General features: G+C 65.4%; 203 protein-coding genes, 3 tRNA genes and 2 pseudogenes (2 of these 208 running past the window's edge). 116 read left to right on the top strand and 92 right to left on the bottom strand.

The window, feature by feature from the left end; all coding sequences use genetic code 11:
• From hcp to ACV7JP_RS12270, 5 genes are all read right to left on the bottom strand, one after another.
• On the bottom strand, positions 1–797 hold the 5' portion of the coding sequence (gene hcp / locus ACV7JP_RS12290; protein ID WP_457795964.1) for a hydroxylamine reductase. The gene continues 868 nt to the left of window position 1, outside the view; 797 of the gene's 1,665 nt are visible here — the first part of the coding sequence; its start codon is at positions 795–797; its stop codon lies beyond the left edge, outside the window.
• A gap of 135 nt (positions 798–932) precedes the next feature.
• Entirely contained in the window at positions 933–1,364 is a 432-nt protein-coding gene (locus tag ACV7JP_RS12285; RefSeq protein ID WP_457795963.1) for an Rrf2 family transcriptional regulator, read from the bottom strand.
• A gap of 101 nt (positions 1,365–1,465) precedes the next feature.
• Positions 1,466–3,172: a bifunctional protein-serine/threonine kinase/phosphatase gene (locus ACV7JP_RS12280; protein WP_457795962.1), complete on the bottom strand. Its 1,707-nt coding sequence runs from the start codon at positions 3,170–3,172 to the stop codon at positions 1,466–1,468.
• A 17-nt stretch (positions 3,173–3,189) separates the two neighbouring features.
• Complete coding sequence (locus tag ACV7JP_RS12275; RefSeq protein ID WP_457795961.1) at positions 3,190–4,323, bottom strand: MFS transporter; 1,134 nt, start codon at positions 4,321–4,323, stop codon at positions 3,190–3,192.
• Positions 4,324–4,857: 534 nt separating this feature from the next.
• Complete coding sequence (locus ACV7JP_RS12270; protein WP_457795960.1) at positions 4,858–5,790, bottom strand: LysR family transcriptional regulator; 933 nt, start codon at positions 5,788–5,790, stop codon at positions 4,858–4,860.
• Positions 5,791–5,892: 102 nt separating this feature from the next.
• Here ACV7JP_RS12270 and ACV7JP_RS12265 point away from each other — a divergent pair, with 102 nt between their 5' ends.
• From ACV7JP_RS12265 to ACV7JP_RS12240, 6 genes are all read left to right on the top strand, one after another.
• On the top strand, positions 5,893–6,591 hold the full coding sequence (locus tag ACV7JP_RS12265) for a pirin family protein (protein ID WP_457795959.1): 699 nt from the start codon (positions 5,893–5,895) through the stop codon (positions 6,589–6,591).
• A gap of 54 nt (positions 6,592–6,645) precedes the next feature.
• The gene (locus ACV7JP_RS12260; RefSeq protein WP_457795958.1) at positions 6,646–7,329 is read left to right on the top strand and encodes a hydrolase; all 684 of its coding nucleotides are present in this window, start codon (positions 6,646–6,648) and stop codon (positions 7,327–7,329) included.
• 40 nt (positions 7,330–7,369) lie between these two features.
• Positions 7,370–7,642 (top strand): XapX domain-containing protein, encoded by a 273-nt coding sequence (locus ACV7JP_RS12255; protein ID WP_457795957.1) that lies wholly within the window; start codon positions 7,370–7,372, stop codon positions 7,640–7,642.
• Entirely contained in the window at positions 7,639–9,519 is a 1,881-nt protein-coding gene (locus ACV7JP_RS12250; RefSeq protein ID WP_457795956.1) for an amidohydrolase, read from the top strand. The genes ACV7JP_RS12255 and ACV7JP_RS12250 overlap by 4 nt, the downstream gene beginning before the upstream one ends.
• A gap of 97 nt (positions 9,520–9,616) precedes the next feature.
• A complete protein-coding gene (locus ACV7JP_RS12245) occupies positions 9,617–10,528 on the top strand; it encodes a glyoxalase (RefSeq protein ID WP_457795955.1) in 912 nt (303 codons plus the stop codon).
• A gap of 19 nt (positions 10,529–10,547) precedes the next feature.
• Positions 10,548–11,957, top strand: a complete 1,410-nt coding sequence (locus ACV7JP_RS12240) for an alginate export family protein (protein ID WP_457795954.1) — start codon at positions 10,548–10,550, stop codon at positions 11,955–11,957.
• A 154-nt stretch (positions 11,958–12,111) separates the two neighbouring features.
• Here ACV7JP_RS12240 and ACV7JP_RS12235 read toward each other — a convergent pair whose 3' ends face one another.
• From ACV7JP_RS12235 to ACV7JP_RS12220, 4 genes are all read right to left on the bottom strand, one after another.
• Positions 12,112–13,755 (bottom strand): MFS transporter, encoded by a 1,644-nt coding sequence (locus ACV7JP_RS12235; protein ID WP_457795953.1) that lies wholly within the window; start codon positions 13,753–13,755, stop codon positions 12,112–12,114.
• 138 nt (positions 13,756–13,893) lie between these two features.
• Positions 13,894–16,116 (bottom strand): xanthine dehydrogenase family protein molybdopterin-binding subunit, encoded by a 2,223-nt coding sequence (locus tag ACV7JP_RS12230; RefSeq protein WP_457795952.1) that lies wholly within the window; start codon positions 16,114–16,116, stop codon positions 13,894–13,896.
• Positions 16,117–16,127: 11 nt separating this feature from the next.
• Complete coding sequence (locus ACV7JP_RS12225) at positions 16,128–17,141, bottom strand: FAD binding domain-containing protein (protein ID WP_457795951.1); 1,014 nt, start codon at positions 17,139–17,141, stop codon at positions 16,128–16,130.
• Positions 17,138–17,635, bottom strand: a complete 498-nt coding sequence (locus ACV7JP_RS12220; RefSeq protein WP_457795950.1) for a (2Fe-2S)-binding protein — start codon at positions 17,633–17,635, stop codon at positions 17,138–17,140. Before ACV7JP_RS12220 ends, ACV7JP_RS12225 begins: the two co-directional genes overlap by 4 nt.
• 237 nt (positions 17,636–17,872) lie before the next feature.
• Here ACV7JP_RS12220 and ACV7JP_RS12215 point away from each other — a divergent pair, with 237 nt between their 5' ends.
• Positions 17,873–18,445 carry a DUF3280 domain-containing protein gene (locus tag ACV7JP_RS12215; RefSeq protein ID WP_457795949.1) on the top strand — a complete coding sequence of 191 codons (573 nt, stop codon included), beginning with the start codon at positions 17,873–17,875 and terminating at the stop codon, positions 18,443–18,445.
• Between the two features lie 54 nt (positions 18,446–18,499).
• Here ACV7JP_RS12215 and ACV7JP_RS12210 read toward each other — a convergent pair whose 3' ends face one another.
• Both ACV7JP_RS12210 and modA read right to left on the bottom strand, forming a co-directional pair.
• A complete protein-coding gene (locus ACV7JP_RS12210; protein WP_457795948.1) occupies positions 18,500–20,677 on the bottom strand; it encodes a hypothetical protein in 2,178 nt (725 codons plus the stop codon).
• A gap of 203 nt (positions 20,678–20,880) precedes the next feature.
• Positions 20,881–21,681, bottom strand: coding sequence for a molybdate ABC transporter substrate-binding protein (gene modA / locus ACV7JP_RS12205; protein ID WP_457795947.1), 801 nt, complete (start codon positions 21,679–21,681; stop codon positions 20,881–20,883).
• Positions 21,682–21,925: 244 nt separating this feature from the next.
• On the opposite strand from modA, the gene ACV7JP_RS12200 reads away from it, so the two are divergent.
• Positions 21,926–22,822, top strand: a complete 897-nt coding sequence (locus tag ACV7JP_RS12200; RefSeq protein ID WP_457795946.1) for a substrate-binding domain-containing protein — start codon at positions 21,926–21,928, stop codon at positions 22,820–22,822.
• Between the two features lie 16 nt (positions 22,823–22,838).
• On the opposite strand, the gene ACV7JP_RS12195 is transcribed toward ACV7JP_RS12200, so the two are convergent.
• Complete coding sequence (locus tag ACV7JP_RS12195) at positions 22,839–23,702, bottom strand: tRNA nucleotidyltransferase (RefSeq protein ID WP_457795945.1); 864 nt, start codon at positions 23,700–23,702, stop codon at positions 22,839–22,841.
• A 368-nt stretch (positions 23,703–24,070) separates the two neighbouring features.
• Positions 24,071–24,880: an outer membrane protein gene (locus ACV7JP_RS12190; protein WP_457795944.1), complete on the bottom strand. Its 810-nt coding sequence runs from the start codon at positions 24,878–24,880 to the stop codon at positions 24,071–24,073.
• Between the two features lie 654 nt (positions 24,881–25,534).
• Between ACV7JP_RS12190 and ACV7JP_RS12185 the strand changes: the two genes are divergently transcribed.
• Positions 25,535–25,735 (top strand): hypothetical protein, encoded by a 201-nt coding sequence (locus ACV7JP_RS12185; protein WP_457795943.1) that lies wholly within the window; start codon positions 25,535–25,537, stop codon positions 25,733–25,735.
• Between the two features lie 220 nt (positions 25,736–25,955).
• On the opposite strand, the gene ACV7JP_RS12180 is transcribed toward ACV7JP_RS12185, so the two are convergent.
• The 3 genes from ACV7JP_RS12180 to ACV7JP_RS12170 form a co-directional block, all read right to left on the bottom strand.
• Positions 25,956–26,534: a hypothetical protein gene (locus tag ACV7JP_RS12180; protein ID WP_457795942.1), complete on the bottom strand. Its 579-nt coding sequence runs from the start codon at positions 26,532–26,534 to the stop codon at positions 25,956–25,958.
• On the bottom strand, positions 26,531–26,785 hold the full coding sequence (locus tag ACV7JP_RS12175) for a hypothetical protein (RefSeq protein ID WP_457795941.1): 255 nt from the start codon (positions 26,783–26,785) through the stop codon (positions 26,531–26,533). Before ACV7JP_RS12175 ends, ACV7JP_RS12180 begins: the two co-directional genes overlap by 4 nt.
• A 913-nt stretch (positions 26,786–27,698) precedes the next feature.
• A tRNA-Gln gene (locus ACV7JP_RS12170) sits at positions 27,699–27,772 on the bottom strand.
• Positions 27,773–28,047: 275 nt separating this feature from the next.
• Here ACV7JP_RS12170 and ACV7JP_RS12165 point away from each other — a divergent pair.
• Positions 28,048–29,115, top strand: a complete 1,068-nt coding sequence (locus ACV7JP_RS12165; RefSeq protein WP_457795940.1) for a Ppx/GppA phosphatase family protein — start codon at positions 28,048–28,050, stop codon at positions 29,113–29,115.
• Positions 29,116–29,178: 63 nt separating this feature from the next.
• Here ACV7JP_RS12165 and ACV7JP_RS12160 read toward each other — a convergent pair whose 3' ends face one another.
• Positions 29,179–30,297, bottom strand: coding sequence for a hypothetical protein (locus ACV7JP_RS12160; RefSeq protein WP_457795939.1), 1,119 nt, complete (start codon positions 30,295–30,297; stop codon positions 29,179–29,181).
• Positions 30,290–31,006 (bottom strand): class I SAM-dependent methyltransferase, encoded by a 717-nt coding sequence (locus ACV7JP_RS12155; protein WP_457795938.1) that lies wholly within the window; start codon positions 31,004–31,006, stop codon positions 30,290–30,292. Before ACV7JP_RS12155 ends, ACV7JP_RS12160 begins: the two co-directional genes overlap by 8 nt.
• A gap of 202 nt (positions 31,007–31,208) precedes the next feature.
• Here ACV7JP_RS12155 and ACV7JP_RS12150 point away from each other — a divergent pair, with 202 nt between their 5' ends.
• Positions 31,209–32,420: a divergent polysaccharide deacetylase family protein gene (locus ACV7JP_RS12150; RefSeq protein ID WP_457795937.1), complete on the top strand. Its 1,212-nt coding sequence runs from the start codon at positions 31,209–31,211 to the stop codon at positions 32,418–32,420.
• Complete coding sequence (locus ACV7JP_RS12145; protein ID WP_457795936.1) at positions 32,417–32,920, top strand: RNA pyrophosphohydrolase; 504 nt, start codon at positions 32,417–32,419, stop codon at positions 32,918–32,920. Before ACV7JP_RS12150 ends, ACV7JP_RS12145 begins: the two co-directional genes overlap by 4 nt.
• Before the next feature lie 302 nt (positions 32,921–33,222).
• On the opposite strand, the gene ACV7JP_RS12140 is transcribed toward ACV7JP_RS12145, so the two are convergent.
• Together ACV7JP_RS12140 and ACV7JP_RS12135 are read right to left on the bottom strand one after the other, a co-directional pair.
• Positions 33,223–33,696, bottom strand: a complete 474-nt coding sequence (locus tag ACV7JP_RS12140) for a hypothetical protein (protein ID WP_457795935.1) — start codon at positions 33,694–33,696, stop codon at positions 33,223–33,225.
• Between the two features lie 97 nt (positions 33,697–33,793).
• Entirely contained in the window at positions 33,794–35,140 is a 1,347-nt protein-coding gene (locus tag ACV7JP_RS12135) for an RsmB/NOP family class I SAM-dependent RNA methyltransferase (protein ID WP_457795934.1), read from the bottom strand.
• 149 nt (positions 35,141–35,289) lie between these two features.
• Between ACV7JP_RS12135 and ACV7JP_RS12130 the strand changes: the two genes are divergently transcribed.
• Positions 35,290–35,502, top strand: a complete 213-nt coding sequence (locus tag ACV7JP_RS12130; protein ID WP_457795933.1) for a DUF1674 domain-containing protein — start codon at positions 35,290–35,292, stop codon at positions 35,500–35,502.
• 42 nt (positions 35,503–35,544) lie between these two features.
• Here ACV7JP_RS12130 and ACV7JP_RS12125 read toward each other — a convergent pair whose 3' ends face one another.
• Complete coding sequence (locus ACV7JP_RS12125; RefSeq protein ID WP_457795932.1) at positions 35,545–36,339, bottom strand: dienelactone hydrolase family protein; 795 nt, start codon at positions 36,337–36,339, stop codon at positions 35,545–35,547.
• 275 nt (positions 36,340–36,614) lie between these two features.
• Between ACV7JP_RS12125 and ACV7JP_RS12120 the strand changes: the two genes are divergently transcribed.
• Together ACV7JP_RS12120 and ACV7JP_RS12115 are read left to right on the top strand one after the other, a co-directional pair.
• Positions 36,615–38,558 (top strand): potassium transporter Kup, encoded by a 1,944-nt coding sequence (locus ACV7JP_RS12120; protein WP_457795931.1) that lies wholly within the window; start codon positions 36,615–36,617, stop codon positions 38,556–38,558.
• A 23-nt stretch (positions 38,559–38,581) separates the two neighbouring features.
• Complete coding sequence (locus tag ACV7JP_RS12115; RefSeq protein WP_457795930.1) at positions 38,582–40,495, top strand: potassium transporter Kup; 1,914 nt, start codon at positions 38,582–38,584, stop codon at positions 40,493–40,495.
• 1 nt (position 40,496) lies between these two features.
• Here the strand turns inward: ACV7JP_RS12115 and ACV7JP_RS12110 are convergent, their stop codons facing one another.
• On the bottom strand, positions 40,497–41,300 hold the full coding sequence (locus tag ACV7JP_RS12110) for a DUF5984 family protein (RefSeq protein ID WP_457795929.1): 804 nt from the start codon (positions 41,298–41,300) through the stop codon (positions 40,497–40,499).
• Between the two features lie 228 nt (positions 41,301–41,528).
• Between ACV7JP_RS12110 and trpA the strand changes: the two genes are divergently transcribed.
• The 8 genes from trpA (at position 41,529) to ACV7JP_RS12070 (ending at position 49,275) form a co-directional block, all read left to right on the top strand.
• The gene (gene trpA / locus ACV7JP_RS12105; RefSeq protein ID WP_457795928.1) at positions 41,529–42,413 is read left to right on the top strand and encodes a tryptophan synthase subunit alpha; all 885 of its coding nucleotides are present in this window, start codon (positions 41,529–41,531) and stop codon (positions 42,411–42,413) included.
• Positions 42,410–43,273, top strand: coding sequence for an acetyl-CoA carboxylase, carboxyltransferase subunit beta (accD, locus tag ACV7JP_RS12100; RefSeq protein WP_457795927.1), 864 nt, complete (start codon positions 42,410–42,412; stop codon positions 43,271–43,273). The genes trpA and accD overlap by 4 nt, the downstream gene beginning before the upstream one ends.
• Positions 43,274–43,298: 25 nt before the next feature.
• The gene (locus tag ACV7JP_RS12095; protein WP_457795926.1) at positions 43,299–44,618 is read left to right on the top strand and encodes a bifunctional folylpolyglutamate synthase/dihydrofolate synthase; all 1,320 of its coding nucleotides are present in this window, start codon (positions 43,299–43,301) and stop codon (positions 44,616–44,618) included.
• 207 nt (positions 44,619–44,825) lie between these two features.
• A complete protein-coding gene (locus ACV7JP_RS12090) occupies positions 44,826–45,944 on the top strand; it encodes a (5-formylfuran-3-yl)methyl phosphate synthase (RefSeq protein WP_457795925.1) in 1,119 nt (372 codons plus the stop codon).
• A gap of 1 nt (position 45,945) precedes the next feature.
• On the top strand, positions 45,946–46,581 hold the full coding sequence (locus ACV7JP_RS12085) for an amino acid kinase family protein (protein ID WP_457795924.1): 636 nt from the start codon (positions 45,946–45,948) through the stop codon (positions 46,579–46,581).
• Complete coding sequence (locus tag ACV7JP_RS12080) at positions 46,578–47,138, top strand: flavoprotein (protein WP_457795923.1); 561 nt, start codon at positions 46,578–46,580, stop codon at positions 47,136–47,138. Before ACV7JP_RS12085 ends, ACV7JP_RS12080 begins: the two co-directional genes overlap by 4 nt.
• A gap of 168 nt (positions 47,139–47,306) precedes the next feature.
• Positions 47,307–48,725, top strand: a complete 1,419-nt coding sequence (locus ACV7JP_RS12075; protein WP_457795922.1) for a DUF6513 domain-containing protein — start codon at positions 47,307–47,309, stop codon at positions 48,723–48,725.
• Positions 48,709–49,275 (top strand): DUF447 domain-containing protein, encoded by a 567-nt coding sequence (locus tag ACV7JP_RS12070; RefSeq protein ID WP_457795921.1) that lies wholly within the window; start codon positions 48,709–48,711, stop codon positions 49,273–49,275. Before ACV7JP_RS12075 ends, ACV7JP_RS12070 begins: the two co-directional genes overlap by 17 nt.
• Positions 49,276–49,414: 139 nt before the next feature.
• Here ACV7JP_RS12070 and ACV7JP_RS12065 read toward each other — a convergent pair whose 3' ends face one another.
• The 3 genes from ACV7JP_RS12065 to rpmB all read right to left on the bottom strand — a co-directional run bounded on the left by ACV7JP_RS12065 (position 49,415) and on the right by rpmB (position 52,308).
• Positions 49,415–50,338 (bottom strand): DUF1186 domain-containing protein, encoded by a 924-nt coding sequence (locus ACV7JP_RS12065; RefSeq protein ID WP_457795920.1) that lies wholly within the window; start codon positions 50,336–50,338, stop codon positions 49,415–49,417.
• A gap of 161 nt (positions 50,339–50,499) precedes the next feature.
• Positions 50,500–51,783 (bottom strand): family 1 glycosylhydrolase, encoded by a 1,284-nt coding sequence (locus ACV7JP_RS12060; RefSeq protein WP_457795919.1) that lies wholly within the window; start codon positions 51,781–51,783, stop codon positions 50,500–50,502.
• A 231-nt stretch (positions 51,784–52,014) separates the two neighbouring features.
• Positions 52,015–52,308, bottom strand: coding sequence for a 50S ribosomal protein L28 (rpmB, locus tag ACV7JP_RS12055; protein ID WP_442756423.1), 294 nt, complete (start codon positions 52,306–52,308; stop codon positions 52,015–52,017).
• Positions 52,309–52,705: 397 nt separating this feature from the next.
• Between rpmB and ACV7JP_RS12050 the strand changes: the two genes are divergently transcribed.
• The 3 genes from ACV7JP_RS12050 to ACV7JP_RS12040 all read left to right on the top strand — a co-directional run bounded on the left by ACV7JP_RS12050 (position 52,706) and on the right by ACV7JP_RS12040 (position 55,562).
• A complete protein-coding gene (locus ACV7JP_RS12050; protein ID WP_457795918.1) occupies positions 52,706–53,596 on the top strand; it encodes an NAD(P)-dependent methylenetetrahydromethanopterin dehydrogenase in 891 nt (296 codons plus the stop codon).
• Positions 53,597–53,770: 174 nt separating this feature from the next.
• Positions 53,771–54,280: a formaldehyde-activating enzyme gene (fae, locus tag ACV7JP_RS12045; protein WP_457795917.1), complete on the top strand. Its 510-nt coding sequence runs from the start codon at positions 53,771–53,773 to the stop codon at positions 54,278–54,280.
• Positions 54,281–54,530: 250 nt separating this feature from the next.
• On the top strand, positions 54,531–55,562 hold the full coding sequence (locus ACV7JP_RS12040; RefSeq protein WP_457795916.1) for a hydantoinase/oxoprolinase family protein: 1,032 nt from the start codon (positions 54,531–54,533) through the stop codon (positions 55,560–55,562).
• Positions 55,563–55,750: 188 nt separating this feature from the next.
• Here ACV7JP_RS12040 and thrS read toward each other — a convergent pair whose 3' ends face one another.
• Positions 55,751–57,682, bottom strand: coding sequence for a threonine--tRNA ligase (thrS, locus tag ACV7JP_RS12035; RefSeq protein ID WP_457795915.1), 1,932 nt, complete (start codon positions 57,680–57,682; stop codon positions 55,751–55,753).
• A gap of 73 nt (positions 57,683–57,755) precedes the next feature.
• A complete protein-coding gene (locus ACV7JP_RS12030; RefSeq protein WP_457795914.1) occupies positions 57,756–58,286 on the bottom strand; it encodes a MarR family winged helix-turn-helix transcriptional regulator in 531 nt (176 codons plus the stop codon).
• A 346-nt stretch (positions 58,287–58,632) separates the two neighbouring features.
• On the opposite strand from ACV7JP_RS12030, the gene ACV7JP_RS12025 reads away from it, so the two are divergent.
• A complete protein-coding gene (locus tag ACV7JP_RS12025; RefSeq protein WP_457795913.1) occupies positions 58,633–59,118 on the top strand; it encodes a copper chaperone PCu(A)C in 486 nt (161 codons plus the stop codon).
• 337 nt (positions 59,119–59,455) lie between these two features.
• On the opposite strand, the gene ACV7JP_RS12020 is transcribed toward ACV7JP_RS12025, so the two are convergent.
• The 5 genes from ACV7JP_RS12020 to ACV7JP_RS12000 form a co-directional block, all read right to left on the bottom strand.
• A complete protein-coding gene (locus ACV7JP_RS12020; RefSeq protein ID WP_457795912.1) occupies positions 59,456–59,755 on the bottom strand; it encodes a DUF5789 family protein in 300 nt (99 codons plus the stop codon).
• Positions 59,756–59,768: 13 nt separating this feature from the next.
• Positions 59,769–59,993 (bottom strand): hypothetical protein, encoded by a 225-nt coding sequence (locus ACV7JP_RS12015; protein ID WP_457795911.1) that lies wholly within the window; start codon positions 59,991–59,993, stop codon positions 59,769–59,771.
• Between the two features lie 35 nt (positions 59,994–60,028).
• A complete protein-coding gene (locus tag ACV7JP_RS12010) occupies positions 60,029–60,223 on the bottom strand; it encodes a hypothetical protein (protein ID WP_457795910.1) in 195 nt (64 codons plus the stop codon).
• A 17-nt stretch (positions 60,224–60,240) separates the two neighbouring features.
• Positions 60,241–60,384: a hypothetical protein gene (locus tag ACV7JP_RS12005; RefSeq protein WP_457795909.1), complete on the bottom strand. Its 144-nt coding sequence runs from the start codon at positions 60,382–60,384 to the stop codon at positions 60,241–60,243.
• Between the two features lie 65 nt (positions 60,385–60,449).
• Positions 60,450–60,899, bottom strand: coding sequence for a KGG domain-containing protein (locus ACV7JP_RS12000; RefSeq protein ID WP_457795908.1), 450 nt, complete (start codon positions 60,897–60,899; stop codon positions 60,450–60,452).
• 381 nt (positions 60,900–61,280) lie between these two features.
• Here ACV7JP_RS12000 and ACV7JP_RS11995 point away from each other — a divergent pair, with 381 nt between their 5' ends.
• From ACV7JP_RS11995 to ACV7JP_RS11985, 3 genes are all read left to right on the top strand, one after another.
• Positions 61,281–63,173: an ABC transporter ATP-binding protein gene (locus ACV7JP_RS11995; protein WP_457795907.1), complete on the top strand. Its 1,893-nt coding sequence runs from the start codon at positions 61,281–61,283 to the stop codon at positions 63,171–63,173.
• A 98-nt stretch (positions 63,174–63,271) separates the two neighbouring features.
• Positions 63,272–63,613 (top strand): ArsR/SmtB family transcription factor, encoded by a 342-nt coding sequence (locus tag ACV7JP_RS11990; protein WP_457795906.1) that lies wholly within the window; start codon positions 63,272–63,274, stop codon positions 63,611–63,613.
• 293 nt (positions 63,614–63,906) lie between these two features.
• A complete protein-coding gene (locus ACV7JP_RS11985) occupies positions 63,907–64,518 on the top strand; it encodes a PAS domain-containing protein (RefSeq protein ID WP_457795905.1) in 612 nt (203 codons plus the stop codon).
• A 9-nt stretch (positions 64,519–64,527) separates the two neighbouring features.
• Here the strand turns inward: ACV7JP_RS11985 and ACV7JP_RS11980 are convergent, their stop codons facing one another.
• Together ACV7JP_RS11980 and ACV7JP_RS11975 are read right to left on the bottom strand one after the other, a co-directional pair.
• Positions 64,528–66,150, bottom strand: coding sequence for an ABC-F family ATP-binding cassette domain-containing protein (locus tag ACV7JP_RS11980; protein WP_457795904.1), 1,623 nt, complete (start codon positions 66,148–66,150; stop codon positions 64,528–64,530).
• 89 nt (positions 66,151–66,239) lie between these two features.
• Positions 66,240–67,127 (bottom strand): aspartyl protease family protein, encoded by an 888-nt coding sequence (locus ACV7JP_RS11975; RefSeq protein WP_457795903.1) that lies wholly within the window; start codon positions 67,125–67,127, stop codon positions 66,240–66,242.
• 145 nt (positions 67,128–67,272) lie between these two features.
• On the opposite strand from ACV7JP_RS11975, the gene ACV7JP_RS11970 reads away from it, so the two are divergent.
• Complete coding sequence (locus tag ACV7JP_RS11970; protein WP_457795902.1) at positions 67,273–69,309, top strand: M3 family metallopeptidase; 2,037 nt, start codon at positions 67,273–67,275, stop codon at positions 69,307–69,309.
• Positions 69,310–69,459: 150 nt separating this feature from the next.
• A complete protein-coding gene (locus ACV7JP_RS11965) occupies positions 69,460–69,768 on the top strand; it encodes a c-type cytochrome (protein WP_457795901.1) in 309 nt (102 codons plus the stop codon).
• Here ACV7JP_RS11965 and eutB read toward each other — a convergent pair.
• Together eutB and ACV7JP_RS11955 are read right to left on the bottom strand one after the other, a co-directional pair.
• Positions 69,747–71,945: an ethanolamine ammonia-lyase subunit EutB gene (gene eutB, locus ACV7JP_RS11960; RefSeq protein WP_457795900.1), complete on the bottom strand. Its 2,199-nt coding sequence runs from the start codon at positions 71,943–71,945 to the stop codon at positions 69,747–69,749. The two genes, ACV7JP_RS11965 and eutB, sit on opposite strands and share 22 nt — an antisense overlap.
• Before the next feature lie 12 nt (positions 71,946–71,957).
• Positions 71,958–72,194, bottom strand: coding sequence for a hypothetical protein (locus tag ACV7JP_RS11955; RefSeq protein ID WP_457795899.1), 237 nt, complete (start codon positions 72,192–72,194; stop codon positions 71,958–71,960).
• 84 nt (positions 72,195–72,278) lie between these two features.
• Here ACV7JP_RS11955 and ACV7JP_RS11950 point away from each other — a divergent pair, with 84 nt between their 5' ends.
• Positions 72,279–72,524, top strand: coding sequence for a helix-turn-helix domain-containing protein (locus ACV7JP_RS11950; protein WP_457795898.1), 246 nt, complete (start codon positions 72,279–72,281; stop codon positions 72,522–72,524).
• A 72-nt stretch (positions 72,525–72,596) separates the two neighbouring features.
• On the opposite strand, the gene ACV7JP_RS11945 is transcribed toward ACV7JP_RS11950, so the two are convergent.
• Positions 72,597–72,673: transfer RNA gene (locus ACV7JP_RS11945), tRNA-Arg, on the bottom strand.
• A 172-nt stretch (positions 72,674–72,845) separates the two neighbouring features.
• On the opposite strand from ACV7JP_RS11945, the gene ACV7JP_RS11940 reads away from it, so the two are divergent.
• Genes ACV7JP_RS11940 through ACV7JP_RS11930 form a run of 3 tightly spaced genes read left to right on the top strand, consistent with a single transcriptional unit; the run spans position 72,846 to position 75,106 of the window.
• Complete coding sequence (locus ACV7JP_RS11940; RefSeq protein WP_457799078.1) at positions 72,846–73,613, top strand: alpha/beta fold hydrolase; 768 nt, start codon at positions 72,846–72,848, stop codon at positions 73,611–73,613.
• Positions 73,614–73,662: 49 nt separating this feature from the next.
• Positions 73,663–74,511, top strand: coding sequence for a serine O-acetyltransferase (gene cysE / locus ACV7JP_RS11935; RefSeq protein ID WP_457795897.1), 849 nt, complete (start codon positions 73,663–73,665; stop codon positions 74,509–74,511).
• Position 74,512: 1 nt separating this feature from the next.
• Positions 74,513–75,106, top strand: coding sequence for a hypothetical protein (locus ACV7JP_RS11930; protein WP_457795896.1), 594 nt, complete (start codon positions 74,513–74,515; stop codon positions 75,104–75,106).
• Positions 75,107–75,447: 341 nt separating this feature from the next.
• On the opposite strand, the gene ACV7JP_RS11925 is transcribed toward ACV7JP_RS11930, so the two are convergent.
• Positions 75,448–76,011, bottom strand: a complete 564-nt coding sequence (locus ACV7JP_RS11925; protein WP_457795895.1) for a transposase — start codon at positions 76,009–76,011, stop codon at positions 75,448–75,450.
• Between the two features lie 936 nt (positions 76,012–76,947).
• Between ACV7JP_RS11925 and amoC the strand changes: the two genes are divergently transcribed.
• The 3 genes from amoC to amoB all read left to right on the top strand — a co-directional run bounded on the left by amoC (position 76,948) and on the right by amoB (position 80,020).
• On the top strand, positions 76,948–77,721 hold the full coding sequence (gene amoC / locus ACV7JP_RS11920) for a bacterial ammonia monooxygenase, subunit AmoC (RefSeq protein ID WP_457795894.1): 774 nt from the start codon (positions 76,948–76,950) through the stop codon (positions 77,719–77,721).
• 189 nt (positions 77,722–77,910) lie between these two features.
• The gene (amoA, locus tag ACV7JP_RS11915; RefSeq protein ID WP_457795893.1) at positions 77,911–78,681 is read left to right on the top strand and encodes a bacterial ammonia monooxygenase, subunit AmoA; all 771 of its coding nucleotides are present in this window, start codon (positions 77,911–77,913) and stop codon (positions 78,679–78,681) included.
• 73 nt (positions 78,682–78,754) lie between these two features.
• Positions 78,755–80,020: a bacterial ammonia monooxygenase, subunit AmoB gene (gene amoB / locus ACV7JP_RS11910; protein WP_457795892.1), complete on the top strand. Its 1,266-nt coding sequence runs from the start codon at positions 78,755–78,757 to the stop codon at positions 80,018–80,020.
• A gap of 298 nt (positions 80,021–80,318) precedes the next feature.
• Here amoB and parC read toward each other — a convergent pair whose 3' ends face one another.
• Positions 80,319–82,583 carry a DNA topoisomerase IV subunit A gene (parC, locus tag ACV7JP_RS11905; RefSeq protein WP_457795891.1) on the bottom strand — a complete coding sequence of 755 codons (2,265 nt, stop codon included), beginning with the start codon at positions 82,581–82,583 and terminating at the stop codon, positions 80,319–80,321.
• A gap of 244 nt (positions 82,584–82,827) precedes the next feature.
• Here parC and ACV7JP_RS11900 point away from each other — a divergent pair, with 244 nt between their 5' ends.
• On the top strand, positions 82,828–83,085 hold the full coding sequence (locus tag ACV7JP_RS11900) for a hypothetical protein (RefSeq protein WP_457795890.1): 258 nt from the start codon (positions 82,828–82,830) through the stop codon (positions 83,083–83,085).
• A gap of 6 nt (positions 83,086–83,091) precedes the next feature.
• Here ACV7JP_RS11900 and recO read toward each other — a convergent pair whose 3' ends face one another.
• The 6 genes from recO to ACV7JP_RS11870 form a co-directional block, all read right to left on the bottom strand.
• Positions 83,092–83,805 (bottom strand): DNA repair protein RecO, encoded by a 714-nt coding sequence (gene recO / locus ACV7JP_RS11895; protein WP_457795889.1) that lies wholly within the window; start codon positions 83,803–83,805, stop codon positions 83,092–83,094.
• A gap of 272 nt (positions 83,806–84,077) precedes the next feature.
• On the bottom strand, positions 84,078–84,299 hold the full coding sequence (locus ACV7JP_RS11890; RefSeq protein ID WP_457795888.1) for a DUF1737 domain-containing protein: 222 nt from the start codon (positions 84,297–84,299) through the stop codon (positions 84,078–84,080).
• A gap of 30 nt (positions 84,300–84,329) precedes the next feature.
• Positions 84,330–85,235 (bottom strand): GTPase Era, encoded by a 906-nt coding sequence (era, locus tag ACV7JP_RS11885; protein ID WP_457799077.1) that lies wholly within the window; start codon positions 85,233–85,235, stop codon positions 84,330–84,332.
• 394 nt (positions 85,236–85,629) lie between these two features.
• Positions 85,630–86,442 carry a ribonuclease III gene (gene rnc, locus ACV7JP_RS11880; protein ID WP_457795887.1) on the bottom strand — a complete coding sequence of 271 codons (813 nt, stop codon included), beginning with the start codon at positions 86,440–86,442 and terminating at the stop codon, positions 85,630–85,632.
• The gene (gene lepB, locus ACV7JP_RS11875; RefSeq protein ID WP_457795886.1) at positions 86,369–87,139 is read right to left on the bottom strand and encodes a signal peptidase I; all 771 of its coding nucleotides are present in this window, start codon (positions 87,137–87,139) and stop codon (positions 86,369–86,371) included. The genes rnc and lepB overlap by 74 nt, the downstream gene beginning before the upstream one ends.
• A 166-nt stretch (positions 87,140–87,305) precedes the next feature.
• Positions 87,306–88,070: a pyridoxine 5'-phosphate synthase gene (locus ACV7JP_RS11870; protein WP_457795885.1), complete on the bottom strand. Its 765-nt coding sequence runs from the start codon at positions 88,068–88,070 to the stop codon at positions 87,306–87,308.
• Positions 88,071–88,184: 114 nt separating this feature from the next.
• Here ACV7JP_RS11870 and ACV7JP_RS11865 point away from each other — a divergent pair, with 114 nt between their 5' ends.
• On the top strand, positions 88,185–89,066 hold the full coding sequence (locus ACV7JP_RS11865; RefSeq protein WP_457795884.1) for an AraC family transcriptional regulator: 882 nt from the start codon (positions 88,185–88,187) through the stop codon (positions 89,064–89,066).
• A gap of 20 nt (positions 89,067–89,086) precedes the next feature.
• Here ACV7JP_RS11865 and ACV7JP_RS11860 read toward each other — a convergent pair whose 3' ends face one another.
• The 3 genes from ACV7JP_RS11860 to ACV7JP_RS11850 form a co-directional block, all read right to left on the bottom strand.
• Positions 89,087–91,300, bottom strand: coding sequence for a RelA/SpoT family protein (locus ACV7JP_RS11860; protein ID WP_457795883.1), 2,214 nt, complete (start codon positions 91,298–91,300; stop codon positions 89,087–89,089).
• 215 nt (positions 91,301–91,515) lie between these two features.
• Positions 91,516–91,902, bottom strand: coding sequence for a DNA-directed RNA polymerase subunit omega (rpoZ, locus tag ACV7JP_RS11855; RefSeq protein WP_457795882.1), 387 nt, complete (start codon positions 91,900–91,902; stop codon positions 91,516–91,518).
• Between the two features lie 61 nt (positions 91,903–91,963).
• Positions 91,964–92,266 carry a hypothetical protein gene (locus ACV7JP_RS11850; protein ID WP_457795881.1) on the bottom strand — a complete coding sequence of 101 codons (303 nt, stop codon included), beginning with the start codon at positions 92,264–92,266 and terminating at the stop codon, positions 91,964–91,966.
• 86 nt (positions 92,267–92,352) lie between these two features.
• On the opposite strand from ACV7JP_RS11850, the gene ACV7JP_RS11845 reads away from it, so the two are divergent.
• Positions 92,353–92,967 carry a LabA-like NYN domain-containing protein gene (locus ACV7JP_RS11845; RefSeq protein ID WP_457795880.1) on the top strand — a complete coding sequence of 205 codons (615 nt, stop codon included), beginning with the start codon at positions 92,353–92,355 and terminating at the stop codon, positions 92,965–92,967.
• A gap of 59 nt (positions 92,968–93,026) precedes the next feature.
• Here ACV7JP_RS11845 and smpB read toward each other — a convergent pair whose 3' ends face one another.
• Both smpB and dapA read right to left on the bottom strand, forming a co-directional pair.
• Positions 93,027–93,503, bottom strand: coding sequence for an SsrA-binding protein SmpB (smpB, locus tag ACV7JP_RS11840; protein WP_457795879.1), 477 nt, complete (start codon positions 93,501–93,503; stop codon positions 93,027–93,029).
• Between the two features lie 191 nt (positions 93,504–93,694).
• The gene (dapA, locus tag ACV7JP_RS11835; RefSeq protein ID WP_457795878.1) at positions 93,695–94,588 is read right to left on the bottom strand and encodes a 4-hydroxy-tetrahydrodipicolinate synthase; all 894 of its coding nucleotides are present in this window, start codon (positions 94,586–94,588) and stop codon (positions 93,695–93,697) included.
• A 261-nt stretch (positions 94,589–94,849) separates the two neighbouring features.
• On the opposite strand from dapA, the gene ACV7JP_RS11830 reads away from it, so the two are divergent.
• Positions 94,850–97,117 carry a lytic transglycosylase domain-containing protein gene (locus ACV7JP_RS11830; protein ID WP_457795877.1) on the top strand — a complete coding sequence of 756 codons (2,268 nt, stop codon included), beginning with the start codon at positions 94,850–94,852 and terminating at the stop codon, positions 97,115–97,117.
• A 305-nt stretch (positions 97,118–97,422) separates the two neighbouring features.
• On the opposite strand, the gene ACV7JP_RS11825 is transcribed toward ACV7JP_RS11830, so the two are convergent.
• The gene (locus tag ACV7JP_RS11825) at positions 97,423–98,271 is read right to left on the bottom strand and encodes an ATP-binding protein (RefSeq protein ID WP_457795876.1); all 849 of its coding nucleotides are present in this window, start codon (positions 98,269–98,271) and stop codon (positions 97,423–97,425) included.
• A 275-nt stretch (positions 98,272–98,546) separates the two neighbouring features.
• Here ACV7JP_RS11825 and ACV7JP_RS11820 point away from each other — a divergent pair, with 275 nt between their 5' ends.
• The 6 genes from ACV7JP_RS11820 (at position 98,547) to ACV7JP_RS11795 (ending at position 106,659) form a co-directional block, all read left to right on the top strand.
• Positions 98,547–101,534 (top strand): bifunctional [glutamine synthetase] adenylyltransferase/[glutamine synthetase]-adenylyl-L-tyrosine phosphorylase, encoded by a 2,988-nt coding sequence (locus tag ACV7JP_RS11820; protein ID WP_457795875.1) that lies wholly within the window; start codon positions 98,547–98,549, stop codon positions 101,532–101,534.
• An 88-nt stretch (positions 101,535–101,622) separates the two neighbouring features.
• Positions 101,623–102,504, top strand: coding sequence for a peptidylprolyl isomerase (locus ACV7JP_RS11815; protein WP_457795874.1), 882 nt, complete (start codon positions 101,623–101,625; stop codon positions 102,502–102,504).
• 304 nt (positions 102,505–102,808) lie between these two features.
• Positions 102,809–104,056: a bifunctional glutamate N-acetyltransferase/amino-acid acetyltransferase ArgJ gene (gene argJ / locus ACV7JP_RS11810; protein WP_457795873.1), complete on the top strand. Its 1,248-nt coding sequence runs from the start codon at positions 102,809–102,811 to the stop codon at positions 104,054–104,056.
• Positions 104,057–104,298: 242 nt separating this feature from the next.
• Positions 104,299–104,817 (top strand): carboxypeptidase regulatory-like domain-containing protein, encoded by a 519-nt coding sequence (locus ACV7JP_RS11805; protein ID WP_457795872.1) that lies wholly within the window; start codon positions 104,299–104,301, stop codon positions 104,815–104,817.
• An 8-nt stretch (positions 104,818–104,825) separates the two neighbouring features.
• Positions 104,826–105,227, top strand: coding sequence for a (deoxy)nucleoside triphosphate pyrophosphohydrolase (locus tag ACV7JP_RS11800; protein WP_457795871.1), 402 nt, complete (start codon positions 104,826–104,828; stop codon positions 105,225–105,227).
• Between the two features lie 52 nt (positions 105,228–105,279).
• Positions 105,280–106,659 carry a DUF2252 domain-containing protein gene (locus ACV7JP_RS11795; protein WP_457795870.1) on the top strand — a complete coding sequence of 460 codons (1,380 nt, stop codon included), beginning with the start codon at positions 105,280–105,282 and terminating at the stop codon, positions 106,657–106,659.
• 3 nt (positions 106,660–106,662) lie between these two features.
• On the opposite strand, the gene ACV7JP_RS11790 is transcribed toward ACV7JP_RS11795, so the two are convergent.
• On the bottom strand, positions 106,663–107,718 hold the full coding sequence (locus ACV7JP_RS11790; RefSeq protein WP_457799076.1) for a sensor histidine kinase: 1,056 nt from the start codon (positions 107,716–107,718) through the stop codon (positions 106,663–106,665).
• Positions 107,719–107,867: 149 nt separating this feature from the next.
• On the opposite strand from ACV7JP_RS11790, the pseudogene ACV7JP_RS11785 reads away from it, so the two are divergent.
• The 3 genes and pseudogenes from ACV7JP_RS11785 to ACV7JP_RS11775 all read left to right on the top strand — a co-directional run bounded on the left by ACV7JP_RS11785 (position 107,868) and on the right by ACV7JP_RS11775 (position 110,317).
• Positions 107,868–108,620 (top strand): annotated as a pseudogene (locus ACV7JP_RS11785) (IS5 family transposase).
• 94 nt (positions 108,621–108,714) lie between these two features.
• A protein-coding gene (locus tag ACV7JP_RS11780) for an IS5 family transposase (RefSeq protein ID WP_457799075.1) occupies positions 108,715–109,469 on the top strand; the annotation gives its coding sequence in 2 pieces (ribosomal slippage) (positions 108,715–109,279 and positions 109,279–109,469; 756 coding nt in all).
• Positions 109,470–109,556: 87 nt separating this feature from the next.
• Positions 109,557–110,317: pseudogene (locus ACV7JP_RS11775) on the top strand (IS5 family transposase).
• Between the two features lie 184 nt (positions 110,318–110,501).
• Here the strand turns inward: ACV7JP_RS11775 and parE are convergent.
• Complete coding sequence (gene parE, locus ACV7JP_RS11770) at positions 110,502–112,517, bottom strand: DNA topoisomerase IV subunit B (protein WP_457795869.1); 2,016 nt, start codon at positions 112,515–112,517, stop codon at positions 110,502–110,504.
• A gap of 121 nt (positions 112,518–112,638) precedes the next feature.
• Complete coding sequence (locus tag ACV7JP_RS11765) at positions 112,639–114,456, bottom strand: putative bifunctional diguanylate cyclase/phosphodiesterase (RefSeq protein WP_457795868.1); 1,818 nt, start codon at positions 114,454–114,456, stop codon at positions 112,639–112,641.
• 302 nt (positions 114,457–114,758) lie between these two features.
• On the opposite strand from ACV7JP_RS11765, the gene ACV7JP_RS11760 reads away from it, so the two are divergent.
• The 5 genes from ACV7JP_RS11760 to ACV7JP_RS11740 all read left to right on the top strand — a co-directional run bounded on the left by ACV7JP_RS11760 (position 114,759) and on the right by ACV7JP_RS11740 (position 120,102).
• A complete protein-coding gene (locus ACV7JP_RS11760; RefSeq protein ID WP_457795867.1) occupies positions 114,759–115,994 on the top strand; it encodes a glycosyltransferase family 4 protein in 1,236 nt (411 codons plus the stop codon).
• A 751-nt stretch (positions 115,995–116,745) separates the two neighbouring features.
• Entirely contained in the window at positions 116,746–117,618 is an 873-nt protein-coding gene (locus ACV7JP_RS11755) for an IS4 family transposase (RefSeq protein ID WP_457795866.1), read from the top strand.
• Positions 117,619–117,693: 75 nt separating this feature from the next.
• Positions 117,694–118,662, top strand: coding sequence for an ABC transporter substrate-binding protein (locus ACV7JP_RS11750; protein WP_457799074.1), 969 nt, complete (start codon positions 117,694–117,696; stop codon positions 118,660–118,662).
• Entirely contained in the window at positions 118,659–119,414 is a 756-nt protein-coding gene (locus ACV7JP_RS11745) for an ABC transporter permease (RefSeq protein ID WP_457795865.1), read from the top strand. Before ACV7JP_RS11750 ends, ACV7JP_RS11745 begins: the two co-directional genes overlap by 4 nt.
• Positions 119,356–120,102, top strand: coding sequence for an ABC transporter ATP-binding protein (locus tag ACV7JP_RS11740; protein ID WP_457795864.1), 747 nt, complete (start codon positions 119,356–119,358; stop codon positions 120,100–120,102). The genes ACV7JP_RS11745 and ACV7JP_RS11740 overlap by 59 nt, the downstream gene beginning before the upstream one ends.
• 282 nt (positions 120,103–120,384) lie before the next feature.
• Here the strand turns inward: ACV7JP_RS11740 and ACV7JP_RS11735 are convergent, their stop codons facing one another.
• Complete coding sequence (locus tag ACV7JP_RS11735; protein WP_457795863.1) at positions 120,385–121,074, bottom strand: SDR family oxidoreductase; 690 nt, start codon at positions 121,072–121,074, stop codon at positions 120,385–120,387.
• Between the two features lie 233 nt (positions 121,075–121,307).
• Here ACV7JP_RS11735 and ACV7JP_RS11730 point away from each other — a divergent pair, with 233 nt between their 5' ends.
• Entirely contained in the window at positions 121,308–122,390 is a 1,083-nt protein-coding gene (locus tag ACV7JP_RS11730; protein ID WP_457795862.1) for a M48 family metallopeptidase, read from the top strand.
• A 150-nt stretch (positions 122,391–122,540) separates the two neighbouring features.
• On the opposite strand, the gene rpoH is transcribed toward ACV7JP_RS11730, so the two are convergent.
• Positions 122,541–123,422 (bottom strand): RNA polymerase sigma factor RpoH, encoded by an 882-nt coding sequence (gene rpoH / locus ACV7JP_RS11725; protein WP_457795861.1) that lies wholly within the window; start codon positions 123,420–123,422, stop codon positions 122,541–122,543.
• A gap of 213 nt (positions 123,423–123,635) precedes the next feature.
• On the bottom strand, positions 123,636–125,132 hold the full coding sequence (locus tag ACV7JP_RS11720; RefSeq protein WP_457795860.1) for a helicase HerA-like domain-containing protein: 1,497 nt from the start codon (positions 125,130–125,132) through the stop codon (positions 123,636–123,638).
• Positions 125,133–125,296: 164 nt separating this feature from the next.
• On the opposite strand from ACV7JP_RS11720, the gene ACV7JP_RS11715 reads away from it, so the two are divergent.
• From ACV7JP_RS11715 to rpoC, 14 genes are all read left to right on the top strand, one after another.
• Positions 125,297–125,647: a hypothetical protein gene (locus ACV7JP_RS11715; protein WP_457795859.1), complete on the top strand. Its 351-nt coding sequence runs from the start codon at positions 125,297–125,299 to the stop codon at positions 125,645–125,647.
• A 53-nt stretch (positions 125,648–125,700) separates the two neighbouring features.
• Entirely contained in the window at positions 125,701–126,348 is a 648-nt protein-coding gene (locus ACV7JP_RS11710) for an SCO family protein (RefSeq protein ID WP_457795858.1), read from the top strand.
• A 95-nt stretch (positions 126,349–126,443) separates the two neighbouring features.
• Positions 126,444–127,205, top strand: coding sequence for a M48 family metallopeptidase (locus tag ACV7JP_RS11705; protein WP_457795857.1), 762 nt, complete (start codon positions 126,444–126,446; stop codon positions 127,203–127,205).
• Entirely contained in the window at positions 127,202–127,735 is a 534-nt protein-coding gene (locus tag ACV7JP_RS11700; protein WP_457795856.1) for a DUF3280 domain-containing protein, read from the top strand. The genes ACV7JP_RS11705 and ACV7JP_RS11700 overlap by 4 nt, the downstream gene beginning before the upstream one ends.
• Before the next feature lie 19 nt (positions 127,736–127,754).
• A complete protein-coding gene (locus ACV7JP_RS11695; protein ID WP_457795855.1) occupies positions 127,755–128,732 on the top strand; it encodes a bifunctional enoyl-CoA hydratase/phosphate acetyltransferase in 978 nt (325 codons plus the stop codon).
• A 217-nt stretch (positions 128,733–128,949) separates the two neighbouring features.
• Positions 128,950–130,029, top strand: a complete 1,080-nt coding sequence (gene pheS, locus ACV7JP_RS11690; RefSeq protein ID WP_457795854.1) for a phenylalanine--tRNA ligase subunit alpha — start codon at positions 128,950–128,952, stop codon at positions 130,027–130,029.
• Positions 130,030–130,044: 15 nt separating this feature from the next.
• On the top strand, positions 130,045–130,356 hold the full coding sequence (locus ACV7JP_RS11685; protein ID WP_457795853.1) for a hypothetical protein: 312 nt from the start codon (positions 130,045–130,047) through the stop codon (positions 130,354–130,356).
• Entirely contained in the window at positions 130,353–130,811 is a 459-nt protein-coding gene (locus ACV7JP_RS11680) for a hypothetical protein (RefSeq protein WP_457795852.1), read from the top strand. The genes ACV7JP_RS11685 and ACV7JP_RS11680 overlap by 4 nt, the downstream gene beginning before the upstream one ends.
• Positions 130,808–133,219, top strand: coding sequence for a phenylalanine--tRNA ligase subunit beta (gene pheT, locus ACV7JP_RS11675; RefSeq protein WP_457795851.1), 2,412 nt, complete (start codon positions 130,808–130,810; stop codon positions 133,217–133,219). The genes ACV7JP_RS11680 and pheT overlap by 4 nt, the downstream gene beginning before the upstream one ends.
• Positions 133,220–133,338: 119 nt before the next feature.
• Positions 133,339–133,632 (top strand): hypothetical protein, encoded by a 294-nt coding sequence (locus tag ACV7JP_RS11670; RefSeq protein ID WP_457795850.1) that lies wholly within the window; start codon positions 133,339–133,341, stop codon positions 133,630–133,632.
• Positions 133,633–134,269: 637 nt separating this feature from the next.
• Positions 134,270–134,785, top strand: a complete 516-nt coding sequence (gene rplJ, locus ACV7JP_RS11665) for a 50S ribosomal protein L10 (RefSeq protein ID WP_457795849.1) — start codon at positions 134,270–134,272, stop codon at positions 134,783–134,785.
• A gap of 45 nt (positions 134,786–134,830) precedes the next feature.
• Positions 134,831–135,211: a 50S ribosomal protein L7/L12 gene (gene rplL / locus ACV7JP_RS11660; RefSeq protein ID WP_457795848.1), complete on the top strand. Its 381-nt coding sequence runs from the start codon at positions 134,831–134,833 to the stop codon at positions 135,209–135,211.
• 158 nt (positions 135,212–135,369) lie between these two features.
• A complete protein-coding gene (gene rpoB, locus ACV7JP_RS11655; RefSeq protein WP_457795847.1) occupies positions 135,370–139,506 on the top strand; it encodes a DNA-directed RNA polymerase subunit beta in 4,137 nt (1,378 codons plus the stop codon).
• Positions 139,507–139,677: 171 nt separating this feature from the next.
• Positions 139,678–143,853: a DNA-directed RNA polymerase subunit beta' gene (rpoC, locus tag ACV7JP_RS11650; RefSeq protein WP_457795846.1), complete on the top strand. Its 4,176-nt coding sequence runs from the start codon at positions 139,678–139,680 to the stop codon at positions 143,851–143,853.
• A gap of 188 nt (positions 143,854–144,041) precedes the next feature.
• On the opposite strand, the gene ACV7JP_RS11645 is transcribed toward rpoC, so the two are convergent.
• Positions 144,042–144,680, bottom strand: a complete 639-nt coding sequence (locus ACV7JP_RS11645) for a DedA family protein (RefSeq protein ID WP_457795845.1) — start codon at positions 144,678–144,680, stop codon at positions 144,042–144,044.
• 131 nt (positions 144,681–144,811) lie between these two features.
• Between ACV7JP_RS11645 and yidD the strand changes: the two genes are divergently transcribed.
• Positions 144,812–145,129 carry a membrane protein insertion efficiency factor YidD gene (gene yidD / locus ACV7JP_RS11640; protein ID WP_457799073.1) on the top strand — a complete coding sequence of 106 codons (318 nt, stop codon included), beginning with the start codon at positions 144,812–144,814 and terminating at the stop codon, positions 145,127–145,129.
• A gap of 134 nt (positions 145,130–145,263) precedes the next feature.
• Here the strand turns inward: yidD and ACV7JP_RS11635 are convergent, their stop codons facing one another.
• Both ACV7JP_RS11635 and ACV7JP_RS11630 read right to left on the bottom strand, forming a co-directional pair.
• Positions 145,264–146,070: a hypothetical protein gene (locus ACV7JP_RS11635; protein WP_457795844.1), complete on the bottom strand. Its 807-nt coding sequence runs from the start codon at positions 146,068–146,070 to the stop codon at positions 145,264–145,266.
• A gap of 68 nt (positions 146,071–146,138) precedes the next feature.
• A complete protein-coding gene (locus tag ACV7JP_RS11630; protein ID WP_457795843.1) occupies positions 146,139–146,474 on the bottom strand; it encodes a DUF6477 family protein in 336 nt (111 codons plus the stop codon).
• A gap of 121 nt (positions 146,475–146,595) precedes the next feature.
• On the opposite strand from ACV7JP_RS11630, the gene ACV7JP_RS11625 reads away from it, so the two are divergent.
• The 3 genes from ACV7JP_RS11625 (at position 146,596) to ACV7JP_RS11615 (ending at position 148,898) form a co-directional block, all read left to right on the top strand.
• Positions 146,596–146,964 (top strand): helix-turn-helix domain-containing protein, encoded by a 369-nt coding sequence (locus tag ACV7JP_RS11625; RefSeq protein WP_457795842.1) that lies wholly within the window; start codon positions 146,596–146,598, stop codon positions 146,962–146,964.
• The gene (locus ACV7JP_RS11620; RefSeq protein WP_457795841.1) at positions 146,961–147,815 is read left to right on the top strand and encodes a DUF6456 domain-containing protein; all 855 of its coding nucleotides are present in this window, start codon (positions 146,961–146,963) and stop codon (positions 147,813–147,815) included. Before ACV7JP_RS11625 ends, ACV7JP_RS11620 begins: the two co-directional genes overlap by 4 nt.
• Positions 147,816–148,163: 348 nt before the next feature.
• Positions 148,164–148,898 (top strand): phosphorylase family protein, encoded by a 735-nt coding sequence (locus ACV7JP_RS11615; protein ID WP_457795840.1) that lies wholly within the window; start codon positions 148,164–148,166, stop codon positions 148,896–148,898.
• On the opposite strand, the gene hpnH is transcribed toward ACV7JP_RS11615, so the two are convergent.
• Positions 148,839–149,990: an adenosyl-hopene transferase HpnH gene (gene hpnH / locus ACV7JP_RS11610; RefSeq protein WP_457795839.1), complete on the bottom strand. Its 1,152-nt coding sequence runs from the start codon at positions 149,988–149,990 to the stop codon at positions 148,839–148,841. The genes ACV7JP_RS11615 and hpnH overlap by 60 nt on opposite strands.
• 259 nt (positions 149,991–150,249) lie before the next feature.
• On the opposite strand from hpnH, the gene ACV7JP_RS11605 reads away from it, so the two are divergent.
• On the top strand, positions 150,250–152,463 hold the full coding sequence (locus tag ACV7JP_RS11605) for a hypothetical protein (RefSeq protein ID WP_457795838.1): 2,214 nt from the start codon (positions 150,250–150,252) through the stop codon (positions 152,461–152,463).
• Positions 152,464–152,479: 16 nt separating this feature from the next.
• Here the strand turns inward: ACV7JP_RS11605 and ACV7JP_RS11600 are convergent, their stop codons facing one another.
• From ACV7JP_RS11600 to rpmI, 7 genes are all read right to left on the bottom strand, one after another.
• Positions 152,480–154,384 carry a putative bifunctional diguanylate cyclase/phosphodiesterase gene (locus tag ACV7JP_RS11600; protein WP_457795837.1) on the bottom strand — a complete coding sequence of 635 codons (1,905 nt, stop codon included), beginning with the start codon at positions 154,382–154,384 and terminating at the stop codon, positions 152,480–152,482.
• Positions 154,385–154,638: 254 nt separating this feature from the next.
• On the bottom strand, positions 154,639–155,424 hold the full coding sequence (locus ACV7JP_RS11595; RefSeq protein ID WP_457795836.1) for a hypothetical protein: 786 nt from the start codon (positions 155,422–155,424) through the stop codon (positions 154,639–154,641).
• Between the two features lie 53 nt (positions 155,425–155,477).
• Entirely contained in the window at positions 155,478–156,464 is a 987-nt protein-coding gene (locus ACV7JP_RS11590; RefSeq protein WP_457795835.1) for a hypothetical protein, read from the bottom strand.
• Positions 156,465–156,621: 157 nt separating this feature from the next.
• A complete protein-coding gene (gene lpdA / locus ACV7JP_RS11585) occupies positions 156,622–158,061 on the bottom strand; it encodes a dihydrolipoyl dehydrogenase (protein WP_457795834.1) in 1,440 nt (479 codons plus the stop codon).
• A gap of 382 nt (positions 158,062–158,443) precedes the next feature.
• Positions 158,444–158,587 (bottom strand): hypothetical protein, encoded by a 144-nt coding sequence (locus tag ACV7JP_RS11580; RefSeq protein WP_457795833.1) that lies wholly within the window; start codon positions 158,585–158,587, stop codon positions 158,444–158,446.
• Between the two features lie 139 nt (positions 158,588–158,726).
• The gene (gene rplT, locus ACV7JP_RS11575; RefSeq protein WP_457795832.1) at positions 158,727–159,092 is read right to left on the bottom strand and encodes a 50S ribosomal protein L20; all 366 of its coding nucleotides are present in this window, start codon (positions 159,090–159,092) and stop codon (positions 158,727–158,729) included.
• Between the two features lie 39 nt (positions 159,093–159,131).
• Positions 159,132–159,332 (bottom strand): 50S ribosomal protein L35, encoded by a 201-nt coding sequence (gene rpmI, locus ACV7JP_RS11570; RefSeq protein ID WP_036287582.1) that lies wholly within the window; start codon positions 159,330–159,332, stop codon positions 159,132–159,134.
• A gap of 264 nt (positions 159,333–159,596) precedes the next feature.
• Here rpmI and ACV7JP_RS11565 point away from each other — a divergent pair, with 264 nt between their 5' ends.
• The gene (locus ACV7JP_RS11565; RefSeq protein ID WP_457795831.1) at positions 159,597–160,709 is read left to right on the top strand and encodes an amidinotransferase; all 1,113 of its coding nucleotides are present in this window, start codon (positions 159,597–159,599) and stop codon (positions 160,707–160,709) included.
• A gap of 141 nt (positions 160,710–160,850) precedes the next feature.
• Here ACV7JP_RS11565 and ACV7JP_RS11560 read toward each other — a convergent pair whose 3' ends face one another.
• Entirely contained in the window at positions 160,851–161,171 is a 321-nt protein-coding gene (locus ACV7JP_RS11560; RefSeq protein ID WP_457795830.1) for a DMT family transporter, read from the bottom strand.
• A gap of 139 nt (positions 161,172–161,310) precedes the next feature.
• Between ACV7JP_RS11560 and ACV7JP_RS11555 the strand changes: the two genes are divergently transcribed.
• A complete protein-coding gene (locus ACV7JP_RS11555; RefSeq protein WP_457795829.1) occupies positions 161,311–162,189 on the top strand; it encodes a pirin family protein in 879 nt (292 codons plus the stop codon).
• On the opposite strand, the gene ACV7JP_RS11550 is transcribed toward ACV7JP_RS11555, so the two are convergent.
• Positions 162,144–163,883 (bottom strand): ATP-binding protein, encoded by a 1,740-nt coding sequence (locus ACV7JP_RS11550; RefSeq protein ID WP_457795828.1) that lies wholly within the window; start codon positions 163,881–163,883, stop codon positions 162,144–162,146. The two genes, ACV7JP_RS11555 and ACV7JP_RS11550, sit on opposite strands and share 46 nt — an antisense overlap.
• A 78-nt stretch (positions 163,884–163,961) precedes the next feature.
• Entirely contained in the window at positions 163,962–165,500 is a 1,539-nt protein-coding gene (locus ACV7JP_RS11545) for a YifB family Mg chelatase-like AAA ATPase (RefSeq protein WP_457795827.1), read from the bottom strand.
• 168 nt (positions 165,501–165,668) lie between these two features.
• On the opposite strand from ACV7JP_RS11545, the gene ACV7JP_RS11540 reads away from it, so the two are divergent.
• Positions 165,669–166,460: a lytic murein transglycosylase gene (locus ACV7JP_RS11540; RefSeq protein ID WP_457795826.1), complete on the top strand. Its 792-nt coding sequence runs from the start codon at positions 165,669–165,671 to the stop codon at positions 166,458–166,460.
• Positions 166,461–166,625: 165 nt separating this feature from the next.
• On the opposite strand, the gene ACV7JP_RS11535 is transcribed toward ACV7JP_RS11540, so the two are convergent.
• Entirely contained in the window at positions 166,626–167,423 is a 798-nt protein-coding gene (locus ACV7JP_RS11535) for a hypothetical protein (protein WP_457795825.1), read from the bottom strand.
• Between the two features lie 488 nt (positions 167,424–167,911).
• Here ACV7JP_RS11535 and ACV7JP_RS11530 point away from each other — a divergent pair, with 488 nt between their 5' ends.
• Entirely contained in the window at positions 167,912–168,685 is a 774-nt protein-coding gene (locus tag ACV7JP_RS11530; RefSeq protein WP_457795824.1) for a Bax inhibitor-1/YccA family protein, read from the top strand.
• Positions 168,686–168,797: 112 nt separating this feature from the next.
• Here the strand turns inward: ACV7JP_RS11530 and ACV7JP_RS11525 are convergent, their stop codons facing one another.
• Positions 168,798–169,217 carry a DUF2794 domain-containing protein gene (locus ACV7JP_RS11525; RefSeq protein ID WP_457795823.1) on the bottom strand — a complete coding sequence of 140 codons (420 nt, stop codon included), beginning with the start codon at positions 169,215–169,217 and terminating at the stop codon, positions 168,798–168,800.
• A 445-nt stretch (positions 169,218–169,662) separates the two neighbouring features.
• On the opposite strand from ACV7JP_RS11525, the gene htpG reads away from it, so the two are divergent.
• The 3 genes from htpG (at position 169,663) to ACV7JP_RS11510 (ending at position 173,892) form a co-directional block, all read left to right on the top strand.
• Positions 169,663–171,555 (top strand): molecular chaperone HtpG, encoded by a 1,893-nt coding sequence (gene htpG, locus ACV7JP_RS11520; RefSeq protein ID WP_457795822.1) that lies wholly within the window; start codon positions 169,663–169,665, stop codon positions 171,553–171,555.
• Positions 171,556–171,561: 6 nt separating this feature from the next.
• On the top strand, positions 171,562–172,470 hold the full coding sequence (gene prmC / locus ACV7JP_RS11515; RefSeq protein WP_457795821.1) for a peptide chain release factor N(5)-glutamine methyltransferase: 909 nt from the start codon (positions 171,562–171,564) through the stop codon (positions 172,468–172,470).
• A 540-nt stretch (positions 172,471–173,010) separates the two neighbouring features.
• Positions 173,011–173,892, top strand: a complete 882-nt coding sequence (locus ACV7JP_RS11510) for a DUF4167 domain-containing protein (protein ID WP_457795820.1) — start codon at positions 173,011–173,013, stop codon at positions 173,890–173,892.
• A gap of 44 nt (positions 173,893–173,936) precedes the next feature.
• Here ACV7JP_RS11510 and ACV7JP_RS11505 read toward each other — a convergent pair whose 3' ends face one another.
• Positions 173,937–174,695, bottom strand: coding sequence for an MOSC domain-containing protein (locus ACV7JP_RS11505; RefSeq protein WP_457795819.1), 759 nt, complete (start codon positions 174,693–174,695; stop codon positions 173,937–173,939).
• Between the two features lie 106 nt (positions 174,696–174,801).
• The gene (locus ACV7JP_RS11500; protein WP_457795818.1) at positions 174,802–175,692 is read right to left on the bottom strand and encodes a hypothetical protein; all 891 of its coding nucleotides are present in this window, start codon (positions 175,690–175,692) and stop codon (positions 174,802–174,804) included.
• Positions 175,693–175,884: 192 nt separating this feature from the next.
• Here ACV7JP_RS11500 and hisB point away from each other — a divergent pair, with 192 nt between their 5' ends.
• From hisB to ACV7JP_RS11460, 8 genes are all read left to right on the top strand, one after another.
• Positions 175,885–176,481 (top strand): imidazoleglycerol-phosphate dehydratase HisB, encoded by a 597-nt coding sequence (gene hisB, locus ACV7JP_RS11495; protein ID WP_457795817.1) that lies wholly within the window; start codon positions 175,885–175,887, stop codon positions 176,479–176,481.
• A 42-nt stretch (positions 176,482–176,523) separates the two neighbouring features.
• The gene (locus ACV7JP_RS11490; protein WP_457795816.1) at positions 176,524–176,931 is read left to right on the top strand and encodes a DUF2628 domain-containing protein; all 408 of its coding nucleotides are present in this window, start codon (positions 176,524–176,526) and stop codon (positions 176,929–176,931) included.
• Positions 176,928–177,578 (top strand): imidazole glycerol phosphate synthase subunit HisH, encoded by a 651-nt coding sequence (gene hisH / locus ACV7JP_RS11485; protein WP_457795815.1) that lies wholly within the window; start codon positions 176,928–176,930, stop codon positions 177,576–177,578. Before ACV7JP_RS11490 ends, hisH begins: the two co-directional genes overlap by 4 nt.
• Positions 177,575–178,312: a 1-(5-phosphoribosyl)-5-[(5-phosphoribosylamino)methylideneamino]imidazole-4-carboxamide isomerase gene (gene hisA / locus ACV7JP_RS11480; RefSeq protein ID WP_457795814.1), complete on the top strand. Its 738-nt coding sequence runs from the start codon at positions 177,575–177,577 to the stop codon at positions 178,310–178,312. The genes hisH and hisA overlap by 4 nt, the downstream gene beginning before the upstream one ends.
• 216 nt (positions 178,313–178,528) lie before the next feature.
• On the top strand, positions 178,529–179,308 hold the full coding sequence (gene hisF, locus ACV7JP_RS11475; protein WP_457795813.1) for an imidazole glycerol phosphate synthase subunit HisF: 780 nt from the start codon (positions 178,529–178,531) through the stop codon (positions 179,306–179,308).
• A gap of 142 nt (positions 179,309–179,450) precedes the next feature.
• A complete protein-coding gene (locus ACV7JP_RS11470) occupies positions 179,451–179,774 on the top strand; it encodes a phosphoribosyl-ATP diphosphatase (RefSeq protein ID WP_457795812.1) in 324 nt (107 codons plus the stop codon).
• A complete protein-coding gene (gene coaA, locus ACV7JP_RS11465; RefSeq protein ID WP_457795811.1) occupies positions 179,771–180,730 on the top strand; it encodes a type I pantothenate kinase in 960 nt (319 codons plus the stop codon). Before ACV7JP_RS11470 ends, coaA begins: the two co-directional genes overlap by 4 nt.
• Before the next feature lie 198 nt (positions 180,731–180,928).
• The gene (locus ACV7JP_RS11460; RefSeq protein WP_457795810.1) at positions 180,929–182,263 is read left to right on the top strand and encodes an IS4 family transposase; all 1,335 of its coding nucleotides are present in this window, start codon (positions 180,929–180,931) and stop codon (positions 182,261–182,263) included.
• Between the two features lie 250 nt (positions 182,264–182,513).
• On the opposite strand, the gene clpB is transcribed toward ACV7JP_RS11460, so the two are convergent.
• On the bottom strand, positions 182,514–185,141 hold the full coding sequence (gene clpB / locus ACV7JP_RS11455) for an ATP-dependent chaperone ClpB (protein WP_457795809.1): 2,628 nt from the start codon (positions 185,139–185,141) through the stop codon (positions 182,514–182,516).
• Between the two features lie 463 nt (positions 185,142–185,604).
• On the opposite strand from clpB, the gene hslV reads away from it, so the two are divergent.
• The 3 genes from hslV (at position 185,605) to trpS (ending at position 188,618) form a co-directional block, all read left to right on the top strand.
• Complete coding sequence (hslV, locus tag ACV7JP_RS11450; RefSeq protein ID WP_457795808.1) at positions 185,605–186,168, top strand: ATP-dependent protease subunit HslV; 564 nt, start codon at positions 185,605–185,607, stop codon at positions 186,166–186,168.
• Entirely contained in the window at positions 186,168–187,472 is a 1,305-nt protein-coding gene (gene hslU, locus ACV7JP_RS11445) for an ATP-dependent protease ATPase subunit HslU (protein ID WP_457795807.1), read from the top strand. The genes hslV and hslU overlap by 1 nt, the downstream gene beginning before the upstream one ends.
• Positions 187,473–187,583: 111 nt before the next feature.
• The gene (trpS, locus tag ACV7JP_RS11440) at positions 187,584–188,618 is read left to right on the top strand and encodes a tryptophan--tRNA ligase (RefSeq protein WP_457795806.1); all 1,035 of its coding nucleotides are present in this window, start codon (positions 187,584–187,586) and stop codon (positions 188,616–188,618) included.
• Positions 188,619–188,969: 351 nt separating this feature from the next.
• Here the strand turns inward: trpS and ACV7JP_RS11435 are convergent, their stop codons facing one another.
• Genes ACV7JP_RS11435 through ACV7JP_RS11420 form a run of 4 tightly spaced genes read right to left on the bottom strand, consistent with a single transcriptional unit; the run spans position 188,970 to position 193,287 of the window.
• Positions 188,970–189,260: a nucleotidyltransferase family protein gene (locus tag ACV7JP_RS11435; protein ID WP_457795805.1), complete on the bottom strand. Its 291-nt coding sequence runs from the start codon at positions 189,258–189,260 to the stop codon at positions 188,970–188,972.
• A gap of 31 nt (positions 189,261–189,291) precedes the next feature.
• Positions 189,292–190,578 carry a glycolate oxidase subunit GlcF gene (gene glcF, locus ACV7JP_RS11430; RefSeq protein ID WP_457795804.1) on the bottom strand — a complete coding sequence of 429 codons (1,287 nt, stop codon included), beginning with the start codon at positions 190,576–190,578 and terminating at the stop codon, positions 189,292–189,294.
• 1 nt (position 190,579) lies between these two features.
• Positions 190,580–191,797: a glycolate oxidase subunit GlcE gene (gene glcE / locus ACV7JP_RS11425; RefSeq protein WP_457795803.1), complete on the bottom strand. Its 1,218-nt coding sequence runs from the start codon at positions 191,795–191,797 to the stop codon at positions 190,580–190,582.
• Positions 191,797–193,287 carry an FAD-linked oxidase C-terminal domain-containing protein gene (locus ACV7JP_RS11420; RefSeq protein WP_457795802.1) on the bottom strand — a complete coding sequence of 497 codons (1,491 nt, stop codon included), beginning with the start codon at positions 193,285–193,287 and terminating at the stop codon, positions 191,797–191,799. The genes glcE and ACV7JP_RS11420 overlap by 1 nt, the downstream gene beginning before the upstream one ends.
• Positions 193,288–193,447: 160 nt before the next feature.
• Here ACV7JP_RS11420 and ACV7JP_RS11415 point away from each other — a divergent pair, with 160 nt between their 5' ends.
• Positions 193,448–193,858, top strand: coding sequence for a GlcG/HbpS family heme-binding protein (locus tag ACV7JP_RS11415; RefSeq protein WP_457795801.1), 411 nt, complete (start codon positions 193,448–193,450; stop codon positions 193,856–193,858).
• 72 nt (positions 193,859–193,930) lie between these two features.
• Here ACV7JP_RS11415 and ACV7JP_RS11410 read toward each other — a convergent pair whose 3' ends face one another.
• Positions 193,931–194,257, bottom strand: coding sequence for a DUF3572 domain-containing protein (locus tag ACV7JP_RS11410; RefSeq protein ID WP_457795800.1), 327 nt, complete (start codon positions 194,255–194,257; stop codon positions 193,931–193,933).
• A gap of 90 nt (positions 194,258–194,347) precedes the next feature.
• Here ACV7JP_RS11410 and ACV7JP_RS11405 point away from each other — a divergent pair, with 90 nt between their 5' ends.
• From ACV7JP_RS11405 to ACV7JP_RS11395, 3 genes are all read left to right on the top strand, one after another.
• On the top strand, positions 194,348–194,722 hold the full coding sequence (locus tag ACV7JP_RS11405; RefSeq protein ID WP_457795799.1) for a response regulator: 375 nt from the start codon (positions 194,348–194,350) through the stop codon (positions 194,720–194,722).
• 14 nt (positions 194,723–194,736) lie between these two features.
• Positions 194,737–196,098, top strand: a complete 1,362-nt coding sequence (locus ACV7JP_RS11400; RefSeq protein WP_457795798.1) for a PleD family two-component system response regulator — start codon at positions 194,737–194,739, stop codon at positions 196,096–196,098.
• Positions 196,099–196,323: 225 nt separating this feature from the next.
• Positions 196,324–196,399 (top strand) — tRNA-Ala (locus ACV7JP_RS11395).
• Between the two features lie 132 nt (positions 196,400–196,531).
• On the opposite strand, the gene cysC is transcribed toward ACV7JP_RS11395, so the two are convergent.
• Both cysC and lldD read right to left on the bottom strand, forming a co-directional pair.
• A complete protein-coding gene (gene cysC, locus ACV7JP_RS11390) occupies positions 196,532–198,259 on the bottom strand; it encodes an adenylyl-sulfate kinase (protein WP_457795797.1) in 1,728 nt (575 codons plus the stop codon).
• A gap of 180 nt (positions 198,260–198,439) precedes the next feature.
• Positions 198,440–199,570 (bottom strand): FMN-dependent L-lactate dehydrogenase LldD, encoded by a 1,131-nt coding sequence (gene lldD / locus ACV7JP_RS11385; RefSeq protein ID WP_457795796.1) that lies wholly within the window; start codon positions 199,568–199,570, stop codon positions 198,440–198,442.
• Between the two features lie 300 nt (positions 199,571–199,870).
• On the opposite strand from lldD, the gene ACV7JP_RS11380 reads away from it, so the two are divergent.
• A complete protein-coding gene (locus tag ACV7JP_RS11380) occupies positions 199,871–200,155 on the top strand; it encodes a GCG_CRPN prefix-to-repeats domain-containing protein (RefSeq protein WP_457795795.1) in 285 nt (94 codons plus the stop codon).
• Positions 200,156–200,431: 276 nt separating this feature from the next.
• Positions 200,432–201,154, top strand: coding sequence for a LuxR C-terminal-related transcriptional regulator (locus tag ACV7JP_RS11375; RefSeq protein WP_457795794.1), 723 nt, complete (start codon positions 200,432–200,434; stop codon positions 201,152–201,154).
• A gap of 63 nt (positions 201,155–201,217) precedes the next feature.
• On the opposite strand, the gene ACV7JP_RS11370 is transcribed toward ACV7JP_RS11375, so the two are convergent.
• The gene (locus ACV7JP_RS11370) at positions 201,218–204,700 is read right to left on the bottom strand and encodes an outer membrane beta-barrel protein (RefSeq protein WP_457795793.1); all 3,483 of its coding nucleotides are present in this window, start codon (positions 204,698–204,700) and stop codon (positions 201,218–201,220) included.
• 433 nt (positions 204,701–205,133) lie between these two features.
• On the opposite strand from ACV7JP_RS11370, the gene ACV7JP_RS11365 reads away from it, so the two are divergent.
• The 4 genes from ACV7JP_RS11365 (at position 205,134) to ACV7JP_RS11350 (ending at position 207,103) form a co-directional block, all read left to right on the top strand.
• Positions 205,134–205,469, top strand: coding sequence for a hypothetical protein (locus ACV7JP_RS11365; RefSeq protein ID WP_457795792.1), 336 nt, complete (start codon positions 205,134–205,136; stop codon positions 205,467–205,469).
• 114 nt (positions 205,470–205,583) lie between these two features.
• Positions 205,584–205,880, top strand: coding sequence for a hypothetical protein (locus ACV7JP_RS11360; protein ID WP_457795791.1), 297 nt, complete (start codon positions 205,584–205,586; stop codon positions 205,878–205,880).
• A 29-nt stretch (positions 205,881–205,909) separates the two neighbouring features.
• Positions 205,910–206,155 (top strand): hypothetical protein, encoded by a 246-nt coding sequence (locus tag ACV7JP_RS11355; RefSeq protein WP_457795790.1) that lies wholly within the window; start codon positions 205,910–205,912, stop codon positions 206,153–206,155.
• Between the two features lie 144 nt (positions 206,156–206,299).
• The gene (locus tag ACV7JP_RS11350; protein WP_457795789.1) at positions 206,300–207,103 is read left to right on the top strand and encodes a cyclase family protein; all 804 of its coding nucleotides are present in this window, start codon (positions 206,300–206,302) and stop codon (positions 207,101–207,103) included.
• Here the strand turns inward: ACV7JP_RS11350 and ACV7JP_RS11345 are convergent.
• On the bottom strand, positions 207,081–207,881 hold the full coding sequence (locus ACV7JP_RS11345) for a bestrophin-like domain (RefSeq protein WP_457795788.1): 801 nt from the start codon (positions 207,879–207,881) through the stop codon (positions 207,081–207,083). The genes ACV7JP_RS11350 and ACV7JP_RS11345 overlap by 23 nt on opposite strands.
• Before the next feature lie 304 nt (positions 207,882–208,185).
• On the opposite strand from ACV7JP_RS11345, the gene ACV7JP_RS11340 reads away from it, so the two are divergent.
• Positions 208,186–208,479: a NepR family anti-sigma factor gene (locus ACV7JP_RS11340; protein ID WP_457795787.1), complete on the top strand. Its 294-nt coding sequence runs from the start codon at positions 208,186–208,188 to the stop codon at positions 208,477–208,479.
• A gap of 9 nt (positions 208,480–208,488) precedes the next feature.
• Here the strand turns inward: ACV7JP_RS11340 and ACV7JP_RS11335 are convergent, their stop codons facing one another.
• Complete coding sequence (locus ACV7JP_RS11335; protein ID WP_457795786.1) at positions 208,489–209,310, bottom strand: L,D-transpeptidase; 822 nt, start codon at positions 209,308–209,310, stop codon at positions 208,489–208,491.
• Positions 209,311–209,607: 297 nt separating this feature from the next.
• On the opposite strand from ACV7JP_RS11335, the gene ACV7JP_RS11330 reads away from it, so the two are divergent.
• The 5 genes from ACV7JP_RS11330 (at position 209,608) to ACV7JP_RS11310 (ending at position 214,057) form a co-directional block, all read left to right on the top strand.
• Positions 209,608–211,641 (top strand): glycosyl hydrolase family 8, encoded by a 2,034-nt coding sequence (locus tag ACV7JP_RS11330; protein ID WP_457795785.1) that lies wholly within the window; start codon positions 209,608–209,610, stop codon positions 211,639–211,641.
• Between the two features lie 160 nt (positions 211,642–211,801).
• Complete coding sequence (locus ACV7JP_RS11325; RefSeq protein WP_457795784.1) at positions 211,802–212,083, top strand: hypothetical protein; 282 nt, start codon at positions 211,802–211,804, stop codon at positions 212,081–212,083.
• 12 nt (positions 212,084–212,095) lie between these two features.
• Positions 212,096–213,067: a hypothetical protein gene (locus ACV7JP_RS11320; protein WP_457795783.1), complete on the top strand. Its 972-nt coding sequence runs from the start codon at positions 212,096–212,098 to the stop codon at positions 213,065–213,067.
• A gap of 157 nt (positions 213,068–213,224) precedes the next feature.
• Entirely contained in the window at positions 213,225–213,659 is a 435-nt protein-coding gene (locus ACV7JP_RS11315) for an RrF2 family transcriptional regulator (protein ID WP_457795782.1), read from the top strand.
• A 182-nt stretch (positions 213,660–213,841) separates the two neighbouring features.
• Positions 213,842–214,057, top strand: coding sequence for a hypothetical protein (locus ACV7JP_RS11310; RefSeq protein WP_457795781.1), 216 nt, complete (start codon positions 213,842–213,844; stop codon positions 214,055–214,057).
• Positions 214,058–214,116: 59 nt separating this feature from the next.
• Here the strand turns inward: ACV7JP_RS11310 and ACV7JP_RS11305 are convergent, their stop codons facing one another.
• Positions 214,117–215,061 carry a hypothetical protein gene (locus ACV7JP_RS11305; protein WP_457795780.1) on the bottom strand — a complete coding sequence of 315 codons (945 nt, stop codon included), beginning with the start codon at positions 215,059–215,061 and terminating at the stop codon, positions 214,117–214,119.
• 211 nt (positions 215,062–215,272) lie between these two features.
• Between ACV7JP_RS11305 and ACV7JP_RS11300 the strand changes: the two genes are divergently transcribed.
• Both ACV7JP_RS11300 and ACV7JP_RS11295 read left to right on the top strand, forming a co-directional pair.
• A complete protein-coding gene (locus tag ACV7JP_RS11300) occupies positions 215,273–216,172 on the top strand; it encodes an isoaspartyl peptidase/L-asparaginase family protein (RefSeq protein ID WP_457795779.1) in 900 nt (299 codons plus the stop codon).
• 77 nt (positions 216,173–216,249) lie between these two features.
• Complete coding sequence (locus tag ACV7JP_RS11295; protein WP_457795778.1) at positions 216,250–216,666, top strand: DUF2267 domain-containing protein; 417 nt, start codon at positions 216,250–216,252, stop codon at positions 216,664–216,666.
• Between the two features lie 149 nt (positions 216,667–216,815).
• Here the strand turns inward: ACV7JP_RS11295 and ACV7JP_RS11290 are convergent, their stop codons facing one another.
• On the bottom strand, positions 216,816–217,103 hold the full coding sequence (locus tag ACV7JP_RS11290; protein WP_457795777.1) for a hypothetical protein: 288 nt from the start codon (positions 217,101–217,103) through the stop codon (positions 216,816–216,818).
• A gap of 380 nt (positions 217,104–217,483) precedes the next feature.
• Here ACV7JP_RS11290 and ACV7JP_RS11285 point away from each other — a divergent pair, with 380 nt between their 5' ends.
• The 3 genes from ACV7JP_RS11285 (at position 217,484) to ACV7JP_RS11275 (ending at position 220,521) form a co-directional block, all read left to right on the top strand.
• Positions 217,484–218,416 carry a polyprenyl synthetase family protein gene (locus ACV7JP_RS11285; protein ID WP_457795776.1) on the top strand — a complete coding sequence of 311 codons (933 nt, stop codon included), beginning with the start codon at positions 217,484–217,486 and terminating at the stop codon, positions 218,414–218,416.
• 99 nt (positions 218,417–218,515) lie between these two features.
• On the top strand, positions 218,516–219,226 hold the full coding sequence (locus ACV7JP_RS11280; protein ID WP_457795775.1) for a DUF1345 domain-containing protein: 711 nt from the start codon (positions 218,516–218,518) through the stop codon (positions 219,224–219,226).
• On the top strand, positions 219,226–220,521 hold the full coding sequence (locus tag ACV7JP_RS11275; RefSeq protein ID WP_457795774.1) for an MFS transporter: 1,296 nt from the start codon (positions 219,226–219,228) through the stop codon (positions 220,519–220,521). The genes ACV7JP_RS11280 and ACV7JP_RS11275 overlap by 1 nt, the downstream gene beginning before the upstream one ends.
• Here the strand turns inward: ACV7JP_RS11275 and ACV7JP_RS11270 are convergent.
• The 4 genes from ACV7JP_RS11270 to ACV7JP_RS11255 form a co-directional block, all read right to left on the bottom strand.
• Positions 220,518–221,051, bottom strand: coding sequence for a Uma2 family endonuclease (locus ACV7JP_RS11270; protein ID WP_457795773.1), 534 nt, complete (start codon positions 221,049–221,051; stop codon positions 220,518–220,520). The genes ACV7JP_RS11275 and ACV7JP_RS11270 overlap by 4 nt on opposite strands.
• Before the next feature lie 114 nt (positions 221,052–221,165).
• Positions 221,166–223,175 (bottom strand): RNA polymerase sigma factor RpoD, encoded by a 2,010-nt coding sequence (rpoD, locus tag ACV7JP_RS11265; RefSeq protein WP_457795772.1) that lies wholly within the window; start codon positions 223,173–223,175, stop codon positions 221,166–221,168.
• A 204-nt stretch (positions 223,176–223,379) separates the two neighbouring features.
• Positions 223,380–225,287 (bottom strand): DNA primase, encoded by a 1,908-nt coding sequence (gene dnaG / locus ACV7JP_RS11260; RefSeq protein ID WP_457795771.1) that lies wholly within the window; start codon positions 225,285–225,287, stop codon positions 223,380–223,382.
• A 64-nt stretch (positions 225,288–225,351) separates the two neighbouring features.
• Positions 225,352–226,092 carry the final stretch of a TonB-dependent receptor gene (locus tag ACV7JP_RS11255; protein WP_457795770.1) on the bottom strand. Its footprint extends 1,710 nt past the window's final position, so the window shows 741 of its 2,451 coding nt (coding positions 1,711–2,451); its start codon lies off the right edge, out of view; its stop codon occupies positions 225,352–225,354.

The raw sequence follows: 226,092 nt of genomic DNA, 5'->3' as shown, positions 1-226,092 counted from the left end.
CCCTTGGCGGCTTCGAGGATCGCGTGCAGATCCTTCAGGTCATGGCCCGACACGAGGATGGCCTTGCCCTTGACCGGCGTCACGCGAACATTCGTCGGCTCCGGGACGCCGAAATTGCCGGTATTGGCGGCGTCGAGCGCCTCCATGGCGAGGAAATTGGCGTGACCCAGCGCCAGCGCCTCGTCGAGAAGCGGACCCAGCTCCTTCGGCTCGCCGGCCAGCAGATCGAGCGCATGCTCCACGGCGGCGTAGATGGCGTCGCGCTCCTCGCCGAGAACGCGGGCGTGATGCGCATAGGCGCAAACGCCCTTGAGCCCATAGAGGACGAGCGAGCGCAGGCCGACGACATCCTCGCCGATCAGCGCGACGTCCTTCTTGATCGCCGCCTCGCCCGCCTGCGCGAGCAGGCCGCTCATGTCGCTGGCGGGAACGAATATAGCGGCGCCTCGAGGAAGCTCGGGCTCCCTGCCGGCGGCGCGCGCCGCGTTTTCATAGAGCGCCTTCGCGCGATCGCGCGTCCGCGCCGCCTCATGGATCAGCTCCGCGAATTTGGCGGCGTGAAAATTAACATTGGTCAAGGTGGTGAAGAAGGCGAAGAGGATGAAGCGGTCGGCTTCGACGTCCGTCGCGCCGAGGTCTCGCGCGCGGTGGAGATATTGGCCGATCCCCTCGCAAAGGTGGAGTAGGACATCCTGAAGATCGGCGGTCGCGGCGTCCTTGCCGCACATGCCCTTGGCGCTCGCGCAACCAATTCCTTCTTCCGACCGGTAGGTCTGCTCGCATTGATAACAGAACATGGCGGCTCCCTTGCTTTCGTTTTTTGCGTCGCTCGGAGATCGGCGTTCAAGGCGCTGAAATCGGTACTTAGAATGCGTATTTATCGCGGCGAAAGTCAAGGCGTCGGGAAAGCGGCCTTTCCCGCCGACAGGCGCTCAGTCGGTAAGGTCGAGCGCGGGAAGCGAACGCGGTTTTTCGAGGCAATCGCTCAGCGTATAGCGATCGAGCTCCCTGAGGAATCCCTGCTGAGCCCGCCCCAGCATTCCCTTGAGCCGGCAGCGCGGCAAAAGCGCGCAGTCGCTGCCCTCCGCGCCAAAACATTCGACCAGAGCCTGATTATCAAGGGTGCGAACAATATCCCCGATACGGATGTCGCGCGGATCGCGCGCGAGTCGAACGCCTCCCTGCGCCCCGCGTATTCCGACAAGATATCCCGCCGCGGTCAGCTCTTGCAGCACCTTCGCCATGTGGTGGCGGGACAGGCGGAAATGATCCGCGATCTCCGCCGCGGAAAGCGTCTCTCCTTCCCGGTCGGCGAGAAGGATCAAGGCTCTCAGGCCGAAGTCCGTGAAATTCGTCAGGCGCATAAAAGAGAGCCTATCACGGTAATTCAAACTCTGAAATAGGAGGTCGAAATCCTAAAACGCCTTGCGGTTCCCGCCGCGAGCGGCGAGCCGATTGCGCCGGCTCATCGATAAATCAGCGAGCCAAGCAAGGCGAAGGCGAGCAGCAGGCATAAGAGCCGCCAGAATAATAACGGGTTCCGCTCATAGAGCGATTTCTTCCGGATCGTCAGCGGCTCCGCTCTCGCCGCGCCATTTTCGATCTCGAACGCAAATTCCAAAACGTCCTTGTAGCGATCCCGCGCATCGACGGCGACGGCCTTCAAAATCGCCGCATCGAGCCAGGCCGGCAGATCCGGCCGTCTCGCCGCGAGCGCCTGAGGCTTCCCGAGGCGCGGCCTGCTGAAGGGCTCCGCCTCGCCATATGGATAAGCCCCGGCAAACATCCGATAGACTGTGACGCCAAGCGCATAGAGGTCGGAGGCCTCGTCTCCGGCGGCGCCTTGAAACAGCTCCGGCGCCATGTAGCTTGGCGTGCCCGGTATGTCCTTGGCCGGTAAATCCTCGAGATGGGGCGCGCGACAGACGCCGAGATCGACCAGCCGTAGACCGCCGTCTCGAAGGAGTATGACGTTGTCCGGCTTCACGTCGCGATGGATGACGCCGCAGCGATGCAGCGTCGCGACGGCCCGCGCCAGGCGCGTCGCGATCGCCGCGCCTTCGGCAAGTCCGATCCTGGGCGCGCGACGCAGCCGCAGCTCGAGCGTCTCGCCGTCGTAAAGCGGCATGGCGGAATAGAGGCGGGTCTGGCGCTCGGGCGGGATCTCGATAATCTCCCCGATAAACGGACTTCGGACCCGCGCCGCCACCCACGCCTCGCTGACGAAGGCAAGCCGATAGGTCTCCTCCTCCGCGACGCTGGGACGCGGGAATTTCAAAACCAGCGTCCTGCCGTTTCGCAGGTCGGTTGCGCGCGTCACCCGGCTATAACGGCCTTCCGAAACGACGCCGTCCATTCGAAAATCATCGACAACTTCTCCGATCTCGGGCAGTTCGCCGATTTTCAGCGCGGCGGCCGCCCGGGAAAGCGCGCCTTCGTCCGCCGGCGGCAAGTCGACCACATCCAGCACCAACGCCGTGACATTGTCGCTGCTGCCGGCGTCGAGCGCCGTCTGCACGATCGTTTCGGATGTTTCCTGAGGCGAGCGCCGCTCTATGAGCAGGTCCTGCAAACGCGTTCGGCTCAGCACGCCATGGACGCCGTCCGAGCAGAGCAAAAATCGGTCATGCAGAGTCAGGCCATGGGATGCGTGCTCGAAGAGGATCGCATCCTCGAATCCGACCGCGCGGCGCAGCACATGAGCGAGGTCGCCATGACCGACGACATGGTCTTTTGTAAGTTGCTCCACGCCGCCGTCGCCGAGGCGATAGATGCGAGTGTCCCCGACATGCAATATGAAAGCGGAGCGCCGGCTCAAAATGAGCGCGCTGAGTGTCGTCGCCATGCCTTCGAGCAGAGGGTCGACGCGGCCCTGCGCGTTGATCCAGCCATTGATCGCTTCGAGCGATCTCGCGGCCGCGCGAATGACTCCAAGCGTCTCCGGCTGCGCATAATAGCCTTCGATGAAAGCGCGCACGGCGGTTTCCGCCGCCGCGCGCCCGCCTTTATGTCCTCCCACACCATCGGCGACAGCGGCGACGACTCCCTGCAGGGCATTGGAGGCGCGCGGCGCGTAGCCGACGGCGACGTAATCCTGGTTGTCGGGACGCCTGCCCTTTTCGGTCGCAAAGCCCACTTCGACTCTAAGATCGTGATCGGGGCGCCTCGGCATATGCGCTCTCGCCAGTTTCAGATTTGCGCGCCCGAAACCGCGCCCCAGGTCGTGCGCCAACGAGTCTTGACAAACAATAGGCCCAAGAGGCCGAGCAAAGCGAGAAAGCCGAAGAACATGAAGCCCGCGGCGAAGCCGCCCGTCGCGCCCTTCGAAAAAGCGAGCGCCTTGGCGAGGAAAAAGCCCCCGAGACCGCCAGCGGCGCCGACGAGGCCCGTCATCGCGCCGATCTCGCGCCGGAATCGTTGCGGCAATAGCTGAAACACGGCTCCGTTGCCCATTCCCAGACACAGAACGCCAAGCGAGAAAAGCCCGACCGCCGCGAAGGCGATCGGCGGCAGTTGCGTCAGGCTCCAGCCCGCCGCGCTCGCGGCCGACGGTCCCTCCGGCAGGAACGCAACCGCAAAATAGCAGGCGGCGACGGCGACGAAGAGGAATGAAAGCGTTTTAATGCCGCCGATGCGGTCGGCGATGTAGCCGCCAACGGGCCGAAAGCCCGAACCGAAACCCACGATCAGCGCGACGACGAGTCCCGCCGCGACGCCGGTGGCGTGGTAATGCGCGGTGAAATAAAGCGGCAAGGCCGAGGCAAGGCCGACGAAGCCCCCGAAGGTTATGAAGTAGAAGAACATGAACCAAAGGCTGTCGACGTCGCGGAGCATCCGGCCGTAATCGGAAAGGCCGATCGCCGATTTTGCGCTGGGCGCGTCCTTGGCGGCGAAAACATATATCAGGAGAACAAGCGCCATGAGGACGAGCAACACGGCGTAGACGGCGCGCCACCCGAAGGTCTCGGCGATCCAGGGCGCGAGAAGCGTGTCCAGCACCACGCCCATATTGCCCGCGCCGGCAATGCCCATGACGACGCCCTGATATTGTGGCGGGTACCAGCGGCCGACCTGCGGCAGCGCCACCGCGAATGAAGCGCCGGCCACTCCGAGCGTCGCGCCGAACAGCATGATCGCCAGCGGGCTGCCCAATCCGAAAACGCAGACGAGCGCGACGGCCAATATCACGATCAACTGCGCCACGACGCCGACGATTTTCGAGCCGACCGCGTCCGCGACGAGACCAAGCGGCACACGAAAAAAGGCGCCGCCGAGAACGGGGATGGCGACGAGGCTGAGCTTGTCCTCCACGGCGAGCTGCATGCCCTGCTGATGTAAATCATCAGCGGCCCCAGGGAGACCCAGGCCATGAAGCTGATGTCGAAATAAAGAAAGGCCGCCAGCAGCGTCGGCCAATGGCCAGCCTTTCGAAATTCCCGGAGATTCATCTACGCTCCTGTTGCGTCACAAAGGAAATGGATCGGCCCCGTTCGAGAGTTGCGCGAAGAAAGCCTTGGCCTCCCCGACGCCGCGCGCGAAACGCAAAAAGCCGCCACGTGGAGATCCGAGATGGATCTCCACGACAGCGGCTTTGCTGAATAGGCCCTTCGTCGGGGGAGCGCCGGCCAAAATGCGCTTGGTTACACGGTAGCAAATGAGGGGCCAGACGCCGCAAATTATGTGGCGCGCCATTTATAAGCAAACATGGCCCGGCCCCAAGGAACGCGCCGAAGCACTGATCACGAAATGGGCGGCGTCGCGCCTAATTCATATGCGGTACGACGCGGATTTAGCCAGGCTGACGCCCGTTGCAGAAAATAAAGCCAGCGCTGCTCAGCCGAACCCTTCCTTGGAGAGTCATGGCGTCGCCATGTCCAATTTTCGAGCCCACGGCTCCTTGGCGAGACTTTCACACAAATAATCGAGCAGGGCGGCCACGCGAGCCGGCCTGTGAGCGCCTGGCGGCGTCACGAGGTTGAGAGCGATCTCGGCGATTTGCCAATCAGGCAAAACCTCGATCAGCCTCCCCGCAGCGACATCCTCCCAAATCATGAATTCCGGCTGAAGCGCCATGCCGACCCCTTTGAGCAAGGCGGGTCCCAGAGCGTCGGAATTATTGACCTTCAGCCGCCCTCTCACGGAAACGGCGTATTCGCCAAGAGATCCGTGACGGAACCTCCAGAGTTCCGGCGAAGGGAGATTCGCATATAACAGGCACACATGCTGTTCGAGATCGCGGGGATGCTCCGGCCGGCCATATTTGGCGAGATAGGCCGGAGAAGCGACGAGCGGCCGGCGCACCCGATACAGGCGACGGGCGCGGAATGACGAATCCGTGAGCGCCGCTATTCGTATGGCGAAATCGAATCCGCCCCCGACCAAATCGACAATTTGATCGTTCAGGCTGATTTCGACATCCACTTCCGGATAACGGTCGAGAAACGCCGGCAGCAGCGGCCCGAGATATCGAAGCCCAAAGGACATCGGCGCCGCGACGCGCACAAGTCCTCTTGGCGCGATCGCCTGGGATAGCGCCTCGGCTTCCGCCGCCTCGCCCTCCGCGAGAAGGCGCATCGCTCGCTCTCGCGCCATCCGCCCGCTTTGCGTCAACGACAATTGCCGCGAGGTGCGATGCAGCAATGTCACGCCCAAGCGCTGTTCCAGCCGGCTGATCGCCTTTGAAACCGTGGGCTGAGTCATGCCGAGCGCCGCCGCCGCCTTCGCGAAGGAGCCGGTTTCGATCACCTTGGCGAAGATCGCCCATGCTTCAAGGTCGGGAAGGCGCTGCATATGGTTTTCGGAATGGAAGGAATTCCATCATTCCCGTTTTAGGCAGGCTGAGAGGGTGCTTAACTTCGCTTCAATGTCAAGGCTCTCGAGCGGAGGCGCTCAATGATCGAAGTGAGAAGATTCGAAGCGCTCGGCGGCGCTGGTTATGGCTGGCTTCAAACCAAGCACCATTTCTCCTTCGGCGGATATCATGATCCCGACCGGATGGGATGGGGCGCGCTTCGCGTCTGGAACGATGACACGATCTCGCCAAAGGAAGGTTTTTCTCTCCATCCTCACCGCGACATGGAGATCATCACCTATGTCCGGGCGGGAGCCATCACGCATGAGGACAGCTTGGGCAATCGCGGACGCACCGAAGCCGGAGACGTTCAGGTCATGTCGGCCGGCTCCGGCATTCGACACAGCGAATATAATCTGGAGAGCGGCGTGACCGAAATCTTCCAGATATGGATCACGCCATCCGTGCTCGGCGGCGCGCCGAGATGGGACACGAGACCTTTTCCGAAAGGCAAGCGCGCCGGCCGGTTCGTCGCTCTCGCCTCTGGCTTTCCCAGCGACGGGGACGCGCTGCCCTTGCGTGCGCCCGCCCGCGTTCTCGGCGCCACATTGAGGGCGGGCGAAAGGTGCGAGCGGCGCCTTGGCGCCGAAAGGCGCGCTTATCTCGTGCCCGCGGCCGGTTCCGTCGAAATCGAAGGCCAAACCGTCAACGCTCGCGACGGCGCCGCCATTCGCGACATGGAGACGCTTTCAATCAAGGCGCTGGAGGATACGGAGCTCGTTCTCGTCGAGGTCGAATAAAATCTTCGCCGAACCATGCCTTTTCCAAGCCGCACCAACCCGAGGGAAACCGCCATGCCCAACGACAATCCGAAAGAAGCCGCCATAGCTCACGCCGACACCATGATCACGCCGGAAAACTGCGCGCTGGCCCTCATCGACTTTCAACCGGCGATGTTTCAGGGCGTGCAGAGTCACGATCGCAAGACGATCATCGACAACGTCCAGATGCTGGCGCGCATCGCGAAGCTGTTCAGCGTGCCGACGGTTATCACAACCGTCGCCAAAGACAGCTTCTCCGGCCCGTTCATGCCCGAGGTCGCCGAGCGCGTCTTTCCGGACATTGAGGTGATCGACCGGACCTCGATCAATTCCTGGCTGAACGCGGATTTTCGCAAGGCGATCGCCGCCGCCGGCCGGCGCAAGATCGTGATCGCGGGGCTCTGGACCAGCGCCTGCGTCAACTTTCCCACGCTCGACATGTTGAGCGAGGGCTATTCCATATATGTCGTCGCCGATGCCTGCGGCGACACCAGCGTCGAGGCGCATGAACGCGCCATGCAGCGCATGATCCAAGCCGGCGCCATTCCCGTGACCGCGCTTCAGTTCGTCTTCGAGCTTCAGCAGGATTGGGCGCGGGCGGCCACATATGAGGGCATCATGGAATGCCTCAAGGATTTGACGCCCTACGGCATCCAGGTGCGCTTCTCCAAATGGGCCCTCGGCGAACACGCCTCGGAGGCGGGGCCTGCCGCCTGATTTCCTGGTTGAGGATTTTCCAGCGACGAAAGAGGCCGGGATGAAAATCTACCTTCTTTCCTTCGGAGCGGGCCTGCTCGTCGGCGTCATTTATTACCTCATCCAGGTACGCTCTCCGGCGCCGCCAGTGGCGGCTTTGATCGGCCTCCTCGGCATGCTGGTCGGAGAGCAGATCATCCCGGTTAGCCGACAGGCGCTTGCAGGCGCGGCGTTCGGCGCGGCCTGCAAGCAATCACACGCCGTCAACCATATTTTCGGCCAGTTGCCGGGACGCCCCGCCGCGAAACGAGCCGCCGAGGAGCAATGCCCATGACAGCGCCAGATCTCATCCTTCATAGCGGGCTGATTACGACGCTCGATCGCGCCAATCCGACCGCCAGCGCCGTCGCAATCAAGGATGGCGAATTCGTTGCGGTGGGTCATGAGAGGGACGTGGCCGCGCTTGCCGGCCCGCAAACCAAGGTCATCAACCTGAAAGGCCGTCGCGTCCTCCCCGGCCTCATCGACAATCATCTGCACATCATTCGAGGCGGCCTGAACTTCAACATGGAATTGCGCTGGGACGGCGTGAGGAGCCTTGCCGACGCGATGAACATGCTGAAGCGGCAGGTCGCAGTCACGCCGCCGCCGCAATGGGTGCGCGTCGTGGGCGGCTTCACCGAACATCAGTTCGTGGAGAAACGTCTGCCGACGATCGACGAGCTGAACGCCATCGCGCCGGATACGCCGGTGTTCATCCTTCACCTGTACGACCGCGCCTTTCTCAACGCCGCCGCCTTGCGCGTCGTGGGCTACACAAAGGACACGCCTGAGCCGCCCGGCGGCGAGATCACGCGCGACGCGAATGGCGATCCGACCGGCTTGCTGCTCGCAAAGCCCAACGCCGCGATCCTCTACGCGACGCTCGCCAAGGGACCGAAGCTGCCCTTCGATTATCAGGTGAATTCCACGCGCCATTTCATGCGCGAACTAAACAGGCTCGGCGTCACCGGCGCGATCGACGCCGGCGGCGGCTTTCAGAATTATCCCGAGGATTACGCCGTCATCCAGAAGCTCGCCGACGAAAATCTGCTCACCATCCGTCTCGCCTATAATCTGTTCACGCAGAAGCCGAAGGGCGAGAAGGAGGATTTCCTCAACTGGACGAAGACGTCCAAATACAGGCAGGGCGACGATTACTTCCGCCATAACGGCGCCGGCGAGATGCTGGTCTTCTCCGCCGCGGATTTCGAGGATTTCCGTCAGCCCCGGCCCGACATGCCGCCGGAGATGGAGGGCGAGCTCGAGGCGGTCGTGCGCATCCTCGCCGAGAACCGCTGGCCGTGGCGGCTGCACGCGACCTATGACGAGACGATCTCGCGCGCGCTCGACGTTTTCGAGCGCGTGAATCAGGACATTCCGCTCGAAGGCCTGAACTGGTTCTTCGATCACGCCGAGACGATCTCCGATCAATCCATCGACCGTATCGCCGCGCTTGGCGGCGGCGTCGCGGTTCAGCACCGCATGGCCTATCAGGGCGAATATTTCGTCGAGCGCTATGGCCCCGGCGCCGCCGAGGCGACGCCGCCGATCGCGCGGATGCTGGAGAAGGGCGTGCGCGTCTCGGCGGGCAGCGACGCGACGCGGGTGGCGTCCTATAATCCATGGGTGTCGCTCGCCTGGCTCGTCACCGGCAGGACGGTGGGCGGCCTTCGCCTCTATCCGCAGCGCAATTGTCTCGATCGCGAGACGGCGCTGCGCATGTGGACCGAGAACGTGACCTGGTTCTCGAATGAGGAAGGCAGGAAAGGCCGCATCGCCGTCGGGCAGCTCGCCGACCTGATCACGCCCGACCGCGATTTCTTCTCCTGTGCGGATGAGGAGATCGCCGATACGACCTCCGACCTCACCATTGTCGGCGGCAGGATCGTCTATGGCGCGGGAGAATTCGCCTCGCTCGATGAAAGCGCGCCGCCGCCCGCCATGCCGGACTGGTCCCCGGTGCGGACGTTCGGCGGATATGCGGCCTGGGGCGAAAAGCCGAAAAGCGAAGGGGCCCGTCTGTATAACCGTCTCGCCGCCGCCTGCGGCTGCAAAAACGCCTGCGCCGTTCATGGACATCGCCATGCGACGGCGTGGTCCGGCAAGCCGCCGATCGCCGATCTGAAATCATTCTGGGGCGCTCTCGGCTGCGCCTGCTGGGCCGTGTGACCGGCAAGCGAAGCAATAATCCTTTAACGGCGTGGCCTCGGCGCCGCAGGCGGCGCCGATTGAAGCTGCGTTTTTCCGGGTCGTGGGGAAATTGGCGATGCAGGTCAGATCATTTGCTCTCGTCGGATTGCTGGGCGCGGCGCTGTCCGCCGGCGGGCCGGCCGCGGCGCGCCCCGTCGCGCGGCCCGCTACAGCGGCAGCCGTGGCCGTGGCCCCCCAATATGACACGACCCATGTCTATGTCGCGCCCGAAGACGTCGACCGCTTCGCCGCGAGCTTCCTTGCGACCTTCGGCGGGGCGAGCACCAGGCAGGTCGTCGCCACGGTGACGCCGACGCCCAGCAGCACCACCTCCCAGCTCCTGCAGACGCCCGTCGGCACGGTCTCGTTGTTCGGCTTCAAGACGCCCATCCCCTATCCTTTCGGGGCCGAGCGAACGGGCTATCTCGTCACCGATCTGGACGCCGCCATAAAGGAGGCGCGCAAGGCCGGAGCGGACGTCCTCGTTGCGCCTTTCCCCGATCCGATCGGGCGCGACGCCGTCATCCAATGGCCGGGCGGCGTCAATATGCAGCTCTACTGGCACACGGCCAAGCCTTCCTATGCGCCGTTCGAGACCGTGCCGGAAAACAGGGTCTATCTTTCTCCCGACCGCGTCGACGCCTTCGTCAAAAGCTTCCTGCGCTTCTCCCGCGGCAAGATCGTCTCCGACGATCGGAAGGCTGCGGGAGCCTTGATCGGCCGGCCGAACGACCACATCCGCCGCATTTATGTCGACTCCGCTTTCGGCAAGATGGTCGTCTTTGTATCCGACGGACATCTGCCTTACCCTTTCGGCCGGGAGCTGACAGGATATGAGGTGAAAGATCTGGCGGCGACGCTGGACAAGGCGAAGCTGGCGGGCGCGGCCTTGCTTATTCCGCCGGTCGTCCTGGATGACCGCCAATTCGCGATCGTCCAGTTCCCGGGCGGATACATTGCCGAGATTCATGCGATGCCCGTCAAATAGATCGAACGGAGCGAAAGCGATGGCGTGGCGTCGAGGGGCGCTGTCGGCGGTTTCGGTTCTGCTCGCCGTCGCGGGCGGGGCGCAAGCCGACGACGCCGCGAAAGTTACGCCGAAGCGGCCCTCCATCATGTCCAATCGCTGGCAGGAGAACTGGTCGACGCTCGCCGATCCGAAGCTGCGAACGGGCCCCTTCGACGACCTCAAATATATTCCTTTGTCGCCGACGGACTCGAATATTTATCTATCCTTCGGCTTCACGCTGCGGGAACGTTTCGAAGTCTCCGACGCGCCCGCTTTCGGCATTGGCGGGAACAATCCCAGCGATAGCTATCTGCTGCAGCGGCTCCAGCTTCACGCCGATCTGCATTTGAACAAGGATTGGCGCGTTTTCACGCAGATCGAGGATGTGCGCGCCTTCGACAAGAAGGTGCTCGGTCCGGCGGATCAAAACCCGCTCGATCTGCGGCTGGCCTTCGTGGAATATGTCCACACGTTCAAAGCGGGCACGTTGAAGGCTCGCGCCGGCCGCCAGGAATTCGCCTTCGACCTGCAGCGCTTCGTCTCGAACCGGGACGGTCCCAATGTCAGGCAGGCCTTCGACGCGGCGTGGGTCGATTGGGAGTCCGAGCCCTGGCGGCTTATCGCCTTCGTCAGCCGGCCGGTTCAATATTTCCGCGAAAGACCGTTCGACGACAGGTCGGGAAACAATCTCCAATTCCATACGCTGCGCGCCGAAAGACATGTCTTCGGCCAAAACGAATTGTCCGCCTACTACTCGCTCCTCGTCAATGCGAATGCGAACTATCTGGACGCCACGGGATATGAGCATCGTCACATATTCGACATGCGCTTCGCGGGCGATCGGAACGATTTCGACTGGGATCTCGAGACGATGCTGCAATCGGGAAGCGTCGGAAGCAAGAGCGTCCGCGCCTGGGCGTTTGGAGGGCGGCTCGGCTACACTTTCTCCGATGCGCCGCTGCGGCCGCGGTTTGGCGTCCAGGCGGACGCGGCGTCCGGCGATCGCCATCGCCGCGACGGCCAGGTCGGAACCTTCAATCCGCTTTTCCCGAACGGCTACTACTTCACGCTTGCCGGCTTCACCGGATACGCCAATCTCATTTATCTCAAGCCGTCGCTCACTTTGAAGCTGACCGACAAAATCACCTTGCTCACGGCGAGCGGGTTCCAGTGGCGGGCGACCACCGCCGACGCCGTCTACACATTTCCGAGCGCCGCCGTCGCCGGCACGGCCGGGCTCTCCGGGCGCTGGACCGGCGCCTATGGGCAAATCCGGTTGGACTGGGCGATTACGGCCAATCTCTCCACAGCGGTTGAAGCCGTTCATTTCAAAACCGGCGAAGTCCTTCGCCGCGCCGGCGGACATGACAGCGACTATCTCGGCGCTGAACTCAAGCTGGCGTGGTGAGCCGTTCCGTCGCGGACTCGACTGAGCCGGCTCCGTTTGATTCATTCGCCGCGCTCCTTGCGACGAGTGAAGCGGCGACGCAATCCAGTCGCGGGTGGCCCTGGATTGCTTCGCCTCCGGCTCGCAAGGACGCGCGCGCATTGTCGCGAAGCGATCACGCGGAAGCCATATGACGCGTCGGAGTCGCGGCAGCGGCGGCGATGAAATGCCTGACTTTGGGTTCGCCCTGAGAGCCATATTGACGGACCGCTTCCTGAAGGACCCGGTCGGCGTTGGTGACGCGCTGATGCTGCCGCAAGTGCTCGAGCCAGGAAGCGACGAGAAATGTCTCCAAAAACAAACCTTCCTCGGCGACGTCCTCGAAGACGTCCCAGGCATAGGCGCCGTCCCGCCGCCGTCCTTGGCCGAGTTCCTGAATCGCTTCCAGAAAGGCCTCGCGATTTTGCGGGTCGATACGATATTCCACCGTGACCAGGATTGGCCCTCGATCGGCTTCCGCGTCGATGGTCATGACGGGAACGGGCCAATGCATCGACGGCGTCAGGTCGAGCTCCGCGCCGGTTTGCAGCTTCCACCGCCAGCTCAAGGGAATTCCGATTAGGACGCCCGCCGCCGCGACGAAGTGGGCCGCCGGGAGATTGAACATTCCGGCAAGCTGGCCCCAGACCGCGCTGCCCGCGGTCATGGCTCCGAAAAAGACGGTCACGAACATGGCGAGTCCGCGACCGCGCACCCAGTCCGGCAGGGAGACCTGGGCCGAAACATTGAGCGTCGCGATGACGACGATCCATGACAAGCCCGCGAGGGCGCAGGCGGCGAGGCCGAGAAACGGTTCCTGCGCAAGGCCAAGCATGACCAGCGTCGCCGCCGTGCCGCAAGCGCCGAGCGCGACGAGCCAGTCGGGACCGAAGACCCTCTTCAACCGGGAAAGCGCGAATGCGCCCGTGATCGCCCCGGCGCCGATCGCGCCCATGAGCATGCCATAAAGCGCCGGACCGCTCGCAATCTGGTTGCGGGCGACGAGCGGCAGGAGCGCCCAATAAGCGCTTGCGAAAAAGAAAAAGAAGACGGCTCTTGCGAGCGTGGCGCGCAAATGCGGATTGTAGCGCGCATGGCGGAATCCGATCGTGAGGGCGCTCACAAGCCGCTCCGCGGGAAGCGCATGATCGATCCGCGACGGCGGGCGCCACCACAGCAAGGCGCCGATGACGGCGAAATTGCTCAGCGCGTTGATCCAGAACGGCGCCGCGATCCCGAAGGCGCCGATGATGAGGCCGCCCAATGCGGGTCCAATGGCCCGGCTGATATTGACGCCGACGCCATTGGCCGCGACCGCCGAAGGCAGATCGTTCCGCGGAACGAGCTGGGGGACGATCGATTGCCAGGCCGGCGCCATCAGCGCCGCGCCGACGCCAAGCAGGAAGGTGAACAACAATAGAAGCTGCGGATTGATGAGGTCGAGCCACACAAGCGCCGCGCTCGCTCCCGCGACGATCGTCAGGAAAATTTCCGCGGCGATCAGGAACCGGCGCTTGTCGAGAATATCGGCCAACGCGCCGGCCGGAAGAGCGAAAAGAAACATCGGCAGGCTGGACGCGACCTGTATCAGGGAAACGGTGAGCGGGCTGGCGTCCAAGCTCGTCATAAGCCAGCCAGACGCCGCATTATACATCCAGGAGCCAATGTTCGACACAACCGTCGCCGTCCAGATCGCGGCGAATGTCAAATGGCGGAACGCGCTCCAGAACGATTGAGCCCGCATCCGGCTCTGCTGCTCATCCGATACGAGATTGGCCATCTGGCGCGCTCCGATAGACGCTTTGTCCTTTAGAGCGGAATCGCGAAGAAGTTGAGTCTATGCGGCCTGTCGAATTCGCCGCGCGCTGCGAATGCAGCAGTTCTCTTTCAGAGTCGCGTATGCTCGCCTCGCGATTTTTCAGGCCAACAACTTGTCGATCGTGATCGGCAGTTCGCGGATGCGCTTCCCCGTCGCGTGAAAGATCGCGTTCGCAATCGCGGCGGCCGTCCCGACCACTCCGATTTCCCCAACGCCCTTCACGCCGAGGGGACTGACCTCCGGGTCCGGCTCGTCGACGAAAATCGTCTCAATATCGAAAATATCGGCATGCGTCGGGACATGATAGCCGGCGAAATCGTGATTCATGAACCGTCCAATGCGGTCATCAAGAACGCTTTCTTCGTGCAGCGCCATGCCCAATCCCATGACGACCCCGCCGACGATCTGACTTCTCGCCGTCTTCGGATTGATGATGCGTCCAGCCGCCACCGCGCAAACGATGCGCGTGACTCGAACGAGGCCGAGCTCCTCGTCAACTTTGACCTCGGCGAACACGGCGCTATGCGTGTTCCGCGCCTTCTCGCCTGTATGTTCGTCATGGGCGTCCGTCTCCCCGCGCGCTTCGATAGAGCCCGATCCAGACGCCGCGAGGATGCTGCGGATCGACAGGGCGCGGGACGGATTCCGCTTGACGCGGATCGAACCCTCGACGAATTCGATATCGTCGAATGTCGCCTCTCCGAGCGGCTTGCCGTCCATCCTCTCGGCGGCGAGCAGGAGCTTCCCGCCAAGCGACCGGCATGCGAAGTGGACCGCCGCGCCGACAGATGCGGCGGTGAAGGAGCCGCCCTCCAGCGGCGCCTGGGGCAAGCGCGAGTCGCCGAGCCTGACGGTGACCGCCTCGATCGGAAGACCAAGCGCATCGGCCGCGATCTGCGCTAAAATCGTATAAGTGCCGGTTCCAATGTCGGAGGTGGCGGAAGCCACCTCCAAACGCCCATCGACGTCGAGCTTTGCGCTTGCGGAAGCCTTTACCATCAGAGCTTCCCAGATCCCGGTCGCGACGCCCCAGCCGACCAGCTCCTTGCCATCCCGCATCGAGCGGGGTTGATGATTGCGTCTCGCCCAGCCGAATTGCGCCGCGCCCTCCTTATAGGCGGCCATCAGCGCCTTGCTCGTATACGGCGCGCCGGTCATCGCGTTCTTGTCCGAATAGTTGATCATGCGCAATTCGAGAGGATCGATGCTTGCGACATAGGCCAATTCGTCCATGGCGATCTCGAAAAGATTCATGCCCGTCGCGGCGCCGGGCGCCCGCATATCGCCGGGCGTCGCCGTGTCCATCGGCGCGATGGCGGCGTCGAGCTCGACATTCTCGCAGGCATATGCGATTGCGCCCCAATTGACGATGTTTTCCATATAGTTCTCAAAGCGAGACGTGGCGTTGGCCGCACGCATGAGAATTGCGGCGAGCCTGCCGTCGGCCTGCGCGGCGAGCGATATGTTCTGTTCGCATTGAGGCCGGTGAACGAAAGTAAACATTTGCTGGCGCGTCATCGTCACGCGCACGGTGCGCTTGAGCATCATAACGGCGAGCGCGGCAAGGACGACCTGATATTGCGGTCTGAGGCCAGCGCCGAACGCGCCGCCCACGAACGGGTTCAGAACGCGCACTTTCTCTGCGGGAATTTCGAACACGCTCGCAATATAGCTCTGGACGTTCTGCGGTCCCTGGGTCTTGTCGTGGATAACGATCCCGCCATCGCCCTCCCAGACGACCGTGGACGCGAATGGCTCCATGGGATTGTGGTGCTCGGTCGCAAGGCGGTAATCGCCCTGGACCTTATATGGCGCGCCGGCGAAAGCGGCTCGCGCATCGCCGCGGCTGCTCGGTTCGACAACGATCTCGCGTTTCGCATCGGGGACGAAACGCTCGGCCAAGGCCCTGCGGAAGTCGGTGTTGTGCGGTTCTGTTTCGTATTCCATCTTCACCAGGGTCGCGGCGAAACGCGCGGCCTCGAACGACTCCGCCACAACCAGCGCTACCGGTTGTCCGCTGAACATGATCCTGTCGTCATAAAGCGGGCGGAAGGGCGAACCGGGCGAGTCCGCTCCGTCGCCATAGGCGTCGTTCCCGGCGGACATGCTCGGCCGATTTTCGTGCGTGACGATCTCGACGACGCCGCCGACGCCTCGCGCGGCGGAGGAATCGATTGACAGAATGCGTCCTTTCGCAACGCCGCTCGATACGATAACGCCATGGAGAAGGCCGTCGAAAACATGGTCGCCGGCATAGCGGGCCTGACCGGAGACCTTGAGCTTGCCGTCGATTCGGCTGACCGGCGCTCCGATTTGCGACATGGCGTTCTTCCTCACGCAATTCGTTTATCGGTCTGCGATTGATGGATCCCGTTCGCGGCCTGCTTCAAACTTCGGACAATAGCGAGTTTGGCTAAGCGGATCTTGAAGTCGTTGCCGCCCTGTCCCCGGGCGTCCCGCAGGATCGTATTCGCCGCGGCGACGAAAGCCGCTTCGGTCGGCGCCGCGCCCAGGAGAGATTTTTCGGCGTCGCGATCTCGCCAAGGCTTGTGGGCGACGCCTCCAAGCGCGACCCGGGCGTCTGTGATCGCGTCGTTCTCAATCCGCAACGCGGCGGCTACGGACACGAGAGCGAAAGCGTAGGATAGCCGATCCCTCAGCTTGAGATAGCTGTAGTGCCGGGTGAAGCACTCCGCCGGAAGCTCGACAGCGGTGATCAACTCGCCGGCCGCGATATGCGTGTCGCGTTCGGGATTTTCACCCGGCAATCGGTGGAAATCGCTAATTGCGACGATGCGGTCGCCATTTGGGCCGGTCAAGCGCACGCGCGCGTTCAGAGCGGCCAGCGCGACGCACATGTCGGAAGGATGCGTTGCGATGCATTTGTCGCTCGCGCCGAGGATCGCATGAATTCGGTTAACGCCGCCGATCGCGCCGCAGCCGCTTCCGGGCTCGCGCTTGTTGCAGGAAGTCGCTCCATCGTAGAAATAATAGCAACGCGTCCGTTGCATGAGATTCCCGCCAATGGTCGCGGCGTTACGAAGCTGTTGGCTGGCTCCCGCGAGCAGAGCGCTTGAAAGCAAAGGATAGCTTTCGCAAATGCGCGCATCTTTCGCCGCGTCGGAATTGCGAAGGAGAGCCCCGATGCGCATCCCGCCGTCATCGAGCTCCTCTATGAGATCGAGCGGCAGACGAGTAATATCCACAAGCCTCGCAGGCGTCTCGGCGCCGACCTTCATGAGATCGACGAGATTGGTCCCGCCGGCGATATATTTGGCGCCGACGGCCGATCCCTCTCGGACCGCTTCGGCGACGTCTCGGGGCCTCACGAAGCTGAAGGGATTCATGGAAGCCCCCTGCTCTCGATAACCTCCATCATCGCGTCCACAATATTGGTGTAGGCGCCGCAGCGGCAGAGATTGCCGCTCATGAATTCGCGAATCTCCTCGCGCGTCCTGGCGCGGCCTTCATTCAAGAGGCCGACGGCTGAGCAAATCTGTCCTGAGGTGCAATAGCCGCACTGAAAGGCGTCATGGTCGATAAAGGCCTGCTGCAACCGGTGCAGTTCTCCGGCGACGCCGAGGCCTTCGATGGTGAGAACTCTCCGGCTCTCGCACATGAGCGCGAGGGTCAGGCACGAATTGATCGGCCGCCCGTCGAGCAGCACCGTGCATGCCCCGCACTGGCCATGGTCGCAACCCTTCTTCGTCCCCGTGAGACCAAGCCTGTTTCGCAACAGATCGAGCAACGTCGTCCACGGCTGGATGCTTATTTCGTAGGGATCGCCATTGATCGCAAGGCGAAGCGCGACAGTGGCGTATTCCTGCTCCGAAGCGTTCATGGACTTGGGCCTTGCTTGGACGCGGGAGGAAAAGCGGCGGTCTTGTTGACGCGGAGGCGCCGTGTCGTCGCACTAACTAATTCGGTCAGCCCGCCGCGCAATGAAAGCCTGGAAGATTGATGATCGCGCGCGGGAGATTTGCCCGGCCTGGATCGGGAGCCGCCCCATAGCGCGGCGGCCGGGCGCGGCTTCAAATTGCTTCCGCTCGGCCCCGCCGGCCAGAACGGAAGAAACGAAATGAAACGCCCCTGCTCGCGCCGCAATTCAATCTGGATATTCGCAATCGTCGCTTTGTTCGCTTTATCGTCGCCTTCGCCGTCCATGTCGGGCGAGGGCCGGCGACCGATAAAGCTCGCCGTCTTCGATCTCGAGCTGGACGACTTCAGCGCCGGCGGCCCGCTCGCCGGAGAGAGCGCGGACGAAACCGCGCGTCTTCAGCGCATGACGAAGCTGACCCGCGATCTGCTTTCACAATCCGGACTCTTCGAAATCGTCGATGTGAGCCGGTCGAGTAGCGTCATGGCCGCCGAACGCTGGCTCCGCAAATGCAATGGCTGCGACGCGGATGCGGCGCGCGAGCTCGGCGCGGACATGTCCTTCGTCGGGTTTTTCCGGAAGATCAGCGTGATGGAGCAATATCTCGAATTGCGAATCCGCGACGCGCGAACGGGACAGCTTCTCCATGTCTCGCAAACGGATCTTCGCGGCGAAACGGATGAATCTTGGAGCCGGGCGCTGAAATTCCTGGTCAAATACGAGCTCGTCGAACCGGAGCTGCGCCGCCGTAAGGGTCAGGCGCGCGATCCATGAAATCGATCGCGTTCCGGCGATCGGGCGATTCCGCCCGATCGCCGCTCGACGAGGCTAGAACCTTCCGGACTGCGTATAGGTGACGCCGCCGGCGACATAGGTCGCGGTCCAGGAGTCGCTCGCAACGTCGTGCTGCACGCCGTTGCCGTTCATCTGCGCCGCAAAGGTTCCGGAGCCGGGATTGATGGTCTGGCCTGGCGCGAGCTTGAAGGAATAGACGAAGCTCGCCCCGGATACATAGCTCTGAACGATATGGCCGCCGAACGTGTTGTAGGCGCCGTTATAGGTCACGTTGACGGCCGGCGCGGCGATCGTCACGGTGAGCGCCGTGATTTGCGCGGCGGCGGAGAGGACGAGATCGTCTTCATAATACCACGGGCCGCTGGCGTTGCGCCGGCCGGTGAAAGTCGCCGGCCCGGTTCCGCCGCCCCCGCCGCCGCCAGGCGGCGCGCTTGCATTGACCGTGAGAGCGAGGGCCGTCGACGCGCTCAGAGCGCCGCTCGTCCCGGTGATGGTGAAGGCGCTCGCTCCGACGGATGCGGCGGCGCCGGCGGCGAGCGTCACCGTCGTCAATGACGGCGAAGACGGCGGGTTGAACGTCGCCGTCACGCCCGCGGGCAGGCCGGTCGCGGAGAAGGCCACATTGCCGCTGAATCCCCCCGACGGCGTCACGGAAATCGTCGCCGCGCCCGCGGCGCCCTGAGTCACCGAAAGGCTCGTCGGGCTGGCGGACAGATTGAAGCTCGCGGAGGGCGGGGTCGACGTTCCCGCAAGCGCCACCACGGTCATTGAATAGGGCGGCGCGGCGATCGAAAAATTGGTTCCCTGGCCGCTGACATTGTTCGAGGCGATGGCGTTGCTCGAAGGCGTGTAGGAATGGACAGTCGCCGTTCCGGCGGGCGTGAATCCCGAGAGCGACACATTGACGTTCATGGCGTTGTTGCGGTCCTTGTTGATCAGGAGGACCGCAAGGCCGCCATTCGCCTGCCGCGCCGCATGAGTCGTCAACAGGCTGTTGCTCGACGAGGTGGCGACCAGCGTGTCGCCCGCTTTCCCGAGAAGCGACGCCATCTGCATGCCGTAATAGGCCGGGAAGGGCGTGTTGGCGGCTGGCTCGCCCGACAGCCCGTTCGACAGGACGCCGTAGTCGCCGTAGTTGTACGAGCCGAAAAGGCTGGACGACGCATTCCCCCAGACGGCGCCGTTATGCAGGCCCCAGACGTCGACGCTGGTCGCGCCATTCTCCACCCATGAGAGCATGTTGTCGGCGATGAACATCGCATTGACGATGCTGAGCGTCTGCTTGCCGGGATTGTAGGACACCGAATTCGTCTCGGTGACCATGATCTCGATCTTCGACGCGTTCGCGCCGCCATATTGGTTGATCAGCGCCTTCAGCCGCGACGCCATGAAGGCGATTCCGGACGACGCATTCTGCGGCGAAGCGAGCAGGCCGGCGTCGGATTCGGTCCACGGCTCCTGCGGATACCAATGCACGACCACGAAATCGATCACGGAGCCGCATTGCGCCAGCACATTGGCGTTCCAGTCCGGCGCGACGCCGTCCGGCCATTGGCCCGGCGCGGTCAACACCGCGCCGATCTTGATCGTCGGATCGACGGCCTTCATCGCGCTCGCGAATTGCGCGACGTTCCTGCCATAGGTCGCGGGATCCTTCTGCGCGTGCAGATCCGTCTCCCAAGCAGCGCCATATTGGCCGTTGCCATAGACCTCGTTGCCGATCTCCCAATATTTGACGCCGTAGCCCTTGGCGACATTGGCGTAGCGCACCCAGGACGCGGCCAAATTGGGGTCGCCGCCGCCATTTCCGCTTGCATTGGAGCCGTAATTCACCGTGACGATGGGCGCCGCGCCAATCGATCTCGCGAGGCTCATGAAGGCGTCGAAATTATTGTTCGGATTCGCATAGCTGCCCTGGCCGGGAACGATGGAATTGGTTTGCCAGTTGTAGACGTCCGAGGTCGATCCGCCCGGATAGCGCAGCGCCGCGACGCCCGCGCGCGACAGCAGGCCCGGTATGGCGGCGTCGAGCAGATTGGCGTCCCACACGGCCGTGTTCAGCCCCCAGGCGGGCGCCCGAATCGTCGCCAGACTCGCGCCGGCGTTCACGCCGACGGAGACCGCCGTCTGAGCCCTGGCCACAGAAGCCGAACCGATCATCGCAATAAAGACCATAAAGGCGGCGCTCGTCGCGCGGAGCCCGTCAAACATCAACAACCCCCTAAAATTCGTCGCTTCTCTATAACGCGTCTCGCACAAGGCGGCTTAAAATTGCATGGCTTCGAAACGCCGAATTATTCGCGATCCGGAACGGCAAATGCGGCGGATCGCCATGTCCCTGGCGCGGGGTTCGCCGGAGCCGACAACGTTGCCGGCTCCGATCGAATCGGGTTTACCTTGCGCCGATAGCGAAGCTACTTGACGATCGTGAATCCCTGCTCGACGAAAATAGGCTTGGCGGCCTTGCTCTTCAGGAAGGCGAGAAACTTCTCCGGCTTCTCTCCCGTGGCCGTCGTGGTCAGGGCGATCGGATAGACGATTGGCGGATGCGCGTTGGCGGGGAAGGTCGCGACGGTCTTCACCTTGGGCTCGGATTTCGCGTCGGTCAGATAGACGACGCCGAGCGGCGCCTCCTCGCGCGCGACGAACATCAACGCGGCGCGCACATTGTCCGTGAAGGCGAAATGGGGCTCGATCGTCGCCCAGAGATCGAGCTTTTCCAGCGCGGCTTTGGCGTATTTGCCGACCGGCACGGAAGCCGGATCGCCCGTCGCGACCTTGCCCGAGCCGATAGCCGCCGCGAAGGCCTCCTTGGTGAAAGCGAGCTTGCCGGTCTTCGACGATTGAGGCGCGACGACGACGAGAGAATTGCCGAGCAGATCCGAGCGCGTCTCGGCCTTGATGAGGCTTTTCGCGGCGAGATAGTCCATCGACGCCTGGTCGGCGGAGAAGAAGACGTCCGCCGGCGCGCCGGCCTCGATCTGCTTGGCGAGCGCCATGGAGCCGGCATAGCTGATCTTCGTTTCGATCCCCGTCTTCGCCTTGAAGGCCGCCGCCGCCGCATCGAGCGCGTTTTTGAGGCTGGCCGCCGCAAAGACGGTGACGGTCTGGTCCGACGCCGTCGCGGCGGGCGGGGCGGCCGGCGCCTCGGCGCGGAGCGGCGGCGGCGCGAGGGCGAGCGCCAGGGCCAGGGCGACGCCGAAAAATCTGAACATGGCGGTTTTCCTCGATCAGGGCGGCGACGCGAGCCGCCGGCTGAAGCGGCATGCCTCAGCTTGCACGTATATGCATAATTTACGACATTGTTCGAGTCATGCGTAAAATTCACGCATATGACGCGGAATCAGGGCGGCGCCTTGCCGTGTCGCCTACCTTTTCCTCTATTTTCGGCGGAGCCGCCTTCCAGAATGTGTGATTACATGCAAAAATTACGGAACTCCGGAACAGAAGGGCGGGCGGATGTCCGAATATTTCACGACCAAGGAACTGGCGGCCTTGCTGCGGGTGAAGGAGCGCAAGGTCTACGACCTGGTCTCCGGCAAGGCGCTTCCGGTGCGGCGCGTGACGGGCAAGCTGCTCTTTCCCAGGAAGGAAATCGAGGAATGGATCGCCGCGAGCGGCGGCGCGCTGCAGCAGGCGGCGAAGGCGGCGCCGGCGGAGATGGGACCGACGCCGCTCGTCATGGCGGGGGGGCACGACCCGCTTCTGGAATGGGCGTTGCGGGAATCGCGTTCCGGCGTCGCGGCCTTGCTCGACGGCGCGCTCGACGGGCTGGCGCGGTTCGAGGCGCGGGCCTGCCTCGCCGCCGGACTTCACATCCCCTCCGGGAACGCCACGGAATGGAACGTCGAGGCGGTGCGGCGCGATTTCGGACAGGAGCCGGTCGTGCTGATCGAATGGGCCAAGCGCAGGCGCGGCCTCATGTGCCGGCCGTCATCCTCCACCACGATCAAGGATCTCGCGGATATCGGACAGCTTAGGTTTCAATCCCGCCAGCCCGAGGCGGGAAGCGAGCTGGTGCTCGCCGCGCTGCTCTCGCAGGCGGGGCTGCGGAAATCCGATCTCCACATCGTCGATTCGATCGAGCGGACCGAAACGGATCTCGCAATGGCGATCGCCAACGGCCGCGCCGATGTCGGGCTGGGGATCGAGGCGGTCGCCCGGCAATGCGGGCTCGCCTTCGCGCCGCTCATCGTGGAGCGCTTCGACCTCCTCGTCTGGCGAAAGGCCTATTTCGATCCGCCCTTCCAAACCTTCATCAGATTTTGCGCCGGCGCCGCCTTCCGCGCCCGCGCGGAGACGCTGGGCGGCTATGATTGCGAAAATCTCGGCGCCGTACATTTCAACGGGCCGTGAGATATGGCTCCCTCCCCTACCCGGCCAATTCGTCCGACCAGCGTTCGGAGCGAAAGGCCCGGGCGATCGCCTCCGCGCGCGCCTGCCGAGTCGCCTCCAAATCGGCTTTTGCATCGACGCCGGCGCATGCCGCAAGGGCAGTCTCCAGCATAGCGGCCTTTGGATAGACTTGCCCCGAGCGTCCTTCATGCGCGCGGAAATCGCAGGCGCACACCATCATCAATGAACGAAAGCGCGCCGGCGCGTCGAAGGCGCCGAGCCGTTCGAGCATCGCCCCGACGGGACCGGCGCGCATTTTCGATACGCGATGGACCCGCTCGCATTCCGCGAGCGCCAACAGGGCCAGGTCGCGACATTCCTCCAAGACGCCGAATCGCGCCGCGATCGCTTCGACGCGCGGTCCCCCGCGCTCGATATGTCGGTAATGCGCCGGCAGATGTTCGCGCGGCGAGTCCGACTTGCCGACATTCATCACGAGAAGCGCGAAACGGACGGCGAGCGGCGCGCCGCTTGCGGCCGCCTCGTCGAGCGCCTTTATGAGATGCGCGCCGAGATCGACGTCGTTCTGCCCCTCGGCGATCTGCGGCACGCCGAAAAGCAAATCGACCTCGGGCAGAACCGCGAAGAGCGCGCCGCACGCCCGCAGCGTCGCGATCATTCTGGACGGCGCGCCGCCCGTCAGGCCGCGAGCGAGTTCCGCCCATATCCGCCGGGGCGCGGCGTCGGCGAGCGCGCCGGCCGCAACTTGCCGGGACATGAGCGCCAAGGCGTCGGCGTCTCCGTCCTGGTCCGGCGCCTCCGCGAGAAGCGCGGCCATGCGCAGGAGGCCGAGGCCGGGATGGGTTTGCCCGAAGTCGGGCGGCGGGGAGTCGAGAGCCATTGCGCGAGCCGGATATTGCCTGAGCGATCCAGCCTGCTAGCAAAGCGCTTGCCGCGGCGGGAGGCCGCGCGTCCCGCTCTTGCCGCCGGTTCTGGCCCTGCCCATGTCACATGCGGGGATGGTTTTAAGCTTGGGAGCCTCTGCTATGAGTTCCTTTGGGCTTCTGCGCAGCGCGCGCATCGTTCTCATCGTCCTGACCGGACTCGCCGCCGGGATCTCGTGGGGCGCGCTGGAACAAAGCGCCCAGACGAAAGAGTGGCTACGGCCGGGGCCAATCGGATGAGCGCGCGGTCGCGGTCAACCCTGAGACTGACAATGTGAAAAGCCCGGCGAAAGGCCGGGCTTTTCGTTGCGGTTCGGAACCCTGATCAGTAGCGCGCAAGCACCGGCGCGGTGGAGCCGCCGCCAAACAAGTTGAAGTGCCAGTTCACGCCCGCGCGCACCGTATGGAAGCGGGTGTGATTGTTGACGTTGTTGAGACCAAAGCCCGGATTCCACCACAAGTTCTGGTTGGCGCCGCTGATGTCCGTGTAGAGATATTCCACTTTGGCCGACCAGTTGGGCATGAACATCCACTCGGCGCCGCCGCCAGCGGTCCAGCCCGTTTGAACCGCGCTGTTCTGGTTCCACCAGAAGTTCCGCTGAACCTCGCCATAGGCGAAGCCGCCGGTTCCGTAGAGCAGCACGCTCGACCAGCCCGGGAAGGTGACGCCGAGACGTCCGCGAACGGTGCCGAACCAGTTGATGCGCGCGAGATCGACGCCCCCGCCCCACCAGTTTCCGCCGCCGCCGCCGCCAATGCTGGTCCCTTGGAAGTCGGTCTCGGCGCCGATCACGAGCCAGGGCGAGAACTGGAAATTATAGCCGATTTGGCCGCCGCCCACGACGCCGCCCGACCCGCCGCCGCCATTGTTTCCGCCCCAACCCCAGACCGGAAACGCGCCGCCCGGGAAGAGGGCCGGATTCGCCCAGAGCAAGGCGTTGTTCCAGACATTGGAGGACGAACGGTCCTGCCAGCCGCCGCCGAGATTGAGACCCACATAGAAGCCGTTCCAGGTCAGCACCGGCGGCGGGGGAGCGACAGGCGGCGGCTCCTTGCGCGAGGGAAGATCCGCGGCCTGCGCCGAGCCGGCGGCGAGAGCCGCCGCCAGGGCGATCGAGGAAAGAGATGTCCTCATGTCCAAATCCTTATGGTCAAGTTGTTCCGATACCCGCTTCAGTCTTGTGGGCAGACATGCGTCGAAGCAGCCCACAAGCAGACACATCTGTCCCGAGTCGATGGAGGAACGCAACATAACGAAAGACAAACTGATCACAAATACTAATCGTGTTGTACATATAGCACGACTAAAACATAACAATATTGACTGTGTCTTGGCATTTTAAATCATAAGCTAAACAATATGTTCGGCATAACCTTGAGCATAGTACAATGCCAAGGTCTCACCGTGAGCGGGTGGGAACGCAGAAGGTAAAGAAACAGGCCTTACGCTCTCCGCTTCTACGAAGTCAGCGCTTCTCCCGCGCGTCGTCGCGCGCTCGAACCCAGCGGGCGCCGGAGCCTTCTCGACGTTGGAGAGCGGCCGTGAGTGACGAGCCAAAGGCGACCGATCTGAGGCGACGCCCTGCGAAGCAGCATAGCTGCCCGACGCCCCCTCGCCAGCTCCGGCTAAGCAAATCCCACAATAGATCAATACGCTAACATCTGTTATCGGTATAAAAAGACAGAGATACGCCAAGCGCGACGGCCTGCATAAAACAAGCCCCGGGTCTTTGTCATAATCAGCGTAGCCGGCTGCAGCGGTCCGCTTTTCTCGTGGAAAGGGCCGACAATGCCTACCAATCCAGCCTGGCGCTACTTCGAGCAAGACAAAATCCTTCAGCAGTTGATCAAAGACGGAGCGCCGATCACGGTCGAGAATTACATTTCGGCTGTTTGGCGCTCAGAGCTTCCCGATAGCCTGACTCCCGAAAACGCGGCCTTCCTGGCCGAACTGTCCGAATTCGAGGAAACGCAGCGCAGCTACGCCTAAAGGCGCTCGGCCAGGCTTCCAGGAGCGCGCGCTCGGCGGCGACGCAGCTTGAAGCCGGCGCGCGCGGCGGTCATGCGCATCGGTTTGAAGAAATAGCGAGCGAGAGGCGCTCGCATGGCCAAGCCTCAAGATCAGCCTTGCCGATCGTAGCTTGCGCGCGCATAGAGCGAGAGGACGGCCGCCGAGTGACGCCCCCCGACGCCCTCATTGGGCCATCGCTTCAGCTTGCGGGGCTCTTCGGCATCTGCTTGAGAGAGATGTTGCGGTCCCCGGCCTTATATTTGACCGAACTCTCCGTTCGGCCCAGCTTTTCGCTAATTTCGCCGGCCGGCATCCGGTCAGCCGCAAGCCGCTTAAGCTCCTCAAGCTCCTGCCCGCTCCATTCTCCGCTGTTGTTCGGCAGAGGCTCTAAGACGTTTCGTAACGCCTCGATCGCGCGTTCGACGACGGCGTTTTCCTCTTCAAAAAAAGCCGCCTCTTCCCGCTCGAGTTCGTCGGAAGGTTCGGGACCGCAGAGCTCTTGCCTGATGTCGCAGAGCCTCTCACTGCGGCGCTTCAGGCTTCTGAGAAGAATTTCAGCGTCGGTTCGGCTCAGAGCGAGCGTAATTTGTTGTTCCATGGCGCTCTCCAGGTGCTGCCTATTGTCCATATGGATCACACCCAAGATCAGGGGAACGCTCAGTTCGCTTCCGCATGAGGGCGCGCGCTCATTTTTCGCCGCGCTCGCCTCGTTTGGCTCGATTGTCAGGCGCAGGCCGCCCCGCCCCCCAGAATGACCCTCGGTTAAAGCGAGGGTCATTTCTCGTCTTCGTCGAGCTTCCTAAGCGCGGCCTTCGCCCGCCCCCGCGCATCGCAGACATCCTTCGCGGCGAACCAGGATTCGCTCTCACGCTCAACCGTGCGGACAAGCTTTGAGTTTTCGAACAGAAACCGCGTGACCTTCATGCCTCCATCGGCGCCGGCCTGATAGGGCGGGTAGCGCATAGCGTCGCAAAGCGGCGCCGCGCCAATGAAGCCTGCGACATCCGCGCGCATGGCAAGCTGCCGCATATGCAATGGCGCCCGCACGCATTATGCTGGCGTCGACAACATTCCTCCCGAACCTTGGCCCGGCCTTTGCCGGGCTTTTTTCGTCATAGCAACAGATGCATTTGCGGTAAGCATGCGGCCATCCAGCGCATGAGCCGCAGCGCCGAGCAGCGTCTTTCCTGAGAGGCGGCGGTGAACGCCCGCTACGACTGCGCCGCGATCTCACCTTGATGCGTTACCGGCAATCCCGCTGCGTCTGGCCCGGGCAATTCGCGGCTCTATAACACCGTGCCGGGCTAACACCATGCCGGGGCGAGTCTGCGAGAGGGAGGATTGCGTATGGTTAAGTCTAAACTCGCCGGAATGGTGATCAGCGCGTCATTGCTCTTTGGCTATGAGCCAATCGTGGCGGCAGCTCCTACGTTTGCGTCTCCGATCGCAGTCGAAATTTCCAATGCTGACGGGCTGGTCGCCCAAGCTTCGATTGGCCGCCCCCTTACAAATCGCGAGTTGAGGCGTCAACATCGCGCCGAGTATCGCCGATTGCGTCGGGAGCATCTCGCCGAGCGTCACGAACTGCGTCGGTCCCAGCGATTTGAGCGTCGATTCGGCCGCGCCGCGCCAAGACAGCGATCTATTCGCCAAGGCGTTTATTAGGGAGGCTAGGCCCTGTGGGCGGATTGAGGAACTGATCGCGCCGCCCGAAGTAATTGCGGCCTGAGCGCAAGCCAGAGCGCCCAGGCCGAGATGTTCGCCAACGGTTTGCGCTATAACGCGCCAAGCCTGGACTGGTGACGCGGCGCCATGTTGCACTCATGTCATGGAGTCGCCGAGGCTGTTTGGGAATCGTTGGAGATCAACGATTGCAGGCCGATGCCCATGAAACAAGGTCGGCGTGAGCCCCGATAACGGCAAAAATATCAAGAAAATCACGTGGCTGGGGGACCTGGATTCGAACCAAGATTAACGGAGTCAGAGTCCGCTGTTCTACCGTTGAACTATCCCCCAACGGGCCGGCGGCGCGTCGCCGCGGCGGCGGGACGTGATCTAGAGAGAGCGGAGCGCGCTGTCAACCGCCTCGCCGCGCATCGAATCCTTCCGCTGCGCGCAAGGCCCCGCTCGCGGCCGTTCGCGCGCCACTTGCGGGCGCGTCCGCAATCCTGCATGTAAGACGTTTAACGCGAATGGGATCGCGCGAGCGGCGAAAACGCGGCGGATATCGCGGGAGCACGAACTTGGCAGGGACCGATCGGCCCCCACATTCGGGGCCAGGTCTGGAGACAATGACGGCGGCCGGGCGCGCAGCGGGCGCTCGGGCCGCCATAGCGGCGGGAGCGGCGGGCTCGGCCGGACACGCCTCCTATGGAAACGGGCACACTTACGCCGCGCTCGACCTCGGCACGAATAATTGCCGCCTGCTCATCGCCCGGCCGGAGCGGCGCGCCCGCCGGCGCAATTCGGATTTCCTGCGCATCGTCGACGCCTTCTCACGAATCGTGCGGCTCGGCGAAGGGCTCGGCCGCGCCGGCCGCATCAGCGAGGCCGCGATCGAGCGCACCATCGCGGCGCTGGAAATCTGCCGCGACAAGATGGAGGCGCGCGGCGTCACCCGCGCCCGACTCGTCGCCACCCAGGCATGCCGCGGCGCCGCCAATGGCGAGGAGTTCGTCGGCCGCGTCCGCGAACGCACCGGCCTGGAGCTGGAGGTCATCGACCGCGAGACCGAGGCCCGCTTCGCCGCGCGCGGTTGCGGATCGCTCGCCGATCCGCAGGCGGCGAGCGTGCTGCTCTTCGACATTGGCGGCGGCTCCACCGAGCTCGTCTGGCTCACGCGCGCGGCGGACGCCCGCGAGCTCCATAGCTGGACCTCGCTGGAGCTCGGAGTCGTTACCCTCGCCGAGCATTTCGGCGGCCGCGTGGTGGACGCCAAGACCTTCGCCGCGATGAAGCAACACGCTCTCGACGCGCTCGAGGGCTTCGTGAAGGAGACGGCGGAAATCCGCCGCTGCTCGCGATTCCACCTCCTCGGCACTTCCGGCACCGTCACGACTCTTGCGGGCGTGCATCTTGGACTTGAGCGCTACGACCGCTGGCGGGTCGACGGGCTATGGATGACGGACGCCGAGGCCACAAAGGCGATCGAGCGGCTGCGCGGCATGGATTTCGAGGCGCGCGTCGCCAATGGCTGCATCGGACCGCAGCGCGCCGACCTCGTCCTGGCGGGCTGCGCCATTTTCGAGGCGATCCGCGAGACCTTCCCCGCCGCCCGCACCCGAATCGCGGACCGCGGCCTGCGCGAGGGCATGCTGCTGGAGCTGATGGAGGCGGACGGGGTCTTCAACGGCGCATAAGGCGCGACGTTCGACTCGAGCCCCGCGCAGTTCGCCTGCGAGGCGGACGGCGTGCTTGCGGCGCTACGAATCCGATTCGCGCTTTGCAACCGCCGCCTCGGCTTCTTCTCCTGCATGGCCGGATCCCGGGGGGAGCTCGTCAGCTTGGGGGGCGCTGGCGGCGCCATCGAGATCGGGTCGGCCAAGCCCATCGGGGAGGGCCTTGAGGCGATCGAGGCTTTCACCCGCTAGTCGTTCGCACCTCGACGCCAACTGGTCCCGCTCCGATGCGAGTTGCTCACATTGCGCGGCAAGCCGCTGGCGCTCCTCGCGCTCAACGGCGTATTGCGCGCCCAGTTGTGACAGCCCGCCAGAGCGGTCCGACAATTGTGCAAGCGCGACATCCCGTTGATTGATCGCGTCCTGCAGCTGTCCGGAATAGCTGTCGCGCTCCGCCGTTAACTGGCTGCATTCGTCGAGGAGGCGCTGCCGTTCGATTGCGATCTCATCGACTTGCGCCGCCAAAGCCTCCCGCTCGGTCGCGCATGAATTCAGTTTCGCGCGCAGCTCCGCAATCTCAGCTTCATTCGACTGCTTTTGACTCAGCAATGAAAATATTATGTCGCCTTTCCGGGCCACAACAGGCTTGTGATCATGTATGATTACTTTATAATCGCCCTTATGTTTCGATAATTTAGCCTTCCAATTGCTTCCATAGATAAATTCACAACATCCTTCCGGGTTTATCGGAAAAAATACATCGATTCCAAAGAATTTTTTCTTGACGAGCGGAAAAAGCAACTCCTTTTCTACAAAAATATGTAGACCCTCATCGGAGGGACGGGCCCCGAAATTCCAACGGTCGATGATCCACGGCAAGTCTTCAAAATTTTCGTAAAGATAAAAATCCACATATGTATTTACGCCATCAATCACACGAGTCGCTTGCAAAAAGAATTTCGTCTCATTAGGAAAAGCGCCCATCTGAACATCAAAACCGGCGCCTCTTACTAATTCAATGACGGCTTCTCTAAACCGAACATTGACGTAGAAGTCGACGTCATCGTCATTCCTGATAATATCTCCGTCGCGCGTTAATCCAAGCAGCGTTCCAAAGAACGGAAAAGGCGCAACCGCTTTCAGGGCCTCATTGACAACAATAAAGTTCTCTCGGTTGAATTTCCGTCGCACCGGGTTAAACATGATATTCGCCCTTGAGGACCATTCGCGCAATCTCAGGGTCTTCCGCTCCATAAGGAGCAAGCCCTTTCCCAACGCAGAAGAATTCCGACTGCATGCGGAAATCCTCGCACTTAGCCAGGAAAAGCTGAGGATCGATAAATCGACGGTAATGAGCCTTCTCTACCTTGAAAAGACTTGCATCTTCCGCCGTCCTGAATTCCACGCACAATCGAGCGCCGCTTCCAATGACGGGCGCAACCGAGGCGAGAAACGCATGCTCTGATCGTTCCGAAATGGCGTGCAGAAAAAAGCGCGCGTAGATCAGGGTTTGGGCGGGGTCAAATTGACGCGAGACAAGTATGTCTCTGAGATTTTCCCGACCGACGTCGAGCATATGAAAGCTGCATTTGCCAGCAGACATATGTCTCCTGTTTTCACATATTCGGATTGCTGTCGCGGAAGCGTCGACGCCGAGCACCTCGAATCCTGACGAGGCGAAAAAAAATGAATCTCGGCCATTGCCGCAGCCGACATCCACGATGTTTTTGCGATCCGGAAAACGAGACGCGATGAACCGCGCAAATTGGCTCGGTTCCGCATTCGCAGGGCGCTTCGAGTAGTAGTCTTCCCAATACTCTATTGCCGCCAAGGGTTTGTCGTCCCCGACGCATGTGGAATGAGAGAAATTATTCTGTATCTTTTTGGGTATTGCCACCGGCTTCCGATTCATTGCGCGGATGTTTCCGATCTTAAAACAGGTATACGGCTCAATCCGACGAAGATAGTCCGTATTTCTATCTCACGTAAACCCTCCCTAATTCAAATATGTCCATCGGCGGCTTTCCGCTCGACTGGCGCCGCTGCAACCGTCACAATGCCCATACGTGATTCGTCAAGCTTTTGACGCCCCGACCCCCAGCGCCCGCGCCCCGATGACCGACGAATTGAACGAACCCCTCGGAAGCGAGACGCCGAGGCCCGCCGCAAGACAAGCTTTCCGCCGGCCGTTCATCCTTGCCGCCGGTGCGCTCGCCGCGGCGGGGGCGGCCGCGCTTTATTTGGCGCCGCGCGATCCTTTCGGCGGCGAACCCTACGCCGTCGCGACGATTGAGCCGGCGAGGCCCCCGGAGCCCGCCCCCGTTCCGCCGCCCCAGCAGCAGACGCTCGCCGCGGCGGATCAAGGCCTCCCCGGCGCCGATATCGGCGTCAGCGAGATCGAGCAGCTCTCCGGCGTGAAGGTGACGCGCCGCGGCGGGGAGGGCTCCGCCGCCCGCATCATCCGCATCGACCCGCCCTCGGGCGTGAAGCTCGCGCCGGCGCCCGACCGCCGCGTGGTCGAGAAGGGCCGCTACGGCCTGCTGCCGAGGATCGGCGCCGACGGCGCGCGGCCGATGGACGTCTATTCCCGCCCCTTCGTCACCGGGCCGACGATCAAGCCCGGCGCGCCGCGCATCGCGCTCGTCGTCGGCGGCGTGGGGCTCAATCCGCAATCCTCGCTCGACGCCGTCGACCAGCTCCCCGAAGGCGTGACGCTCGCCTTCGCGCCCTATGGAGCGGATCTCGACCGGCTCGTCGCGCAAGCGCGGGCTCGCGGGCATGAGGCGCTGCTGCAGGCGCCGATGGAGCCCTTCGACTATCCACAGAACAATCCAGGCCCGCATACGCTCGTCACCGGCGCTCAGGACGGCGGCGTCGACGATCTGCAATGGCTGATGAGCCGCTTCACGGGTTATTCCGGCGTGATGAATTATCTCGGCGGGCGCTTCATGGCGGATGAGTCGGGAATGTATGGCGCCTTGGGCGAGATCGCGCAGCGCGGGCTCTTTTTCCTCGACGACGGCGCCTCGCCGCAGTCGCTCGCCGGCAAGCTGGCGCCGAAGCTTTCCCTGCCGCACGGCAAGGTCGACGTGATCATCGACCAGCGCAATACGCCGCAATCCATCGACGCGGCGCTGGCGCAGCTCGAGACGCTCGCGCGCGATAAGGGAGTGGCCATCGGCTTCGCCAACGCCACGCCCGCGACAATCGCGCGCATCGCGCGTTTCGCGCGCGATCTGGAGCGGCGCGGCTTCGCGCTTGCGCCGGTCTCCTCGGCGCTGGCGCCGCGCGGCTCGACCGCGGCGGATGCGGGGCGCGGCCGATGATCATGCCCGACAGCCGCTACCGCCCCTGCGTCGGCGTCGCGCTCATCAATGCGCAGGGCCTCGTCTTTGTCGGCCGCCGCAAATCGAAAGGCGATTTCGACCTCGTCTCGGACCCGCATCTGTGGCAGATGCCGCAAGGCGGCATAGACGAAGGCGAGACGCCTTTCGAGGCCGCGCTGCGCGAGCTTTACGAGGAAACGAACGTCAAGAGCGTGGAATTCCTCGCCGAGGCGCCGCTCTGGCTCTCCTACGACCTGCCGCCCGAGGCCAAGAAACGCTGGAGCGGGAAATATGTCGGCCAGACGCAACGCTGGTTCGCTCTGCGTTTTCTCGGCAAGGACAGCGAGATCGACATCCACGCGCCGGCCGGCGGCAGGCACAAGCCGGAATTCGACGATTGGCGCTGGGAAAAGCTTTCGAAGCTTCCCGACCTGATCGTGCCGTTCAAGCGACAGGTTTATCTGGATGTGGCGGCGGCGTTTGCGCCGTTCGCCGCGTAGCGCGCGCCTTTGTTGCGAGGAGCGAAGCGACAAGGCGATCCAGAGCCATATCGCTGCCCCTGGATTGCTTCGTCGCTTCGCTCCTTGCAATGACGTCGCGAGCGATCAGGCGGAAACCGGATCACTTCGCGCACAAAGTTGCCCGCCATTTCGCGATCAGCGCATTTAAATAGACGCGGGCCCGGGGAGGCCCCCGTGAGACGGCGGCGGTCAACTGGGCGTCGATGCGGGCCGCGCAAGGCTTCAATCGTTCAAGGCGGGAAAGCCATTTCTCGAAAGCGCCGCGCTCGGGCAGGAACCCGTTAGGGAGCATGTTCCAGGATCGCGATGCAGCCGGGAATGGAAAACGACCGACTCGCAAGATAGCCGACCAGCGGCGCCGGGTGACGGGCGTCGGACGGCCGGGCGGCGTCATGAGGGTAGCGCAGATAGTCGATGTCGTGCAGCCTGCCGATCTGAAAATAGAGCTCGGCCCGGTCGGCGTCATCGAATCGCATCGCGACGCTCCGCATCGCCTCGCCAGCCATTTCCTGATGTTCGATCCAGTAATCCAGGTGGCAGCGGCCGACGCAATGGGCCCTTACGGCGGGACAATCCCTCTTGGCGGCGACGCATCCATTCCGGTCCAGAAAAACAGGCTCCCGCTCCCAATACGCCAAGGCGTCCTGGAACATTCGCGCATCGAGCGGAGCGTCGAGCGGACAATCGCCGTTGGCGAGCAATCGAGACAGCTCCCCGTGCAGCTTCTTCCCGAGCGTTCGAGCAGGCGTGGACATCTGCGTCGCTCCCGACAGAATTCAAAACCGAAAGAAATAACCGAATATCGCAAATCGCGCGGGGCCTTGCCCGCATGGAGCCCCGTTGCGCCTTTCGCTACGCCCCCCTGACCAATCTCGCCGCGAAAAACCCGTCTATCCCCGCAAGCCGCGCATCCTCATTCGGCCAGAAACAGGGCAGCGTGCGCAGATCGCCGTCGCGGTTGACGAACTCCGCCGGAACGCCCTCCGCCGCCGTCACCGGCTCGCGGCGGAAATCGGGGTTGCGGCGCAGGAAGGCGGCGATCTGCTGCTCGCCTTCTTCCGGCTCCAGCGAGCAGGTGCAGTAGACGATGCGCCCGCCCGCTTTCGTCAGCAGCGCGGCGCGGGCGAGCATCCTGGCCTGCAGCGCGGCGAGCGTTTCGATGTCGCCGGGCTTCTTGGTCCAGGGCACGTCGGGGTGGCGGCGCGCCGTGCCCGTCGCGGAGCATGGCGCGTCGATGAGAATGGCGTCGAAGGGCTGCGCCTGATAGCCGGTGGCGTCGCCCACCGCGACGTCGGCGCGCAAATCGAGGCGAGAGAGATTTGCGGCGAGAAGCTTCAGGCGCTCGGCGGAGCGATCGAGCGCCACGACATGGGCGCGCGTGAGCGCGAGCTGCGCGGTCTTGCCGCCCGGCGCCGCGCACATGTCGAGCACGCGCTCATCGGGCTTCGTCGCGAGGAGTCGCGCGGGCAGCGCCGCGGCGGCGTCCTGCACCCACCATTCGCCGTCCTTATATCCCGGCAACTCCGTCACCGGCGCGCGCGACCTGACGCGCACCGATTCCGTCGGCAGGACAAGGCCGTCAAGCTTTTCCGCCCAGTCCCGCGCATCGGACTTCACCGAAACGTCGAGCGGCGGCTCCCGCATATGCATGGCGACAATGGCGCGCGCGGCCTCGTCGCCATAGGCCTTGCGCCAGCGCTGGGCGAGCCAGGGCGGCGCGTCATATTCGCCGCTTGCGGCGATCTCCAGGAATTCGTCGCGCCGCCGCGCAAGGTTGCGCAGCACGCCGTTGACCATGCCGGAATAGGCGCCGGTCTTGGGTTCGAGCTTGGCGGCGCGCACGGCGAGGTCGATCGCCGCGTGATCCGCCGCGTCGAGAAAAAGCAATTGCGCGGCGGCGGCGGCGAGCGTGTATTCGAGCCGGCCGGCCTGGCGCGGCAGGCCCTTTTCGAGAAGCTCGCCCAAAGCGTGGCGGATGAGGCCGAGCCGGCGCAGCGCCACGGTGGCGATGGACCGCGTCAGCGCCACGTCGCGCGGATCGAGGCCGGTGAGCCGGTTCGGCACGGCTTGCGGAGAAAAACATTCATCGAGACGATGGCCGCCTTGCACCACGTCGCCGATGATGGCGGCGGCGGCGAGGCGCGCGGGAAGGCCCGGGATCCTGGCGGCCTCCGCCTCGCGCGCCGCCTCCGCGGGCACGAAGCCCTGCCTTGCGGATTGCCGCGCCGGTTTCGACCGCCCGGGAAATGATCTACTATCGCTCAAACGGCCGTCTCCACATGTCCCCGCATGACGCGAATCATAGCACAAGGGGATGCGCGGCGGCGAGGAAAGCTCCGGAAACAGCCATGTCCAAGGCCAAGGAAGCGGCGGAAGAAGTCAAGCCCGCTGAATCAAAGCGCAATTTATCTCCCGCGGCGATGCGCGCCTTAGCCGAGGCCGAGGCGCGCAAAATGGCGGCCGCGGCCGAGGCCCAGCCCGAGGAGCGCGGCGGCCGGGGCGGGCTCGATCCCACGCGCTACGGAGACTGGGAAGTGAAAGGGCTGGCGAGCGATTTTTAGCGCGCGCCGCCCCCGAGAGGATCGCGCGAGAGAGCGCCGCATCTAGCCGACGCCCTGCGCGCGTAGAAAGGCGACCATCCGCCCCCAGGCGTCATGGGCCTCCTTCTCGCGATAGCTCGGCCGGTAATCCGCGAAAAAACCGTGCGGCGCCTTGTCGTAGATGATGATATCGGCGGGGGCGCCGGCGGCGGCGAGCTTGTCCTTCATCGTCAGGATGAGATCATAGGGAATGCTCGGATCGTCTCCGCCATAGAGTCCGAGCGTCTGAACCTTGATTTCGAAGGCCACGTCGATCGGCCAGCGCGGCTGCTCCCGCGTGCGGGGGCCGTCGAGGCGGCCATACCAGGGGACGCAGGCGGCGAGGCGCGGATTATGCGCCGCGTAGAGCCAGGCGATGCGCCCGCCCCAGCAAAAGCCGACGATCGCCGCATGCGTGACGTCGCCGCCCCTGCCCTCGACGAAAGCCAGCGCCTCGTCGAAGACGCCCATGGTCTCGACATCCGGCGCCCTGGCGACGATGGCGCGGATCGCGTCAATGTCGGGGGCGGCCATCGGATCGCCATAACGAATGAGATAATCCGGCGCGACGGCGAAAAGCCCGAGCTTCGCCAGGCGCCGCACGACGTCGCGAATATGCTCATGCAGCCCGAAGATTTCCTGCGCCACCAGAACGACCGGCAGATTCCCGCCATGCTCCGGCCTTGCATAATAGGCGGGCGCGCCGCTCGGCAGCGCGACGAGCCCGGTCTCCAAACCCTCCGCATCGGTTCGGATCACATGGATCGCCACCGATCCGGCCGCGCCGGCGAAACCTTTGTCATTCCTGTCCTGCGTCATCGAGCCATCCTCTTCCGCGAGCAAATGCGCGCCTTTGCAGGTTGCGCGCGGCGAGGCGGCGCCGCAAGCGTCGGCGCCGCCTTTCGGGGCGCAAAACTTGGCCTTCTCATCAGCAACAAAAGGGCGTATATCGCGGCGCCGTTTGCGGGAGGGAGACCTTTCGCGCAGGAGAGGGCCGAGTTCGTGTTTGCCCCGAAGGTCGTGGTCGAGCCAGCGCCCCCCGCCCGTCGCGCGCCGCCTTGCGCGCCAGGCTGTCTTTCCAAAAGGAATGCTTCATGACGCAGCAAACGGGCGCGGAGCCGCAAACCTCCGCGCCGCCCCGGGAACAGGGGTCCGCGCATCATGGGCAGGAGCACGGGCATGGCAAGGGCGGGCTCGCCGCCCTCGTCGTCGGCTGCATCGGCGTCGTCTATGGCGACATCGGCACGAGTCCGCTTTATGCGCTGCGCGAATCGCTCGCGCATCAGGTGCAGGCCGACCGGCTGTCCGAGGAAGGCGTCATCGGCTCGATCTCGCTTCTGATCTTCGCGCTGATTTTCACGGTCACGATCAAATATATTTTCTTCGTGATGCGCGCCGACAACCGCGGCGAAGGCGGCATTCTCTCGCTGATGGCGCTGGCGCAGACGGCGCTCGGCCGTCAGACGAGGATCGCCTTTCTGCTCGGCGTCGGCGGCGCGGCGCTCTTTGCGGGCGAGGCGATCATCACGCCGGCGATCTCGGTGCTTTCGGCCATTGAGGGCCTGGAGCTCGTCACGCATCGCTTCAGCGAATATGTGATGCCGATCACGATCTTCATCCTCGTGACGCTGTTCTGGGTGCAGAGCCACGGCACGGCGCGCGTCGCGGCCTTCTTCGGCCCGATCATGATCGCTTTCTTCCTCACGCTCGGCGTGCTCGGCGCGGCGCATATCCCCGACGCGCCGCAGGTGCTGCAGGCCTTCGATCCGCGGCGCGGCGTCATGTTTCTGCTGGATAATGGCTGGCTCGGCTTCACCGTGCTCGGCTCGGTCTTTCTCGCGGTGACGGGCGTCGAGGCGCTTTACGCCGATATGGGCCATTTCGGCCGCTTCCCCATCCAGCTCGCCTGGATCGGCTTCGTCCTGCCGGCGCTGCTTCTGAACTATCTCGGTCAGGGCGCGCTTGTCCTGTCGCAGCCGGAAGCGGTGGGCAATCCCTTCTTTCTGATGGCGCCCGACTGGCTGCTGCTGCCGCTCGTCATTCTCTCGACGCTCGCCACGACCATCGCGGCGCAGGCCGTCATCACCGGAGCCTTCTCGCTCGCCCGCCAGGCGATCCAGCTCGGCCTGCTGCCGCGCCTCGAAATCACCCATACCTCGGCGACGCTCGAAGGGCAGATCTATATCGGCCGCATCAACCGGCTGCTGCTCATCGGCGTGCTCCTCCTCGTCGTCGCCTTCAAGAGCTCGTCGGCGCTCGCCTCCGCCTATGGCATCGCCGTGACCGGCACGATGGTTCTCTCGACCTCGCTGCTCTTCATCGTCGCCTGGCGCAAATGGGGCTGGCCGCTCTGGCTCGCCATCCTTTTCGCGGCCTCCTTCCTCATCGTGGAATTCACCTTCCTGGCGGCGAACATGCTCAAGATCGTCGAGGGCGGCTGGGCGCCGCTGGCGCTCGGCGCCTGCGTGATGATCGTGATGTGGACCTGGGTGCGCGGCACGCGCCTCCTGGCCGAGAAGACGCATCGCGATTCGATTCCGGTCATGGAGCTCATCGCCATGATGCAGAAATCGAAGCCGACGCGCGTTCCCGGCACGGCGATCTTCCTGACGAGCGACCCCAAGGTCGCGCCCACCGCGCTCATGCACAATCTCAAGCACAACAAGGTGCTGCACGAACGCGTGCTGATCATCTGCGTGCGCACGGAAAATCGGCCGCGCGTCGCGCCGGAGAAGCGCTTCGAGATCGAGAGGCTGTCCGACGACTTCTCGAGCGCGATCCTGCATTACGGCTTCATGGAAAGCCCGCGCGTGCCCGCCGCGCTCGCCGCCATGCGCAAGGCTGGTTTCAAATATGACATCATGACAACGAGCTTCTTCCTTGGCCGCCGCACCATCAAGGAAAGCCCGGCCTCCGAAATGCCGGCGTGGCAGGACAAGCTCTATGTCGCGTTAACCAAGCAAGCGGCGAACGCCACCGACTTCTTCTCGATTCCTTCCGACCGGGTTGTCGAACTCGGCGCGCAGGTGACCATCTGATACGGCGTTTTCGGAGACGGCTTATGACCAAGCATGTGCAAGTCGGCGCCGGCGAGCCTCCGGAAACGGCGGAGGCTCACGCGAAGCATTCGACCGCCGCGATGATCCTCGGTTCGATCGGCGTCGTCTATGGCGATATCGGCACGAGCCCGCTTTATGCGCTGCGAGAGTCGCTCTCGCACAGCGTGAAGGCGGACGCGCTGACCGAGGAAGCTGTGATCGGAGCCATATCGCTCCTTATTCTGGCGCTGATCGTCACGGTCACGCTCAAATATGTCGTCTTCCTGATGCATGCGGACAATCGCGGCGAAGGCGGCACATTGTCGCTGATGGCCTTGGCCGAGTCCTCGGTCGGGGGCCGCTCGCTCGCAATCTTTCTCCTGGGCGTCGCCGGAGCGGCGCTTTTTTCTGGCGACGCCATCATCACGCCCGCCATCTCCGTGCTCTCCGCCGTCGAGGGTCTCGAGCTCGTGACCCACCATCTCGGCGACTATGTTCTGCCGATCGCCCTCACGATTCTCATCACCCTGTTCTGGGTGCAGAGCCACGGCACGGCGCGGGTCGCGAGCTTCTTTGGACCTGTCATGGTCGCCTTCTTCACGACCATTGGCGGGCTCGGCGCGATGCATATCGGCGACGCGCCGCAAGTTCTCTGGGCCTTCGATCCGCGACAGGGCCTGAGCTTTCTTTTCACTAATGGCTGGCTTGGATTTGCGATCCTCGGCTCCGTCTTTCTCGGCGTGACGGGCGCGGAGGCGCTCTATGCCGATATGGGTCATTTCGGGCGTTTCCCGATCCAGGCGGCGTGGCTCGGATTCGTATTGCCGGCCCTGCTCCTGAACTATCTCGGCCAGGGCGCTCTGATCCTGTCGCGGCCCGAGGCGATCGGCAATCCCTTCTTCCTGCTCGCGCCGGATTGGGCGCTGCTGCCGCTCGTGCTGCTCTCGACCGCCGCCACCGTCATCGCCAGCCAGGCGGTGATCACCGGCGCCTTCTCCATCGTCCGCCAAGCGATCCAGCTTGGCCTTTTGCCGCGTCTCGAAATCACCCACACCTCCGAAATGCAGGAGGGGCAGATCTACATTGCGCGCGTGAACCGCCTGCTGCTGCTCGGCGTGCTGCTGCTCGTCATCGTTTTCCGCAGCTCCTCGGCGCTCGCCTCGGCCTATGGCATCGCCGTCACCGGCACGATGGTGGTGACGACGATGCTCGCCTTCATTGTCGTTCGCTACGACTGGAAATGGCCTCTCTGGCTCTGCGCGCTCGTCATCGCGTCCTTCCTCACGGTCGACGTCGCCTTCCTCGTGGCGAATCTCATGAAGGTCGTCGATGGCGGCTGGGCGCCGCTGGCGCTCGGCGCCTGCGCGATGATCGTGATGTGGACCTGGGTGCGCGGCACGCGTCTTCTCACCGAGAAGACGCGCCGCGATTCGATCCCCATCGGCGAGCTCATTCCCATGCTCGAGAAGTCGAAGCCGATGCGCGCGCCCGGCACGGCGATCTTTCTGACCAATGATCCCAACATCGCGCCGACGGCGCTGATGCACAACATCAAGCACAATTACGTGCTGCACAAGCGGGTGCTGATCCTCTGCGTGCGCGCGGAAAACCGTCCGCGCGTGCCGGTCGAGCAGCGGTACGAATTGACGAAGCTCTCGGACGATTTCGACCTTGCGATTCTGCATTACGGCTTCATGGAAAGCCCGCGCGTGCCCGCCGCCCTCGCGCTGATGCGAAAGGCGGGCTACAAATACGACATCATGACCACGAGCTTCTTCCTGGGCCGCCGCACCGTGAAGGAGAGCCCCTCGTCCGAGATGCCGCCATGGCAGGACAAGCTCTATGTGGCGCTCACCAAGCAGGCCGCGAACGCGACCGACTTCTTCGCGATACCGTCCGATCGCGTGGTGGAATTGGGGGCGCAGGTGACGATTTAGGTCAGATCGTCCTCGCTTCGACGAAGCGGACGGCTTCGCGGACCGCCTCCCAATCCGTGGGCGGTTCAGGCGGGCGCAGCGCCCTCTCGATTTCCCGCCGGCGCTTTTCCTGCTCGCGCGCGAGCTCGTCGAGGTCGATCGCGATCCCCGGCGCGAGCGCGCCTTTCCGCACGGCGTCGACGCGCGCCTCCATCGCCGCCATCAGACGGTCGTGGAAGTCCGCCACTTCGCGAGCAAGCGTCTCGCGCGGCAGGCTGAACTCGCCCGAGCGCGCCGACCAGGCCGGCACGCCCTCGATCGAACGATTGTCCGTGTTCCAGGCGATATGGGCGAGATCGTCGTCGGACCATATGGCGACCGCCGGTCCCGCCGTCAGATAGGACGCGCAAAACTCGCGCGACCCCAGGCCATGGACCGCCCGGTCCACGGCGTCCTCCAAAGCCGCGTCATCCGGCCCGGCCTCGCGGAGCCGCTCCAGGCGCCGGGCGAATTCCGGCGCCGCGCCGGCGCGGTCATAGGCGCGCAGCAGCGCCTTGAGATAATATCTCAGATCGCGCGGCGCCGGATCCAGCGCCTGGGGCAGGATCGCCAATAAATCCTCGTGGAGGCGGACGACGTAATAATCGCAATGCCGGCTCCCGCCGAAGCGCCTGAGCGCGGCGTCGGAATATTCGAAGATCGTCGCCTCGCCCGCCTCGATCCAATATTCGCCCTCGGTGAGTCCGAACCAGTGCAGGCTCGGCTTTTCGGGGCCGCCCCAGGGCGTCGCCTGATCGAGGGGGCGCAAGGTGAAATTGAACAGCATCGGGTCAGTCCGCGTAAATCGGCGGGGAAGCGACGATCGGCGGCGCCGGAGGGGGTGGACGGGAGGCGGACAGGAGAATAATCAGCACGGGCGTCCTCCCCTCTTCCGCTCGCGGGATAGGGTCGCCCCCGCGTCAGCGGGGTCGGGCGAGGGCCTCATCCGCCGCGCCTCGGCGCGACGCCTTCTCCCGATGCGGGAGAAGGAGAAATTCAAGAGATCGCCGCACGCATGTCAACCCGTATCGACGACCGTTTCGCCGCCCTCGCCGCCGAGGGACGCGCCGCCCTCGTGACCTTCGTGATGGCCGGCGATCCCGGCCCCGTGACCTCGCTCGAAATTCTCCAGGCGCTGCCGGCGGCGGGCGCCGACGTCATCGAGCTCGGCATGCCCTTTACCGATCCGATGGCCGACGGCCCGGCGATCCAGGCCGCGGGCCTCAGGGCGCTGAAGGCCGGCATGACGCTCAAAGGGACCCTGAAGCTCGTCGCCGACTTCCGCGCGCGGGACAATGAGACGCCCATCGTGCTGATGGGCTACTACAACCCTATCTATGTCTACGGCGTGGAGCGGTTTCTCGCCGACGCGAAGGCCGCCGGCGTGGACGGGCTGATCGTCGTCGACCTGCCGCCGGAAGAGGACCAGGAGCTTTGCGTCCCGGCCCGCGACGCGGGGCTGAATTTTATTCGCCTGGCCACCCCCACGACGGACGACAGGCGTCTGCCGAAGGTTCTCGAAAACACCTCGGGCTTCGTCTATTATGTCTCTCTGACGGGCATCACGGGCGCGGCGCTCGCCGATTACGCGGGCGTCAGCGAGGCTGTAAGGCGAATCAAGGGGCACACCAGACTGCCGATCGCAGTGGGCTTCGGCGTGAAGAACGCCCAGAACGCCGCCGAGATCGCCCGCAACGCCGATGGCGTCGTGGTCGGCTCGGCGCTGGTCGAGGCCTTGAAGGCTTCGCTGGATGAAGGCGGCAAGGCGACCGAAAGGAGCGTCGAGGCGGTGACGTCGCTCGTCTCCAGCATTGCGGCGGGCGTGCGCGGGGCGCGCGGTCCGGCGGCCGGCGCCAAGAGTGGCGGCGCGTTTTCCTGGCTCACGAGGCTTTGGGCATGAACTGGTATTCCAACGTCGTTCCGCCGAAGATCAAAGCTCTCATCAAGCGCGAGGCGCCTGAAAATCTTTGGGTGAAATGCCCCGAGAGCGGCCAGCTCGTCTTCCACAAGGACATCGAGGCCAATCTCTATGTCGTGCCGAGCTCGGGCTATCACATGCGCTGCCCGGTCGACGTGCGGCTGACGAACCTCTTCGACAATGGCGAATTGGAGTTGCTGCCGACGCCGGAGGCGCCGCTCGATCCCTTGAAGTTCCGCGACATCAAGCGCTATGTGGACAAGCTCAAGGAATATCGCCTCAAGACCGGCGCGCAGGACGCGGTGACGCTCGCCACCGGCAAGCTCGACGGCTCGCAGGTCACGGTGGCCGTGCAGGATTTCGAGTTTCTCGGCGGATCGCTCGGCATGGCGGCGGGCGAAGCCATCGTCGCGGGCGCCGAACATGCGCTCGCCAAGCGGACGCCTTTCATCATCTTCACGGCGTCGGGCGGGGCGCGCATGCAGGAGGGCATGTTCTCGCTGATGCAGATGCCGCGCACGACCATCGCCGTGCAGCGCCTGCGCGACGCGCGCCTCCCCTATATCGTCGTGCTCACCAATCCGACGACGGGCGGCGTCACCGCCTCCTACGCCATGCTGGGCGACGTGCAGATCGCAGAGCCCGGCGCCATTATCGGCTTCGCCGGCGCCCGCGTCATCGAGCAGACCATACGCGAGAAGCTCCCGGAAGGGTTTCAGCGCGCGGAATATCTGCGCGACCACGGCATGGTCGACATGGTGGCGCCGCGTCACGAGATGCGCGAGACGCTCGCGCGCCTGTGCGGCCTTCTGACCAAGGCGCCGCCGCGCCAGGCCGCCTGACCTCTGAAGGAAAGGCGCGGCCGCCATGGATCAGCATGACGCGATCCTGTCGCGACTGCTCACGCTCCACCCCAAGAAGATCGATCTGTCGCTCGGCCGCACCGAGCGGCTGCTGGAGGCGCTCGGCCGTCCGGATCTGCGCCTGCCGCCGACGATCCATGTCGCCGGCACCAACGGCAAGGGCTCTACCATCGCCTTCCTGCGCGCCATGCTGGAGGCGGCGGGCCAGCGCGCGCATGTCTATACTTCGCCCCATCTCCTGCGCTTCAACGAGCGCATCCGGCTCGGCGCCGAGGGCGGCGGCAAGCTCGTCGACGACGACCGCCTCAACGCCGTTCTGGAGCGCTGCGAAGAGGCGAATGGCGGCCAGCCCATCACCTTCTTCGAAGTGACGACGGCCGCCGCCTTCTCGCTCTTCGCCGACAATCCGGCCGATTGGCTGCTGCTCGAAACGGGCCTCGGCGGGCGCTACGATTCGACAAACGTCATCAACAACCCCAAGGCGACGATCGTCACTTCCGTCTCGCTCGACCATATGGAGTTCCTCGGCGATACGGTCGAGAAGATCGCCTATGAGAAGGCCGGTATCTTCAAGCGCGGCGCGCCGGCCATTATCGGCTTCCAGTCGGAGGCGGCGGAGCGGGTTCTGGCGCGCGAGGCCCGCCGCGTCGGCGCGCCGCTTTTCGTCGCCGGCCAGGATTTCCATGTGCGCGAGGAAAACGGAAGGCTCGTCTTCGAGGATGAACGCGGGCTCCTGGACCTGCCCCTCCCTCGCCTTTTGGGACGCCACCAGCACCAGAACGCGGCGAACGCCATCGCCGCGCTGCGCGCCGTCGCGCCGGAAATTCCGGCGGGCGCCATTGAGGCGGGCCTGACCCGCGCCGAATGGCCCGCCCGCCTGCAACGCCTGCTGCGCGGCGCCATCGTCGAGCTCGCGCCGGCCAATGCCGAGATCTGGCTCGACGGCGGGCATAATGAGGATGGCGGCCGCGTGCTCGCGGAGGCCATGGCGGAGTTTCACGACCGCTCCCCGCGCCCGCTCGCCTTGATCTGCGGCGCGCAGACGACCAAGGACGTGCGCGCCCTGCTCAGGCATTTCGCCGGTCTCGCGCGCGAGGTCGTCGCCGTGCCGGTCGAGGGCGAGCATAAGAGCTGGCCGCCCGAGGACGTGGCGGCGCTGGCGAGGGCCGAGGGCATTCCCTCGACGGCCGCCGCCGACAGCGTCGAGGAAGCGCTGCAAATCCTCGCCTCGCGCCGCTTCGAAGAGCCGCCGCGCGTCTTGATCGCCGGCTCGCTCTATCTCGCGGCGGCGGTGCTCTCGGCGAATGGGTCGCAAATCGAGTAGCCCAACCGCAATTCACAGAAGTGGCGAGAGCGTATATGGAGGGTCCGCCGCGCGGGCGGACCCTCCCTTCTCCCGCTTGCGGGAGAAGGTGTCGCGGCGAAGCCGTGACGGATGAGGGCTCTCACCCGACCCCTGCCGGCGCAGGGGCCACCCTCTCCCGCAAGCGGGAGAGGGAGCTACTGGCCATTTTCTCTGGAGCCCGAATAAATGACCCTGATGTTGGCCAGCGTTCAGTCGCGCGAAGAGGCGGAGACCGCCCTCGCCTATGGCGCCGACATCGTCGATTGCAAAGACCCCGTGCGCGGGGCGCTCGGCGCGCTGCCGCTGGCGCAGGTCGGCGAAATCGTCGCCGCGGTGAACGGCCGGCGGCCGGTCAGCGCCGTGGTCGATCTGCCGCATGACGTGGCCCACGCCCGCCGCGCCTTCGAGGACGCGATCCGGACAGGCGTCGAATATGTCAAGTTCAGCCTGCCGCTGACGCCCGACGCCGACGAGATGATCGCCGCCCTCGCGCCGCTCGCCGAGCGCGTCAAGCTCGTCGCCGTGCTCTTCGCCGATCTGCGGCCCGATTTTTCTCGCCTGCCCGCTCTCGCCAGGGCCGGCTTCCACGGAGCCATGCTCGATACGGCGCATAAGGAGAATGGCCGCCTCATCGACATCATGACCGTCGGCGCGCTCTCCGAATTCACTGAGCGCTGCCGGGAGCTGCGTCTCGCCGCGGGCCTCGCCGGCGCGCTGGAGCCGCCCGACGTGCCGCGCCTGCTCGTCACCGGCGCCGACGTCATCGGCTTTCGCGGCGCGCTCTGCGCCCATGGCGACCGCAAAAGCGCGCTTTCCGCCCCCGCCGTCGCGCTCATCCGCGACCTCATCCCGACGCGCCGCGACCTGGTCGAGGAGATGGCGGCGGAATGGTCGCTCATCGCGCGCGGCTTCATCGAGCCGCCGGGCGCCAATGACACGGATTGCGTGTTCCTGCACGACTATGTCGTGCCGATGGAAGTCGGCGCCTACGCCCATGAATATGGCCATACGCAGCGCGTGCGCTTTAACGTGGACGCCGAGGTCAGCCGCGTCGAGGTCTCCGACGACATGCGCGCCGTCTTCTCCTATGACGTCATCATGGACGCGATCAAAATGATCCTCTCGGGCGGTCACATCGCCATGGTCGAGACGATCGCCGAGCGCCTCGCGGAGAGCGTGCTGCTGCATGAGCGCGTGCGCTCCGTGACGGTGCAGGTGGAGAAGCTCGACGTCGCGCCCGGCGCCGTCGGCGTGAAGATCCGCCGCGAGCGCCATGCCGACTCGCGCCGCGCGACGCCGAGCTGACATGATGACGCGCGCGCCTCTCCTCGTCGTCAAGATCGGCGGCAGTCTCCACGACTCGCCCAATCTCGCGCGCTGGATTGACGCGTTGAAGCGATGGCCGCATCGGCTCACATTGGTCTCCGGCGGCGGCCCCTTCGCCGACGCCGTCCGCGTCGCGCAGCCGAAGCTGCGTTATTCGGACGACGCCGCGCACGCCATGGCCGTGCTCGCCATGGAGCAATATGCGCTGGCGCTGTCGAGCCTGCACGGCCTCGACCTTGCAAAAACGCGCGAGGAGATCGACGCCATCCACGCCGAGCGCCGTATCGCGCTGTGGCGCGCCTCGACGATGGTCGGCGCCGCGCGCGACATTGCGCCGGGCTGGGACGTCACTTCCGACAGCCTCGCCGCCTGGCTCGCGCGCGAGTGCGGCGCCGACGCCTTGCTCCTGGTCAAGAGCGCCGACATCGGCGCCGATTCTGCTTTGGAAACCCTCGCCTCAGCGGGCATTGTCGATCCGGCCTTTCCCGCCTATGTCGGTGGGACGCCCGTCTACGTCGCCGGCCCGCGCGCGCTCTCCGATGCGGGCGCGCGTCTCGCCGGCGGCGCGCCGCCCGGCGCGCCTGTCGCCTCCCAAACACAGAAGATCGCTTCATGACAAAAAAGAAAGACGTCGTCACGCCGCGCTGGGGATGGGCGCTCACCGGCTCGGGGCATTTCTTCACCGAATGCCTTGAAATGATCCGCTCGCTCGACCATTGCGACCTCTTCGTCAGCAAGGCGGCGGCGGAAGTCGTGCGCATGTACAAGCACGATCTCGAACTGCCGGCCACGATCCGCATCTTCAAGGACACGACGGCGAGCGCCGCGCCGGTCGGCAATTTCTATTACAACGTCTATCACACGCTGGTCGTGGCGCCCGCGACGTCCAACACGGTCGCGAAGGCCGTCGTCGGCATCTCCGACAATCTCGCGACGAACGTCTTCGCCCAGGCGGGCAAATGCCGCGTGCCCACCATCGTCTTCGCCTGCGACACCGCGCCGGAATTGGAGACGCGCGCGCCCAAGGGCATGGTCATGGTCTATCCGCGCCGCATCGATCTGGAGAACACTGACCGGCTGAAATCCTTCGAGGCCACGCAGGTAGTGGAGAGCCTCGCCGCCTTGGTGGAGGCGGTGGAGCGGCGCAAACGGGAGCTGGCGGAGCAGGGTTAAGCGGGTTGGACCCCCACCCCGGCCCTCCCCCTTTCAGGGGAAGGGAGTAAAAGCGCCGCCAGCATTCCCTCCCCCTGAAAGGGGGAGGGCCAGGGAGGGGGTCCCCGCTCCGGCTGAAAAGACGCGTAGGCCGCAATCGCGCAACGACCTCGCCAGGAAAGCACAGGCATGAGCGAACGCCTTCTCTTCCTCACCGGCCATCTCGCCTATCCGCGTCTGGAGCGGATGATCGCGGGCTTCGGCGAGGCGGCGCGCGGCTGGCGCATTCACGACATCGGGGTGAAGGTCGCCGCGCTCATGACGCAGGAGATCATTCAGCGCCGCCTGCCGCGTCCGCTCGACGCCGACCGCGTCATCCTGCCAGGGCGCTGCCGCGCGGACCTCGACGCGCTGACGCAAGAGTTCGGCGCGCCCTTCGAGCGCGGACCCGAGGAGATCGCCGACCTCCCCGTCTATCTCGGCCGCGGCGGCGTCAAGCCGGACCTTTCGCGCCATGACATGCGCATCTTCGCGGAAATCGTCGACGCCTCGAAGATGAGCGTCGCCGAGACCGTCGCCAAGGCGCAGGAGCTTGCGCGCAACGGCGCCGACGTCATCGACCTCGGATGCCTGCCCGACACGCCTTTCGACCATATGGAGGAGACGATCGCGGCGCTGAAGGCGCAGGGGCTGAAAGTCTCGGTCGACTCGGCCAATGTCGTGGAGCTGACGCGCGCGGCGAACGCCGGCGCCGATCATCTGCTCAGCCTTGACGAAGAAACGCTTTCCATCCTGCCGGACGGCTCGCCCCTCACGCCAATCCTGGTGCCGCGCCCGCATGGCGATCTCGACTCATTGCAGCGGGCCGCGCAGATCGCGAGAAAGCGCGGCATCGGCTTCATTCTCGACCCCATTCTCGACCCCATCCATTTCGGCTTCGCGGCGTCGATCGCGCGCTATGTGGAAATACGCGCGCGCGAGCCGGAGGCCGAGATCATGATGGGCACCGGCAATCTGACGGAACTCACCGACGCGGATTCGGCAGGCGTCACCGCAGCCATGCTCGGAATCTGCTCGGAGCTGAACATCCGTCATCTTCTGACGGTGCAGGTGAGCCCGCATACGCGCCGCACGCTGCAGGAGCACGACGCGGCGCGCCGCCTGATGTATGCCGCGCGCGCCGACCGCGCGCTTCCCAAAGGCTACAGCGACGCGCTTCTGCAAGTGCACGACAGGCGCCCCTATGCGACGACGCCCGAGGAGATCGCCGAGCTTGCGCGGGAATTGCGCGACGCCAATTTCCGCATCGACGTCACCCGCGACGGCGTGCATGTCTTCGCCAAGCATTTCCACCATATCGAGCGGGACGCCATGTCGCTCTTTCCGCATCTGAACGTGGAGCATGACGGCGCGCACGCCTTCTATCTCGGCGCGGAGCTGATGAAGGCCGAGCTCGCCTACAGGCTCGGCAAGCGCTACCGACAGGACGAGCCGCTCGACTTCGGCGTGGCGACGGATGTGAACGAAGAAGATGCGACCCGCTTCAAGGAAATGGGGCACACCATGCGCAAGGCGGGCGAGGGAAAAGGAAATGCCTCTGATTCATGAATGCGTCGTCACGACGCTGTCGCCGGAAGGGCGTCCGCATGTCGCGCCGCTGGGACTGATCGAAGAAGTCGATTTCTGGATCGCCGCGCCTTTCCGCCCGTCCAAGACGCTCTTTAATCTCGAACGCGGCCGGAAGCTCACGGCGAGCTTCACGGACGACGCCCGCGTCTTTGCGTCCCTCGTCATGGGCGAGCGCGACTTTCCCTTGACCGGCATTGAGGACTGGCCGCCGCGCCTCTCCTGCGCGCTCGCGCATGCGGAGCTGGAAATCTCGCGCGTCGAGGAAGACGAGATTCGCCCGCGCTTCTTTTGCCATGTGCGGCGCACGGAGTCGCACCGTCCGTTCCTCGGCATGAACCGCGCGCGCGCCGCCGTGCTGGAAGCCGCCATCCTCGCCACGCGCCTCGACCGGCTGACGCGCGAGAAGATCGAAAGCGAGATCGCCTATCTCAAGATCGCGATCGACAAGACGGCGGGGGACGCCGAGCGCGAAGCCTGGGACATGGTGATGAAAAAGATCGCCGCGCATTTTGCGAAGAGCGGGACATAGGGCCGCTTTCCGCGTCATTGCGAGCCGAAGGCGAAGCAATCCAGACGCCGCTCCCGTGATGCTGGATTGCTTCGTCGGCAAAGCCTCCTCCTCGCAATGACGGGCGCACGGCGAACGAATCAACCGGCGCTGGCGTCGCTCACGCGAGGCAGCACTTCTTGTATTTCTTCCCGCTGCCGCAGGGACAGGGATCGTTGCGGCCGACATCCTTGAACGGATTGAAATGCGTCCCTTGCGTTACGGCGTTCCAGTCAAGGCCGTCCAAGGCGGACGACGCGCCTTGGTTTTCGCTTTCTCGCTCCAAACGCCCCGCTTCGGAATAGTAATGCCACTCGGACAGTTCCGCGATCGTGTCGTCCCAGGGCTCGTTAGCGCCGCTGAAGGAATGAAATGGCGATTCGGGGTTTGCGACGGCATGAGCGAGATCCGCCTCGAAATCCTCGAATCCCATAAGGCCCTCGTCGATCCAACCCTTGGCGAAAGCCTCTCTCGCCAGCGGCACCATATCGACGAGCCCGAGCGCCGCGACCGCCTCCGACCATCCCACCCATACGTAAGACTCTTCGCTATCGTCGCGCGGTTCGAGCCGGTCGAAGCAGTCGCGCAGGAACTGAGCGAGCCGCTCACGAGGAAATTTTCCATCCACGGCGAGCGCCGCGAGAGCGCCGAATGCGGCGTCACGCGCGTAAGGGTCCGCCTCTTTGTCGAGAGCGAAATCGAAGAGCGGCTGCGGGTCGCCGTCGAACAGGCTGATAATGACGCGCTGCGCCGCCTCTGTGATGGCGTCGCCGAAAAACTTTTCCAGATCATCATGCGGCCGGCGCAGCAAACGGAGCACGGGGCGATAGGCCGCCGTCTCCCGCCATTCCGCCAGAAGAAACCAGCCGAAAAACACGGAGTGGAACGTTGCGAGCTCCCCCGCCGGCGCCTGGGCGGCGCGCTCGATTTCGGCGATGAGAAGAGGCGCGACCTCGGATCGGCGCGCCGCGGCGGCGCGGAGCGCGTCGACCGGCAAGACGCCGTCATTGTCGATCAACGCCGCGACGATGTCCGACGGCTCCATAGCGGCTCCCGGTTCAGAATATCACTCAGACGTCACGAGCAGTTTGATTCACGCGGCGGTTCGGCGCAAGCCCGCCGGCGGGTTATGTACGGGAAGACGGCGCTTACGAGATCCGCAACGGCGTGAAGCGCGCGGCGGTTGCGGTCTTCGGCCCCGACGCCTCAGGCCGAACTCACCTGACTTTCCGTCCGCTCCGTCGCCACGCGCCGAGCGGCCGCGCCCGTTGCGCCCGGACGATAGGGCGCGAGCGGCACGGTGAGGCAGACGCTTTGCGCCGGCAGCACGTCGCGCCAGTCCTGGATGAGCTGCCTGTAAGCCTTGCCGACCGCGCGAGGCTTGCGATCGAGATCGTAAAGGCCGACCGGCCATACCTTGCCGCACGCCTCCCGCAGCTCGATCTCCCAGTCGATCTGATCGGTCAGCGAATACCAGGTGAAGCCGACGATCGGCACGCCGCTGTTTCTCACGCGCAGCACATTCGCCCATTCCTTGCGCAGCCAGCGCACCGCCTCGTCGCCGCTGGGGCCTTCACAGGTGTTGGTCTCCGTGTGCATCACCGGCAAGCGGTAGCGTTCGTAATATTGGCGCGTGATCTCATTGTAGCCGAAGATCTCGCCGGACGAGGACGTCCGCCCCTCCGCGGTCACATTATGCTCGTTGCGCCAGTAATAGTCGTTCCCCATGATGCAATGGCTCTTGAGGTGCTTCCGCATGAAGAAGTCATATTCCTCGGGGCTCATTCCGTTATCCATCAGGAAGCGGAACATTTCCGAATTGACGCACCGGCCGTAATTGAGATCGAGCGACAGAAACCGCCTCTCATTGAGCTTCTCGGCCGGCTCGATGGCGCGCGGATTTTCGGCGTGGAAATATTCGGTCGATTCGCTCTGCACGAAGATCGCGTCCGGCCGCACGGCGAGAATCGCATGCATGGCGAGGACATTCGCCCTCACCACATGTTTGAGCGCGGTGACGAAGCCGCGGTCTGTCGCGAGTTGCTCGTTCCACCAGCCATAGGCGGCGGAGAAGGTCGCGCAGATATACATCTCGTTGACGGGCGTATAGAGCTGCACGAAAGGAAAGCGCGCGGCGAAATCCTGGGCGTAGCCGGCGAAGAGCGCCGGGAAGTCCGCGTTCTGGAAATCGCCGATCCAATCCGGCACGCCGAAATGGCAGAGATCGGCGATGGGAATGATTCCGCGAGCGTGCAGATCGCCAAAGGCGAGGTCGGAGAATTCCCAATCGTAGCGGCCCGGGCCGAGCCAGGTCCTGCATAGCGGCACGCCATAGCGCAGCGTCTTGACGCCGAGCTCCTGAACGAGATCGAAATCCTCGCGCCAGCGCCGGTAATGGCCGCAAAGCTCCATCTCGTCGAAGCGTTTGCGCCCATGCGCGATCCTGGGGCAACTATTCTCAATGCCTGTGCTGAACATGAAATGCGTCATCGCGCGCTCCTCGCCATCCGCCGATTGGATAGCTAAGGAGCGGCGCGCCGACGAACAGGCGGGAGGAAAAGGACGCGTGCGAGGGTCGCGGGCCGCTCGGGCGTAGACGCGCCATATACAGGCGAAGCCGCGGCCTTCCGCCTAGCCCGCCGCAGGGAGCTCCTCGAACGACAAAAGCCCCGACGCCTTCGAGGCGACGGGGCCGCGCCGGACCGGAACGATCCTACGTCGTCAGGCGGTCGCGCCGGCCTGCTTCTTCTCGATCTCGCGCTTCAGAGCGCGGGCGCCCTGCGACAGCTCCTCGTCGCGCGCCTTGGCCAGGAAGGCGTCGAGGCCGCCGCGATGCTCGACCGAACGCAGCGCCGCGGCCGAGATGCGCAGGCGCACCGAACGGGCCAGCGCCTCGGAGGCGAGCGTCACATTGACGAGATTGGGCAGGAAACGCGTGCGCGTCTTGCGATTGGAGTGGCTGACGAGATTGCCCGTCTGCACGCCCTTGCCGGTCAGCTCGCAACGCCGGGACATGGAACTTCCTTTCGAACCGTTTTAGACAATCCACGCGCCGGGCGGGGCCTTTGCGCCCGCAGCCGCCAGCGGATGGGTGGAAACGCCACAAAAGGCCCGCCGCTCCCGCGCCGAGCCCTGTTCGCCGGCCTTATAAGTGCAAAGCCCGGCGAGCGTCAACCGGTCGGGGCCGCGCGCGCCATGGGGAAAGCCCCCGCCGCGGCGCATTCGCCTCTGGACATTGGCGGCGTTCTGGGCTCTAAGCCTCATCGTCGCTCCGGGCGGGGCCGGGCGCGCCCGCGCCGTTCTTTTTGCCCGGAATCATCGAAAATCGACAGAGCCGCCGGAGCCTGTCCTCCCGCCGCGCCCGCCCTTCGCCGGCGGCGCCGGCCAGAATGACAAAGGTTGGGGATTTCCAATGGCCAAAGCAATTCTCCATATGCTCAGCACGTTGAAGCATATGAGCCCCTTCGACGTGAACATGGCCCTCGACGCCGGCTACGACGCGGCGATTCCCTACACCAATGTGACGCTCGACGAAGTCACGGCGCTCGTGCAGGACGCGATGTTCTCCCGCGCGCCTTCCGCCGCGCTGAGGACCGGCGTCTTCTTCGCGGGCCGCGACGCGGTGCTCGCGCTCGACATGATGGAGGCGGCGAAGAAGGCGCTGCTCAAGCCCTTCGAAATCTCGCTCTTCGCCGATCCCTACGGCTCCTTCACCACGGCCGGCGCCATGGTCGCCTGCACCGAGAAAGTGCTGAAGGACAAGAAGCAGCGCGAGCTGAAGGGCGCCAAGATCGTCATTTACGGCGCGACGGGCGTCGTCGGCTATTCCTCCGCGGTCATCGCGGCGCTGGAAGGCGCGGAGGTCACGATCGTCGGCTATAGCGGCCTGGAGCGCGTCGCCAAGCTGGCCGAAGAGATGTCGAAGCGCTTCAACATCAAGGTGGCGCCGGCCGACGGCAGCTCCCCGGAAATGGTGCGCAACCTGCTGCTCGATCACGAGGTCGCGCTATGCTGCGCCCGCGCGGGCGTTCAGGTTCTCTCGAAGGACGATCTCAACGCCGCCAAGAACCTGCTCATCGCCGCCGACGTCAACGCCGTGCCGCCGCTGGGCGTCGAGGGTTGCGGCCTGCACGACAATGGCGTCGTCATCTCGGAGCATGGCGCGCTCGGCATCGGCGCGCTCGCCATCGGCAATGTCAAATACGGCGCGGAATCAGGCCTCTTCAAGCAGATGGCCACCTCCGACAAGCCGCTCTGCCTCGATTTCCGCCACGCTTTCGCCCTGGCGCGTCAGCTCGTTTGATTTGGCGCGCCACGCGGGACCGATGGCTCTTGGCAAAGGCGCGCGAAACTGGTTGAGTGCGCGCCGCGGAAGGCCCGCGGCGCTTCTCAAGGCCGGCGCAATTTTGCGCATGGCGCCTTCACGGAACGTCCGCCGCTGCGGCGGGGCGTAGGTTTCTTCGAAAGGAAACGCATAATGGCGAAGATCAACAAGATGCTGGTGGGCGAGTCGCTCGTCGGCGAGGGCAATGAAGTCGCTCACATCGACCTGATCCTGGGCCCGCGCGGCTCGGCCGCCGAGCTCGCTTTCGCGAACGCGCTCGTCAACAACAAGGACGGCTTCACGACCCTGCTCGCGGTCGTCGCCCCGAACCTGCTCTGCAAGCCCAACACGATCCTCTTCAACAAGGTCACCATCAAGGGCGCCAAGCAGGCCGTCCAGATGTTCGGCCCGGCCCAGCACGGCGTCGCCAAGGCCGTCGCCGACTCGGTCGCCGAGGGCGTGATCCCGGTCGACGAGGCGGACGACCTCTTCATCTCCGTCGGCGTGTTCATCCACTGGGACGCCAACGACGACAAGAAGATCCAGGACTACAACTATCAGGCCACGAAGGAAGCCATCGCCCGCGCCATCGCCGGCGAGCCCAAGGCCGCCGAGGTCGTCGCCAAGCGCAACGAGGCCAAGCACCCCTTCGCCCCGAACTGAGTTCGGGCGTAGGCCAAGTTTATGGAGGGGAGCCCAACGGCTCCCCTTTTTTCTTTTTTGCGTGACTGGCTAGCGCCTCGAACGCCGCAGGCGTCAGGGGGCAGAGGCGCGCGCCCTCATCCGTCATTGCGAGGAGCGTAAGCGACGAAGCAATCCAGAGCCGAGATGTGGCTCTGGATTGCTCGCTTCGCTCGCAATGACGGTCGGGACCGTTATGATTTCATGGGGAGGGGCGGAGCGAGGCGTTCGCATGACTGCGATCATTGGCTGGGACATTGGCGGCGCGCATGTAAAGGCGGCGCGCGCTGAGAACGGGCGACTCGTCGCCGTGACGCAGCGCGCCTGCGCGCCGCATCTCGGCCTCGCGCATCTCGAAGCGCCGATTCGCGAAACGCTTGCAGAGCTTGGCCCCGCGACGCGCCATCGCATCGCCATGACGGCCGAATTATCGGACGCTTTCGAAGATCGCGCGAGGGGCGTGGTTTCAGTCGCGGCCATCGCCGCGCGCGAGATCGGCGCGGACGATATACTCTTCTATGCAGGCGCGCGGGGATTTGTCGCGCGCAGCGAGATTGCTGAAGCCGCCGAAGCCGTCGCTTCGGCCAATTGGCGCGCCAGCGCCGAGCTTGTGGCGCAGCATTGCAGCGACGCGCTTTTCATCGACATGGGCTCGACGACGACCGACCTCGTCCCGATTCGCGACGGCCGCATCGCTGCGCGGGGGGAGACGGACGCCGGGCGGCTCGCTTGCGGCGAGCTCGCTTATGCCGGCTTTTCGCGCGGCGCCCCGCAAGCCTATGCGCGCTTCGCGCCGATCGGGGGACACTGGACGCCGCTCGTCAACGAGGCCTTCGCCTCCATGGCGGATGTGCGCCGCACGCTCGGCGATTTATGCGAGGGCGAGAGCGCCGCCGACCTCTCGCCGACGGCGGATGGGCGACCCAAGACCGTCGCCGCCTCCCGCGCCAGACTCGCGCGTCTCGTGGGACGCGACGGCGGAGATTTCTCCGATCCCCAGGCTTATGCGCTCGCGGCCCATATCGCTCGCGCGCAGATGCGCCTCATCGAAGATCAGATGGCGCTGCTCGCCTCGCGCGACGCGATTGCCGCCGACGCGCCCTTCGTCGGCGCCGGCGTCGGCCGCATCCTCGTGCGGCGGCTTGCGGTTTCACAGGGACGCGCCTATCGCGACTTTGCGGAATTCGTCGCCGCGCCGGAAGAGCTGCGCGCCGCAGCGGCGAATTGCGCGCCCGCAACGGCGCTGGCGCTTTTGGCGCTTTAAGCTCGCTTCGCTCGCGCCCCCATCCGGCGCGTCGCGCCACCTTCCCCCGCTTCGCGGGAGAAGGGATACGGCGCCGCTCGGGCCTCTATCCGTACGTCCGTCATTGCGAGCGAAGCGAAGCAATCCAGAGCCGCATCACGGCCCCTGGATTGCTTCGTCGCTTCGCTCCTCGCAATGACGGCGGTCGCCTAACCCCGCACGTCCGGCGGCGTCGCCTCTTCCGCGAGCGTCTTCAGCGCTTCGTCGATTCCCATCTGCGTCTGCTGCTGCGAGCCGAGGCGGCGGATGGAGATGGTGCGTTCGGCCGCCTCCTTCCTGCCCGCGACGAGAAGCGCCGGGACCTTGGCGAGCGAATGTTCGCGCACCTTGTAGGTGATCTTCTCGTTGCGCGAATCGACGTCGACATTGAGCCCGAGCTTGCGCGCGGCCGCCGCGACCTCATAGGCGTAGTCGTCGGCTTCCTGCGTAATCGTGCAGACCACGATCTGCAGGGGCGAGAGCCAAAGCGGCAGATGGCCCGCGTAATGCTCGATCAATATGCCGGTGAAGCGCTCGAGCGAGCCGAACATGGCGCGGTGAATCATCACCGGCGTCTTCTTCTCGCTGTCCGCGCCGATATAGAAGGCGCCGAAACGCACCGGCAGGTTGAAGTCGACCTGCGTCGTGCCGCATTGCCATTCGCGGCCGATGGCGTCGCGCAGCGTATATTCGAGCTTCGGCCCGTAGAAGGCGCCCTCGCCTTCCTGAACGCTCGTCTTCAGACCGCGCTTCGCCAGCTCGTCGAGCACGCGGCCGAGCGCGGCTTCCGCCTTGTCCCAGGCTTCGTCCGAGCCGACGCGCTTCTCGGGGCGCGTCGAGAGCTTCACCACGACGTCGTCGAAGCCGAAGTCGCGATAGATCGTCAGGATGAGGTCGTTGATCTTCAGCGCCTCCTCCATGATCTGGTCCTCGGAGCAGAAAATATGCGCGTCGTCCTGCGTGAAGGCGCGCACGCGCATCATGCCGTGCAGCGCGCCCGAGGGCTCGTAGCGATGCACAATGCCGAACTCGGCGATCTTCACCGGCAGATCGCGATAGGACTTCAGCCCGTTCTTGAAGATCTGCACATGGCCGGGGCAGTTCATCGGCTTGATCGCGAAGACGCGCTCGTCCTCGGTCTTGGTGACGAACATGTTTTCGCGGTACGTCTGCCAATGGCCCGAGGTCTCCCACAGCGCGCGGTCGAGCACCTGCGGCGTGTTCACCTCCGTGTAACCGGCTGCCTTCTGCTTGCGGCGCATGTAAGACACGAGCGTCTGGAACAGCGTCCAGCCTTTCGGATGCCAGAAGATCGCGCCGGGGCCTTCCTCCTGGAAATGGAAGAGGTCCATCTCGCGCCCCAGCCGGCGATGGTCGCGGCGCTCGGCTTCCTCGAGCCGGTGCAGATAAGCGTCGAGCTCCTCCTGCGTCGCCCAGGCGGTGCCGTAGATGCGCGAGAGCATGGGCTTCGTCGAGTCGCCGCGCCAATAGGCGCCCGCGACCTTCATCAGCTTGAAGGCCGTGCCGACCTTGCCGACCGACGGCATATGCGGGCCGCGGCAGAGGTCGAGCCACTGACCCTGCCGGTAGATGCTGAGCGGCTCGTCCGACTTGATGCTGTCGATCAGCTCGCCCTTGAAGGTCTCGCCCTTGGCGATGAACCAGGCCTTGGCGTCCTCGCGGCTCCACACCTCGCGCGTGATCTTGGCGTCGCGCGCCACGATCTCCTTCATCTTCTTCTCGATGACCGGCAGGTCTTCGAGCGTAAAGGGCTCGGAGCGTTGAAAATCGTAATAGAAGCCGTTCTCGATGACCGGCCCGATGGTCACCTGCGTGCCCGGATAAAGCTCCTGCACGGCTTCCGCCAGCACATGGGCGGCGTCGTGGCGGATCAATTCCAGCGCGCGCGGATCGTCGCGCGAGACGAATTCGATCTTCGCGTCCTTGTCGAGGGGCGTCAGCAGATCGACCAGCGCGCCGTCGACCGTCATGGCGACGCTGCGCTTGGCGAGAGAGGGGGAGATGCTCTTGGCGATGTCGAAGCCCGTGACGCCGGGCTCGAACCGACGGGAAGCCCCGTCGGGGAAGGTAACGGCAACCATATGACGCTCCTGTCGCGCTCAATCGCCGACACGGATCGGCGTAAGTCGCTTGGGCTGAGTGAAGGAGCGCGTTTTAGCGCCGTGAAGGCGCGGGCGCAATCGCCGCCGCCGGCCGGCCATCGCCCTCGTCGTTTCGGCAGGCGGCGCCGCGCCGCTCCGTCTCGACGTCGAAGAGGCTGAGAAAGGCGCCCTTATTCTCCCTGAGCTTGTTCAGATGGACGACGGCGAGCCTGTCCAACCGCCGGTTTCCCATAGGAGTCATCACGATCAGCGAACGGCGCCGGTCCGCAGGGTCGGTCACGCGCCGGACGAGCTTCGCCTGCGCCAGCCGGGACACCAGCTCGGCGGCGCTATGGTCACGGATCATCAGTTGCTCGGCGAGCTCGCCGACGCTGATATGGTCTCCGCCCCGATAGGTCTTCACGACCAGCAACGCCTGATACCATTGCATGGTGAGGCCAACTTCGGCGGCGGCCGCCTCGCTGAAGGCAAGGAACCTCCTCAAGGCGTGGCGAAAATTCGCTAGGGCTTCGAGCTCCTGCCGGCTTGGCGGATCCTCCGAAGCCTCCGGATGGAAGACGCGCGCTCGCGCCGATGTGGTCACAATTCCTCCGGGGCCCAAGCCGCCCCCGACTCTGGGCGGGCGCAGCTTCGAATCATCATGCGGCGCCCTGCTTTCCCGGTCAATCCGCGAATTGCGCGCCCGCCTTCGCGTCGTGCGGCGCGAAGGCGGGCGCGTCCGTTCGCCAGCATTCGAACATGATCGTGCCACGATTTATTTTTAATCGTAGTGCGATATATTGATTCGACGCCCACCTTTTTCGAGGAGGAAGCGATACATGCCCGATCGCCTGAAAATCGAACGATTTTTGTCGTCATGTCTGTTTGCTGCGTGTGCGGCGTGGTCGTCCGCGCCAAGCGCGTTTGCGCGAGATTACGCGGCAGGTCGGTTGAAAATCGAAAGCCCGTGGTTGCGCGCGGGCGACGAAAAGGATGCAAATCTCTTTCTCTCCGTGCACAATGACGGCGATATGCCGGACAAGCTCGTCGCTGTCCGGACGCCCCGATTCCGCAAAGCCGTGATCCACGCCGATCCCGCTCGAATCATCGTGCCGCACGGCGTGGTCATTCCTTCTCATGCGACGGTGCTGATGGAGCCGGGCCGGCCCTATGTCTCGCTGCACCAGGCCGGCGAGCGTCTCGCCGTTGGCGAGAGCGTCGAATTGGAGCTCGTCTTTGAGAAAGCCGGCAAGGTGACGGTGGAAGCCTCTGTCGAAGCGCCGGATGCGAAGAAGGCCGATGACGCCGAAGCCATGGCGCGCTGGAAATCCGCCAATGAGGCAAAGCCCGCCGCGGCGCCGGAATCGGCGGAGAACGCGGCCGCTCCGCCGAAAGGTCCGGCTGCTCCTCAATCCCCGACGCCGGCTGCGCAATAGCGGAGCTGTCCGCGACAAGAGACGGCCCCCGACGGCTGAGCGGCTCGCGGGGCGAGAAAAGCCGCCTCGTAGCCTGGGCGCCGACATGAACGAGACTGACAAGGAAACCTCGTCGGGCCGCGATGATTCTGGCGGTCAGGCCCGAAACTCCATCCTGGCGGTCGCCTTAACCGCGCGCGATCTCACAATGGCGCAGATGCGACGCAAAGAATCGCCTTGCGCCGAAGGAGCGCCGGAAGATCGCGACGCTTGCCCCATGGCCGCAGCTCGAACAAACGCAGACGACCCATAGAAACCCGCCGACCCCCCTCTGGCCGACGGTTTGGGAGCGGGAGCGCTATTCTTCGCTCTCGCCCTCTTCCCGATGCGCTTCGGAAACGGCCGAAGCGACGTCGGCGACGGAGAGGAACTCGTCCTGATCCACGTCCCTGAGAATGTCACCGAGACGCGCGGAACTATCCTTGGTCCAGTGAACCTCCTCCCTGCCGTGTTCGCGGATCAGGTCCTCCTTGGAGATCGGGAAGCTTGCGCCGTGCAGCGCCTGCGTCACCGACGCCACGCCGAAGGCGAAGCCCTTGGCGGGGCCCTTATGGCCGCTGCCGCGGCCTTCGCCCGTGTTTTCGGTCGTTCGAGGCATGACGGTCCTCCGGTCAGTGCTTCTTGCCTTTGCCGGCGGAGCCGCCTTCCGAGCGCTTTCCTTCCTCGATGAGCTCCTTCACGCGCTGCCCGCCTTTGTGGCCGAGCTCCGAATAGCCCTCGGGGCCGAGCTCTTCCTTGCGGATATCGCCGCCCATCTTGCCGGCTTCCTTGACGGTCATCGGACTCTTGGCGCCCGACTTTCCGCCGCCCTGCGATCCTGTCTGCTTCTGCGGCATGTGCTTTCCTTTCGCCGTCACGGCGAAACCATCGGTCAGGCTTCGCCGTCTTCCTCTTCTGAATTGTCGATGTCTTCGCCGGCGTCCTCGCGCTCGGCGCGCTTGCCTTCCTCCACCAGCCGCTTGACGCGCTGGCCGCCCTTATGACCGCCCAGGCGCCCCGCTTCCTCGACGGTCATCTGCCCGTGGACGGGCGGCTGCTTTTCCTGCTCGGTCTGCTTCTGCGCCATGCGCTCCTCCTTTCAGGTCAGTGGCGCGGCTTGCTCGCGCCACCCTTCTTGGCACCGCCCGCTTCGGTCTGCTTGCCTTCTTCAACAAGCTCCCTGACGCGCTGGCCGCCCTTGTGGCCGCCTTTCTCGCCGCCGAGATGACCCGCCTCCTGGACGGTCATTTTTCCTTTTTCGGCGGGCTTCCGCGGCTCATGTCCGGTTTGCCGCTGAGCCATTCGTTTTTTCCTCAGTGGCGCGGCTTGCTGCGTCCGCCGGATTCGCCGCGCTCTTCCTGCTGCTCGCCCGCGCCTTCGCCTTCCTCGGATTCGGCGCGCTTGCCTTCCTCGATGAGCTGCTTCACGCGCTGGCCGCCCTTATGGCCGAGTTCGGAATAGCCTTCGGGCCCGAGCTGCTCCTTGCGCGCCTCGCCGCCCATCTTGCCGAGCTCCGAATAGCCCTCGGGCCCGAGCTGCTCCTTGCGCGCCTCGCCGCCCTTCTTGCCCATTTCGGAGTAGCCCTCATGGCCGAGCTGCTCCTTGCGGACCTCGCCGCCCATCTTGCCGATCTCGGAATAGCCTTCCGGGCCGAGCTCCTCCTTGCGGATTTCGCCGCCCATCTTGCCGGCCTCCTGCACCGTCATCGTGCCTTTCTGCTTTTCGGTTCCTTTTTCGTGTTCCGTGCCGTGCGTGCGGGCCATTGTGACCTCCCGTTGCCAATGCTGCGCTGGAAGTTCGGGGGCTCTTTCGTCCCCTGCCGAAACGAACGCCCATGCGCGTGTTCCGGACTTCGAGGGGCGCTTGCCGGCCAGCGCTTCGTCCTGCCGAGCAACCCGTCGTCTGAGTGTCGCGGCGCCGGCGCTCCAGAAGATGAAACGCCGGTCGCAATCGCCCAAACTATCGAAGATCAGCGCTAGATCGGTTGCCCGTCGAGCATGGGAAGTAAGTACGAATACGTATATGGGCGTTCATGCGCCGAAGATTTTTGCGCCGCTTGCGATGGACGCCGTTTTTCAACTCCCGCCAGCATGTTCGACGAGCTGTCGGCCAGACCTTTTTCGGCCGCCGCGCGTTGAAGGGGCATGAGCCAAACCGACGATCGGCTGCGCGCCGCGGCGAAGCGCACGGTCTATGAACGCGCTTTCTCCTATTTTTCGCCCGACTGGCCCTGGATTGCGACGCTTGTCGCGCTCATCGGAGTCTCCGTCGCCGTCGGCCTTCTGGAGGCATGGCCGCTCGCGATCCTTGTCGACTCCGTCCTGACGCATGAGCCGAACGGCGGCTGGCTGCACGGCTATTTCCTCGCCGTGCTGCCGGCGGACAAGCCGGGCCAAATCCTGGGTCTCGTCCTGATCGGACTCGGCCTTCAGATCGTCGGCTACTCGGCCTGGATGGCGCGCATGATGATCAACTACCACCTCAACTACCGGGGCACGACGCGCGTGCGCGCCGATCTCTTCGGCAAGCTCCAGCGCCTCGATCTCGCCTATCATCAGTCGCGGCCGCAGGGCGATTCCATCTATCGGCTGACGACCGACGCTTTCGGCCCCTGGGGCATTGTCGACATCATGATCGGCACCTCGGTCGCCGCCGTGACTCTCACCGTGATGACGTGGATCATGTTGTGGCGGAACGCGGGACTGACCTTCGCCGCCTATTCCGTCGCGCCGCTCATCCTGTGGAGCAACTGGCGCTTCGGCGTGCGGATTCATCAGCGCGCGCTGGAATCGAAACAGATCGACGCGGACCTCACGGCGCAGATTCAGCAGGCGATGGTCCGCGTGCCGCTGTCGCAAGCCTTCCGCCGCGAGCCCTTTGAGTTTCGCCGCTTCGAGGAAGCGGTGGCGCGCAGCGTAACGGGGCTGCTGCGCCTCAATTGGCAAGAGCAGCTTTATCCGCTCGCGCGCGACGTCATCCTTTCGATCGGCGCCGCCATCATCCTCGGCTATGGCGGGTGGCTCGTCTATCGCGATCAGTTCATCGCGCCCGTCGCGAACGGGATGACGGTGGGCGCGCTCATCATTTTCATGGATTATCTGCGCAAGCTATGGGACCCGCTGAAATGGCTCGCCGAGTTCTTCTCCAAGATCCGAACCTTCGAGGCGGCGGCGCGGCGCGTCTTCTTCGTGCTCGACTCCCCGGAGGCGATCAAGGACAAGCCGGAGGCGCGGGCCTTGCCTCCGCGCCCGCGCCGCCTCGCCTTCGACTGCGTTTCCTTCGGCTATGAGCCGGGCCGACTCGTCCTCTCCGATGTCGACGCGAGCGTCGGTCGGGGAGAAATGGCGGCCTTTGTCGGCCCGAGCGGAACCGGAAAGAGCTCGCTGCTCAAATTGATGCTGCGCTTTCACGATCCCTGCAAAGGGACCGTGCGGCTCGACGGCGTCGACATAAGGGACGTGCGGCTGAAGGATCTGCGCGCGCATTTCGCTTTCGTGACGCAGGACAGTTTCATGCTGCCCGCGAGCGTCGCCGAGAATGTCGCCTATGGCCGCCCCTCGGCGACGCGCCAGGAGGTGGCGGCGGCGGCCGCGCTCGCCGGCGCGGCGGATTTCGTCGCCGCGCTGCCGAACGGATACGACACGGTTTTGAGCGAGGGCGGCGCCAATCTTTCGGGCGGCCAGCGTCAGCGGCTCGCGATCGCGCGGGCGCTTCTGAGCGAAGCGCCCTTTGTCGTGCTGGATGAGCCGACAAGCGCGCTCGATCCACAGAATGAGCAAATGCTGATCGAAACGCTCCACGGACTGAAGCGGCGCCGCACGATCATTCTCGTCACCCATCGCCTCCACTCGGTCGTCGACTGCGACCGGATTTTCGTGATGGACGCAGGCCGCATCGTCGAGCGCGGAACGCATGAGCGGCTCCTCGCGCGAGGCGAAACCTACGCCGCCCTCTGGCGCGGCGAGCGGACCGGCCGCGAAACGCGGCGAGAGGCGCCAACCGAAACGCCCCGATATTCTATAGATATAGTTGACTAAAGCAATTGGCCGCGATAAAACGGAAACGTCGCATAGAGCCCAGGCGTTCGAAAGAAAATGGAAGGTTTTCATTGCCCCCGGCGATCGCCCCGACGCCCATGACGCAGAGCCCTTCTCGTCGGGCGGCTTCCGCCAAGGTCGCCGGAGCGTTGCAAGACCTGATTCCCAAGACGCAGGAAGCGGAGCAGTTCCTCAAAGCGCTGGCCAATGCGCACAGGCTGATGGTCCTGTGCGAATTGCTCAAGGGCGAAGCCTGCGTGACGGAGCTGCAAAATGCGGTCGGCCTGAGCCAATCGTCTCTCTCCCAGCACCTCGCGCGGCTGCGCCAGGACGATCTCGTCAAGACGCGGCGCGAATCGCGCACGATCTATTATTCGCTCACCGACGAGCGGGTGCGGCGCATGATCGCGCTGCTGCACGATATTTTCTGCGCCTCCTGAAAATCGGCGCCTTTCCACAACCGAAACATGTTGACGCTCGAAACGCCGCCAAGCCCCGGCAACCCACGGCATGTCTTTGAAATATAGCGTGAATTTCAGCGCCAAACGCTGCCGAAAGGCTGTCAAAGCAAACAATTCTAACGTTCGCGCTAATTCTTTGAGCACGAGTTTACTCTACTCCTTCGGGCATCCGAATAACGGTTTGATAACCATTGAAGCCGCGCTTCCGCCTCCCCGGGGCGGAGCCCGCATATGCGCGCGCGGCGACATGGGACGCCCGGGCAGGAGCGCAAATGAAGCAGTCGATATCGCGGGAGCTTTACGCCTATTGGAGTCGCTTGAAAGGCGCGCGGCTCGCGCCGGATTACAATGACCTCGACTTTGTCGCGATTCGCTGCCTGCTCGCCAATGTCTTCACCATTCAGATCGACCGGCCGCGCCTGTTCCCGCTGAAAATGTGCGGCACGCGGATCAACGCCTATTGGCTGGCGGAACAGAAGGGCAGATCGTTTCTCGATTTGTGGGAGGCGGGCGATCGCGGCAAGGTCGGATCGGCTCTCGGCGCGGTCTTGGAAGGAGTCGAGCCGATCGTCGCCGGCGCAAGAGGCGGCGCGCATGAATCCGACGCGCTCGACATTGAATTGCTGCTTCTGCCGCTCCGCCATTTCGGCAAGACGCATTCGCTCATGCTCGGCTCGCTGGCGCCCGCCGACTGCCCGCAATGGCTCGGACGGAGGCAGGCGCCGGCGCTGCGCCTGCATTCGCTGCGCGTGCTTCAGGCAAGCGACGAGCGCGCGGCGCCCTTGCAGATCCGCGACCATGCGCGGCGCGGCGTCCGGAATCCGCCTGGGCGGCCCGATCTTGTCCTTTACGAAGGCGGGCGGGCGGACGGGCTGAGATTATGAGCGCCCCGCTCATTCATGCAGCCCCGGCGCCTCATGGCCGGTGCGGGCGACATATTCCGTATAGCCGCCCTCATATTTATGCACGCCCGCCGGCGTCAGCTCCAGCACGCGGTTGGACAGGGCGGCGAGGAAGCGGCGGTCGTGCGAGACGAAGAGCATGGCGCCCTCGTAATCGCCGAGGGCCTGGATGAGCATCTCTTTCGTTGTCAAATCGAGGTGATTCGTCGGCTCGTCGAGCACGAGGAAGTTTGGCGGATCGTAAAGCATCTTCGCCATTACGAGGCGGGCTTTCTCGCCGCCCGACAGCACGCGGCATTTCTTTTCGGCGTCGTCGCCCGAAAAGCCGAAGCAGCCCGCGAGCGTGCGCAGCGACCCCTGCCCCGCCTGCGGAAAAGCGTCCTCCAGCGTCTCGAACACCGTGCGGTCGCCGTCGAGAAGATCCATGGCGTGCTGCGCGAAATAGCCCATCTTCACGCTGGCGCCGATGGTCACGGCGCCGTCGTCCGGCCGCGCCGCGCCGGCGACGAGCTTGAGCAGCGTCGACTTGCCCGCGCCGTTCACGCCCATCACGCACCAGCGCTCCCTGCGGCGCACGGCGAAGTCGAGACCGTCATAGACGGCGCGACCGCCATAGCTCTTGCAAATGTTCTTGAGCGTCGCGACATCGTCTCCCGAACGGGGCGCCGGGCGGAACTCGAACAGGATCGACTGCCGGCGCCGCGGCGGCTCCACCTTCTCGATCTTGTCGAGCTTCTTCACGCGGCTCTGCACCTGCGCGGCGTGCGAGGCGCGCGCCTTGAAGCGCTCGATGAACTTGATCTCCTTGGCGAGCATCGCCTGCTGGCGCTCATATTGCGCCTGCTGCTGCTTCTCGTTCTGCGCGCGCTGCGCTTCGTAGAATTCGTAATCGCCCGAATAGGTCGTGAGCGAGCCGCCGTCGATCTCGATGATTTTCGAGACGACGCGGTTCATGAACTCGCGGTCATGCGAGGTCATGAGCAGCGCGCCGTCATGGGCTTTCAAAAATTCCTCGAGCCAGATGAGGCTTTCAATGTCGAGATGGTTGCTCGGCTCGTCGAGCAGCATGACGTCGGGACGCATGAGCAGGATGCGCGCCAAGGCGACGCGCATCTTCCAGCCGCCCGAAAGCGCGCCGACGTCGCCGTCCATCATCTCCTGCGTGAAGTTCAGCCCGGCGAGAACCTCTCGCGCCCGCCCCTCCAGCGCATAGCCGTCAAGCTCCTCGAAGCGGGCCTGCGCCTCGCCATAGCGCGCGATGATCGCGTCCATGTCGTCGGCCTGGCCGGGGTCCGCCATGGCGGCCTCCAGCTCCCTCAGCTCAGCGGCGACCTCGCTCACCGGGCAGGCGCCGTCCATGACCTCGCTCACGGCGCTGCGGCCGGACATTTCGCCGACGTCCTGATCGAAATAGCCGATGGTCACGCCCCGGTCGACCGAGATCTGACCCTCGTCCGGCGGCTCCCGCCCGATCATCATCCGGAAGAGCGTGGATTTGCCGGCGCCGTTGGGGCCGACGAGCCCGACCTTCTCGCCTTTCAGGAGCGTGGCGGAGGCCTCGATGTAAAGGATTTGCGAGCCGTTCTGCTTGCTGATGTTTTCGACGCGGATCATGTCTCGAACAGGCTGAAGGGAGGAATGTTGCGCGCCCTTATGCCATGCTTCGCTCCGCGATAAAGAGCGCGGCGCGAAATCGTGCGAGATTATTTGAGCCGGGCGTCCCATGCGGGCGATTTGGGCGCGGTGAAATCCAGCGTCCAATCGAATTGGCTTAGGAAATTATAGCCCAGAATGAACGGCGCCTGGCTCCCCAGCGCCTGCCGGAGCGCGCCGAAATCATAGGCGAGCGCATAGACGCCGCGCAGGATGCGGCCCTGCCCCAGGTCAAGCGCCTTGATCTTGTATAGTTTAGGCGCGAAAGCCGCGCCGCCCGCCTCGCGCGCCTTGCCCTTGAGCTTCGCCGGGGCGAACAGCTTCTTATGCGCGTCGACGAATTTCTGATCGACGGCCGATATTTCCGCGCCCGTATCGAAAAGGCCGGCCGCGGCCACATCGCCGACCTTGAAGGCGACGCCGACGAGGCGCTGATCGGGGCCGAGGAGGCGGAACGGCGTCGCATGCGCGGGCGCGTCGCCAAAAAAGACCATTTCCCGCTTGCCGAAATCCAGCGTGAAGCGCGCGCCCTTGAAGAAGTCGAGGCCGAGCAAGTCATCGCCGTCACTGGCGGCGCAGCGCGTGACCTCGTATTTCGCGCGCGCGATCCCCGCGCCCTCCGACGCCTTCAGCTCGATATTCTTCGCCTCGACGTCGTCGCAGCGGACCGTGCGGCCCGAGGCGCCCGTCGAATCGCTCTGCCCGACCACGGGCAGATCCCTGTTCCAGGGCGCCAGGGCGACGCGCGTCGTCGAGGCGCCCGTATCGAGGCGCATCGTCCCCATCATGTTTCCGAAGCGGACCGGAAGATAAATCCGCCCGCCGCCATAGTCGGCCATCGTGAGGGTCATGGGGACGGTGGAGCGGGCGGGCTCGGATCGCGCGCCGGCTCCGATCAGGAGCGCCATGAGGACGAGAAGGGGTCCGAATGCGTTCATGCGCCAATTCCATCCGAAACGAGGCAATGACGAAGCGGCGGCATGATGCCCGATGTCGGACGGCGCAAAAAGCCGCTATTCTGCCCGGCGCTCGCCCGCGGCCCCGCCGCCGGCAAGGAGAGACGAACGGCAAGTGAGGATGCGGATGTCGAACCCATTGACCGCGCCCTGGGCGGCGCCTTTCGGCCTGCCGCGTTTTGGCGAAATTCGAGCGGAACATTTCCGTCCCGCCTTCGAGACGGCGCTGGCGCGGCATCGGGCGGAGATCGACGCCATCGCCGGCAATCCCGCCGAGCCGGATTTTACGAACACGATCGAGGCGCTCGAGCGCGCGGGAAGCCTCCTGACCGATGTGGGCTCCGTCTTCTGGAACCTCACGGCGACCGACACGAACGCCGAGATGCAGGAAATCGAGCGCGACATGGCCGCCGCGCTCTCCCGCCATTCGAGCGACATCTCGATGAACCCGGAGCTCTTCCGCCGCGTCGAGACGCTTTACGCGGCGCGCGACCGTCTCGGCCTTACGCCGGAGCAGAAGCGCGTCCTGGAGCTGGCCTACAAGAACTTCATTCGCGCCGGCGCCAGGCTGAACGAGGAAGACAAGCGGCGAATGGCGGCCATCCTGGAGCGCCTCGCGGGCCTCTCCACGCGCTTCTCGCAGAATGTGCTCGCCGATGAATCGTCCTGGCTTCTGCTCCTTGAGGAAGGCGACCTCGACGGACTTTCCGACGACTTTCGCGCCGCCGCCGCGCGCATAGCGAATGAACGCGGCGCGCCGGGAAAATTTGCCGTGACGCTCGCGCGCTCCAGCGCGGAAATCTTCCTGCAATCCTCCGGGCGGCGCGATCTGCGCGAGATCGTTTTCCGCGCCTGGGCGAACCGCGGCGAGAATGGCGGCGAGACCGACAATGGCGCCCTCATCCGCGAAATCCTCGGCCTGCGCGAGCAGCGCGCCAGGCTTTTGGGCTATGAAACCTTCGCCGACTACAAGCTCGACGACACGATGGCGAAGACGCCCGCCGCGGTTCGCGATCTCCTGGATCGCGTCTGGACGCCCGCGCTCGCCCGCGCCGCCGAGGAGCGCGCGCAGATACAGGCGCTCGTCGACCGGGAAGGCGCGAATTTCGCCGTCGCCGCCCATGACTGGCGCTACTATGCCGAACGCGTGCGCAAGAGCCTCTACGATCTCGATCAGGCGTCGCTGCGTCCCTATTTCCAGCTCGAAAAAGTGATGGCGGCGGCCTTCCATGTCGCCGAAAAGCTCTTCGGCCTGCGCTTCGTCGAGCAGACGGGCGTGGATCTCTATCATCCCGATGTGCGCGCCTTCGAGGCTCTCGACAAGGACGGCGCGCATGTCGCCCTCTTCCTCGCCGATTATTTCGCGCGGCCGTCAAAGCGCAGCGGCGCCTGGATGTCCGACTTCCGCGCGCAGCATAAGCTCGATGGCGAGTTGCGGCCAATCATCGTCAACGTGATGAACTTCACCAAGGGCGCCGACGGCGCGCCCACTCTGCTCAGTCTCGACGACGCGCGCACCCTGTTCCACGAATTCGGCCACGGCCTGCATGGCATGTTGTCCGACGTGACCTATCCGCTCGTCGCGGGAACCAATGTCGCGCGCGATTTCGTCGAGCTGCCCTCGCAGCTTTTTGAACACTGGCTGCTGGAGCCGGCGGTGCTGAAGGAATTCGCGCTGCACGCCGAAACGGGCGAACCCATGCCCGACGACCTTCTCGAACGCATCGTCGCGTCGCGCCATTTCAACCAGGGTTTCGCGACGGTCGAATTCTGCGCCTCGGCCTATGTCGATCTCGACATCCATGCGCGAGACGCGTCGGACGTCGACGCCGAGGCCTTCGAGCGGGAATGTCTGTCCCGGCTCTCCATGCCGCGGGAGATCGTCATGCGGCATCGCCTTCCGCATTTCAGCCACATCTTCTCCGGCGACGGCTATTCGGCCGGCTACTATAGCTATTTATGGGCGGAGGCGCTCGACGCCGACGCTTTCGAGGCCTTCAAGGAGGCAGGCGACCCCTTTGCGCCCGACATCGCGGAAAGGCTCAAGCGCTTCATCTATGCGGCCGGCGGGCGGCAGGACGCGGCCGACGCCTATGTGGCCTTTCGCGGCCGAATGCCCACGGTCGAGCCGCTTCTGCGCCAACGCGGCTTTGCCCAAGCGTGATCCGAGGACGGGAACGGCGCCAATTCCCTTTGGTCCGTTCCAATCATTGCGAGGAGGCCTTGCCGACGCGGCGATCCAGCGCCGCCATAGCAGGTATGCCCGACTTCAAGACGCCGGGAGCGACGCAATGAAGCGCAGGCCGGAAAACATATGAAAGCAACCTTTTTCACACTTTTCCTCGCGGTTGCGGCTTTCGGCGCCGCAGCCGGCGAAATTCCGGCGCGACGCCTCGACGGGCTGAAGATGAATTGCGACACTTGCCATGGCGTGCGCGGCCTTTCCGCCGCGCCCGATCAAACGCCCTCGATCGCCGGCAAGAGCGAGCGCTTCCTCGTGAGCCGGCTACAGGCGTTTCGCTCCGGGAAACGGCGCCACGACACGATGGCGCTGATGGGCGACGCGATGTCGGACGCGGAAATAAGAGCGATCGCGCGCTATTATTCGCGGATCAAGCGCTGAGCGCACGCCTGCTGCAAGAGGCGTTCGAGGCGGTTTCCGCCGGCTTTGTGCGCCAGCATTTGCGCCACGCGCTCCGCGATCGCCGCCGCCGCCTGCTCCGGCGGCGCGCCCTTCTCATAGATATTGGAGATCACCGTATATTCGTAGCGGCTCGCGGCGTTGCGCGAGGCTGTTTCGGTCTCCGCTTCCGAGGCCCGAAAGGCGAGATAGGCGGACATGCTGCGCGACGACATGGCGTCGCCGCCGGGCCGTTCGCCGATCAGCGTGACGACGATCTTCGCCTGTAGCGCGTCGCCGACGGACTCGGCGAGCTTGACGCGTCCATTGGGCGCGAGAAGCGGCGTCCCCACGCTCAGGCCCCGCCGCGACAGCGCCGCCAGCAAAGCCGGCAGAAGCGTCGGAACGTTGTGATGGACGGCCTCGGCGCTCAGACCGTCCGAGACGAGGATCTGCACGTCGGCGCCGTCGGGCTTCAGGTCTCGCAAGGAATCGAGATCAAGAAGCGACCCCAGCTCCGGATCGCCGAGATGCTCGGCCTTCGTCCCCGCGCGCGTGCGAACCGCGCGCATCGGCGTGGGCCCGAGCCTTTGCGGCGAGAGTTCCGCATAGATCGCCTCGCGAGCCAGCGCCAGATTGGCGCGCGTCTTTCGCGAGACGGCGTTGGAGGGCCGCGGCCCCGCATTCTCCCAGCCATAGGCGATCGGCAGCTTGGCGCGCAGCTCCTGGAGCTCCGCGTCGGATTCGCAGAAGATGCGCGGATCGCCCCAATTCGCGCCGCGCCGCAAGCGCCCGGCCTCGTCCCTTTCGAAGACGCCGCGCGCGATCGCCCATTCGGTAAATTCCGGCGCAGGCTCGCGCGAAAAAATCTCGCGTAGCGTTTGGTCGTCATGCGAGGAAGTGTCGAAATAGGCGAGCATGCGATCGACGCCGAGATAGACGTCCATGAAATAATTCGCGCCCGCCGCCGTCAGCAATTCGGCGGCGATCTGCTGGCCTTCCATCGTGATCTCGGAATGGAGCGTGTAGCAGGGCGCCATGCCCATGGGCAGGCCGATCAGCTTGCCCATGAAATGATCCTGCAAATTCGACAGGATCATCTCCATGTCGCTGCGATGCGTCTCCGGGCCGATGAAGCCTGTGACATTATTGACCATGAACGGATCATAGCGCCGCGCCAGCGTGTAGCAGAGCGCTTCCGCGGTCGTCATGTCGATCCCGTCATGCTTGCCATAGCTCAACTCGCTGCCCTGGCCTGTCTCGAAATACATGAACTGCCGGGCCGTCCCGCTCAACGCGCCGCGCGCTTCCATGACGCGATAGGCGCGGTCGAGCAGATCGACGCCACAGTCGAATTCCTCGACGAGGGTGCGCTGCGTGCCGGCGAGGCTCTGGAACAGAATCTCCACCGGCGCGCCATTCTCCAGGCAGGCGAGCTGCGTGCGGATATGGGAGAGAACGCAGATCTGCGTCGGCGCGCCCGTGCGGCGGCGCAGCCGGTCGATATGGCGGAGAAGCGTCGTCGTATTCTCGATCGTGTCGAGCGCGGGGTTGATCCCGATCAACGCGTCGCCCGCGCCGAGGCTTAAGCCGGTATAGACGAGCAGCGCGACGGCCGAGAGATCGTCTGTCGGATGGTTGGGCTGAAGGCGCGACGACAGCGCGCCGGGCAGACCGACCGTGGTGCGGGCCGTGGCGGCGCAAGTAAGCTTGCGGCTCGCATGGATGAGCTCGTGCACGTCCATGATCTTGGCGATCGCCGCGACCATCGCCGCCGTGAGCCCGCGTCCGAGACGCGCGACGTCGGCTTCCGTACGGTCGAGTATGACGTCCTTCGCCGCGCCCACCGTCAGATGCGCGCTTTGCTCGAAGATCTCGCGATCAATGTCGTAGGCGACCCGCATCACCTCATCCACGCGGCCGTCGTCATTGACGAGCGGCGAGTCGTAAATCTCCTGCAGAGTCAGTGCGGAAAGAATCGCGCGCGCCGCCTCGCGCTCGACCTCGCTCTTGGCCGCGAGCCCCGCCAGACGGTCGCCCGCCTTGTCGATATCCGCCGCGCCCAGAAGACGCTTGAGGCCGACGAAAGCGAAGCGCCGGCCGAAGAGCAAAATCTCATAGGGCCGGTCCGGCTTGGGCGCCGGAACGCGAATGTCTGAAAGTCGCCTGAGCGCCGCCATATCGATCCTCATTCAGAAAACCCTGCATGGGCGCCAAGAAAGATAGTTGCGCCGCCCGCATTTGGAAAATGATCCACTCCCCTCGGGATGGCGAGCGGCGATCTTCGCGGCCATGCGCTCGATATGCTCTCGCGGGATGCGTCGGGAAAGAATTTCGTGCTCCGCGATTCCCCAGCCGACGCCGAGGACCGCCGGCGCGACCGCGACGGCGAGCAGCGCCCAGAACAGGATCGTCTTGGCCGTCTCCATGCGGAAGCCGCCTCGCAGAATTTATCTGGTTTTAAGATAATCTGAAAAACAGATTATTGAAGCCCGCTTTTCCGCGGGGTTTGATTGGCCAAGACGTTAGGCACAGCACGGCACGACGCCCTGATCGCCTTCCTCATCCGCAAGCGCGAGGAGGCGGGCGTGACGCAGACGCAGCTAGCGGAGCGGCTGGGCGAGTATCAGTCCTTCGTCGCGCGGCTGGAGAGCGGCCAGCGCCGCGTTGATGTGGTCGAGCTGATTGCGATCGCCGAAATCCTGCGCTTCGACCCGGCGGAGGCGATCGCGGCGCTGCGCAGGATCGCGCCGTCTTAGTCGCCGTCCTTCCCCGTCGTCTTAAAACTCGTCGACCGGTCAGCGCTAACCAATTCCAATAATTCGGGGAAATGGCGCGCCCGAAAGGATTCGAACCTCTGACCCCCAGATTCGTAGTCTGGTGCTCTATCCAGCTGAGCTACGGGCGCCCGGCGCGCGCTTCGCAGCCCGTCGAGGGGCCGCCGCGTCGCGACATGCGACCGTTTAGCGACAAGCGAAGCGAATGGCAAGGCCTGTTATCTTTGCGGGCGATTTTTGGCGGCCTGACGCTTGCACAGCCTGTGCGAGCCTTTAAGTAGGGACTGTCACACAGGATTTGCGATGGAAACTTTCGTCTCGAACAACGTCGAGATTGCCTATTCGGACTTCGAGCCTCTCAGCGAAGACCGGCAAGAGCCGATCCTCCTTGTCCACGGCTTCGCCTCGACCCATGCCGTAAACTGGATGTTTACCCAATGGGTCAAGACGCTGACCGAGGATGGCCGCCGCGTCGTCGTCCTCGACAATCGCGGGCACGGCAAATCCCAGAAGCTTTACGATCCGGCGCAATATGCGCTCGACCTGATGGCGAGCGACGTCGCGAATCTGATGGACCATCTCTCGATCGCCCGCGCCGACGTCATGGGCTATTCGCTCGGCGCCCGGATCGCGACGGTGCTGACGCTGGCCAAGCCGGATCGCGTGCGCTCGCTCATTCTCGGCGGCATCGGGCAGTATCTCATCCAGGACGCCGGATTGCCCAGCGGTCTTGCCGAGGCGATGGAGGCCGAGCGAATTGAGGACATCGAGAATTCGATGCTCAAGATCTTTCGCGGCTTCGCCGAATCGACGCGCAGCGACCTCAGGGCGCTGGCCGCCTGCGTGCGCGGCGCGCGCAAGGCGCTTGATCCCGCCCTGCTCTCCAATATCGCCTGCCCGGTCCTGATCTGCGTCGGCACGCGCGACGACGTGGCCGGCGATCCCTCGCCGCTCGAGCCGCTGTTCCCGAATGTCCGCATCGTCGACATCCCCGGCCGCGACCATAACCGCGCCGTCGGCGATCGGATCTACAAGCAGGCCGTGCTCGAATTCCTGGCGGCGCGCCCGTGATGCGCGGGCGTGGCCGAGGCGCTATATAGCTCTCCAGGAGGAAGCCCCCATGGCCGCCGACACGCGGAAGGAAGCCGCGAACGTTATTGAATTCGACCCGCTTCTGGCCCGCTTGCGGCTGGAGGCGGAAGACGTGTTGCGCCGCGAGCCGGAGCTCGGCGGCTTCATCTATCCGGCGATCATGGCGCAGGAGACCGTGGCGGGAGTCGTCGCCCACCGCGTCGCCCAGCGCCTCGACCGGCCGGAGGCGCCTTATGCCGCGATCCGCCAGGCCTTCGACGCCTGCCTTGCGCGCGAGCCCGCGATAATCGACGCCTTTCGCGCCGATCTCCTGGCCGTGGTGGAGCGCGACCCGGCCTGCACGCGGGTACTGGAGCCCGCCCTCTATTTCAAAGGCTTCCACGCCCTGCAGACCTACCGGCTGGCGCATTGGCTGTGGAAAAACGGCCGCAGCGACTTCGCGCTGACGCTGCAGAGCCTCTCCTCGCAGATTTTCCAGGCCGACATTCACCCCGCCGCCGTCATCGGGAAAGGCGTCTTCGTCGATCACGCGACCGGCGTCGTCATCGGCGCGACGAGCGTGATCGAGGACGACGTCTCCATGCTGCACGGCGTGACGCTCGGCGGCACGGGCAAGTCGCGCAGCGACCGCCACCCGAAAGTGCGTCGCGGCGTATTGATCGGCGCCGGCGCCAAGGTTCTGGGCAATATCGAGATCGGACGCTGCGCCATGATCGCCGCCGGCTCGGTCGTGCTCGAGTCCGTTCCGGCCAACAAGACCGTGGCGGGCGTGCCGGCGCGGATCGTGGGCGATTCGAAATGCGCCGAACCGGCGCTGGCCATGGATCAGATGCTGGCTGTATTAGATGCGGAGATGAGCACGAGGATGGGGTTGTAAAGTGAGAAAGATTCTATTCGGCGCGGCGCTCTCCATTCTGGCCGCCGCGTGTCTCTCGACGCATGCGCAAGCCGCCGGCTGGCATTATTACGACCCCGAATGCCCCGTCGCGCTCGGCGAAAAGTCGATGAAATTCGTCGCCATGCAGCCGAAGAAGAACATCGACCGGGAATGCGTGGCCCTGCCCGACGCCGGCCCTTCGGTCATCGTGCTCGACGCCGCCGACAATGAGCTGCGCGACATGAAATGGGACATTCGCATCCTGCGCGCCAAGGGGCCGGAGGCCCAGCCGGACCCGGACGCCGACGCCGTCTCCCGCCTGCCGGTTCAGAAATTTCCCAACGGCATGGTCAATTTCGACCAGAACTTCAAGGAGCCCGGCTATTACGTGCTCTACGCCAAGCTCGTCAGCGACAATGGCGCGAAGAGCTATGAGGGCCGCCACCCCTTCTCCGTCGGCCTCATGACCGACGAGGAATTCTATCTCTATGTCGGCTTCGGCATATTCGCCCTCGCCGCCGGCGGCGCGGCTTTCACGCTATGGCGGCAGGGGAAGCTCGGGTTCAGGATTCCGAATTTCGCGAAGCCGAGTTGACCGCGCGCCGCCGTCCCGGCGGTCAGACTGCCGACAAATCGCAAGCCCGGCTTGCGCAGGCTCCTTGGCATGGGGGCTTCTGCGTCTGCGCAAACAATTAGGCCCTCCTAAGGAGCGAGCGACGCCCCTCGTGCTTCGAGACGCCTGCTGCGCAGGCTCCTCAGCATGAGGCGCTTCTGCGTCTGCGCAAATAATTAGGCCTCGTCCTGAGGAGCGAGCGAAGCTCGCGTCTCGAAGGGCGAGGCCGCCTCGGAGGTTTGTCAGCAAACTGGGCCGCCGTCGCGGCGGCTTGGAATATGGCGGCGCCTGCCGGCGAGAGAGCGGATTTCATCGCCGCCGTCCTACTGGCGACGCTCCGGCCCCTTGGCGCGTTCGTCGATATCGCGCAACCGCGCGCGAATCGTCCGCCAATTGGGCGCGCGCAGCGATCTCTCTCTACAGCGTTTCGTGATCTCGTGGACCAGCACGCTGAATGGCGGCCGCTCGACTTCCGCGACGAATTTGGCCAGCTCCGTTTCGATGATCTGCTCGCGCTGCGGATCGAGGCTCCGCGCGCCCTTGGGGCGGCCCACCGAGCGGGAAGCCGGCGAGATGGCGCCGCAAGTGCGAAAAGATTTCACCATCCGATAGGCGGTGGCGCGTGAAACGCCGAGCCCGTTCTTCAGTTTTTCGATAATCGTTTTGGTCGGAGCGCCATTCGCCTCGGCCAATAGGTGACGCATTGCGTCTTCCCGCCTCTGAAGCGGACCGACGTTCTGTTGTTCGTTCTTACCTTCCATGTCGTGAGCTTTATTTTTATTTTTCTTAGATTTACTTGGATTTTTCACTGCGACTGGACGCTTGGCGAAACCCGTTGCGCGCGCCGGACGAAGCGTTCCGATGGGCTCGTCGCGCGGGCGATACAACCTTTTTTCTCATAAATACAAAGATAAGGGAATGTTCCATTTTTCAGCGCCTCTTGCGCCCCCGCGCGGATGTCCATGACTTTGTCTCACTGACGCGCCAGTCGATTCAAAGTTGCTGCTTGAGAGGTTTCAATGAGTTCGCGTTTGAAAGGTCGAGAGCTTCAAGTGAAAGGAATCTATTTTCGTGCAGTGAGACAATTAAATACACCGTCTGCTTCAAAGTGTCGCATAGGACTCATCCCGCCGCCGCATTTGTCGCTTCAGAGGACCGAAGACGCACGAATTGACGCATCGCAAAAACGCCCCGGCTCGTCGCAAGCCGGGGCGAGATGCGTTGCAGAAAAAACGGAGGCGAGGCTCAGAGATTCAGCATGCGATTCACCGTCGGAATGAAGATGGCGAACAGGAAAATGATGAAGCCGATCCAGAATGCGACCCAGCCGAGTTCGTTGACCGAGTGAAAAGTCTTCATGGTTTGGCGTCTCCCTTTGTTGGCGCTGACCAGCGATCGCGGACACATAATCGATAGAGCAGACGTCAAAGCAACTCATATTATATGCGACAGAACGTCGCCATATACTCGTATCAATATATAATACATTGCATGAAATACTGATATCCGTCTCATAATAAAATACGTATCTGTGATTTTCTCATCTTATGCTACATTTAACATGAGACAATTCAATACAATGCGCGCAATTGCCGCATATAAGCTTGTTCATGGTCAATTGACGGCGACATTGATCCTTATGCTAGCTTCTCAAGCCATCAGGACTGCTCTCCACACGGGTATAAAAGCTCGGAAAGCAGGAAATCTATGCCTGATAAACCGGAAGGGACCACGAATCTCGACAGACGTCAGTCGGAATTAGAATGACGAGAAGGAAGATTTGGGGATCCTTGCGACCAATTTTCAATGACTGGAGGAGAGGAATGTCTCTGACGACAGAAAAAGCCGGGACGGCGGCGAGGGAGTCTGCGGGCTCTATCGTTAATTACCGTCCTGCTTATCTCGCCATGGCGGCGCTTGGGACTTTTTACGTCGGCATACGCATTTATGAGCAGTATTTCGGATGGAAGGCGGGGCTCGATTCTTTTGCGCCCGAGTTCCAGACCTACTGGCTCAACATCATGTGGACCGAGCTGCCGCTCGAGTTCATCGCCTTCTGCGCCATTGGCGGCTATCTCTGGAAGACGCGCGACCGCAACATCAACGCCGTCGCGCCGCGCGAGGAAATGCGCCGTCTGATCACGCTGATCGGTTGGCTGCTGGTCTACGCTTTCACCGTCTATTGGGGCGCGAGCTACTTCACCGAGCAGGACGGCACCTGGCACCAGACCGTCATCCGCGACACGGACTTCACGCCGAGCCACATACTGGAGTTCTATCTCAGCTATCCGATCTACATCATCGCGGGCTGGGGCGCCTTCATGTATGGCCGCACGCGCATTCCGCAATTCGCGAACCGGATTTCGCTGGCCTTCCTGCTGTTCTTCGCCGGCCCCTTCATGATCTTCCCGAATGTCGGCCTGAACGAATGGGGCCACACCTTCTGGTTCATGGAAGAGCTGTTCACCGCGCCGCTGCATTGGGGCTTCGTCTTCTTCGGCTGGTTCGGCCTCGCAATGTTCGGCACCGTCTTGCAGATCCTGCATCGCGTGATCGAGCTCAGCAAGGAATTCGAAAAGGACGTCCTCGCGATCTGACGCGAAGAGCTTTCGGCGAAGCGCGCGCACGCTCCCAGGGCGCCGCGGGATCGAAAGAGAGGCGGCCGCTCCGATCTCCCTCCCTCTGTATCGAGAGCGGCCGCTTCCGGCCCCGCCGAAGCGCGACGCGAAAGCCGAAACAAAAACGCCCGGCGAACCGCCGGGAGGAAAATCAAGGAGAGCTAGCTTATGTCGATAACGAACGAAACGGCTCCAGCCGCAGGCGGGGCATGGGCCTCGAAAGAAGAATTCATCGGCTGCGTGAAGCTGACCGACTGGATCCTGCTTCTCATCCTCTTCCTGGTGCTGCTCGGCTCCTTCCACATCCACTACATGTTGCTCGCCGGCGACTGGGATTTCTGGATCGACTTCAAGGACCGGCGCATGTGGCCGACCGTGGCGCCGATCGTCGCCATGTGCTTCGCCGCGGCCGCCCAGTCTTTCTTCTGGCAAAAATTCCGCCTGCCTTTCGGCGCGACGCTCGCCGTCTTCGCGCTGCTCGTCGGCGAGTGGATCAACCGCTACGACAATTTCTGGGGCTGGACCTTTTTCCCGATCAATCTGGTCTTCCCCTCGGCGCTGATTCCGATGGGCTTCTGGCTCGACGTCGTGCTGCTTCTCTCCGGCAGTTGGGTGGTGACGGCGGTCGTCGGCGCGATGGGCTGGGGCCTGCTGTTCTATCCGAGCAACTGGCCGGTCCTCGCGCAGTATCACCAGGCGACCGAGGTGGACGGCGTGCTGCTCACCCTCGCGGACCTCATCGGCTTCAACTACGTCCGCACCGGCACGCCTGAATATATCCGCATGATCGAGCGCGGCACGCTGCGCACCTTCGGCAAGGACGTCGTTCCCGTCGCGGCCTTCTTCTCCGGCTTCATCTCGATGCTGATCTACTTCCTCTGGTGGAAGGTCGGCGGATGGTTCTCGACCACGGCCTATATCGAGAACGAGGACGTCTAAGCACGGCGCAACGCGACAAAAAGCCGGGGCGACGCCGCCCCGGCGCCAGGAAAAACAAGGGAGTCCCAATTCGATGAAACGGCCAATTTTCCAGAAAATCGCGGGAGCATGCGCAGTCGGCTTCGCCGCCGCCGTCGCGATGCTGACGCTTTCCGCAACGCCGGCCGCCGCCCATGGCGAACGCTCGCAGCAGGCCTTCCTGCGGATGCGCACGCTGAACTGGTACGACGTGAAATGGTCCAAGACGACTTTGAACGTCAATGAAGAAATGGAGCTCACCGGCAAGGTCCACGTCTTTTCGGGCTGGCCGCAGGCCGTCGCGAAGCCGCAGGAGGCCTTCCTCAATGTCGGCGAGCCGGGCCCGGTCCTGATCCGCAAGAGCGCCTCCGTCGGCGAGGTGCCCGTGCCGCGCACCTTCTCGATGGATGTCGGCTACGACTATGAATACAAGATCGTGCTGAAGGCGCGCCGTCCGGGGCGCTACCATGTGCATGTCCAGATCAATGTGAAGGACGGCGGCCCCATCGTCGGCCCCGGCCAGTGGGTCGAGATCAAGGGCGACATGAAGGACTTCACCAATCCGGTGACGCTCCTCGACGGCTCGACCATCGATCTCGAAACCTACGGCATCAACTGGACGTACGCCTATCACTTCGTCTGGATGGCGGCGGCCCTCGTCTGGATCCTGTACTGGTTCCTGCAAAAGGGCATCATCGTTCGCGGCTGGCAGGTCGCGGCCGGCAAGCGCCATGAGATCATCACGGGCGGAGACAAGCGGTTCGGCGCCATCTGGCTCGCGGTCTCGATGCTCGCGCTGCTGATCTTCTACGCCAACGCCAACCGCGAATTCCCGCGCACGCTGCCCATGCAGGCGGGCCTCCTGACCGGTATTCCCTTCATCGAGGGTTCGCGTCAGGAGACGGTTTCGCTGCATTACTCCGGCGGCTCCTATAAGGTGCCGGGCCGCGAGCTGACGATGAACGTTCAGATCACGAACAAGGGTCAGGAGCCGCTGCGCATTGGCGAGTTCACGACCGCGGGCCTGCGCTTCCTCAATCCGGACGTGTTCGCGAGCCGTCCCGAATTCCCGGACTATCTGCTGGCGGATCGCGGCCTCTCCGTGAACGACCCGACCCCGATCGCGCCGGGCGAGACCAGGAGCCTCGTCATCACGGTGCAGGATGCGCGCTTCGACGTCGAGCGCCTGTCCGACCTCGCCTACGACACGGACAGCCAGTTCGGCGGCCTCCTCTTCCTGTTCAGCCCGTCGGGCAAGCGGGAGAAGGTGGAAGTCGGCGGTCCGGTCATCCCGAAATTCCAGCTTGGCGCGACGCTCTAAGCTGACATCGGCTCCACGCGGCTTGCTTCCTCTTCTCCGCGTGTTGGTGTGAAGACTTGCCCGCCCGGGTTCTCCCTGGCGGGCATTTTTATTTGATCTTTTGCTGGCGAACGCATTGCTGACGCCCCTCGCGCTTCGAGACGCCCGCTGCGCGGGCTCCTCAGCATGAGGGGCTTCTTCATCTGCGTGAAAAAACCTAGGCCTCATCCTGAGGAGCTTGCATAGCAAGCGTCTCGAAGGACGAGGCCGCCTCGAGGGTTTGCCACCAAGCCAAGGCGCGCCAGAGCGCGCACCCGAGTCACCCGAACCGGTTATTCTTCGGGAATCCGCGCGGCGGCAGCCTTCCCGCCTCGGCGCGGTGGCCCATCCATTCGCTGAGCTCCGCCGCCGCGACGTTGAACACGCGCCCCGCCGAATCCGTCCAGCTCAGCCCGTCGGCGAGCGCGAAGACCTTCGCGTCCGCGACGCCGCCATCCTTGTAGCGCTGCATGCGCACGCCCTTGCCGCGCGCCATGCGCGGGGCTTCCTCCAGCGGGAAGACGAGGAGCTTGCGGTTCTCGCCGATGATCGCCACATGGTCGCCCGCCGCTTCCGTCGCCAACTTCAATTTCGCGGGCGGCTCGACCGTGAGAACGGCGCGGCCTTTCTTGGTCGAGGACAACAGATCGTCCTGCGCCACGACGAAGCCGCGGGCGTCGTCGCCGATCAGCAGCAGCGACGCGCCGGGCGTATGCGGCAGCACGCGGGCGACGTCCGCGCCTTCGTCGATGTCGGCGTAAAGACGGATCGGCTCGCCATGGCCGCGCCCGCCGGGGAGCTTCGAAGCGTCGAGCGTGAAGGCCTTGCCGTTCGTCGCCAGGACGAGAATCTTGGTCGTCGTCTGCGCGAAGAAGCTCGTGTCCAATTCGTCGTCGCCCTTGAACTGTAAGGACGACAGATCCTGCACATGGCCCTTCAGCGCGCGGATCCAGCCCTTTTTCGAGACGACGACAGTGATCGGCTCGCGCTCGATCATCGCCTCCGCGAGGTCGAGATCGACCGCCGCCGGCGCGTCCTCGAAAGTCGTGCGCCGCTTGCCGACGGGCGTCTGCGGCCCGTAGAGCTTCTTCAGCTCGCGAACCTGCCCCGCGATCGTCTTCCACTGCTTGCCTTCATCGCCCAGCAGGCTCTCGATCTCGGCGCGCTCTTTGGTGAGGTCGTCGAGCTCGCGGCGCAGCTCCATCTCCTCGAGCTTGCGCAGCGCGCGCAGCCGCGTATCGAGAATGTAATCGACCTGAAGGTCGGTGAGCTTGAAGGCCTTCTTCAGCTCGCCCTTCGCGTCGTCCTCCTCGCGGATGATGCGGATCACCTCGTCGAGATTGAGGAAGACGACGATCATGCCTTCCAGTTGCTCGATGCGGCGCAGGATGGCGGCGAGGCGATGGCGCGAACGGCGCTGAAGCACGTTGCGCCGATGGTCGAGCCATTGACGCAGCGCCTCGTCCAACGAAACGACGCGCGGCGTCACGCCGTCGACCAGCACGTTCATGTTCATGCCGAAGCGCGTTTCGAGCTCGGAGAGCTTGAAGAGCGTCTCCATCATCAGCGCGGGATCGACATTGCGCGCGCGCGGTTCGAAGACGATGCGCACATCCTCGGCGGATTCATCCCGCACGTCGGCGACGAGCGGCAGCTTGCGCTCCGAAATCAACTCGGCGAGTTTCTCGATAAGGCGCGACTTCTGCACGCCATAAGGAATCTCGGTGACGACGGCGACCCAGCCGCCGCGCGGCAGCTCTTCCCTGGTCCAGCGGGCGCGCACGCGGAAGGAGCCGCGCCCGGTGCGATAGGTCTCGACAATCTCCTCGCGCCTGTCGACGATAATGCCGCCGGTGGGGAAATCCGGCCCCTGAACGAAAGTGAGCAATTGCTCGCTCGTCGCGGCGCGATGCGAGATGAGATAGAGCGCGGCGTCGCAAAGCTCGGCGAGATTATGGGGCGGGATCGACGTCGCCATGCCGACCGCGATGCCCTGGGCGCCATTCGCCAGCATATTGGGCAGGGCGGAAGGAAGAACGACCGGCTCCTTCTCCTCGCCGGAATAATTCGGCTTGAAGTCGATCGCGTCTTCGTCGATGCCCTCGAGCAAAGCGCGCGCGACCGCCGTCATGCGCGCTTCGGTGTAGCGGTAGGCGGCGGCCGAATCGCCGTCGATATTGCCGAAATTGCCCTGTCCGTCGACGAGCGGATAACGCGAGGAGAAATCCTGCGCGAGGCGCACCAGGGCGTCGTAAATCGCCTGGTCGCCATGCGGGTGATAGGAGCCCATCACGTCGCCGACGATCTTCGCGCATTTCTTGAACGGCGCGCCGGGATCGAGGCGCAGCACATGCATGCCGTAGAGGATTCGGCGATGCACCGGCTTCAGCCCATCGCGCGCGTCGGGCAGCGCGCGGTCGGTGATGGTCGAGAGCGCATAGCGAAGATAGCGTTCCTCCAGCGCCTCGCGGAGATCGACCGGCGTTACGACGCTTTCGCCGCCGCCGTCCTTGCCCTTGCCCGCCGGGCCGCCTTTCTGCGCCATTCAATCTGTTCCCATTTGTTCCGCCGGCCTTCGTCCTATTGGCGCGGGGCCGCGCGCGCAAGCGCTCATGAAAACGTTACCCGTTGCGTTAAATCCGCCTCTCAACGGGATTTTCATTTTTTAGGCGATAATGTTGCAAATTAGAGCTTGCGACGCTTTGCCGCCCTTCCTAGAAAGGGAGCATAGCGCCGGCCCCGCTCCGCTCCCGAGGCGCTTTCCTCTTGCATTTCTGTGGTTTCCGCACATGACGTCAATCCTCAGAGTATTCGCGGTTCTCGGCGTGGCGCTCATTGCGGCGGGCGCCGCCGAGGCGGTCGAAAGCGCGCAGATCGCGGCGAATGATTCCGTCCGCGCGCAGCGCCGCCATCCGGCCGGCGCGCAGGAGGAAGCGCGCAACGACAATGCGATGCAGGCGGTCTGCCGCGAAATCCTCGTCGATACGGATGAGGGCTATGGCGTGACGAATCATGAATCGCGCGTGATCTGCGACGAGCTGCGCTGACCGTCGTCACATAATCGCATTGAGATAGAGCTCCCGCGACATCGGCATGGCGCCGCCGCGCGGGGCGAAGACGTCGCGGGCGAGGAAATAGCCGGTCAGCCGGAAAGCCGCGGCGATTTCCTCCGCGGAGGCCGCCCCGTCCTCCTGCTGGAGGAAGCGCGGGAAAGGCAGCAGCCGCTCGCGCCATGGCGCCGCGGCGGCGCGATTCACCGCCCGGCCGGATTTGGGCGAGACGAAAGCAAGGTCCTCCCGCGTCCCCGTCAGCGCGCAGCGCTCCAGATCGAGCCCGAAGCCGAGCGCGCCGAGCAGCGCCAGCTCGAAGCGCGCCATCATCGGCGCGGCGCCGTCCGCGGTCTCCAGGGCCGAAGCGATGGCGTCGGCGGCTTCGAACAATTCAGCATGGGGATCGCGCTCCGGCAGCAGCCGCAAAAGCGCGACGAGGGTGGCGACGCCATGCAGCGCCGCGCCGCGGTCGAGATAGCGCGCCGCCCGCGAGGCGAGCGGCTCGACCGCGAAGGCGCCCATATGGTCCTCAAGGCGCGCGCGCCAGCTTGCCGTCACGAGATTGCCCGGCTGCAGCGCCGCCCGCATCGCCCTGGACCGCCCGCCGCGCACGACGCCGAGATGACGGCCATGGGCGCGCGTCATCAGCTCCAGAATGACGGATGTCTCGCCGTGCGTTCTGGCGCCGATGACAAGGCCTTCGTCCCGCCATTCCATGAGCGGCTTTCTTCAGCACCGACAATCTAATCCCTCTCCCCGCAAGCGGGGAGAGGGCGAACGGGCGAAGGTTCCCTCATGCTGAGGAGCCGCCGGAGGCGGCGTCTCGAAGGACGAGGGAACCTTCATTTCCCGAAAGCTGGCGCTCGCCCTCGTGCTTCGAGACGGCTCCTGCGGAGCCTCCTCATGCTTCGAGACGCCGCCTTCGGCGGCTCTCAGCATGAGGGCGAGGTTGGTCGTCCTTCACCCGATCGCCCAGAGAGGGGGAGCGATCACTGCTCCGAGAGCTTCATCTCCGGGCTGTATTCCACGCCCTCGATTTCCTTCGTGACGGCCTGCCCGCAGATCACGCGGCCCTGGGCGGAGTCGAAAGCAAGCGTCGGCCCGCCATAGAGCGTCCAGCCCCGGCTCAGCGCCTCGGTCACGCGATGGCAGAAGGCGGCGTCGTCGGGACCCGTGAGATAGCGATAAACGGTGAGTCTCTGCTTGGACATGTCGGCCTCGCGAATCGAACGCCGTCCATACTACTCGCCTTTCGGGAATTCGAGCCGCATCTCGCGGTAGCGTTCGGGGTCCTCCGCCCAGTTCTCGCGCACTTTCACGAACAGAAAAAGATGCACGTCCTGCTCCGCGGCCTCAGCGATTTCGCGCCGCGCCGCCGCGCCGATGGCCTTGATGGTCTTGCCGCCTTCGCCGATGACGATCTTCTTCTGGCCCTCGCGGGCGACATAGATCGTCTGCTCGATGCGCGCCGAGCCGTCCTTCTGATTCGTCCAGCTCTCCGTTTCGACGGTCGATTGATAGGGCAACTCGTCGTGCAGGCGCTCATATATCTGCTCGCGGGTGATTTCGGCGGCGAGCAGGCGCAGCGGCGCGTCGGAGAGCTGGTCCTCCGGATAGAGCCAGGGGCCGGGTTTCATGCGCTTGCCCAGCGCATGAAGCAGGTCGCCGACGCCGTCGCCGGTAAGCGCCGAGACCATGAAGGTCTCCTCGAACTTCTCCGCCGCGTTGAGCCTCGCCGTGAGCCCGAGCAGCTTCTCGCGCGCGACGACGTCAACCTTGTTCAGCACGAGAATCTTCGACGCCTTGACCTCCGCGAGGCGATTCAGGATCGCCTCGACCTCCTCGTCGAGCCCCTTTCGTGCGTCGACGAGCAGCGCCACGACGTCCGCGTCGGCGGCCCCCGACAGCGCGCTCGCCACCATGGCGCGATCGAGCCTCCGTTTGGGCTTGAAGATGCCTGGCGTATCGACGAGCACGATCTGCGCCGGCTCATCTATGGCGATGCCGCGCACCAGCGCGCGCGTCGTCTGCGCCTTGCGCGAGACGATCGACACCTTGGCGCCCACGAGCTGGTTGAGCAGCGTCGACTTGCCGGCGTTGGGCGCGCCGACCAGCGCCGCGAAGCCGCAGCGCGTTTCCTGTTCCATAGCGTGCGTATCGCTCACCAGTTCTCCATTTTAACAGCGCCCCCTCTCCCCGCCTGCGGGGAGAGGGCTGGGGTGAGGGGCAGGCCGATGCGAGGAAGCTCGGTTTCCCAGCCGCAGATCAATAAGCCAGGAGCATAGGGCCGCCTTGCCCCTCACCCTAACCCTCTCCCCGCTTCGCGGGGACAGGGGATTGTCTTCCGTCACTCCCTGGCGCGCCATGACGCCGCCCCGATCCATTGCGCGCCAGCCGGTAGCGCGACGCCGATCGCCCGGGCAGCCCCTCTCCCCGCCTGCGGGGAGAGGGCTGGGGTGAGGGGCAGGCCGATGCGAGGAAGCTCGGTTTCCCAGCCGCAGATCAATAAGCCAGGAGCATAGGGCCGCCTTGCCCCTCACCCTAACCCTCTCCCCGCTTCGCGGGGACAGGGGATTGAGGTTCTTCTTCCACCCCCTCGCGCGCCATGAAGGCCGCCGCCGCCGCCTGTTCCGCCGCGCGTTTGGAGCTTCCCGCCCCGATCGCCGGTTCAAAACCCTCGATCTCCACCGCCAGCTCGAAGGACGGCGCGTGGTCGGGACCGCTCCTCGCCACCATCCGGTAGCGCGGCGGGGCGAGACGGCGGGCCTGCGCCCATTCCTGCAACGCCGTCTTGGCGTCGCGCCGGCTCCGTCCCGCCTCATGCATTTTGGGGCCGAAGGCGGCGCGCACCACGGCTTCGGCGGCCGGCGCCCCTCCATCGAGAAACGTCGCCCCGATGATCGCCTCGCAAATATCGCCGAGAATCGCGCGCTTCTTGCGCCCGCCGGTCTGCGCCTCGCCGTCGCCGAGCCGGATATGCGGGCCGACGCCCCAAAGCTCCGCCACTTCGGCGCAGGTCTCCTTGCGCACCAGCGCGGCGAGGCGGCGAGAAAGCTCGCCCTCGCTGTCGTCCGGGAAGGTCTCATAGATCATATGCGCGACCGCGAGGCCGAGCACGCGGTCGCCGAGAAATTCCAGCCGCTCATAGGAATCCGGCCGCTGCGCGGCGGCGCTGACATGGGTCAGCGCCCAGCGCAGCAGCGCCTTGTCCGAAAAGTCGTGCCCGATGCGCGCCTCGAGCGCCGCAAGATCAGGCTTCACCCGCGCCATTCGGGCTCGCTCAATGCGCCGGCTTGAACAGGCGGCTCCAGCGCACCGACCAGGGCCAGCGCCAGAAGGCGAGCGCCGATTCATCCTTCTTCACCGAGAAGAAGATGATCTCGGCGCGGCCGACGAGATTGACGAAGGGCACATAGCCGACGCCCCCAAGCTCCGGCGAGATGCGCGAGTCCGTCGAATTGTCGCGGTTGTCGCCCATCATGAAGTAATGATCCGGCGGCACGACGAAGAGTTCGGTATTGTCGTTGACGCCGTGGTCGCCCTCGATCTCGATGATCGTATGCTCGACGCCCGGATGGTTTCCATCGCCCGGCAGCGTCTCCCGATAGGTCGCGACCGGGACTTCGTCGCCCTCCCGATTCTCCGTCCGGGCCTTCTCGATCGGCTCGCGCGGCGCGACGACGCCGTTGATATAGAGCCGGCCCTCGATCATCTGAATGCGGTCGCCCGGCAGGCCGATTACGCGCTTGATATAGTCCGTCTCGTTGTCGCGCGGCAGCTTGAACACGACGACGTCGCCGCGCTTGGGCGGCGAGGACAGGACGCGGCCCGAAAAGACGTTGGGGCCGAAAGGCATGGAATAGTTCGAATAGCCATAGGCGTATTTCGAGACGAAGACATAGTCGCCGATGAGCAGCGTCGGAATCATCGATCCCGAGGGAATGTTGAAGGGCTGAAACAGCAGCGTGCGGATGACGAGCGCAATGGCCAGGGCCTGGATGATGACCTTGATGGTCTCCAGAATCCCGCCTTCTTCCTGTTTCTGGGCCATCGGGACGTTCCTGCTCAAGCCGGTGCTCCTTGACGATTGGGGCGGCGGCGTCCGCCCGCGCCCCGCTTAGCACGCCCTAGGCGCGATGAGAACTGCGGCGGGTGTGGGAAGCGCCTGTGGGGGCGAGCCCGCGCGCCGGCCGGCCGGGGCCGCCCTCATCCGGCCCTCAGCGCGGGCCGGATGAAAAGGCGCGCCCCTCATCCATCGCCTCGCGCATCTGGCGGATGGCCTCGGCCAAGCCCACAAAGACCGCCTCGCCGACGAGGAAATGCCCGATATTGAGCTCGGCCACTTGCGGCAGCGCCGAGACCCGCCGCGCCGTATCGCAATCGAGGCCGTGGCCGGCATGGACTTCGAGCCCGCATTCGCCCGCATAAGCGGCGGCCTTCCTCACCCGCTCGAACTCCCGCTCGGCCAGGGCCTTGTCGCCGATCTCCACCGCATGGCACCAGGCGCCCGTATGCAGCTCCACGACCGGGGCCTTGATCGAGACGGCGGCGTCGATCGCGTCCGTCGAAGGCTCGATGAAGAGCGAGACGCGAACGCCGCCGCGCGCAAGTTGATCGACATAGGGCGCGAGGTAATCATGGCCGCCGACCACGTCGAGCCCGCCCTCGGTCGTGCGCTCCGTGCGCTTTTCGGGCACCAGGCAGACGGCGTGCGGGCCGGTGGCCAGCGCGATGTCCAGCATCTGCCCGGTCGCGGCCATTTCGAAGTTCAGGGGCTTCGTGATCGACGCCTTCAGCCGCGCCATGTCCGCGTCGGTGATGTGGCGGCGATCCTCGCGCAGATGCGCGGTGATTCCGTCGGCGCCCGCCTCGATGGCGAGCAGCGCCGCGCGGACAGGGTCCGGGCGCGGCCCGCCGCGCGCGTTGCGGATGGTGGCGACGTGATCGACATTGACGCCGAGGCGGAGGGGAGTGGCAATCATGCGCCTTCATAGCGCGGGGAGGCCGTGCTTGTCATTGGGGCGCGCGGCCGCGACGCCGGATCGAAGAGCAATTTCGGTCAAGAAGTCGAGCCCGGCCTTTGATACTCTGAAAACATGGAGTTCGAGACCAGCCACAGAGAAACCAACTATGCGCGACGATTCAACCGCGTTCTGGATTATATCGACAAGCATCTCGACGAAAAACTCTCGGTCGAATTACTGAGCAATGTCGCGAGCTTTTCGAAATGCCATTTTCACCGACAGTTTTCTGAATATTGCGGGATCAGCCTTTCCCGCTACATTCAGCTCGTCAGGCTCAAGAGGGCCTCCTATCGGCTGGCGTTCAATCCGAACGCGCCGATTATCGACATCGGCTTGGACTCCGGCTTTGAAAATCCGGAATCCTTTTCCCGCGCCTTCAAGGCCGCCTTCGGCCAAACGCCGAGCGCGTTCCGAAAGAAGCCCGATTGGGCGTCCTGGAGCGAACGCTGCCGAATTTCCCTGCCGCCCCGTGAAAGGACCTGTGTGATGGACGTGAAAATTGTCGATGTCGAACCGCTATTGGTCGCGGCGCTCGAACACCGCGGCTCGCCCGCTTTGCTCAACGATTCCGTTCAGCGCTTCATCTCCTGGAGAAAGTCGGCCGGACTGTCCCCCATCACGGAATGCGAGACGTACGGCGTTCCCCATAACGACCCCAATACGACGCCGCCCGAGGATTTTCGCTTCGATATTTGCGGTTCGGTCAAGGAGCCGGCGCCCGCCAATCCGGAAGGGATCGTTACGAAGACGATTCCCGGCGGCCGCTGCGCCATGATGGTTCATGTCGGCTCGCGCGATCGGATCAGCGAGAGCGTCTATGCGCTCTATCGGCGCTGGCTGCCGGCGTCCGGCGAAGAATTGCGGGACTTCCCGGTTTATTTCCACTATCTGAATCTCGACCACGATACGCCCGAGCATCGCCATCTGACCGAGATATATCTGCCGCTCAAGTAAGGCGCGGCCTCGGCGCCCCCTCACCCGATCACCCGCTCCACCTTGCTCACCAGCGGGCTCGCGCGCAGCTTCGCCAGCACGTCGGTGAGATGCTTGAGGTCCGCGACTTCGAGGTCGAAGGTCATTTCGCGGAAGTCCGGCGAATGGGCGCGGAAGGTGATGTTGTCGATATTGGCGCCGGTCTCGCCGATGAGCGTCGCCAGCGCGCCGAGCGAGCCCGGCTCGTTGATGGCGGTGGCGACGATTCGCGCCGGGAAGAAGGCGCGGTTTTCGGGATCGATGTCCCAGCGCACGTCGAGCCAGCGCTCGGGCTGGTCGTCAAAGGCGGTGAGCGACGGCGACTGGATCGGATAGATGGTGATGCCCTCGCCCGGCGTGAAAATGCCGACGATGCGGTCGCCCGGCACGGCCCCGCCCTCGGGCGCGAAGCGCACCGGGGCGTCGCCGCGCAGGCCGCGGATCGGAATGGCGCCCGCATCCGCCTCTCCGGCGCCGCCGGGAGCCTTGAAGACGACATTGGCGTTGGCCTTCACGCCGAACCAGCCCGGCTCGCCGGGGGCCGGCGGCGCTTGCGGCGCCTTCCGCTCCTCGGTGAAATCCGGATGGACCGCCTTCACCACGTCTCCGGAATAAATCTCGCCGCGCCCCACCGCCGCGAGCACGTCCTCGATCGAGTGGCGCGCGAGACGCGTCAGCGCCGCCTTCAGCCGCTCGTCCGAAAATACCCGGCCGGCGCGCTCGAAGGCGCGCTCCACGATCTGGCGGCCGAGCCCCGCATATTGCTGGCGCACGGCCTCGCGCGTCGCGCGGCGGATGGCGGCGCGCGCCTTGCCGGTGACCACCGCCGCCTCCCAGGCGGGCGGCGGCGCATGGCCCTCGGCGCGGATGATCTCCACCTCGTCGCCATTCTGTAGCTGGGACAGCACCGGCGCGACGCGGCCATTGATCTTGGCGCCGACCGCCGAGTCGCCGAGCTTGGTGTGCACCGCATAAGCGAAGTCGATCGGCGTCGCGCCGCGCGGCAGCGCGATGAGCCCGCCCTTGGGCGTGAAGCAGAAGACCTGGTCCTGGAACAGCTCGAGCCGCGTATGCTCGAGAAACTCCTCGGGACTGTCGCCATGGGCGAGGAGATCCAGCGTCTCCTGCAGCCAGCGGAAGGCGCGGCTTTCCCTGGCGAGATCCTCGCGCCCCTCTTCGCCCGTGGCGTCCTTGTAGAGCGCGTGGGCGGCGATGCCGAAACGCGCGATCTCGTGCATCTCGGCGGTGCGGATCTGCAGCTCGACGCGCTGATGGCCCGGACCGATGACCGTCGTATGGATCGAGCGATAGTCGTTCTGCTTGGGCGTCGAGACATAGTCCTTGAAACGGCCCGGAACATTGGGCCATTTCATGTGAACGACGCCGAGCGCGCGATAGCAGTCCTCGACGGTTCCGACGATGATGCGGAAGCCGAAAATGTCGGAGAGCTGCTCGAAGGAGATGGATTTGCGCTCCATCTTGCGCCAGACCGAATAGGCCGTCTTCTGGCGGCCCGTGACCGCGGCCTCGATGCCGCGCTCGAAGAACTCCTTGGCGAGCTCCTCCTCGATCCGCTTGATGATTCGGCCGTTCTTCGTGCGCAATTCGTGCAGGCGCTGCTCGATCGCGTGATGCGCCTCCGGCATCAGATGGCGGAACGCCAGCGCCTCCAGCTCCTCGCGCAGGCGCTGCATGCCCATGCGGCCCGCGAGCGGCGCGTAGATGTCGAGCGTCTCCTGCGAGATGCGCGCCCGTTTCTCCTGCGGCACGAAATGCAGCGTGCGCATATTGTGGAGGCGGTCGGCGAGCTTCACCAGGAGAACGCGGACGTCGTCGGCGACGGCGAGCAGAAGCTTGCGGAAATTCTCGCCCTGCCGCGCCTGCTTGGAGACGAGGTCGAGCTTTTCGATCTTGGTCAACCCGTCGACGAGCTTGCCGATCTGCGGTCCGAAGAGACGGTCGATCTCCTCGCGCGTCGTCTCCGTGTCCTCGATCGTGTCGTGCAGCACGGCCGCGACGATGGTGGCGTCGTCAAGCTTGAGATCGGTGAGGATCGCGGCGACTTCGAGCGGATGGGAGAAATAGGGGTCGCCGGAGGCGCGGGTCTGCTGGCCATGCGCCTTCATGGCGTAGACATAGGCGCGGTTCAGCAAGTCCTCGTCGACGTTCGGGTTATATTTCCGAACGCGCTCGACGAGCTCGTATTGACGCATCATGCGCGAGAGCCGGGGCGGTGCGGCGTGGCTTCGCCACGCGACTGAAATCTTGCGTGGAGTTTAGCGCAGCTTCACCGCCGTCTCCAGCCGAGACGGCGCGAATCGCAGCGCAATCGGGCGAATGCCGGGCCGACTCCCCCGTAAAGGGCGAATATCGGGCCGCCACCATCGGGATTATCGTTCGCCCGCTTGCCCCGGCGCAAACCGGAAGCGCCTTACTCGCCGTCCTCTTCGACCTCGGCCGGCGGAACGAGGCCTTCCAGGCCGCGCAGCAAATCCTCTTCCGTCATGCGGTCGAACTGTTGATCGCCGTCGAAATCGCCGGCGGCGGCGGGCGTCAGGGCCGGCGCGGCCTCCGCCTCGGGTTCGTCGACCTCCACATGACGCTGCAGCGAGTGGATGAAGTCTTCCGACAGATCTTCCGGCGAAAGCTGGGTTTCGGCGATTTCACGCAAGGCGACGACCGGGTTCTTGTCGCGGTCGCGGTCGACGAGAATCGGCTGGCCGGAGGAGATCAGCCGCGCCCGATGCGCCGCGAGCAGAACCAGATCGAAGCGGTTCTCGATCTTGTCGATGCAGTCTTCGACGGTGACGCGCGCCATCTCTCTACGGCTCCTACTTGAAGTGGGGGAAGGTCGCTGCTACACTAGATCCGGTTGCTAATCAACGGCGCTGCGTCGTTTTTACTCCCGCGCCAGCCGCGAGCGCGAGGGAGGATAAACGCTTTTTCTGGATTTTTGGCAATGTTTTATGCATGTAACCCATAGGATGGTCTTGACCTCGCGGCTTATCGGCGCAATTTATCGGTCGTGACGCTTCGGCGTCCTGGTTTCGACAAGCCGCCCATGCCATACTCTCGAGTTGCATCGGCGTTATCGACATCACCTCTTCCAGAATTTCGAACTGATTTTTTGGAAATGGGTCCGAAGCCGAGCAGGTAGCAACAAGATTGTGGCCAGCGATCATAGCAACAACCCCGCTGTCGTATGGCGGATGAACGACGGCTAGAGAAAAAAGATCGTCATCACACACAACCCGGACGCGAGAAAGAAATGGCAGATATCGAACGAATTGCGTTATTCATTGACGGCGCAAACCTTTACGCGACCGCCAAATCGCTGGGATTCGATATTGACTATAAACGTCTGCTACGCGAATTCCAGGGCAAGGGCCGCCTGATCCGCGCCTTTTACTATACCGCGCTGATCGAGGATCAGGAATATTCCTCGATCCGCCCCCTGATCGATTGGCTGGACTATAATGGCTACGCCGTGGTGACGAAGCCGACGAAGGAGTTCGTCGACAGCCTTGGCCGCCGCAAGGTCAAGGGCAATATGGACATCGAGCTCGCGGTCGACGCGATGGAGATGGCCGAGCATATCGACCATATGGTGCTCTTCTCGGGCGACGGCGACTTCCGCTCGCTGGTCGAGGCCGTGCAGCGCAAGGGCGTGCGCGTCTCCGTGATCTCGACGATCACCACGCAGCCGCCGATGATCGCCGACGAGCTGCGCCGCCAGGCGGACGAGTTCATCGACCTCATCCACCTCGTCGGCAAGATCGGCCGCGACCCCGGCGAGCGCGCCGCGCGCATGGAGCGCTATCAGGAGCGTCCGCGCCCGATGCCGGCCCCGGCTCCGGCCGGCCATGAGGACGACGAGGATTAATCCTCGCGGGAACAGCATTTTCGAGAGCCCGGCCGCGCGCCGGGCTTTTTCGTTTCCGCTCACCCCTTCTCGCGCATGAGCCGGCCTTTTTCGCGGCTCCAGTCGCGCTTCTTCTCGACCTCGCGCTTGTCGTGGATCTTCTTGCCGCGCGCGAGCGCGATCTGCAATTTCGCCCTGCCCTTCGCGTTGAAATAGAGTTTGAGCGGCACGATGGTCATGCCCTCGCGCTCCACCGCCTGGGAGAGCTTGGCGAGCTCGCGCGATTTCAGCAGCAATTTGCGCGGGCGCTTCGGCTCGTGGTTGAAGCGGTTTCCGGCGAGATATTCCGGAATATTGGCGTTCACGAGCCAGGCTTCGCCATGCCGGTCGACATGGGCGTAGCTCTCGGCGATCGTCGCCTTGCCGGTGCGCAGCGATTTCACCTCCGTGCCGGTCAGCGCGATGCCGGCCTCGAAGGCTTCGCCCACTTCATAATTGAAGCGCGCCTTGCGGTTGTCGGCGACGACCTTGAAATTCGGCTCCTGCTTGGTCGCCAAGCGACTCTCCCTCTCCCCGCAAGCGGGGAGAGGGTCGGGGTGAGAGGCGACGCCGCCGGCTCGACCCGCGAGACGACAGCCTGCACCTCTTCACCGCGCGTGGACGCCCTCGCCCCTCACCCTCTCCCCACATAGCCCGTCGAAAGACGCGCGCCTTCCAACGCCTATGCGGAGAGAGGAAACAACATCGCTCAACCGGCGAGCGCGCCGGCGTGGATCATCGCGGCGCGGATGCGGTCCTTCGTCGCCTGAGTTGACGGGACGAGCGGCAGGCGCACCTCCTCGCGCACCTTGCCGAGCAGCGACAGACCGTATTTGGCGCCCGTCACGCCGGCCTCAAGGAAGGTCGCGACATGAAGCGGCGCGAGCCTGTCCTGAATCTCCAGCGCCCTGGCGTAGTCGCCGGCGAGGCAGGCGTTCTGCAGATCGGCGCAGAGGCGCGGCGCGATGTTGGAGACGACGGAAATGCAGCCATGCGCCCCGGCGGCCATGCAGGCGAGCGCCGTGAGGTCGTCGCCCGAGAGCTGGATGAAATCCGGACCCATCGCCTCGCGCTGAAGCGAGATGCGACCGATATTCCCGGTCGCGTCTTTCACGCCGACGATGTTCTTGAGTTCCGAGAGCCGCTTCATCGTGTCGACGCTCATGTCGATCACCGAGCGCGGCGGAATATTGTAGATGACGATCGGGATCGACACGGCGTCGTTGATCGCCTTGAAATGCAGATAAAGCCCTTCCTGATTGGGCTTGTTGTAATAGGGCGTCACGATCAGCAGGCCGTCGGCGCCGGCGCGCTCGGCATGGCCGGCGATGGCGATCGCCTCGCGCGTATTGTTGGAGCCGGCGCCGGCGATGACCGGCACGCGGCCCCTCGCGGCGCGGACCGTCTCGGTGATGACGCGGCCATGCTCCTCATGAGAGAGCGTCGGGCTCTCGCCCGTCGTGCCGACCGGCACAAGCCCATGCGTGCCCTGCTCGATCTGCCAGTCGATCAGGGCGCGCAGCGCCTCGAAATCGACCTCGCCATTGGCGAAAGGCGTGACCAGTGCGGTGATCGACCCATGAAAAATCGGCTTTTTGCTCATAGAATCAGGAACTTCCCCGCGCCTCACAGCCGCCGTATTCGCGCCCGTATGATGGAAGCGTCCTTCATAGCCGCTGGGCGCTTGCGAGAAAAGCCCCACTTAGCGCGCTTTCCCGTCGCGTGACCGCTCATGCGGGCGCGGGAAAGCCGCCGAGACGGAAACGAAGCGCCCGCGGCCTTGCTTGAGCGCCGGCCGCCGCTTTTGGTTGACGATTCGTAAACGAATAGAGAGCAGCTTCTACGCAACGACGGAACAAAGCCGATGATGTTGCCTCCCCGCGTTTCAATCCGCCTCAAGGTTCTGGCCACGGCCACGGCCATTGCGCTCGTCGCCCCCGCTTTCACGGGTTTTGGCACGGTGGGGGAGCGCGACGCCATCACGCGCGACGCGGCGCGCTGGGTTCCGCATGTTCCTTTCAGCCTCGGCGCATGGCGCACGCGCGTCGGCAATCTCGAAGAGGCGGTGCGCGGATTCGTCACCGGCGAGCCGCCGCGCGCCGAGGCGGCGCATCCGCCCCAGGCGTCGCTCTTCTCTCCGGAGGAGGGCGCCGTCACTCCGCTCGCCAATTACGCCCCGCCGGAAGGCTGGCTGCGCGGCGCGACGCGCGATCCGCTCGACGCCGCCAAGATTCTCGGCGAGGATTCGGAAGCCTTCTATCAGGCGCTCGCCGCCTTCAAGAGCGCCGATTTCGCCGCCGCGGACGCGGCGGCGGCCAATCTCCGAACCGGTCTCGCCCAGACGGCCGCGCATTGGGCCGGCCTGAAGCTGCATCCGCGCGAGGCCGGCTTCCGGCGGATCGCGGCCTTTCTCGAGGCGCATCCCGATTGGCCGGCCGCCGATTGGCTGCGCAGGCGCGCCGAGGAGGCGCTCGTCGGCGAGCATCAACCCGACAAGGTCGCGAAAGCCTGGTTCGAGAACGGCCCGCCCGCCACGCCCTACGGCAAATATGCGATCGCCAAGGCGCTGGCGCGCGAAGGCGATTTCGACACCGCCGCCTTCTATGCGCGCGACGCCTGGCGCGAGGACGATTTCCCGCAGGGCTTCGAGAATCAGTTCCTCAAGGAGCTGGGCGAGCTGCTCGTCCCCGCGGATCACAAATACCGGGCCGACCGGCTGCTCTATTCAGGCAAGAACGGGCCGGCGCTGCGCGCCGCCGAGCTCGCGGGCAAGGACGTGGTCCTGCTCGCCCGCGCCCGCGCGGCGGCCAATGCCGGCGCGGGCGGCGACCGCCTCTTCGCCGCCGTGCCGCCCTCCCTGCAAAACGATCCGGGCCTGCTCTTCTCGCGCGTGCGCGCGCTGAACAACGCCAAGAAATTCGCCGAGGCCGGCGCCCTGCTGCGCAAGGCGCCGACCGATCCAAGCAAGGTGATCGACGGCGACGCGTGGTGGGCGGAGCGCCGCCAGGCGTCGCGCAAGCTGCTGGACATTGGCGACGCCGACACGGCCTATATCGTCGCCGCCCAGCACAACGCCCGCTCGACCAGCAACAAGGTGGAGGCGGAATTCCAGGCCGGCTGGATCGCATTGCGCTTCCTGGACGACCCCGCGCGCGCCGCGCGGCATTTCGCGGCGCTGGATCAGGCGGCGGAGACGCCTCTGCAAAAGTCTCGCGCGCGCTATTGGCGGGGCCGCGCGGCCGAGGCCTTTGACACCGCGGAAGACGATGCGCGCGCCCGCGATTTCTACCGCCAGGCCGCCGCCCATTCGACGACCTTCTACGGCCAGCTCGCCAGCGCCAAGCTCGGCGCCGAGGATCGCCCGCTGCGCCCCGCCCCCGCGCCGGCGAGGGCGGAGGAGCGCCACGAGGCCGTGCAGGTCGTTGAGCTGCTGCTCGCGACCGGCGACAAGGAGATCGCCGCGCCGCTCGCTCTCGACGCGGCCAAGAACATGGCCGAGGCGAAGCAGGTCGCGGCGCTGGGCGAGGTCATCTCGAACCAGCGCGACGCCAAGCTCTCTCTCGTCTTCGGCAAGAGCGCCTCCTATCGCGGCGTTCCGCTCGACGACGTCGCCTTTCCCTCCTATGGCGTTCCGGATTTCGAGGCGCTGCCGAACTCGGCCTCGCGCTCCGTCGTCTACGCCATTGCGCGGCAGGAAAGCGCCTTCGATCCCAAGGCCGTCTCTTCCGCCGGCGCCATGGGGCTGATGCAGATGATCGCCTCCACCGCGCGCCACACGGCCTATCAGCACGGCGTCGCCTTCGATCTCTCGCGCATGCTGAGCGAGCCGTCCTTCAACGCCAAATTAGGGGCGGCGCATCTCGGCATATTGCTCGGCGAATATAAGGGCGCCTATCTCCTCACCTTCGCGGCCTATAACGCCGGCGGCGGGCGGGTTAAGCAGTGGATCGACGCCTATGGCGATCCACGTAAGGCCAATGTCGATCCGATCGACTGGATCGAGCGCATCCCCATTACCGAGACGCGCAACTATGTGCAGCGCGTGATGGAGAATTTCGTCGTCTATCGCGCGAAGTTCGGCGACACCGAAACCCGGCGGCCGCAGGTGGAAATGGCGCATGCGGGGCTGTGAGGCGCGCCTGAACCCGTCATTGCGAGGAGCGTAAGCGACGAAGCAATCCAGGAGCGTCATTGCAGCTCTGGATTGCTTCGCTTCGCTCGCAATGACGGAAGGAGCGCCGTAGCCAGGCAATCAGGCGGAACGGTATGACGCTCCTTCTTCTGCGCCAAAGCACTTAGGCCTCTCCTTCGAGACGCGAGCTCCTCAGCATGAGGCCTAAGTGTTTGACGCAGAATAAAAAGCCCCTCATGCTGAGGAGCCCGCTAAGCGGGCGTCTCGAAGCACGAGGGGCGCCAGCGCCACTTTATATCTGAGCGCTAAAGCGCTTTCCCCAATCGTCCCGCCAGGTCCGTCACGAATTGCCAGGCGACGCGGCCCGAGCGCGCGCCGCGCGTCATGGCCCATTCGAGCGCCTGGGCGCGGATGTCGGTCTCCGGCGCGTCGAGCCCGTAATGGCGGGCGTAGCCGAACACCATGGCGAGATAGTCGTCCTGGCTGCAATTATGGAAGCCGATCCACAGGCCGAAGCGATCGGAGAGCGAAACCTTCTCCTCCACCGCCTCCTTGCCGTGAATGGCCTGGACGCTCTCATTCTCCATCATGTCGCGCGGCATCAGATGGCGCCGGTTGGAGGTCGCGTAGAACAGCACATTCCCCGGCCGCCCCTCGACGCCGCCTTCCAGCGCCGTTTTCAGCGCCTTGTAGCTCGTCTCCGGCCCGTCGAAGGAAAGGTCGTCGCAGAAGACGATGAACTGAAACGGCTGGCCCGAGAGCGCGCCGAGAAGGTCCGGCAGCGCCTCTATGTCCTCGCGGTGAATTTCGACGAGCTTCAGGCGCCCCTCTCTCGCGAGCGCGCCGTGAACGGCCTTGACGAGCGAGGACTTGCCCATGCCGCGCGCGCCCCAGAGCAGCGCGTTGTTGGCCGGCAGCCCTTTCGCGAAGCGCGCCGTATTCGAATAGAGAATGTCGCGCTGGAGGCTGATCCCTTCGAGCAGCGAGAGATCGACGCGATTGACCTTCGCTACGGGATGAAATACCGACCCCGCCGCGCGCCAGACGAAAGCCTCGGCCGCAGAGAAATCCGGCGGCGGCGGCGCGGGCGGGGCGAGACGCTCCAGGGCCTCGGCGATGCGGGACAAATGAGCGGCGAGTTCCTTCTTCGACATTCCGGCTTCCTTGACCCCCGGGGCTGATTTGCGGGCATAGCCGGATTATACCGGGACGCAAAGGCCGCATCAGACGGCGAGCCGGCGCATCCCCTCTCCCCGCGAGCGGGGAGAGGGTTAGGGTGAGGGGCGAGCGGCAACGACGAACTATGTTGTTGTCGCTTGTTTGAGGCAAACCGCGGCATTGTCACAATGGCCCCGCCCCTCACCCCAGCCCTCTCCCCGCTTGCGGGGAGAGGGGGCGGCCAGCGCGTATTTGGGAAGAGGACACGCCTTTGACGCTCGACGCCGACGCCCTGCTCTCGCGGGCGAAAGTCATCATCGCCCCCGCCGACGCCGACAAAGCCCAAAAGGCGCTCGACCGCGTGCTCGAAAAGGACGCGTCCGGCGCCCTTTCGGCTTTCCTCGCCGAGCATCCCAAGGCGCGCGATCTGCTTTTCGGCGTTTTCGGCTCCTCGCCCTATTTGACCGATCTCGCCGCGCGAAACCCGGCGAGGCTCGCGCAGGCGCTCGCAGCCGATCCGCAGGCGCGCATCGACGCGCTGATCGACGAGACGAACGCCGTCGAAACCGATGACGACGAGGCCGACCTCATGCGGCGGCTGCGCCTCGTCAAGCAGGAGGCGGCGCTCGTCATCGCCCTCGCGGACCTGTCAAAAGCGTGGGAGACGCTGCAGGCGACGGAGGCGCTCACCCGCGTCGCCGACGCGACGCTTTCCGCCGCCATCCGCTTCACGCTTCGTCAGGCGCAGCACGCGGGAAAGCTCGAACTTGCCGACCAGCGCGATCCCGAGCGCGGCTCGGGCTGGATCTTTCTCGGCATGGGCAAGGGCGGCGCCTATGAACTGAATTATTCCTCCGACATCGATCTGATCGTCTTTTTCGACCGCTCCCGCGCGCGCGTCGTCGACCGGCTGGAGGACGTCGATCTTTTCGTGAAGCTGACAAAGCGCATCGTGAAGATCATGAGCGACCGCACGGCGGACGGCTATGTGTTCCGCGCCGATCTGCGCCTGCGCCCCGACCCCGGCGCGACGCCCATCGCCATCCCGCTCGAAGCCGCGCTCAGCTACTATGAAAGCATGGGCCAGAACTGGGAGCGCGCGGCTTACATAAAGGCGCGGCCCGTCGCGGGCGATATTTATGCGGGCGAGGAATTCCTCAAGGAGCTCGCGCCCTTTGTCTGGCGCAAATATTTCGACTTCGCGGCCATTGCCGACGTGCATTCGATCAAGCGGCAGATTCACGCGCATAAGGGCCACGGCAAGATCGCCGTCATCGGCCACAACATCAAACTGGGCCGCGGCGGCATTCGCGAGATCGAGTTCTTCACGCAGACGCAGCAGCTCATCACCGGCGGGCGCGACAAGCGCCTGCGCGGGCGCGCGACGCTGCCCATGCTCGACCAGCTCGTCGAAAGCGGCTGGCTCGAGGCGCAGGCGCGCGACGATCTCGCCGAGGCCTATCTCTTCCTGCGCGACGTCGAGCATCGCATCCAGATGGTCGCCGACGAGCAAAAGCACACGCTGCCCGACACGAGGGAGGGCGTCGAGAACATCGCCCGCATGATGGGCTTTGGCGGCTATGACGACTTCGCCGAGGCGCTGCTGAACCGGCTCGACCGCGTGCAGGGCCATTATGCGCGCCTTTTCGAAAGCGCGCCGGAGCTTTCCTCCACGGGCGGCAATCTCGTCTTCACCGGCGACGACGACGATCCGGGCACGATCGAGACGCTCGCTAAGATGGGCTACAAGGACCCGAAGATGGTCACGGCGACCATTCGCGGCTGGCATTTCGGCCGCTACGCCGCGACGCGCTCGACCGTGGCGCGCGAGCGCCTCACCGAGCTGACGCCCGCTTTGCTCGAAGCGCTGGCCGCGACGGACAACGCCGATCAGGCCTTCCTCGCTTTCGACAAGCTCATCCAGAAGCTGCCGGCGGGCGTGCAGCTCTTCTCGCTTCTCGTCTCGCAGCCGCGCCTGCTCAATCTCCTCGCCGCGATCACCGGGGCGGCGCCGAAGCTTTCCGCCACCATCTCCAAGCGGCCGCATGTGCTCGACGCGCTGATGGAGCCGGCCTTCTTCACCACCATGCCGAGCGAGGCCGATCTGCGCGAACGCGTCGCCGCGCAATTCGCCGAGGCGCGGTCGTACGAAGACATGCTGGACCGCGCCCGGATTTTCGGCCAGGAGCAGAAGTTTCTCGTCGGCGTGCGCGTGCTCACGGGGTCCGTTTCGGTCGCCCAGGCCGGCGTCGCCTATACGCGCCTCGCGGAGACCCTCATCGCGGCGCTCTTCGAGCAGGTCTGCGGGGCGTTCGAGAAGGTTCACGGCCGCATAGACGGCGGCGCGGCGGCGGTGGTCGCCATGGGCAAGCTCGGCGGCCGCGAGATGACGGCGGCCTCCGACCTCGACCTCATGCTGCTCTACGACGCCGATCCGATGGCGGAGTCCGCAGGCGGCGAGCGTTCGCTCTCAACCGGGCAATATTACGCCCGCCTCACCCAGCGCCTCATCACGGCGCTTTCGGCGCAGACCGCCGAAGGCGCGCTCTACGAAACCGACTTTCGCCTGCGGCCTTCGGGGAACAAAGGGCCGATCGCGTCGAGCCTCAAATCCTTCGAGCTCTATCAGGCCGAAGAGGCCTGGACCTGGGAGCATATGGCGCTGACCCGCGCCCGCGTGATCGCGGGGCCGGCCGATTTCGGAGCGCGCGTGGAGCAAGCCATCCGCGACGCGATGATGCTGCCGCGCAACCCCGAAAAGCTGAAGACCGACGCGCTCGCCATGCGCAGGCTGATCGAGAAGGAGAAGGGCTCGGCCAATCCCTGGGAGGTGAAGCAGGTCGCGGGCGGGCTGATCGACATCGAGTTCCTGGCCCAATATCTGATGCTGCTCCATGGCGGAGAGCGCCCGGAAATCTTTTCCACGACGACGCCCGACGCCCTGCGGAAGCTGCGCGACGCCGGCCCGCTCGACCCCGGCGCGGCCGAGGCGCTGCTCGACGCCTACCGCCTCTACCAGGGCCTCATGCAGCTCCTGCGGCTCGCCATTGACGGCGCCTTCCGCCCCCTTGAGGCGCCGCGCGGCCTCGCCGAGATGCTGCTTCAGATCGGCGACTCGCCGGATCTCTCGCATCTCGAGGCGCTCCTGGCCGAGACCGAGAAAAAGACCCGCGAGATCTTCGTGGCGGCGCTCGGGCCGGTCAAAGGCGCGGAATTGTCCGGCGGCAGGGAGTTGTCAGGAACCGCGCCTCCGGCATAGATACGCCCCATTCGTCACGCAGGAACCTTTCGCGCCGGCCGTGGCGGCGGTTTTCCGGGGCGGTTTGCCTCTTTCTCTGGAGCATATCATGTCTAATGCCCGCAACTATGCGCGTTCCATGACCCGCGCCGCGATCGGGACGATCGGCCTCGTCGCCCTGATGGCCGCCGCCGCCCCCGCGCAGGCGAAGGTTCTCGCCAAGGTGAACGGCGTCGAGATCACGGACGAGGACGTCAAGCTCGCCATGGAAGACCTTGGCCCCGGCATTCCGCGCCAGCTCGAAGGCAAGGCGCGCGAGAGCTATATTCTCGACTTCCTGGTCGATGAGCAACTCGTCGTTCAGAAGGCGCAGGCCGACAAGCTCGCCGAGACGCCGGACTTCGCCAGGAAGATGGCCTATCTGCGCGACAAGGCGCTGATGGAGACGCTGCTCGGCAATGTCGCCAAGGCGGCCGCGACCGACGCCGCCATCAAGGCGACCTATGACGAGGCGGCGAAGAACCAGAAGCCGGAGACGGAATTTCACGCCCACCACATCCTCGTGCCGACCGAGGACGAAGCCAAGAAGGCGCTGGCGCGCGTGAAGGGCGGCGAGGATTTCGCCAAGGTCGCCGGCGAAGTGTCGAAGGACCCGGGCTCGAAGGGCGGCGATCTCGGCTGGTTCACCAAGGACCGCATGGTGCCGGAATTCGGCGAGGCGGCCTCCAAGCTGAAGCCGGGCGAGCTCTCCGAGCCGGTGAAAACCCAGTTCGGCTGGCATGTCATCAAGCTCGACGAGACGCGCCCGAAGGTCTTCCCGCCGCTGGATCAGGTCAAGGATCAGGTTGCCCGCTATGTCGTGCAGAAGGCCCAGAGCGAGCTGGTGCTGAAGCTGCGCGAAGGCGCCCAGATCGAGCGCAGCGACCAGCCGGCTGATGCGGGCAAGGACGCCAAGCCCGCGCCGGCCGCGAAGCCCGCCGAGAAGAAGTAAGTCAACTAAGTCGATCAATCGCGCCCCCTCTCCCCGCAAGCGGGGAGAGGGTTGGGGCGAGGGCGAGGCAGCGGCGCCAATCTCGCGGAGCCTCGAATTTGCCGGCGTAATCGATACGGTTCGCGGTGATTGCTTGCCCCTCACCCCGCTTTCTCCCGCAAGCGGGGAGAGGGTGCCGGCGCGCTTATTTTCCACATCGTCTAGTCGAGCCGTCCGGGGTCGGAGCCAAAAGGCGCCTAGCCGTCTTGACGCCGTCGCGCGGCGCCGCCAAACCCTCGCTTGTTCATCAGCAAGGGTGATTCAGATGGCCCATGACGCGCCCCTCTCTCCGCTCGCGCCGGCAACCGTTCCAGAGATCCCGCCGCTCGACGGCGTGCGCTTCGCGGCGGGAGCCGCGGGCGTCCGCTATGCCGGCCGCACGGACGTCATGCTCGCCGTCATGGAGGAAGGCGCGACGGTCGCAGGCGTCTTCACAAAGTCCAAATGCCCCTCGGCGCCGGTCGATTGGTGCCGGGCGAAGCTCAAGGGCGGCAAGGCCAAGGCGCTCCTCGTCAATTCGGGCAACGCCAACGCCTTCACCGGCAAGGCGGGCGCCGACGCCGTGAAGCTCTCCGCCAGGATCGCCGCCGCGGCGACGGGCGCAAGCGACCGGCAGATCTTCATCGCCTCGACCGGCGTGATCGGCGAGCCGCTGGACGCGACGAAATTCGAGGGCGTGCTGGAGAAGCTCGCCCAGGAGGCGCGGGCCGACGCATGGGCCGAGGCCGCCCGCGCCATCATGACGACCGACACCTTCCCCAAGCTCGCGACGCGCAAGGCGACGATCGGCGGCGTGGAGGTGACGATCAGCGGCATGGCCAAGGGGGCCGGCATGATCGCGCCCGACATGGCCACCATGCTCTCCTTCGTCTTCACCGACGCGGCCATCGCCGCCGAGGCCCTGCAGGCGATGCTCGCCAAATCGGTGCAAGGCTCCTTCAACGCCATCACGGTCGACAGCGACACTTCGACCTCGGACACGCTGCTGCTCTTCGCGACCGGCGCGGCGAGGAAGCGCGGCGCGCCGAAGATCGAAAAAGCGACCGACAAACGCCTCGCGGAATTCAAGAAGGCGCTCGACGCCGTGCTGCTCGATCTCGCCCATCAGGTGGTGAAGGACGGCGAAGGCGCGCGCAAATTCGTCGAAGTGACGGTGACGGGCGCCGAGAGCGCCAAGGCCGCGAAGAAAATCGCGCTCTCCATCGCCAACTCGCCGTTGGTGAAAACCGCCATCGCCGGCGAGGACGCCAATTGGGGCCGCATCGTCATGGCCGTCGGCAAATCCGGCGAATATGCCGAGCGCGACAAGCTCGCCATCTGGTTCGGCGGCGTGCGCGTGGCCTTCAAGGGCCTGCGCGATCCGGATTATAACGAACAGGAAGTCTCGCAGATCATGAAGCGGCAGGAGATCGTCATCAATGTCGATCTCGGCCTCGGCGCCGGCGCCGCGACTGTCTGGACCTGCGATCTCACCAAGGAATATGTCGCGATCAACGGCGATTACCGAAGCTGATCGCGAGCGCCACGATCCCCTCGCAAGCGGGGACGCGAGCAGACCGTCATTGCGAGCAAAGCGACGCAATCCAGGGCCGCGCCGCCGTCCCGGAGGGCTTCGCCGCGTCGCTCCTCGCGATCGCGGGAATCGCGCGGCTTCTCCAACGCGTTCAGGTTTCTAACAATTTCCGCCGCCCTTGCGTTTCGCCGACCAAGCTGGAACTCTGCCGCGATTGCAGATCGTCCCGGAGCGTCGCGCATATGTTTTCCCCGCGCCTTTTCCCACTTCTCCTTCCTTTCCTCCTTCTCGCCTGCAACTCCGCGCAGCCCGCCTCGCAAGCGCGGTTCGATCCGTCCGAGGCCGCCTTCATCGACAAGCCCGGGACGACGACGATCAGGGGACACGCCTTCCTGCCGGACAGGACCGGCGCGGTGAATGTGCGTTATGCGGCGGGCGAGGTCGTGCGCCTCATTCCGGCGACGCGCTACGCCAAGGCGCGGCTCGACGAATATTTCCACGGCGCCAAATTCGCACCCGCTTCGTCGATCCCGAAGAACGATCCCGACCCGGATTATCTCGCGCATCAGCGCCTGACCAAGGCGGGCGCGACCGGGCGCTTCGAATTCGCCAATGTCCCGCCGGGACGCTACTACGTCTCCACCCAAATCATCTGGAAGCCGGAGAACAAATTTCTCTCCGAGGGCGGCCTGATATATGAGGAAGTGACCGTCGCCGGCGGGGAAACCAGGCCGGTTGAGGTAGTCGTCTCCGGCAAATAAAGGCCCGCATGAAGCTCCTCCTCGTCGTCGCCTGCGCGCTTGTCGACGCAGACAATCGCGTCCTCATCGCGCAACGCCCGGCGGGCAAGCAGCTCGCGGGGCTGTGGGAATTTCCGGGCGGCAAGCTCGATCCCGGCGAGCGGCCGGAGGACGCGCTGATCCGCGAGCTCGCCGAGGAGCTTTCGATCGCCGTCAAGGCGCCCTGCCTCGCGCCGCTCACATTCGCGAGCCATGCCTATGAGGAGTTTCATCTCCTCATGCCGCTCTATGTCTGCCGCAAATGGGAGGGCGTCGTCACGCCGGCCGAGGGGCAAGCGGTGAAATGGGCGCGCGCGCGCGATTTGCGCAAATACGACATGCCCCCGGCCGACGCCCCGCTCATCGCGCCGCTGATCGATCTGCTCGGATAGAACGGATTTTCGTGTCATTGCATGGACGCGCTCCGGTAGTACTATCCTCCTCATGGCGACGATCGACAGACATAATGGCGGCCGTTCCGATGATGGCGGGTTGAACCGCCGGGAGCGCTACGCATTCGGCAAGAGCCTGCGCGAAGCCGCGCCGCGCGAAGCGCTCGCGGACTATGCGCCGCCCGCCGATCGCGCGCCGCTCGCCGTCATCCGGGAAACGGTCGGCGCGCGGCTGAAGTCGCTACGCCCGCTGCGTCGCGAGCTGATGACGGAGTCGCCCTTCGCTTTTCTGCGCGGCGCGGCGGACGTGATGGCCTTCGATCTTTCCCGGCAGATCGCGCCGGGCGTGAAGGCGCAGGCCTGCGGCGACTGCCATCTGATGAATTTCGGCGCCTATGCGTCGCCGGAAGGGAATGTTCTCTTCGACGTCAATGATTTCGACGAGACGCTTCCCGACGTCGACATTGTCTATGATCTGCGCCGCCTTGCGACGAGCGTCGCGGTCGCCGCGCTCGATATGGATTACGCGCGCGGCGAGGCGCGCGATTTCGCGCGACGCGCGGTAAAGGCCTATCGCGCGCGGATGCTGCAGCTCGCCGTGATGTCGCCCTATGAGATCTGGAATGTGCGCGTCCATCTGAGGGATGTCGTCGAGACGCTGCGCGACCGCGTGCTGCATGAGAAGCTGAGCGCGGCGATCTATCAGGGCAAGGGCCCCGAGGACAGGACCGACGGCCTGCCGAAGATTGAGAAGACGCGCGCCGGCTGCTGGCGCTTCGTCGACAAGCCGCCGAAGCTGCGCCATCTCGACTCCATGTCCGACGACGAGGCCCGCATCGACCTGCCGCGCCTCCTCGAGCGCCTCGTGCATGAAGGCCTCCAGGAGCCCGTCTCGAAGCTCTTTACGCGCTACCGCCTGTGCGACACGGCTTTCAAGGCGGTCGGCGTCGGCAGCGTCGGCGTCTTCTGCGCCGTCGCCCTTTACATGTCGGAGGACGACGAGCCGCTCGCTTTGCAGATCAAGGCGGCGCAGATATCGGCGCTGGAGCGCTTCGGGGTCGCGCGATGGCGGGGCGCCCCGGGCAAGCGCGTCGCCTCCGGACAGCGCGTCATGCAGGCGGCGACGGATCTGTTCCTCGCGGCCGCGGACGGCGACGACGCGCAAGGCCGCTTCTATATGCGCCATCTCAAGACGCGGCGCCTGAGCGGCATCGCCGAGCTTTTGAAGGATGAAGCCTTTCCGCGTTACGTCGCGCTATGCGGCGGCGCGCTCGCCCGGGCGCATGCGCGCTCCTCGCAGCCGGCCGTGATCGCGGGCTATATGGGCAAGGGCGAGGCTTTCGACGACGCCATCGCTTCCTTCGCCATGCTCTACGCCAAACAGACAATGGAGGATCGCCAGGCCTACTGCGCCGATCTCGAAGCCGTTTGACGCTTACTCCCGCGTCATCGCGAAGCTTGCGGGAATCGAGAGCGTCCAGATCAGCCCGTCGGGCGGAAAGCTCAGCGTGGCCTCGCCGTCGAGAGCCTGCGCGACGAGCCGCTTCACGACCTTATGGCCGAAGCCCTCCTTGGGCGGCGTGGCGAGGGCCGGGCCGCCGCTCTCGCGCCATTCGATATTCAGCCTGCCCTCCTCTAAACCCCATTTAAGCGAGATGCTCCCTTCCGGCCGCGACAAGGCGCCGTAGCTCAGCGCGTTGGTCGCAAGCTCGTGCAGCGCGAGGCCGATATTCTGCGCGGCCTCGGGCTTCAGCATGATCCTCGGCCCGTCGATCGCGGCGTGCTCGCAGACGCTGTCGCGCGTCACGTCGAGGCAATAGGCCATTTGCGCGCGCACGAGATCGTGCATGGAGGCGCCGCGCCAGTCCTGCGAAACGAGAAGGTCATGCGCCATGGAGAGCGCCTGCAGGCGCGCGCTGAACTTGCGCTGGAATTCCTGCACGGAAGGCGCGCCCGCCGCCGTCTGGCGCGACATGGCCTGCACGACCGCAAGTAGGTTCTTGGAACGATGCACCAATTCGCGCAGCAATACGCGCACATGCTGCTCGCGCATCTTGCGCTCGGTGATGTCGCGCGCCGTGCCGAGAATGCGCACCGCCCGCCCTTTCTCGAAAAAGGTGCGGCCGCGGATCGACACCCATCGTTCGACCTGATCCTTCACGCCGATGACGCGATATTCGATCTCGTAATCGCCCTCATAGGTCGGGTCGAGCGCGAGGCCGACGGCCTCCTTGCTGCGGCGCCGGTCCTGCGGATGAATGGCGCTGCGGAACACGTCGAAGCCGGGCTCGACGCCGTCGGGCAGACTCCATAATTGCCGCACGCGCGCGTCGAGATGCACCTCGCCGGTGACGAGATTCCAGTCCCAGACGCCGGTGCGGCCGGCGTCGAGCGCGAGCTGCATGCGCTCGAGCGCATAGGCCTGGTCCTTGATCGCATCGCAACCCGAGGGGACGGCGCGCGCCTCGCCTGCGTCGAAGAAAGCGTCCATGTCGCTCACGCATCACCTTTGCTGGGACGCCCCATTATACGCCCGGACAGCCGAGCGCGCGAGCGCCTAGGTCCTGTGGACTCTAAGGGATTCCCATTTGGTCGCAAATCAGATTCAAGAGTTCTTTTGGGGAGGCGGCCTTGGGTGTGATGGATCGATTGGTTTTGACGGACACGGCGTGGGAGCGGATGGCTCCGCTGATCATTGGCCGGCCTGACCAGAAGGGCTCGACCGGCCGCGACAACCGGATGTTTGTGGAGGGCGTGCTGTGGATCGTGCGCACGGGTTCCCCCTGGCGCGATCTTCCGGAAGCGTTTGGGGAGTGGAACAGTGTGTTTCGGCGCTTCAGTCGATGGAGCGCCAAGGGGGTCTGGCATCGGGTTTTCGAGGCGATGTCTGACGATTCTGACTTCGAATATCTGATCGTCGACTCCACGATCGTCCGGGCGCATCAGCACGCTGCCGGGGCGAAAAAGGGGGCCTGAAGATCAGGCGATCGGGCGTTCGCGCGGCGGCCTGAGCACCAAGATACATCTGGCCGTTCGCGGCTTGGGATGTCCTGACGGTTCACGCTGACCGCCGGTCAGAAGGGCGACGCCCCGCAAGCCGTGGCGTTGATCGAGGGACTGCCCGCAGAGGTCGTCATGGCCGATACCGCCTATGACGCCAATTATTTGCGCCAAGCCATCGCCGCGAAGGGCGCGCTTGCCGTCATCCCAAACAACCCGTCACGTGCGCTCAAATATCCGCTCGACAAGCATCTTTATACTCAGCGCCATCTCGTCGAATGCTGCTTCTCAAAACTCAAGCAGTTCCGCCGCGTTGCAACCCGCTTCGAAAAAACCGCCCGAAACTATCGAGCGGTCGTAACCCTCGCCGCAATCGTCCTATGGCTCAGATAACTGTCCACACAGCCTAGGACGGATCGACATTCAGGATTCCCAAACGGCGTAAGTGCTGATTCATAGGGTTCCGCGATTTGAGCGGAGGCCAATGATGGGCGTTAAGCGATATGAGTTGAGCGAGGCACAATGGGCGCGGATTGCGCCGTTGCTGCCGGGCAAGGCGAGTGATCCGGGACGCACTGGCTCGGATAACCGATTGTTTGTGAACGGATGTCTGTGGGTTCTGCGGTCGGGCGCGCACTGGCGCGACCTGCCCGATCGCTATGGCAAATGGAAGACGGTGCATCGCCGCTTCAGCCGCTGGTGCCATGCGGGGATATGGGAGCGCGTGTTCGAGGCGCTGACCGCGGACCGGGACAACAAGTATCTGATGCTCGACAGCACCATCGTCCGCGCACATCAGCAGGCGGCGAGCGGAAAAGGGGGCCAAGAATCAGGCGCTGGGGCGTTCCCGAGGGGACTGACCACCAAAATCCACATGCTCGCCGACACACTGGGCCGACCACTGCGCCTCATCGTCACTGCCGGCCAGGTGGGCGACGTCACCCAGGCTCCCGCCCTGCTCGAAGGACAGACAGGCAATGCCGTGCTGGCCGACAAAGCCTATGACAGCAATGCCTTGCGCGCCATCATCGCCGATATCGGCGCGAAGCCGTGATCCCTTCAAATCGCACCCGCAAGATCATCATCCCGCATGACGCCATCGCCTACAAGCAGCGCAATCGCATCGAGCGATGCTTCAACCGCCTCAAGCACTTCCGACGCTTCGCCACCCGCTACGAACGTCGAACCATCCACTTCGCCGGCTTCGCTTTCCTCGCCGCAGCCATTCTCTGGTTACGCTGAATGTCGATCCGTCCTAGGTCCTGTGGACTCTAAGGGATTCCCATTTGGTCGCAAATCAGATTCAAGAGTTCTTTTGGGGAGGCGGCCTTGGGTGTGATGGATCGATTGGTTTTGACGGACACGGCGTGGGAGCGGATGGCTCCGCTGATCATTGGCCGGCCTGACCAGAAGGGCTCGACCGGCCGCGACAACCGGATGTTTGTGGAGGGCGTGCTGTGGATCGTGCGCACGGGTTCCCCCTGGCGCGATCTTCCGGAAGCGTTTGGGGAGTGGAACAGTGTGTTTCGGCGCTTCAGTCGATGGAGCGCCAAGGGGTCTGGCATCGGGTTTTCGAGGCGATGTCTGACGATTCTGACTTCGAATATCTGATCGTCGACTCCACGATCGTCCGGGCGCATCAGCACGCTGCCGGGGCGAAAAAGGGGGCCTGAAGATCAGGCGATCGGGCGTTCGCGCGGCGGCCTGAGCACCAAGATACATCTGGCCGTTCGCGGCTTGGGATGTCCTGACGGTTCACGCTGACCGCCGGTCAGAAGGGCGACGCCCCGCAAGCCGTGGCGTTGATCGAGGGACTGCCCGCAGAGGTCGTCATGGCCGATACCGCCTATGACGCCAATTATTTGCGCCAAGCCATCGCCGCGAAGGGCGCGCTTGCCGTCATCCCAAACAACCCGTCACGTGCGCTCAAATATCCGCTCGACAAGCATCTTTATACTCAGCGCCATCTCGTCGAATGCTGCTTCTCAAAACTCAAGCAGTTCCGCCGCGTTGCAACCCGCTTCGAAAAAACCGCCCGAAACTATCGAGCGGTCGTAACCCTCGCCGCAATCGTCCTATGGCTCAGATAACTGTCCACACAGCCTAGAGCGCGGCTCGCGAAAAAGTGGGAACCGATTTTTCGCATGGAGCGCGCTCCATACACTCTCCCTCCCTCTCGGGATCTCCGTCATTGCGAGCGAAGCGAAGCAATCCAGAGCCCCAATGCGGCCCCTGGATTTGCTTCGTCGCTCCGCTCCTCGCAATGACGGCGCGTCAAACGTCCAGAAGATCGGTCGCGAACGCCGCCTTCTCCTGAATGAAGGCGAAGCGCGCCTCGGGCTTGTTGCCCATCAGCCGCTCGACGCAATCGGCGACCTCCTCGCGCTCCTCGCCCGCGAGAACGACCTTGAGCAGCGTGCGCCTGCCGGGGTCCATGGTCGTTTCCTTGAGCTGCTGCGCGCTCATTTCGCCCAGGCCCTTGAAGCGGTTGACCTCCACCTTGCCCTTGCCGGTCAGGACGGTCCTGATCAGATCCTCGCGATGATCGTCGTCGCGCGCGTAAACCGTCTTCGGTCCCTGGGTGAGCTTGTAGAGCGGCGGCTGCGCCAGATAGAGATGGCCCTTCTCGATGAGGCGCGGCATCTGGCGATAGAAGAAGGTGATGAGAAGCGACGCGATATGGGCGCCGTCGACGTCGGCGTCCGTCATCACGATCACCTTCTCATAGCGCAGCTCCTCCTCGCGATAATGGGCGCCGAGGCCGCAGCCCAGCGCCTGCGTGAGATCGGCGAGCTGCTGATTGGCGAGGAGCTTGTCCTTCGTCGCGGAGGCGACGTTCAGTATCTTGCCCCGCAGGGGCAGAATGGCCTGCGTCGTGCGATTGCGCGCCTCCTTCGCCGAGCCGCCGGCCGAGTCGCCCTCGACGATGAAAAGCTCGGAGCCTTGCGCCGAATTATTGGTGCAGTCGACGAGCTTGCCCGGCAGGCGCAATTTGCGCGTCGCCGTCTTGCGGGCGATGTCCTTTTCGGCGCGGCGGCGCAATCTCTCTTCCGCGCGCGCAATGGCGAATTCGAGCAGCTTGTTGGCCTGAGTCGGCGCGGCGGCGAGCCAATGGTCGAAGGCGTCGCGCACCGTCTGCTCGACGACGCGCGACGCTTCGACCGTCATGAGGCGGGACTTGTTCTGGCCCTGGAATTCCGGCTCGCGAATGAAGACGGAGATCATCGCGGCGGCCTGGCCCATCACGTCGTCGCCCGTCACGTCCCTGGCGCGCTTCGACTGATTGATGCGTTCGGCGTGATCCTTCAACGCCTTCAGCAGCGCATTGCGGAACCCCGCTTCATGCGTGCCGCCGTCGGGGGTCGGGATCGTGTTGCAGTAGGAATGGATGAAGCCGTCATCCTCCGCGAGCCAGGATACGGCCCATTCGAGCGAGCCGTGGCCGCCCTCGCGCGTCACCTTGCCGATGAAGGGCTGGTCGGTGACGAGCTCCTTGCCGTGGATCTCGCGGGCGAGATAATCCTTCAGGCCGCCGGGGAAGCGCAGCACCGCCTCAACCGGAACGTCCGAGCCCGGCTCGATCAGCGAGGGATCGCAGCGCCAGCGTATTTCGACGCCGCCGAAAAGATAGGCCTTGGAGCGCGACATGCGGAAAAGGCGCGCCGGCTTCCAATGCGCGTTCTCGCCGAAGATCTGCGGATCGGGCTTGAAGCGGACGCGCGTGCCGCGGCGATTATTGATCCTGCCGAGCTTCTGCAGCTTGCCGAGCGGCAGGCCGCGCGAAAATTCCATGCGATAGAGCTGCTGCTCGATCGCGACCTCGACCTCGACCTTCTCGGAAAGCGCGTTCACGACCGAGACGCCGACGCCGTGCAGGCCGCCCGACGTCTGATAAGCGCCGCTGTCGAATTTGCCGCCGGCGTGCAGGACGGTCATCACGACCTCCAGCGCGGACTTGTCCTTCATCTTGGGATGCGGGCCGACGGGAATGCCGCGGCCATTATCTGTGACCGTCAGCCAGCCGCCGGCCTCCAGCGTCACCTCAATGAAGGTGGCGTGGCCGGCGACGGCCTCGTCCATGGCGTTGTCCAGCACCTCGGCGAAGAGGTGGTGCATCGCCGCCTCGTCCGTGCCGCCAATATACATTCCGGGGCGCCGGCGGACGGGCTCCAGCCCCTCCAGCACCTCGATGGAGGCGGCGGAATATTCGGCCGGAGCGGCTTTTGCTGCGGGTCTGGGCGCGGGCGCCTTGCGGGGCGCGCCGCCGAAAAGATCAGGTTTCGTGGCCATGGGCCGATATTAGCGTGATTCGAGCCCGAGCGCGCGAGGGCGTCAGAAGCCGAAGAACTTCCGGCGCAGCGCGTCCTCATAGGCTTCCTTCGCCTCCAGCGCCTTGTCGCGCGCCTTCCCGTCAGCCGGCCTTCGCCGCCGGCGCGCTTGCGCCCGAGGCGCGTGAAATCCCCTGGAAGGCCGAAAGCGGCCTGGGCCGGCTGATCAGATAGCCCTGGATCTCGTTGCAGCCGAAGCTGTGCAGCATCCGAAGCTGAGACTGCGTCTCAATGCCTTCCGCCGTCGTCCTGACGCCGAGCTCGCCCGCGAGCCCGATAATGGCGCGGATGATGGAGGCCGTCTCGCGCCGGGCGTCCACCTCCTGAACGAAGGAGCGGTCGATCTTGATCCGATCGACCGGAAAGGCGCGCAGATGGGAAAGCGCCGAATAGCCCGTGCCGAAATCGTCAAGCGCGATGGAGACGCCGAGCTGGCGCAGATCGCCCAGACAGCTTTGAGTCGCGTCGTTTTCCAGAAGCAACACGGATTCCGTGATCTCCAGCTCCAGCCGCGAGGGCGAGAAGTCGCAGGCGGCGATGGCGGCCGCCACGTCGAGCGCGAAGCCCGGCTTGACGAGCTGCGTCGACGAAAGATTCACGGCGATGCGAATCCGCGCCGGCAGAGTCGCCCCGAGCAGACAGGCCTCGCGCAGCGCCCAGTCGCCGATCTCGCGAATGAGCCCCGCCTTTTCCGCGGCGGGAAGGAAATGCGACGGACTGAGGAGTCCATATCCCGGGCGGCGCCAGCGCAGCAGCGCCTCGAAGCCGGAAACCTCCAGCGCGGCGAGATCGACGATCGGCTGGAAATGAAGCTCGAACTCACCCCGCTCAAGCGCGTGTCCCAGCTCCTGCTCCATCTGCCAGCGCGAGGCCATCTTCGCCTCCATGTCGCGGCTGAAGAAGCTGAAGCTCCCGGCGATCTGCCCCTTTGCCTCATAGAGGGCGAGATCGGCCTTCTTCATCAACTGCGTCAGATCGAAGCCGTCCTGTGGCGCGCGGGAAATTCCGATGCTCGCGCCGACCGTCGTCATGGCCCCGTTGAGCTCGACCGGCTGGTTGGTCGCCGCGCTCAGCCGCCGCGCGAGCGCCTGTATGTCCGCGCGGCTCGACGCCGGCGATTGCAGGACGACGAATTCGTCTCCGCCCATGCGCGCGAGAAACTCGCCGGATTTCAGAACCGCGCCAAGACGCTGCGAAACGGTCTTGAGCAGCACGTCCCCCGCCTGATGGCCGAGCGTGTCGTTGACGCTTTTGAAATTGTCGAGATCGATCCAGAGAATGGCGACGTTTGTCCCGCCCCGGGCGGCGGCCGCGAGCGCGAGATTCGCGTGCTGCTCGAAAGCGGAGCGGTTGGCGACGCCGGTAAGGCCGTCGAAATAAGCGAGCCGCTGAATGCTTTCCTTGCGCTCTTCCTGCTCCAGCGCGATGGCGCAAAGATTGACGCAGGCCTCGACGATGGTGCGCTCGATATTGCTCGGACCCCGACAGGAGCGGTAATAGAAAGCGAAAGTTCCGACGACGCGTCCGTCCGACGCATAGATCGGCGAGGACCAGCAGGCGCGCAGGCCCAGCGGCAGGGCCAGATCCTTGAACCTCGACCAGAGCGGGTCGGTCGCGATGTCGACGACCTCGACGGATTCGCCGAGATAGGCGGCGGTCCCGCAGGAGCCCATATGCGGCCCGACCCGCAAGCCGTCGATCGCGGCGGAAAAATTCTGCGGCAGGCTCGGCGCCGCCAGTGGCTTCAGGCGCCCTTGGGCGTCGACGGACAGAATGGAGCACACGACGTCGGGCGCGAGGCGCTCCGCCTGGAGACACAGCCGGTTCATGACGGCCCGCACCGGCAGGTCGCGCGCAATGCCTTCGAGCACGTCGTGCTGTAGGGCGCGCAATCCGAGCATAGACGGCCTCTCGCAGCCGCCGCAGTGGAATTCGGACATTTCGAGCCTGCGAAAAACGATGCGTCGCGATCGTCGCGCTCGCCCGGCCCGCCTGCTCCGCCCGACGGCGCCCCCCAACCAACCCCCCGGCCTGACGGCGACCCGACCCGACCAGGAAAACAGAACAGCCACAAATTGCAGACAGGCCGAGAATGCGCGCCAAAGCTTAAAAAAGCTTTCCGAAAAACGGCTTGCCGCCGGCTTGGTTTACCGGCCCGCAAGCAGCCGCATTTATACTGTCCGCTTCCCGCTTCGGAGCGACCATGTCCCAGCTCACCGTCGTCATCTGCGTCGATCACGCCTATGTCAGCGGCGGACAATCCAAAGTGGCCATTGAAAGCGCGATCGGCCTCAAGACGGCGGGGGCGCGCGTCGTGTTCTTTGCGGCCTGCGGCCCGGTTGACGAGCGTCTTGCGACGGCGGGCGTCGAGGTCGTCTGCCTCGGCCAGCCTGACATATTGGGCAATCCCTCCCGGCTCGCCGCCGCCCGCCAGGGCGTCTGGAACGGGCGGGCGGCGGCCGTTTTGGGAAGGACTCTCGACGAACTCTCCTACGACCGCACCGTCGTCCATGTGCATGGCTGGGCTAAGGCGCTGTCGGCGGCGATCGCCAGGCCCATACAGGCGGCGGAACTGCCGGCCGTCTATACGATGCACGAATTCTTTTTGCATTGCCCGAATGGCGGATTCTATAATTTCCAGCAGAGCAAAGTCTGTCCGCTGGAGCCGATGTCGCTCGCCTGCTGGGCGACGAATTGCGACTCGCGCAACTATCCCTTCAAGCTGTGGCGCAACGCCCGCATGTTCGTCGCGCAGCATGTCGCGCATCTCGCGGAAACCTTCTCGGACATTCTGCTTCTTTCCGATCTCCAGGAGAAAGCGCTCGCCGCCTGCCTGCCCGAGCGCGCGACGATCCACCGCGTGACCAACCCTGTCGAGGCGGAGCCGCTCGGCCATAAGGAAGACCCGCGAAGCGGCGACTTCCTTTTCGTCGGACGCCTCTCCCCCGAAAAGGGCGCCTTCCTTTTTGCAGAAGCGGCGAAACGGGCGGGAGTCACGCCCGTCTTCGTCGGCGACGGCCCGATATCGGCGGAGTTGCGGACGCGCTTTCCGCAGGCGCGGCTGCTGGGCTGGAAATCGCCGGCGCAGGCGCGCGAAGCCATGCGGGCGGCGCGCGCGCTGGTCTTTCCCTCTCTTTGGCACGAGACGTTCGGCCTCACGGCGCTGGAGGCCAAGGCGGTGGGCACGCCGGCGATCGTCGCCAATGGCTGCGCCGCGCGGGAAGCGGTCGAGGACGGCGTCACGGGCCTGTGGTTCGAGAGCGGCGACGCGGACTCTCTCGCCTCGGCGATCCGCGAGGCGAAGAATGACGCGGTGATTTCCGAAATGTCCCGCCGAGCCTATGATTCCTATTGGGCGGCGCCCGCGACCCTGGAGCGGCATGTGGCCGAGACGCTCGCGGTCTATGAAGCGGCGCTGGCGCGGCGCGCGAGCGCCTGACGGGATATTTTCCCGCAATCGACGGGCAGGGCGTCCTGCGGTAAGACGACGCGACGAAATAATCGCGCCAACGGCGCCCTCACCCTTTCCCCGCTCGCGGGGAGAGGGGCAAGGGGTCCACAACGAACTTTGTCGATCATGCCAGCAAATCATGGCCTTCGTGAAAGATCGGCGCTTTTGCCTCGCCCCTCGCCCCGACCCTCTCCCCGCAAGCCTACCGCATTCACACATCTTGGTTGCATGTGGCCTGGGCGTCTGATTCCATTTGAAGGAATCGGAGGGACGGACGATGGACGGACGGACGCTGGGTCGCTTTGGCGACGCGCGACTGGAAAAAGGGGGCCTTTCTGCTTTCCCGGCTGGTGGCGGAGGGCGGCGGGGGCATACGCATTCGTCGGCTCGGCGGCGACCGGGCCGGTGAGATTAAGATCACGCGCTTTCTTCGCAATCGGGCGGTGACCGGCGCGGAGATGTTCGCCACGGCGGCCGCGCGCGCGTCGGCGCGTTGCGCCGGGCGCGCGGTCCTGGCGATACAGGACACGACGGTCGTCAAGTCCGGGGGCGGCGGCGGGCTCTATCTGCATCCGACCCTCGTCGTCGACGCCGAGGACGGTTCGATCGTGGGTCTGGCGCACGCGCAGTTCCTTGAACGCGCGACGGGACGCAAGGCGGATCGGCGTCAGCGGCCGATCGAGGACAAGGAAAGCCGGCGCTGGCTGGAGGCGCGGCGGCGGCGGCGAAAGTTTGCGCTTTGGCGCGCGAGGTCACGGTCGTGGCCGATCGCGAGAGCGATATTTATTCCGCCTTCGCGCGGCGCCCGCCGGGAGTTCACCTCCTCGTGCGCGCCGCGCAGGACCGCGCGCTGGAGGATGGCGAGCGACTGTTTGCGCGCCTGGATGCGCTGGAGGAGGCCGGGCGGGCGACGCTGTCGCTTCCGGCGAGGCCCGGACGGCCGGCGCGCGAAGCGACACTGGCCGTCCGGCATGGGCGCTTTGATCTCGCGCGGCCCCGGAACGGCGCGGCCCAGAACGACCCCTCGACGATCGCGGTCCATCTCGTCGACGTGCGCGAGATCGACCCGCCCCCAGGCGAAAACGTCCATTGGCGTCTGATCACGACGCGCCCCGTCGACCGCCTCGCGCAAGCGCTCGAGGTCGTCGATCTGTATCGACGCCGTTGGGCGATCGAGCAGTTGTTCCGCACGATGAAGACCGGCGGCTTCGACATCGAGGCCGTGCGGATGGAAGACGACGCGCCGCGCCAGACCCTGGCGGCCGCGACGTTGATCGCGGCCGTGACGATCCAACAACTCGTCCACGCCCGGGACGGCGGCGACCCGCAACGTCTGCGCCCGCTCCTCGACGCCTTCGAGCCCAAGGACCAACCGCTGCTGGAAGCCTATTGCGCCACCCTCGAAGGCAAGACGCAGCGTCAGAAGAACCCACATCCGCGAGGGTCCCTGGCCTATGCGTCCTGGGTGCTCGCCCGCCTCGGCGGCTGGACCGGCTATTACGGAAAACCCGGCCCCGTCGTCATGCTCGCCGGATGGCTCAAATTCCAGCACGGAAAATACGCCATCGCCGTCACCCAACCAACGCCGCCGCTAACCAACACAGATGTGTGAATCTGCTAGCCCCGCAAGCGGGGAGAGGGAGCGCGCGGCCCGATCGATTCGTTCAAAAATATCGCAGGGAAGATGATGAAACGCCGCTTCGCCCTTCTTGCCGCCGCTCTCCTTTTCGCCACGCCCACACGCGCCGAGAAGCTGCGCCTCGCCTTGCAGAAGACGGGCACGACCGGCTGGGAGATGGCGGTCGTCAAGGCCTTCGGCCTCGATAAGGATGCGGGGCTCGAGCTCGAGGTGACGGAGCTCGCCTCGCCCGAAGCCGGCAAGATCGCCATTCAGGGCGGAAGCGCCGACATCGTCGTCTCGGACTGGCTGTGGGTCGCGCGCGAACGCGCGCAGGGCGCAAAGCTCACGCTTTATCCCTATTCCACCGGCGTCGGCGCCGTGATGACCAGAGACGCGTCGATCAAGGGCGTGAAGGACCTCGCCGGCAAGAAGCTCGGCGTCGCGGGCGGACCGCTCGACAAGAGCTGGCTGCTCCTCAAGGCCGTCGCGCTGAAACAGGGCGTCGATCTCGAAAAGCGCGCGACCATCCTCTACGGCGCGCCCCCGCTCATCGCCGAGAAGGCTTTACAGGGCGAGCTCGACGCGGCGCTGGAATTCTGGAATTTCGCCGCCGACCTCGAAGGCAAGGGCTTTACCCGCGCCATCGAGATCGCCGATGTCGAAAGGACGCTCGGCGCCAAGGGGAACGCCGTCGTCACGGGCTATGTCTTCGACGAAGGCTTCGCGGCGAAGAACCGCGATGCGCTGTCGCGCTTCTTCGCCATGACGGCGAAAGCCAAGTCGCTCATCGCCTCCGACGACAAGGCCTGGGCGGCGGCGGCGCAACGCATCGGTCCGAAGGACGCCGCGACGCTCGACATCTACCGCAAGCGCTATGTCGCGGGCGTTCCGACGCGCGGCGTCGCGGAAGAAGAGGCCGACGCGGCGGCGCTCTACAAGGCGCTGGCGAAGATCGGCGGCGAGAAGCTCGTCGGCCCCGGCAAGACGCTCGATCCCGGAACCTTTTACAAAGCCGGCGGAGCCCCCGGGCGTTGATCCGTCTCGTCTCGCTCGCGGCGCTTATCGGTCTTTGGCAGGCCGCCGCATGGTTTTCCGAGCCGCGCCGCCTGCCGGGGCCGCTCCCCGTCTTCGAGACGATCATGGAGGAAGCCCGTTCCGGCGCGCTCTTCTCCAATCTCGCCGTCACGCTCGCGCGCGTCGCCGCCTCCTTCGCGCTCGCCATGAGCCTTGGCGCGGCGATCGGCTATCTCATGGGACGCAACAGGATCGCCGACCGGCTGCTCGATCCCTGGCTCGTCTTTCTCCTCAATCTCCCCGCGCTCGTCGTCATCGTGCTCGCCTATGTCTGGGCGGGACTGACGGAAGCCGCCGCCATCGGCGCCGTGGCGCTCAACAAGCTGCCCAACGCCGTCGTCGTGATCCGCGAAGGCGCCCGCGCGCTCGATCCGCAACTGGAGGAAATGGCGGAGGCGTTCCGCCTCTCGCGGGCGGCGCGCGCGAGGCATGTGGTTCTACCGCAGCTCGCGCCCTATTTCGCGGCGGCGACGCGCTCGGGACTGTCGCTCGTCTGGAAGATCGTCCTCGTCGTGGAGCTGCTCGGCCGCTCCAATGGCGTCGGCTTCGAGATCAATATGGCGTTCCAGCAATTCGACATGAAGCTGCTCTTCGCCTACGCCCTTCCCTTCGTCGCCCTCATGCTCGGCGTCGAGACATTTCTGGTGCAGCCCCTTGAACGACACCTCGCCCGCTGGCGGCGCGGCGCCCCTGGACGTCGCGATCGCGCATAAGGACCATCATCGCGCCGACGGGCGGCCGCTGCGCGCGCTCGAAAATCTGCGCCTGACGCTGCCCTTTGGACAGGCGGGCGCCGTCGTCGGCCCGTCCGGCTGCGGCAAGACGACCCTGCTCAAACTGATCGCGGGACTCGACCGGGATTATGCCGGCCATATCCATCTGCCGGCCCATGGGCGGCTCGGCATGGTCTTTCAGGAGCCGCGCCTCCTGCCCTGGCGCAGCGTCGCCGACAATATCCGCATCGCCGCGCCGGAAGCGAGCGAGAAGGAGATCGCGGCGCTCCTCGCCGAATTGTCGCTCGCCGAACACGCCGCGCATTTCCCCGGCGAATTGTCGCTCGGCCTCGCGCGCCGGGTCTCGCTCGCCCGCGCGCTGGCCGTAAAGCCCGATCTGCTGCTGCTCGACGAGCCGCTCGTCTCGCTCGACGCCGCGCTGGCGCGCGACCTGCGCGACCGGATCGCCGCGCTCATCGAGGAAAAGCGCATCACGACGCTGATCGTCACGCATGACCTTGAAGAGGCCATCGCGCTCGCGGATCGGATCTTCCTGCTCTCGCCGCGCCCCGCCCATGTCGTCGAAACGCTGGATGTCGCAACGCCGCGCGGCCGATTGACGAAAGAAGCCGCCGAGGCCCTGGAAGCGCGCGCAAAGGCGGCGCTGGCGACGGCGCGCGCTCAATGATTTTTCACTATGAAATTCCGGACGGGCCGGTTCATTAACAAACGGTTTGAAAAACGCTGGGCGTTAGCGAATCCCTCCCCTTTACGGGGAGGGTGGCCCCGCCAAAGGGCGTCTGGAAGACGCCCGTCTTACAGACGGGCTATGGCGGGGTCGGGTGGGGTAAAGCCCCCATCAATGTTATGGTGGCGCGAACCCCACCCGGCGGTCTTCGACCGCCGACCTCCCCGTAAAGGGGAGGTAGGGGCGCCAGCGTCCGAGATTGTTGTTCACCCGCCCCTTGGCTCACCAGTCGATTTCATTGCCGAGATAGTCGAGATATCGCCGCGTGCCGGAAAGCGTAAGCTCCTCCACGACGCGAAGAATGCCCCTGGCGCTTTCCTCGACGGAGAGCGTGGCGTTCGGCCCGCCCATATCGGTGCGCACCCAGCCCGGATGCAGGGTGACGACGGCGATCCCTTCCGGCTTCAGATCGTCGGCGAGGCATTGCGTGAACTTGTTCAACGCGGCTTTCGAGGCGCGATAGCCTACATTGAACGTCCCTTCCAGCGACATGGAGCCGAGCACGCTCGACATCATCGCGATGCGCGGCCGTTCGCCCCGCCGCACCAGCGGCAGAAAGGCCTGGGCGACGCGCAGCGGCCCGAGCGCGTTGACGTTGAAAAGATCGAGCACGCCGCCGAAATCCATGTCGAGCGCGCTCTGGCGCTCCGGCCCATAGGCGCCGGCATTGGCGATCAACGCGTCGACCGGTTCCGTCACCTCGGCCGCCGCGGCCCGGATTTGCCGTTCGTCGCGCGTGTCGAAAACCAGCACGCGCCCCTTGCTCCCCGTCGGCGCGAGCGCCGCCTCGAGCGCGGCGCGGCCCCGATCGCTCCGCACGCTCGCCGTCACGCGCTCGCCGCGCGCCGCGAGCTGGCGCGCCAGCTCCAGTCCAATGCCCCGGCTCGCGCCGGCGATCAGCCAATGCGACATGGATGAAATCTCCTTGGTCCCGCTCGACGTCCCATATAGCGCGGCGCCTTGTCTTGGGCGCTCGTAATGCTACTAGTTTGCGTCACTCCAATTGCCGGCCTTCCCGCTCATGTTTTCCGCCGTCTTTGCGAGCGAAGCGAAGCAATCCCAGGGCCGCGGCAGGAGAATGAACGTCCTCCGAACAGCCCGTCAATTCGAGTGACAAGGCGCTGCGGGCGCAGGGGGAGAAGGTCATGACGGGGCAAGAGAGCCCGAGCGGCGGCGCCTGCTATTTCGACGGCCGCGCCGGGAAGCGCCGCGCGGTCGGGCTCGTCTTCGGCCCCGCGCTGGAGATTATGGAGGACGGCGCCCTGCTCGCCGCCTGGCCCTACGCGGAAGTGCGCCGCCTGCCGCCGCCGGGCGGCGTCATGCGGATCAGGGCGCTCGGCGCGCCAAAGGGCGCCTGGCTCGAGATCGACGACCCGGCGACTCAGGCGGAGGTCGAGCGCCACTGCCCGCTGCTCGCTGGCGAGAAAGCGCCGCCCAATCCGGAAGGGCGCAAACGGCTCGCCTATGGCCTCGCGGCGGCGGCCTTGTTCGGCGCCTTCCTCTGGGGCGGCGTGCCGCGCATGGCGGGGATCATCGCGCCGGTCATCCCGGATGCGTGGGAGAAAAAGCTCGGCGAGAGCGCCGACGAAGAGGTGCGCAAGAGCTTTTCCGGCAAGAGCTGCGCCGCGCCCGCGGGCGCCGCGGCCCTGAGGAAAATCTCGCAGCGGCTGCAGGAGGCCTCGCATCTGCGCCTGCCGGCGACGATCGAGGCGATCTCCTCGAAGACGCCGAACGCCTTCGCCTTGCCGGGCGGCAAGGTCTATCTGCTATCGGGCCTTCTGGACAAGGCCCAGTCGCAAGACGAGATCGCCGGCGTCCTCGCCCATGAGCTCGGCCATTTGGAGCATAGAGACCATCTGCGCCGCATCATCGCGACAGGCGGCACGGCGCTTCTGGTCGGCCTCGTCTTCGGCGACGTCAGCGGCGGCGCGGCCATGGTCGTCGTCGGCAATTCGATCCTCAACGCCGCCCATTCGCGTGAGAACGAAACCCAGGCGGACGCCTTCGCAGCGCAGACCATGGCCGCGCTCGGCCGGCCGGCCAAGCCCATGGGCGAATTGCTGATTCGGATCACGGGCGAGAATGAGGGCGGTCCCCTGAGCATCCTCCAGGACCACCCGCTGAGCGAGGACCGGCTGGCCCGGCTCGCGAGGGCAAACAAAAGCGAGACGGCGGCCCCGCTGCTGAGCGTGGAGGAGTGGAAGGCGCTGAAGGCGATTTGCGAATAAGGCCCCCTCTCCCCGTTTCACGGGGAGAGGGCTGGGGTGAGGGGCGAGCCGAGGCGAGGAAGCTCGGTCATTAGCCGCGACCTACGCCAGGAGAGCTACGATCGCCTTGCCCCTCACCTTAACCCTCTCCCCGCCTGCGGGGAGAGGGGATTAAACCGCCGCCGCCGCGTGCTCCATTTGCGCCACGCCGCTCCTCACCGCGGCCTGCACCTTCTCGAAGGCGCGGACCTCGATCTGGCGCACGCGCTCGCGGGAGACGCCGAACTCCTCGGAGAGCCGCTCCAGCGTCACCGGATCGTCGGCGAGGCGGCGGGCCTCGAAGATGCGGCGTTCGCGGGGGTTCAGCACGTCCAGCGCGCCGCGCAGGGCCGTGAGACGGTTATTGTTCTCCTCCTGCGCGGCGAGAATGCGCTCCTGGTCGTCGCTCTCGTCGACGAGCCAATCCTGCCACTCGCCCTCGCCTTCCTCGCGCAGCGGCGCGTTGAGCGAGGCGTCGCCGCTCATGCGGCGGTTCATCTCGATCACGTCCTGCTGGGAGACGCCGAGGCGCGTCGCGATCTTCTCGACATTCTCGGGCCTGAGGTCGCCTTCCTCGAAAGCGGAGATGCGGCTCTTGGCCTTGCGCAGGTTGAAGAAAAGCTTCTTCTGGCTCGCGGTGGTGCCCATTTTCACGAGCGACCAGGAGCGCAGGATATATTCTTGAATCGAGGCGCGGATCCACCACATCGCATAAGTGGCGAGACGGAAGCCGCGGTCGGGCTCGAAACGCTTGACGGCCTGCATCAGGCCGACATTGCCCTCCGAGATGATTTCGCCGATCGGCAGGCCGTAGCCGCGATAGCCCATAGCGATCTTCGCGACTAGGCGCAGATGCGAGGTGACGAGCTGCTGGGCGGCCTTGGGGTCTTCATGCTCGCGCCAACGCTTGGCGAGCATGTACTCCTGCTGCGGCTCCAGCATGGGGAAACGACGAATTTCGGCGAGGTAGCGGGCAAGGCCGCCTTCCGCGACGATAGGCAAGGAATTCGCCATATTGCGTCCCTCCTGGCGGGCTCCCGGGCGTCGGCGGGCCCGCAATGGTCGATCGCGCTACTCGCCGATCGCAACTAGGGTAGTATAGGCCGGAAAGTCCGGGCGGGAAAATGACTCCCGCGTGACAAGTCGCTAAAGTCGGGATTAAGATTCCGTAATGATTGGATGACGGAAGCGGAGCGGACGCGCCTTCCCCGCTCTTGCGTCAGGTTCTTATTTACTCATCGTGCCGAGCACGCCGCGCAGGATCTCCTTGGCGATGCGCGTGCCCGCCTCGCGCGCGGCGCTCTGCACGGCGGAGCGCATGGCGGCTTCGGCGGGCGACAGGCGCTTGCCTTTGGCGGAGCCGAACAGCGCGCCGAGCACCCCGCCAATGACGCCGCCGAGCACGCCGCCGCTTTTGCCGGGTCCGCCGCCCTGCAAGGTTTCGAAGGCGGAATCGCGGTCCACGGCCTGGTCGTATTTTCCGGCGAACTTGCTATCCGCCATCGCCGCAGCGCGCTCTTGCGGCGTTATCGGGCCGACGCGGGCCGACGGCGGCGCGATCAGCACGCGGTCGACCATTTCCGGCGCGCCCTTGTCGCCGAGCATGGAGACGAGCGCCTCGCCCACCGCAAGATGCATGATCGCGTCCGCCGTGTCGAAGGACGGGTTCTTGCGAAAGGTCTCGGCCGCCGCGCGAACCGCCTTCTGATCGCGCGGCGTGAAGGCGCGCAAGGCGTGCTGGATGCGGTTGCCGAGCTGGCCGAGCACCGTGTCCGGCACATCGAGTGGATTTTGCGTGACAAAGTAAACGCCGACGCCCTTCGAGCGGATGAGGCGCACGACCTGCTCGATGGCCGAGAGCAGCGCCTTGGGCGCATCGTTGAAGAGAAGATGCGCCTCGTCGAAAAAGAAGACGAGCTTCGGCTTGTCGAGGTCGCCGACCTCGGGCAGCGTCTCGAACAGCTCCGAGAGAAGCCATAAGAGGAACGTCGCGTAAAGCTTCGGGGATCGCATGAGCTTTTCGGCGGCGAGAATGTTGACGACGCCGCGCCCGTCCCGATCCGTGCGGATGAAATCCATGATGTCGAGCTGCGGCTCGCCGAAGAATTTGTCGCCCCCTTGCGTCTCCAGCACCAGGAGCTGACGCTGAATGGCGCCGACGCTGGCGGGCGCGATATTGCCGTATTTGACTTTGTATTCGGCGGCGTTTTCCGCGACATGAGTTAGCGCGGCGCGAAGGTCCTTAAGATCGAGCAGCAAAAGCTGCCGCTCATCCGCGATCTTGAACACGATGTTGAGCACGCCTTCCTGCGTGTCGTTCAGATCGAGCAGGCGCGCAATGAGCAGCGGCCCCATTTCCGACACCGTGGCGCGCACCATATGGCCCTGCTCGCCGAACACGTCCCAGAAAACGACGGGAAAGCGATCCGCCTGGTAATCGAGTCCGATTTCCTTCGCGCGCTTGACGAAGGCGGGCTTGGCGTCCCCCGCTTGAGAGAGCCCGGCCAGGTCCCCCTTCACATCGGCGAGAAAGACCGCCGCGCCCGCATTGGAGAAGCCTTCCGCCAGCACTTGCAGCGACACGGTCTTGCCGCCGCCGGTCGCGCCGGAGATCAGGCCATGGCGGTTGCCGAGCGACAGAGTGAGATAGCGATAGGCGCGCGCGCCGTCATGCGTGGCGCCGACGAGAATCTTTCCAGGAACGGCGTTGGGGCTTTCGCTCATCGATCGGCTCTTGCTGCGCCCTTTGTCGGAATCAGGGACCCTTGCGAGGCTACATCATTCCCGCCCGCGCCGCATCCGCGCAGGAGCCGGCGCCGGCGCCCGCCGGCGTCCGCGCCTTGGCGAAACAAGCGGACCGGGATAAGTTCCGGCGCGAGGGGAAGGATATGCGGGCAGTTCTGGCAGTCATCGGCATGTTGGCCCTGGGCGCGGGGACGCCCGTCGGCGGGGCGGCTGAGCCGCGTCCCATGCCGCTCAAGCTTGCAGCCGCCGTCGATCTGGAGAACAAACGCCTTGTGGCGCTGCTCGATTTCGAGATCGTGTCGCCCGCGAGCGACAGGACGCCCGAGACCGTCGTCGGCAAGCTGGAGAAGCCGCTCGCCGCGGGCGCGAGCGCAAGCCTTCCGCTGTCCGGCGGAGACGGATGCCTGTATCAGGCGCGCTGGGCCTTCGAGGACTTCAAGGACGCCGGCGACGTCGATCTGTGCGGCAACGCCCACATCATTCTCGTCGACTAGCCGAAGCGCCCCGCGACGGGAACCGCGCGAAACAGCAAGCAGGAAAGCTAAACATGTCCAGAGGGTCGGTGAAAGGCAACGGCAGGGCGGCGCGGCGCGGCGAGAAGAACGCGCCGAAGGGTCCCGCCGTATCGAGGACGCTGCTCATCGGCGCCGGCGCGGCCTTCGCGCTGATCTTCGGCGTCTTCGTCGCGATGACGAGCAACACGCCGCCGGCGCCGCCGGCCTCGGCCATTGGCGGCCCGTTCCAACTCACCTCGCACGCCGGCCGGCAGGTGAGCGAAAAGGACCTGCTCGGCAAGCCGTTCCTGATCTTCTTCGGCTACACCCATTGCCCCGACGTCTGCCATACGACGCTCTTCGAAATGTCGGAGATCATGCGCGCGCTCGGTCCCGACGCGAATATTGGCGGCCTGTTCGTGACGGTCGATCCCGAGCGCGACACGGCGGACGTGCTGAAGGACTATCTCGCCAGCTTCGACTCCCGCATCATCGGAGTCACCGGCCCGCGCGCGCAGCTCGAGCCGATGCTGCGCAGCTACCGCATCTATTCGAAGCGCGCGCCCGGCAAGGAAGAAGATTACGCCGTGGATCACACGACCGTCGTCTATCTGATGGACAAGAACGGCCGCTTCGTGACCTCCTTCAATGTCGGCCGCAAACCGGAAGAAGCGGCCAAGGAGCTCGCGCGTTATCTTTAGGGCGACGCGGCGCGCAAACGTAGGCAAGCGATTTTTTTGCGCGCCTTGCGTTTTTCGAACTCGCGACTCGCGGCGCCTTTCGTTAGCATGCCCGCATGCTTCGACTCCTGCGTGACGGACCCGGCCGCAACGGTTCGTCTCTCATCACTCTCGAGCACGCTGGCGAGACGATCGTCGTCGCCTTGCGCCGCGCGCCCGCCGCGCGACGATTCACCTTGCGCGTCCGCTTCGCGGCGCGCGACGCCGTTCTCACCATGCCGAGCCGCGCCTCGCTGCGCGACGCGCGCGCCTTCGCCGAACGTCACGCGGCCTGGATCGCGGCGCGGCTCAATCGCCTGCCGGCGACGATCCCTTTCGCGCATGGCTCCGTCATTCCGCTGCGCGGGGTCGATCATGCGCTGATCCATCTGCCGCAAAGGCGCGGCACGGTATGGACGGAAGAGCGGGAGGACGTCGAGACGCGCATCGCGCTCTGCGTCGCCGGACAGTCCGAGCATGTGCATCGGCGCGTGCAGGACCATTTCAAGCGCGAGGCGCGGCGCGATCTCGAAAACGCCGTCGCGCGCCACACATCGGCGCTGGGCCTTCCGCCGCGCGGCGTCGGCCTGCGCGATCCGGTGAGCCGCTGGGGCTCCTGCTCCTCGTCCGGCTCGCTCAATTTCTCCTGGCGGCTGATCATGGCGCCGCCTTTCGTTCTCGACTATCTTGCGGCGCATGAGGTGGCGCATCTCGTCCATCTCGACCATTCGCCGCGCTTCTGGTCGCTGGCGCGCCGTTTGTGTCCCGATACGGACCACGCCGAAACCTGGCTCTCGGCGCATGGCGCGCATTTGCATAAATATGGAGCCAAGGGATGACGTTGGATCGGCGCCGCCTGATCGCCGCTGCGGCGTCGCTTTTTTTCGCCGCCAATTCGAAAGCTGAAATGGCGATGGCCGGCGGCGGGAGCGGCAGGCGTCTTCTTATTCTCGATTTCGAGATCGTCGACACTTCCCAGGAGCCGGGCGATCAGCGCGCCGACCATGCCCGCCGGCTCGCCGCCGCGCGCGACGCGATTGCTTCGGGTCTGGCGGCGCGCGGCGTCTATGAGATCGTCGACCGCGCGCCGATCCAGGGCGATCTCGACCGGATCGGGGCGCAGACCTTTTTGCGCACCTGCAATTGCATCGGGGATCTCGGCCGCAAGGCCGGCGCCGATCTCGTCATGACCGGGCTCGTCAACAAGGTGAGCACGCTCATTCTAAGCATGGGCGTCTCCATCACACGCGCGTCGTCCGGCGAGCTTATCTATCATCAGGGCTTCGACTTTCGGGGCGACAACGACAATTCCTATACGCGCGCCGCGAAATTCTTCGCCGAGCGGATCGCGCGCGATCCCGTGACTTGACTGGAAGGCAAGGCGTTCGATGAACGAGAGCCAGAAAAAGACAGCCTCTCCGCCCTGGTCGGCCGTCTTTTCCCGTCCGCGCGGCGCCTTGCTCCACGCGCTCATCGACCGCGCGCGCGCCTTGCCGCCGATACGGATGGGCGTCGCGCATCCTTGCGACCGCCCGTCGCTGGAAGGGGCGCTCGCCGCGCGCGACAAGGGGCTGATCGTCCCCACCCTCATCGGCCCCTGCAAGAAGATCGAGGCCGCCGCGCGCGAGGCCGGGGTCTCGCTCGAGGATGTCGACGTGGTCGAGGCGCCCCACAGCCATGCGGCGGCGGACCAGGCCGTGGAGCTGGCCCGGCGCGGCAAGGTCCATGCGATCATGAAGGGCGCGCTGCATACGGACGAGCTGATGGCCGCCGTGGTCCGCGAGGGCACGGGACTGCGCACCGACCGGCGCATCAGCCATGTCTTCGTGATCGACGCCCCGACCTATCATAAGCTGCTGTTCGTCACCGACGCGGCGATCAACATCGCGCCGACGCTCGACATCAAGCGCGACATCGTCCGCAACGCGGTCGACCTCGCCCACGCCATCGGGATCGCGCGGCCGAAGGCGGCGGTGCTGTCGGCGGTCGAAACGGTCGAGGCCAAGATTCCCTCCACAGTCGAGGCCGCGGCGCTCTGCAAGATGGCCGACCGCGGCCAGATCGCCGGGGCTTTGCTCGATGGGCCGCTTGCATTCGACAACGCCATTTCCCGCGAAGCGGCGGAGGCCAAGCATATCGTCTCCGAGGTGGCGGGCGACCCGGACATTCTCGTCGCCCCGGACCTCGAATCCGGCAATATTCTCGCCAAGCAGCTCGTCTTCCTCGCCGGGGCGGACACGGCCGGCGTCGTGCTGGGCGCCCGCGTCCCCATCGTGCTGACGAGCCGGGCCGACGATGTGGCGTCGCGCGTCGCCTCCTCGGCGCTGGCGCAGCTTTTCGCCCACCGGCCCCGCCCGACGGCGTAGCCGCCTCGACAAGACGCCCCCGCGCATGGCAGAAACGCCGCCGACCGAAAGATTTCCCGGCGGAAGCTTTTCGTTCCCTCGCGCTTCGAGACGCCCGCTGTCGCGGGCTCCTCAGCATGAGGGAACGATACCGCCCGTCTCCCTCATGCTGAGGAGGCTTCGAAGGAGCCGTCTCGAAACAGGAGGGAGAAGGATCCCGCCCTTCACAGACGCCGACATGACCGACATCGCGAAACTCGAAGAAGACACGCTGCGCCAGATCGCCGAGGCTCAGGACGAACCGGCGCTCGAGGCGGTGCGCCTCGCCGCGCTGGGCAAGAAGGGCGCGATTTCGGCGCTGCTTTCGGCGCTGGGCAAAATGTCGCCCGAAGAACGCAAGACCGAAGGCGCCAAGATCAATGCCTTGAAGGACAAGGCGACCGAGGCGCTCGCCTCCCGCCGCGCCGAGCTGGCCGAAGCGGCGCTGGAGGCGCGTCTCAAATCCGAGACGCTCGACGTGACGCTCCCCGCCGCGACGAGCCCGCTGGAGCGCGGCCGCATTCACCCCATTTCGCAGGTGATGGACGAGCTCGCCGTCATCTTCGCCGATATGGGCTTCGCCGTGGCGGAAGGGCCAGACATAGAGAGCGACGACTATAATTTCACGAAGTTGAACTTCCCGGAGGGGCATCCGGCGCGCGAGATGCAGGACACTTTCTTCCTTGCGCCGGAAGCGGGCGAGAAGAAGCTGCTGCGCACGCATACGAGCCCCGTGCAGGTGCGCACCATGCTCTCGCAGCAGCCGCCGATCCGCGTGATCTGCCCCGGCCGCGTCTATCGCTGCGACTTCGATCAGACGCATACGCCGATGTTCCATCAGATCGAGGGCCTGGTCATCGACCAGTCGACGCATATGGGTCATCTGAAGTGGGTGCTGGAGGAATTCCTCAAGAGCTTCTTCGAGGTGAAGGGCGTGAAGCTGCGCTTCCGCCCCTCCTTCTTCCCCTTCACCGAGCCGTCGATGGAAGTCGACGTCCAGTGCCGGCGCCAGGGCGGCGAAATACGCTTCGGCGAGGGCGAGGACTGGATGGAGATTCTGGGCTGCGGCATGGTGCATCCGAACGTGCTGAAGAATTGCGGCCACGACCCCGACGTCTATCAGGGCTTCGCTTTCGGCGTCGGCATCGACCGCCTCGCCATGCTGAAATACGGCATGTCGGACCTGCGCGCCTTCTTCGACGCCGACACGCGCTGGCTGGCGCATTACGGCTTTAGGCCGCTGGATTTCCCGACGCTTGCGGGCGGGTTGAGCGGGTGAAAAAGGGAGAGACGCATGATGCAGAACTCCGAAATCCAAAAAATTGCCGAAAACGTGCTCAAGAGCCAGTTGGCGTCGAGCAAGATCGTCGATTGCCGGGTGGAATCCGAACAGGATTTCGACGGAGAAGAAATCGTGCGCGTCACTGCAGTCTCGGAAATCCCTGTCGAAGACGCACGGCTGAGATTGGCGGCCAATACCGCGATCCAAGACGAACTCCATCGCCTCGGCGACGATCGCTACGTATTTCTAGATATTGAGGTGTCTTCCGAACAACTCGACGAGGAGGAAGACGATCAGGAACCAGGGCGACAGCAAGCGTCATGACCATGGTGCAATCGCTGCTGCGCTTGGCGGATGAAACCGCAAAGAACGGAGCAAAAAACGCGACGTTTAAACGGAGGGCCGTGAGCACAGCCTATTACGCGGTCTTTCATGCGATCGCGGAAATGTGCGCGCGCGAAATGCTTGGCGGCGTCAGGACGAGCTCTTACGAGTTCGAAAGAGTTTATCGAGCATTGGAGCACGGATCGTTGAAAAGCGTCTTTAACGGCCCGCCGCTGAATGCGGATATGCAACTCAAGCAGCTCGGCATCCTGATCGCTCAGTTACAGAGCGAACGCCATCGCTCCGACTACCTTCCGATGCGCAATCTCTACACAGCGAAAACCTGCGCGCAGCATCTCGCCTCCGCGAAGCTGGCCATCACGCTTCTTGAAGGCCTGAGCAGGGAAGATCGCAAAGCTTTGGCCGTCACACTCCTCTTCAAGAACCGCTCATGAAACTCACCCTCTCCTGGCTCAAAGAGCATCTCGACACTGCCGCCGCACTCGCCGACATCGTCGAGACGCTCACGCGCATCGGCCTCGAAGTCGAGCATGTGCACGACCCCGCCGCGCAGCTCAAGGATTTCACTGTCGCGCAGATCGTCGAGGCGACGCAGCACCCGAACGCCGACCGGCTGCGCGTCTGCAAGGTCGATACGGGCGCTCCCGAACTCGTTCAGGTCGTTTGCGGCGCGCCCAATGCGCGCGCGGGACTGAAGAGCGTCTTCTCCGCGCCGGGAACCTACATCCCCGGCAAGAAGATCACGCTCGGCAAGGGCGTCATTCGCGGCGTCGAGTCGCTCGGCATGTTGTGCTCCTTCGAGGAGCTGGAGCTCGCGACGGAAAGCGACGGCATCATCGAATTGCCCGAGGATGCGCCGGTCGGCGCCGTCTATGCGCAATGGGCGGGGCTCGACGATCCGGTCATCGAGATCAATCTCACGCCGAACCGCCCCGACGCCGCCGGCGTCCATGGAATCGCGCGCGATCTCGCCGCGGCGGGACTCGGCGTGCTGAAGGAGAAGGACATTCTCCCCGTCGAGGGCAAATTCCCCTGCCCTGTCTGCGTGACGCTGGATTTCGCGGAAGACGAGAAGCATCTCGCGCCCTTCTTCGGCCTGCGCCTCGTGCGGGGCGTGAAGAACGGGCCAAGCCCGATCTGGCTGCAAAAGCGTCTGCGCGAAATCGGCCTGCGTCCGATCAACGCGCTCGTCGACATCACCAATTATTTGACCTTCGACCGCGCGCGCCCGCTGCATGTCTTCGACGCGAAGAAGGTGAAGGGCTCTCTCGCCGTTCGAAAGGCGAAGAAAGGCGAGGCGCTGCTCGCGCTCGACGGCAAGACGCATGAGCTCGACGAGACCATGGTCGTCATTTGCGATGAGAATGGCGTCGAATCCATCGCGGGCGTCATGGGCGGCGAGGTTTCGGGCTGCAATGACGACACGACCGACGTGCTGATCGAGACCGCGCTGTGGGATCCGCAAAATATCGCCCACACCGGCCGCAAGCTTGGCATCGTCACCGACGCCCGCTATCGTTTCGAACGCGGCGTCGATCCGGCCTTCGCGCTGCCGGGGATCGAATTCGCGACGCAGCTCGTGCTCGATTTATGCGGCGGCGAACCGTCGGAGCTTTTCATCGCCGGCGCCGTCCCGCGCGAGACGAAGGTCGTCGATTTCCCCTGGAGCGAGACGCAGCGTCTCGCGGGCGTCGACGTCTCGCAAGCCGAGGCGACAGCCATTCTCGAGCGTCTTGGCTTCACGGTCGAGAAGGCGGGCGAGGACCGCGCGAAGATCGCCGCGCCCACCTGGCGCCCGGACATAGAGGGCAAGGCGGACATTGTCGAGGAGATCGTCCGCATTCTCGGCGTCGACAATGTGCCCTCGACGCCCCTGCCCCGCGCGGAAGGCGTCGCGGCCCCGGTGCTGACGCCGATGCAGAAGCGCGCCCGCAACGCCCGCCGCGCGCTGGCGTCTCAGGGCCTCGTCGAGGCCGTCACCTGGTCCTTCATCTCCGGGGAACAGGCCGAGGCCTTCGGCGGCGGCTCGGCGGGGCTGAAGCTCGCCAACCCCATTGCGAGCGACCTTTCCGACATGCGGCCGAGCCTGCTGCCGGGCCTCGTGGCCGCAGCCCATCGCAACGCCGCGCGGGGATTGGGCGACCAGGACCTTTTCGAAGTCGGCCAAATCTTCGTCGACCCCACCGAAAAAGGCCAGCGCCTCGCCGCCGCCGGCATTCGACGCGGCCTTGCGGGCGCGGGCCGCCATTGGTCGGCCGCGCCGCGCCGCGCCGGCGCTTTCGAGGCCAAGGCCGACGTCATGGCGCTGCTCGACGCGCTCGGCGTCGCGACGGGCGGCCTGCAGGTCGCGCCGGGCGGCCCCGCCTGGTTCCATCCCGGCCGCTCCGCGACGCTGCAATTCGGCCCCAAGGCCGTCATCGGCCATTTCGGCGAATTGCATCCGCGCGCGCTGAAGGCGCTCGACGTGGAAGGGCCGATCGCCGCTTTCGAGATCCTGCTCGACCTTCTGCCGGCGCCCAAGGCGAAGCCCACCAGGATCAAGCCGAAGCTGGAGCTTTCAGACCTTCAGCCGCTCTCGCGCGACTTCGCCTTCCTCGTCGATCGCGCGGCGAAGGCCGGCGATCTCGTGAAGGCCGTCGCGGGCGCGGACAAGTCGCTCATTACGAATGTCGACGTCTTCGACGTCTATGAAGGCGTCGGCGTGCCGGAGGGGAAGAAGTCCATCGGCGTCGCCGTCACTTTGCAGCCGCGCGAGAAGACGCTCACCGACGCCGAGATCGACGCCGTGGCGCAGAAGATCGTGGCGGAGGCGGAGAGGAAATGCGGGGCGGAGCTGCGGTGAGGCTCGCGAACTTGCGACCGCTTGTCCGTCATTGCGAGCGGAGCGAAGCAATCCAGAGCAGCGGCGCCGCTGCTGGATTGCGTCGTCGCTGCGCTCCTCGCAATGACGGATTCGCTTGGTTGTTCGCCGCTTTCCTTTTCGCCGCCCCCGCCGCGGCCGCTCCCCGGACCATTGACGATTGCGAAGCGATCAAGGAGGCGAACGCCTATAATCTCTGCCTCGCCTCCTTCGGTCCCATGCGCGGCCAGCGCGGCGCGACCTATCCGGGCGTCGCGAGCGAGGGCGAGAAGGGAAGCGGCGGCGGCAAGAGCGGCGCCGCGCGCCGGACGGCCGCCGCTCATGGCGATGGCCGGGGCGGCGCCCACGCCCGTGGCGGACGCGTGAGAATGGAGTTCACGCCCGGTCGCCGGTGAGCGACATATTTCCAATCCCGGGAATTCGGCTCGAAACGCTGGAATTTATGCAAGGGCGCATGGATGAATTTGTCCATGCGAAAAGGCGGGGAATCCGTTTGGAAGAACGGCGATCCTGACATAGCGAGGGACGAAGCCGAACCAAGCTAAGGAATTTACCTCTTGGCAAACGGGCGCAGGCCCATTAAATAGGCCGTTCCGGGGCTCGTCTTTCACCCGTAGCCCCGTTTTCTAATTTGGAGCTTCCGCCTGAACCAAGGCTTTGTCAACGGCTTAGGGGAATGGCGGTGGATAGGCCGGCGGACCCGGGGGTTATGCCCTCGCGTCCCGTCCGGCCATGTCCTGTCCGAGACTGCCGGCGCGCGCGAAGGGTTATTCACAGCCCCGAACGGCTCAATCGGCCGAGGGACGACATGAGAAATCTGTCGTCCGGAGGCGGCCTGCACAGACGGGGAAACCGGAATTTTTTGGCCGGCGGCTCCATGCCGACGTCCTTCGAATTTGGTTCGCGCCCCTTCAACCAGGGCCTTCGCTCTTGAGCGAGGAGCGCTGGGGACAGGATCTACGGCGCCGCCTGCTTCCCGCGGGCGGCATGTCGCAACCGGCGGGATTTCCCGCCTGTTAGAAGAGAGCAACCGTGGATAGAGCGGAGAAAAAGGAAGCCGTTGCGGCGCTCCAGCAGGTCTTTTCGAAGGCCGGCTCGGTGGTCGTGGCGCATTACTCCGGCTTGACGGTCGCCCAGATGCAGGCCCTGCGCAAGCGGGCTCGCGAAGAGGGCGCCTCCGTTCAGGTCGCAAAGAACCGCCTCGCCAAGATCGCTCTGGATGGCTCGAGCGTCGCCAATTTCAGCCCCTTGCTCAAGGGGCCGACCCTGATCGCCTATTCGGACGATCCGGTGGCGGCGCCGAAGGTCGCCGTGGCCTTCGCCAAGGATCACGACAAGTTCGTGATTTTGGGCGGCGCCATGGGGGCCACGCTGCTGAACTCCGACGGCGTCAAGTCGCTTGCGACCATGCCGTCTCTCGACGAACTGCGCGCCAAGCTCGTGGGCCTCATCAATGCGCCCGCGACCAAGATCGCCCAGCTCTCGACCGCGCCTGCCGCCAAGCTCGCGCGCGTGTTCGGCGCCTACGCCAGGAAAGACGCGGCCTAAGAGGCACGCCTACCAGACTGAACCAAATTCAAAGGACGCACATAAATGGCTAATCTCGAAAAGATCGTCGAAGACCTCTCGGCTCTCACCGTCCTCGAGGCGGCTGAGCTCGCCAAGCTCCTCGAAGAGAAGTGGGGCGTTTCCGCCGCCGCCGCGGTGGCCGTCGCCGCCGCTCCGGCCGCCGGCGGAGCCGCCGCTCCGGCCGTCGAGGAGAAGACCGAGTTCAACGTGATCCTGGCCGCCGCCGGCGACAAGAAGATTGAGGTCATCAAGGAGGTCCGCGCGATCACCGGCCTCGGCCTGAAGGAAGCCAAGGACCTGGTCGAAGGCGCTCCGAAGCCCGTCAAGGAAGGCGCTTCGAAGGAAGAGGCCGAGAAGATCAAGGCGACCCTCGAGAAGGTCGGCGCCAAGGTCGAGCTCAAGTAAGCGGCAAACGTCACGCATTCTCTCTCCCCGCACGCGGGGAGAGAGCCTTTGAGTTTGAAGGAGACAGCGAATAGCGAATGGCGAATGGCGAATAGAGTCCTTTCTACTCGCTGCTCGCTATTCGCTATTCGCTTCAAAGAAGAGGCTCGAAAAGCGACATGGCTCAGACGTCGGCCCGCAAGTTCACCGGTCGCAAGCGCACCCGCAAATTCTTCGGTCACATCCGGGAAGCCGCGGCGATGCCCAATCTGATCGAAGTGCAGAAGGCCTCCTACGATCAGTTCCTGCTTGTCGACGAGCCCAAGGGCGGGCGCCCCGAAGAGGGTCTGCAGTCCGTCTTCAAATCCGTCTTCCCGATTTCCGATTTCTCCGGCGTCGCGCTTCTCGAATTCGTCCGCTACGAGTTCGAGCAGCCGAAATATGACGTCGACGAATGCCGCCAGCGCGGCATGACCTTCGCCGCCCCGCTGAAGGTGACGCTGCGCCTCATCGTGTTCGATGTCGATCCCGACACGCAGGCGAAGTCGGTCAAGGACATCAAGGAGCAGGACGTCTATATGGGCGACATGCCCTTCATGACGTCGAACGGCACCTTCATCGTCAACGGCACCGAGCGCGTCATCGTCTCGCAGATGCACCGCTCGCCGGGCGTGTTCTTCGACCACGACAAGGGCAAGAGCCACTCCTCCGGCAAGCTGCTCTTCGCGGCCCGCATCATTCCCTATCGCGGCTCCTGGCTCGACATCGAGTTCGACGCCAAGGACATTGTGTATGCGCGCATTGATCGCCGCCGCAAGATTCCGGTGACGTCGCTGCTGTTCGCGCTCGGCCTCGACGGCGAAGAGATTCTTTCGACCTTCTACAAGACCATCACCTATACGGCCGACGGCGAGAACTGGCGCATGCCTTTCGACGCCGAGCGCATGAAGGGCGTGAAGGCCGTCGCCGACATGATCGACGCCGACACCGGCCAGGTCATTCTCGAAGCCGGCAAGAAGCTCGCCGTGCGCGCCGCGCGCCAGCTCGCCGAAAAGGGCGTGAAGGCGATCCGCGTCTCGTCCGAAGATCTTTACGGCCAGTATCTCGCGCAGGATCTCTACGATCCGGGCACGGGCGAAATCTTCGCCGAAGCCGGCGACGAAATTACGGCGAAGACGCTGCCGCTCCTGCTCGAAAAGGGCTTCGACGAGCTGCCGATCCTCGACATCGACCATATCAATGTCGGCCCCTATATCCGCAACACGCTCGCGGTCGACAAGAATTCGAACCGCGAGGAAGCGCTGTTCGACATCTACCGCGTCATGCGTCCGGGCGAGCCGCCGACCATGGACACGGCGGAAGCCATGTTCCATTCGCTGTTCTTCGACGCCGAGCGCTACGACCTCTCGGCCGTCGGACGCGTGAAGATGAACATGCGCCTCGACCTCGACGCGCCCGACACAACGCGCACGCTGCGCCGCGAGGACATTCTCGCGGTAGTGAAGGCGCTCGTGGATCTGCGCGACGGCCGCGGCGAGATCGACGACATCGACCATCTCGGCAACCGCCGCGTCCGCTCGGTCGGCGAGTTGATGGAGAACCAGTATCGCCTCGGCCTGCTGCGCATGGAGCGCGCCATCAAGGAGCGCATGTCCTCGGTCGACATCGACACGGTCATGCCGCAGGACCTGATCAACGCGAAGCCCGCCGCCGCCGCCGTGCGCGAATTCTTCGGCTCGTCGCAGCTCTCGCAATTCATGGACCAGACCAACCCGCTCTCGGAGATCACGCATAAGCGTCGTCTCTCGGCGCTGGGGCCGGGCGGCCTCACGCGCGAGCGCGCCGGCTTCGAAGTGCGCGACGTACACCCCACGCATTACGGCCGCATCTGCCCGATCGAGACGCCGGAAGGTCCGAATATCGGCCTCATCAACTCGCTCGCGACCTTCGCGCGCGTCAACAAATACGGCTTCATCGAAGCGCCCTACCGCCGCGTGCGCGACGGCAAGGTGACGAACGAGGTCGCCTATCTCTCCGCCATGGAAGAGGCGAAATATCACGTCGCCCAGGCCAATGCGCCGGTCGACGCCGACGGCAATCTGACGGAAGACCTCGTGCTCTGCCGTCACGCCGGCGACGTGATGCTTGTTCCGCGTGAAAAAGTCGACGCGATGGACGTGTCGCCCAAGCAGCTCGTCTCGGTCGCCGCGGCGCTCATCCCCTTCCTCGAGAATGACGACGCCAACCGCGCGCTCATGGGCTCGAACATGCAGCGTCAGGCCGTGCCGCTGGTGAAGGCCGACGCGCCGCTCGTCGGCACGGGCATGGAGGCCGTCGTCGCCGCCGACTCCGGCGCCGCCATCTCCGCGCGCCGCACCGGCGTCGTCGACCAGATCGACGCGACGCGTATCGTCATCCGCGCCACGGAAGAGCTCGACCCGGCCAAGCCCGGCGTCGACATCTACCGGCTGATGAAGTTCCAGCGCTCGAACCAGTCGACCTGCATCAATCAGAAGCCGCTCGTGCGCGTCGGCGACATCGTCAAGAAGGGCGACATCATCGCCGACGGCCCGTCGACGGATCTCGGCGACCTCGCGCTCGGCCGCAATGTGCTCGTCGCCTTCATGCCGTGGAACGGCTATAATTTCGAAGACTCGATCCTTTTGAACGAGCGCATCGTGAAGGAGGACGTGTTCACGTCGATCCATATCGACGAATTCGAGGTGATGGCGCGCGACACGAAGCTCGGTCCCGAAGAGATCACCCGCGACATTCCCAACGTCTCGGAAGAGACGCTGAAGAATCTCGACGAAGCGGGCATCGTCTATATCGGCGCCGAAGTGCAGGCGGGCGACATTCTCGTCGGCAAGATCACGCCCAAGGGCGAGAGCCCGATGACGCCGGAAGAAAAGCTGCTGCGCGCGATCTTCGGCGAGAAGGCCTCCGACGTGCGCGACACTTCGCTGCGCGTGCCGCCGGGCGTTCAGGGCACCATTGTCGAGGTGCGCGTCTTCAACCGCCACGGCGTCGAGAAGGACGAGCGCGCGCAGGCGATCGAGCGCGAGGAGATCGAGCGTCTCGCCAAGGACCGCGACGACGAACTCGCCATTCTCGACCGCAACGTCTACGCCCGTCTCGGCGAGACGCTGATCGGCAGGAAGGCGATCGCCGGCCCGAAGAGCTTCAAGAAGGATCAGGCGCTCACTCAGGCGATCCTCGACGAATATCCCCGCTCGCAATGGTGGACCTTCGTCATCGAGGACGACGAGCTGATGGCCGCGATCGAGGCCGTCCGCAAGCAGTACGACGAGTCGAAGAAGGGCCTCGAAAACCGCTTCCTCGACAAGGTCGAGAAGCTGCAGCGCGGCGACGAGCTGCCGCCCGGCGTGATGAAGATGGTCAAGGTCTTCGTCGCGGTGAAGCGCAAGATCCAGCCCGGCGACAAGATGGCCGGCCGCCACGGCAATAAGGGCGTCGTCTCGCGCATCGTGCCGCAGGAGGACATGCCTTTCCTCGAGGACGGCACGCCCGTGGACATCGTGCTGAACCCGCTCGGCGTGCCGTCGCGCATGAATGTCGGCCAGATTCTCGAGACGCATCTCGGCTGGGCCTGCGCGGGCCTCGGCAAGCAGGTGGGCAAGGCCGTCAACGCCTATATGAAGTCGAGGGACGCCTCGATCCTGCGCGGCGCGCTAACCGACGTCTATGGCAAGGACGAGGAGATCGACAGGCTCGACGACGGCCTGCTGCTAGAGACCACGAGGGATCTGCGGCGCGGCGTGCCGATCGCGACGCCGGTCTTCGACGGCGCGCGCGAGAAGGACATTGTCGACATGCTGACCAAGGCGGGCCATGACCCGTCGGGCCAGGTGACGCTCTTCGACGGCCGGACGGGCGAGGCCTTCGACCGTAAGGTGACCGTGGGCTACATCTATATGCTGAAGCTCCACCACCTCGTCGACGACAAGATCCATGCGCGCTCGATCGGCCCCTACTCGCTCGTCACCCAGCAGCCGCTGGGCGGCAAGGCGCAGTTCGGCGGCCAGCGTTTCGGCGAGATGGAGGTCTGGGCGCTCGAAGCCTATGGCGCCGCCTACACGCTGCAGGAAATGCTGACCGTGAAATCGGACGACGTCGCCGGCCGCACCAAGGTCTATGAGTCGATCGTGCGCGGCGACGACACTTTCGAGTCCGGCATTCCCGAGAGCTTCAACGTGCTCATCAAGGAAATGCGATCGCTGGCGCTCAATGTCGAGCTGACCAACGCGACGCCGGAAGAGGAAGAGATTGCGCCGCCCGCGGAGGCTGCGGAATAGTCCATGCGACTGTCGCCCGTCATTGCGAGGAGCGTAGCGACGAAGCAATCCAGAACCACATCGCGGCTCTGGATTGCGTCGCTGCGCTCGCAATGACGGCCGTCGCCTCGTTTTGAGATTTTACGACGCAGGTCGCGCGGCTCCTCCGCCCCCGCGTCACAGGAGAAGACCATGAATCAGCAAGAGGTCATGAATCTCTTCAATCCGGTCGTGGCGACGCAGGCCTTCGACCAGATTCAGATTTCGATCGCGAGCCCGGAGAAGATCCTCTCCTGGTCCTTCGGCGAGATCAAGAAGCCCGAGACGATCAACTACCGCACCTTCAAGCCCGAGCGCGACGGCCTGTTCTGCGCGCGCATCTTCGGGCCGATCAAGGACTATGAATGCTTGTGCGGCAAGTACAAGCGCATGAAATACAAGGGCGTCATCTGCGAGAAATGCGGCGTCGAAGTCACGCTCGCGCGCGTCCGTCGCGACCGCATGGGCCATATCTCGCTCGCGGCGCCCGTCGCGCATATCTGGTTCCTGAAGTCGCTGCCCTCGCGCATCGGCCTTCTGCTCGACATGACGCTGAAGGACCTCGAGCGCATCCTCTATTTCGAGTCCTATATCGTCATCGATCCGGGCCTCACGCCGCTGAAAGAACGCCAGCTCCTCTCGGAAGAGGAGTATCTGACGGCGCAGGACGAATATGGCCAGGACACCTTCACGGCCATGATCGGCGCGGAGGCGATCCGCCGCCTGCTCGAGTCGATGGACCTCGAAGGCATCGCCGCCAGCCTGCGCCAGGAGATCGCCGAGGCGAAGACCGAGCTCAAGCCCAAGAAGCTCGCCAAGCGCCTGAAGATCATCGAGGCCTTCATCCAGTCCGGCAACCGCCCGGAATGGATGATCCTGAAGGAAATCCCGGTCATCCCGCCGGATCTGCGTCCGCTCGTGCCGCTCGACGGCGGCCGCTTCGCGACGTCGGACCTCAACGATCTCTACCGCCGCGTCATCAACCGCAACAACCGCCTCAAGCGGCTGATCGAGCTGCGCGCGCCGGACATCATCATCCGCAACGAGAAGCGCATGCTTCAGGAGGCCGTCGACGCATTGTTCGACAATGGCCGCCGCGGCCGCGTCATCACGGGCGCCAATAAGCGTCCGCTGAAGTCGCTCGCCGACATGCTCAAGGGCAAGCAGGGCCGCTTCCGCCAGAACCTGCTCGGCAAACGCGTCGACTATTCGGGCCGCTCCGTCATCGTCGTCGGCCCGGAGCTGAAGCTGCATCAATGCGGCCTGCCGAAGAAGATGGCGCTCGAACTGTTCAAGCCCTTCATCTATTCGCGCCTCGACGCGAAGGGCTATTCGGCGACCGTCAAGCAGGCGAAGAAGCTCGTCGAAAAGGAGAAGCCCGAGGTCTGGGACATTCTCGACGAGGTCATTCGCGAGCATCCGGTTCTGTTGAACCGCGCCCCAACCCTGCACCGCCTCGGCATTCAGGCCTTCGAGCCGGTGCTGATCGAGGGCAAGGCGATCCAGTTGCATCCGCTCGTCTGCGCGGCCTTCAACGCCGATTTCGACGGCGACCAGATGGCCGTGCATGTGCCGCTGTCGCTCGAAGCGCAGCTTGAAGCGCGCGTGCTGATGATGTCGACGAACAACATCCTGCACCCGGCCAATGGCCAACCGATCATCGTGCCGTCGCAGGACATCGTTCTCGGCCTCTATTATCTGACGCTGGAGCGCGACGGCGAGCCGGGCCAGGGCATGTGCTTCGCCAATCAGGGCGAGATCGAGCACGCGCTCGCGGCCAAGGCCATCACGCTGCACACCAGGATCAAGGGCCGCGGCTGGACCTGGGACGCGAACGGCAAGCGCGTGTCGAAGATCTTCGACACGACGCCGGGCCGCATGATCCTCGGCCAGCTCCTGCCCCGGCACACGAAGATTCCCTTCGACGTCGTCAACAAGCTGATGACCAAGAAGGAAATCTCGAACATGATCGACACCGTCTACCGCAATTGCGGTCAGAAGGAGACGGTCATTTTCTGCGACCGCATCATGGCGACGGGCTTCCGCGAAGCCTTCAAGGCCGGCATCTCCTTCGGCAAGGACGACATGGTCGTTCCCGAGACGAAGGAGAAGATCGTCTCCGAGACGCGCGCCGCCGCGAAGGAATATGAGCAGCAGTACAATGACGGCCTGATCACGCAGGGCGAGAAATACAACAAGGTCGTCGACGCCTGGATGAAGTGCACGGACAAGCTCGCCGAGGAGATGATGCAGCGCATCTCCGCGGTGCGCAAGGACGAGCACGGCCGCGATAAGCCGATCAACTCGATCTACATGATGTCGCATTCGGGCGCGCGCGGCTCGCCGCAGCAGATGAAGCAGCTCGCGGCGATGCGCGGCCTGATGGCCAAGCCCTCGGGCGAGATCATCGAGAGCCCGATCATCTCGAACTTCAAGGAAGGCCTGACCGTTCTCGAATATTTCAACTCCACCCACGGCGCCCGCAAGGGCCTCGCGGACACGGCGTTGAAGACCGCGAATTCGGGCTATCTCACGCGCCGTCTCGTCGACGTCGCGCAGGATTCCATCATCTCGTCCACCGATTGCGGCTCGACGAGCGGCATCCGCATGCGCGCGATCATCGACGCCGGCCAGGTCGTCGCCTCGCTCGCGACGCGCATTCTCGGCCGCACGGCCGCGGAGGATCTCAAGTCGCAGGACGGCAAGGTCATCGTGCCGGCCGGCGAGATGATCCAGGAGTGGCATATCGAGCCGATCAACGCCGCCGGCATTCAGGAGGTGAAGATCCGTTCGGTCCTCACCTGCGAGGCCAAGAACGGCGTCTGCGCCAAGTGCTATGGCCGCGACCTCGCGCGCGGCACGCCTGTCAATATGGGCGAGGCCGTGGGCGTCATCGCGGCGCAGTCGATCGGCGAGCCGGGCACGCAGCTCACCATGCGCACCTTCCACATCGGCGGCGCGGCGCAGCTCGCGGACCAGTCCTTCATCGAGTCGAATTTCGAGGGCTCGGTCCACATCCGCAACCGGCATGTGGCCCGCAACTCGGACGGCGATCTGATCGTCATGGCGCGCAACGTCGCCGTGGTGATCCTCGGCCCCGACGGCGCCGAGCGCGCGGTGAACCGCATCCAATACGGCGCCAAGCTGAAGGTCGACGAGGGCGACGCGATCAAGCGCGGCCAGCGCATCGCGGAATGGGACCCCTATACGCGTCCCATCATCAGCGAGGTGGACGGCGTGATCGGCTTCGAGGATCTCGTCGAAGGCCAGTCCATGTCGGAGACGGTCGACGAATCGACCGGCATCGCCAAGCGCATGGTCATGGATTATCGCCTCAATCTGCGCTCGGCGAGCCTCAAGCCCTCGATCGTCATCAAGGGTCCGGACGGCAAGATCTGCAAGCTGCAGCGCGGCGGCGACGCCCGCTACCTGCTGCCCGTCGACTCGATCATCGCGGTCGAGCCCGGCGGCACGGTGAAGGCCGGCGACATCGTCGCGCGTATTTCGGTGGAAAGCGCCAAGACCCGCGACATCACCGGCGGTCTGCCCCGCGTCGCCGAGCTCTTCGAGGCGCGCCGTCCGAAGGACCATGCGATCATCGCCGAAATCTCGGGCACGGTGCAGTTCGGCCGCGACTACAAGAACAAGCAGCGCCTCTCGATCATTCCGAGCGAGGAGGGCGCCGAGCCGGTCGAATATCTGATCCCGAAGGGCAAGCATATTCACCTTCAGGACGGCGACGTCGTCGAGAAGGGCGACTATATCGTCGACGGCAATCCGGCGCCGCACGACATTCTGGCGATCAAGGGCGTGGAGGAGCTTGCGGCCTATCTCGTCAACGAGATCCAGGAGGTCTACCGACTGCAGGGCGTGAACATCAACGACAAGCACATCGAAGTGATCGTGCGCCAGATGCTGCAGAAGATCGACATCGTCGATCCGGGCGACACCGGCTTCCTCGAAGGCGAGCAGGTGGATCACGTCGAGCTCGACGAGGCCAACGCCAAGGCGATCGAGAATGGCGGCAAGCCTGCGCATGGCACGCCGGTGCTGCTCGGCATCACCAAGGCGTCGCTGCAGACGCGGTCCTTCTTCTCCGCCGCCTCCTTCCAGGAGACGACGCGCGTCCTCACCGAGGCCGCCGTCAACGGCAAGATCGACCCGCTGGTCGGCCTCAAGGAGAACGTCATTGTCGGCCGCCTCATCCCGGCCGGCACGGGCGCGGCGATGGCGAAGTTCCGCTCCATCGCCAGCGGTCGCGACGATCTCATCATCACGCAGCGCGCGGAAGGGGCGGAGCCCGCCCCGGCCCTGCCGCCGGCGGAGTGACGCCGGTTCCGCTTGATTCATTCGCCGTGCGGCCGTCAGGAGCTGCGGCGACGCTCTGGATTGCTTCGCCTTCGGCTCGCAATGACGGGGCGCGCGAACCAAGTGATCAGGCGGAAACCGTATGACACAGGAGAAAGCGCCAACGATTAGGAGGCCGCCCGGAAACGGGCGGCCTTTTGTTCCGCCCTTTAGTTCATCGGCTTTTTCGCCAATTCCTCCTGCGCGCGCCGGATCAGCGCATCCTCATGCGTCTTGTAATAGCGCCAGCCCGCGACGAGACCGAGCAAGGCGATCAAGGCGCCGGCGATCCCCACCGGACCTTTCACCTTCTCAATCTCCGCGCCGAGCGCATAGGCGCCGTAGCCGAAGAGATGCGCCCAGACGAGCGCGCCCGCCGCGTTGAAGAAAAAGAAGGTCAATGGCGGCAATCGATTCATGCCGGCGAGAACCGCCGCCAGCATCCGCAGCAAGGCGATGAATCGGCCGATGAAAACCACATAGCCGCCAAAGCGCCGAAAGAAATATTGTCCGATCTGAATCTTTTCGGGCGTGATTCCGATGCGCGGGCCGTAGCGGTAAAGCAGCGGGGCGCCGAATTCGCGGCCGATCCAATAGCCGGCATTGTCGCCGAGGATCGCGCCCGCCGCCGCCGCGAGGACGACGCCTTCGATCGAGAGCGCATGCGAGCGGCCGGCATAGATCGACGCCGCGACGAGGACGGTCTCGCCCGGCAGCGGGGCGCCGGCGCTTTCCAGCATCACGACGAACGCCACCGCCCCATAGCCATATTGCTGGAGAAGCGAGGCGAGATGGGCGGGGTCGAACATGAGGAGCGCTTTCGTTCGGAACGCATGCCGGCGCAGGCTAACCGCATCGTTCATGCTCGGCAAATGACGCTTGGGACTTCAGATTTACGTTGGAAGGACATAGATTGGGCGGCGTGCCGTCCTTTCTTTCCATGCCGCCCGGCCTTCCCGCCCGCGCGGCCCGCGCGCTGATCCTGCTCTACCGCGTCACCTTCTCGGCCTTTGCCGGACGAAGCTGCCGCTACGCCCCGACCTGCTCGGAATATGCGGACGAGGCCATTGCGCGTCACGGCCTGTGGGCCGGCGGCTGGATGGGCTTCGCCCGCATCTGCCGTTGCCGCCCAGGCGGCGGGGAAGGCTTCGATCCCGTCCCGGAGTCGTTGAATTCGAAAGCAAGCGCGCTCACGCCCTGGCGCTATGCGCGCTGGCGCGGGCCTTTCCGCTGCGAGGAAGTCGAAGACGAGCGATAGACGCGCGGCGGGCGTCCTCCTGCCCGCGCGTCCGTCATTGCGAGCGAAGCGAAGCAATCCAGGGCTGCATTGACGCACTGGATTGCTTCGTCGCTTACGCTCCTCGCAATGACGGCGGCGCTTTAGGAATGCGCCTATGACTTCGCCATCAACTCCAGCGCCAGCCCGTAAATCCGGGTGCGCGACGCCTCGGGCAGCGTGCGCAGCACTTCGAGATAGGTCTGCCCCGCGGCGCACATTTTCGCGTCGTCGAGCGGCGGGTCGGGCATCTTGCCGTCGAGCAGCGCGTCGATCTCCACCTTGCCCAGGCCGCGCGCCTGAAGGGCCGTCTCCAGCGTCTTGAAATCGGCTTCGCTCGGCTGCGCGCGAGCGATGTTCTTCGTCTGGCCGCTCACCATGGCGTCGAGATTGGCGGTCGCCATATCGGCGACGAGCGGGCGCCGGGCGGCGGCGAAGCGCTGAAAGTCGAGATTGGTCGCGCCGTAGAGAAAGGCGACGCACATCTTCTTGTCCTCGCGCGCCACCGCCTGGAGCACTTCGAGCTGCTTGGCGAAGACTTTCGACATGGCCTCGGGCTCCGCCTTGGCCGCGAGGCCGCCGCGCGTCTGGCGCAGACGCCGGACGGCCTCGGAAAGATAATAGTCGACGCTCTGCTCCATCCGCATTTCCGCGAGGCGCGCCGCGAATTCATTGAGCGTCGCCTCGTAGTCCTGCGTGAAGGTCTCGCGCAGGCGCGCAAAGTAGCGCGCATATTCCGGCGTCTGCGCGATGGCGGTCTCCACCATCTGGCGCGCGGCTCCGTTGTCGATCGGCGCCGTAAAGGCGGCGAGCGGACCGCCGCCCGGCTTGGCCGGCGCGAACGACATCATGATCAGCCCGACGCCGAGGCAGATCGCCACGACGGCGGCGGCGGCAAGAGCCAGAACTCTCTCGATCAGCATTCAATAGCCTTTGGCGCGGCAAAACCGACGCCGGAATTTATGCCAAAGCGCGCCGTCGTGAAAGGCGCTTACGCACGCGCTTCGCCGAGCCGCGCAAGCCGCGCCGTTTCCGCTCGGTAGGCCACGAGAAGCGCGATATGGCGGTTGAGGTCATATGTCCAATGGCCGCTGCGGGCGCGCTCGGCCCGCAGCGCGCGCTCGATCTCGCGCAGCACGGCGCGCGCAGCTTCCGCCGTCTCGCTCTCAATGGTCTCGCGCGACAGGCGGTGAAAGCGCGATAAGGCGTCGCGGCGGTCATAGCCCGCAAGACCCGCGTCGAGCGCGGAGACGAGCGCGGGCCGGGCGGCGGCCTTCAGCCGCTCGAAAGCGCGGCCCTTTGAGGGATAATCGGGAAGCAGGGACATGGCTCGATCCTCCTGGGCGGGAGGATGAGCGCGGCCGCGGCCCTGAGGATAGAATTTTTTCCGCCTGAATAGGATTTTTTTCCGTCATAGCCTTTGGCGTTCACTCCAGCCAGAGGCGCTCATGTCCCTTTCCTGCGCAAGTCCCGGACGCTTCATCATCATTGACGGGCTCAGCCTCGCCGTGGCGGCGGCCGTCGCGCGGCTTCCCGTATCGGCCCTCGCCGCGCCGTCGCGCTCCCGCGCCCCGGTCGCCCGCGCGCGCCAGCTTGCCGTCTATCTCCACCATGTCGCGCTCGGCGCGAGCCTCTCGGCCTGCGCCCGCGCCTTCGCGCGCGACCGCGCCACGGTGCGTCACGCCTGCGCGGTGATTGAGGATCTGCGCGACGAGCCACGCGTCGAACGCTGGGCCGCGCGTCTGGAGCGCGCCGTCGCCGCGCAGCGCGACATGATTTGCGCGCTCCTTTCCGAGATGGAAGGATCGGCGCGATGAGCCGGGCCGTTCAAAAGGAAGATGGCGAAACGGCGCGCCTGCTTCGCCGGCTGATGGAGGCGCTGAACGAGGCCGGCGCCCGCGCCGCGCCGAGCGATCTCGATAACGACAGGATCGTGGTCCGCGCGCCCCGCAACGGCGTCACAGTGGTGCGCGCGCGTCTGCCCGCGGCCGCCGCCGAAGCCGCGCTGTCGCGGGGCCTCGCGGAATGGGTCCAAGAGGAGGTCGGCCGGCGCCTGCGCATAACCGAACCCGGCCGCGCCTTCCTGCGGCGCGCGGCGGCGCGCGAGCCGGAGCTCGATCCCTTCCGCGTCCAGCACGGCGCCTTCGAGAAGCGCGCGCCGGAAAAGGGCGCGAGACCGGCGCTGGTCAATGAGGCGGAGAGCCCCCTCGCCTGGCTCGCCCGCCGTAAGGGAACGGACGGCAAGCCCTTCCTGTCCCCGGCGCAGATCGAGGCGGGCGAGCGCTTCCGCCGCGATGTGGAGCGGGCGCAGATCCTCCAGCGCGTCACCGCCAATTGGGACGCCTCCATCGCCTCCTCGCGGCGCGGCGCCGACGCTGGCGTCGCCGTGACCGAGATCGCCATGGACGCGCGCCGCCGCCTCGCCCGCGCCTTCGAGGCCGTGGGGCCGGACCTCGCCGGCCTGCTCACCGACGTCTGCGGCTATCTCAAGGGGCTGGAGATCGTCGAAAGCGAACGCGGCTGGCCGGCGCGCTCGGGCAAAGTGGTGCTGAAAATCGCCCTCGACCGCCTGGCGCGCCATTACGGCGTCGCCGACGGGGCGATGGGGCCCGCGCGGGCGAAAGGGCTGCTGCATTGGGGCGCGGAGGATTACCGGCCGAGCATGTGAACCGGCCGGACATTCCGCGTCCGCAACCGGCGGCGGACTTCCGTGCTGACCCCCTTGCATCTGCGAGAGATTTGCCGCGCGCTCCCTCTCCCCGCCGCGCGGGGAGAGGGTTGGGGCGAGGGGCGAAGCCGCAGGAGCGATCTTTCGACGGTCGGCGCGCAAGATAATTCGTCTCGCCCAAGCGCGTCTATTGCCGCCTAGCCCCTCACCCCGACTCTCTCCCCGCCGCGGGGGAGAGGGAGGCGGCTCGCCTCTAGCGCAGGCAAATAATCGCCCGCCTCCCTGCTTACCGTTGACTTCGCCCTTCGAAACATCGGAGGTAAGGGAAGTCACGAACAGGGAGGCGCTATGACGCTCGTTCAAAGCCACCGCAGAGAGGCGGCGAGGGTCTCCGTCTCCGGTCCCGTTCTCGTCGTCACGGGCATGAGGCGCGAGGCCGCCTGCGTCATGGGCGAGGGCGTCGTTCCCCTTTGCAGCGGGGCCAATGTCGCGCGCCTGCGCGCGGAGCTGGAGCGGCTCAAGGAAAGACGCTTCTCCGCCGTCGTGAGCTTCGGCCTCGCCGGGGCGCTGGATTACGCGCTGCGGCCGGGCGACGTCGTCGTGGCCGACACGGTGGTCTCGGGAGACGCCCGCCACGCGACGCATGGCCGCCTTTCCGAAGCGCTCGCCGAAGGCGTCGCCGCCAGGAACTGCAAGACGGTCGCGGGCGCGATCGTCGGGGTCGACGCGCCGGCCATGGACCGCGCGGACAAGACCTTCCTGCGCGAAACGGCTCAAGCCCGCGCCGTCGATATGGAGTCCCATCTCGCCGCCGACTTCGCCCGCGAGCGGAACATCCCCTTCGCCGTGCTGCGCGCCGTCAGCGACCCGGCCGCCCGCGCTTTGCCGCCGCTCGCCGCCAAGGCGCTGACCCCGAAGGGCGACATCGACGGAAAAATAGTGGCGCGCGAGCTCATTCGCGCGCCGCATCAAATCGGCGGGCTGATCCTCGCGGGGCTCGATTCCCGCGCGGCCTTCGTCTCCTTAAGCCGCTGTGGACCGCTGCTCGGCCCGCTGCTTCGCCTCGTGCTCGCGGATCTCTGAGAGCTTGGCGATATTCTCGTCATAGACATATTCGGCCGGGCGCTGATTCTCGAGCGAGATGTCCGGCGCCATTCCGCCTTCCGTGCGCACGCCGAAGAGCGCCACCAAGGCCGCTTTCCAAGGGCGCTTCACCGTGTCGGCGACCGCCGTCGGCTCGAAGCCGCAATGGACCATGCAGTCGGCGCATTTCTCGTAGTTGCCGACGCCGTAGGCGTCCCAATTCGTCTCTTCCATCAACTGCTTGAAGGTCGGCACATAACCTTCGCCGAGCAGGTAGCAGGGGCGCTGCCAGCCGAAGACGGTGCGCAGCGGATTGCCCCAGGGCGTGCAATGATAGCTCTCATTGCCCGCAAGGAAATTCATGAACAGGCCGGACTGCTGGAACTGCCAGGCCCGGCCGCCGCGGCCGCGGCGCAGAATGGCGCGGAACAGCTCCTTGGTCTTGTGGCGGTTCAGGAAATGCGTCTGGTCCGGCGCGCGCTCATAGGCGTAGCCGGGCGACACCGTCATGCCGTCGACGCCGAGCGCCGTCGTGTCGTCGAGGAACTTCGCGACGCGCGCCGGATCGGCGTCGGCGAAGAAGGTGCTGTTCGTCGTGACGCGGAAACCCTTGGATTTGGCGAGCTTGATCGCCTCCACCGCGCGCTCGTAGACGCCGTCCTGGCTCACGGCGCGGTCGTGCATCTCCTTGTCGCCGTCGAGATGGATCGACCAGGTGAAATAGGGGCTGGGCTTGTACTGGTCGATCTTCTTGGCGAGCAGAAGCGCGTTGGTGCAGACGATCGCGAACTTCCCGCGCTTGGCGATGCCCTCGACGATCTGCGGCAGATCCTTGTGCAGCAGCGGCTCGCCGCCCGCGATGACGACGACCGGCGCGCCGCATTCGTCGACCGAGGCGAGGCATTCCTCGACGGAGAGGCGCTTGTTCAGAATATGGTCGGGATAGTCGATCTTTCCGCAGCCGGCGCAGGCGAGGTTACAGCGGAAGAGCGGCTCCAGCATCAAGACGAGAGGGTAGCGCTTGCGGCCCAGAAGATGTTGCTTGACGAGATAGGTTCCGATCTTCGCGACGTAACGAAAAGGTATGGACACGGCGTGTTCCTGCTATGGTGCGCGACCTTCAAGGGGCCGCGTGACAGAGGCGCCGGCGCGCGTCCAGCCGCGAGCGTCGCGCCGAAACGGCCGTCTAACACGAATGGCGCGGGAGGAAAACCCGGCCTTCCAGGGGCCGGGGAGGGCGCTTGGCGCCCGGGTTCCCGATTGCGGCTTGCGAAAAGGCGAAAATAGGTCTCATTTCCATCGCATCAAGCGTGAAGCTGCCGGCGGAGCCAGACCAGAGGAGCGATCTTAGATGACCGTCGCGACGCCGCCTGCACGGGCCTCGGAGGCCCCCGCGCCCCGCCGTTTCGCTCCCGCGGGAGCCCTTTTCGCGCGGCTGAAGCGCTTCTGGGCGGGCGACATCGACCTCGGCCGCGTCGGCATGGCGGTGACGCTGCCCGTCCTCGCCTGGGTCTTCTACACGACCTCCTCCGGCATGATCGACATCATGCAGAAGGAGCAGGGCGACCTCGTCGGCATAGCGGGCACGCTGGTCGCGACGACGGCCGTGCTCGTGATGCTGGCCTCGACCTCCTGGTCGCTCGGCGCCGACCTCGCGGCGCTGATCGCCCGCCGCCGCATGGCGCGCGAGCGCATGGTGATGAAGACGCTCGTCACGGCGGCGGTGTTTCTCTTCGTTTTCTCGATCTCGGCCTTCTTCTCCTTCACCTATTACTACAACAACATCTTCAAGCTCAGCTCGCGCCGGATCGTCGCCGAGCTGCAGCCCATGGAGCTTGCCGCCGACGTCGTGCTGCCGGCGACGAAGCAGATCAATGCGGCCTATGAGGCGGCCTCCGCCAGGATCGCGGCCAATCCCGCCTTCAAGGCCTATCTCGATTCGCTCGACGGGCTGATCGATACGGCCCGCACGGCCGGCCCGGCTTTGCGCGAAGCCATTCGCAAGAGCCAGGAGGCTCAACAGGCGGTCCTCGCCAGGGCCGCCCAGCAGGCGGCGGCGGAACTGGAAAGCGCCCGCGCGGCCGGCCGCCAATATGACGAGGCGCAGGCCGAGATCGCGGCTTTGGAGCGCAACGTCGCGGATTTCGACGCCGTCATCAAAGCCAAGCAGGATGAGATCGCCGCGCTCGCGGCGACGGCGCGGCAGGAAGAGCAGCTCGCGGTCGACGCCGAACACGGACTCGACAATAAGGGGGCCGTCTGCGGGCCCAATTGCCGCGGCCATCGCGCCAAGGCGGAGGAGGCGAGCCGCCGCGCGGCCATGATCCGCCAAACGCTCGCCGGCCCCACCAGCGACCGCGCTGGCGCGCTCAGGAAGCGCGAAGCCCTCTCCGCGCAGGCGATCGCGCTGAAGCAGCGGGCCGAGCTCGCCGCGACGGCCGCGAAGAAGCCGATTCCCAAGGCCGAAGCCGCGCTCGATCTCGACGCGGCCTTGCGCGACCTCGTCGCCTTGCGCGATCAGCTCCGCGTCGAGCCCACATGGACGAAGGTCCGCGAGGCGAAGCCGCTTTGCGAACCCATTCTCACCGCCGCGCGCCAGTCCGACGCCCTGCCCGCTTCCGTCGCCCGCGACTTCGCCTGCGAGCCGCAGGGCGAGGCGCGCGACCTGCTTTCCGCGCGCGACGAGGTGATCGCCGCCCGCGCGGCCTTCGACAGGAAATGCGGCCTGGAGACGGGGCTGCGCGACGAATTGAACGCCGTCGTCGTCAGGATCCGCAACGCGCCCGCCTCGGACAAATCGGCCGCCGCCAACGGCTTCAACGAGGCGAAGGGCCTCGTCGACGCCTGCGTAGTCGCCGGCAAGGCGGTCGGCCTCTCCGAGGACGACGTGCGCGAATTGTTGAAGAAAAGCGACGCCTATCTGCGCGCGCATTCCACCGAGCGCAATAAGTTCGAGCTGGCGCGCGAGGCCTTCTGGAGCTTCACGCCGGATTCGACAATGGCGATCTGCGTGGCCATGGCGCAGGACGCCTTCCTCTTCATCATGAAGTTCCTGTCCGAGATCTTCAAACGCGGCCTCGAGGCGCGCGAGCGCCGCCAGTTCATGACGCCGATGGATCTGACCGACGACGAGGAGGAGCCGGTCGAGATCCGCGCCATGAAGGCCATGCTCCGCGTGGCGAAGCCCGTGCATGGCGATATGAGCGAGATCGATCCGCAGGACCCGGCGCTGCTGCCGCTCGCGCAAAATGTGCGCGACAATCTCGTCGCGATTCTCAACCGTCTCGTGCGCGACGAAATCGCCCATGTCGAACGCAAGGGCGCCTATGTCGTCGACAACGTCACCATCTCGCAGGTGGAGTCGCGCCTCTTCGCGGCGTTGAAGCCGCGCGCGCTACGCGCCGCGCGTTACGCGCTGGAAGGTTCGGCCGCGGGCGGCGGCCCGCGCGCCTATTACGGCGACATGACGCTCGCAAATGCGCGCCGGCGCCGGCCCACGGCGCTCGAACGCTATCTGGCGCCGGAGCCCGCGACGACGGAGCAAGGCGCCGGACAGGCCGGATGAGCCAAGCGCCCGGCTCTCAAGCGACCTTTCTGGCGTCCCGCGCGATGAAGCCCGCCAATTCGCTCTCCGGCAGAGGCGGCGAGATCAGATAGCCCTGCCCCTTATGGCAGCCGAGCGCCGTCAGCGCTTCAAGCTGCGCTTGCGTCTCGATGCCCTCGGCGATGCATTGCATGTTCAGGCCCTCGCACATGGCGATGATCGCGCCGACAATGCTCGCCGCGCGCTTCTCCGCGACCATGCGGTCGACGAAGCTCTTGTCGATCTTGACCTTGTCCATCGCCAGATCGCAGAGCTGGCCGAAGGAGGAGTAGCCGGCGCCGAAATCGTCGAGCGAGATATGAATGCCCGCCGCGGCGAGTCCGCCGATCGTGCGCGTCGCCGTGGCGAGGTCGGCGAGCACGGCCGTTTCCGTCAATTCGATCTCCAGCCGGGAGGGCGGCAAGCCGCAATCCTCGATGATCGAGAGGATCGTCAGCGCCGTTCCCGGCTGATCCATTTGCGCCGCCGACAGATTGAAGGACAGCATCAAGCGGCTCGGCCAGCCGCGCGCCGCCGCGGCGGCGAGGCGCAGCAGCGACCCCGACAAGGGCGCGATCAGGCCGGTCTTTTCCGCCAGGGGGATGAAGACGTCCGGGGGCACAAGGCCGAGCGTCGGATGGCGCCATCGCGCGAGGGCCTCGAAGCCCGAAAGCGCGCCGGTGCGCAAATCGACGATCGGCTGAAACACGACGTGGAATTCCTCATTTTCGATCGCCGCGCGCAAATCATGCGCGACGATCATGCGCCGCAGGGCGACGCGCTCCAGCTCGTCGCTGAAGACGACGATTCCCCCGCGCGCCTTCGCCTTGGCCTCGTAGAGCGCCATGTCGGCGCGCTCCAGAAGGCGCCGCGCATCCTCCCCCTCGTAACGCAGCGCGACGCCGCAGGAGCAGGACATGTGGCTCGCGACGCTCCCGTAGGAAAAAGGCGCGACGAGGTTGTCGAGGAGCCTCCGCGCGACGCCCACGACGTCCTCCTGCGTTTGAAAGGCCTCGATCAGGAGCGCGAACTCGTCCCCGCCCATGCGCGCGAGCAAGCCCGCGCCCTCGACGCGCGCGCTCAGCCGTCTCGCCGCCTCGATCAGGAAAAGATCGCCGACCATGTGGCCGTGAAGGTCGTTCACGGGCTTGAAGCCGTCGAGATCGATCATCGCCACCGCGAAACGACGGTTCGAAGCCGACCACTCCCGCAGGCGCTCATCGAAGGCGCGGCGGTTCGGCAGCGAAGTGAGCGAGTCGGTCGTGGCCATGTCGACCGCCTCCTGCCGCAGGGACGCGTTCTCGACATTCGATTGCACGAGGGCCGCGAAGCCCGCATAGGTCTTCGCCAGCAAATCCCATATGGCCGCGGCCAGCGTGAACAGAGCGGGTATCGACGCCATCAGCAGCTTGTCGCCCGAATGGAAGAAGACCGCCGCCGTCGCCGCCGTCGCGATCAGCAGCACGCCGCCCGCGGCCTGCGGCAGCACCGCGACATTGAAAGCCGCGCCGACTCCCGCGCTCCAGATGAGCATCATCGCCACGCCCTGAAGCGTCAGACTCTCCGCGCGCGCGACGATGACCGCGATTCCGCAGAGACAGACGCATGTCAGCAGGGCGACGCGGACGGTTCGCTCGAGCTCCCGGCGCTTGTCCGCCGACGTCAGATCCGCGCCGCGCGCACGCAGCTTCAGCCAGCAATGCGTGCGATACGCCGCGCCGCAAATCAGCGCGCCCGCCCAGAAGGCGAGGAGAGCCGGCGGCGCCAGGTCCTTCAGGAAGAAGACGAGAAAGCAGACGAAGACGGATACGGTGAAATAGAGACCGGGTATGTTGCGGGCGATCGTTTCAAACTGCGCGTCGATGACGGCGTCGCGCCGCAATTGCGTGGCAATTTTCTTCATCGACGCACCGCGCTCTTTCGGAAATCCGAGACTGGATCGGCCTATTAGGGCCAAGATCGCTTCGTCGCAGAAAACGTGATCGATTCCAAAGTTTAGGGCGCAATTATCGCGAAAAGCCGGCTTTCGCTTTTTTCGCCGCGCGCTCTACGACGAAAAGCTGAATAAATCGTTGAGCTGAGAGACAGCCTCTTGGAACGCCGCGGCGGCAAGGGCCGCGACGCATCGGCGCTCGGCGGAAAACGGAGCGGCGCCGATCACGCCGCCGCTCTTGCGCGCCCCCAGGACGGCACATAGCGCAGGCAAAGTCCCGGCAGCGGATGCGAAAGACCGCTGACGACGCTGATGTCGCGCCAGCGCGGATAAGCCTGCGGCAGAATCTGCAATGTCAGACCCACGGCGGCGAGGAACGACGCCTCGCTCGCGAAATCATGCGCGCCGAAGTCGCGCAGCGCGTCCTCCCCCGTATCGGCGCCGTCGAGGAGCAATTCGAGCATGGGAACGGCCCAGGCCGCGCGCTCCACTACGCGTCGCACGCCTTCCGGATCGGGGCGCGCCACGCGCCACCGCAGCGGCGCGTCGTTGAGGCGAGCGGCTTCGCTCTCGTCGGCGAGGTCCGGCAGCGCGCGCAATTCCTGCGCCGCGACGGAGAAAATGGCGGCGGGACTTCCCCGGAACGTCTCTCCCGCGCCGACCCAAATCGCCGCCTGCTGATGCAGCCGCCCGAAGCCGCGCTCGCCGTCCTCCGGCCGGAATCGCGCGCGCATGAAGACCATGGAGTCGCCGACCGCGCGCGCGACGAGACAGCCGGCCGCCCGCGCGTCAATGTCGATGGCGTCGGGCTCGAAACGGCGCAGCCCCATCAGCCGCAGCGGCGAGAGATAAGGGTCCCACTCCTGGCCGAGCCCGCGGCTGCGGCGCGTGACGGCGTAGCCCGCGGAGGCCGGGACGCGCCGTTCCTCGCCCTCGCCGAGCTTGCCGTAATGCAGGCGGTGGAAAGAAATGATGCTCGACTCTTCGCCTGCCGGCGCGCCCATCGCCATAGACGGTGCCCTCACGAAACGATACGCGATTAACTAGAAATAGGAGGGTTGCATTAAGCAAGAATTGATGCGGACGAAAATTCTTCAATTCTGGCGTCGAGTTGCGCGTGGGAGAAGGTGAAGGCGCTGTCGAGCCCGAGGGCGGCGTAGAGAATGGGCTCGGCGGTGAGGAAGGGGCGCCAATATTCGCTATAGGCGCGGGCGCCTTCGAGCCCGGCGCGGCGGAAGCGCCGCTCGCCCGGCTGATGCGGGTCCATATTCGGGTTCTGGAAGCGCTTCACGAAGCCGTAAGCGGAGCAGACCGTATAGCGCACCGAGACGCCGCCCGGCTCCAGCGCGCGCAGGCGGTCGAGCCACGGCGCGGCGCGCAGCGATTTGCGCAGCGCATGCAACGCGACCGCGGGGTCGCAGGCATAGGTGAAGGCGCTAGGCCCCAGCCGCGTGAAGAGCCGCTCATATTGCGAGAAGACCACGACCACGCGCTTGAGCTTCTTCTCCCGCGCCAGCGCCAGCCGGTCGATGAGGCGCGCAAGCGTCCCGGTCCAGGCGGAATCGTCGAGCCGCACCAGCGGCAGCACCATGACGAGCGCTTCCGATTCGAGCATCTGATGCGCGAGCTTGGCCTTGACGTCGTTGAGGATCGCGACCTCGGCGCCGTCCGGCGGCACGGCGATCTCGCCGGCCGAGTCGATGATCTCCAGGAGCCACGGGCCGCGCGTGACGACCTCCGGCGGCGCCTCGCCGTTCACGGAGAGGCGGAAATAATATTCATAGGTGTTGAGCGTGTCCGTCGCGACGCCGCCCTCCGAGAAATCGCGCTTCAAGCGCTCATAATCGCCCTGCTCGATCGTCAGCAGATCGGCGCGGCGCGTATCCGGCGCGGCGTTGAACTCCGCCGGGGCGATGGGCTGCAAGGCGGGACGCAGGCGCGGGGAATAGCCAAAGGCGCTTTGCGCCACGCAATCGGCGAGGGAGGCGAGAAGCGAGGACTTGCCGCCCTTCTTCGGCCCGATGAGACAGATCGCGACTTTCTCGGTCATTTCCCGCTTTCCTGGCGACGGGCGGGACAATACAGGGCTCGAGCGGCGCGGGAAAGGCGGTCGGACGCCGCGCCCGCCGCTCGCCGGCGCGAGGAAACGGAACCGGAAAGGCCAGATCGCGCCGCGCCCGGGCGGGACCGCCCAAACGCCGGGCGATCTAGATGTGAATTGCCCGGCCATAGGCGTCCAGCACGCTTTCATGCATCGTCTCCGACAAGGTCGGATGCGGGAACACCACGCGCATCAGCTCTTCCTCCGTCGTCTCCAGATTCATGGCGATGACGAATCCCTGGATCAGCTCCGTCGCCTCGGCCCCCACGAGATGCGCGCCCAGAAGGCGTCCGGTCTTTTTGTCGAAGACGGTCTTGACGAGCCCCTCCGGCTCGCCGAGCGCGATGGCCTTGCCATTGCCGAGATAGGGAAAGCGGCCGACGCGAATGTCGTAGCCCGCCGCCTTCGCCTTTTCTTCCGTCAAGCCGACCGACGCCACCTGCGGATGGCAATAGGTGCAGCCCGGCACGAGCGATTTGTCGAGCGGATGCGCGTCGAGGCCGGCGATCGCCTCCACGCAGGAGACGCCTTCATGCTCGGCCTTGTGCGCGAGCATTGGCCCGCCGGCGACGTCGCCAATGGCGTAGAGCCCCGGCACATTGGTGCGCCCGAGTCCGTCCGTCCTGATCACGCCCTTCTCGATCGCGACGCCGAGCGCCTCGAGGCCGAGATTCTCGACATTGGCGACGACGCCCGCGGCCGAAAGCGCGCGCTCCGCCTCCAGGGTCTCGCTCGCGCCGTCGGCGCCCTTGAGAGTCACGACGACGCTGTCGGCTTTCTTCTCGAGCGCCGCGACGGTCGTCGCCGTCTTCACGACGACGCCCTGCTTCTCGAAGCTCTTGCGCGCGAAGGCGGCGATCTCGGCGTCCTCCGCCGCGAGAATCTGGGGCAGCGCCTCGACCAGCGTCACCTCCGCCCCGAAGGCGCGGAAGAAGGACGCGAACTCCACGCCGATCGCGCCGGCGCCGACGACGAGCAGGGATTTCGGAAAGCGCTCCGGCTTCAGCGCCTCGAAATAAGTCCAGACGAGGCGGCCGTCCGGCTCCAAGCCCGGCAGCGCGCGCGGGCGGGCGCCGGTGGCGATGATGATATGTTTAGCCTGATAGACGCCTTCGCCGAGCGTGTTTTTCGGCGCGGGCAGTTGCGGCGTCACCGGCGGCCTGGTCGGCGCGCCGACCTTCACCTCGCCTTTGCCCGCGATCGTCGCCTCGCCCCAGATCACGTCGATCTTGTTCTTCTTGAGCAGAAAGCCGACGCCGGCGTTGAGCCGCCCCGCCGCCTCGCGCGAACGCGCGACGATGCGCGCCGCGTCGAAGCCCGGCGCCGCGCCGGCGACGCCATAGCGGGCGCCGTCCTTCGCGAGGCGATAGACTTCGGCGGAGCGCAATAGCGCCTTTGTCGGAATGCAGCCCCAATTGAGGCAAACGCCGCCGAGATGCTCGCGCTCGACGACAGCCGTCCTCAATCCGAGCTGCGCGGCGCGAATCGCCGCGACATAGCCGCCGGGACCGCCGCCAATCACGATGAGATCATACGCATTTGTCATGGCGGCAATCTCCGGACCGCAAATCGAGAGCGCGACATGCGCCGCCTTCGTCAAGGAAAACAGAACCAATCATACAATCCGCGGAGAAATTTTCCGCTGTCGATTCTTCGCGCAGGCCAACTTATCGCCCGCCGACGCGCGCGGCGAGGCCTTCCGCAATCCGCGCGGCTCTCTCTCATTTTGCTTGAAGCGGCGCGTTCTCGCCCCCGCTTTCGGGCGGAGATGCGTCATGCGCGCATGGATCGGGCGCCTGTCAGCCCGGAATGGCGGTCGACGGGTTCGTGAAAGCGCCTGCGCCGGCATGCGTCCATTTGGGCTTCGCCGCTAAGGCGAAAGATCGGAACGGCCGGCGCAGGCGGGAGGATGGCGGAAAATCATATCCCTAATCGCTGCGCGGCGGGACGGCCGGGCGGCGGATGGGGATCGGACGCAGCACGGGCGCTTGACCCGGCAGCGACTCGCGAATGGCTTCCAGCAGTTTGTTCAGGGCGGCGGCGACAGCGCCGCCTCTAGACTTGCCTTTCATGAGCCTTACTCCTGTCTGCCCTCTCTGACAGGAGCAACATTCCGAACCGTTCGTTTGATCCGGCGAAATTGGAATAAATCAAAAGAGCGCGCGCCGTCGGCCGGCGAGCGCTCCTTGAAATACAAGCCTATTCAGAGAATTAGGCGGCCTGCGGCAGCGCCGCCTTGGCTTGGGCCACGATGGCGGCGAAAGCCTCGGGCTGCTCGATGGCGAGCTGAGACAGGACCTTGCGGTCGACGCCGACGCCGGCCTTGGCGAGGCCGTCGATGAAGCGCGAATAGGTCAGGCCATGCTCGCGCACGGCGGCGTTGAGGCGCTGGATCCACAGGGCGCGGAAGGCGCGCTTCTTGGCCTTGCGGTCGCGCGTCGCATATTGCATCGAGCGATCGACCGCGGCCTTGGCGGTGCGGATCGTGTTCTTGCGGCGGCCGTAAAAGCCCTTGGCGGCCTTCAGCGTCTTCTTGTGCTTGGCGTGGGACGTAACGCCCCGTTTCACGCGAGCCATGACGAAACTCCTTCAGAATTCTGCTTATGTTGCGGGGCGTCAGCCGTTCGGCAGGAAGTATTTCTTGATGTTGTCGCCGTCGGTCTTGAACAGGACATTGGTCCCGCGCAGATTTCTGATCTGCTTGTTCGTGCGCTTGATCATGCCGTGGCGCTTGCCCTGCTGGGCGTAGACCACCTTGCCGGTCCCGGTGATCTTGAAGCGCTTCTTGGCGCCGGACTTCGTCTTCAGCTTGGGCATTTTGCTCTCCTGGGCCTTCGCCCTCTTGATTCTTGACGCGTCCGGCCCGACGGACCCTTGAGGACGCGTTTCGCGCGAGCGAAAAGAACCGCCACGGCAGCCCATCTACTGGCCGGGCGGTTCGGAAGCGCGGCTTATGGGCCAAACGGGGAGAAATTGCAAGAGCGTTGGACAGACGCCGTTCATGCGACATATTCAGCCGCGAAGCAGCCGGAACAGGGCTGCCGGAATTATAAATTATCAGGAAACGTGAGGGCTTATTGGATGAACGTTCATGCGCCATTGTCTGACGCTGTCGCGGCCGAACGCCCGGTCAGTTCCCATAATGAGTGGGACCCGCTGGAGGAAATCATCGTCGGCCGGCTGGAAGGTTCGACGATTCCCTCCGACCATCCCGTCGTAACCTGCAACATACCCGGCATGGCGGCGCGGGCGCAGGCGCTCGCCGCCGGCTTCCGATTCCCAAAATTCATGGTCGAGCCGGCGCAGGAGGAGCTCGACAATTTCATCAGGGTGCTGGAGCGGCTCGGCGTCACGGTGACCCGTCCCGAGCCCTTCAACCATAAGGCCAAATTCTCGACGCCCTATTGGTCCTCGCGCGGCTTCTGCAATTCCTGCCCGCGCGACTCCATGCTCGTCATCGGCGACGAAATTCTCGAAACGCCCATGGCCTGGCCTTGCCGCTATTTCGAGACTCATTCCTATCGGCCGATCCTGAAGGATTATTTCCGCCGCGGCGCGCGCTGGACCTCGGCCCCGAAGCCCCAGCTCACGGACGAGCTTTTCGATCCGAACTTCACGCTCCCCGAGAAGGGCGAGCCGATCCGCTATATTCTCACCGAATTCGAGCCGGTCTTCGACGCCGCCGACTTCTTCCGTTGCGGCCGCGACATTTTCGTTACGCGCTCCAACGTCACGAACCAGATGGGCGTAGACTGGCTGCGCCGGCATCTCGGCGACGGCTATCGCATCCACGAGATCAAGAGCCGCTGCCCCAATCCCATGCATATCGACACGACGATCCTGCCGCTGGGGCCAGGCCGCCTTCTCATCAATCCGGAATATATCGTTCCGGACGAACTGCCCGACATTCTCAAGAAATGGGACATTCTCGTCGCGCCGGAGCCGACGCCGATCGAGGACCGCATCCTCAAGATCACCTCCATGTGCGGCAAATGGCTGAGCATGAACATTCTGATGGTCGACGAGAAGCGCATGATCGTCGATCCGCATCACGTCAACATGATGCGGCAGGTCGAGAAATGGGGCTATGAACCGATCCCCGTTCCCTTCCTGCATTACGCGGCCTTCGGCGGCGCCTTCCATTGCGCGACGCTGGACGTGCGGAGAAGAGGGACGCTGGAGAGCTATTTCTAGCAGCCTGCGCCATTCTCCTCCCGTCATTGCGAGCGAAGCGAAGCAATCCAGAGCGTCATTGCGGCGCTGGATTGCTTCGCTTCGCTCGCAATGACGGAACGCGTCAGCAAAAAAGGCCGGCATTTCGAGTGACGGAAGCCGCTAGTTCACGCCGCTCAATCGCAAGCCCACCATCCCGGCCACGATCAGGACGAAGGACGCCAGTCTCATCGGCGTAGCGGGCTCTCCGAAGAGCAGCACGCCGACGATCGCCACGGCGGCGATGCTGCCGCCCGTCCAGACCGCATAGGCCGTGCCGGCGGGGATCGTCTTCACCGCGATACCGAGGCAGCCGACGCTCGCGATCATGAAAAACAGCATGACGACCGTCGGCCAGAAGCGCGTGAAGCCGTCGGCGTATTTCATGCCCACGAGCCAGCCGACCTCGCAGACGCTGCCGATCAACAAGATGATCCAGTCCATCCAATAATCCTTTCATCCTTAAACGCCTTGTTGGCGCTTCGGCGTCCGCCGTCAAGGCGAGACGGCCGCCCGCTGATTGAACGAGGCGCAAAGGGCCACAGATAAGGTTGAACGAAGTTGCGCCAAGGAGGGCGCCGTCATGAGAAAGATCCTCGGCGTCTATCCCGCGCCGGAAACCGTGCATTGGGTGGGCGACGGATTCCCCGTGCGCAGCCTTTTTTCCTACGCCGGGCGCGGCGAGAGCGTGAGCCCCTTCATCCTCCTGGATCATGCCGGGCCTGTCGATTTTCCGCCATCCGACCATGGGCGCGGCGTCGGCCAGCATCCGCATCGCGGCTTCGAGACCGTCACCATCGTCTATGACGGAGAAGTGGCGCATCGCGATTCGACCGGCGCGGGCGGAATCATCGGCCCCGGCGACGTGCAGTGGATGACGGCGGGCGCCGGCGTGCTGCATGAGGAGCGCCATTCCGACGCCTTCGCGAAGCGCGGCGGACGGCTGGAGATCGCGCAGCTCTGGGTCAATCTGCCGGCGCGGCTGAAGATGACGGCGCCCCGCTACCAGACGCTGCTCGACGACGCCATTCCCCGCGTCGAACTGCGCAATGACGGCGGGCTCGTGCGGGTGATCGCCGGAGAATTCGCCGGCGCCATGGGCCCGGCGCGGACCGCAACGCCCATGAATATCTGGGACGTGCGCATCGACGCGGGCAAGACGGCCGCCTTCGATCTGCCCGAGGGACATAATCTCGTCGTGGCCGTTCTCGACGGGCCGGTCGTCGTCAATGGCGAGGGCCATGCGCGGTCCGGCGAAACGATCGTCTTCGAGCGCCATGGCGGCGACGTTATTTTCACCGCGCAGGGCGACGCGAAGCTGCTGCTCCTGAGCGGAGAGCCCATTGACGAGCCTGTCGCGCAGGAAGGGCCGTTCGTGATGAACGATGCGGCGGAGCTGAAACAGGCTTTCGAGGATTATCGCTCCGGCCGCTTCGGGACCATCGCGCCGGCCGGCGCCTGAGTCGCGGCGCCGCGCCGCTCGATCGCGCGCGGCGCGAGACGCAGCTCCTCGATCGCGGCGGCGAGGTCGGCGAAATCGACGGGCTTCGTCAGAAAGGCGTCCACGCCCGCCGCGCGCGCCGCGCGTTCGTCCTCCTCCTGCGCGCTCGCGGTCAAGGCGAGAATGGGCGTTCGGGGCGTTCGCGCTTGCGCCTCGGCCTCTCTTATGCTGCGCGTCGCCGCCCGCCCGTCGAGCTCGGGCATGAAAAGGTCCATCACGATGACGTCATAGGCCTGCGCCGCCGCCATCGCGACCGCCTCGGCGCCGTTGCGGGCGCGGGCGGCGTCGGCGCCGAGCTTGCCGAGATGGCGCGTGAGAATGAGGGCGTTGACGTCATTGTCCTCGGCCACGAGCGCCCTCAGTCCCGCCAGCGCGCGCGCCGGCTCCGCCGGGAGGGGCTTCGGCGCGTCCGCGCGCTCCTGCGACAGCCGCGCGACGAGGGAGGCGCCGCGCACGGGCTTCACCAGCCATCCGTCGAAGTCCCGCATCGCGGCCTCGCCGAAGGCGCGCCGCTCCAGTGGCGAGAACAGCAGGAAGAGCCGCCGCAGGCCCGCCGCCCGCGCCGCCGCCGCCAGCCGCGCGGTGATCCGCTCGCCAAGCGCGCAATCGACGATGAGGGCGTCAAGCGCGCCATCCCGCCCGAGGCGCGCGATTGCGTCCGCTTCATTCCCGGCGACGGCCGCCTCGGCGCCCGCCGCGCGCAGGCCTTCGGCGAGATAGGGCGCCTCGAAGCGGCTCGCGCCGACGACGAGGACGGTCGCGCCGGCAAGCGGGCGCGCCGATGCGTCCGGCGCCGGCGGCGCCGGCAAAGTGAAGGCGAATGTCGAACCTTTTTCCGATGTCTCGGCCAGGGTCAGGGCGCCGCCCATGAGCGAGACGAGACGGCGCGAAATGGCGAGGCCGAGGCCGGTGCCGCCATGGCGGCGCGTCGCCGAGGCGTCGCCCTGCTCGAATTCCTCGAAGATCGCGTCGCGCGCGGCGGGCGGCACGCCGGGACCGGTGTCGCGCACCTCGAAACGCAGGGCGCCCGCGTTCCGGAAGACCCGCAGGCCCACGCCGCCGCTTTCGGTGAAATTGATTGCGTTGCCCAGGAGATTGACGAGCGCCTGCCGCAGCCGCGAGGGATCGCTTTCGATCTCGCCGCGAGCGTCGGACGCGATGAAGCTGGCGATCTCCAATCCCTTGGCGAAGGCGCGCGGCGCCAGCAATTCGACGACGCCCTCGACGAGCGGCGCGAGCGCGAAGGTCTCGCGCCGCAATTCGAGCTTGCCGGCCTCGATCTTGGAGAAGTCGAGAATGTCGTCGATGAGCTGCGCGAGCGAGCGGCTCGAATCGTTGATGGCCTCGACATAGCTCGCCTGCTCGGCGTCGAGCCGCGTCATGGCGAGAAGCTGCGCGAGGCCCATGACGCCGTTGAGCGGCGTGCGAATCTCGTGGCTGACCGTCGCGAGGAAGCGCGACTTGGCGAGGCTCGCCGCCTCCGCCTTGTCGCGCGCGTCGGCCGCCGCCCGCAGCTCCCAGATTTCGTCGCGCAGGCGCTCCAGCTCCGTCTCGGCCGCGCCGCGCCGTCCCTTGTGCAGGGCGAAGAAGATCGACGCCGCCAGCAGCAGGACGACAAGCTGCGCGGCAATGAGGGTGATTTCCCAAGCGCTCATCGATCAGGCTCCCCCGCAGGCTCCTCGCGCACGAATCATGCCCCAGGCCGATTGATAAAGCTTTCCCCGCAGCGAGCCTCACGCGGCCGCGCGCCCCGCCGAAAGCCCGGCGCGATAGGAGAGCGCCTCGGCGAGATGCGGGCGCGATATCTCCTCCGCGCCGTCCAGATCGGCGATGGTGCGGGCGAGCTTCAATACACGGTGGAAGCCGCGCGCGCTGAGCGCGAACCGGTCCGAGGCCTCGCGGATGAGCGCGGTCCCCGGCCCGTCGAGCCGCGCCACGCGCTCGATGACCGAGGCCGGCGCGGCGGCGTTGGCGGCGACGCCCGGAAGCTCCAGGGACTCATAGCGGGCGCGCTGCAGGGCGCGGGCGCGGGCGACCCGGGCCGCGACCTCGCGCGAGCCCTCGGCGGGCGGCGGCAAGACCAGGTCGGCGGCGGTGACGGCCGGAACCTCGATCTGCAGATCGAAACGGTCGAGCAGCGGGCCGGAGAGCCGCGCCTGATATTGCGCGGCGCAGCGCTCATTGGGCTGGCGGCGGCAGGCGAAGCCCGGATCGAGGGCGTGGCCGCAGCGGCATGGGTTCATCGCCGCGACGAGCTGGAAGCGCGCCGGATAGACGGCCCGGTGATTGGCGCGCGAGACGGCGACCTCCCCGGTTTCGAGCGGCTGGCGCAGGCTGTCCAGAACCTGCGGCTGAAACTCCGGCAGCTCGTCGAGAAACAGCACGCCGTTATGGGCGAGCGAGATCTCCCCGGGCCTGGCGTGGGTCCCGCCGCCGACGAGCGCCGCCATGGAGGCGGAATGGTGCGGGGCGCGGAAGGGCCGCCGGTTGGTGAGCGCGCCGCCCGCGATCTGGCCGGCGACCGAATGGATCATGGAGACTTCCAGCAGCTCGCGCGGCGTCAAAGGCGGCAAGATGGAGGGGAGCCGCGCGGCGAGCATGGACTTGCCGGCGCCGGGCGGCCCGCTCATCAGCAGATTATGGCCGCCCGCCGCCGCGATCTCCAGCGCGCGCTTGGCGCTCTCCTGCCCCTTAATGTCGGCGAGGTCCGGCAAATCCGCCGCCGGCGCCCGCACCGCCGGCTCGGGCCGCGCCAGAGCCTGGGTTCCCTTGATGTGGTTGACGAGCTGGATGAGCGAGCGCGGCGCCAGCACCTCCATCTCGCGCGAGGCCCAGGCCGCCTCGGGTCCGCATTCCCTGGGGCAGATGAGCCCCTGCCCGCGGGCGTTCGCCGCCATGGCGGCGGGCAAGGCGCCGGTCACGGGCGTCAGCGTCCCGTCGAGCGCAAGCTCGCCGAGCGCCACAAATCCCTCCAGCGCGTCCGAGGGGATGGCCCCGATCGCCGCCATCACGCCGAGCGCGATGGGAAGGTCGTAATGACTGCCCTCCTTGGGCATGTCGGCGGGCGCGAGATTGACGGTGATGCGCTTGGCCGGCAGCGCGAGGCCGGAGGCGATGAGGGCCGCGCGCACGCGCTCCCGCGATTCGGCGACGGCCTTGTCTCCCAGCCCCACCACGTTGAAGACGACCGATCCCGGGGAAATCTGGACCTGAACGTCGACGGGCCGCGCGTCCACGCCTTCGAAAGCGACCGTCGCCACCCGAACCGCCATAGGTTTACGCTCCAAAACGTCGCCAGCTGAAACGGAGCCATGGTAATATCGAGGCGCGGCGCGCGCAAGAACAACATACGAACACGCCGCCTTCGCCCGGGCGGCGTTTGCCGCCGGATCAAAATTGGTTAGGCTCGCGGCGTCTCGGAAAAACCCCAGGAGCAGCCGATGCAGAAATTCCCAGTCGCCGGCGCGGCGGCGCTTATTGTTGCGGCGCTTGCCGGCGCCGCGCCGGCCCAAGCCGCGCGCTGCGGCAACGGGGCCGGCGGATTCGAGGCCTGGAAGCAGGAATTCGCCGAGGAAGCGCGCGGGCGCGTCGGCTCGGCGGGCGTCGACGCGCTGCTGAACACGCATTACAACTCGGCCACGATCGGCGCCGATCGCGGGCAGAAGAGCTTCCACTTGTCGCTCGAGGGCTTCATGCAGAAGCGCGGCGCCTCCGCCATCGTCGCCAAGGGGCGCCAGCTCAAGCGGTCGATGGCCGGCCTCTTCCAGTCGATCGAGAGCCGCTACGGCGTGCCGCCGGGGCCGCTCCTCGCCATCTGGGGCATGGAAACCGGCTTCGGCGCCGTTCACGGCAATCAGCACGCGCTCTCGGCCGTGGCGACGCTCGCCTATGATTGCCGCCGGTCGGAATATTTCAGCGACCAGCTCTACGCCGCGCTGCAATTGATCGACCATGGCCGGCTGTCGCCCAATGCGCGGGGCTCCATGCATGGCGAGATCGGGCAGACGCAGTTCCTCCCGAAAAACATTCTGCAATATGGCGTCGGCAATCTCGATAACGCCCAGGCGGCGCTCATGTCCACGGCCAACTTCCTGCACGCCCATGGCTGGCAGGCGGGCGCGGGCTATCAGCCGGGCGAGCCCAATTTCGCGGCGATCCAGGCCTGGAACGCGGCCTCCGTCTATGAGCGCGCCATCGCCATCATCGGCCGGCAGATCGACGGTGGCGAATAAGCAAGAGGCCGCCGCCCCGGGCGGCGGCCGAGCTCGCGCCGGCAAATCTCCAAAGCGGGCCTCGTCCTTCGAGACGCGAGCTTCGCTCGCGGATGAGGCATAGCCGTTTGGCGCGAGGGGCGCGGCGTCGCCGGCGGTCTGATCGCCCGCCGGACGGGGAAGGCCCTATTCGGCGGCGGTCTTGTATTTGTCGGCGTCGTCGTGATCGTCGCCCGGCTTGGACGCGGAATCTTCTTCCTTCGCCCCCTCGGAAGCGCTCGCCTCGCCCGTCTCGGCCGGCGGCGGCCCGACATCTTCCGCTTCGGCGTCCGGCGGCGTCGGCGGGGTCTTGAAGGCCGTCGCGGCCGTCGTGGTCTGCGGCGGCGGGTTGCGCCGGCGATGCACGAGATAGATGAGGAAGGCCGCGACGACGCCGAGGCCCAGGGTCACATAGACCGGCAGATCGCGCATGAAGGTGCGGTCGACCGAGAAGGGAAAGCGCGACACCCAGCGCTCGCCGTGATCGCCCGTCACGGTCACGATGCCGACGAAATAGCCGCCTTCCTTGAAGGTGTGCTCGAAATTCACCGTTCCGGTCGGATAGCTCTTGGGCGGCTGATAGGCCACCGTCACCGCCTCGAGATTTTCGTTCTCCTTGTCCTCGCCGCCCACATCCTTGACGATGCGGAGCTCGATCTTCATGTCGCGAAGCTCGTCCTGCTCCGCGTCGAGCACCATGATCATGGGGCCGGTGGAGGGAATGTCCTCGCAGAACTCATTCTTCGAGGCCTCGGGCAGATAGCCCGTGAAGTTCATGATGTCCGGCCCGATGAAGAGGCGGCAGCGGCCTTCGGCGGCGCCGAGCCGGCCATGCGCCTGCGCGGGCGCAGCCGAAAAAGCCGCGAAGGCGAGGCAGCCCGCGGCGGCAAGAAGCTTCAGCGGCTTCATGATTGTGTGAAACGAAGTCGAGGCGTCGTCACTCATCTTCTCCTCCTGGTCTCCGTGCGGCAAGGACACGCGACGCTCAGGAATTTCTCGCTTGCGCCGCGCAATTCCCCACCGCTCCCGGAGGGTCGGGCGACGCCGTTTCTCCGATGTTATCGCATTCCTTTACATGAGCAAGGGTGCGACAATCGGTCATCTATACTGCTTTGCAACATCAACGGCGACAGGGGGCCGCCCTCGCCGCGAGCGGCCGGGAAGGACCGGCCGGCGGGCGCGCAAGGCCGCAGGAGGCTCCGGCCCTGTCGATTGTGCAGGTGCGAAGGCTCGCCGCGAAAAACCGGGCGGCGCCGCTCACGCCGGGGCGGCGGGAACGCTCCTTTAAGCCTGGCGCCATCTTAACAAGAGTTCATCCGTTCGCATATTGCCTCGCCATCCGGGCCAAGCCATATTGCAGGGAGCCATAATGGTTGAGGCCACGGGCGAGGGCGGAACGCCGCGCGCCGGCCTTGGAGATCGAGAGGATCGCTATGTCTCATTACGACCGCAACACGAGCTTCGGCTACGGCCGCGGGGTCGCCCGGTCGACCACGGCCGAGATCGACGAGGGCCTGCGCAGCTATATGCTCGGCGTCTACAACTACATGACGCTCGGCCTCGCCGTGACGGGTCTCGTCGCGCTTGGCGTCTTCATGCTCGCCAATCCGCAATTCGTCGGCGGCAAGCTGGTGGCGCTGTCCCCCTTCGGCTCGATGATCTACACGACGCCGCTGCGCTGGATCATCATGTTCTCGCCGCTCGCCTTCGTCTTTTTCATCGGCGCGCGCGCGAATGCGATGTCGGCGGCGACGGCCCGCAACCTGTTCCTCGCCTTCTCGGCGGTGATGGGCCTGTCCATGTCGTGGATCCTGCTCGTCTTCACCGGCGCGTCGGTCGCCCGCGTCTTCTTCATCACCGCGGCGGCTTTCGGCGGCCTCAGCCTCTACGGCTACATGACGAAGCGCGACCTTTCGGCCTTCGGCTCCTTCCTCGTGATGGGCGTCTGGGGTCTTCTGATCGCCGGCCTCGTCAATCTGTTCCTGCAGTCGACCGGCCTTCAGTTCGCGCTTTCGATCCTGTCGGTTCTGATCTTCTCGGGCCTGACCGCCTGGGACACTCAGAACATCAAGGACATGTATTATGAAGGCGCCGGCTATGAGGCCACGCAGAAGATGAGCGTCTTCGGCGCGCTGTCGCTCTATCTCGACTTCATCAACATGTTCCAGTCGCTGATGTTCCTGCTCGGCAACCAGCGCAGCGAATAGACTGGACTTCCGGCCGGCGGCCCCGCTTCGGCGGGGCTCGGCGCCCTGACGCTTCGAGACGCCTGCCGGAGGTTCGCCGGCGAAGCCCCGCTTCGGCGGGGCTTCTTGCCGTTTATTCGGCGCCCACGAGGCTCAGCCCCCTGTCGAGCACGCGCAGCACGCGCGAGAGGTCATGCCCGCGGCGCATGACGAGGCCGCCCGCCGCGATCACGGCGTATTCTCCCTGCTTGCGGGCAAGCTCGGGGTTCTTCTCGATCCGATAGAGCGGCGCTTCGCTCGTCCGCCGGAAAACGGAGAACACGGCCCTGGCGGGCGTGAAATCAAGGGCGTAATCGCGCCATTCGCCCGAGGCCACCTTCGCCCCGTAGAGATTGAAAAGCGCGTTGAGCTCCCGCCGGTCGAAGGAAACCGGCGCCGCCGCGCGGCTTTCTCCCCGCCCCCTGTGCTGATCCTGCCCCGGTCGACCGGAGCCTGCCACGACAGTCAGGGCGGGCCTGGATCGGCTGGGCTCTGTCGTCTCCGACTCCGCCATGCGTCACCTCCAAATTTCTGTCATGTTTGCGCGATGGCGGCGCGAGGGCAAGCCTTCTCTTGTCATATGCGCGACATCTTGCGGCGGCGCGCGCCTTAACCGAAGCCGCCGTAAGCAAAATTCACATTTTCGCCTGCATTGAGCCCCTTGCACGTCAAACGCGTAGGCCAATATTTGTCCTCATTGCCGCGACCGGCTTTCGCACGCTTTTCCGGTTTTCGTCAGCCCCCCAGCCCCCCGGGATCGCGTGTTCGCAAGTCGATAAAGGCCGCGGCGATGGACGGGTCGGCCGGGAGCAATCCCGCGCCGACCCTGTCTTTTGAGCGGCCCGCCTTGCAATTTTCGCGTCGATGACGAACTGAGGGAGCGTGGCCGCAAGGCCGCCTTGTTTCCCTTTTTAATCAGACGCTCCCAAGGCGGAGCGTGACTGCATTTCGGAGACCACATGACCCACGACGCCGTCGCCGCCGAAGCGCCGCAGCAGTTCGGCTTCCAAGCGGATGTCGCGCAGCTTCTCGAATTGATGGCGCACTCCGTCTATTCGGAGCGCGAAGTCTTCCTGCGCGAGCTGATCTCCAACGCCGCCGACGCCTGCGAGAAGCTTCGCTACGAATCGCTCTCCAACGAAAGGCTCGCCGCCGAGGCGCGCGCGCCGCTCGTCACGATCACGCTCGACAAGGAGAATCGCCGGCTCACGATCGCCGACAACGGCGTGGGCATGTCGCGCGACGAGCTCATCGGCGCGCTCGGCGCCATCGCCAATTCCGGCACGCGCGCTTTCCTCGAGAAGCTCGGCAGGGAAAGCGAAGGCGAAGGCTCCTCGCTCATCGGGCGCTTCGGCGTCGGCTTCTACTCGGTCTTCATGGTCGCCGACCTCGTCGAGGTCGCGACGCGACGCGCCGGAGAAGACCAGGCCTGGCTATGGGCCTCGCAAGGCAAGGGAACCTATTCCATCGCGCCGCTCGCGCTCGAAGACGCGCCGCAAATCGGCGCGCGCGTGACGCTGCATCTCAACGCCGACAGCGACGAGTTTCTGGAGCCCTGGCGCATCGAGAGCGTCGTGCGCGAGCATTCGGGCGCCGTCTCGACGCCGATCGATCTCGTCGAGGCGCCGGGCCAGGAGCCGCGCCGCATCGCCGACGGCGTGGCGCTGTGGACGAGGCCCAAATCCGAGATCACGCAAGAGCAATATACGGATTTCTACCGCCAATTGTCGGGCGCCTTCGACGAGCCGGCCCTGATTGCGCATTGGCGCGCGGAAGGCCGCACGGAATATACGGTTCTCGCTTTCGTCCCGGGCGCCCGGCCCTTCGATCTCTTCGAGCCGTCCCGCAAGGGCAAGTCCAAGCTCTATGTGCGCCGCGTGCTCATCTCGCGCGACGTGGAGCTGCTCCCCGCCTTTCTGCGCTTTGTGCGCCTCGTGGTCGACAGCGCCGACATTCCGCTCAACGTCTCGCGCGAGATGGCGCAGAAGAGCCCGGTCGTCGCCTCGATCGGCAAGGCCGTGGCGACGCGCATTCTTCAGGAGCTCAGGAAGCTCGCCGAGAACGAGCCCGAGAAATTCGCGGGCGTCTGGGAGAATTTCGGCGCCGTGCTGAAGGAGGGCCTGCACGAGGATCCGAGCCGGCGCGACGATCTCTTCGCCATCGCGCGCTTCGCCTCGACGAAGTCCGAAGGCAAGACGCGCACGCTGAAGGATTACGTCGCCGATCTGCGCGAGAACCAGACCGCGATCTATTACATTACCGGCGACGACGCGAAGCGCCTGGCCGCGAGCCCGCAGCTCGAAGGCTTTCGCGCGCGGGGCGTCGAGGTTCTTCTGCTCGACGACGCGGTCGACGCCTTCTGGGTGACGAGCGCGCTGGGCTATGAGGGCAAGCCCTTCAAATCCGTCACGCAGGGCGCGGCCGACATCGACCTCGTTCCGCTTGCGGAAGGGGCGAAGGACGAAGCGCCGCCCGCGGCGGATGTCGGCGATCTTATCGCCGCGCTGAAGGAGACGCTCGCCGATTCGATCGAAGACGCGCGCGTTTCGACGCGTCTGACGGAAAGCGCCGCCTGTCTCGTCGCCTCCGACAAGGGGCTCGATCGGCAGCTCGCGCGCATTCTCGAGGAGAGCGGGCAGAAGGGGCTCCTCGGCAAGCCGGTGCTCGAGATCAACGCCAAGCACCCCGCCGTCGCCGCGCTGCTGGCGAGCCTGCGCGACAGGGGCCGCGACGGCGCGGCGGACGGGATGCATCTGCTGCTCGACCTCGCCCGCGTCGCGGACGGCGAGCGGCCGGTCGATCCCGCCGCCTTCGCCAAGCGCCTTTCCGCTCTCCTTGCAAAGGGCGGGTGAGCGCAAGTGGGCGGCGACCCCGCAACCCGCCCTGCCGGGCCCGAGGCGCCGACCTCGCGCGCGCAGGCGATCGCCGAGGTCGCGGCCTATCTCGCCGAAAGCGGAGTCGAGCCCGGCGAGGCGCAGGAGGACGCCCGCGCGCTTCTGCGCGCCGCCGCCGGGCTCACGCGCCTGCAGCTCGCAATGTCGCCGCAGGCGCCGCTCTCGGACGAGGAGGCGGACCGCCTGTCGCATTACGCCGCAAGACGCGCCGCGCGCGAGCCCGTGTCGCGCATCCTGGGCGAGCGCGGCTTCTGGACGCTCGATCTCGTCGTCGCGCCCAATGTGCTCGATCCGCGCGCGGATACGGAGACGCTGGTCGAGACGGCCCTGGCGCTGATCGAGAAGCGCGACGCGCCGCTCGACCTTCTCGATCTCGGCAGCGGCTCGGGCGCCGTCGTCTGCGCGCTGCTCAGCGAATTGCCCCGCGCGCGGGGCGTCGCGGTCGATCTCTCGCCCGACGCCTGCGCCGCGACGGCGACGAATCTCGCGCGCTGCGGCCTCGCCAATCGCGCCCGCGTCGTGCGCGGCCGCTGGGGCGAGTCGCTGGCGGGCCCTTACGACGTCATCGTCTCCAATCCGCCCTATGTGCGGGCCGCGGCGATTCCCGCGCTCGATCCGGAGGTGCGGCTCTACGATCCCGCGCTCGCGCTCGACGGCGGAACGGACGGGCTCGACTGCTATCGCGAAATTGTCGCTGATCTGCCGCGCCTGCTGAAATGCGACGGAATTGTCGCTTTCGAGGTCGGCTCGGATCAGGCGGTCAGCGTCGCCGCGCTCCTCGGCGACAAGGGATTCAGCGTCGCGCGCGTGGGCCGCGACGCGGGCGGGCGCGACCGGGCGGTCGCCGCGCGCCAGGCGCCGCCGCGTTCGTGACATATTGGCTACAGTACGGGGTTTTCGGAGACCCCGCGCAACGCCGCACTTGGCTGAGGGGGGTGCAGCCTCTATAGTCCGACCTATATCAGCTAGACGAAATCGAGATGGGGATCTCGACAATTTCCGGGTCCGCCTCGCGAGCGGGTCGCCCAGGACAGGCCGGCAAAGGCTGGCGTGTAAGCTGCATGATCCAGGTGGAGTAAGGCCACGTCGACCGTCGCGGCGTGCATCCTTTGAAGATGCGCGACTGTCGAAGTCCGCCAGATTCGTCATGAAACGACCGCTCCGAGGGGCGCCGGTCGTCAATGCGCCGGATAGGATCGCGCAGCGGCAAGCGACAGGACCGGAGACTTGAACGCGGGCGCGGCCAGGCGCCTCACCAACGATCGTTTTGCGCGCGCGGCGGATGGCCGCAGGCCTGACGATCTCTTTCAACGGGAAGATCGGCGCGGCGTCGACCCGCCGGTTTTGAGTCTTTCACGCGCGAGGCGCGCGAAGCTTTCGGGGGAGTGGATGAGACCAGGACAAAACAAGAGAATGCGGGGGCGCAGCGGCCGAAAAGGCCCCAACCCGCTGACCCGCTCCTATGAATCGAACGGCCCGGACGTCAAAATCCGCGGCACCGCCCAGCATATTGCCGAGAAATATCTGCAGCTTGCGCGCGACGCGCAGTCCTCCGGCGACACGATCATGGCCGAGAGCCTGTTGCAGCACGCCGAGCATTATTTCCGGCTGATCGCCGCCGCCCAGGTCGCCCAGCAGCAGGCGAACGGCTTCGGCCGCCCGCAGATGGAGGCGGAGGCCGAGATGGAGGACGACGACGATTTCGCCGCCCTGCCCGACCGTTTCGCGCCGCTCTCCGAGCGCTTGCCGCCGACGGTCTATCAGGCGCAGCCGCAGCCCTTCATGCCGCAGCAGCCGCCGCAGCCGCATTTCACGCAGCCGCAGCCCCAGCCGCAGCCCTATGAGGAGCGCCCCATCGGCGAGATGCGCGGCGAGCGCCAGGAAAGGATGGATCGGCCCGAGCGGATGGAGCGCGGCGAGCGTCCGCCGCGTCCCGAGCGCCCGCCCTTCCGCGAGCGCGGCAATGAGGGCGAGCCGCGCCGGTTCGAGCGCAATCGCGACCGCCGCTTCCAGCGTCCGGGGCCGGAGGCGAATGACGAGCCGGCGCCCGGCCTGCCTTCCTTCATCACCGCGCCCCCGGCCCGACCGGTCGTCGCGGAGACGGAAGCGCCCGAGGCGGGCTTCGCCCCGGCCGCCGAGCGCCAGCCGGCGCGCGAGCATGAGGGCGTGAACTTCCACTTGAGCTCGCGCCGCCGCCGCCGCCCGCGTCCGCAGCTCGAGGAATCGGCCGGCGAGACCCGCGAGGAAGCCGCCCCGCAGCCGAGCGAGCTGCCTATCGAGCCGGACCGGTTCTGACGCCGCATGACGGCGGGAGAGCCGCCTTCGGGCGGCTCTTTCGTTCAGACGAGGCTCATTGCGTCGCCGATGGCGACGCGCCCGCCCTTTTCGATGCGCGCATAGACGCCGCAGTCGATATGGCCGAAATTCATGCGCAGCGTCTGCACCAAATCCATGTCGCGCCTGCCCGTCCCCGGCTCGACGCCCGTCGCCGCGCAGCGATCGGTCATCTTCAGCACTTCCAGGGTGGCGCCGCCGATTCGCAATCTGCGCCCCGGCCAGGACGCCTCCGCCCAGGCGGCCGCGCCCTCGACATAGAGATTGCCGCGAAAGCGCAGCGGATCGACCTCGGCGCCCTGCGCCTTCCCGATCTCGGCGCAGCTCGCGAGATTGACGAGCGAGACGAAGCCGGCTTTCGAATCGGTGAAGCGGAAGCCGGTCGGGGCTTCGAGCAGCCGCACCGGGCCGCGCACCTCCGGCTCGCCGACGAAGCCGCTCAGAAAGGCCTCGATGGCCGCCCGGCCCGCGCTGGTCCGCAGATCGCCCCTGGCGACCTCCCGACCGTCCCTGGAGACCGACAGCGCGCCCGAGGATTCGTCATAGCGCGTCACGAGCCCCGCCAGTGCGGCGTTCTTCATGAGCATCAGGAATTTGATCTTGGGCTGATGCTCCGGCGCGGCGGCCTCGAAGCCCGAGGGGCCGTTCTCCAGCGCGAAGAGCCGGTCGCAGGGAAAATAGCCGCCGGTCGGGAGATCGGCCGAGTCGAGCGGCTCCGGCGAGAGACCCTTGACGGGGTAGCGGTAGAGGCGGGCGAGGCGCATGGCGGGCTCCAAACGGCGATTCGTCGGAGCCTCAAGGCGGCGAGAGCGGCGCGATTGTCAAGGCGCGCGCCTCGGCCACGCTCAGATCCGCGGATTGGCGGCGCCCTCACTTCCCGCCAAAACGATCCGCGATCTCCTGCGCCTCCTTCACCAGCGCCGGGAAGAAGGCTTCCTTCGGCGCGCGCTCCATATTGCAGGCGCGATAGTCCCGGTCGCCTTTCTCCTGCTCCGCCGTGGAGGAATTGAAGAGCTTCTCGTCCTTCGCGCCGCCGGCCTCATATTTCTTCAAAATGGCCTCGGCCTTCTGCTCGGCTTCCCGCCACACCGCCTCGCAGGCGGAAATGAGCTTGAACTTTTCCGCGCTCTGCGTCGCGATATAGACCTTCCCGTCCCGGCGAACCGCGACGACAATCTCCTGATTGGGGTTGGGGCCGATGTCCTGCGCCCAGCCGCCGAGCAGCGCGACGGCGAAGCGCGCCCCTTCCGGCTTCGCGATCGGCAGGTCGGCGGTCTTGGTGAGGGCGGCGTCCTCGCTGATCGCATAGGTGTAGAATTCGTCATTCGCCAGCGCCTCGTCGATCGAGGGCGGCGTCTTGCTTTTCTTCGTCCACCACTCCTCGGGCTTGGCGATCCATTTCGTCGCGAGGCCGTCCGTCGTCACATAGACCTGCGGGCCGTCCTCGCCCTTGGCGAAGCGCAGCGCGTCGAGACCGCCGCCGCCCACCTCATTGTCGGAAAGGGAGCCGAGCGCGATCTTGCCTTTCGCCGGATAGGGCTTGATCTCGAGATCGCCGATGATCGCCTGGAGGCGCTTCTCCAGATCGGCGAGCGCCTTCCCGCTCATCTTGCTCGTATCGGCTCCGGGCGTCTTCGCCTCGATCTTCTTGATCTTGGCGATCGCCGCGTCCCGCGCCGCGATATAGTCCTCCTCGGGCGCGCCGGCGACGGCCGCGAGGCTGAACAGAATGACGGGCATGGCGAAAGGCGCTGGTCTCATACGATCCCCCCAATTCGTCCTGTTGCCGGACCTTGGATGCGATCATAGGCGCGCCCTGGCCAAACGGCCAGCAGCCTGAATCGACCGAGAACGCTCCCTTGCACGGGTGGCGCGGGCGCCGCGAAATTGCTACAAGCTGGCGGCGCGCGGCCGACGCATGTTCGGCGCCGCCTTTCGGAAGGCCCTTTCTCGATGCGTAGCGCCAGAATCGAGCGCAACACCAAGGAAACAGCGATCGCCGTCGCCGTCGATCTCGATGGCGCGGGCAAATCCGACATTTCGACGGGAATCGGCTTTTTCGACCATATGCTCGATCAGATCGCCCGCCATGCGCCGCTCGACCTGACGGTGCTGGCGAAGGGCGATCTGCACATAGACGGTCACCACACGGTGGAGGATGTCGGCCTCGCTCTCGGCCGGGCGGTGGACGAGGCGCTCGGCGACCGGAAGGGAATCGCCCGCTATGGCGACGCCCATGTGCCGCTCGACGAGGCGCTGACCCGCGTCGTCGTGGATGTGTCGGGGCGCCCCTTTCTCGTCTATGAGGTGAATTTTCCGTCCGAGCGCATCGGCGAATTCGACACGGAGCTGATGCGCGAATTCTTCCAGGCCTTCGCGGTCCAGGCCCGCATCGGGCTGCACATAGACAGCCTCAAGGGCGTCAACAGCCATCATATCGCCGAAAGCGCCTTCAAGGGTTTCGCCCGCGCCTTCGGCAAGGCGGTGGCGATCGATCCGCGCCGCGTCCAGGGCGAGGCGCCCTCCACCAAGGGCACGCTGACCGCCTGACCGGCGGCCGGCGGGAAGCGTCCAGTCGAGGAGGGAAAGCCCGTGGCTGTTTTCACCGTTCATCTGCCGCCCGCCGGGACGTCCGAGCCCGAGAAGATCCGGTTCCTGCGTGACGGATTTTCGACGCCGGCTTTCCTCTTCGGCCCTTTCTGGCTCCTGTGGAAGCGCGCCTGGCTTCCGGCGATCGGCTGGACGCTTCTGCTCGTCCTGATCGGCGGCTCGGGGGCGCTGCTCAAAATGCCGCGGGACGCCATGTCGCTTCTCGGCGTCGCCGCCGCGCTGATCCTCGGCTTCGAGGGCGACCGGCTTCTCGCATGGTCCTTGCAGCGGCGCGGCTATGTCGAAGGCGATGTGGTGATCGCCGACAATGAGGACGAAGCCGAGGAGGTCTATTTCGGCCGCCTGCGCGCGGCCTCCCCCGAAACGATTCCCGCGGAGAGCGGCGCTTGACGACGGTCATCATCGATTACGGCTCCGGCAATCTGCACTCGGCGCAGAAGGCCTTCGAGCGCGCCGCGCGTGAAGCGGCCCTCGGCGGCGCGATCAAAGTGACGAACGATCCGGAAGCGGTGCGCGGCGCCGATCGCATCGTGCTGCCGGGCGTCGGCGCCTTCGCCGATTGCCGCGGCGGCCTGCTCGCCCTCCCCGGCCTCTATGACGCGCTTCAGGAAGCCGTGATCGCGCGCGGCCGGCCCTTCCTCGGCATTTGCGTCGGCATGCAGCTCATGGCGGCGCGCGGGCTGGAGCATGGCGAGACGCCCGGCCTCGACTGGATCGGCGGCGATGTCGTCGCCATTCAGCCGAAAGGCCCGTCGTTCAAAATCCCGCATATGGGCTGGAACACGCTCGCGCTCACGCGCGCGCATCCAGTCTTCTCGGGCGTTCCCACGGGCGAGAACGGCCTGCACGCCTATTTCGTCCACTCCTATCATCTGACGCCGTCCGAGCCCGCCCATGTGCTCGCGACGACCGATTACGGCGCGCCGCTCACGGCGTCCGTCGCGCGCGACAATCTCGTCGGCGTCCAGTTCCATCCCGAAAAGAGCCAGAGGCTCGGCCTCGCGCTCATCGCCAATTTCCTGAGGTGGCGTCCGTGATTCTCTTTCCCGCGATCGATCTGAAGGAAGGCCAGTGCGTCCGTCTCGCGCAAGGCGATATGGACCGCGCCACGGTCTTCAACGACGATCCCGCCGAACAGGCCCGCGCCTTCGAGCGCCAGGGCTTCGAATATCTGCATGTGGTCGATCTCGACGGCGCCTTCGCCGGCGCGCCGCGCAACGCCGGCGCCGTGGAGGCGATCCTCGGCGCGCTGACGATTCCGGTACAGCTCGGCGGCGGCATTCGCGACATGCGAACGCTCTCCGGCTGGCTGGAGAAGGGCGTCGCGCGCGTCATCATCGGCACGGCGGCGGTGAAGGACCCGTCCTTCGTGCGCGAGGCCGCGCGGGTCTATCCGGGCCGCGTGGCGGTCGGGATCGACGCCAAGGACGGCATGGTCGCCGTCGACGGCTGGGCGCGCACAACGCGCATGTCGGCGCTCGATCTGGGCAAGAGCTTCGAGGACGCGGGCGTCGCCGCCATCATCTACACGGACATCTCGCGCGACGGAATTCTCACCGGGCTGAACATCGAGCAGACCCTGGCGCTCGCAAATGCGCTGACCATCCCCGTCATCGCCTCCGGCGGCCTTGCCTCGCTCGCCGACATCGAGCGTCTCGTGCAGCCCGACTGCGCCAGGCTCGCCGGCGCCATTACCGGGCGCGCGCTTTATGATGGGCGGCTCGATCCCAGGGAGGCGCTGGCGCTGATCAGGAAGGCGCGGGCGAAATGAAACCGGCGGCAAGCCAACTGCACGAATGCTGGTCGCGAGCAAATCCCTCCCCTTTACGGGGAGGGTGGCCCCGCCGTAAGGCGGGGTCGGGTGGGGTAAGGCCCCGACTATCGCTATCGCCGCCAGAACCCCACCCGGCGGCCGGCGGCCGCCGACCTCCCCGTAAAGGGGAGGTATGGGGATCGCGACGCAGATTGCTGGTTCCGAGGTAGACTGATGCTCAAAGCCCGCGTCATTCCCTGCCTCGACGTGAAGGAAGGCCGCGTCGTCAAGGGCGTCAATTTCGTCGATCTGCGCGACGCCGGCGATCCCGTCGAATGCGCCATCGCCTATGACGCCGCCGGCGCCGACGAATTGTGCTTTCTCGACATCACCGCGAGCCACGAAAATCGCGGCATTCTGCTCGATGTCGTGCGGCGCACGGCGGAGGCCTGCTTCATGCCGCTCACCGTCGGCGGCGGCGTGCGCACGCTGGACGACATTCGCAATCTGCTGCTCGCCGGCGCCGACAAGGCGTCGATCAACACGGCCGCCGTGTCGAACCGGCAATTCGTGCGCGAGGCGGCGGAGAAGTTCGGCGCGCAATGCATCGTGGTCGCCATCGACGCGAAGCAGGTCGGGCCCGGCAAATGGGAGATCTTCACCCATGGCGGGCGCCGGCCGACCGGCATCGACGCCGTGGAATACGCCCGCGAGGTGACGGCGCTGGGCGCCGGGGAAATCTTGCTCACCTCCATGGATCGCGACGGGGCCAAGACCGGCTTCGACATCGCGCTCACGCGCGCCGTGGCCGACGCCGTGAGGGCGCCGGTCATCGCCTCGGGCGGCGTGGGCAATCTCGATCACCTCGTCGCCGGCATTCGCGAAGGCCACGCCACGGCCGTCCTCGCCGCGTCGATCTTCCATTTCGGCGAATATACGATTCCGCAGGCGAAGCGCCATATGGCGGCGGCGGGCCTGCCGATGCGGTTGGATGGTTTGGAGAAGGTGGGATGATAGTTGTCGATTCGCAGGGGACCCCCTCCCTGACCCTCCCCCTTTCAGGGAGAGGGAACGAACACATCGATCCGCGGCGCCTCCCCCTGAAAGGGGGAGGGTCGGGGTGGGAATCGTCATGGGCGAAGCATGGAGCCCGCCGATGACCTTCACCCTTGACGACCTCGCCGCGCTCGTCAAATCGCGCCGCGGCGACAGCGCTTCGAATTCCTACACCAGGCAGCTCTTCGACGCAGGCGTGCCGCGCATTTCGAAGAAGTTCGGCGAGGAGGCGTTCGAGGCCGTCATCGCCGCGATGGCGGGCGACAAAAAGGCGCTCACAAGCGAAGCCGCCGACGTGCTCTATCATCTGCTGGTGCTGCTCGAAGCAAGCGACGTGGCGCTCGCCGACGTCGTCGCCGAGCTTGGCCGCCGCACCGCGCAATCCGGCCTTGCGGAGAAGGCCGCACGCGGAGCGCCACAGTGATCGAACCCGGTCCGCGAGAAAACGGCTTGATCTCGCCCTATCGCCGTTTCACGCGCGCCGAATGGGCGAGCCTGCGCGCCGACACGCCGCTGACGCTGACGCTCGAGGATCTGACGCGGCTCAAATCCGTGGGCGATCCGATCTCGCTCGAGGAAGTGATCGAAATCTATCTGCCGCTGTCGCGCCTGCTCGCGCTTTACGTCGCGGCGACGCAAGGCCTGTTCAAGGCGACGCAGCGCTTTCTGGGCGCCGAGGACGGCAAGGTGCCTTACATTATCGGCGTCGCGGGCTCGGTGGCGGTGGGCAAGTCCACGACGGCGCGCATCCTCAAGGCGATGCTGTCGCGCTGGCCCAATACGCCGAAAGTCGAGCTCATCACGACGGATGGATTTCTTCTCCCCAACGCCGTGCTCGAACGCGAGGGCCTGATGGAGAAGAAGGGCTTTCCCGAAAGCTACGACAACCGCGCGCTGCTGCGTTTTCTCTCGGCCGTCAAAGCGGGGCAGCGCCATGTCTGCGCGCCGGTCTATTCGCATCTCGTCTACGACGTGCTGCCCGGCGAGACGACATGCGTCGACGGTCCCGACATTCTCATCGTGGAAGGCGTCAACGTCCTCGCCGCGCGCCCCTCGCGACAGCCGAAGGAAATTCCCTTCGTTTCGGACTTCTTCGACTTCTCGGTCTATCTCGACGCGAGCGAGGAGATACTGGAGCGCTGGTATGTCGAGAGGTTCCTGCGCCTGCGCGAAACGGCCTTCCGCGACCCGCGCTCTTACTTTCGCAAATACGCCGATCTCTCCGACGAGGAGACGGTGCGCGTCGCGAAGGATATCTGGACGCGCATCAATCTCGAAAATCTGCGCCAGAACATCGCGCCGACGCGGCCGCGCGCGAGCCTGATTTTGACGAAAGGCGCGGATCACCGGATCGAGGAAGTGGCGCTGCGGAAGCTGTAAACCTCTCCCCGCCTGCGGGGAGAGGCCGAGCGAAGCGAGGGCGAGGGCGAAGCGTCCGCTTGAACGATCCGGCAATTCGCTGAGCTTTGCCCCTCACCCCAGCCCTCTCCCCGCGACGCGGGGCTACCGCATTCACACATCTTGGTTGCATGTGGCCTGGGCGTCTGATTCCATTTGAAGGAATCGGAGGGACGGACGATGGACGGACGGACGCTGGGTCGCTTTGGCGACGCGCGACTGGAAAAGGGGGCCTTTCTGCTTTCCCGGCTGGTGGCGGAGGGCGGCGGGGGCATACGCATTCGTCGGCTCGGCGGCGACCGGGCCGGTGAGATTAAGATCACGCGCTTTCTTCGCAATCGGGCGGTGACCGGCGCGGAGATGTTCGCCACGGCGGCCGCGCGCGCGTCGGCGCGTTGCGCCGGGCGCGCGGTCCTGGCGATACAGGACACGACGGTCGTCAAGTCCGAGGGCGGCGGCGGGCTCTATCTGCATCCGACCCTCGTCGTCGACGCCGAGGACGGTTCGATCGTGGGTCTGGCGCACGCGCAGTTCCTTGAACGCGCGACGGGACGCAAGGCGGATCGGCGTCAGCGGCCGATCGAGGACAAGGAAAGCCGGCGCTGGCTGGAGGGCGCGGCGGCGGCGGCGAAAGTTTGCGCTTTGGCGCGCGAGGTCACGGTCGTGGCCGATCGCGAGAGCGATATTTATTCCGCCTTCGCGCGGCGCCCGCCGGGAGTTCACCTCCTCGTGCGCGCCGCGCAGGACCGCGCGCTGGAGGATGGCGAGCGGCTGTTTGCGCGCCTGGATGCGCTGGAGGAGGCCGGGCGGGCGACGCTGTCGCTTCCGGCGAGGCCCGGACGGCCGGCGCGCGAAGCGACACTGGCCGTCCGGCATGGGCGCTTTGATCTCGCGCGGCCCCGGAACGGCGCGGCCCAGAACGACCCCTCGACGATCGCGGTCCATCTCGTCGACGTGCGCGAGATCGACCCGCCCCCAGGCGAAAACGTCCATTGGCGTCTGATCACGACGCGCCCCGTCGACCGCCTCGCGCAAGCGCTCGAGGTCGTCGATCTGTATCGACGCCGTTGGGCGATCGAGCAGTTGTTCCGCACGATGAAGACCGGCGGCTTCGACATCGAGGCCGTGCGGATGGAAGACGACGCGCCGCGCCAGACCCTGGCGGCCGCGACGTTGATCGCGGCCGTGACGATCCAACAACTCGTCCACGCCCGGGACGGCGGCGACCCGCAACGTCTGCGCCCGCTCCTCGACGCCTTCGAGCCCAAGGACCAACCGCTGCTGGAAGCCTATTGCGCCACCCTCGAAGGCAAGACGCAGCGTCAGAAGAACCCACATCCGCGAGGGTCCCTGGCCTATGCGTCCTGGGTGCTCGCCCGCCTCGGCGGCTGGACCGGCTATTACGGAAAACCCGGCCCCGTCGTCATGCTCGCCGGATGGCTCAAATTCCAGCACGGAAAATACGCCATCGCCGTCACCCAACCAACGCCGCCGCTAACCAACACAGATGTGTGAATCTGCTAGGCGACGCGGGGAGAGGGAGCAACATCCAACGTCATTGCGAGGAGCGAAAGCGACGAAGCAATCCAGAGCCGTGGCGCGGCTCCTGGATTGCTTCGCTCCGCTCGCAATGACGATGGAATAGTCGGAAACTCTCCCCGCAGGGGGAAACAGAAAGCGAGAGCCTTCGGGCTTAATCCCTCCCCTTGCGGGACCGTAAAGGGGAGGGATGTGGCGGCGCGCTGTGTCGATCCGCCCCGAACGCTTACGCGTTTCCCACCGTCCGCAGCACCGGCTTTGCCGGTCCATGCGTCGGCTTGCCGTCGATCGTCAGCGCGGCGCCCTCGGCGGAGATCTCCACCGTCGCGCCGTCCACGATCTCGCCGGCGAGCAGCCGCTCGGCCAGCGTATCCTGCAACTCCTTCTGCAAGACGCGCTTCAAGGGACGCGCGCCGTAAGCCGGATCGTAGCCTTTCGCCGCGAGCCAGTCGCGCGCCTTGCCGTCCAGATGCAGCGTGATCTTGCGATCCTCCAGGAGCTTCTGGAGACGCTTCGCCTGGATGTCGACGATCGCGCCCATATCCTCGCGCCGCAGGCGGTGGAACAGGATGATCTCGTCGACGCGGTTCAGGAACTCGGGACGGAAATGCGAACGCACCACCGACATCACCTCGTCATGGACCGCGGTCGAATCCTCGCCCTCCTTCTGCATCACCAGGAATTCGGCGCCGAGATTCGACGTCATGATGATGAGCGTGTTCTTGAAGTCGACCGTACGGCCCTGGCCGTCCGTCAGGCGCCCGTCGTCGAGCACCTGCAGCAGCACATTGAACACGTCCGGATGCGCCTTCTCGATCTCGTCGAAGAGCACGACCTGATAGGGCCGGCGGCGAACCGCTTCCGTCAGCGCGCCGCCTTCCTCATAGCCGACATAGCCGGGCGGCGCGCCGATGAGGCGGGCGACCGAGTGCTTCTCCATATATTCGGACATGTCGAGGCGCACCATCGCGGTCTCGTCGTCGAAGAGGAAGTTCGCGAGCGCCTTGGTGAGCTCCGTCTTGCCGACGCCGGTCGGGCCGAGGAAGATGAAGCTGCCGATGGGCCGGTTCGGGTCCTGCAAGCCGGCGCGGGCGCGGCGCACGGCGGTCGAGACCGCCTCCACCGCCTCGCGCTGCCCGACGACGCGCTTCGCGAGCTCCTCCTCCATATGGAGAAGCTTCTCGCGTTCGCCCTCCAGCATCTTGTCGACCGGCACGCCCGTCCAGCGCGACACCACCTGTGCAATGTCGTTCGCCGTCACGGCCTCCTCGATCAGCGCGCCCTTGCCCTCGGCCGCCTCGGTTTCCGCGAGCTTCTTCTCGAGGTCCGGGATGACGCCATAGGTCAATTCGCCCGCGCGCTGATATTCGCCGCGGCGCTGCGCCTGGGCGAGTTCGTTGCGCGCATGCTCCAACTGCTCCTTGAGCTTCTGGGCGCTGCCGAGCTTGTCCTTCTCCGCCTTCCAGCGCGCGGTGAGCGACGCCGATTTCTCTTCGAGATCGGCAAGCTCGCCCTCTAACTTCGCGAGCCGATCCTTCGACGCCGGATCGGTCTCCTTCTTCAGGGCCTCCTGCTCGATCTTGAGCTGGATGATGCGGCGGTCGAGCTCGTCAAGCTCCTCGGGCTTGGAGTCGATCTGCATGCGCAGGCGCGACGAGGCTTCGTCCACAAGGTCGATCGCCTTGTCGGGCAGGAAACGGTCGGAGATGTAGCGGTTGGACAAAGTCGCCGCCGCCACGATCGCGCTATCCGTGATGCGCACGCCGTGATGCATCTCGTATTTTTCTTTCAGCCCGCGCAGAATCGAGATCGTGTCCTCGACCGTCGGCTCGTCGACGAAGACGGGCTGGAAGCGACGGGCCAGCGCCGCGTCCTTCTCCACATGCTTGCGATATTCGTCGAGCGTGGTCGCGCCGACGCAATGCAGCTCGCCGCGCGCAAGCGCGGGCTTCAGCAGGTTGGACGCGTCCATCGCGCCGTCCGCCTTGCCGGCGCCGACCAGCGTGTGCATTTCGTCGATGAAGAGGATGATCCTGCCCTCGGCGGCCGTGATCTCGTTAAGCACGGCCTTGAGGCGCTCCTCGAACTCGCCGCGATATTTCGCGCCGGCGATGAGCGCGCCCATGTCGAGCGCGAGCAGCTTTTTATCCTCCAACGATTCCGGCACGTCGCCATTGACGATGCGCAGCGCAAGCCCTTCGACGATCGCCGTCTTGCCGACGCCGGGCTCGCCGATCAGCACGGGATTGTTCTTCGTGCGGCGCGACAGCACCTGCACGGTGCGGCGAATCTCTTCGTCGCGGCCGATCACCGGATCGAGCTTGCCCTCGCGCGCCGCTTCGGTGAGGTCGCGGGCGTATTTCTTGAGCGCGTCATACTGGTTCTCGGCCGAAGCCGTATCGGCCGTGCGGCCCTTGCGCAGATCCTCGATCGCGGCGTTCAGCGTCTGCGGCGTCACGCCCGCGTCGCGCAGGATCTTCGCGGCCTCGGTGTCCTTCTCCATCGCCAGCGCCAGCAGCAGGCGCTCGACGGTGACGTAGGAATCGCCTGCCTTCTGCGCGATCTTCTCGGCATTGGCGAAAAGCCGCGCCGTCGCGGGCGCGAGATAAAGCTGCCCGGCGCCGGCGCCGCCGACCTTTGGGAGCTTGGCCAGCGCGGCCTCGGTCTTCGCCAGCGCCTCGCGCGAACGCCCGCCCGCGCGGTCGATGAGACCGGCGGAAAGCCCCTGCTCGTCGTCGAGCAAAACCTTCAGAATATGCTCGGGCGTGAATTGCTGATGGCCCTCGCGCGTGGCGAGGCTTTGCGCGCTCTGCACGAATCCGCGCGCGCGTTCGGTATATTTCTCGAAATTCATCTTTCCCCTCGTGACCTTCGAGGCATGCCCTCTTGCGAGCGGCGCGCCCTGCGTCTGATTTTTCCAGCCCCTTTCGGCGGCCTTCGGAAACGATATGGGAGCGGACGCCCGGAGTTGAAGAGGCGCGGGGCCGAAGCGCAGCCGCGACAAAGGGGCGCGGAACCGCCGTCCCTTCCCAGGGAGGGTCACGCCGAAGGCGCGGGGCCGGCGACGCCGCAAATGATTGACGCGCGAGAAGGCTTCTCGCATCAGGAATGCGGCCATCGAAATCTCGGCGCATGCCGCAGTCTTGCCCCTCACCCCGACCCTCTCCCCGCAAGCGGGGAGAGGGGGACGATCGCCATCTCGGGTGGGGGCCGCGCCGCGATAAGAATGCACGACGCCGAGCAGGTCCCCGCCCCGCCCTTGCTCAAGCCGCCTCAAGCCCCTACATCCGCGAGACATATTGCGCGGGAAGGCAAGAATGGAAAGCGAAGGCGCGAAGTCGCCCCTCATGCATGCGACGACCATCATATTGGTGAAAAAGCAGGGCGAGACCGTCATCGCCGGCGACGGCCAGGTGAGCCTCGGCCAAACCATCATGAAGGGCAACGCCAAAAAGGTGCGCCGCCTCGGCAAGGGCGACGTCATTGCCGGCTTCGCGGGCGCCACCGCCGACGCCTTCACGCTTTTCGAGCGGCTCGAATCCAAGCTCGAGCAATATCCCGGACAGCTCATGCGCGCCTGCGTGGAGCTCGCCAAGGACTGGCGCATGGACCGCTATCTGCGCCGGCTGGAGGCGATGATGCTGGTCGCGGACAGGCAGGTGGGGCTCGTGCTGACGGGCTCCGGCGACGTGCTGGAGCCGGAGGCGACCGAGGGCGGCGCCGTCGCGGCCATCGGCTCGGGCGGCAATTACGCGCTCGCCGCCGGCCGCGCCCTGATCGACACGCCGGCCGACGCCGAGACCATCGCCCGCCGCGCGATGAACATCGCCGCCGACATCTGCGTCTATACGAACCACAACATCGTGGTGGAGAAAATCTGATGGCCGATTTCTCGCCGCGCGAGATCGTTTCCGAGCTCGACCGCTACATTGTCGGGCAGCATGAAGCCAAGCGCGCCGTCGCGATCGCGCTGCGCAACCGCTGGCGCCGCCTGCAACTCGAAGGGCAGATGCGCGAAGAGGTGATGCCCAAGAACATTCTCATGATCGGCCCGACGGGCTGCGGCAAGACGGAGATCGCGCGGCGCCTCGCCAAGCTCGCCAACGCGCCCTTCCTCAAGATCGAGGCGACGAAATTCACCGAGGTCGGCTATGTCGGCCGCGACGTGGAGCAGATCGTCCGCGACCTGATCGAGGTCGCGCTCGTGATGGTCAAGGAGAGACGCCGCAAGGACGTTCAGGCCCGCGCCGAGAAGGCGGCCGAAGAGCGCGTCCTCGACGCGCTTGTGGGCCCCGCCTCCTCGCCCGCGACGCGCGAGACCTTCCGCAAGCGTCTGCGCGACGGCGAGCTGGGCGATAAGGAGATCGAGGTCGAATTGCAGCAGTCGGGCGGCGCCATGCCGATGTTCGAACTGCCGAACATGCCCGGCGGCGGCTCCGTGTCGGCCTTCTCCCTCGGCGATATTTTCGGCAAGATGCAGCGCGGCAAGCCGCGTCGGCTCACCGTGAACGAGGCGCATGGACCGCTCGTCGCGGAGGAGAGCGACAAGCTCATCGACCAGGAGGCGAGCGTCCGCGAAGCGATCCACGAAGTCGAGAATAACGGCATCGTCTTCATCGACGAGATGGACAAGATCTGCGCGCGCGAGGGCCGCGGCGGCGCCGACGTCTCGCGCGAGGGCGTGCAGCGCGACCTGCTGCCGCTCATCGAAGGCACGACGGTCGCGACCAAGCACGGGCCGGTGAAGACCGACCATGTGCTCTTCATCGCGTCGGGCGCCTTCCATGTCGCCAAGCCCTCGGATCTGCTGCCCGAATTGCAGGGCCGCCTGCCGATCCGCGTGGAGCTGGCCTCGCTCAACGAGGAGGATTTCCGCCGTATTCTCACCGAGACGGAAGCCTGCCTCACCAAGCAATATGTGGCGCTGATGGGGACGGAAGGCGTGACGCTGGAATTCGCGCCCTCCGCCGTCGACGCCGTCGCCAAGGTCGCCGTGGCGGTCAACACTTCGGTCGAGAATATCGGCGCGCGCCGCCTGCAAACGGTGATGGAGCGCGTGCTCGACGAGATCAGCTTCTCGGCCTCCGACCGCGCGGGCGAGACGGTCGTCATCGACGGGGAATATGTCGAGAAGCATATCGGCGATCTCGCAAAGAACCGGGATTTGAGCCGGTTTATTCTGTAAACAGGCGCCCTCCCTCTCCCGCTTGCGGGAGAGGGACATCCCCGCACTTGCGCCGAAGGCCGCGCATTGTCATAACCGCCGCCAAAGTCCTCAACCCGCGACGGCGATCCCATGTCCAACTTTCCGCAGCGCGTCTTTTCCGGCGTGCAGTCGACCGGCAATCTGCATCTCGGCAATTATCTCGGCGCCATCGTCAAATTCGTCGAATTGCAGAAGGCCTTCGAGTGCCTTTATTGCGTCGTCGACCTGCACGCCATCACCGTGCCCCAGGACCCGCTCGAGCTGCGCAACAATACGCGCGAGATCGCGGCGGCCTTCCTCGCCTGCGGCATCGATCCGAAGAAGAACATCGTCTTCAACCAGAGCCAGGTCGCCGAGCACGCGGAACTCGCCTGGGTGCTGAATTGCGTCGCGCGCATCGGCTGGCTGAACCGCATGACGCAGTTCAAGGACAAGGCCGGCAAGGACCGCGAGAACGCCTCCATGGGCCTTCTCGACTATCCGGTGCTGATGGCCGCCGACATTCTCATCTATCGCGCGACGCATGTGCCGGTCGGCGACGACCAGAAGCAGCATCTCGAGCTTGCGCGCGACATTGCGCAGAAGTTCAACAACGACTTCGGCGCGTCGATCGAGCGCAACGGCTTCGGCGGCGCTTTCTTCCCGCTGCCCGAGCCGCTGATTTCCGGCCCCGCGACGCGCGTGATGAGTCTGCGCGACGGCACGAAGAAAATGTCGAAATCGGACGCCTCCGATTATTCGCGCATCAATCTCTCCGACGACGCCGATCAAATCGCGCAGAAGGTGAAAAAGGCCAAGACCGATCCCGAGCCCCTGCCCTCCGAGGAAAAGGGCCTCGAGGGCCGGCCCGAGGCGGACAATCTCGTCGGCATCTTCGCCGCGCTCTCCGGACGCGCCAAGGCGGACGTGCTGGCCGAGTTTGGCGGCGCGAACTTCTCCACCTTCAAGAACGCGCTCGTCGATCTCGCCGTCGCGAAGCTGTCGCCGATCACCGGCGAATTGCGCCGCATCCGCGAGGATGAGGGTTATGTCGACACGGTGCTGCGCGACGGCTCCGAACGCGCCCGCGCCATCGCCCGCGAGAATATGAACGCGGTGAAGGATATTGTGGGCTTCTTGAGGTAATTCCCCCGTCATTGCGAGCGAAGCGAAGCAATCCAGCGCCGCGTAGAGGCCGCTGGATTGCTTCGTCGCTTACGCTCCTCGCAATGACGGATCCGAAATCGCGTAAACAATAAGCTTGAACTGTTGGCGCCCAATACCTCCCCTTTACGGGGAGGTCGGCGGTCGAAGACCGCCGGGTGGGGTTCGCGCCGCCATTACATTGATGGAGCGTTACCCCACCCGACCCCGCTTCGCGGGGCCACCCTCCCCGTGAAGGGGAGGGATTAGCTCACGCCAGCGTTCACCCAATTGCCCTGCTCTCGATCGCCCGAATGCTGTCCGCAATATGCGCGAGATAGACGCTGTCGGTTTTCACAAGGCGAGCGCTTCCCGGTCGATAATCGGTTTGAGAAACGGGCTGACGCCCAGAGAAGTGACGAGATCAACCCTGCGGCCCGTCAAAGCCTCAAGCTCCTCCGCGAGTGCGAGGTAGTCGCCGAAGCCCCGGTCCTCGGCGAGATCGATGAGAATGTCGACGTCGCTAGTCGGAGTGTCTTCACGGCGAACGACCGAACCGAAAAGCCTGATGTTGGACGCGCCGTGCCGCCGCGCGGCGGCGACGAGCTCTGAACGTTTCGCATGCAGGGAGCCGAGTAGCGGCATATGTAACCTTTCTCCGTCCTATAGCACGGATTCAGCCCTTTATCCGCTCCGGCTTCGGCCCGCCCGTCGCCCAGTCCAGAAGCTCGACCGTGTGCATGATCGGAACTGCGGTTCCCGCCCCGATCTGCACGATGCAGCCGAGATTGCCGGCGGCGATCACATCGGGCGCGACGCTTTCGATATTCGCAACCTTGCGCGCGCGAAGCTGGTCCGCCAGCTCCGATTGCAGAAGGTTGTAGGTTCCGGCCGAGCCGCAACAGATATGCCCCTCCGGCGCGGCGACGACCTCGAAGCCGGCGCGCGTCAGCGCTTCGACCGGCTGGCGCGTAATCTTCTGGCCGTGCTGAAGCGAACAGGCCGAGTGATAGGCGATTTTGAGACGCGGCGCCGAACTTGTTTGCAAATCGAGCTTCTCGACAAGCTCGCTCACGTCGCAGGCCAGCGCCGAAATGCGCGCGGCTTTATCCGCCAGCGCGGCGTCGTTGCGGAACATGAAGCCGTAATCCTTGACGCTCGTCCCGCAGCCGGATGTGTTGACGACGATATGGTCGAGGCCGCCCGTGTCAATTTCGCGCGTCCAGGCCTCGATATTGCGCCGGGCGAAAGCGTGGGATTGATCCACCTGGCCCAGATGATGCGGAAGCGCGCCGCAACAGCCGGCGCCCTCGGCGACGACCACCTCGACGCCGTGACGCGTCAGCAGACGCACGGTCGCTTCATTGATGCGCGTGTCCAGCACGGTCTGCGCGCAGCCGTTCAGCAAAGCGACGCGCATCTTGCGCGCGCCTTGCGCCGGAAAGACCTGCGGCCGGTCGATCTCGGAAGGGGCCGGCAGCGTCTTCGGCGCGAGAATAAAAAGCGCGCGAAGGCGTTGGGGCAGAAATCCCGCGAAAGGCGCGAGGATTTTGACGGCGCGCAACGCTTGCCGGAATACGGCCGGGCGCGGCAGCGCGAAAGCAAGCAAGGCGCGCAGCGCCCTATCCTGCAAAGGCCGCTTATATGTCTTCTCGATATGCGCGCGCGCATGATCGACGAGATGCATATAATGCACGCTCGACGGACAGGTCGTCATGCAGGAAAGGCAGGAGAGGCAGCGATCGATGTGGCGCGCCGTGCGCGCGTCGGCCGGACGCTCATTCTCCAGCATCTCCTTGATGAGATAGATGCGTCCGCGCGGGCTGTCGAGCTCGTCGCCGGTCAGCAGATAGGTCGGGCAGGTCGCCGTGCAGAAGCCGCAATGCACGCAGGCGCGCAGGATCTTCTCCGATTGCGCCATGTCCGGGTCCGCGAGCGCGGCGAGCGAGAAATGCGTCTGCATCTCAAAAGGCCTCGCGCATGCGGCCGCGCTCCAGAATATGCGCGGGATCGAAGCTTTCCTTCACCCGCTTCGTGAGCGCCGCGAGCGGCGCCGGTTGCGGATGGAAGACATCGACGCGCGCGCGCGCGTCGTCGGAAGCGCGAATGAGGGTGGCGTGCCCGCCATGCGCGTCAATGGCGGCGCGCACGGTCCCGGCGTGCGCGTCCGGCGCCGAGTCGAGACACAGCCAGACGAGCCCGCCCGCCCAATCATAGAAGTGCGCGAGAATCGGCGCGCCCGCGCGGCGCAGCGCTTCCGTCACTCTGAAACCCTCGGTCGGCGCGACGGAAACGCGCCAGACCTGACCGGCGTAAGCGGCGATCGGCGCGGCGTCGCGCAGCGACGCCCATAAGACGGCGGACTCGGGCGGCGGCAGCGTCCCGAAATCCGCGCCGCTTTCGCCAAGCTCGCTCATAAGCGCGTCGCGCCTTGTCGCCACCGAAATCTCCGGTCCTTCGATGCGCAGCAGCGCCGCATTCGCGCCGAGGCCAAGCGGCGCCGCGCCGGAAGGGAGCATGGCGAAGCACGAGACTTCGTGCGGCGCGCCCGAGGCGCGCCGCAGAACGGCGAGACTTTGCGCTTCGTCGAGACCCAGAACCATGAGGGTCTGCTCGGTCTCCGCCCTGGGCAGCACCTTCAGCGTTACATCTGTCAGCAATGCGAGCGTGCCGTATGAGCCGCAGACGAGCTTGGAGAGATCGTAGCCGGTGACGTTCTTCATCACGCGGCCGCCCGACTTCACGATCTCGCCGCGCCCGGTGACGCAATGAAAGCCGAGCAGATGGTCGCGTGCGGCGCCGGCCTTGATGCGGCGCGGCCCCGAGGCGTTCACGGCGACGACGCCGCCGATCGTCGCGCTTTTCGTGGCGCCGCCGAGGAGCGGCGCATAATCCATGGGCTCGAAAGCGAGCTGCTGACGATGCGCGTCGAGCAGCTCTTCAATTTCCCGCAGCGGCGTTCCGGCGCGGGCCGACAGCACGAGCTCTTCCGGCTCATAGAGCGTCACGCCCGTAAGCGCGCGCGTCGACAATTCCTGCGGCTGCGGCGCGTGGCGGCCGAGGCGCTTCTTCGTTCCCGCGCCGGCAATGGCGAAAGGCGTCTTGCGCGCATTGGCGCCGCGCAGCGCCTCGGCCGCATCGGCGGCGTCGCGAATCTCCAGAATGGCGAGAGCCGCGTCCATCAGAATCGCGGCAGATCGGGAAAGGGCGTCTCGCCGCCTGAGACATGCATCATGCCGAATTCGGCGCAGCGATGCAGCGTCGGGAAGACCTTGCCGGGATTGAGACGGTTTAAGGAATCGAAGGCGCATTTCACGCGCAATTGCTGCTCCAGATCCGTCTCGCTGAACATCTCGCCCATCAGATCGCGCTTCTCCACGCCGACGCCATGCTCCCCCGTGAGCACCCCGCCGACGGAAACGCAGAGGCGCAAAATGTCGAAGCCGACCCGCTCCGCGCGCGCGATGTCGCCTTCGATCGACGCGTCATACAAGATCAGCGGATGCAGATTTCCGTCGCCGGCGTGAAAGACATTGGCGACCTGGAGGCCCTCGCGCCTGGCGATCTCGTCCATGCCTTCGAGCACCTCCGGCAGGCGGGCGCGCGGAATGGTGCCGTCCATGCAGAGATAATCCGGCTTGATGCAGGAGACCGCCGGGAAGGCGTTCTTGCGGCCCGCCCAGAATTGCAGGCGCTCGGCCTCGCTGTGCGAAATCTTCGTGGTCGTCGCGCCTTCCTCGCGCGCGATCCCTTCCACGAGGCCGACGAGATGATCCACCTCCGCCTGCGTGCCGTCGAGTTCTACGATGACGACGGCCTCCGCATCGAGCGGATAGCCGCAGGGCTGGAAGCGCTCGACCGCGTGGATGGTCTTTTTGTCCATCATCTCCATGCCGCCGGGAATGATTCCGCGCGCGATCACCGCGCCGACGAAGCGCGCGCCGGCGGCGACGCTCGGAAAGCCAACAAGAAGGCCACGCGCCACGGCGGGCTTTTGCAGGATGCGCACGGTGACTTCCGTGACGACGCCGAGAAGCCCTTCGGAGCCCGTCATCAGACCGAGCAGATCGTAAGCCTCGCTGTCGAGATGCTTGCCGCCGAGGCGGATGACCTCGCCGCCCATCAGCACGACTTCGAGGCCGAGAATGTTGTTCGTCGTCAGACCATATCTCAGGCAATGCACGCCGCCCGCGTTCTCCGCGACATTGCCGCCGATCGAGCAGGCGATCTGCGACGACGGGTCGGGCGCGTAATAGAAGCCCCTGCCCTCGACCGCCTTGGAAATGGCGAGGTTCTGCACGCCGGGCTGCACGCGCGCGCAGCGGTTCTCGTAGTCGATTTCGAGGATGCGGTTGAATTTCGACATCCCCAGCAGAATGCCGTCCTCGAGCGGCATGGAGCCGCCGGAAAGCGACGTGCCGGCGCCGCGCGGCACGATCTTGACGTTCATCTCCGCGGCGAGCGCGAGAATGGCGCTCACCTGCGCGACGGTCTCCGGCAGCGCGACGAGGAGCGGCAGCGCGCGATACATGGTGAAGGCGTCGCATTCGTAAGCGCGCCGCGCGGTCTCGTCGACGATGAGGTTCGGAGCCGGCAGGATGTCCCGCAGCCGGGCGACGAGCTCGTCGCGGCGCGCGAGAATTTCCGGCTCCGGCGCAGGCATGATGAGCATTTTCTCTCCCGCCCCCTTGCGCGTCGTTCCGCCCTGTGCGGCGTTGCGCTGGCCGTCCCGCTATGGGATTTCCGCTCGGGCCCCGCGAAATTTCCCTAATCGAGGCGTCGAACGGGCGCAAGTCCGCGCGGTCCGGCCGCTGGAAAAACAAGGAGAAGCGATGAAGATGAAATTCGTTCTCACGCGCGCCGACGCCAAGCGCGTGGCCGCCGCCGCCGCGCAGGAAGCCGAACGCAACGGCTGGAGCGTGGTGATCGCCATCGTCGACGACGCTGGCCTCATCGTCTATCTGGAGCGCCTCGACGGCGCGCAGCCCGCCTCCTGCGAAATCGCCCAGGCGAAGGCGCGCGCGGCGGCGCTGTTCAAGCGCCCCACCAAAGCGCTCGAGGAGACCGTCGCCGGCGGGCGCGTGGCGCTGCTCGGCCTGCCGCATGTCACGCCGGTGGAAGGCGGGCTGCCGCTCGTGCATGAAGGACAGGTCGTCGGCGCGATCGGCGTTTCGGGCGTGCAGTCCTTTGAGGACGGCATGGTCGCCAGGGCCGGCGCCGATGCGCTCGCCGCGGGGACTTAACGATCTATTTACAGTGCTCTCGGAACGCGAGGGCGGCGCGCCGGTCCTGCGGCGCGCAAAGCCAGGGACGAGCTATCTCGGCCCTGGCGCTTGATCTTCGCCGCCGCCGAGCGCGCGTCGGGCGCGTCCCACGGAGTCGGGCGGCAGCGACTCCGCCGCGGCGAATTCGAGAAGAAGAGATTCATCGCCCGCGAGATGATCGAGAACCGCCAAATGAAAACCAGGGTCGCCCAGGAGGGCGCGAACCTCGCCGCAATCCAGCCCCGTCAAAGCGATAAAATGCGCGAGCCGGTTCTCATCGAGCGAGAGAAAGGCGAGCGCCCGCAAGGCGAGCTCGGTCGCGGCCGGCTCCTCGGCCTCGGCGCGGCCGCGCGTGTACGAATCGCGACTGATTTTCATTAATCTTCCCATGCTATCGATCTTCGAAACGGCTCCCCCTTTGATCCTCTTGCCGCGTCAAAGCCCGCCGAGTCTCTAGAGTTTGCCCCCATGAAAAAGACGGTCCTCATCGTAGAGGATAACGAACTCAATATGAAGCTCTTCAACGATCTGTTGGAGGCGAACGGCCATGCGACGCTCCGCACCAAGAGCGGCGTGGAGGCGATTTCGCTCGCGCGGGACCATCGGCCGGATCTGATCCTGATGGACATTCAACTGCCCGAGGTCAGCGGACTGGAAGTGACGCGCTGGCTGAAGGACGACGACGATTTGAAGGCCATTCCCGTTATCGCCATCACCGCCTTCGCCATGAAGGGCGACGAGGAGAAAATCCGCCAGGGCGGCTGCGAGGCCTATCTCTCGAAGCCCATCTCCGTGGCGAAGTTTCTCGAGACGGTGAATTCTTTCCTTGCGGAAAAGAAGTAGGAGACGTCAGCCACATGACCGCCCGCGTCCTCATCGTTGACGATCTGCTGCCCAACATCAAATTGTTGGAGGCGCGTCTTTCCGCTGAATATTTCGACGTCGTCTCGGTGACGAACGGCCCCGAGGCGCTGGAAGTCTGCCGCGACGGGCGCTGCGACATCGTCCTGCTCGACGTCATGATGCCGGGCATGGACGGCTTCGAGGTCTGCACGCGCCTCAAGGCCGATCCCGCCACCATGCATCTGCCGGTCGTGATGGTCACCGCGCTCGATCAGCCGGCCGACCGCGTTCGCGGCCTGGACTGCGGCGCCGACGATTTTCTCACCAAGCCCGTCGACGAGATGGCGCTCATCGCCCGCGTGCGGTCGCTGACGCGCCTCAAGATCATGCTGGACGAATTGCGGGCCCGCGCCAACACTTCCGCCAATCTCGGCCTCGCCTCGCGGGAGGCGAATGACGGCGAACGCGGCCGCGTCCTTCTCGTCGAGGATCGCCCCGGCTCCTCCGACCGCATCGTCGCGGCGCTGCGCGACTATCACGACATCGAGATCGAGCAATATCCGCAGGAGGCGCTGTTCCGCGCCGCGGAGAACAATTACGAGCTCGTCGTCGTCAGCCTCAACCTCGCCGATTTCGACGCGCTGCGTCTGTGCAGCCAGCTCCGCTCGCTCGAGCGCACGCGGTCCATACCGATCCTGCTCCTCGCCGACATCGAGGACCGGAACCGCGTTCTGCGCGGGCTGGATCTCGGCGTGAACGACTACATCATGCGGCCCATCGACCGTAACGAGCTGGTCGCCCGCGTGCGCACCCAATTGCGCCGCAAGCGCTATACGGACAGCCTGCGCGAGAACGTCCAGGCGACGATCGAGCTCGCCGTGGTCGATGCGCTGACCGGCCTCAACAACCGCCGCTTCCTCGAGACGCATCTCGCCAATGCGCTCGACCAGGCGGCGCATAAGGGCCGGCCGCTGTCGCTGATGATTCTCGACATCGACCATTTCAAATCGGTCAACGACACCTATGGCCACGACGCCGGCGACGAGGTGCTCAAGACCTTCGCCCAGCGAATCAAGCGCGTGCTGCGCGGCGCCGATCTCGTCTGCCGCCTCGGCGGCGAGGAATTCGTCGTGGTCATGCCCGATACGCCGCTTACCATCGCCGAACGCGTGGCGGAGCGTGTTCGCGCCGCCGTCGAGGGCGAAAAATTCCCCATCGACACGAAGGCGACGCGCACGATTCCCGTCACCACCTCTATCGGCCTCGCCGAGCGGGGAACGGACGCCAATGCGGACGCGCTTCTGCGGCGCGCCGACAAGGCGCTCTACGCCTCGAAATCCTCGGGCCGCAACCGGGTCACGGCCGCCGCCGCCTAGATCGCGCTGCGACTGGCGCCCGCTGTGGCGGCATCGCCCTCGATTTCAGGCTGCGCGCGTCTTGCGAAAAACCGGCTTCCAGCTTTCGCGGCGCGCTCCGCGTCCTGTGACGTTTTCGACATAAAATCGCGCGCCGGGCTTGCAGCCCGAGCCCGGCTGAACTATACAGCGCCCGTCGACGCCGCGCGCCGGCCGAAGCCTCCCCCAAGAGGCGGCTTGAATGATGGGGCCATAGCTCAGTTGGGAGAGCGCTTCAATGGCATTGAAGAGGTCGTCGGTTCGATTCCGTCTGGCTCCACCAAGCAATCTCATCAAACTGCACGGTTTGCTTCCTACTTTCCTCAACCGAAAATCCGTACCTTAGATTTACCTTTGCGTCGACGCGACTGCTGGGCTATCGCGCGCCGGCGGATGCTTGCGCATGGCGCTCGGCTTACGAAGCCGTTCTCGATTCGAGATAGGCGACGATTTTCTGCGCCAGCTCGAGCGGATCGCGCCCGACCGTCTGGAGATGGATTTCCGGCGCTTCCGGCGGCTCATAGGGCGACGAAACGCCGGTGAAGTTATGAATCTTTCCGGACATTGCGCGCTTGTAAAGTCCTTTCGGGTCGCGCCTGGCGCATTCCTCGATCGGCGTATCGATGAAAATCTCGATGAACTCGCCGTCGGGCGTCATCTCGCGGGCCATCCGCCGCTCCGACCGGAAAGGCGAGATCAGCGATACGAGAACGATGAGCCCCGCATCGCTCATCAGTTTGGCGACCTCCGCCACCCGCCGGACGTTTTCCACCCGATCGGCGTCCGTGAATCCGAGGTCGCGATTGAGGCCGTGACGCACATTGTCGCCGTCGAGCAGAAAGGTGTGCCTGCCCTTGGCGTGCAACGCCTTTTCGAGGAAGTTCGCGATAGTGGACTTGCCGGAGCCGGAAAGGCCCGTGAACCACAGCACGGTCGGGGCCTGGCCTTTCTGGGCGGCGCGCGCCGCCTTGTCGATCGTCAGCGCCTGCCAGTGGATGTTGCCCGCACGGCGAAGCGGGAAATCGATCATCCCGGCTCCGACCGTGGCGTTGGAAAGGCGGTCGATCAGCAGGAAACCGGCCGTGGCGCAATTCTCGGCGCGCCCGTCAAAGGCGATCGGGCGTCGGGTCGAAAGATTGCACACCCCGATCGCATTCGTCCGTAGCGTCTTGGCGGCTTCGCGCGAGAAGCTCGTCACGGCGACGCCATATTTCAGAGTCGTGACCGTCGCGCCGACGCTGTCCGCCGCCGTTCGCATCAGATAGGCGCGGCCCGGAATTAGCTCGTCATCGCCGAACCAAACGAGATGGGCCTGAAATTGGTCGGCGACATGAGGGCGCGCCGACGGCTCGGCGAGAAGGTCGCCGCCGGAGACGTCGATTTCCTCGTCGAGAACGAGCGTCGCCGCCTGTCCCGCCACGGCGAATGGGAGCTCGCCACCCTCCCTGACGATGCGCGCGACGGTCGCTTGCCGCCCGGATATGGCCGCCACAACTCTGTCGCCGACCGCAACCCTCCCGGACGCCACATATCCGCTGAACTCCAGGTTCGGTCGATCGGCGGGCCGCGCGGCGAATCGGAACGGCTTGCCGACATCGCCGTGATGCGGCCCGGCGGTCCCGAGATGATCGAGCAGCGCCGAACCGCCGTACCAGGGCGTATTCGCCGACCGGGTCGCGATATTGTCCCCGTGAAGCGCGGAGATTGGGATCGCGCTCATCGAAGCGAAGCCCAGCCCCGAGGCGTAGGCGGCATAATCGGCGACAATCCGTTCGAATGCGCGCTCGCTGAAATCCACCAGATCGATCTTGTTGACGGCGAGCAGTATGTGGCGAATGCCGAATAGGGAGACGATGAAGGCGTGTCGCCGCGCCCGCGCCGTCAAGCCTCGGGAGTCGACCACGATGATGACGCGATCGGCGATGGATGTCCCCTGCGCCATAAGGCGCTCGGGCGCGTCGGAGACCACGAATTCAGGGGTTCGCGCGGAAGCGCAAGGTTCGGCCTGCCCGCTCGCGATCTTCCGCCGCGCGTCAACCCGGTCGACGAGGGTCGAGCCGCCATCGCCGGCCGCGGCGCAGATCAGAAAACGCGGAGGCGATTTGCTCCCCTGCATCAGCAAATCTTCGCGGGCGTGAAACATGGGTTTGAATCCGTCCCGTCCGGCATTAAAATATCCTTTGCGGACATCGCCTCTCCGGGCCACTCTATCGGACATTTCGGTCGCCCGCAGCGCCGGCTGGCGCAAAGACGGAACCCCGCGCGCCACGTCATTGCGAGCGAAGCGAAGCAATCCAGAGCCGCGCGACGCGCGCCCATCGTTTTAGACGAGCATATCCTTGCCGGCTTTCGAAACGGAGGACAGGCCGGTCAGCGTCATCGCGACGCGCAATTCGTCTTGAAGCATGCGCAGCATCCGCTCGACGCCCGCCTGCCCGTCCGCCGCAAGGGCGAAGGCCGCCGCGCGGCCGAGAAGGACGCCCCGCGCGCCCAAGGCCAGCATACGCAGCGCGTCGAGGCCGGATCGAACGCCGGAATCCGCGAAGACGACTAGATCGGCTCCCACCGCGTCGGCGATCGCGGGCAAGGCCCTGGCTGTCGACAGGACGCCGTCGAGCTGGCGGCCGCCATGGTTCGAAACGACGACGCCGTCGGCGCCCAAGCGGACGGCGTCGCGCGCATCCTCCGCGTCGAGAACGCCCTTGACGACAAGCGAACCTTTCCAGAAATCACGAATCCATTCGATGTCCGACCAACCGATCGAGGGGTCCATATTGGCCGACAGCCAGCCGATATAATCTGTCAGGCTCACCGCCCTGCCGAGATAGTCGGAGACGTTGCCGAGAACATGCGGGCGTCCGCGCAGCCCGACGTCATAGGCCCAGCCGGGCCGCGTCATCGCCTGCAGAATGCGGCGCTCGCGCGCATAGGGGCCCGACATGCCGGAATGGGCGTCGCGGTAGCGCGCGCCGGGCGTCGGCAGATCGACGGTGAAGACGAGCGTGCGGACGCCCGCCTCCCGCGCGCGCTCCAGGACATGGCGCATGAAGCCGCGATCCTTCAGCACATAGAGCTGGAACCAGATCGGCCGCGCGCATTGCGACGCGACTTCCTCGATCGAGCAGATGGACACGGTGGAGAGGACATAGGGGACGCCCATTGTCGCCGCGGCGGAAGCGGCCTGAACCTCGCCGCGCCGCGCGAACATTCCCGTCAGGCCGACAGGCCCCAAAATGACGGGAAGCGCGGCCCGCTCGCCGAACCATTCGGCGGAAACGTCGAGCTTTGCGACGCTTCTCAGCACGCGCTGCCGCAGCCGGACGGCTGCGAGGTCGGCAATATTGGCGCGCAGCGTCTCCTCCCCATAGGCCCCGCCGTCAATATAGTCGAAGAGGAAGCGCGGCAGCCTGCGCCGCGCCGCCTCGCGGTAATCTCCGACGCTGGAAATGATCATCGACGCCCCCGGCCAGATCGCGCCTCAAAATAGCATGGAAAAGCGCGCGGCCGCGCCCGCAAGGCCCCACGCGACGGCGATCGGCGAATCGACGCGCCGCTCGCGGGAAATACTTGCCGGCGTTCTGAAATTCACCATCCGGACAGCTCCTCTCGCCGGCTTGCGCCGACGGTCGCGCTCGCGCGTTATGATGATCGGGGCCGAGGGAATCGGTCTTGTCGCCGCCCGGAAGGCGCGGCGGCGAACTTCCTTAGGGCGCGGCGTCCCGCCGGCCCGGGAGCAGATGAGGAAATGGTCGCCATGATGTCGAAATTTTTGATCCGAGGCGCCGCTTTCGGCGCCTTTTTCGGCCTGCCGCTCGCCTTCGACGCCGCCCAGGCGGCAATGCCGGTTCCCGCGCCCCAGCTCGAGCAGGGCATGATCGTCCCCGTCTGGGGCGGCTGCGGTCCCTACGGGCATCGCGGGCCCTGGGGCGGCTGCCGCGCGGGCGGCCAGTGGGGCGGCTACCGTCCCTATGCGCGGTTCTATGGCCCACGGCCGTTTTACGGGCCGCGCTATTGGGGTCCGCGCCGCTATTATTGGTAATCAAAACCGCGCGGCGGGACTCCCCGCCGCGCGGCTCTCAGAATAAACTTTCGATTTAAGTATTAACCGCACATAATTTAGCAGCAACGCTCTAGAATTTTTGGGTATTTACTATTGTTCAGCCTGAATAAACCTCTTGGACTTGGCTTGAGAAGCGATTTTGTCTTGCATTTGCAGCAAATACAGCTAAAAATCAAGGGGCGTTCATGATCACGCGTTGCATATGCGTTTGCGTAGGGGGTAGCGATGATTGGAGAAGCTCAAGACGAAATCTGTGTGCGAGACGAAATTTTCTCCACGCCCCATTTGCCAGGGTCCTTCTCGCCTTCCGTGGTCATCATCGAATCCAGAGCGCTCATCCGGGAGTGCCTAGCCCTGTGCCTCCAGAAGAAGCTCGACCTCCCGATCCTGACCTATGCGGATGTGGGGACATGGACCCAGGATCCCGCCGGCGCTTCCGCCTGCGTGATCATTCTCGGCGGCGTCGACAAGGAGATGGCGGGCGAGCATTCGGAGCTCATGCAGGAATTGTCCCATTGGGAAAAGGACGTCCCGGTCATCGTCTTCTCGGACAATGAGAGCCGGGCCCAGATCACGAGCAGCCTCCGCTCCGGCGCCAAGGGATATATTCCGAGCGACACGCCGCTCGAGGTCGTCGCGCGAGCGATCAAGCTGGTGCTCGTCGGCGGCGTGTTCGTGCCGCCCAATATTCTGATGGAGACGCGGCAGGACGATGCGCCGGCCTCCTTGCGCCGCGAGACGAAGATCGATTTCACGGCGCGCGAGAACGACGTCGTGCGCGCTTTGCTCAAGGGCAAATCCAACAAGGTGATCGCCTATGAGCTCAATATGAGCGAGAGCAGCGTGAAGGTGCATATTCGCAACGTCATGCGCAAGCTGCAGGTGCGCAACCGCACCGAGGCCGTCATCAAGATCGCCGAGATGGTGCGCGGCGATTCCGACCGGCGCGACGACGACGGATCGCCTTACTGCGCATAAAGCGCATTCAGCGGAAAGGCCGCGGCGCCCGCCGGCGCCGCGGCCTTTCTGCTTTTGCGCGCCCTATTCCCCGAGGAGCGGCAGCGCTTCGGCGGGCTCGAAGTGATAATTGAAGCCGAGCCGCGCCATCTCGCCCGAAAAACGCGTCGCGCTCGTCAGCAGGGCGGTGTTGGTGAAGGCCGCGAACAGCGAGGTGGCGACGGCGCCCGAGCCATATTGGACGCGCCCGAGGTCGTAATGAAGATATTCCGCCTTCAGGCTCATGGCGGGCGCGAATTTCCATTCGAGGCCGCCGCCCACCGTCCAGCCGACGCGGCCGGTCGACAAGGCGCCGATCGAGCTCATCGACTGGAGATTGATGGCCCCCGCGTCGGTGAGATTCGCCACCCGATTCTCCAGCGTCGCGCCGCCATAGGCGAAGCCGCCCGTTCCATAGGCGAGGATTGAGGGCGTCACGAGATAGCCGCCGCGAAGGCGCAGAGTGCCGAACCAGTCGAGCGTCTTCTCGATCTGCGCCGACGAGGCCGAGGCCGCGAGCGGCGCGCCCGCGATCGTTCCCGGCGCGACGCCGGCATAGCCGCCGCGCCCGCTCATGGCCGCCCCCTGCAGATCGGCTTCGACGCCCGCGACATAGCGGTCGAGGCGGTAATTATAGCCCGTCTGGCCGCCGCCAAAGGCTCCGCTGGCGGGGGTTCTCGCGACTCCGGCCGCGCTCGCCGCCGCGGCGGGCCCGAACGTGCTGAGCAGCGCCTGATCGAGTCCCGTTCCGGCGGGAATCGCAGCGGTCGCGACATTGGGAGACGAATCCCACGAATAGCCGGAGTTGAGGCCCGCATAGAAGCCGGAAGCGAAAGCGGCCGGCTTGATCAGGGACGATTCGGCGAAGCCGGATTGGCCGAAGTGATAATTCAGGCCGAGGCGGGCGATGTCCCCCCTGAATTGCGTCTGCGCGACGGGCGCGACGACGTTGCTTCCAATGCCGGCGAAGAGCGTCGTCAGCGGCGTCAAACCATAGGTCACGCTCCCGAGGTCGTAATGCAGATACTCGGCCTTCACGCTGGCGCCGGGCGCGAACATCCATTCGAGCCCCCCGCCGATCGTCCAGCCGGCGAGAAGACCCGAAAAGCCGCCTGTCGATCCCGACGACTGAAGCAAGGCGCCGAGGGGTCCGCCAAGCGCCCAGTTTTGCCGGACGAAGGAGCTCGCCCGCGCGTCGCCATAAGCGAGGCCGCCCGTCGCATAGCCGAGCAAGGTCGGCGCGACGAGATAGCCCACGCGTCCGCGCGCCGTGCCGAGCCAATCGACATTCTTCGTGTGGTTCACGGTGGAGTAGACGAAATCAACATCCGGGATCGCCGGCAGATAGGCGTAGCTGCCGTTCCACAGCCCGTGCCGCGTCCGGGCGTTCGCGCCCTGAATATCGGTTTCGAGGCCGAAGACGAAGCCGCCCGCTTGGATGTTGTAGCCCGCCTGGCCGCCGCCGACGAAGCCGCCGCCCGCGGCGAGCGACCGGCCCTTCGCGCCGGCGAGCGACGCGGCCCAATAGGGCGGATCCGCCTCGAAGCCCGGCGGGAACAGACTGTCGATCCCCGCCGTAAGGGGGGCGCCGGAGGTGGCGATGAGCGGCAGCGGATCCCATGAGTAGCCCACATTGAGGCCCGCATAGAACCCCTGCCAAAGCGTCGGCGCCGGCGCCGCCGGCGGCCCCTTCTTCAGCACGCCGGCCGTCGAGACCGGCGTCGCGTCCGGGGCCAGGGGATTGCCCGCGTAACGCATGTTGAAGCTCACATTGGTGCGATAGCCCGTCTCGCGAAACGGAATATTGGAGTAATCGCGGCCGAATTCGATCGCGAGCGATTCGCCGTAGGGAGAGCCGGTGAAATTGGTGTCGGCCCGCACGCCGCCGCCGAAGGTCTCGGCCCGGAGCCGCCGAAGCGGGCTGGGGGCCGGGATTTCGCGCACGCCCTCGCCCCACGCGCCGAAAATGTAAGGCGCGACGATGTGATTATAGTCGAGAAGCTGCAGCACGAAGGGCCGCGACAGCTCGGCGCGCGCCGTAACGCCCCTGTCGACATTGAGCGTGCCGGAGGCGTAGCCGGAGACGCCCTCGGGACCGTCGAGCAGGAAGTTCTCCGGCAGGACGAGCGGCTCGCCGAAGCTTGTCTGGAAGCGCCCGATCGCCGTGACGATGAATTGCTCCGGCAGGCCGACGTCCAACCGGCCCTTGAGGTTGAGGCGGTTGAAGACAGGGCTCGCGCCAAAGCGGGACAGCGGCGGCCCGAAGACATAATCGGCGCTGTCGAGCCGGCCGCCGAGCCCGCGCCCATAGGCGACGAGGCCCGACAGATAGGCGTTGTCGAGCCACGGAACGCGATATTTCCCTTCGGCCGAGAATCGGGCGACCGTATAGCGGTCGCGGGCGACGTCGCTGACAGGGTAGGAGAACCCGTACAAGGTCGGATCGACGAAACCGAGCGGATAGGGCTCATAGCGATTGCGGTTATTGATATGCTCGACGATCGTCTGGACGAGCGTCGTCAGATTGCCGGTGAGAAACAGCGGATAGCCGACGCGCGCCCTGACGCGGTCGAACCTGCCGGTGAGCCGCTCGCCGGCGTCGATCAGATTCGGCGTGAGGGATGTGAATAGCGGCGCGGCGCGCGAGCGCGCCGACAGATAATCGGCGCCCACCGTCAGGCCGTCGAACCCGACCGGCGCGACGACCTCGGCCATATAGGCCTGGCTCTTTCCGGTTCCGTCGAAGAAACGGTCGACATCCGTGCTCGACAGGGCGCTGACGGAGATCTGCTCGCCAAAGCCCAGCGCGTTCAAGAGCGCGACGGATTGCGAGAGCTCCCAGGTCCCGAACTCCTTGGGCAATCGGTTCGTGATCGCGGAAGAGGCGGCGATGCGCTTCTCATTGACCTCCACATTCAACACATAGCCGTCGACGCCGCCGCCCGGAGCGGTCGAGGCCTGGCCGCCGACGCCGGCGATCGTGCCGACCAGCCTCGTGCGGCGCTGATATTCATCGGCCGTCAGATGACGTTGCCCGAGCAGCGGCTCGAGACGCGCGCGCACGAGTTGCTGCGTCGCCTCCGGAACGCCGGAAATCTGGATCTTTTCGATGACGCCGTCGATCGCCTCCAGCCGGACGACGCCGTCGGCGAAATCCGGCCGCGGCGCCGAGAGGATGGCGAGGGGGAAGGCTTTCGAATAGGCGGCCTGCAATTCGCCGGCCGCCCGATAAATCTCGGCGAGGCTGAGCCTCCTGCCCTCCACTTGCCGCGCAAAGGCGGCGTTTTCCTCGGCGAGCTCGGGAAAGGCGCCGGCGATCGCCACGGCGCGCACCGTCACGAATTTCTTGTCGGCGCCCGGCGGCGCCTCCAGGCCGCGACGGCGCGACACGGCGGTGCTGAGCGTCCGCGCCGGCGGGGGCTTGGCCGAGGGTTCGAGCACGGTCGGATTCAATACTTGCTGAGCCTCGACCGTCGTCGCGGCGACGCTCAGGACGGAGACGGCGAGCCAGCGCGCGCGATGGGCCAAATCCCGTTTCCCGGCACAAAACTTCTGTCCAGCCAAAGTCTTCAAGCCCGATTAGAATGAACTCCCGGGATAATATTCCCCCGCAAACAAACAATTCCATAAAATAAACTATAGCGTCGCAATTCGTTCGGCAATCAATTCCGGAATGATGCCATTCGGCAACAGTCTATCTAGGGATAAGTACGTAGGCATAAGTATAACTACGTATCCAAGCTTCAGCCATGCCGTGCGGCCAGGGAAGATGGCCATTCTGGCGCCGACGCCCCTCCCCGAAGCATAAAGTTCGTTCTTTCGGGTAAAGCAATCGGGCCGACTTGTGTTTGATTTGCGCCAAAATGGCGCCTATCGGCGCTCGCGCCGCGGACCTAAGTTCTTTCTCGAAGCTTGCAAGTAAAGCTTCTGCGGAAACCGTAAAAATACGGAGGATCTACTCATGAAGAAACTGCTCCTCGCCCCTGCTTTTCTTGTCCTGACGAGCGGCTTCGCCTTTGCCGGCGGGCATGGCGGCGGCTTCGCCTTCAACTGGTCGCCGACGGTGAATCTCGACCAGAACGTCAGCAATCTGCGCGGCCACGCCACGGGCCTCAACGACGCCGTCATCTCCCAGGAGCCCGCTTTCGTCATCGCTCCGCGCGCCCGCGACATCGCGATCAATCACGCGCCGGTCGCGAACGTGACTCAGAATATCAACAATCTCTCGGGCCGCGCGATCGGCGCCAACAACGCCGTGATCCTGCAGACGCAGGTTCTGGGCGGCCTGAACTACTAAGCTTTCGAGAGACCATTTCGACGCGCTGAAAAAAGAAGGATCGCGGCCTTCGCCGGATGGCCGCGATCACATCCGACAAATCCACGCGATGCGAAGGACACGAGGAGTCGCGCGATGAAATACTGGATATTGCCCGTTCTCATAAGCGTCGGCGTCGCGCAGGCCCACGCGCAAGCGCCCGGCATCGCCTATATCTACCATTATCAGTCGCCCGTGATCGACGTCATCGCCGGCGTGCAGCTGGGCGCCAACAACAATCTCACCGCCATTCAACGAAGCCCGATCGCCGTCTTCAACGTGACGCAGATCGGCGGGATCAACAATGCGGGCCTGTCTCAGACGGGCTACAGCCTGCGCGCCAATCTCGTGCAGATCAGCTCGCCGCTGCCGCCCTTCTTCTCTGGCCAGTGACGTCCAGCGCAACTGGAAAAGGAGGTCAAATGATCTTGCTTCCTCTTTTGGCGAGCCTGATCGCGCCCGCGGAGCGAGCGCATGCGGCCGGGGTCACGATCGTCGCCGAATCCGATGGCGGGCAGAACACGGCGACCGTCATTCAGACGACGCCGGGCGAGAAGTCGCCGCAATTCGACGTCAAATCGGGACCCGGCTACGTCATCGTCAGGCAGCGCGGGACGAACAGCCGCGCCGTGATCATTCAAGGCGACGGCGACCGGCAAGAAAAATAATCGCCGCGCGCCGCCCCTTGTTTGGAGCCGCGGGGCGCAGCCTTTCCGGTTGATCGCCCCGCGCCGCCATTGGCAAAACGCCAGGGACCGGGCAATCTCGCCTCCGACGCGCCGGCCATCGGCGCGCTGTCGAGGAGGACATCGATGCGGCGCCTGCTTATCGGAACGCCCTGGGCGCTCGCGCTCGCCCTGATCTGCATATGCGGCGCGCGCGCGCAGACCATCGACCTCTCCTCATCCAAGGTCGTCGATCTCAGCCATGCTTACGACGCCCACACGATCTATTGGCCGACGGAGCCCACCGGCTTTCAGCTCAAGCAAGAGCACAAGGGTCTGACGAAAGGCGGATTTTTCTACTATTCGAACGCCTTCTGCTCGCCCGAGCATGGCGGCACCCATATCGACGCGCCGATGCATTTCGCGGAGAGCCGCTGGACCAATTCCGACATTCCGCTGGACCGGCTCATCCGCCCCGCCATCGTCATCGACATCGCCGAAAAGGCGGCGAAAGATCCCGACTACGCGCTCACCCTCGCCGACATCGCCGGCTGGGAGGAAAAGAACGGCCGCATCCCGGACGGCGCGATCGTTCTGCTGCGCACGGGCTGGAGCGCGCGCTGGCCGGACCGCAAGGCCTATCTCGGCGACGACGCGCCCGGAAGAACCGACAATCTGCACTTCCCCTCATTCGGGCCCGAAGCGGCCGCCCTGCTCGTCGCCGAGCGGCATGTCTCGCTGATCGGCGTCGACACGGCGAGCGTCGACATCGGGCCGTCGCACGACTTTCTCGTTCATCGCGCGATCGGCGCGGCGAATGTGCCGGGGCTCGAAAATTTGACCAATCTCGACCAGCTTCCCGCCACGGGCGCCCTGGTCGTCGCCATGCCGATGAAAATCGCTCAAGGCTCCGGCGCGCCGACGCGCGTCATCGCCTTTGCGCCGCGCTGACCGCCTCCTCCAACCTGAAATCCTCCAACACCGCCTTGATCGGGTGAGGCTCGACGAAGACTTCTCCCGTGAAGGGATGGTCGTAGGAGACGATCACGAAAAGCCCGAGAAAGACGATCGACGCCAAGCCGCCCGTCATCGTCGCCTGCGATTTGAGGTTTTCGAGACCGAAGAAATAAGTGAAGCCGATCGTCAGCAGCGCGCCGAAGACGAGCATCAGCCAAAGCGCCGGCGGAACGACGCCCATGGCGTGATGCAGGCGCCCTCTCCGCGCCTCCGTAATATTGGCGAGCTCCGTCATGATCTCGACGCTCACCCCCGCGGACTTTCCTTCGCCCAGCAGCATCGCCGCCGAATAGAGCCGGTCGAGCGCCTTCGCGGCCTCGCGCCCCTCCCTCGAAACCGCCATTTGCAGCCAGTCGTCCTCGATGACGGCGGTCAAGTAATTATCGAGCGCGGAGCGCGTCGCGCGGGCGTTCGGCTCCTCGCCGGCCGAGATGCGGTAAAGCGTCGCCGCGGCGCCGGCCTCCCTGAGAACGAGCGCCTCCGCCTCGTTGAACTTGTCCCAAACGGCGACGATCGCGAAGGCGAGGATGACCGCGTAGATGACGCCGACGGTGGCGAACTTGAATCCCGCGATCTCGTTGTTCTTGACGAGAACGGAGAGCGGGTAGCGCTTTCTGACCGCGATCGGCCCGAGCATCGCCAGAGCGGTCGGGAGAATGACGGTGAGGAAGGCGCCGAGCCAAAGCGGCAATGAACACAAGAAAAGAAGCAATTTCTTCCTCCGGGCCGACGGCGTGACGTTCGCGCGCGGCGAAAAGCGGAAACCGCGCTCCAAACTTCGGAACGGATCACGTTTACCGCGATTAGACGATTCCGCAGCGCGATCCGCCAGTCAAAATTGAGGCCGAGCCCGAGGCGGATGTCAAATCCCAAAAAGCCAAGGCCTAGGGAAGTTTACCGTTAATTAATCCTTTTCAATTTTGCTCAAATGCCGCGCGAGCGCCTGTTTCCGCTTTCCGTGGAAACGCCCTCGCAAGGGAATCGAGGCGCCCATGAACCGTTTGGAATCCGGATCCTTGTACAGCCCCAGCGACCTTGGCGGCTCCAGGGGCGCGCCGGCGCATGGCGCGCGCAAAACCTATGACGATCTTGCGGGCTCCGCGCTGCTGAGACGATCCGGGAAGAACGCCGCCGGCGGCGCGCCGCTGCGCGGCGATCAGGCGGCGACGCTTCTTGCCGCCCGCCGCAAGAACGAGGGCGACGATCGCATCGGCCGCGAGCTGCGCGACTTTTACCAGACCATGCTGCGCGAGCCCGTTCCCGAGCGCTTCGTCGCGCTTGTCGACGCGCTTGAAGCGCAGGGCCGTTAACGGACCGCCTTATCGGACGACGACGCGCGTTCCCTTCGCCACGCGGCGATAGAGATCGATCACATCCGCATTGAGCATGCGGATGCAGCCCGACGACACGGCCTGTCCGATCGTATCCGGCTCATTGGTGCCGTGGATACGGAACATCGTGTCGGTCTTCCCCTTGAAGAGATAAAGCGCCCGCGCCCCGAGCGGGTTTTCCAATCCGCCATCCATATGGTCGGGCAGGTCGGGGCGGCGCAGCAGCATTTCCCTCGGCGGGGTCCAGCCGGGCCAAAAGGCCTTGCGTCCGACCTGCGCCTCTCCCTTCCAGGCGAAGCCCTCGCGTCCGACGCCGACGCCATATTCATAGGCCTGCCCCCCGCCAATCGAGAGATAGAGCTTGCGCGCCCTGGCGTCGATCGTGATCGTCCCGGCCGGCCTGCCGGTGGGATCGTCCACAAGTTCCCGCGTCGAGACTCCGGGGTCGACCTGATCGTCGAAATCGAACGCCGTGGAATAGGCCGGATCCGCGTCCGGCGGCAGGGCGGCGAGACGCGCCGGTCGCCGCTGCGCGGGAGAGGCGCGGCCCGGGGCGGCGTCCGGCGCGTAGCCGCCGTCATCCAGCGCTTCCGGCGAAAAGCCCCTGCGCGGATGCGCGCGCCTCGGCCGGTCGAAGCCGCCATAGGGATCCCCCTCGTCATAAGGGACGCCGGCGAGGCCCCGGTCATAGCCGTAATAGGCATCGCCCGGCGCGGGCGGATCGTAATACTGGCCGACCGCCGCCTTCACGCCGGAAAGCAGCGACACGCCGAAAAGGATGGGAAGAAGTGTGTTCCGCCTGCGCGACATTGGACTCCGTCACCTTGATCGCGCCGCGACCGCGCGCGGCGTGACGCCCCTATCCGTTTTTGTGCGTCGCAAAGGCGGCGAAAACGGGGAAGGCCGCCAGGAAAGGGCGTCGACAGACGAAGAAACAATCGCCACGCGATGAACAGATTCCAATTCAGAAAAATCTAATTGCTCTCGAAATGGGTTTTTACAGCTTTTCGATTATTCTTCTAACTCATGAGTAATAATCTCCGCTCCGAGCAGGAAAGAGAAGCTTATCAGCGCAAATCCGATCGCTCGAATTCTAGAGAAATTTAAATGAATATCCGAGCTATTGGCGTTTGCTTCGTCATTCTTCTTGCGTCGTTCCCGGCCGGCCCCGCCGCCGCCGGCTTCGACGACGCGGCGGCCATGGCGAAATCCGATCTGGTCGCGATCGGCGGCATGTTGCGGGGAAGCCCCGTCTGGGAAGCCTGGCGACGGCGCTTCGTCACCGACGCCGGGCGCGTGGTCGATACGGGCAATCGCGCTTTCAGCCATAGCGAGGGACAAGGCTACGGCCTGTTGCTCGCCACGGCGGCGGCCGACCGACCGACCTTCGACCGCATCCTCGCCTGGACGACGCTCAATCTTCACATCCGCAGCGACAATCTCGCCGTCTGGCGCTGGACCGGCGGATCGCGCGCCGAGCAGGACCGGCACAACGCCAGCGACGGCGACCTTCTGATCGCCTGGGCGCTCGCGGAAGCCGCCGATTTCTGGAGCGATCCGAGCTATCTCGCCGCCGCGCGGGCCATGACCAAGGACATCGTCGCCAAGCTCGTCAAGCCGACGCGCGGCTTCAGCCCCGTGCTCATGCCCGCGGCGGAAGGCTTCGGACCCAAGGAGCGCCCCGACGGGCCCGTGGTCAATCTCTCCTACTGGATCTTCCCGGCCTTCTACCGCCTGGCGCAGGTCGAGCCGACCTTCGACTGGAACGCCTTGATGCAGAGCGGCCTGGACCTCCTCGGCCGCGCGCAGTTCGGCCAATCGAAACTGCCGCCCGACTGGCTGTCGCTCGCGAAATCGACGGTGGCGCCGGCGCAGGGCTTCGAGGAACGCTTCGGCTATGACGCCTTGCGCATCCCGCTCTATCTCTACTGGGCCGACGCGGTCACGCCCGACCGGCTGCGCGTCTTCGACGCCGCCTGGCAAAAGGGGCCGGCGATCATGGGGCCGCAAGTCGCCGCCGGCGCGGGCCAGACTCTCGCCGAGCCCGGCTATCAGGCGGTCGCCGCGCTGCTGCGCTGCAGTTGCCAGGGCGCGCGCTACCCTGACAGTTTCTACCGCGTCTCCGAGAACCAGCATTATTATCCGGCGACGCTCCATGTCCTTTCGCTCGTCGCGGCGACGATGCGCGGCGGCCCGTGCCTGAATCGGGATGAGATGCGCCGCATTCTGTCGCATAATTGGCAGCCGCGAATCGGTTCTCTGGAAAGACTGGAAGCCAACCTCAAGCCGCCGGCCGAAGGGCAGTGGCCGGCCGAGCCGGAACTCCATCAAGCCACGTTTCATCAACTAGCTGCCGCCGCGGAGGATGGAGACATGCCGCAAGACGCCGATCTCTTCTCCTATCTGCGAATCGTCGCAGGGGCGCTCACGGTTTTGGCCGGCCTTTATTATCTGCTGAGCCGCGCCGACAACGAGTCGGGCGAGGAGCCTGCGGACGATCCGAGCGGCATGGGCGGCCGCTGGAAGCCCGCCCCCGGCCAATACGACATTGTGCCGAGAACGCTCCCGCAAAATCCGTTCTCGTCATCCGGCGGCCTGCCGGTTCTCGCCGAGGAAATCGAAACGGCCGCCGCCGCCTCCGTGCGCCTGAGCCGCACGGTCGGCCTTATCTACTGGGAATTTCCCGCGCTCTCGGCGATTGAAAAGGAGCAGGGAGCGCAGGCGGCCGACGCGCTGATCGCATCTCTCGCGCAGGACTTCCGCCGCGCGTTGAGGACGACGGACAATGTCGCCATTTTGAACCGCACGCAGATCCTTGTCGTTATCTGCCTTCTCGCCGGCCGCAAGGATCTGGAGACCATCGCATCGAGGCTGACGGCGGCGGCGCGGCGGCGCGACATGCTGGACGCCGACGCGCCGTCGCTGCCGGCGGGGCTCGCCATCCATCCGCTCGACGGCTACAGCGGATTGGAGCTCATCGAGTCGGCGAGACGCCGCTATCGCGAGCTCCGGCCCGAGACGCCCGCCGACGCGCCGCCCGCCGACGCCACGGTGACGCAGCCGCGACAGCCGCCGCAGGGAAGAAAGCGCTCGAGACGGCGTCCCGCGCGAAAGACGCAGACGCCGCAGCCGGCGGCCTGAGCGCGGCTTCGAAAGGCGCTGCGCGGCGTTCAAGCCGGCGGCCGCGCGGCGCGTCTCTTTTGAATATTTTTCACGAGGGCCACAACGACCGGCCGCCCGCGCTTGCCTTGCCGACCTTTGGCGATAGCTCACGCCTCAACGCGATGGCGAGGAGAGCGGGATGCGCGCGCGTCTTTTTGGTTCGATCGGCCTGGCCGTCTCAATGATGATCTTCGCGCCGGCGGCCGGGCGCGCCGCCGAGACGCAAAAGCCGCCGCCGGAATCCCAAGGCGGCGAAACGAAATCCGACGAGACGCTGAGCGAGAAGCTCGACCGGCAAAAGGGCGTGCTCGAGCCGAAGCCCGGAATCGACGCGCCCATCGAGAAGCCGCCGCCCGCGCCCGATCCGGATTCCATGCCCGTCATCCGGCCCCCGCGCAAGCCGGGAACGGAAGCGAAATAGCGGCGAGCCGTCGTGACGACATATCTTTACGGCGACCGGGGATCGACGCAGGCCGTCGCCGCATGGAAGGACGCCGAGGCGGCGGGCGTCGCGATCGACCAGGCGATCCTGCGCCGCCCGATTCAGGGCCGCGCGAGACTCCTCCGCCTGCACGACAATCTGGCCCCGGGCGACACGCTCGTCATCGACGAGCTCGGCGCGCTCGGCGAGACCTATCAGGAGATTGTCGACGCCGTTCGCGAGCTCATGCGGCGCAAGGTTCTGTTGCGCTCCATGGAGGACAATCTGATTTTCGACGGGCTGGCCGTCAGGCCGGGCGAACAGGCCTCGCGCGACGCGCTCATCGCCTATGTCGCCGCGACGGCGATGGACAAGAAGGCCGCGCGGCGGGCGGCGCAAACCCGCCAGGCGATGCTGGCGGAGAAACCGCCGGAGCAATGGGAGGAACAGGCCGGCCGCCTGCAGTTCCGGGTCATCGCCGGCCAGCTCGCCGCCTTCGCCGTCGCGATCTATCTGCTCGGCGGCCTGCTCCCCGCGTCGCATCGGCGCGAGGCGCCCAGGCTCGGCTCGGAAGCGCTTCAGGCGAGACAGAGCCGAGCGGCGAGCCCGCTAACGCCGCCGCGATCGATGCAGGGGCAAAGCGTAACGATCGCCCGACCCGCGCCGGCGTTGGGGCGCGACCAGGCTTCCGCCGCCGCGAGCGATCGCAACCGGAGCGGGCCGGCGCCGCTGGGCCTGTCGCAGGCGCAGGCGCGCCAAGCCTATGCGACGGTCGCCAATTGGCGCTCGGCGCGTCTCGACAGCCCCGGCTTCAACGCGGAGATTGGAGCGCAGGCCCCGCCCCAGGCCCATCTCGCGATTTTTCCGCGCCGGCTCGTGGCGCGGCTGCCGGCCCTGCGCGGCTATAAATTCGTGGTCGCCGGCCAGCGCGTCGCCGTCGTCGATCCGGCGACGCGCAAGGTCGTCGCCGTGGTGAATCAGTAAGCGCCGCATCCCGGCGCATGCCCGCCTTGAGCTGAAGACTTCGGCTTTCGCCGCCTCTTCCCATATGATAGCTCGTGTCTCGTCCGGCGGCGCGCCTGCGCGGGACGTTCTCGTCTGGATAGGCGCCGGGAGGCCGCGCTCGGGCCTCGAGAGAGACATGCTCTCGAACAAAGCAAAGTATGGTCTGAAGGCGCTGATTCATCTCGCCGCGGCGGACGACAAATGCCTTGCCGGCGACATCGCGGCGGCGAACAACATCCCCAGGAAGTTCCTGGACGCGATTCTGGTGGAATTGCGCAATGCGGGGATTCTCAACAGCCGCAAGGGCAAGGGCGGCGGCTATCAGCTCGCCCGCCCGGCCGAGAAGGTCACCGTCGGCCAGATCATCCGCATCCTCGACGGCCCGCTCGCGCCGATCGCCTGCGCGAGCCGCACCGCCTATCAGCGCTGCGCGGATTGTCCGGACGAGGACGCCTGCGCGATACGCGACATCATGCTGGACGTGCGGGAATCGATCGCGCTCATTCTCGATCGCACGAGCATCGCTTCGCTGCGCAATCGCGGCGGCCGCGACTCCCGGCTATTGCGGTAAGGCCTATCGGCCGGGCGGGACGGCGAGCTTGCGCTGCAATTCCTTAACCGATCGCGCCTCAAATCCTCTTTCCATCAAGAAAATTAAGGCTTTGACAACAGGCGGAATGCGCGCGTCTGGAGATGGCGCCCGTGCTGGGCTATCGTCTTCGCCGCGGCGTTTGCCGCTTGGGAGAGAAGCCAATGAGAAAGCTGCTGACGATTTGCATCATCCAATTTGCCTTGCTGGCGGGATCGCTTCCGCTCCCCGCCAATGCGCACACGATCGACCTGCTTCCCGGGAGACAGAGCTACACGCCGATCGAGAAGGCCGCCTGCCAGGGCTGGGGGCGTTGGTGCCCGCCCGGATTTGTCAGGGCTTGCGGACCCTATCGCTGCTGGTGCCGCCCCTGTCGGTAGATGAAGGAAACGCCCCGCCGGTCGGCGGGGCGTTTCGGACGCGGCGTTTCCGGCCGGCGTCAGTCCGGCGCCGTGGCCTTGATCGTTCCGCCGACGACGTTCGCGCCGTTGTCGACAATGCTGTTGGTCTTGTTCGAATAGACGGCGCTGGCCGAGATCGACACGCCCGTTCCGTTCCCGGCGACGGTCGAATTGGACAGCCGCACATTGCCGCGATTGGAAATCACGCCGATCCCATTGCCGTTGACGCGCACGCCGACGAGATTGAGCGTCGGCGTCGGCGCGCCGGGCGCCGAGGTCGACAGAAAGCCGTTCGACGTCCCCGTCGCGACGCTGTCCGTCACGACCCCGTAGATCGGGCTGCCCGCCGCCGCATTTTTCCCGGAGAGCTCGAAGCCATTTTGAAGATTGGTTAAGCGAATGTTCTGGAAGGAGCCGGCGAAGCCGCCCGCCGGAAGGATCGTCACGCCATTGCCGCCAATGTCCGACACGGAGACATGCGACATGAGGATTTTTCCCCAGTTCGGCGGCGTGGCGTAGACGCCGTTAGATTTGAACCGGCGGATGACGCAGTCGATCATCTGCAGCGAGCCGGCGGACTGCATATAGACCCCGGTCACGGCCGCCCAGGCCCCTTCGATTTCGAGGCCTTTCAAGACGATCACGTCGGAGGCGGCGGCGTTGATCCAGATGGCGTTGGCGTTCGGCGCCGGCTGCGTCAGGCTCGCGACGCCCGCGCCCTGATTGACGACGGTCAGCGCCTTGGCGATCTTCAGCGGGCCATATTCGCCCGCGCCCGCGATCACGATCTCGCCGCCCGGATTGATGATGCCGTCATGCACATATTGGAGGGTCCTGCAGGGCGCCGTCGCCGCGCCGCAGGAGGCGGAATCCACGCCGGAGCCCGAGACGAAAGCGCGGCTGACGAGCGCGGAAGCGGGCGGCGCCCCGAGCAAGGCGCCGAAGAGGACGACAAAGGCGGGAAAGCGAGCAATCTGAGCCACGGGCGCGTCAACTCCATCTGACCGCGCAGAGCGCGGCTTCGCCAAAGCAGATCGCCGTCTTACGGAACAGGATTTCCAATTGCGTAAAAATCCGGCGCTCTCCGCGCGCTATCGCGGATAAATTTACCCGGGCGCGCCCGGGTCAGGTTGAAGAAAAAAGGCTCCCGTCGACTATGCCCACCCAGGCAATCGTCCCCCTGCGAGGCCCCTGATGACTTTCTCTCTGATGATCCATGGCGGCGCGGGCGCGATCCGCGCGCCGGAGCGCTTCGCCGCTTCTCTGCGGCGCATCGTCGAGGCGGGCGCCGGCATGCTTGCCGACGGCGCGGGCGCGCTCGACGTCGTCGCGCGCTGCGTCTCCATGCTCGAAGACGATCCCCTCTACAATGCCGGCCGCGGCGCGGTTCTGAACGCCGAGGGCGCCGCCTTTTGCGACGCTTCCATCATGGACGGGCGCAACCTCTCGGCGGGGGCCGTCGCCGGCGTGCGAGGCGTGCGCAATCCGGTGCTTCTAGCGCGGACCGTGATGGAGAAGACGCCCCATGTGTTCATGATCGGCTCCGGGGCCGAGCGGCTCGGGCGGGAATATGGGCTCGACTTCGAGGATGAAAGCTACTTCGTCACGCCCGACCGGCTCGCCCAACTCGCCCGCGCCAGGGCGCGCCATGAGACGACTCTCGATCACGCGCCGGCCGCGCATGGCAAGCTCGGCACCGTCGGAGCCGTGGCGCGCGACCGCGCGGGCGATCTCGCCGCGGCGACCTCCACGGGCGGGCTCGTCAACCAGATGAGCGGGCGCGTCGGCGATTCGCCCGTGATCGGCGCCGGCGTCTACGCCGACAACGCCTCCTGCGCCGTTTCCTGCACCGGCGTAGGAGAGCAATTCCTCCGCACCACGCTCGCGCGCATGGCCGCCTTCTACGCCGAAAGCCAAGGCATGGCGGCGGAGGAGGCCGCCAAGGCGGCGATCGCCTATCTCGAACGCAAGGTGCAGGGCTCGGGCGGGCTCATCGTCGTCGACCGCGACGCGCGTTGCGGCGCCGCCTATTCCACCCCCGGCATGCTGACGGCCTCGGCCCGCAACGGACGCATCGAGATCGGCGCGGCGTGAGCGCCCGTTTACGGCGCAGTTGCCCTGACCGGCGCAATGCGCGACAAAGCGCTACGCTTTCCCGCTCGGAGGTGCATGTGGATCAGTGGATTGCTCATATCGCCCAATCGGTCGGGACAAGCCCCGCCGTGGCGCGCCTCGCGGTCGGACATGTCTTCGGCTTCCTTCTGAAACGCCACCCCGGGCCCGCCGACGAACTGATCGACAGGATTCCCGGCTCACGGCAGGCCATCGCCGACGCGGCGGCGGCGCCGCGCAAGAAGAGCCTGCTGGGCGGCGTATTGGGCGGCGTCGGCGGCATGATGGGCGGCTCCAGGGGCGACATGCTGGCGCTCACCTCCGATCTGACCGCGCTCGGTCTGTCCGCAGACCAATTGAAGCGGCTGGCCCATGAAATTTTCGGCGGCGCGGAACTCGTCATCGGCAAGGAAAAGCTTCGCGTGATGACGGATCCGATTCCGGGCCTCTCGGGCTTCCTCTGGCCCAACGGATAAAAAGAGGCCGCGGCGTTTCGCGGCCTCAGACGGCTGACAAAGCCGCGCCGGCCCCTCCTGTTTCGAGACGCCTGCTTCGCAGGCTCTCAGCCTGAGGAACCCTCTTACGCGTCAGACGACCGCCGCGCCTCCTTCCGAGGCGCTCGCGGTCAATTGTAATAGGCGACGCAGGCGCGGTTGCCGTAATAATCCCAGCCCCATTTGGCGCAGCGCTGCGGCGGGGCCGTGGCGGCGCCCACGACGGCGCCGGACGCCGCGCCGATGGCGGCGCCCGCCAACGTGCCGCCAGCGCGTCCGCCCGAGGCCAGCGCGCCAATGCCCGCGCCGCCAAGACCGCCGATCACGGCGCCGCCGGCGGCGCGCTCGCCGGGCGAATTGCAGCCAGCCAACGGCGCCGCGCAAGCGATCGCCGTCGTCAGCAGCAGAACTTTCTTCATAATTGTCTCCTTTCGGGGTGATGACGCGCTCGGGCCCCACGCGGGCGGCCTCGCATCGTCTTCTCACGCAACGCCCGGAACCCGCCGCGCCGCCGTCACGATCTTCCGACGAGGCGGCGCGAGGATACGCGCCAGATTGCCCCTCTGGCGCCGGCCAAGTCTAAAGAACGCCTCCGCCGGTCGCTGTCGTAAAAATACAACAGGCGGAAAGTTTGGCGGGAGCGAGCGCCGTGAAGCCGCCGCAACTTCGCCGTCACCGCGTATATTTTGCCTTTGCGCGCAGCGGCGGAGATCCGGCCGGCCTTTGCTTGGCGGGCCTTGGGCTCCGGGGCCAAATTTGCTAGCAGCGACGCGTGCAACGCTTATGAGGGGAATCGCCGATGGTCGCCGCCGCCCGCGCCGAGGAATTTCGCCGCCGCCTGGACGCGGCCGCCGACGCGACGGAATCCGCGCTCGACGCCCTGCTCGCCGCGACCGCCCTTCCGGGCGAGATTATCCGTCCCGCGCGGCTGCTTGAGGCGATGCGCTACTCGGCGCTCGGCGGCGGCAAGCGGCTGCGGCCCTTTCTCGTCATCGAAAGCGCGCGCCTGTTCGGCGTCGAGGGCGAGAGCGCGATCCGCACCGCCTGTGCGCTGGAGATGATCCATTGCTATTCCCTCGTCCATGACGATCTGCCGGCGATGGACGACGACGATTTGCGGCGCGGCCGGCCCACGGCGCACAGGGCCTTCGACGAGGCGACCGCCATCCTCTCCGGCGACGGGCTTCTCACCTATGCTTTCGACGTCGTCGCCGACCCGGCGACGCATCCGGACGGCAATCTGCGCGCCGCGCTCGTGCTCGCCCTCGCCCGCGCCGCGGGTCTCGGCGGCATGGTCGGCGGACAGGCGCTCGATCTCGCGGCGGAAACCGCCGCGACGCCGCTGACGATCGACGAGACTCTGCAAATGCAGGCGATGAAGACCGGCGCTCTGCTGCGCTTCGCGGTCGAGGCCGGCGGCGTCCTTGGCGGCGCGGCGCCGGCGCAGGCCGCCGCCTTGCAGCGCTACGGCAAGGCGCTCGGCGCCGCCTTCCAGGTCGCCGACGACATTCTCGACGCCGAGGGCGACACGGCCGCGCTCGGCAAGCGGGCCGGCAAGGACGCGGAGCGCGGCAAGGCGACGCTCGTCGGCCTTCTCGGTCTCGACGGCGCCAAGGCGCGCTGTGAGGCGCTCGTTCAGGAGGCGACGGCCGCGTTGCTCGATACAGGGCTCGGCGAAAAGACCGGCGTCCTCGCCGAAGCGGCGCGCTTCGTCGCGGCGCGACGGAGCTAGAGCGCGATGCGAAAAAGCAGAAGCCGGCTTTTCACGTGAGGCGCGCGTTGTCTGCGTTTTAGGCGTTTCCCCTAAACGCGGAGCGATCCAGGAGGAGATATGAGCGACGAGCGCGCAGCGAGAACGGAACGCTGGCGCGTCCTCGCGCCCCTTCGAATCCTGCAGGCGCGTCCGCAACTTCTCGCCAGCATCGCGTTGGGAGCCGCCATCGCCTGGTTTCTGCCCGCCGGCATGTATCCCGCGCCGCGCGCGCTCATCGCCTGGAACGGAGCCGTTCTCTTCTATTTCGTGCTCGCCGCGATCCTGCATGCGGACGCGACGCATGAATCGATCCGCGCCGGCGCCAAGCGTCTCGATGAAGGCCGCGCCGCAATTCTGCTGCTGACGACAGGCGCCACGATCGCCTCCTTCGCCGCGATCGTGATGCAGCTCGGCGACGTCAAGGACGCGCATGGCTGGGAAAAGGCGATCGGTCTCGGCCTGACCTTTATCACGGTCTTCAATTCCTGGACGCTGCTGCATCTCTCCTTCGGCTTCCATTACGCGCATGAATATTACACGGAGGAAGAGCGGGAGCCGTTTCAACCGCCGCAGGCGCGCGGCGGGCTGCATTTTCCGAACACGGATAATCCGCAATATCTCGACTTCATGTATTATTCCTTCGTCATCGGCGTCGCGATGCAGACGGCGGATGTCGAAACCTGCTCTTCCACGATGCGCGCCATCTCGCTCCTTCATGGCGTCGTCGCCTTTTTCTTCAACACCACGATCATCGCCTTGATGGTGAACATTTCGAGCCAGTTCGTCTGATGCTCCACGCGCCTAAAATCGGCCTCGACGACAAGGCGCGCATCCGCGCCATTCTCGTGGGCTCGATCGGCAATCTCGTCGAATGGTACGATTTCTACGTCTACTCGGCCTTCTCGCTCTATTTCGCCGACGCTTTCTTCCCTGGCGACGACCCGGTGGCGCAGATGCTGTCGGCCTCGGGCGTTTTCGCGCTCGGCTTCTTCATGCGCCCCATCGGCGCCTACGCCCTCGGGCGCATCGGCGATGGCCGGGGCCGCCGCGCGGCGCTGATGCTTTCCGTGCTGCTGATGTGCGCGGGGTCGCTCATCATCGCGCTTGTCCCGACCTATTCGACAATCGGCGCGGCAGCGCCCGCTCTGTTGCTATTCGCGCGCCTTGTGCAGGGCGCGAGTCTCGGCGGCGAATACGGGTCGAGCGCGACCTATCTCGCCGAGACCGCGACGCCGGAGCGTCGCGGATTCTATTCGAGCTTCCAATATGTGACGATGATCGCGGGACAGCTCCTCGCGCTCGTCGTGCTGCTCGCGCTGCAAAATCTGTTGCTCGACGACAAGTCGCTTCGCGACTGGGGCTGGCGCATACCCTTCGCGATCGGCGCCCTGCTCGCCGTCGTCGCGCTGATCATGCGCCGCGATCTCGCGGAGACGACCGCCTTCCGGGAATCGATGAAGGAAGCGCGGCGCGGCGCGCTCCGCGCCCTTCTCGACCACAAAAGCGAGACCGCGACGGTCGTGGGGCTGACATTGGGCGGCACCGTCGCCTTCTATGTCTATACGACCTACATGCAGAAATTCCTGAAGCTCTCGGCGGGGCTGACCGCGTCGCAGACGACGTGGATTTCGGCGGGCTCCCTGCTTTTCGCGCTGATCCTGCAACCGCTCTATGGCGCGCTGTCCGATCGCATCGGCCGTCGCCCGATGCTGATCGCCTTCGGCCTGCTTGGGACGCTCTTCACGGTCCCGCTGCTGTCGGCGATCGAGCAGGCGCGCGACGCCTGGACCGCCTTCACGCTGGTCTGCGCCGCCTGGCTCATCGTCGCGCTTTACACGTCGATCAACGCGGTCGTGAAAGCGGAGCTCTTCCCCGCCGCCATCCGCGTGACCGGCGTGGCGCTCCCCTATGCGGCGACGGTGTCCGTCTTCGGCGGCTCAGCGGAATATGTGGCGCTGTGGTTCAAGTCGCAGGGCGTCGAGAGCTGGTTCTATTGGTATGCGAGCGCGGCGATCTTCGTGTCGCTGATCGTATACGCGACGATGCCGGAGACGAAGGAAGCGTCGCGGATCGACCGCGCCTAGCTCGCAGCCGGCTCAACGCCGAGGTCGGTCAATCTTACCGCAAGTTCCGGGGCCAGCATCGGCGTGACGCGCGTCTCCGTTGGATGCTCGACAACTTCCGCATAGCCCTGCGCGCCCAATTTGCGATGAATCCATGTCGTCGCGCGCTTCGCGTCGATGACCCAGACTTCGCGGACGCCGTATGCGGCATAAACGCCGATCTTGCGGCCCTTGTCGTAGTTCAGGCTCGAATCCGCCACTTCGACGGCGAGCAAAACCGCGGCGCCGTCGAGCGCCGCCAAATCCAAGCCGCGCCGGAAGACGCAAAAGTCGGGTTCAAGAAAAGTGTGGCTGTCGAGACGCAACGTCGTCTCCGGCGCAACGGCCAAATTGTCGGGCGCCGCGCGCTGGAAAAAGCGATTCAGTTCAATCTTGATCCATTCGTGCCTTGCGCCCTTCGGCGACATCGGGACCACCTCGCCGCCGATAAGTTCGAAGCGCTCATCCTCGTCTAAAATGCCGACGCGGACCATCTCCTCAATCTCGGCCACGCTGAAGCACCGCCGAGGCATGCCGTCGGCGGCCTGTGTGACCAGCGGAAGATTATCGGGTCTCAAATGCGTGTTCATCGCGACCCTAACATTATCCCGCGCGACGGCGCGGGATCAATTGTCCAGGAAGCTCCTGAGCTTCCGGCTCCGCGACGGATGCTTCAGCTTCCTCAACGCCTTCGCCTCGATCTGGCGGATGCGTTCGCGGGTCACCGAGAATTGCTGGCCGACCTCTTCGAGCGTGTGGTCGGTGTTCATGCCGATGCCGAAGCGCATGCGCAGAACGCGCTCCTCGCGCGGGGTCAGCGAGGCGAGCACGCGGGTCGTCGTCTCGCGCAGATTCGACTGGATCGCCGCCTCGATCGGCAGCACGGCGTTCTTGTCCTCGATGAAATCGCCGAGATGCGAATCCTCCTCGTCGCCGATCGGCGTCTCGAGCGAGATCGGCTCCTTGGCGATCTTGAGCACCTTGCGCACTTTTTCGAGCGGCATGGCGAGCTTCTCGGCAAGCTCCTCCGGCGTCGGCTCGCGGCCGATCTCATGCAGCATCTGGCGCGAGGTGCGCACGATCTTGTTGATCGTCTCGATCATGTGCACGGGAATGCGGATCGTGCGCGCCTGATCGGCGATCGAGCGCGTGATCGCCTGCCGGATCCACCAGGTCGCGTAGGTCGAGAATTTATAGCCGCGGCGATATTCGAACTTATCGACCGCCTTCATCAGGCCGATATTGCCTTCCTGAATGAGATCGAGGAATTGCAGACCGCGATTGGTGTATTTCTTGGCGATGGAGATGACGAGGCGCAGATTCGCCTCGACCATTTCCTTCTTCGCCTGACGCGCTTCCCGCTCGCCCTTCTGCACCATGTGCACGATCTTGCGGAACTCGGAAATCTCCAAGCCCGTTTCGGTCGCGAGCGCGTGGATCTCGGCGCGCAGATCCTTGATGCGGTCCTTCTCCTCCGCGACGAATTCCTTCCAGCCCCTGGAGCGAAGCTGCGCGACGCGCATCACCCATTTGGGGTCGAGCTCGGAGCCGTGGAACTTGTCGATGAAGTCCTCGCGCGCGACGCCATGGCTGTCGGCGAGACGCAAGAGCTTCGTCTCATAGCCGATCAGGCGCTTGTTGATGTCGTAGAGCTGCTCGACCAGCGCCTCGATGCGGTTCTGGTTCAGCGAAAGCGACTTGACGTCGGCGACGATCTCTTTCTTGAGCTGCTTGTATTTGCGCTCCTGAGCGGGCGTCAGCGTCTCGTTTCTGAGCTTGTTCTCGACATTCTGGTCCTGGAGGCGGCGCAGCTTCTTATAGGCGTCCGCGACGCGGGCGAAGGTCTCGAGCACCTTCGGCTTGAGCTCCGCCTCCATGGCGGAAAGCGACACGGAATTCTCCATGTCGTCTTCCTCCTCGAAGGTCTCCTCGGGGGCAGCGCCTTCGGCGATGCCGGCGGGAGGCGTGCGCGGCGCGGTGGCCGGAGCCATTTCCGCGCCCTCTTCCGAGGCCGTCTTGGCCGCCGCCTTGCCGTCCGGCCCGGCATAGGTCGCCTCGAGATCGATGATGTCGCGCAGCAGGACCTTTCCGGCTTCGAGCTCCTCGCGCCAGATGATAATGGCCTGGAAGGTCAGCGGGCTCTCGCAGAGACCGGCGATCATCGCCTCGCGGCCGGCCTCGATGCGCTTGGCGATGGCGATTTCGCCCTCGCGCGACAGCAGCTCGACGGAGCCCATTTCACGAAGATACATGCGCACCGGATCGTCGGTGCGGTCCGCGGGCTCGGACGCGCGCGTCGCGACGGCGGTCGAACGGGGGCTCTCGACGAGCTCGCCGCCCTCGGCCTCCTCCTCCTCCGCGCTCTGCTCCTCCTCGACGTCATCCGGATCGTCGCCCTCGGAGACGGTGATGCCCATCTCGGAGAGCATGGCGTAGACATCCTCGATCTGGTCGGAGGAGACCTCCTCGGAGGGCAATACGGCGTTCAATTCGGCATAGGTGACGAAGCCGCGCTTTTTGGCGAGCTTGATCATCCGCTTGACGGCGGCGTCGTTGAGATCGAGAAGCGGGCCGTCCGCGGCGTCCACCGTCGCAGCGCCTTCATTGTCGACCTTGTCTTCGTCTTTCTTCGCCATACACAGCTCCACACGGTCCCCGGCGCGGCGCCTCACGGGGCTGCTAGACCGGGCCTCGCATTTGTCGACAGTCGTCCGGAGACAGCCACCCGGCTCCCCCATTTTCGGCGCGGACCGAAAGCCGCGCCGATTCTCGTCCAACATTCCCCGCCGGGTCTTAACGCCCCGCTAACCACACTCAAATTGCGCGGTAAGTCCAGAAAGTCAAAGCGAACGCGTAGAACGCCCGGAAGAAGCCCCAAAGCCCTCCAGGGCGGCCTCTGCGCCATCTAGCGCGGACAGCTTCGTTTGAATATCCCTTAGCCGCGCTAAATCTTGCTCGCTGGAATTCTCCGCCAAACGGGCTTCGACCACGCGGAGTTCCTTATTTAACTCCCAGCAGCGGCGATGCAAGACTAAAGCCTGACGCAGGCTCTCCGCCGCGTCGGCGGGCGCGGCCTCGGGGCGGACGCTCCAAAGCGCCGCATGAGCGACCATGCCCTCGAGCCGGGAGGCTGCGGCGCCGAGGCCCGCCTCCGCCATCGCCTGGACGAGTTCGGCGCGCTCGCCCCCGCCCGCCTCGGTCCAGCGAATGAGCGCGTCGCGCAAGGCCGAGGCTTCGCTTGACGCGAATTCCAGCGCCGCCACTTCCTCGACCTGTGCGGCGAGCACGTCCGGATGGTTTAAAAGAATGAGGAGAATCAATGCGTCGCGAGGCGCAATGGGCGGCTTCACGCCCCGGAACAGGGGCGAATTGGCCAGCGCCGGACTGATGCGCACCGGCCCGGCCTCGGGGCCGCCGGGGCGGAAGGCGCCGCGCTTGCGGGGCACGAAGTCGCGGCCCCGGCCCGGCGGCGCGGGCCCGCGGCCCAGGAGCCGGGCGAGGCGGTCGCTCAATTCCTGGGCATAATAGCGCCGCAGCGTCTCGTCGCCGATATGCGCGGCGATTTCACGCAGGCGCCGCTCCAGCCCGGCGCGCCGTTCCGGCGTGTCGAGAACCGCGCGTTGCGTCTCGCGCATCCACAGGAGATCGACGAGCGGCAGAGTCTGCTCCAGCGCCTGCTTCACGGCGCCGGGGCCGCCGGCCCGCAGCAATTCGTCAGGGTCATGGCCGTCCGGCAGCAGCACGAAGCGCAGCGTCTTTGCCGGACCGATCAACGGCAGGGCCGTGTCGACGGCGCGGAAAGCCGCCTTGAGCCCCGCCTTGTCGCCGTCGAAGCAGAGAACCGGCTCCTCCGCCATGCGCCATAGCAGGCCGCACTGCTCGGGCGTCAGCGCCGTGCCGAGCGGCGCCACGGCCTGGGGAAAGCCCGCCGCCGTGAGGGCGATGACGTCCATATAGCCCTCGACCGCGATCACCGTTCCGGCGTCATGGGCGGCCTTGCGGGCGTTATGGAGGTTGTAAAGCGTCGCGCCCTTGTGAAAGAGCGGCGTCTCGGGGGAGTTGAGATATTTCGCCTGGGCGTCCGCCTCCATGGCGCGGCCGCCAAAGGCGACGACCCTGCCCGACCGGTCGCAGATCGGGAACATGACGCGGTTGCGGAAGCGGTCATAGGGGACCGGGATGTCCTCGCCATGGATCAGCAGCCCCGCTTCGATCATGGTCTCGACCGTCACGCCTTTGGCGGCGAGATGGTCGCGCAGGGCGTGGCGCTCGGGCGGCGCGTAGCCCAGCCGGAACGTCTCGCGACAAGCGGCGGAGACCTGCCGGCGGTCCAGATAGGCCCGGGCCTCGCGCCCGACGGGGCTTGCGAGCTGCTTGGCGAAAAACTCCGCCGCCCATTCCAGCGCGTCGCCGAGCGTCGCGCGGCGCTCCTCCTCCTCGCGCTGCTCCTTGGTCTCGACCGGCATGGGCAGGCCGGCGAGGGTCGCGAGCCGCTCGACCGCTTCGGGGAAGGTGATGCCTTCCGTCTCCATCAGAAAAGTGAAGCCGTCGCCATGCTTGCCGGAGGAGAAATCGTGGAAGAAGCCCTTCTGGTCGTTGACGTAGAAAGAGGGCGTCTTCTCGGCGTTGAAGGGCGAGAGGCCGCGCCACTCGCGGCCCTGCTTCTTGAGCTTCACCTTCTGACGCACGACCTCGGAAACCGGCACCCGCGCCCGGATGTCATCGAGGAAGGAGGGGGAGAAGCGCATAAAGCGGTTCTAGCACCGCCCTTCCGAATAAAAAAAGGGGCGGTCCGCGCCGCCCCCTTCGGGATCAATTGAAAAGCGCCCCGAAAGGCTCTTTCGCGTCCGGCAGGGTCGTAATGGGCCCGCCGTCGAGATTCAGCGGACCGCCGACGCTGATGCGCACCGCCGGCGGCTCGACCGGCTTGAAGTGCCGGTCCATCACGCCGACGCCGCAGACCGCCGCGGGCGCGACGCCGCCGACGCATTGCTGATAGAGCGCGTCCGTCGGGAGCAGCGAGCCATAGGCATAGGTGATCTGGTCGGACCGCGAATTGAAGATGTTGAAAGCGTCGAGCTGCACGCGCCAGCCGTCGGCCCAGCGATAGCCGAGGCGCGCATTGACCGTGCCCGTGGCGGGAGACTGGAAATAGCCGTCGGGAGTCAACGGGCGCGTGCCGAAATACCGGTATTTCAGACCGCCGAACCAGCCCGTCGCCTCGCCGATCTCCATGCCGCCCATGGCGACGATCGACGGCGCGTTGAAGAGATAGTTGCCCGGCGCGTTGCCGAGATAGGATCCGTAGGGCAGCGCCTCAGGCGTGACCAGGTCGAGATAGCCGAGCCAGGCTTGCTGGTCGACGCCGCGGAAGCGGGCGTGCACCAGCGACACGTCGCCGTCGAACATGAGCCACGACGTCGGCTTGTAGTGATTGGCGATTTCGATGCCGTAGCGGCGGGTCGGACGGCCGAACTCCGTCGTGCCCGCGTCTCCGACGAACTGGTTTTCGGAATCGAGATTGAGCCAGAAGAAGCTGATGCTCGAGTCGAG

This window comes from Methylocystis sp. S23, from assembly GCF_054106005.1.
This window is presented reverse-complemented; position numbering and strand designations above follow the sequence as displayed.

Bases quoted from the DNA above. Each gene is read 5' to 3' on its own strand.
- ACV7JP_RS11900 (WP_457795890.1), top strand. From the start codon at position 82,828: ATGACGTCAATCCTCAGAGTATTCGCGGTTCTCGGCGTGGCGCTCATT.
- ACV7JP_RS11710 (WP_457795858.1), top strand. From the start codon at position 125,701: ATGTCCAGAGGGTCGGTGAAAGGCAACGGCAGGGCGGCGCGGCGCGGC.
- ACV7JP_RS11955 (WP_457795899.1), bottom strand. From the start codon at position 72,194: ATGGAGACGGCCAAGACGATCCTGTTCTGGGCGCTGCTCGCCGTCGCG.
- ACV7JP_RS12070 (WP_457795921.1), top strand. From the start codon at position 48,709: ATGCCTCTGATTCATGAATGCGTCGTCACGACGCTGTCGCCGGAAGGG.
- parE (WP_457795869.1), bottom strand. From the start codon at position 112,517: ATGGCCACGAAACCTGATCTTTTCGGCGGCGCGCCCCGCAAGGCGCCC.
- lldD (WP_457795796.1), bottom strand. From the start codon at position 199,570: ATGATCATTTCCAGCGTCGGAGATTACCGCGAGGCGGCGCGGCGCAGG.
- ACV7JP_RS12175 (WP_457795941.1), bottom strand. From the start codon at position 26,785: ATGCGGCAGCTTGCCATGCGCGCGGATGTCGCAGGCTTCATTGGCGCG.
- ACV7JP_RS11680 (WP_457795852.1), top strand. From the start codon at position 130,353: ATGACCATGGTGCAATCGCTGCTGCGCTTGGCGGATGAAACCGCAAAG.
- ACV7JP_RS12225 (WP_457795951.1), bottom strand. From the start codon at position 17,141: ATGAATCCCTTCAGCTTCGTGAGGCCCCGAGACGTCGCCGAAGCGGTC.
- glcF (WP_457795804.1), bottom strand. From the start codon at position 190,578: ATGCAGACGCATTTCTCGCTCGCCGCGCTCGCGGACCCGGACATGGCG.
- ACV7JP_RS11460 (WP_457795810.1), top strand. From the start codon at position 180,929: ATGGACGGACGGACGCTGGGTCGCTTTGGCGACGCGCGACTGGAAAAG.
- ACV7JP_RS11605 (WP_457795838.1), top strand. From the start codon at position 150,250: ATGACCGTCGCGACGCCGCCTGCACGGGCCTCGGAGGCCCCCGCGCCC.
- ACV7JP_RS12245 (WP_457795955.1), top strand. From the start codon at position 9,617: ATGCAGGTCAGATCATTTGCTCTCGTCGGATTGCTGGGCGCGGCGCTG.
- rplT (WP_457795832.1), bottom strand. From the start codon at position 159,092: ATGGCTCGCGTGAAACGGGGCGTTACGTCCCACGCCAAGCACAAGAAG.
- ACV7JP_RS11715 (WP_457795859.1), top strand. From the start codon at position 125,297: ATGCGGGCAGTTCTGGCAGTCATCGGCATGTTGGCCCTGGGCGCGGGG.
- rpoZ (WP_457795882.1), bottom strand. From the start codon at position 91,902: ATGGCGCGCGTCACCGTCGAAGACTGCATCGACAAGATCGAGAACCGC.
- ACV7JP_RS11310 (WP_457795781.1), top strand. From the start codon at position 213,842: ATGAGAAAGCTGCTGACGATTTGCATCATCCAATTTGCCTTGCTGGCG.
- rpoC (WP_457795846.1), top strand. From the start codon at position 139,678: ATGAATCAGCAAGAGGTCATGAATCTCTTCAATCCGGTCGTGGCGACG.
- ACV7JP_RS12215 (WP_457795949.1), top strand. From the start codon at position 17,873: ATGAAACGCCCCTGCTCGCGCCGCAATTCAATCTGGATATTCGCAATC.
- ACV7JP_RS12080 (WP_457795923.1), top strand. From the start codon at position 46,578: ATGACAAAAAAGAAAGACGTCGTCACGCCGCGCTGGGGATGGGCGCTC.
- ACV7JP_RS12145 (WP_457795936.1), top strand. From the start codon at position 32,417: ATGATCATGCCCGACAGCCGCTACCGCCCCTGCGTCGGCGTCGCGCTC.
- ACV7JP_RS11415 (WP_457795801.1), top strand. From the start codon at position 193,448: ATGAAGATGAAATTCGTTCTCACGCGCGCCGACGCCAAGCGCGTGGCC.
- ACV7JP_RS11530 (WP_457795824.1), top strand. From the start codon at position 167,912: ATGTCTCATTACGACCGCAACACGAGCTTCGGCTACGGCCGCGGGGTC.
- ACV7JP_RS11860 (WP_457795883.1), bottom strand. From the start codon at position 91,300: ATGATGCGTCAATACGAGCTCGTCGAGCGCGTTCGGAAATATAACCCG.
- ACV7JP_RS11280 (WP_457795775.1), top strand. From the start codon at position 218,516: ATGAGCGACGAGCGCGCAGCGAGAACGGAACGCTGGCGCGTCCTCGCG.
- ACV7JP_RS11825 (WP_457795876.1), bottom strand. From the start codon at position 98,271: ATGTCGAAGAAGGAACTCGCCGCTCATTTGTCCCGCATCGCCGAGGCC.
- ACV7JP_RS11435 (WP_457795805.1), bottom strand. From the start codon at position 189,260: ATGCCGCTACTCGGCTCCCTGCATGCGAAACGTTCAGAGCTCGTCGCC.
- ACV7JP_RS12255 (WP_457795957.1), top strand. From the start codon at position 7,370: ATGAAAATCTACCTTCTTTCCTTCGGAGCGGGCCTGCTCGTCGGCGTC.
- ACV7JP_RS11330 (WP_457795785.1), top strand. From the start codon at position 209,608: ATGAATATCCGAGCTATTGGCGTTTGCTTCGTCATTCTTCTTGCGTCG.
- ACV7JP_RS12220 (WP_457795950.1), bottom strand. From the start codon at position 17,635: ATGAACGCTTCGGAGCAGGAATACGCCACTGTCGCGCTTCGCCTTGCG.
- ACV7JP_RS11595 (WP_457795836.1), bottom strand. From the start codon at position 155,424: ATGGCGATGGGCGCGCCGGCAGGCGAAGAGTCGAGCATCATTTCTTTC.
- rpmB (WP_442756423.1), bottom strand. From the start codon at position 52,308: ATGTCCCGGCGTTGCGAGCTGACCGGCAAGGGCGTGCAGACGGGCAAT.
- htpG (WP_457795822.1), top strand. From the start codon at position 169,663: ATGACCCACGACGCCGTCGCCGCCGAAGCGCCGCAGCAGTTCGGCTTC.
- ACV7JP_RS12195 (WP_457795945.1), bottom strand. From the start codon at position 23,702: ATGGCTCTCGACTCCCCGCCGCCCGACTTCGGGCAAACCCATCCCGGC.
- ACV7JP_RS12090 (WP_457795925.1), top strand. From the start codon at position 44,826: ATGACCCTGATGTTGGCCAGCGTTCAGTCGCGCGAAGAGGCGGAGACC.
- ACV7JP_RS11505 (WP_457795819.1), bottom strand. From the start codon at position 174,695: ATGCGCCTCGCCCGCCTCTACCGCTACCCCGTCAAGGGTCTCTCGCCG.
- ACV7JP_RS11315 (WP_457795782.1), top strand. From the start codon at position 213,225: ATGCTCTCGAACAAAGCAAAGTATGGTCTGAAGGCGCTGATTCATCTC.
- ACV7JP_RS11965 (WP_457795901.1), top strand. From the start codon at position 69,460: ATGAAAGCAACCTTTTTCACACTTTTCCTCGCGGTTGCGGCTTTCGGC.
- ACV7JP_RS11590 (WP_457795835.1), bottom strand. From the start codon at position 156,464: ATGACCGAGAAAGTCGCGATCTGTCTCATCGGGCCGAAGAAGGGCGGC.
- ACV7JP_RS11720 (WP_457795860.1), bottom strand. From the start codon at position 125,132: ATGAGCGAAAGCCCCAACGCCGTTCCTGGAAAGATTCTCGTCGGCGCC.
- rnc (WP_457795887.1), bottom strand. From the start codon at position 86,442: ATGAATCGGCGCTCGCCTTCTGGCGCTGGCCCTGGTCGGTGCGCTGGA.
- hslU (WP_457795807.1), top strand. From the start codon at position 186,168: ATGGCCGATTTCTCGCCGCGCGAGATCGTTTCCGAGCTCGACCGCTAC.
- ACV7JP_RS12165 (WP_457795940.1), top strand. From the start codon at position 28,048: ATGACGGCGGCCGGGCGCGCAGCGGGCGCTCGGGCCGCCATAGCGGCG.
- ACV7JP_RS11800 (WP_457795871.1), top strand. From the start codon at position 104,826: ATGAAGCTCCTCCTCGTCGTCGCCTGCGCGCTTGTCGACGCAGACAAT.
- pheT (WP_457795851.1), top strand. From the start codon at position 130,808: ATGAAACTCACCCTCTCCTGGCTCAAAGAGCATCTCGACACTGCCGCC.
- ACV7JP_RS11990 (WP_457795906.1), top strand. From the start codon at position 63,272: ATGACGCAGAGCCCTTCTCGTCGGGCGGCTTCCGCCAAGGTCGCCGGA.
- era (WP_457799077.1), bottom strand. From the start codon at position 85,235: ATGGAACAGGAAACGCGCTGCGGCTTCGCGGCGCTGGTCGGCGCGCCC.
- ACV7JP_RS11630 (WP_457795843.1), bottom strand. From the start codon at position 146,474: ATGTCCCTGCTTCCCGATTATCCCTCAAAGGGCCGCGCTTTCGAGCGG.
- ACV7JP_RS12285 (WP_457795963.1), bottom strand. From the start codon at position 1,364: ATGCGCCTGACGAATTTCACGGACTTCGGCCTGAGAGCCTTGATCCTT.
- ACV7JP_RS11550 (WP_457795828.1), bottom strand. From the start codon at position 163,883: ATGAGCGCTTGGGAAATCACCCTCATTGCCGCGCAGCTTGTCGTCCTG.
- ACV7JP_RS11275 (WP_457795774.1), top strand. From the start codon at position 219,226: ATGCTCCACGCGCCTAAAATCGGCCTCGACGACAAGGCGCGCATCCGC.
- glcE (WP_457795803.1), bottom strand. From the start codon at position 191,797: ATGGACGCGGCTCTCGCCATTCTGGAGATTCGCGACGCCGCCGATGCG.
- ACV7JP_RS11510 (WP_457795820.1), top strand. From the start codon at position 173,011: ATGCGGGGGCGCAGCGGCCGAAAAGGCCCCAACCCGCTGACCCGCTCC.
- ACV7JP_RS11845 (WP_457795880.1), top strand. From the start codon at position 92,353: ATGGCAGATATCGAACGAATTGCGTTATTCATTGACGGCGCAAACCTT.
- ACV7JP_RS12235 (WP_457795953.1), bottom strand. From the start codon at position 13,755: ATGGCCAATCTCGTATCGGATGAGCAGCAGAGCCGGATGCGGGCTCAA.
- ACV7JP_RS11335 (WP_457795786.1), bottom strand. From the start codon at position 209,310: ATGTCGCGCAGGCGGAACACACTTCTTCCCATCCTTTTCGGCGTGTCG.
- ACV7JP_RS12185 (WP_457795943.1), top strand. From the start codon at position 25,535: ATGCCTACCAATCCAGCCTGGCGCTACTTCGAGCAAGACAAAATCCTT.
- ACV7JP_RS12180 (WP_457795942.1), bottom strand. From the start codon at position 26,534: ATGACCCTCGCTTTAACCGAGGGTCATTCTGGGGGGCGGGGCGGCCTG.
- rpoH (WP_457795861.1), bottom strand. From the start codon at position 123,422: ATGGCGAATTCCTTGCCTATCGTCGCGGAAGGCGGCCTTGCCCGCTAC.
- ACV7JP_RS12085 (WP_457795924.1), top strand. From the start codon at position 45,946: ATGATGACGCGCGCGCCTCTCCTCGTCGTCAAGATCGGCGGCAGTCTC.
- ACV7JP_RS11865 (WP_457795884.1), top strand. From the start codon at position 88,185: ATGGAGTTCGAGACCAGCCACAGAGAAACCAACTATGCGCGACGATTC.
- ACV7JP_RS12210 (WP_457795948.1), bottom strand. From the start codon at position 20,677: ATGTTTGACGGGCTCCGCGCGACGAGCGCCGCCTTTATGGTCTTTATT.
- trpS (WP_457795806.1), top strand. From the start codon at position 187,584: ATGTCCAACTTTCCGCAGCGCGTCTTTTCCGGCGTGCAGTCGACCGGC.
- parC (WP_457795891.1), bottom strand. From the start codon at position 82,583: ATGGCGCAGAAAGGCGGCCCGGCGGGCAAGGGCAAGGACGGCGGCGGC.
- thrS (WP_457795915.1), bottom strand. From the start codon at position 57,682: ATGGTTGCCGTTACCTTCCCCGACGGGGCTTCCCGTCGGTTCGAGCCC.
- ACV7JP_RS11325 (WP_457795784.1), top strand. From the start codon at position 211,802: ATGCGCGCGCGTCTTTTTGGTTCGATCGGCCTGGCCGTCTCAATGATG.
- ACV7JP_RS11365 (WP_457795792.1), top strand. From the start codon at position 205,134: ATGAAGAAACTGCTCCTCGCCCCTGCTTTTCTTGTCCTGACGAGCGGC.
- ACV7JP_RS12275 (WP_457795961.1), bottom strand. From the start codon at position 4,323: ATGCAGCTCGCCGTGGAGGACAAGCTCAGCCTCGTCGCCATCCCCGTT.
- ACV7JP_RS12115 (WP_457795930.1), top strand. From the start codon at position 38,582: ATGACCAAGCATGTGCAAGTCGGCGCCGGCGAGCCTCCGGAAACGGCG.
- ACV7JP_RS11400 (WP_457795798.1), top strand. From the start codon at position 194,737: ATGACCGCCCGCGTCCTCATCGTTGACGATCTGCTGCCCAACATCAAA.
- ACV7JP_RS12200 (WP_457795946.1), top strand. From the start codon at position 21,926: ATGTCCGAATATTTCACGACCAAGGAACTGGCGGCCTTGCTGCGGGTG.
- ACV7JP_RS11985 (WP_457795905.1), top strand. From the start codon at position 63,907: ATGAAGCAGTCGATATCGCGGGAGCTTTACGCCTATTGGAGTCGCTTG.
- ACV7JP_RS11890 (WP_457795888.1), bottom strand. From the start codon at position 84,299: ATGTCCAAGCAGAGACTCACCGTTTATCGCTATCTCACGGGTCCCGAC.
- ACV7JP_RS11355 (WP_457795790.1), top strand. From the start codon at position 205,910: ATGATCTTGCTTCCTCTTTTGGCGAGCCTGATCGCGCCCGCGGAGCGA.
- ACV7JP_RS12110 (WP_457795929.1), bottom strand. From the start codon at position 41,300: ATGCTGTTCAATTTCACCTTGCGCCCCCTCGATCAGGCGACGCCCTGG.
- rpoB (WP_457795847.1), top strand. From the start codon at position 135,370: ATGGCTCAGACGTCGGCCCGCAAGTTCACCGGTCGCAAGCGCACCCGC.
- hisF (WP_457795813.1), top strand. From the start codon at position 178,529: ATGCTCAAAGCCCGCGTCATTCCCTGCCTCGACGTGAAGGAAGGCCGC.
- amoC (WP_457795894.1), top strand. From the start codon at position 76,948: ATGTCTCTGACGACAGAAAAAGCCGGGACGGCGGCGAGGGAGTCTGCG.
- ACV7JP_RS12250 (WP_457795956.1), top strand. From the start codon at position 7,639: ATGACAGCGCCAGATCTCATCCTTCATAGCGGGCTGATTACGACGCTC.
- argJ (WP_457795873.1), top strand. From the start codon at position 102,809: ATGGCCCATGACGCGCCCCTCTCTCCGCTCGCGCCGGCAACCGTTCCA.
- ACV7JP_RS11685 (WP_457795853.1), top strand. From the start codon at position 130,045: ATGATGCAGAACTCCGAAATCCAAAAAATTGCCGAAAACGTGCTCAAG.
- ACV7JP_RS12095 (WP_457795926.1), top strand. From the start codon at position 43,299: ATGGATCAGCATGACGCGATCCTGTCGCGACTGCTCACGCTCCACCCC.
- rplL (WP_457795848.1), top strand. From the start codon at position 134,831: ATGGCTAATCTCGAAAAGATCGTCGAAGACCTCTCGGCTCTCACCGTC.
- lepB (WP_457795886.1), bottom strand. From the start codon at position 87,139: ATGGCCCAGAAACAGGAAGAAGGCGGGATTCTGGAGACCATCAAGGTC.
- ACV7JP_RS12040 (WP_457795916.1), top strand. From the start codon at position 54,531: ATGACTGCGATCATTGGCTGGGACATTGGCGGCGCGCATGTAAAGGCG.
- ACV7JP_RS11695 (WP_457795855.1), top strand. From the start codon at position 127,755: ATGAACGAGAGCCAGAAAAAGACAGCCTCTCCGCCCTGGTCGGCCGTC.
- ACV7JP_RS11635 (WP_457795844.1), bottom strand. From the start codon at position 146,070: ATGCTGATCGAGAGAGTTCTGGCTCTTGCCGCCGCCGCCGTCGTGGCG.
- ACV7JP_RS12140 (WP_457795935.1), bottom strand. From the start codon at position 33,696: ATGTCCACGCCTGCTCGAACGCTCGGGAAGAAGCTGCACGGGGAGCTG.
- amoB (WP_457795892.1), top strand. From the start codon at position 78,755: ATGAAACGGCCAATTTTCCAGAAAATCGCGGGAGCATGCGCAGTCGGC.
- ACV7JP_RS11760 (WP_457795867.1), top strand. From the start codon at position 114,759: ATGTCCCAGCTCACCGTCGTCATCTGCGTCGATCACGCCTATGTCAGC.
- ACV7JP_RS11645 (WP_457795845.1), bottom strand. From the start codon at position 144,680: ATGTTCGACCCCGCCCATCTCGCCTCGCTTCTCCAGCAATATGGCTAT.
- ACV7JP_RS11795 (WP_457795870.1), top strand. From the start codon at position 105,280: ATGGCGACGATCGACAGACATAATGGCGGCCGTTCCGATGATGGCGGG.
- hisB (WP_457795817.1), top strand. From the start codon at position 175,885: ATGCGTAGCGCCAGAATCGAGCGCAACACCAAGGAAACAGCGATCGCC.
- ACV7JP_RS11940 (WP_457799078.1), top strand. From the start codon at position 72,846: ATGGAAACTTTCGTCTCGAACAACGTCGAGATTGCCTATTCGGACTTC.
- ACV7JP_RS11540 (WP_457795826.1), top strand. From the start codon at position 165,669: ATGCAGAAATTCCCAGTCGCCGGCGCGGCGGCGCTTATTGTTGCGGCG.
- hslV (WP_457795808.1), top strand. From the start codon at position 185,605: ATGGAAAGCGAAGGCGCGAAGTCGCCCCTCATGCATGCGACGACCATC.
- ACV7JP_RS12120 (WP_457795931.1), top strand. From the start codon at position 36,615: ATGACGCAGCAAACGGGCGCGGAGCCGCAAACCTCCGCGCCGCCCCGG.
- ACV7JP_RS11565 (WP_457795831.1), top strand. From the start codon at position 159,597: ATGAACGTTCATGCGCCATTGTCTGACGCTGTCGCGGCCGAACGCCCG.
- ACV7JP_RS11980 (WP_457795904.1), bottom strand. From the start codon at position 66,150: ATGATCCGCGTCGAAAACATCAGCAAGCAGAACGGCTCGCAAATCCTT.
- ACV7JP_RS11730 (WP_457795862.1), top strand. From the start codon at position 121,308: ATGACGGGGCAAGAGAGCCCGAGCGGCGGCGCCTGCTATTTCGACGGC.
- accD (WP_457795927.1), top strand. From the start codon at position 42,410: ATGAACTGGTATTCCAACGTCGTTCCGCCGAAGATCAAAGCTCTCATC.
- ACV7JP_RS11525 (WP_457795823.1), bottom strand. From the start codon at position 169,217: ATGGCGGAGTCGGAGACGACAGAGCCCAGCCGATCCAGGCCCGCCCTG.
- ACV7JP_RS11700 (WP_457795856.1), top strand. From the start codon at position 127,202: ATGACGTTGGATCGGCGCCGCCTGATCGCCGCTGCGGCGTCGCTTTTT.
- ACV7JP_RS12160 (WP_457795939.1), bottom strand. From the start codon at position 30,297: ATGTTTAACCCGGTGCGACGGAAATTCAACCGAGAGAACTTTATTGTT.
- cysC (WP_457795797.1), bottom strand. From the start codon at position 198,259: ATGTTTCACGCCCGCGAAGATTTGCTGATGCAGGGGAGCAAATCGCCT.
- ACV7JP_RS11850 (WP_457795881.1), bottom strand. From the start codon at position 92,266: ATGATCGCTGGCCACAATCTTGTTGCTACCTGCTCGGCTTCGGACCCA.
- trpA (WP_457795928.1), top strand. From the start codon at position 41,529: ATGTCAACCCGTATCGACGACCGTTTCGCCGCCCTCGCCGCCGAGGGA.
- ACV7JP_RS11350 (WP_457795789.1), top strand. From the start codon at position 206,300: ATGCGGCGCCTGCTTATCGGAACGCCCTGGGCGCTCGCGCTCGCCCTG.
- ACV7JP_RS12230 (WP_457795952.1), bottom strand. From the start codon at position 16,116: ATGTCGCAAATCGGAGCGCCGGTCAGCCGAATCGACGGCAAGCTCAAG.
- ACV7JP_RS11420 (WP_457795802.1), bottom strand. From the start codon at position 193,287: ATGCTCATCATGCCTGCGCCGGAGCCGGAAATTCTCGCGCGCCGCGAC.
- eutB (WP_457795900.1), bottom strand. From the start codon at position 71,945: ATGGCGGCGCTCAGGCGACTTTCAGACATTCGCGTTCCGGCGCCCAAG.
- modA (WP_457795947.1), bottom strand. From the start codon at position 21,681: ATGTTCAGATTTTTCGGCGTCGCCCTGGCCCTGGCGCTCGCCCTCGCG.
- ACV7JP_RS11970 (WP_457795902.1), top strand. From the start codon at position 67,273: ATGTCGAACCCATTGACCGCGCCCTGGGCGGCGCCTTTCGGCCTGCCG.
- ACV7JP_RS11470 (WP_457795812.1), top strand. From the start codon at position 179,451: ATGACCTTCACCCTTGACGACCTCGCCGCGCTCGTCAAATCGCGCCGC.
- yidD (WP_457799073.1), top strand. From the start codon at position 144,812: ATGCCGCCCGGCCTTCCCGCCCGCGCGGCCCGCGCGCTGATCCTGCTC.
- ACV7JP_RS12260 (WP_457795958.1), top strand. From the start codon at position 6,646: ATGCCCAACGACAATCCGAAAGAAGCCGCCATAGCTCACGCCGACACC.
- dapA (WP_457795878.1), bottom strand. From the start codon at position 94,588: ATGAGCAAAAAGCCGATTTTTCATGGGTCGATCACCGCACTGGTCACG.
- lpdA (WP_457795834.1), bottom strand. From the start codon at position 158,061: ATGACAAATGCGTATGATCTCATCGTGATTGGCGGCGGTCCCGGCGGC.
- ACV7JP_RS12280 (WP_457795962.1), bottom strand. From the start codon at position 3,172: ATGCCGAGGCGCCCCGATCACGATCTTAGAGTCGAAGTGGGCTTTGCG.
- ACV7JP_RS11830 (WP_457795877.1), top strand. From the start codon at position 94,850: ATGATGTTGCCTCCCCGCGTTTCAATCCGCCTCAAGGTTCTGGCCACG.
- ACV7JP_RS12130 (WP_457795933.1), top strand. From the start codon at position 35,290: ATGTCCAAGGCCAAGGAAGCGGCGGAAGAAGTCAAGCCCGCTGAATCA.
- ACV7JP_RS11405 (WP_457795799.1), top strand. From the start codon at position 194,348: ATGAAAAAGACGGTCCTCATCGTAGAGGATAACGAACTCAATATGAAG.
- pheS (WP_457795854.1), top strand. From the start codon at position 128,950: ATGACCGACATCGCGAAACTCGAAGAAGACACGCTGCGCCAGATCGCC.
- ACV7JP_RS12020 (WP_457795912.1), bottom strand. From the start codon at position 59,755: ATGCCTCGAACGACCGAAAACACGGGCGAAGGCCGCGGCAGCGGCCAT.
- ACV7JP_RS11360 (WP_457795791.1), top strand. From the start codon at position 205,584: ATGAAATACTGGATATTGCCCGTTCTCATAAGCGTCGGCGTCGCGCAG.
- ACV7JP_RS12125 (WP_457795932.1), bottom strand. From the start codon at position 36,339: ATGACGCAGGACAGGAATGACAAAGGTTTCGCCGGCGCGGCCGGATCG.
- ACV7JP_RS11500 (WP_457795818.1), bottom strand. From the start codon at position 175,692: ATGAGACCAGCGCCTTTCGCCATGCCCGTCATTCTGTTCAGCCTCGCG.
- ACV7JP_RS12015 (WP_457795911.1), bottom strand. From the start codon at position 59,993: ATGCCGCAGAAGCAGACAGGATCGCAGGGCGGCGGAAAGTCGGGCGCC.
- ACV7JP_RS11790 (WP_457799076.1), bottom strand. From the start codon at position 107,718: ATGGACGCTTTCTTCGACGCAGGCGAGGCGCGCGCCGTCCCCTCGGGT.
- ACV7JP_RS12060 (WP_457795919.1), bottom strand. From the start codon at position 51,783: ATGACGCATTTCATGTTCAGCACAGGCATTGAGAATAGTTGCCCCAGG.
- cysE (WP_457795897.1), top strand. From the start codon at position 73,663: ATGGCCGCCGACACGCGGAAGGAAGCCGCGAACGTTATTGAATTCGAC.
- dnaG (WP_457795771.1), bottom strand. From the start codon at position 225,287: ATGCGCTTCTCCCCCTCCTTCCTCGATGACATCCGGGCGCGGGTGCCG.
- ACV7JP_RS11975 (WP_457795903.1), bottom strand. From the start codon at position 67,127: ATGAACGCATTCGGACCCCTTCTCGTCCTCATGGCGCTCCTGATCGGA.
- ACV7JP_RS12240 (WP_457795954.1), top strand. From the start codon at position 10,548: ATGGCGTGGCGTCGAGGGGCGCTGTCGGCGGTTTCGGTTCTGCTCGCC.
- ACV7JP_RS11615 (WP_457795840.1), top strand. From the start codon at position 148,164: ATGACGCTCGTTCAAAGCCACCGCAGAGAGGCGGCGAGGGTCTCCGTC.
- fae (WP_457795917.1), top strand. From the start codon at position 53,771: ATGGCGAAGATCAACAAGATGCTGGTGGGCGAGTCGCTCGTCGGCGAG.
- ACV7JP_RS12050 (WP_457795918.1), top strand. From the start codon at position 52,706: ATGGCCAAAGCAATTCTCCATATGCTCAGCACGTTGAAGCATATGAGC.
- ACV7JP_RS12150 (WP_457795937.1), top strand. From the start codon at position 31,209: ATGACCGACGAATTGAACGAACCCCTCGGAAGCGAGACGCCGAGGCCC.
- recO (WP_457795889.1), bottom strand. From the start codon at position 83,805: ATGGAATGGCGGGACGAAGGCCTTGTCATCGGCGCCAGAACGCACGGC.
- rpmI (WP_036287582.1), bottom strand. From the start codon at position 159,332: ATGCCCAAGCTGAAGACGAAGTCCGGCGCCAAGAAGCGCTTCAAGATC.
- ACV7JP_RS11545 (WP_457795827.1), bottom strand. From the start codon at position 165,500: ATGGCGGTTCGGGTGGCGACGGTCGCTTTCGAAGGCGTGGACGCGCGG.
- ACV7JP_RS11285 (WP_457795776.1), top strand. From the start codon at position 217,484: ATGGTCGCCGCCGCCCGCGCCGAGGAATTTCGCCGCCGCCTGGACGCG.
- ACV7JP_RS11600 (WP_457795837.1), bottom strand. From the start codon at position 154,384: ATGAAGAAAATTGCCACGCAATTGCGGCGCGACGCCGTCATCGACGCG.
- ACV7JP_RS11410 (WP_457795800.1), bottom strand. From the start codon at position 194,257: ATGAAAATCAGTCGCGATTCGTACACGCGCGGCCGCGCCGAGGCCGAG.
- ACV7JP_RS12155 (WP_457795938.1), bottom strand. From the start codon at position 31,006: ATGAATCGGAAGCCGGTGGCAATACCCAAAAAGATACAGAATAATTTC.
- ACV7JP_RS11805 (WP_457795872.1), top strand. From the start codon at position 104,299: ATGTTTTCCCCGCGCCTTTTCCCACTTCTCCTTCCTTTCCTCCTTCTC.
- ACV7JP_RS12010 (WP_457795910.1), bottom strand. From the start codon at position 60,223: ATGGCGCAGAAGCAGACCGAGCAGGAAAAGCAGCCGCCCGTCCACGGG.
- ACV7JP_RS11620 (WP_457795841.1), top strand. From the start codon at position 146,961: ATGAGCCGGGCCGTTCAAAAGGAAGATGGCGAAACGGCGCGCCTGCTT.
- ACV7JP_RS11625 (WP_457795842.1), top strand. From the start codon at position 146,596: ATGTCCCTTTCCTGCGCAAGTCCCGGACGCTTCATCATCATTGACGGG.
- amoA (WP_457795893.1), top strand. From the start codon at position 77,911: ATGTCGATAACGAACGAAACGGCTCCAGCCGCAGGCGGGGCATGGGCC.
- ACV7JP_RS11535 (WP_457795825.1), bottom strand. From the start codon at position 167,423: ATGAGTGACGACGCCTCGACTTCGTTTCACACAATCATGAAGCCGCTG.
- ACV7JP_RS11560 (WP_457795830.1), bottom strand. From the start codon at position 161,171: ATGGACTGGATCATCTTGTTGATCGGCAGCGTCTGCGAGGTCGGCTGG.
- ACV7JP_RS11300 (WP_457795779.1), top strand. From the start codon at position 215,273: ATGACTTTCTCTCTGATGATCCATGGCGGCGCGGGCGCGATCCGCGCG.
- ACV7JP_RS11750 (WP_457799074.1), top strand. From the start codon at position 117,694: ATGAAACGCCGCTTCGCCCTTCTTGCCGCCGCTCTCCTTTTCGCCACG.
- ACV7JP_RS11995 (WP_457795907.1), top strand. From the start codon at position 61,281: ATGAGCCAAACCGACGATCGGCTGCGCGCCGCGGCGAAGCGCACGGTC.
- ACV7JP_RS12190 (WP_457795944.1), bottom strand. From the start codon at position 24,880: ATGAGGACATCTCTTTCCTCGATCGCCCTGGCGGCGGCTCTCGCCGCC.
- rpoD (WP_457795772.1), bottom strand. From the start codon at position 223,175: ATGGCGAAGAAAGACGAAGACAAGGTCGACAATGAAGGCGCTGCGACG.
- ACV7JP_RS11705 (WP_457795857.1), top strand. From the start codon at position 126,444: ATGCTTCGACTCCTGCGTGACGGACCCGGCCGCAACGGTTCGTCTCTC.
- ACV7JP_RS11815 (WP_457795874.1), top strand. From the start codon at position 101,623: ATGTCTAATGCCCGCAACTATGCGCGTTCCATGACCCGCGCCGCGATC.
- ACV7JP_RS12000 (WP_457795908.1), bottom strand. From the start codon at position 60,899: ATGGCCCGCACGCACGGCACGGAACACGAAAAAGGAACCGAAAAGCAG.
- ACV7JP_RS11380 (WP_457795795.1), top strand. From the start codon at position 199,871: ATGATGTCGAAATTTTTGATCCGAGGCGCCGCTTTCGGCGCCTTTTTC.
- ACV7JP_RS12265 (WP_457795959.1), top strand. From the start codon at position 5,893: ATGATCGAAGTGAGAAGATTCGAAGCGCTCGGCGGCGCTGGTTATGGC.
- ACV7JP_RS11870 (WP_457795885.1), bottom strand. From the start codon at position 88,070: ATGATTGCCACTCCCCTCCGCCTCGGCGTCAATGTCGATCACGTCGCC.
- ACV7JP_RS12075 (WP_457795922.1), top strand. From the start codon at position 47,307: ATGAGCGAACGCCTTCTCTTCCTCACCGGCCATCTCGCCTATCCGCGT.
- ACV7JP_RS12065 (WP_457795920.1), bottom strand. From the start codon at position 50,338: ATGGAGCCGTCGGACATCGTCGCGGCGTTGATCGACAATGACGGCGTC.
- ACV7JP_RS11290 (WP_457795777.1), bottom strand. From the start codon at position 217,103: ATGAAGAAAGTTCTGCTGCTGACGACGGCGATCGCTTGCGCGGCGCCG.
- ACV7JP_RS11765 (WP_457795868.1), bottom strand. From the start codon at position 114,456: ATGCTCGGATTGCGCGCCCTACAGCACGACGTGCTCGAAGGCATTGCG.
- clpB (WP_457795809.1), bottom strand. From the start codon at position 185,141: ATGAATTTCGAGAAATATACCGAACGCGCGCGCGGATTCGTGCAGAGC.
- ACV7JP_RS12005 (WP_457795909.1), bottom strand. From the start codon at position 60,384: ATGACCGTCCAGGAGGCGGGTCATCTCGGCGGCGAGAAAGGCGGCCAC.
- ACV7JP_RS11735 (WP_457795863.1), bottom strand. From the start codon at position 121,074: ATGTCGCATTGGCTGATCGCCGGCGCGAGCCGGGGCATTGGACTGGAG.
- ACV7JP_RS11555 (WP_457795829.1), top strand. From the start codon at position 161,311: ATGAGAAAGATCCTCGGCGTCTATCCCGCGCCGGAAACCGTGCATTGG.
- ACV7JP_RS12270 (WP_457795960.1), bottom strand. From the start codon at position 5,790: ATGCAGCGCCTTCCCGACCTTGAAGCATGGGCGATCTTCGCCAAGGTG.
- ACV7JP_RS11580 (WP_457795833.1), bottom strand. From the start codon at position 158,587: ATGAAAGGCAAGTCTAGAGGCGGCGCTGTCGCCGCCGCCCTGAACAAA.